This is a genomic window from Aquirhabdus sp., from assembly GCF_046462495.1.
Taxonomy (GTDB): Bacteria; Pseudomonadota; Gammaproteobacteria; order Pseudomonadales; family Moraxellaceae; genus Aquirhabdus.
Genome location: NZ_JBKGVE010000012.1, coordinates 57,672 through 288,357, shown reverse-complemented (window position 1 = coordinate 288,357; position 230,686 = coordinate 57,672). Strand labels below are relative to the sequence as shown.

The 230,686-nt window shown below is 45.5% G+C and carries 195 protein-coding genes, 3 tRNA genes, 2 other RNA genes, 1 pseudogene and 1 riboswitch (2 of these 202 only partly in view); of the genes and pseudogenes, 130 read left to right on the top strand and 71 right to left on the bottom strand.

The genetic code is table 11. The annotated features are described in order from the left end of the window. The 6 genes from ACLHG7_RS15660 to ACLHG7_RS15635 form a co-directional block, all read left to right on the top strand. Positions 1-114 carry the 3' end of a fatty acid desaturase gene (locus ACLHG7_RS15660; RefSeq protein WP_410212049.1) on the top strand. The gene continues 939 nt to the left of window position 1, outside the view, so 114 of the gene's 1,053 nt are visible here — the last part of the coding sequence; its start codon lies off the left edge, out of view; the stop codon is at positions 112-114. Between the two features lie 348 nt (positions 115-462). Continuing rightward, positions 463-1,464 carry a sulfonate ABC transporter substrate-binding protein gene (locus tag ACLHG7_RS15655; protein WP_410211903.1) on the top strand — a complete coding sequence of 334 codons (1,002 nt, stop codon included), beginning with the start codon at positions 463-465 and terminating at the stop codon, positions 1,462-1,464. A gap of 35 nt (positions 1,465-1,499) precedes the next feature. After that, positions 1,500-2,501, top strand: a complete 1,002-nt coding sequence (locus tag ACLHG7_RS15650; protein WP_410211902.1) for a sulfonate ABC transporter substrate-binding protein — start codon at positions 1,500-1,502, stop codon at positions 2,499-2,501. Between the two features lie 99 nt (positions 2,502-2,600). After that, positions 2,601-3,845, top strand: a complete 1,245-nt coding sequence (ssuD, locus tag ACLHG7_RS15645; RefSeq protein WP_410211901.1) for an FMNH2-dependent alkanesulfonate monooxygenase — start codon at positions 2,601-2,603, stop codon at positions 3,843-3,845. A gap of 22 nt (positions 3,846-3,867) precedes the next feature. Then, positions 3,868-4,770 carry an aliphatic sulfonate ABC transporter permease SsuC gene (ssuC, locus tag ACLHG7_RS15640; RefSeq protein WP_410211900.1) on the top strand — a complete coding sequence of 301 codons (903 nt, stop codon included), beginning with the start codon at positions 3,868-3,870 and terminating at the stop codon, positions 4,768-4,770. A gap of 81 nt (positions 4,771-4,851) precedes the next feature. Continuing rightward, positions 4,852-5,598: an ATP-binding cassette domain-containing protein gene (locus ACLHG7_RS15635; protein ID WP_410211899.1), complete on the top strand. Its 747-nt coding sequence runs from the start codon at positions 4,852-4,854 to the stop codon at positions 5,596-5,598. Positions 5,599-5,620: 22 nt separating this feature from the next. Here the strand turns inward: ACLHG7_RS15635 and ACLHG7_RS15630 are convergent, their stop codons facing one another. Beyond that, positions 5,621-6,136: a GNAT family N-acetyltransferase gene (locus tag ACLHG7_RS15630; RefSeq protein WP_410211898.1), complete on the bottom strand. Its 516-nt coding sequence runs from the start codon at positions 6,134-6,136 to the stop codon at positions 5,621-5,623. 270 nt (positions 6,137-6,406) lie between these two features. Here ACLHG7_RS15630 and fumC point away from each other — a divergent pair, with 270 nt between their 5' ends. The 3 genes from fumC (at position 6,407) to ACLHG7_RS15615 (ending at position 9,411) form a co-directional block, all read left to right on the top strand. Continuing rightward, the gene (gene fumC, locus ACLHG7_RS15625; RefSeq protein WP_410211897.1) at positions 6,407-7,798 is read left to right on the top strand and encodes a class II fumarate hydratase; all 1,392 of its coding nucleotides are present in this window, start codon (positions 6,407-6,409) and stop codon (positions 7,796-7,798) included. Between the two features lie 254 nt (positions 7,799-8,052). Continuing rightward, positions 8,053-9,012, top strand: a complete 960-nt coding sequence (locus tag ACLHG7_RS15620) for a pirin family protein (RefSeq protein WP_410212048.1) — start codon at positions 8,053-8,055, stop codon at positions 9,010-9,012. Next, positions 9,013-9,411 carry an OsmC family protein gene (locus tag ACLHG7_RS15615; protein WP_410211896.1) on the top strand — a complete coding sequence of 133 codons (399 nt, stop codon included), beginning with the start codon at positions 9,013-9,015 and terminating at the stop codon, positions 9,409-9,411. Positions 9,412-9,488: 77 nt separating this feature from the next. On the opposite strand, the gene ACLHG7_RS15610 is transcribed toward ACLHG7_RS15615, so the two are convergent. Continuing rightward, on the bottom strand, positions 9,489-10,694 hold the full coding sequence (locus ACLHG7_RS15610) for an MFS transporter (protein WP_410211895.1): 1,206 nt from the start codon (positions 10,692-10,694) through the stop codon (positions 9,489-9,491). A 499-nt stretch (positions 10,695-11,193) separates the two neighbouring features. Here ACLHG7_RS15610 and ACLHG7_RS15605 point away from each other — a divergent pair, with 499 nt between their 5' ends. Together ACLHG7_RS15605 and ACLHG7_RS15600 are read left to right on the top strand one after the other, a co-directional pair. Then, a complete protein-coding gene (locus tag ACLHG7_RS15605; protein WP_410211894.1) occupies positions 11,194-13,362 on the top strand; it encodes a prolyl oligopeptidase family serine peptidase in 2,169 nt (722 codons plus the stop codon). A gap of 111 nt (positions 13,363-13,473) precedes the next feature. Continuing rightward, positions 13,474-16,239: a M16 family metallopeptidase gene (locus ACLHG7_RS15600; protein WP_410211893.1), complete on the top strand. Its 2,766-nt coding sequence runs from the start codon at positions 13,474-13,476 to the stop codon at positions 16,237-16,239. 77 nt (positions 16,240-16,316) lie between these two features. Here the strand turns inward: ACLHG7_RS15600 and ACLHG7_RS15595 are convergent, their stop codons facing one another. The 12 genes from ACLHG7_RS15595 to ACLHG7_RS15540 all read right to left on the bottom strand — a co-directional run bounded on the left by ACLHG7_RS15595 (position 16,317) and on the right by ACLHG7_RS15540 (position 31,102). After that, on the bottom strand, positions 16,317-17,462 hold the full coding sequence (locus ACLHG7_RS15595) for a GGDEF domain-containing protein (RefSeq protein ID WP_410211892.1): 1,146 nt from the start codon (positions 17,460-17,462) through the stop codon (positions 16,317-16,319). 152 nt (positions 17,463-17,614) lie between these two features. Beyond that, a complete protein-coding gene (locus tag ACLHG7_RS15590; RefSeq protein WP_410211891.1) occupies positions 17,615-19,387 on the bottom strand; it encodes an acyl-CoA dehydrogenase C-terminal domain-containing protein in 1,773 nt (590 codons plus the stop codon). Positions 19,388-19,545: 158 nt separating this feature from the next. Further along, entirely contained in the window at positions 19,546-20,748 is a 1,203-nt protein-coding gene (locus ACLHG7_RS15585; RefSeq protein WP_410211890.1) for an HNH endonuclease, read from the bottom strand. Between the two features lie 75 nt (positions 20,749-20,823). After that, a complete protein-coding gene (locus ACLHG7_RS15580) occupies positions 20,824-22,623 on the bottom strand; it encodes an acyl-CoA dehydrogenase C-terminal domain-containing protein (RefSeq protein ID WP_410211889.1) in 1,800 nt (599 codons plus the stop codon). Between the two features lie 233 nt (positions 22,624-22,856). After that, positions 22,857-23,300, bottom strand: a complete 444-nt coding sequence (gene cynS / locus ACLHG7_RS15575) for a cyanase (protein ID WP_410211888.1) — start codon at positions 23,298-23,300, stop codon at positions 22,857-22,859. A gap of 81 nt (positions 23,301-23,381) precedes the next feature. Further along, positions 23,382-24,476 (bottom strand): mechanosensitive ion channel family protein, encoded by a 1,095-nt coding sequence (locus ACLHG7_RS15570; RefSeq protein ID WP_410211887.1) that lies wholly within the window; start codon positions 24,474-24,476, stop codon positions 23,382-23,384. A gap of 108 nt (positions 24,477-24,584) precedes the next feature. Beyond that, positions 24,585-25,586 carry a 2-hydroxyacid dehydrogenase gene (locus tag ACLHG7_RS15565; RefSeq protein WP_410211886.1) on the bottom strand — a complete coding sequence of 334 codons (1,002 nt, stop codon included), beginning with the start codon at positions 25,584-25,586 and terminating at the stop codon, positions 24,585-24,587. Between the two features lie 108 nt (positions 25,587-25,694). Beyond that, positions 25,695-27,149: a protein adenylyltransferase SelO gene (locus ACLHG7_RS15560; protein ID WP_410211885.1), complete on the bottom strand. Its 1,455-nt coding sequence runs from the start codon at positions 27,147-27,149 to the stop codon at positions 25,695-25,697. Between the two features lie 130 nt (positions 27,150-27,279). Beyond that, positions 27,280-28,485: an acyl-CoA desaturase gene (locus ACLHG7_RS15555; protein ID WP_410211884.1), complete on the bottom strand. Its 1,206-nt coding sequence runs from the start codon at positions 28,483-28,485 to the stop codon at positions 27,280-27,282. A 240-nt stretch (positions 28,486-28,725) separates the two neighbouring features. Further along, positions 28,726-29,493, bottom strand: coding sequence for a glycerophosphodiester phosphodiesterase (locus tag ACLHG7_RS15550; protein WP_410211883.1), 768 nt, complete (start codon positions 29,491-29,493; stop codon positions 28,726-28,728). Between the two features lie 48 nt (positions 29,494-29,541). Then, positions 29,542-30,426 carry an MBL fold metallo-hydrolase gene (locus tag ACLHG7_RS15545; protein ID WP_410211882.1) on the bottom strand — a complete coding sequence of 295 codons (885 nt, stop codon included), beginning with the start codon at positions 30,424-30,426 and terminating at the stop codon, positions 29,542-29,544. Between the two features lie 103 nt (positions 30,427-30,529). Continuing rightward, entirely contained in the window at positions 30,530-31,102 is a 573-nt protein-coding gene (locus ACLHG7_RS15540; protein WP_410211881.1) for a cob(I)yrinic acid a,c-diamide adenosyltransferase, read from the bottom strand. A gap of 184 nt (positions 31,103-31,286) precedes the next feature. Between ACLHG7_RS15540 and ACLHG7_RS15535 the strand changes: the two genes are divergently transcribed. After that, positions 31,287-31,952, top strand: a complete 666-nt coding sequence (locus tag ACLHG7_RS15535) for an acyltransferase (protein ID WP_410211880.1) — start codon at positions 31,287-31,289, stop codon at positions 31,950-31,952. 83 nt (positions 31,953-32,035) lie between these two features. Here the strand turns inward: ACLHG7_RS15535 and ACLHG7_RS15530 are convergent, their stop codons facing one another. Then, positions 32,036-33,940, bottom strand: a complete 1,905-nt coding sequence (locus ACLHG7_RS15530; protein WP_410211879.1) for a TonB-dependent receptor plug domain-containing protein — start codon at positions 33,938-33,940, stop codon at positions 32,036-32,038. A 35-nt stretch (positions 33,941-33,975) separates the two neighbouring features. After that, positions 33,976-34,115: riboswitch (cobalamin riboswitch) on the bottom strand. 199 nt (positions 34,116-34,314) lie between these two features. Between ACLHG7_RS15530 and ACLHG7_RS15525 the strand changes: the two genes are divergently transcribed. The 9 genes from ACLHG7_RS15525 to ACLHG7_RS15485 all read left to right on the top strand — a co-directional run bounded on the left by ACLHG7_RS15525 (position 34,315) and on the right by ACLHG7_RS15485 (position 43,682). Next, positions 34,315-35,013 (top strand): phosphoribosylanthranilate isomerase, encoded by a 699-nt coding sequence (locus ACLHG7_RS15525; protein ID WP_410211878.1) that lies wholly within the window; start codon positions 34,315-34,317, stop codon positions 35,011-35,013. A gap of 98 nt (positions 35,014-35,111) precedes the next feature. Then, positions 35,112-36,389 carry a tryptophan synthase subunit beta gene (trpB, locus tag ACLHG7_RS15520; protein WP_410211877.1) on the top strand — a complete coding sequence of 426 codons (1,278 nt, stop codon included), beginning with the start codon at positions 35,112-35,114 and terminating at the stop codon, positions 36,387-36,389. A gap of 102 nt (positions 36,390-36,491) precedes the next feature. After that, complete coding sequence (gene trpA / locus ACLHG7_RS15515) at positions 36,492-37,295, top strand: tryptophan synthase subunit alpha (RefSeq protein WP_410211876.1); 804 nt, start codon at positions 36,492-36,494, stop codon at positions 37,293-37,295. Positions 37,296-37,309: 14 nt separating this feature from the next. Continuing rightward, a complete protein-coding gene (gene accD / locus ACLHG7_RS15510) occupies positions 37,310-38,194 on the top strand; it encodes an acetyl-CoA carboxylase, carboxyltransferase subunit beta (RefSeq protein ID WP_410211875.1) in 885 nt (294 codons plus the stop codon). A 6-nt stretch (positions 38,195-38,200) separates the two neighbouring features. Further along, positions 38,201-39,559 carry a bifunctional tetrahydrofolate synthase/dihydrofolate synthase gene (gene folC, locus ACLHG7_RS15505; protein ID WP_410211874.1) on the top strand — a complete coding sequence of 453 codons (1,359 nt, stop codon included), beginning with the start codon at positions 38,201-38,203 and terminating at the stop codon, positions 39,557-39,559. 46 nt (positions 39,560-39,605) lie between these two features. After that, entirely contained in the window at positions 39,606-40,979 is a 1,374-nt protein-coding gene (locus tag ACLHG7_RS15500; protein WP_410211873.1) for an SPOR domain-containing protein, read from the top strand. Continuing rightward, positions 40,958-41,512 carry a DUF2726 domain-containing protein gene (locus ACLHG7_RS15495; protein ID WP_410211872.1) on the top strand — a complete coding sequence of 185 codons (555 nt, stop codon included), beginning with the start codon at positions 40,958-40,960 and terminating at the stop codon, positions 41,510-41,512. Before ACLHG7_RS15500 ends, ACLHG7_RS15495 begins: the two co-directional genes overlap by 22 nt. Positions 41,513-41,634: 122 nt before the next feature. Further along, on the top strand, positions 41,635-42,804 hold the full coding sequence (locus ACLHG7_RS15490) for an acyltransferase family protein (RefSeq protein ID WP_410211871.1): 1,170 nt from the start codon (positions 41,635-41,637) through the stop codon (positions 42,802-42,804). Between the two features lie 161 nt (positions 42,805-42,965). After that, complete coding sequence (locus ACLHG7_RS15485; protein ID WP_410211870.1) at positions 42,966-43,682, top strand: hypothetical protein; 717 nt, start codon at positions 42,966-42,968, stop codon at positions 43,680-43,682. Between the two features lie 114 nt (positions 43,683-43,796). On the opposite strand, the gene ACLHG7_RS15480 is transcribed toward ACLHG7_RS15485, so the two are convergent. Beyond that, positions 43,797-44,600: a biotin--[acetyl-CoA-carboxylase] ligase gene (locus ACLHG7_RS15480; RefSeq protein WP_410211869.1), complete on the bottom strand. Its 804-nt coding sequence runs from the start codon at positions 44,598-44,600 to the stop codon at positions 43,797-43,799. Between the two features lie 577 nt (positions 44,601-45,177). Between ACLHG7_RS15480 and ACLHG7_RS15475 the strand changes: the two genes are divergently transcribed. The 8 genes from ACLHG7_RS15475 (at position 45,178) to ACLHG7_RS15440 (ending at position 56,359) form a co-directional block, all read left to right on the top strand. Next, the gene (locus ACLHG7_RS15475; RefSeq protein WP_114898170.1) at positions 45,178-45,879 is read left to right on the top strand and encodes a GntR family transcriptional regulator; all 702 of its coding nucleotides are present in this window, start codon (positions 45,178-45,180) and stop codon (positions 45,877-45,879) included. After that, complete coding sequence (smc, locus tag ACLHG7_RS15470) at positions 45,879-49,391, top strand: chromosome segregation protein SMC (RefSeq protein ID WP_410211868.1); 3,513 nt, start codon at positions 45,879-45,881, stop codon at positions 49,389-49,391. Before ACLHG7_RS15475 ends, smc begins: the two co-directional genes overlap by 1 nt. A 3-nt stretch (positions 49,392-49,394) precedes the next feature. Then, positions 49,395-50,480, top strand: coding sequence for a cell division protein ZipA C-terminal FtsZ-binding domain-containing protein (locus ACLHG7_RS15465; RefSeq protein ID WP_410211867.1), 1,086 nt, complete (start codon positions 49,395-49,397; stop codon positions 50,478-50,480). A 107-nt stretch (positions 50,481-50,587) separates the two neighbouring features. Next, positions 50,588-52,663 carry an NAD-dependent DNA ligase LigA gene (gene ligA / locus ACLHG7_RS15460; RefSeq protein ID WP_410211866.1) on the top strand — a complete coding sequence of 692 codons (2,076 nt, stop codon included), beginning with the start codon at positions 50,588-50,590 and terminating at the stop codon, positions 52,661-52,663. A 72-nt stretch (positions 52,664-52,735) separates the two neighbouring features. Further along, on the top strand, positions 52,736-53,470 hold the full coding sequence (locus tag ACLHG7_RS15455) for a type III pantothenate kinase (RefSeq protein WP_410211865.1): 735 nt from the start codon (positions 52,736-52,738) through the stop codon (positions 53,468-53,470). A 369-nt stretch (positions 53,471-53,839) separates the two neighbouring features. Next, positions 53,840-55,045, top strand: coding sequence for an RtcB family protein (locus ACLHG7_RS15450; RefSeq protein WP_410211864.1), 1,206 nt, complete (start codon positions 53,840-53,842; stop codon positions 55,043-55,045). A 12-nt stretch (positions 55,046-55,057) separates the two neighbouring features. Next, positions 55,058-55,246: a hypothetical protein gene (locus ACLHG7_RS15445; protein ID WP_410211863.1), complete on the top strand. Its 189-nt coding sequence runs from the start codon at positions 55,058-55,060 to the stop codon at positions 55,244-55,246. 165 nt (positions 55,247-55,411) lie between these two features. Next, on the top strand, positions 55,412-56,359 hold the full coding sequence (locus tag ACLHG7_RS15440) for a hypothetical protein (RefSeq protein WP_410211862.1): 948 nt from the start codon (positions 55,412-55,414) through the stop codon (positions 56,357-56,359). A 58-nt stretch (positions 56,360-56,417) separates the two neighbouring features. On the opposite strand, the gene ACLHG7_RS15435 is transcribed toward ACLHG7_RS15440, so the two are convergent. The 4 genes and pseudogenes from ACLHG7_RS15435 to ACLHG7_RS15420 form a co-directional block, all read right to left on the bottom strand. Continuing rightward, complete coding sequence (locus ACLHG7_RS15435) at positions 56,418-57,308, bottom strand: DUF6929 family protein (RefSeq protein WP_410211861.1); 891 nt, start codon at positions 57,306-57,308, stop codon at positions 56,418-56,420. A 96-nt stretch (positions 57,309-57,404) separates the two neighbouring features. After that, positions 57,405-58,253: pseudogene (rluB, locus tag ACLHG7_RS15430) on the bottom strand (23S rRNA pseudouridine(2605) synthase RluB); the annotation flags it as partial. A gap of 213 nt (positions 58,254-58,466) precedes the next feature. Then, positions 58,467-59,042 (bottom strand): SMC-Scp complex subunit ScpB, encoded by a 576-nt coding sequence (gene scpB / locus ACLHG7_RS15425; protein ID WP_410212047.1) that lies wholly within the window; start codon positions 59,040-59,042, stop codon positions 58,467-58,469. A gap of 67 nt (positions 59,043-59,109) precedes the next feature. Continuing rightward, on the bottom strand, positions 59,110-59,928 hold the full coding sequence (locus ACLHG7_RS15420; RefSeq protein ID WP_410211860.1) for a segregation and condensation protein A: 819 nt from the start codon (positions 59,926-59,928) through the stop codon (positions 59,110-59,112). A gap of 367 nt (positions 59,929-60,295) precedes the next feature. Here ACLHG7_RS15420 and kdpF point away from each other — a divergent pair, with 367 nt between their 5' ends. The 6 genes from kdpF (at position 60,296) to kdpE (ending at position 68,469) form a co-directional block, all read left to right on the top strand. Next, positions 60,296-60,385: a K(+)-transporting ATPase subunit F gene (gene kdpF / locus ACLHG7_RS15415; protein WP_114898179.1), complete on the top strand. Its 90-nt coding sequence runs from the start codon at positions 60,296-60,298 to the stop codon at positions 60,383-60,385. Then, entirely contained in the window at positions 60,385-62,109 is a 1,725-nt protein-coding gene (gene kdpA, locus ACLHG7_RS15410; protein WP_410211859.1) for a potassium-transporting ATPase subunit KdpA, read from the top strand. Before kdpF ends, kdpA begins: the two co-directional genes overlap by 1 nt. A 20-nt stretch (positions 62,110-62,129) precedes the next feature. Further along, positions 62,130-64,259: a potassium-transporting ATPase subunit KdpB gene (gene kdpB / locus ACLHG7_RS15405; RefSeq protein WP_410211858.1), complete on the top strand. Its 2,130-nt coding sequence runs from the start codon at positions 62,130-62,132 to the stop codon at positions 64,257-64,259. Positions 64,260-64,309: 50 nt separating this feature from the next. Continuing rightward, entirely contained in the window at positions 64,310-64,906 is a 597-nt protein-coding gene (gene kdpC / locus ACLHG7_RS15400) for a potassium-transporting ATPase subunit KdpC (protein ID WP_410211857.1), read from the top strand. Positions 64,907-65,007: 101 nt separating this feature from the next. Further along, positions 65,008-67,737, top strand: coding sequence for a DUF4118 domain-containing protein (locus ACLHG7_RS15395; RefSeq protein ID WP_410211856.1), 2,730 nt, complete (start codon positions 65,008-65,010; stop codon positions 67,735-67,737). 48 nt (positions 67,738-67,785) lie between these two features. After that, positions 67,786-68,469 carry a two-component system response regulator KdpE gene (kdpE, locus tag ACLHG7_RS15390; protein WP_410211855.1) on the top strand — a complete coding sequence of 228 codons (684 nt, stop codon included), beginning with the start codon at positions 67,786-67,788 and terminating at the stop codon, positions 68,467-68,469. 32 nt (positions 68,470-68,501) lie between these two features. Here kdpE and ACLHG7_RS15385 read toward each other — a convergent pair whose 3' ends face one another. From ACLHG7_RS15385 to pip, 4 genes are all read right to left on the bottom strand, one after another. After that, the gene (locus ACLHG7_RS15385) at positions 68,502-68,981 is read right to left on the bottom strand and encodes a hypothetical protein (RefSeq protein ID WP_410211854.1); all 480 of its coding nucleotides are present in this window, start codon (positions 68,979-68,981) and stop codon (positions 68,502-68,504) included. Continuing rightward, positions 68,978-69,400: a GNAT family acetyltransferase gene (locus tag ACLHG7_RS15380; RefSeq protein ID WP_410211853.1), complete on the bottom strand. Its 423-nt coding sequence runs from the start codon at positions 69,398-69,400 to the stop codon at positions 68,978-68,980. The genes ACLHG7_RS15385 and ACLHG7_RS15380 overlap by 4 nt, the downstream gene beginning before the upstream one ends. A gap of 24 nt (positions 69,401-69,424) precedes the next feature. Beyond that, positions 69,425-70,042, bottom strand: a complete 618-nt coding sequence (locus ACLHG7_RS15375) for an L-threonylcarbamoyladenylate synthase (RefSeq protein ID WP_410211852.1) — start codon at positions 70,040-70,042, stop codon at positions 69,425-69,427. A 213-nt stretch (positions 70,043-70,255) separates the two neighbouring features. Further along, positions 70,256-71,194 carry a prolyl aminopeptidase gene (pip, locus tag ACLHG7_RS15370; RefSeq protein WP_114898188.1) on the bottom strand — a complete coding sequence of 313 codons (939 nt, stop codon included), beginning with the start codon at positions 71,192-71,194 and terminating at the stop codon, positions 70,256-70,258. A gap of 356 nt (positions 71,195-71,550) precedes the next feature. Here pip and ACLHG7_RS15365 point away from each other — a divergent pair, with 356 nt between their 5' ends. The 6 genes from ACLHG7_RS15365 to lysM all read left to right on the top strand — a co-directional run bounded on the left by ACLHG7_RS15365 (position 71,551) and on the right by lysM (position 75,755). After that, the gene (locus ACLHG7_RS15365) at positions 71,551-72,102 is read left to right on the top strand and encodes a YceD family protein (protein WP_410212046.1); all 552 of its coding nucleotides are present in this window, start codon (positions 71,551-71,553) and stop codon (positions 72,100-72,102) included. Positions 72,103-72,216: 114 nt separating this feature from the next. Next, positions 72,217-72,402, top strand: coding sequence for a 50S ribosomal protein L32 (gene rpmF / locus ACLHG7_RS15360; RefSeq protein ID WP_114898189.1), 186 nt, complete (start codon positions 72,217-72,219; stop codon positions 72,400-72,402). A gap of 359 nt (positions 72,403-72,761) precedes the next feature. Then, positions 72,762-73,751 carry an ACP S-malonyltransferase gene (gene fabD / locus ACLHG7_RS15355; protein WP_410212045.1) on the top strand — a complete coding sequence of 330 codons (990 nt, stop codon included), beginning with the start codon at positions 72,762-72,764 and terminating at the stop codon, positions 73,749-73,751. Continuing rightward, the gene (gene fabG, locus ACLHG7_RS15350; protein ID WP_410211851.1) at positions 73,748-74,500 is read left to right on the top strand and encodes a 3-oxoacyl-ACP reductase FabG; all 753 of its coding nucleotides are present in this window, start codon (positions 73,748-73,750) and stop codon (positions 74,498-74,500) included. The genes fabD and fabG overlap by 4 nt, the downstream gene beginning before the upstream one ends. Before the next feature lie 265 nt (positions 74,501-74,765). Further along, positions 74,766-75,002 carry an acyl carrier protein gene (acpP, locus tag ACLHG7_RS15345; RefSeq protein WP_114898191.1) on the top strand — a complete coding sequence of 79 codons (237 nt, stop codon included), beginning with the start codon at positions 74,766-74,768 and terminating at the stop codon, positions 75,000-75,002. Positions 75,003-75,281: 279 nt separating this feature from the next. Continuing rightward, positions 75,282-75,755 carry a peptidoglycan-binding protein LysM gene (gene lysM, locus ACLHG7_RS15340; RefSeq protein WP_410211850.1) on the top strand — a complete coding sequence of 158 codons (474 nt, stop codon included), beginning with the start codon at positions 75,282-75,284 and terminating at the stop codon, positions 75,753-75,755. A gap of 79 nt (positions 75,756-75,834) precedes the next feature. Here the strand turns inward: lysM and queG are convergent, their stop codons facing one another. Together queG and ruvC are read right to left on the bottom strand one after the other, a co-directional pair. Then, positions 75,835-76,944 (bottom strand): tRNA epoxyqueuosine(34) reductase QueG, encoded by a 1,110-nt coding sequence (gene queG / locus ACLHG7_RS15335; RefSeq protein WP_410211849.1) that lies wholly within the window; start codon positions 76,942-76,944, stop codon positions 75,835-75,837. A 67-nt stretch (positions 76,945-77,011) separates the two neighbouring features. After that, entirely contained in the window at positions 77,012-77,551 is a 540-nt protein-coding gene (gene ruvC, locus ACLHG7_RS15330; protein WP_410211848.1) for a crossover junction endodeoxyribonuclease RuvC, read from the bottom strand. Positions 77,552-77,718: 167 nt separating this feature from the next. Here ruvC and ACLHG7_RS15325 point away from each other — a divergent pair, with 167 nt between their 5' ends. Further along, positions 77,719-78,285 (top strand): FxsA family protein, encoded by a 567-nt coding sequence (locus ACLHG7_RS15325; RefSeq protein ID WP_410211847.1) that lies wholly within the window; start codon positions 77,719-77,721, stop codon positions 78,283-78,285. 64 nt (positions 78,286-78,349) lie between these two features. Here ACLHG7_RS15325 and crp read toward each other — a convergent pair whose 3' ends face one another. Next, positions 78,350-79,021, bottom strand: a complete 672-nt coding sequence (gene crp, locus ACLHG7_RS15320) for a cAMP-activated global transcriptional regulator CRP (RefSeq protein WP_114898196.1) — start codon at positions 79,019-79,021, stop codon at positions 78,350-78,352. Positions 79,022-79,363: 342 nt separating this feature from the next. On the opposite strand from crp, the gene ACLHG7_RS15315 reads away from it, so the two are divergent. Further along, on the top strand, positions 79,364-79,804 hold the full coding sequence (locus ACLHG7_RS15315) for an OsmC family protein (RefSeq protein WP_410211846.1): 441 nt from the start codon (positions 79,364-79,366) through the stop codon (positions 79,802-79,804). Positions 79,805-79,820: 16 nt separating this feature from the next. On the opposite strand, the gene ACLHG7_RS15310 is transcribed toward ACLHG7_RS15315, so the two are convergent. After that, positions 79,821-80,606 carry a hydroxymethylpyrimidine/phosphomethylpyrimidine kinase gene (locus ACLHG7_RS15310; protein ID WP_410212044.1) on the bottom strand — a complete coding sequence of 262 codons (786 nt, stop codon included), beginning with the start codon at positions 80,604-80,606 and terminating at the stop codon, positions 79,821-79,823. Positions 80,607-80,885: 279 nt separating this feature from the next. On the opposite strand from ACLHG7_RS15310, the gene ACLHG7_RS15305 reads away from it, so the two are divergent. Next, the gene (locus ACLHG7_RS15305; RefSeq protein ID WP_410211845.1) at positions 80,886-82,970 is read left to right on the top strand and encodes a TonB-dependent receptor; all 2,085 of its coding nucleotides are present in this window, start codon (positions 80,886-80,888) and stop codon (positions 82,968-82,970) included. A gap of 92 nt (positions 82,971-83,062) precedes the next feature. Here ACLHG7_RS15305 and ACLHG7_RS15300 read toward each other — a convergent pair whose 3' ends face one another. Further along, positions 83,063-84,397 carry a cytochrome-c peroxidase gene (locus tag ACLHG7_RS15300; protein ID WP_410211844.1) on the bottom strand — a complete coding sequence of 445 codons (1,335 nt, stop codon included), beginning with the start codon at positions 84,395-84,397 and terminating at the stop codon, positions 83,063-83,065. Positions 84,398-84,665: 268 nt separating this feature from the next. On the opposite strand from ACLHG7_RS15300, the gene acpA reads away from it, so the two are divergent. The 12 genes from acpA to ACLHG7_RS15240 all read left to right on the top strand — a co-directional run bounded on the left by acpA (position 84,666) and on the right by ACLHG7_RS15240 (position 99,974). Next, complete coding sequence (gene acpA / locus ACLHG7_RS15295) at positions 84,666-86,357, top strand: acid phosphatase (RefSeq protein ID WP_410211843.1); 1,692 nt, start codon at positions 84,666-84,668, stop codon at positions 86,355-86,357. 278 nt (positions 86,358-86,635) lie between these two features. Beyond that, positions 86,636-89,164, top strand: coding sequence for a TonB-dependent receptor (locus ACLHG7_RS15290; protein WP_410211842.1), 2,529 nt, complete (start codon positions 86,636-86,638; stop codon positions 89,162-89,164). 170 nt (positions 89,165-89,334) lie between these two features. Then, the gene (locus ACLHG7_RS15285; RefSeq protein ID WP_410211841.1) at positions 89,335-90,030 is read left to right on the top strand and encodes a Fe2+-dependent dioxygenase; all 696 of its coding nucleotides are present in this window, start codon (positions 89,335-89,337) and stop codon (positions 90,028-90,030) included. A gap of 175 nt (positions 90,031-90,205) precedes the next feature. Next, complete coding sequence (locus ACLHG7_RS15280; RefSeq protein ID WP_410211840.1) at positions 90,206-90,790, top strand: hypothetical protein; 585 nt, start codon at positions 90,206-90,208, stop codon at positions 90,788-90,790. Then, complete coding sequence (locus ACLHG7_RS15275; protein WP_410211839.1) at positions 90,783-92,531, top strand: hypothetical protein; 1,749 nt, start codon at positions 90,783-90,785, stop codon at positions 92,529-92,531. Before ACLHG7_RS15280 ends, ACLHG7_RS15275 begins: the two co-directional genes overlap by 8 nt. A 159-nt stretch (positions 92,532-92,690) precedes the next feature. Further along, on the top strand, positions 92,691-96,335 hold the full coding sequence (locus ACLHG7_RS15270; RefSeq protein ID WP_410211838.1) for a tetratricopeptide repeat protein: 3,645 nt from the start codon (positions 92,691-92,693) through the stop codon (positions 96,333-96,335). A gap of 76 nt (positions 96,336-96,411) precedes the next feature. Continuing rightward, positions 96,412-96,807, top strand: a complete 396-nt coding sequence (locus tag ACLHG7_RS15265; protein ID WP_410211837.1) for a hypothetical protein — start codon at positions 96,412-96,414, stop codon at positions 96,805-96,807. Positions 96,808-96,959: 152 nt separating this feature from the next. Further along, positions 96,960-97,595 carry a MotA/TolQ/ExbB proton channel family protein gene (locus ACLHG7_RS15260; protein ID WP_410211836.1) on the top strand — a complete coding sequence of 212 codons (636 nt, stop codon included), beginning with the start codon at positions 96,960-96,962 and terminating at the stop codon, positions 97,593-97,595. 76 nt (positions 97,596-97,671) lie between these two features. Further along, a complete protein-coding gene (locus ACLHG7_RS15255; protein WP_410211835.1) occupies positions 97,672-98,154 on the top strand; it encodes an ExbD/TolR family protein in 483 nt (160 codons plus the stop codon). After that, positions 98,151-98,657, top strand: a complete 507-nt coding sequence (locus tag ACLHG7_RS15250) for an ExbD/TolR family protein (RefSeq protein ID WP_410211834.1) — start codon at positions 98,151-98,153, stop codon at positions 98,655-98,657. Before ACLHG7_RS15255 ends, ACLHG7_RS15250 begins: the two co-directional genes overlap by 4 nt. Next, a complete protein-coding gene (locus tag ACLHG7_RS15245; protein ID WP_410211833.1) occupies positions 98,650-99,822 on the top strand; it encodes an AgmX/PglI C-terminal domain-containing protein in 1,173 nt (390 codons plus the stop codon). The genes ACLHG7_RS15250 and ACLHG7_RS15245 overlap by 8 nt, the downstream gene beginning before the upstream one ends. Positions 99,823-99,884: 62 nt before the next feature. Further along, positions 99,885-99,974: transfer RNA gene (locus tag ACLHG7_RS15240), tRNA-Ser, on the top strand. A 102-nt stretch (positions 99,975-100,076) separates the two neighbouring features. On the opposite strand, the gene ACLHG7_RS15235 is transcribed toward ACLHG7_RS15240, so the two are convergent. Continuing rightward, positions 100,077-100,535, bottom strand: coding sequence for a hypothetical protein (locus ACLHG7_RS15235; protein WP_410211832.1), 459 nt, complete (start codon positions 100,533-100,535; stop codon positions 100,077-100,079). A 35-nt stretch (positions 100,536-100,570) separates the two neighbouring features. Next, positions 100,571-101,029 carry a hypothetical protein gene (locus ACLHG7_RS15230; RefSeq protein WP_410211831.1) on the bottom strand — a complete coding sequence of 153 codons (459 nt, stop codon included), beginning with the start codon at positions 101,027-101,029 and terminating at the stop codon, positions 100,571-100,573. 546 nt (positions 101,030-101,575) lie between these two features. Between ACLHG7_RS15230 and ACLHG7_RS15225 the strand changes: the two genes are divergently transcribed. From ACLHG7_RS15225 to ACLHG7_RS15210, 4 genes are all read left to right on the top strand, one after another. Continuing rightward, complete coding sequence (locus ACLHG7_RS15225; protein WP_410211830.1) at positions 101,576-101,947, top strand: hypothetical protein; 372 nt, start codon at positions 101,576-101,578, stop codon at positions 101,945-101,947. 99 nt (positions 101,948-102,046) lie between these two features. After that, positions 102,047-103,837 (top strand): DUF4105 domain-containing protein, encoded by a 1,791-nt coding sequence (locus ACLHG7_RS15220; protein WP_410211829.1) that lies wholly within the window; start codon positions 102,047-102,049, stop codon positions 103,835-103,837. A 95-nt stretch (positions 103,838-103,932) separates the two neighbouring features. Further along, entirely contained in the window at positions 103,933-104,544 is a 612-nt protein-coding gene (locus ACLHG7_RS15215; RefSeq protein WP_410211828.1) for a TetR/AcrR family transcriptional regulator, read from the top strand. Positions 104,545-104,722: 178 nt separating this feature from the next. Next, on the top strand, positions 104,723-105,880 hold the full coding sequence (locus ACLHG7_RS15210; RefSeq protein ID WP_410211827.1) for an iron-containing alcohol dehydrogenase: 1,158 nt from the start codon (positions 104,723-104,725) through the stop codon (positions 105,878-105,880). A 146-nt stretch (positions 105,881-106,026) separates the two neighbouring features. Here ACLHG7_RS15210 and ACLHG7_RS15205 read toward each other — a convergent pair whose 3' ends face one another. The 4 genes from ACLHG7_RS15205 to ACLHG7_RS15190 are packed head-to-tail and all read right to left on the bottom strand — an operon-like array spanning position 106,027 to position 109,397. Then, positions 106,027-106,257, bottom strand: coding sequence for a hypothetical protein (locus ACLHG7_RS15205; RefSeq protein WP_410211826.1), 231 nt, complete (start codon positions 106,255-106,257; stop codon positions 106,027-106,029). After that, positions 106,254-106,862, bottom strand: coding sequence for a patatin-like phospholipase family protein (locus tag ACLHG7_RS15200; protein ID WP_410211825.1), 609 nt, complete (start codon positions 106,860-106,862; stop codon positions 106,254-106,256). The genes ACLHG7_RS15205 and ACLHG7_RS15200 overlap by 4 nt, the downstream gene beginning before the upstream one ends. Before the next feature lie 39 nt (positions 106,863-106,901). Further along, the gene (locus tag ACLHG7_RS15195) at positions 106,902-107,324 is read right to left on the bottom strand and encodes a nuclear transport factor 2 family protein (RefSeq protein WP_410211824.1); all 423 of its coding nucleotides are present in this window, start codon (positions 107,322-107,324) and stop codon (positions 106,902-106,904) included. Between the two features lie 51 nt (positions 107,325-107,375). Then, positions 107,376-109,397, bottom strand: a complete 2,022-nt coding sequence (locus ACLHG7_RS15190) for an FAD-dependent oxidoreductase (protein ID WP_410211823.1) — start codon at positions 109,395-109,397, stop codon at positions 107,376-107,378. Between the two features lie 170 nt (positions 109,398-109,567). On the opposite strand from ACLHG7_RS15190, the gene ACLHG7_RS15185 reads away from it, so the two are divergent. From ACLHG7_RS15185 to ACLHG7_RS15175, 3 genes are all read left to right on the top strand, one after another. Next, positions 109,568-110,116, top strand: coding sequence for a PadR family transcriptional regulator (locus tag ACLHG7_RS15185; protein ID WP_410211822.1), 549 nt, complete (start codon positions 109,568-109,570; stop codon positions 110,114-110,116). 71 nt (positions 110,117-110,187) lie between these two features. Beyond that, the gene (locus ACLHG7_RS15180; RefSeq protein WP_410211821.1) at positions 110,188-111,309 is read left to right on the top strand and encodes a 4-phosphoerythronate dehydrogenase; all 1,122 of its coding nucleotides are present in this window, start codon (positions 110,188-110,190) and stop codon (positions 111,307-111,309) included. Continuing rightward, entirely contained in the window at positions 111,306-112,061 is a 756-nt protein-coding gene (locus ACLHG7_RS15175; RefSeq protein WP_410211820.1) for a hypothetical protein, read from the top strand. Before ACLHG7_RS15180 ends, ACLHG7_RS15175 begins: the two co-directional genes overlap by 4 nt. Before the next feature lie 22 nt (positions 112,062-112,083). On the opposite strand, the gene ACLHG7_RS15170 is transcribed toward ACLHG7_RS15175, so the two are convergent. Then, positions 112,084-113,817, bottom strand: a complete 1,734-nt coding sequence (locus ACLHG7_RS15170) for a hypothetical protein (RefSeq protein WP_410211819.1) — start codon at positions 113,815-113,817, stop codon at positions 112,084-112,086. Positions 113,818-114,120: 303 nt separating this feature from the next. Between ACLHG7_RS15170 and argC the strand changes: the two genes are divergently transcribed. The 9 genes from argC (at position 114,121) to ACLHG7_RS15125 (ending at position 124,265) form a co-directional block, all read left to right on the top strand. Next, positions 114,121-115,227 (top strand): N-acetyl-gamma-glutamyl-phosphate reductase, encoded by a 1,107-nt coding sequence (gene argC, locus ACLHG7_RS15165; protein ID WP_410211818.1) that lies wholly within the window; start codon positions 114,121-114,123, stop codon positions 115,225-115,227. Positions 115,228-115,329: 102 nt separating this feature from the next. Then, positions 115,330-116,097 (top strand): DUF6776 family protein, encoded by a 768-nt coding sequence (locus ACLHG7_RS15160; RefSeq protein ID WP_410211817.1) that lies wholly within the window; start codon positions 115,330-115,332, stop codon positions 116,095-116,097. Positions 116,098-116,301: 204 nt separating this feature from the next. Continuing rightward, positions 116,302-116,742, top strand: coding sequence for an ATP-dependent Clp protease adapter ClpS (gene clpS / locus ACLHG7_RS15155; RefSeq protein ID WP_407640786.1), 441 nt, complete (start codon positions 116,302-116,304; stop codon positions 116,740-116,742). Positions 116,743-116,909: 167 nt separating this feature from the next. Continuing rightward, a complete protein-coding gene (gene clpA, locus ACLHG7_RS15150) occupies positions 116,910-119,195 on the top strand; it encodes an ATP-dependent Clp protease ATP-binding subunit ClpA (RefSeq protein ID WP_410211816.1) in 2,286 nt (761 codons plus the stop codon). 101 nt (positions 119,196-119,296) lie between these two features. Then, a complete protein-coding gene (locus tag ACLHG7_RS15145; protein ID WP_410211815.1) occupies positions 119,297-119,662 on the top strand; it encodes a Spx/MgsR family RNA polymerase-binding regulatory protein in 366 nt (121 codons plus the stop codon). A 119-nt stretch (positions 119,663-119,781) separates the two neighbouring features. Beyond that, positions 119,782-121,089 (top strand): serine hydrolase domain-containing protein, encoded by a 1,308-nt coding sequence (locus ACLHG7_RS15140; protein ID WP_410211814.1) that lies wholly within the window; start codon positions 119,782-119,784, stop codon positions 121,087-121,089. Between the two features lie 96 nt (positions 121,090-121,185). Then, positions 121,186-121,857, top strand: a complete 672-nt coding sequence (locus ACLHG7_RS15135; RefSeq protein WP_410211813.1) for a glutathione S-transferase — start codon at positions 121,186-121,188, stop codon at positions 121,855-121,857. A 192-nt stretch (positions 121,858-122,049) separates the two neighbouring features. Beyond that, positions 122,050-123,306: a serine hydroxymethyltransferase gene (glyA, locus tag ACLHG7_RS15130; protein WP_410211812.1), complete on the top strand. Its 1,257-nt coding sequence runs from the start codon at positions 122,050-122,052 to the stop codon at positions 123,304-123,306. 125 nt (positions 123,307-123,431) lie between these two features. Next, positions 123,432-124,265, top strand: coding sequence for a putative RNA methyltransferase (locus ACLHG7_RS15125; RefSeq protein WP_410211811.1), 834 nt, complete (start codon positions 123,432-123,434; stop codon positions 124,263-124,265). Here the strand turns inward: ACLHG7_RS15125 and ACLHG7_RS15120 are convergent. Together ACLHG7_RS15120 and ACLHG7_RS15115 are read right to left on the bottom strand one after the other, a co-directional pair. Next, a complete protein-coding gene (locus tag ACLHG7_RS15120) occupies positions 124,262-124,867 on the bottom strand; it encodes an HAD family hydrolase (protein WP_410211810.1) in 606 nt (201 codons plus the stop codon). The genes ACLHG7_RS15125 and ACLHG7_RS15120 overlap by 4 nt on opposite strands. Next, a complete protein-coding gene (locus tag ACLHG7_RS15115; protein WP_410212043.1) occupies positions 124,868-125,662 on the bottom strand; it encodes a peptidoglycan DD-metalloendopeptidase family protein in 795 nt (264 codons plus the stop codon). A 287-nt stretch (positions 125,663-125,949) separates the two neighbouring features. On the opposite strand from ACLHG7_RS15115, the gene ACLHG7_RS15110 reads away from it, so the two are divergent. Continuing rightward, a complete protein-coding gene (locus ACLHG7_RS15110; RefSeq protein ID WP_410211809.1) occupies positions 125,950-127,077 on the top strand; it encodes an acyltransferase family protein in 1,128 nt (375 codons plus the stop codon). 54 nt (positions 127,078-127,131) lie between these two features. Here the strand turns inward: ACLHG7_RS15110 and ACLHG7_RS15105 are convergent, their stop codons facing one another. After that, a complete protein-coding gene (locus ACLHG7_RS15105; protein ID WP_410211808.1) occupies positions 127,132-128,772 on the bottom strand; it encodes an acetolactate synthase large subunit in 1,641 nt (546 codons plus the stop codon). A 284-nt stretch (positions 128,773-129,056) separates the two neighbouring features. On the opposite strand from ACLHG7_RS15105, the gene ACLHG7_RS15100 reads away from it, so the two are divergent. From ACLHG7_RS15100 to ACLHG7_RS15090, 3 genes are all read left to right on the top strand, one after another. Then, positions 129,057-129,380: a TraR/DksA family transcriptional regulator gene (locus tag ACLHG7_RS15100; RefSeq protein WP_410211807.1), complete on the top strand. Its 324-nt coding sequence runs from the start codon at positions 129,057-129,059 to the stop codon at positions 129,378-129,380. Positions 129,381-129,918: 538 nt separating this feature from the next. Continuing rightward, on the top strand, positions 129,919-131,748 hold the full coding sequence (locus tag ACLHG7_RS15095) for a M4 family metallopeptidase (protein ID WP_410211806.1): 1,830 nt from the start codon (positions 129,919-129,921) through the stop codon (positions 131,746-131,748). A 223-nt stretch (positions 131,749-131,971) separates the two neighbouring features. Continuing rightward, entirely contained in the window at positions 131,972-132,844 is an 873-nt protein-coding gene (locus tag ACLHG7_RS15090) for a 2OG-Fe(II) oxygenase (RefSeq protein ID WP_410211805.1), read from the top strand. A 34-nt stretch (positions 132,845-132,878) separates the two neighbouring features. Here the strand turns inward: ACLHG7_RS15090 and metH are convergent, their stop codons facing one another. Continuing rightward, the gene (gene metH / locus ACLHG7_RS15085; protein WP_410211804.1) at positions 132,879-136,589 is read right to left on the bottom strand and encodes a methionine synthase; all 3,711 of its coding nucleotides are present in this window, start codon (positions 136,587-136,589) and stop codon (positions 132,879-132,881) included. 286 nt (positions 136,590-136,875) lie between these two features. Here metH and ACLHG7_RS15080 point away from each other — a divergent pair, with 286 nt between their 5' ends. Beyond that, the gene (locus ACLHG7_RS15080) at positions 136,876-138,474 is read left to right on the top strand and encodes an inorganic phosphate transporter (RefSeq protein WP_410211803.1); all 1,599 of its coding nucleotides are present in this window, start codon (positions 136,876-136,878) and stop codon (positions 138,472-138,474) included. 46 nt (positions 138,475-138,520) lie between these two features. On the opposite strand, the gene smpB is transcribed toward ACLHG7_RS15080, so the two are convergent. Next, the gene (gene smpB / locus ACLHG7_RS15075; protein ID WP_410211802.1) at positions 138,521-138,991 is read right to left on the bottom strand and encodes an SsrA-binding protein SmpB; all 471 of its coding nucleotides are present in this window, start codon (positions 138,989-138,991) and stop codon (positions 138,521-138,523) included. A 232-nt stretch (positions 138,992-139,223) separates the two neighbouring features. Here smpB and coaD point away from each other — a divergent pair, with 232 nt between their 5' ends. The 5 genes from coaD to ACLHG7_RS15050 all read left to right on the top strand — a co-directional run bounded on the left by coaD (position 139,224) and on the right by ACLHG7_RS15050 (position 141,270). Continuing rightward, entirely contained in the window at positions 139,224-139,715 is a 492-nt protein-coding gene (gene coaD / locus ACLHG7_RS15070; protein WP_410211801.1) for a pantetheine-phosphate adenylyltransferase, read from the top strand. Positions 139,716-139,762: 47 nt separating this feature from the next. Then, on the top strand, positions 139,763-140,017 hold the full coding sequence (locus tag ACLHG7_RS15065; protein ID WP_114898241.1) for a YfhL family 4Fe-4S dicluster ferredoxin: 255 nt from the start codon (positions 139,763-139,765) through the stop codon (positions 140,015-140,017). Between the two features lie 106 nt (positions 140,018-140,123). Next, positions 140,124-140,486, top strand: an RNA gene (gene rnpB, locus ACLHG7_RS15060) — RNase P RNA component class A. A 156-nt stretch (positions 140,487-140,642) separates the two neighbouring features. Continuing rightward, positions 140,643-140,719, top strand: a tRNA-Met gene (locus ACLHG7_RS15055). Positions 140,720-141,015: 296 nt separating this feature from the next. Further along, positions 141,016-141,270 (top strand): TonB family protein, encoded by a 255-nt coding sequence (locus ACLHG7_RS15050; protein WP_410211800.1) that lies wholly within the window; start codon positions 141,016-141,018, stop codon positions 141,268-141,270. A 291-nt stretch (positions 141,271-141,561) separates the two neighbouring features. Here the strand turns inward: ACLHG7_RS15050 and ACLHG7_RS15045 are convergent, their stop codons facing one another. The 6 genes from ACLHG7_RS15045 to ACLHG7_RS15020 form a co-directional block, all read right to left on the bottom strand. Further along, positions 141,562-142,617: a GSCFA domain-containing protein gene (locus tag ACLHG7_RS15045; protein ID WP_410211799.1), complete on the bottom strand. Its 1,056-nt coding sequence runs from the start codon at positions 142,615-142,617 to the stop codon at positions 141,562-141,564. Then, positions 142,601-143,743 (bottom strand): WcbI family polysaccharide biosynthesis putative acetyltransferase, encoded by a 1,143-nt coding sequence (locus ACLHG7_RS15040; protein ID WP_410211798.1) that lies wholly within the window; start codon positions 143,741-143,743, stop codon positions 142,601-142,603. Before ACLHG7_RS15040 ends, ACLHG7_RS15045 begins: the two co-directional genes overlap by 17 nt. Positions 143,744-143,754: 11 nt before the next feature. Next, positions 143,755-147,960 (bottom strand): glycosyltransferase, encoded by a 4,206-nt coding sequence (locus tag ACLHG7_RS15035; RefSeq protein ID WP_410211797.1) that lies wholly within the window; start codon positions 147,958-147,960, stop codon positions 143,755-143,757. Then, on the bottom strand, positions 147,960-148,316 hold the full coding sequence (locus ACLHG7_RS15030) for a DUF4214 domain-containing protein (protein ID WP_410211796.1): 357 nt from the start codon (positions 148,314-148,316) through the stop codon (positions 147,960-147,962). The genes ACLHG7_RS15035 and ACLHG7_RS15030 overlap by 1 nt, the downstream gene beginning before the upstream one ends. Positions 148,317-148,894: 578 nt before the next feature. After that, a complete protein-coding gene (locus ACLHG7_RS15025) occupies positions 148,895-150,466 on the bottom strand; it encodes a flavin-containing monooxygenase (RefSeq protein ID WP_410211795.1) in 1,572 nt (523 codons plus the stop codon). Positions 150,467-150,604: 138 nt separating this feature from the next. Continuing rightward, positions 150,605-151,543 carry a ferritin-like domain-containing protein gene (locus ACLHG7_RS15020; RefSeq protein WP_410211794.1) on the bottom strand — a complete coding sequence of 313 codons (939 nt, stop codon included), beginning with the start codon at positions 151,541-151,543 and terminating at the stop codon, positions 150,605-150,607. Positions 151,544-151,803: 260 nt separating this feature from the next. Between ACLHG7_RS15020 and ACLHG7_RS15015 the strand changes: the two genes are divergently transcribed. After that, a complete protein-coding gene (locus ACLHG7_RS15015) occupies positions 151,804-152,421 on the top strand; it encodes a TetR/AcrR family transcriptional regulator (RefSeq protein WP_410212042.1) in 618 nt (205 codons plus the stop codon). 10 nt (positions 152,422-152,431) lie between these two features. Here ACLHG7_RS15015 and ACLHG7_RS15010 read toward each other — a convergent pair whose 3' ends face one another. After that, the gene (locus tag ACLHG7_RS15010; RefSeq protein ID WP_410211793.1) at positions 152,432-153,508 is read right to left on the bottom strand and encodes a hypothetical protein; all 1,077 of its coding nucleotides are present in this window, start codon (positions 153,506-153,508) and stop codon (positions 152,432-152,434) included. A 36-nt stretch (positions 153,509-153,544) separates the two neighbouring features. Beyond that, positions 153,545-155,173, bottom strand: coding sequence for an NAD+ synthase (locus tag ACLHG7_RS15005; RefSeq protein WP_410211792.1), 1,629 nt, complete (start codon positions 155,171-155,173; stop codon positions 153,545-153,547). Positions 155,174-155,389: 216 nt separating this feature from the next. Here ACLHG7_RS15005 and ACLHG7_RS15000 point away from each other — a divergent pair, with 216 nt between their 5' ends. Further along, entirely contained in the window at positions 155,390-155,599 is a 210-nt protein-coding gene (locus tag ACLHG7_RS15000) for a hypothetical protein (protein ID WP_410211791.1), read from the top strand. Positions 155,600-155,707: 108 nt separating this feature from the next. Next, on the top strand, positions 155,708-156,142 hold the full coding sequence (locus ACLHG7_RS14995; protein WP_410211790.1) for a type IV secretion protein Rhs: 435 nt from the start codon (positions 155,708-155,710) through the stop codon (positions 156,140-156,142). Between the two features lie 4 nt (positions 156,143-156,146). Here ACLHG7_RS14995 and ACLHG7_RS14990 read toward each other — a convergent pair whose 3' ends face one another. Together ACLHG7_RS14990 and gltA are read right to left on the bottom strand one after the other, a co-directional pair. After that, the gene (locus ACLHG7_RS14990; protein WP_410211789.1) at positions 156,147-156,707 is read right to left on the bottom strand and encodes a cysteine hydrolase family protein; all 561 of its coding nucleotides are present in this window, start codon (positions 156,705-156,707) and stop codon (positions 156,147-156,149) included. A gap of 110 nt (positions 156,708-156,817) precedes the next feature. Then, positions 156,818-158,107: a citrate synthase gene (gene gltA / locus ACLHG7_RS14985; RefSeq protein WP_410211788.1), complete on the bottom strand. Its 1,290-nt coding sequence runs from the start codon at positions 158,105-158,107 to the stop codon at positions 156,818-156,820. Positions 158,108-158,727: 620 nt separating this feature from the next. On the opposite strand from gltA, the gene sdhC reads away from it, so the two are divergent. The 9 genes from sdhC to sucD all read left to right on the top strand — a co-directional run bounded on the left by sdhC (position 158,728) and on the right by sucD (position 170,741). Beyond that, complete coding sequence (gene sdhC / locus ACLHG7_RS14980; RefSeq protein WP_410211787.1) at positions 158,728-159,129, top strand: succinate dehydrogenase, cytochrome b556 subunit; 402 nt, start codon at positions 158,728-158,730, stop codon at positions 159,127-159,129. Continuing rightward, positions 159,129-159,479, top strand: a complete 351-nt coding sequence (gene sdhD, locus ACLHG7_RS14975; protein WP_410211786.1) for a succinate dehydrogenase, hydrophobic membrane anchor protein — start codon at positions 159,129-159,131, stop codon at positions 159,477-159,479. Before sdhC ends, sdhD begins: the two co-directional genes overlap by 1 nt. Positions 159,480-159,545: 66 nt before the next feature. Then, positions 159,546-161,345 carry a succinate dehydrogenase flavoprotein subunit gene (gene sdhA, locus ACLHG7_RS14970; RefSeq protein WP_410212041.1) on the top strand — a complete coding sequence of 600 codons (1,800 nt, stop codon included), beginning with the start codon at positions 159,546-159,548 and terminating at the stop codon, positions 161,343-161,345. 16 nt (positions 161,346-161,361) lie between these two features. Continuing rightward, the gene (locus ACLHG7_RS14965) at positions 161,362-162,072 is read left to right on the top strand and encodes a succinate dehydrogenase iron-sulfur subunit (protein ID WP_114898257.1); all 711 of its coding nucleotides are present in this window, start codon (positions 161,362-161,364) and stop codon (positions 162,070-162,072) included. 660 nt (positions 162,073-162,732) lie between these two features. Next, positions 162,733-165,579, top strand: a complete 2,847-nt coding sequence (locus tag ACLHG7_RS14960) for a 2-oxoglutarate dehydrogenase E1 component (RefSeq protein WP_410211785.1) — start codon at positions 162,733-162,735, stop codon at positions 165,577-165,579. Further along, complete coding sequence (gene odhB / locus ACLHG7_RS14955; RefSeq protein WP_410211784.1) at positions 165,569-166,816, top strand: 2-oxoglutarate dehydrogenase complex dihydrolipoyllysine-residue succinyltransferase; 1,248 nt, start codon at positions 165,569-165,571, stop codon at positions 166,814-166,816. The genes ACLHG7_RS14960 and odhB overlap by 11 nt, the downstream gene beginning before the upstream one ends. Before the next feature lie 172 nt (positions 166,817-166,988). Next, positions 166,989-168,428, top strand: a complete 1,440-nt coding sequence (gene lpdA, locus ACLHG7_RS14950) for a dihydrolipoyl dehydrogenase (RefSeq protein ID WP_410211783.1) — start codon at positions 166,989-166,991, stop codon at positions 168,426-168,428. Between the two features lie 253 nt (positions 168,429-168,681). Beyond that, positions 168,682-169,857: an ADP-forming succinate--CoA ligase subunit beta gene (gene sucC / locus ACLHG7_RS14945; RefSeq protein WP_410211782.1), complete on the top strand. Its 1,176-nt coding sequence runs from the start codon at positions 168,682-168,684 to the stop codon at positions 169,855-169,857. Between the two features lie 2 nt (positions 169,858-169,859). Continuing rightward, positions 169,860-170,741 carry a succinate--CoA ligase subunit alpha gene (gene sucD, locus ACLHG7_RS14940; protein ID WP_114898262.1) on the top strand — a complete coding sequence of 294 codons (882 nt, stop codon included), beginning with the start codon at positions 169,860-169,862 and terminating at the stop codon, positions 170,739-170,741. Positions 170,742-170,911: 170 nt separating this feature from the next. Here sucD and ACLHG7_RS14935 read toward each other — a convergent pair whose 3' ends face one another. Then, on the bottom strand, positions 170,912-171,397 hold the full coding sequence (locus tag ACLHG7_RS14935; RefSeq protein ID WP_410211781.1) for a hypothetical protein: 486 nt from the start codon (positions 171,395-171,397) through the stop codon (positions 170,912-170,914). Positions 171,398-171,870: 473 nt separating this feature from the next. Between ACLHG7_RS14935 and ACLHG7_RS14930 the strand changes: the two genes are divergently transcribed. Next, positions 171,871-172,293 (top strand): acyl-CoA thioesterase, encoded by a 423-nt coding sequence (locus tag ACLHG7_RS14930; protein WP_410211780.1) that lies wholly within the window; start codon positions 171,871-171,873, stop codon positions 172,291-172,293. A 54-nt stretch (positions 172,294-172,347) separates the two neighbouring features. On the opposite strand, the gene ACLHG7_RS14925 is transcribed toward ACLHG7_RS14930, so the two are convergent. Both ACLHG7_RS14925 and ACLHG7_RS14920 read right to left on the bottom strand, forming a co-directional pair. Next, complete coding sequence (locus ACLHG7_RS14925; protein WP_114898266.1) at positions 172,348-172,542, bottom strand: bacterioferritin-associated ferredoxin; 195 nt, start codon at positions 172,540-172,542, stop codon at positions 172,348-172,350. 205 nt (positions 172,543-172,747) lie between these two features. Further along, positions 172,748-173,515 carry an aspartyl/asparaginyl beta-hydroxylase domain-containing protein gene (locus tag ACLHG7_RS14920; protein ID WP_410211779.1) on the bottom strand — a complete coding sequence of 256 codons (768 nt, stop codon included), beginning with the start codon at positions 173,513-173,515 and terminating at the stop codon, positions 172,748-172,750. A 387-nt stretch (positions 173,516-173,902) separates the two neighbouring features. Here ACLHG7_RS14920 and thrS point away from each other — a divergent pair, with 387 nt between their 5' ends. The 4 genes from thrS (at position 173,903) to ACLHG7_RS14900 (ending at position 177,709) form a co-directional block, all read left to right on the top strand. Continuing rightward, complete coding sequence (thrS, locus tag ACLHG7_RS14915; protein WP_410211778.1) at positions 173,903-175,846, top strand: threonine--tRNA ligase; 1,944 nt, start codon at positions 173,903-173,905, stop codon at positions 175,844-175,846. Positions 175,847-175,896: 50 nt separating this feature from the next. Next, positions 175,897-176,394: a translation initiation factor IF-3 gene (infC, locus tag ACLHG7_RS14910; RefSeq protein WP_210009526.1), complete on the top strand. Its 498-nt coding sequence runs from the start codon at positions 175,897-175,899 to the stop codon at positions 176,392-176,394. 173 nt (positions 176,395-176,567) lie between these two features. Continuing rightward, a complete protein-coding gene (locus ACLHG7_RS14905; protein ID WP_410211777.1) occupies positions 176,568-177,353 on the top strand; it encodes a PhzF family phenazine biosynthesis protein in 786 nt (261 codons plus the stop codon). Next, the gene (locus ACLHG7_RS14900) at positions 177,350-177,709 is read left to right on the top strand and encodes a GFA family protein (RefSeq protein ID WP_410211776.1); all 360 of its coding nucleotides are present in this window, start codon (positions 177,350-177,352) and stop codon (positions 177,707-177,709) included. Before ACLHG7_RS14905 ends, ACLHG7_RS14900 begins: the two co-directional genes overlap by 4 nt. A 32-nt stretch (positions 177,710-177,741) precedes the next feature. On the opposite strand, the gene ACLHG7_RS14895 is transcribed toward ACLHG7_RS14900, so the two are convergent. The 3 genes from ACLHG7_RS14895 to ACLHG7_RS14885 form a co-directional block, all read right to left on the bottom strand. Further along, entirely contained in the window at positions 177,742-178,173 is a 432-nt protein-coding gene (locus ACLHG7_RS14895; protein ID WP_410211775.1) for a hypothetical protein, read from the bottom strand. 74 nt (positions 178,174-178,247) lie between these two features. Then, positions 178,248-178,595, bottom strand: coding sequence for a DUF4870 family protein (locus ACLHG7_RS14890; RefSeq protein WP_410211774.1), 348 nt, complete (start codon positions 178,593-178,595; stop codon positions 178,248-178,250). A gap of 202 nt (positions 178,596-178,797) precedes the next feature. Beyond that, positions 178,798-179,571 carry an SDR family oxidoreductase gene (locus ACLHG7_RS14885; protein ID WP_410211773.1) on the bottom strand — a complete coding sequence of 258 codons (774 nt, stop codon included), beginning with the start codon at positions 179,569-179,571 and terminating at the stop codon, positions 178,798-178,800. Between the two features lie 121 nt (positions 179,572-179,692). Between ACLHG7_RS14885 and ACLHG7_RS14880 the strand changes: the two genes are divergently transcribed. The 5 genes from ACLHG7_RS14880 (at position 179,693) to ACLHG7_RS14860 (ending at position 188,358) form a co-directional block, all read left to right on the top strand. Next, positions 179,693-180,592: a LysR family transcriptional regulator gene (locus tag ACLHG7_RS14880; protein ID WP_410211772.1), complete on the top strand. Its 900-nt coding sequence runs from the start codon at positions 179,693-179,695 to the stop codon at positions 180,590-180,592. 129 nt (positions 180,593-180,721) lie between these two features. Beyond that, complete coding sequence (locus tag ACLHG7_RS14875) at positions 180,722-181,645, top strand: NAD(P)H-dependent flavin oxidoreductase (protein WP_410211771.1); 924 nt, start codon at positions 180,722-180,724, stop codon at positions 181,643-181,645. Positions 181,646-181,762: 117 nt separating this feature from the next. Further along, positions 181,763-184,615 carry a DNA translocase FtsK 4TM domain-containing protein gene (locus tag ACLHG7_RS14870; RefSeq protein WP_410211770.1) on the top strand — a complete coding sequence of 951 codons (2,853 nt, stop codon included), beginning with the start codon at positions 181,763-181,765 and terminating at the stop codon, positions 184,613-184,615. 292 nt (positions 184,616-184,907) lie between these two features. Next, positions 184,908-186,980 carry a S46 family peptidase gene (locus tag ACLHG7_RS14865; RefSeq protein WP_410211769.1) on the top strand — a complete coding sequence of 691 codons (2,073 nt, stop codon included), beginning with the start codon at positions 184,908-184,910 and terminating at the stop codon, positions 186,978-186,980. A gap of 160 nt (positions 186,981-187,140) precedes the next feature. Next, positions 187,141-188,358, top strand: coding sequence for a M48 family metalloprotease (locus ACLHG7_RS14860; RefSeq protein ID WP_410211768.1), 1,218 nt, complete (start codon positions 187,141-187,143; stop codon positions 188,356-188,358). Positions 188,359-188,424: 66 nt separating this feature from the next. Here the strand turns inward: ACLHG7_RS14860 and ACLHG7_RS14855 are convergent, their stop codons facing one another. The 8 genes from ACLHG7_RS14855 to minC all read right to left on the bottom strand — a co-directional run bounded on the left by ACLHG7_RS14855 (position 188,425) and on the right by minC (position 194,802). Beyond that, entirely contained in the window at positions 188,425-188,811 is a 387-nt protein-coding gene (locus ACLHG7_RS14855; protein ID WP_410211767.1) for a VOC family protein, read from the bottom strand. 2 nt (positions 188,812-188,813) lie between these two features. Beyond that, positions 188,814-189,335, bottom strand: a complete 522-nt coding sequence (locus tag ACLHG7_RS14850; RefSeq protein WP_410211766.1) for a tetratricopeptide repeat protein — start codon at positions 189,333-189,335, stop codon at positions 188,814-188,816. A gap of 65 nt (positions 189,336-189,400) precedes the next feature. Beyond that, positions 189,401-191,554, bottom strand: coding sequence for a peptidyl-dipeptidase Dcp (dcp, locus tag ACLHG7_RS14845; protein WP_410211765.1), 2,154 nt, complete (start codon positions 191,552-191,554; stop codon positions 189,401-189,403). A gap of 178 nt (positions 191,555-191,732) precedes the next feature. Continuing rightward, entirely contained in the window at positions 191,733-192,194 is a 462-nt protein-coding gene (locus tag ACLHG7_RS14840; RefSeq protein ID WP_410211764.1) for a DUF1456 family protein, read from the bottom strand. An 88-nt stretch (positions 192,195-192,282) separates the two neighbouring features. Beyond that, positions 192,283-192,570: a PA4642 family protein gene (locus ACLHG7_RS14835; RefSeq protein ID WP_410211763.1), complete on the bottom strand. Its 288-nt coding sequence runs from the start codon at positions 192,568-192,570 to the stop codon at positions 192,283-192,285. 166 nt (positions 192,571-192,736) lie between these two features. Beyond that, positions 192,737-193,012: a cell division topological specificity factor MinE gene (gene minE, locus ACLHG7_RS14830; protein WP_114898282.1), complete on the bottom strand. Its 276-nt coding sequence runs from the start codon at positions 193,010-193,012 to the stop codon at positions 192,737-192,739. Beyond that, complete coding sequence (gene minD, locus ACLHG7_RS14825; RefSeq protein WP_114898283.1) at positions 193,009-193,827, bottom strand: septum site-determining protein MinD; 819 nt, start codon at positions 193,825-193,827, stop codon at positions 193,009-193,011. Before minD ends, minE begins: the two co-directional genes overlap by 4 nt. 276 nt (positions 193,828-194,103) lie before the next feature. Beyond that, on the bottom strand, positions 194,104-194,802 hold the full coding sequence (gene minC / locus ACLHG7_RS14820; protein WP_410211762.1) for a septum site-determining protein MinC: 699 nt from the start codon (positions 194,800-194,802) through the stop codon (positions 194,104-194,106). Positions 194,803-195,158: 356 nt separating this feature from the next. Here minC and ACLHG7_RS14815 point away from each other — a divergent pair, with 356 nt between their 5' ends. From ACLHG7_RS14815 to ACLHG7_RS14770, 10 genes are all read left to right on the top strand, one after another. Beyond that, a complete protein-coding gene (locus ACLHG7_RS14815; protein WP_410212040.1) occupies positions 195,159-196,532 on the top strand; it encodes a diaminobutyrate--2-oxoglutarate transaminase in 1,374 nt (457 codons plus the stop codon). Further along, positions 196,529-198,046: a pyridoxal phosphate-dependent decarboxylase family protein gene (locus ACLHG7_RS14810; RefSeq protein ID WP_410211761.1), complete on the top strand. Its 1,518-nt coding sequence runs from the start codon at positions 196,529-196,531 to the stop codon at positions 198,044-198,046. Before ACLHG7_RS14815 ends, ACLHG7_RS14810 begins: the two co-directional genes overlap by 4 nt. Beyond that, a complete protein-coding gene (locus ACLHG7_RS14805; RefSeq protein ID WP_410211760.1) occupies positions 198,043-199,821 on the top strand; it encodes an IucA/IucC family protein in 1,779 nt (592 codons plus the stop codon). The genes ACLHG7_RS14810 and ACLHG7_RS14805 overlap by 4 nt, the downstream gene beginning before the upstream one ends. Continuing rightward, the gene (locus ACLHG7_RS14800; RefSeq protein WP_410211759.1) at positions 199,814-201,118 is read left to right on the top strand and encodes a lysine N(6)-hydroxylase/L-ornithine N(5)-oxygenase family protein; all 1,305 of its coding nucleotides are present in this window, start codon (positions 199,814-199,816) and stop codon (positions 201,116-201,118) included. The genes ACLHG7_RS14805 and ACLHG7_RS14800 overlap by 8 nt, the downstream gene beginning before the upstream one ends. Beyond that, positions 201,102-202,328, top strand: coding sequence for an MFS transporter (locus ACLHG7_RS14795; RefSeq protein WP_410211758.1), 1,227 nt, complete (start codon positions 201,102-201,104; stop codon positions 202,326-202,328). The genes ACLHG7_RS14800 and ACLHG7_RS14795 overlap by 17 nt, the downstream gene beginning before the upstream one ends. Before the next feature lie 3 nt (positions 202,329-202,331). Further along, the gene (locus ACLHG7_RS14790; RefSeq protein WP_410211757.1) at positions 202,332-204,146 is read left to right on the top strand and encodes an IucA/IucC family protein; all 1,815 of its coding nucleotides are present in this window, start codon (positions 202,332-202,334) and stop codon (positions 204,144-204,146) included. Then, positions 204,139-204,744 carry a GNAT family N-acetyltransferase gene (locus ACLHG7_RS14785; protein ID WP_410211756.1) on the top strand — a complete coding sequence of 202 codons (606 nt, stop codon included), beginning with the start codon at positions 204,139-204,141 and terminating at the stop codon, positions 204,742-204,744. The genes ACLHG7_RS14790 and ACLHG7_RS14785 overlap by 8 nt, the downstream gene beginning before the upstream one ends. Positions 204,745-204,813: 69 nt before the next feature. Beyond that, complete coding sequence (locus ACLHG7_RS14780; RefSeq protein WP_410211755.1) at positions 204,814-205,188, top strand: hypothetical protein; 375 nt, start codon at positions 204,814-204,816, stop codon at positions 205,186-205,188. Beyond that, positions 205,185-206,447, top strand: coding sequence for an MFS transporter (locus ACLHG7_RS14775; protein WP_410211754.1), 1,263 nt, complete (start codon positions 205,185-205,187; stop codon positions 206,445-206,447). Before ACLHG7_RS14780 ends, ACLHG7_RS14775 begins: the two co-directional genes overlap by 4 nt. An 18-nt stretch (positions 206,448-206,465) precedes the next feature. Then, entirely contained in the window at positions 206,466-208,796 is a 2,331-nt protein-coding gene (locus ACLHG7_RS14770; protein WP_410211753.1) for a TonB-dependent receptor, read from the top strand. A 273-nt stretch (positions 208,797-209,069) separates the two neighbouring features. Here the strand turns inward: ACLHG7_RS14770 and ACLHG7_RS14765 are convergent, their stop codons facing one another. Together ACLHG7_RS14765 and ACLHG7_RS14760 are read right to left on the bottom strand one after the other, a co-directional pair. Next, positions 209,070-210,086, bottom strand: a complete 1,017-nt coding sequence (locus ACLHG7_RS14765) for a preprotein translocase subunit SecA (protein ID WP_410211752.1) — start codon at positions 210,084-210,086, stop codon at positions 209,070-209,072. A gap of 51 nt (positions 210,087-210,137) precedes the next feature. Further along, entirely contained in the window at positions 210,138-211,121 is a 984-nt protein-coding gene (locus ACLHG7_RS14760; protein ID WP_410211751.1) for an acyltransferase, read from the bottom strand. A 375-nt stretch (positions 211,122-211,496) separates the two neighbouring features. Here ACLHG7_RS14760 and ACLHG7_RS14755 point away from each other — a divergent pair, with 375 nt between their 5' ends. After that, complete coding sequence (locus ACLHG7_RS14755) at positions 211,497-212,171, top strand: OmpA family protein (protein ID WP_410211750.1); 675 nt, start codon at positions 211,497-211,499, stop codon at positions 212,169-212,171. A 351-nt stretch (positions 212,172-212,522) separates the two neighbouring features. Then, complete coding sequence (locus tag ACLHG7_RS14750; RefSeq protein WP_410211749.1) at positions 212,523-213,302, top strand: DUF2846 domain-containing protein; 780 nt, start codon at positions 212,523-212,525, stop codon at positions 213,300-213,302. Positions 213,303-213,388: 86 nt separating this feature from the next. Here ACLHG7_RS14750 and ACLHG7_RS14745 read toward each other — a convergent pair whose 3' ends face one another. The 3 genes from ACLHG7_RS14745 to ACLHG7_RS14735 form a co-directional block, all read right to left on the bottom strand. Next, the gene (locus tag ACLHG7_RS14745) at positions 213,389-214,129 is read right to left on the bottom strand and encodes an SIMPL domain-containing protein (protein ID WP_410211748.1); all 741 of its coding nucleotides are present in this window, start codon (positions 214,127-214,129) and stop codon (positions 213,389-213,391) included. A 115-nt stretch (positions 214,130-214,244) separates the two neighbouring features. Next, positions 214,245-215,252 carry a YbgF trimerization domain-containing protein gene (locus tag ACLHG7_RS14740; protein ID WP_410211747.1) on the bottom strand — a complete coding sequence of 336 codons (1,008 nt, stop codon included), beginning with the start codon at positions 215,250-215,252 and terminating at the stop codon, positions 214,245-214,247. 199 nt (positions 215,253-215,451) lie between these two features. Beyond that, positions 215,452-216,489 (bottom strand): MBL fold metallo-hydrolase, encoded by a 1,038-nt coding sequence (locus ACLHG7_RS14735; protein WP_410212039.1) that lies wholly within the window; start codon positions 216,487-216,489, stop codon positions 215,452-215,454. 331 nt (positions 216,490-216,820) lie between these two features. Here ACLHG7_RS14735 and ffs point away from each other — a divergent pair. From ffs to ACLHG7_RS14680, 11 genes are all read left to right on the top strand, one after another. Further along, positions 216,821-216,917: signal recognition particle sRNA small type (gene ffs, locus ACLHG7_RS14730), an RNA gene on the top strand. A gap of 391 nt (positions 216,918-217,308) precedes the next feature. Beyond that, positions 217,309-218,469 (top strand): signal recognition particle-docking protein FtsY, encoded by a 1,161-nt coding sequence (ftsY, locus tag ACLHG7_RS14725; RefSeq protein ID WP_410211746.1) that lies wholly within the window; start codon positions 217,309-217,311, stop codon positions 218,467-218,469. A 641-nt stretch (positions 218,470-219,110) separates the two neighbouring features. After that, entirely contained in the window at positions 219,111-220,382 is a 1,272-nt protein-coding gene (locus ACLHG7_RS14720; protein ID WP_410211745.1) for a porin, read from the top strand. Positions 220,383-220,661: 279 nt separating this feature from the next. Continuing rightward, on the top strand, positions 220,662-222,311 hold the full coding sequence (locus tag ACLHG7_RS14715) for a CTP synthase (RefSeq protein WP_410211744.1): 1,650 nt from the start codon (positions 220,662-220,664) through the stop codon (positions 222,309-222,311). Positions 222,312-222,421: 110 nt separating this feature from the next. Further along, positions 222,422-223,282: a 3-deoxy-8-phosphooctulonate synthase gene (kdsA, locus tag ACLHG7_RS14710; protein ID WP_410211743.1), complete on the top strand. Its 861-nt coding sequence runs from the start codon at positions 222,422-222,424 to the stop codon at positions 223,280-223,282. A 182-nt stretch (positions 223,283-223,464) separates the two neighbouring features. Next, positions 223,465-224,769, top strand: a complete 1,305-nt coding sequence (gene eno, locus ACLHG7_RS14705) for a phosphopyruvate hydratase (RefSeq protein ID WP_114898291.1) — start codon at positions 223,465-223,467, stop codon at positions 224,767-224,769. A 3-nt stretch (positions 224,770-224,772) separates the two neighbouring features. Beyond that, a complete protein-coding gene (locus ACLHG7_RS14700; protein WP_410211742.1) occupies positions 224,773-225,102 on the top strand; it encodes a septum formation initiator family protein in 330 nt (109 codons plus the stop codon). Beyond that, positions 225,099-225,833 carry a 2-C-methyl-D-erythritol 4-phosphate cytidylyltransferase gene (gene ispD / locus ACLHG7_RS14695; RefSeq protein WP_410211741.1) on the top strand — a complete coding sequence of 245 codons (735 nt, stop codon included), beginning with the start codon at positions 225,099-225,101 and terminating at the stop codon, positions 225,831-225,833. Before ACLHG7_RS14700 ends, ispD begins: the two co-directional genes overlap by 4 nt. Positions 225,834-225,956: 123 nt before the next feature. Beyond that, complete coding sequence (locus ACLHG7_RS14690; RefSeq protein ID WP_410211740.1) at positions 225,957-227,276, top strand: YdgA family protein; 1,320 nt, start codon at positions 225,957-225,959, stop codon at positions 227,274-227,276. A 36-nt stretch (positions 227,277-227,312) separates the two neighbouring features. After that, entirely contained in the window at positions 227,313-227,813 is a 501-nt protein-coding gene (gene ispF / locus ACLHG7_RS14685; protein WP_410211739.1) for a 2-C-methyl-D-erythritol 2,4-cyclodiphosphate synthase, read from the top strand. 40 nt (positions 227,814-227,853) lie between these two features. Next, positions 227,854-228,315 (top strand): hypothetical protein, encoded by a 462-nt coding sequence (locus ACLHG7_RS14680; protein WP_410211738.1) that lies wholly within the window; start codon positions 227,854-227,856, stop codon positions 228,313-228,315. 31 nt (positions 228,316-228,346) lie between these two features. On the opposite strand, the gene ACLHG7_RS14675 is transcribed toward ACLHG7_RS14680, so the two are convergent. Continuing rightward, positions 228,347-228,883 (bottom strand): DUF2058 domain-containing protein, encoded by a 537-nt coding sequence (locus tag ACLHG7_RS14675; protein ID WP_410211737.1) that lies wholly within the window; start codon positions 228,881-228,883, stop codon positions 228,347-228,349. A 238-nt stretch (positions 228,884-229,121) separates the two neighbouring features. Between ACLHG7_RS14675 and ACLHG7_RS14670 the strand changes: the two genes are divergently transcribed. The 3 genes from ACLHG7_RS14670 to ACLHG7_RS14660 all read left to right on the top strand — a co-directional run. Beyond that, positions 229,122-229,376 carry a hypothetical protein gene (locus ACLHG7_RS14670; protein WP_410211736.1) on the top strand — a complete coding sequence of 85 codons (255 nt, stop codon included), beginning with the start codon at positions 229,122-229,124 and terminating at the stop codon, positions 229,374-229,376. 174 nt (positions 229,377-229,550) lie between these two features. Continuing rightward, positions 229,551-229,626 (top strand) — tRNA-Gly (locus ACLHG7_RS14665). Between the two features lie 495 nt (positions 229,627-230,121). Beyond that, a protein-coding gene (locus ACLHG7_RS14660; RefSeq protein WP_410211735.1) for an SDR family oxidoreductase crosses the window boundary here: on the top strand, positions 230,122-230,686 show its 5' portion. The gene runs 458 nt beyond the window's last position; the window shows 565 of its 1,023 coding nt (coding positions 1-565); its start codon is at positions 230,122-230,124; the stop codon falls past the right edge of the window.

Sequence of the window (230,686 nt, the reverse complement as noted above, 5' to 3'; positions counted from 1 at the left end):
CGTCAGCTCACCGCACATAAGGCGTATGGGGTCATGCGTGAGGTTGGTGTGCGCTTCAATGATTTGGGAACTTTTAGAAGAACAAATCGTTGGGGAGAGTATCGTAAGGGTTAAGAGATGTATCCTTCAATTTAAACCATCGTACATATAAAAAAACCGTGAATTTGATTCGCGGTTTTTTTATATCTTGTCGGCGAGTAGAGCCGGATCTAGTAGCATTTTAATCTGATATGAGCGTTCGGCTCTATCCTTTCAATATTCAAAGCATTATGAATTTCATCCGCTCTTATCTATAAAAACGAAATCTATAGCAGGAATGCTTGGTGGTCATAACAAGTGATTTCTTTTAATTTTATAACTCATATTCGTGTTTTATAGCAGTGTGCATTCGACAAAAATTGTTGATATGAGATTGCTGTTCTTTACGCTTTTGTTTATCAAAATATTAAAAGAGAAATCTCCATGACCACCTCTGTGAGCGTTGATCGCGTTCCTCAAATTCATCACCCTATCAAAAGTGTGTCGGGGTTTAGCAAGTTTATCAGTGCATCGATTGCGGCGACATTGCTGATGGTTACCAGTCTATCTCATGCCGATATTAATCCAAAAGAGTTGCGTATCGGTTATCAGAAGTATGGCACTTTGCTGCTACTCAAAGCGGATGGCGCATTGGATAAGCGGCTAGCACAGCAAGGGGTTACTGTGAAGTGGACAGAGTTTCCCGGCGGTCCACAATTGCTCGAAGGCTTAAATGTAGGTGCGATTGATTATGGCGTGGTCGGTGAAGCCCCACCTATTTTTGCTCAAGCTGCGGGTGCACCGATTGTCTATATTGCCAATGAGCCACCTGCACCAGCGGGTGAAGCGGTGGTTGTGCAAAAGAACTCCACCATCAAGTCTTTTGCTGAACTCAAGGGGAAGAAGATTGCGCTGAATAAAGGCTCAAATGTTCACTATCTCCTCGTGAAGTTACTCGAAAAATACGGAATTGCCTATAAAGATATTCAGCCGATTTATCTGGCACCTGCCGATGCGCGTGCAGCATTTGAGCGTGGGGCGGTGGATGCCTGGGTGATCTGGGATCCTTTCCTTGCGGCTGCACAACAGCAGATCGGTGCGAAAGTTATTGCTGATGGCAAGAACCTTGTGAATAACACTCAGTTTTATCTGGCATCACGCAGTTATGCCTCGGCACGACCTGATGTGCTGAGTGTGGTACTTGATGAGACCGCGAAGAAAGATATTTGGGTCAGTAAGAATATTAAAGATGCGGCGACCGCACTGTCGCCAAGCGTGGGCTTAAGTTCCGATATTTTAGAGTTGTCTTTTCAGCGCTCAGGATTTGGGGTTAAGCCCGTCACGCCAGCGGTTCTCGCTCAGCAGCAGCAAATCGCCGATGTGTTTTATCAACAAAAGCTGATTCCTAAACCACTCAAAGTTGCCGATGCGGCATTGAAAAAATAAAGCGTTTAATCGTACTTATCGATGAAGGATCGAAAATGAACGTCTTGATCAATGCATTAAATCACTTGCGATTAGCATGGTATGAGCGATTATTAGCTTATGCCATGCAAGTGACTATAGCGGTATTCAGTGTCGGTCTGGTGCATGTTGCTATCGCAGCAGAATTCGCTCCATCGGAGCTTAGAATCGGTTTTCAGAAATCAGCCGTCAATTTGGTGATCTTGAAGCAACAGGGAGCACTTGAGAAAGCGTTTCCACAAACTAAAGTGAAATGGGTGGAGTTTCCTGCAGGGCCGCAGATTTTAGAGGCACTGTCAGTTGGCAGTCTGGAACTGGGCTTTACTGGTGATACGCCACCAGTCTTTGCGCAAGCTGCGGGCAAGCCTTTGTATTACATCGGCAGTGAGCCCCCGAAACCACGCAGTTCTGCGATTTTGGTTTTGGCTGATTCAAAGTTGCATAGTCTCAGTGATTTGAAAGGAAAAAAGATTGCTTTCCAAAAGGGCTCTAGTGCCCACTTTTTGGTAATTCGCGCTTTGAAAAAAGCCGGACTGACATGGACAGATATTCAACCCATCTACTTGGCCCCTGCGGATGCCCGCGCTGCATTTGAACGCGGCAGTGTTGATGCATGGGCAATCTGGGATCCCTATTACGCGGCAACCCAAGTCTCGATTAAGGCGCGTCCACTTGCGGATGGTCGAGGACTATCGGATAACAATTCATTCTATCTGGCTTCAAAACCACTGGTTGAGAAATATCCGCAAAGCATTAAAACGATTTTGAAATCCTTATCGGTCGCTGATGAGTTTATTCAAAGTAATCGTTTGGATGCCGTTAAATATATATCGAGTTTTAGCGGTCTAGATCAGCAGACCGTGACGTTGTTTTTATCAAGACGTCCAGCATCCCCAGCAACCCCAGTTCCTGCAGCACTCATCGCAAATCAACAGAGTGTTGCGGACAGCTTTCAAGAGCTTGGGTTAATACCAGCAAAAATTCAAGTTGCTGATTTAGTGTGGAAACCGACTCATTGAAGCCGTACCAGTAAACGTCTTAATGATTTAAATCACCCCATTTGAGTTCTATTTGTATCGAAAATTAAAGTTTAAGTCTTGTTGAGAGGAAGATTAAAAATGACCAATAGCAATATCGCACAAGACCGTGCTCCCAATGCCTTAAAGATTCTCTGGTTTATTCCAACACATGGCGATAGCCGTTATCTGGGGACGAGTGAAGGCGCACGCGAGGTTAACCTGAGCTATGTAAAGCAAGTTGCACAAGCTGCCGATACTTTGGGTTATTACGGTGTACTTTTACCGACTGGGCGCTCATGTGAAGACCCATGGGTGGTTGCATCAAGCTTGATTGATGCCACTAAGAATCTTCGTTTTTTGATCGCCGTACGTCCGGGACTGACTCAGCCCGCATTAGCGGCACGGATGGCGGCAACTTTTGATCGTTTGTCCGGGGGTCGTTTGCTGGTGAACTTGGTCACCGGTGGTGATCAGATCGAACTGGAAGGTGATGGCGTGTTCTCCAGTCATGCGGATCGCTATGAAGCCTCCGCAGAGTTTTTACGCATTTGGCGTGAAATTCTGACTAAGAGTCACAATACCGCGGAAGAGGGGCAGTCAGTTGATTATGAAGGCAAGCAACTCTCTGTTAAAGGTGCCAAGCTGATTTATCCGCCTTTGCAACGTCCATATCCACCGATCTATTTTGGTGGTTCATCAGCGGCTGCAAATGAATTGGCTGCGGAGCAGGTCGATACGTATCTCACTTGGGGCGAGCCCCCAACTGCGGTTGCCGAGAAATTGGCACTGGTTCGTGAGCGTGCGGAAGCGCATGGCCGTAAAGTTACATTTGGCATTCGTTTGCATGTGATCGTGCGTGAAACAGAAGAAGAGGCATGGGCAGCAGCAGATCGTTTGATCAGTCGTCTGGATGACCAGATTGTCGCCAATGCCCAAGCGGCTTTTGCCAAGATGGACTCGGTGGGTCAGCGTCGTATGGCTGAGCTCAATAATGGCGGTAAAAACCGCAGCCGCGAAGCACTCGAGATCAGTCCGAATTTGTGGGCCGGGATCGGGCTTGTCCGCGGTGGGGCTGGAACAGCATTGGTGGGTTCACCGCAGCAAGTTGCCGATCGCATCCAAGAATATGCCGCACTGGGTTTAGACCACTTTATTTTCTCGGGCTATCCGCATCTGGAAGAAGCTTATCGTTTTGCTGAGCTGGTTTTCCCATTACTGCCGATCGAATTACAACAAAAATTACCGGGTCAGCAGCTGACAGGACCTTTTGGTGAAGTTGTAGCGAATCAATTCGTGCCGAAAGCAAAGCCAAGCACTGAAGTGCCGTTGGTTTCACAAAGTTGATTGATGGCAACAGGGGCTTTAGATGAGTAATGCATTGACACATGACAGTCCTGCACAAACGGGACAAACCAAAACCGTTACCTTGCCACAAGCAGCGTCTCAAACGGTCGCTTTGGATATTGTCGATTTAAGTACGGTTGCATCTGCCAAACCAAAGCTGATTGTCCGCGTGCTGAAACGCTTATTACCTTGGGTCGTACCATTTTTGATTCTGGTGATATGGCAGATCGCTGCACAAACGGGCTGGCTGTCTAGTCGTGTATTACCCGCACCCCTCGATGTAGCCAAGGCTTTTTATACGTTAAGTGCGTCTGGGGAGCTGTGGCATCACGTGAGTGTCAGTGCGTGGCGTGCATTGATGGGTTTTGTGGTTGGCGGCAGTCTGGGTTTGTTTTTTGGTCTGCTGACAGGGTCTATCAAACTTGCCGAAACCTTGCTCGATACAACCTTTCAGATGATTCGCAATATCCCGGCACTTGCGTTGATTCCTCTAGTGATTCTCTGGTTTGGGATTGAAGAAACTGCCAAGTTATTTTTGGTTTCGATCGGTGTTTTTTTCCCGATTTACATCAATGCATTTCATGGTATTCGTTCAGTTGATCCGGCATTGATCGAGATGGGCCGCAGTTATGGTCTGAATAATTGGCAGCTCTATCGGCAAATTATTCTGCCCGGTGCATTGCCCTCGATTCTGGTCGGTGTGCGTTTCTCGCTAGGACTGGTCTGGGTACTGCTCATTGTCTCAGAGACGATCTCCGCGCAGTCGGGTATCGGCTATATGACCATGAATGCTCGTGAGTTTTTACAAACAGACGTGGTGTTGGTGGGGATTCTGCTCTATGCAATCTTGGGTAAACTGGCGGACGTATTTGCACGCTTACTCGAGCGGTATTGGTTGAGGTGGCATCCGGGATATCAGGGCTAAGGGCTGATGGTAAGGCTATCTCTGCTATTTTGGTATTGAAACTTAGGTATTGGAACTTCAATCATTTTTAGGAGTCTTGTGATGAGTGATGCAACGAATCAACAAGCCGAAGGCATCGTGTTAAGCTTGGATGATGTGAGTAAGCAGTATGATCAACGTGCCGTGCTGAAGCATATTTCGCTTGAGTTTAAGTCGGGTGAATTTGTGGCCATTGTTGGTCGCAGTGGTTGCGGTAAAAGTACGCTATTACGCTTAATCGCTGGCTTGGAGCAGGGTTCGGGAGAGATTCTCTATGATGGTGCCCCGAGCAAAGGTTTACACTCTGATCTACGCGTTATGTTTCAGGATTCGCGCCTTTTGCCATGGAAATCTGTCATTGATAATGTTGCACTGGGTCTTAAAAAAGACCAACGACCGAATGCCGTAAACGTCCTAGCTCAAGTTGGTCTTGCCGATCGAGCCGGTGAGTGGCCCGCACGTTTATCTGGTGGGCAGAAACAGCGTGTCGCATTAGCCCGCGCATTGGTTCATCATCCTCGTTTGCTACTTTTGGATGAACCGCTCGGGGCACTGGATGCACTCACCCGAATCGATATGCAGGCCTTGATCGAAGCACTTTGGCAACGTTTAGGATTTACCGCACTGCTTGTGACGCATGATGTGTCTGAAGCCATTGCACTGGCGGATCGCGTGCTGCTGATTGAAGATGGACAGATTACCCTTGATGAGCGCATTGATTTACCGCGCCCACGCCAGCGCGGCAATATTGCTTTTGCGACTCTTGAGGACAAAATTCTAGCGCGCGTCTTACAAAAAACCGCTGCATAACGTGGCTGCTTGCTATCTGGCTTCAAGCAATATAATTCACTTCCGCAGTTGTTCTCATCATCGCAATATGAGGAATACCATCTTCGAGGTATTCCTCTCCCGTTTCGACAAAGCCATAGCCTTTATAGAATTCAAGCAGATATTTTTGTGCACTGATATAGAGGGGTGGGTTAGCCCATAGTTGCTTGTTTGCAATCAGACCTTGTTCAAGCAGTCGATGACCTAATCCCATGCCTCGGGCATCCGGTGAAATCACCACACGACCTATCTTTGCATATTTGATGGTGTTTACAGATTCAGGGAGAGCACTGGGTGCCATCAAGCGTAGATAAGCAACCAACTGATGATTCTGATACCCAAGTAAGTGATAGGTTTCATCATCGCGATCAATGCCATCGATATCCTGATACGCACAATTCTGCTCGACCACAAAAACCTGCGCACGCAGTGCTAATATCTCATATAACTGATCTGTTGATAGGGCTTTGAATGCCAGAAGCTGCCATGTGATTGGGGATGTCACGGTGATCTGATTCAAAAATACTCTCCATCAATCAATTTTTTGGGCATTCCTTACGATTAAAAGCATCTTTTTTAGCTTTTAGTTGTATACCGAAGCGATACGCTTATCTTAACGAATACATGCCATCCGTAATCAAATTTTTGTATAATCGTCGCAGCCGAAAAACCATTGATTCAAAATGGTCACGTCACGCCATTCTAGGCGCACCTATAATCGACGATTATAGGTTTGCGCTCACTATTCCAACCGATGATGTTTACCATCTCACCGCTAAACGAGGAAAATATGAGTACACGTATAGAAACCGATACTATGGGCGCGCTTGACGTCGAAAACAGTCGCTATTGGGGTGCACAAACCCAGCGTAGTATTCAGAATTTTCCCATTGGTGTAGATCGTTTTAAATTTACCCGTCCGATGATTCGTAGCCTCGGTATTCTGAAAAAAGGTGCCGCAGAAGCCAACCGTGATTTGGGTCAGATTCCTGTGAATATCGCAGACTTGATCATCCAAGCAGCAGATGAAGTGATTGCAGGTAAGCTGGATGCGCATTTCCCACTAGTGGTGTTTCAAACTGGTTCAGGCACACAAAGCAACATGAATTCAAATGAGGTGATCTCAAACCGTGCAATTGAAATCGCTGGTGGCGTATTGGGTAGCAAAACCCCAGTTCACCCAAACGATCACGTAAACCGTGGTCAATCCAGTAACGATACTTTCCCAACAGCGATGCACATTGCCGTTGTACTCGAACTGAATGAAAAACTATTCCCAAGTGTGAAAGTCCTACGTGACACCTTGGCTGCAAAATCAGAAGCCTACAAAGATCTGGTGAAAGTCGGTCGTACCCACTTACAAGACGCCACACCGATTACCTTGGGTCAAGAAATTGGCGGTTGGGTTGCACAGCTTGATTACTGTGTGGCTGAAGTGCGTCATGCATTGGTTGGTTTGTATGAGTTGGCAATCGGTGGTACAGCGGTCGGTACTGGTCTAAATGCTCATCCTAAATTTGGCGCGTTGGCTGCTGAATACTACGAAAAAGAAACCGGTTTCCCATTCAAAAGTGCTGCAAATAAATTTGCAGCACTGAGTGCACATGATGCGTTGGTCCAAACCAGTGCGAGCTTGCGTACTTTAGCGGGTGCTTTGATGAAGATGGCAAACGATGTTCGCTGGTTGGCCAGTGGTCCACGTAACGGCATCGGTGAGTTGAACATTCCTGAGAATGAACCAGGCAGCAGCATCATGCCGGGTAAAGTCAATCCAACACAAAGCGAAGCGATGACCATGGTTGCCGTACAGGTGTTTGGTAATGATGCTTCTGTTGCATTCGCTGGTAGCCAAGGTAACTTCCAGCTCAATGTGTTCAAGCCAGTTATGGTGCACAACGTGCTTGAAAGCATCCAGTTGATTTCTGACTCTTGCTTGGCTTTCAACGATAACTGCGCGGTGGGTATCGAACCGAATCTGCCAAAAATCGAAGAAAATCTTGCCAAGAACCTCATGCAAGTCACTGCGCTTAATCCGCATATCGGTTATGACAAAGCAGCTGCGATTGCCAAGAAAGCGCATAAAGAAGGCACTAGCCTGAAAGAAGCGGCTTTGGCACTCGGCTATGTCACTGAAGCTGAGTTTGCACAATGGGTTGTGCCGCTGGATATGACACACTCTTAAGTTTGAGCCATCTCTTTCAATCGATGACAAAAGTCGATTGAGGCAGTCGTGTGAAATCAAAAAGCTTACTTATTTATAAGTGAGCTTTTTTTTATATGAAAGTCTTATACAACTTGCTGTTCTAACTTTAGAACACACCGTACTTTTCATGGGGGCTTCTGCTGCTCAAATAAACGATACAATTTAGGCCATCTTATGATGAAGAAATGCCTATAAGATCAGAGGTCAATAGAGACTCATAGATCTATTGATCGATATTCTTATTATTCAAATGCAAGGGCAGGCATCTCAATCGTTTTGGAGCGAACATGACAAGCCAATATCCTATTACCCGTATCGAAGGCCGCGTTGCAGAGATCGGTACAGGCTTAAAAATTTCTCGTATGGTGCCTAGTCGAGCACGTCGCACGGTCGGAGCATGGTGCTTCCTAGATCATGCTGGGCCTGTTAATTTTGCAGCGGGTGACGGCATGAATGTCGGTCCGCATCCCCATATCGGACTACAGACCTTTACATGGATGATCGCAGGTCAAGTACGCCATTTGGATAGCTTGGGCAACGATCAGGTGATCTACCCGCATCAGGTTAATTTGATGACCGCAGGCCGTGGAATCTCCCATGCGGAAGTATCACCCTCAGAAACTGCGAGTACCCTTCATGCCGCACAACTCTGGATAGCACTGCCGGATAGTCATCGTCATATCGATCCAGACTTTCAGAACTATCCTGAGTTGCCTGTGGTCGATAAACAAGGCTTTAAAGTGACGGTGCTGGTTGGTAGTAGCTTAGGTGTTACGTCACCAGTTCAAGTTTTTAGTCCACTATTGGGCTTGGATTTAGAGGCTTCTAACGCGACAACTCTTGAGCTTCCACTCGATCCGAGCTTTGAACATGGGTTAACGATTCTGGAGGGTGAGGCGACAGCTGATGGTGAAGTGCTGACCGCTGGCACCTTACTCTTTTTTGAAGCGGGGCGTCCGAGTGTGACGATACAAACCACGGGTGCTGTGCGATTATTATTGGTCGGCGGAGAGCCTTTTAAAGAAGACATCATTGTCTGGTGGAATTTTGTTGGACGTACGCATGAGGAAATCGAGCAGGCACTTGCGGATTGGAATGCAGCAAATCCGCGTTTTGGAACGATAGACAAGCCCGAAGCGGGCACGCGTCTCATCGCCCCTGCGCTAGAAGGTCATATCAAAGGAGCACACTAAATGAAAGCGATTGCCACAGCCACAATAGATTCAACCGCGATAAACTTTACCCACAAGATCCAAACCCGTGGATTTGATTTGGTCGCTGATGAACCCGTTGAGTCAGGCGGGCAAAATGCCGGTCCTGCACCGTATGAATACGTCCTTGCAGGCCTTGCTGCATGTACGGCGATCACGCTACGCATGTATGCTGAGCATAAAGGCTGGGATGTGGGGCAGCTTCATGTTGATTTAACCTTGCTTAAAGATCGCGAAGGGAATACACGGATTGAACGTGTCCTTAAAACTAACGCAACTCTAGATGAAGAGCAATGGGCAGGTTTACTCAGAACAGCAGAGAAAACCCCTGTGACCTTGACCCTGAGAAACGGCGCGGAAATCGTGACTGAGCGTGGTTAATTGGCTCTAAGAACTATAAAAAAGACAGGCTTAAGCCTGTCTTTTTTATATCAATTACTGTGAGCTACGCGTAACTGTTATGACGGGAGTACATGCAGTTTGGGCTGCTTCTGATCCAGTGCCATCGAAATCATTAAGATGACCAATCCACCAGCACCGAGTGCGACACCCACCAGAACAGGCGATGTCCAGCCGTATCCCAGATTAATGACGACCCCACCCAGCCATGCCCCTAAGGCATTTGCGAGGTTGAACGCGGAGTGATTGAGTGAGGCCGCTAGAGTCTGTGCCTCTCCTGCGACATCCATCAAACGCGTTTGTAGTGCCGGACCTAACGCCATACCTGTGGCGCCCATCATGAATAAGGCGAGCAGAGCGCTATACAGGTTGGACATCATAAAGGCCCCGACGAGAAAGGCGACAATGATGGAAAAGAGGATGATATAAAGCCCCTTTTTCATGGAGCGATCTGCAAGCCATCCACCGACCAGACCCCCCGTGACCATACCGCATCCCCAGACCGATAAAGCGATGGGGACATAGGAGATATCGACATGGGTATAGTCGGTGAGGATGGGGGAGACATAGGTATAGACCGAAAACATACCGCCAAAACCAATCGATGCGATGCCGAGAGTCAGCCACATTTGCGGTTTTTTAATACCTGAAAGTTCAGAACGCATCGAGGCACCATGGGGTGCAAGCATTTTTGGCATCGCAAACCAGATTGCAATGATGGTTAATATGCCGATAGCTGAGGCAAATACAAAACCACTTCGCCAGCCGAAATGTTGTCCTAGCCATGTCGCAAAGGGAACACCAATGACCGTTGCAATGGTTAGGCCTAGCATGACTCGAGAAACGGCTTGGGCTCTTTTTTGTGGTCCAGCCAAAGTTGCAGCGACCAGCGCGGCAACGCCAAAATATGCGCCATGCGGTAAGCCGGCGATAAAACGAGAAATCACCAACTCATGAAAATTGGATGCAAAAGCCGTAGCAAAATTGCCCAACGCAAAAAACAGCATAAGAATGAGCAACAGCCCTTTGCGCGGTACTTTTGCACTCAGCACCGCGATTAACGGGGCACCAACCACCACGCCCAAGGCATAGGCGCTAATCATATGTCCTGCCTGCGTCACACTGACACCCACACCTCGGGCAATTTCCTGAATGAGCCCCATCGCTACAAATTCAGTGGTGCCGATACCAAAACCCCCTAAACCCAAAGCGACTAAAACAAGCCATAAGCGTGCTTGAGGGGAGGTTATTATCGTTTGATTCATGACGTTCTCTGTTTGATCACGGTGCAGTGACTTGGCTTAGAAAGGTGCAATTATAGTGCCGACCTATGACAAGTCGTATTCCGATCAGGTGTGTTTTTCAGGAGGCAATCGAGGAGTTGCTAGTGCGCAGGCGATTTTAAAGGTTTTACTGACCTATCGGTTAATTTTTATTGTTTAAAAGACGTTGAAAAGAAAGAATGTCTCACAGAGAATTTTAATCATCCAAGCTTTAATTGTATTGATTTTAAAACATTTAATGTTGGGCAAGCGCTGTGTGATTCATTGTTTACCATTTGTGGTGAGATTTTCTCATGGCCCTCTTCTTGCTCATAGATAATGTCTAAAACGATTTTTTCAGATAATGTTATTTATTTTTTTGTGATCGAAATTTGATGTTTTAAGGTAAGTTAGCGACAACTAATTTTCCATGTGGTTAAAATTTTGCATATTGGATTCAATTAATGCCATTCACTATTTATAGCTCAATTTGGATATGAACATGTCGATTAGAAAAGCCTTAACTCTCGCCATACTCCTCGTACAGGGCAGTGCTTTTGCCCAGCAATGTGATCCTGCGGCAACTAAACCTGTGTATCCTCTGAGTAAGAAGGGTACTCAGGTTGATGATTATCATGGCACTGCTGTGGCAGATCCTTATCGCTGGCTGGAAGATGCAAACAGTGATGATACGAAGGCATGGGTCACTGCTCAAAATCAGTTGACGCAAAGTTTCTTGGCAAAAATTCCCGCGCGTGCGGTGATCAAGGAGCGTTTAACCCAGCTTTGGAATTACGAAAAATTTGGAACTCCCTTCAAAGAAGGGGGACGCTATTTTTATAGCCGTAATGATGGTTTACAGAATCAATCGGTACTGTATACCGAGGATAAATTAGGGGTTAATCCACGCGTTTTATTGGATCCCAATACATTGACTACTGATGGCACCGTTGCACTTGCAGGGCTTGCCGTCAGTCCGAATGGCAAATATCTGGCCTATGGCACAGCCGCATCAGGCTCCGACTGGAATGAGTGGAAGGTGCGAGATATCGATACGGGAAAAGACCTGAGTGATGATCTGCAATGGGTCAAATTTTCTGGTGCGTCATGGCTACATGATAGTTCCGGCTTTTTTTACAGCCGCTATGACAAGCCCACGGATAAAACCAAACTGGCAGATGTAAATTACTATCATAAATTGTACTTCCATAAGCTGGGAACCAAGCAGTCAGAAGATGTATTGATTTATGAACGCAAGGATCAGAAAGAGTGGGGCTTTGCAGGATCTGTGACGGATGATGGTCATTATTTGATTATCAGTGTATCGCAAGGGACAGACTCTAAAAACCGTTTGTATTATAAAGATTTGACCAAAAAAGATGCGCCTGTCGTGAAGTTGCTGGATGACTTCGATGCAACGTATAGCTTTATCGATAATGTCGGATCGGTTTTCTATATCAACAGCAATCTGTCGGCCCCTAAAGGCAAGATCATCGCGATCGATGTGAATACGCCGACGAAAGATCAATGGCGTGTGATTGTACCAGAGAAGACTGAGACGCTAGAAAACGCAAGTATTGTTGGGCAGCATTTAATTCTTAATTACTTGAAAGATGCCTATAGTCAGGTACAGGTTTATAGCTTGGATGGAAAACTGGTTCGTGAGCTGAAATTGCCGGGCATTGGTTCGGTGGGAGGTTTAGGCGGACACCGTGATGATACGGAAACCTTTTATTCATTCACCAGTTTTACCACACCAACCACGATCTATCGTTACGATATTGCCAGTGGTGACAGCACCATTTACCGTCAGCCTAAAGTCAATTTTGATCCCAAAGGCTTTAATATTGAGCAGGTCTTCTACACGAGTAAAGATGGTACCAAAGTTCCGATGTTTATCGTATCTAAAAAAGGAATTAAGCTGGATGGCACTAACCCGACCTATCTGTACGGCTATGGTGGTTTTGACATTTCATTAACGCCATCTTTTAGTCCAGCTAATCTGGTTTGGTTAGAGATGGGTGGTGTCTATGCCGTTCCTAACTTACGCGGTGGAGGGGAGTATGGTCAGGCATGGCATTTGGCAGGTACCAAATTACACAAGCAAAATGTATTCGATGATTTCATCGCGGCGGCCGAATATTTGATTCAGCACAAATATACCTCACCACAAAAGCTTGCAATCGGTGGCGGAAGTAACGGCGGGCTTTTGGTTGGAGCAACGCTGACCCAGCGTCCTGATCTCTTTGCGGCTGCTTTACCCTCGGTTGGAGTCATGGATATGCTGCGTTTCCAGAAATTTACCATCGGCTGGGCTTGGGCATCAGATTATGGCTCTTCGGATAATGCTGAGGAGTTTAAGGCGCTGTATGCCTACTCACCACTGCATAATCTAAAAGCGGGAACCTGTTACCCCGCTGTCTTGGTGAGTACCGCGGATCATGATGACCGTGTGGTTCCTGCGCATAGCTTTAAGTTTACGGCAACCGCTCAGACAGATCAGGCCGGAGCTGCGCCTATTTTGATTCGGATTGATACCAAGGCTGGGCACGGGTCGGGCAAGCCAACGACGAAACAAATTGAGGAAGTGGCTGATAAATGGGGTTTCCTGACCAATATCCTACAAATGGATGTCCCGTTTAACGTGCAAAAAAAGCCAGATCATGAATAATAACTGATAAGCGAACTAACCCTGATCTCATGGAATGAGGTTAGGTTGGTTCATTAAAATTTCTTATTCATCAGTTGGTCATATCAACCTTTAAAATAGATTTGAACTCCCATGCCGCTAAACTATAAACGCTCTACGTTATCACTGATGTTGTCCGGTTTTTTAGCCGTCAGCAGTGTCAGCCTTTCAAGCTATGCTATTGCCGCAATTACACTCCCCGCAGGGGTAAGACAAGGCCCTTCAGCAGAAGGGATTACTGAATATCGGTTTGCCAATGGCTTTAAAGTCTTATTGTTTCCTGATGCATCCAAACCCACTGTGACGGTCAACATGACCTATGAGGTTGGTTCGCGCTTTGAAAATTATGGTGAAACGGGTATGGCGCATTTGCTTGAACATCTAATGTTCAAAGGCACACCGACTCATCCAACGATTACGAAAGACTTCAGTCAGCGCGGCGCCAATTTTAATGGCACGACCAATATGGATCGTACCAATTATTTTGAGAGTTTTCAGGCCAGTGATGACAACCTGAAGTGGGCGATTAATCTCGAAGCGGATCGCATGGTGAACTCATTCATTGCGCGAAAAGATCTTGATAGCGAAATGACTGTAGTGCGTAATGAATATGAGAAAGGTGAAAACTCTCCATTTAGTGTGTTGGTGCAACGCTTACAAGGTGCGTCTTATAACTGGCTTAATTCAGGTAAACCGCCGATAGGCAATCGTAGCGATATTGAGAACGTCAAGATTGAGAATCTTCAGGCTTTTTATCGAAACTATTATCAGCCCGATAACGCCGTACTCACCATTGCAGGTCAATTTGATCCCGCAAAGACGTTGGCTTGGGTCAATGACGCATTCGGTAAACTGCCTAAACCGACCCGTACAATCCGTGATTTCTGGACCGTTGAGCCGATACAGGATGGTGAGCGTACCGTCACCGTGCGTCGTAAAGGCGATGTGCAGATTGTCACGCTGGCCTATAAGGTTCCCAGTGATTTGCATAGTGATAGCAATGCCTTGTCTTATGCGGGTGATATTTTGACGGACACGCCGAATGGTCGCTTATATAAGACACTGGTGGAAACGGGGAAAGCCACCGAAGTATTTGGTTTTGGCGCCACAGGATATGCTCCAGGCCTTGAGATTATTGGCGCGATTGTCAAGAAGGGCGAGCCGATTGAACCTGTACGTCAGGCGTTGATCGACGGGGTTGAGAATTTTGCCAAAACACCACCAACACCAACTGAAATGGATCGTGTCCGTTTAGCCAATGCCAATAGTTTCGAGAAACTACTGAATGACCCTCAGAAAGTGGGCGTGGCACTATCCAGCGATATTGCACTCGGTGATTGGCGTTTGCTTTTCCTGGGGCGTGATCAATCCAATGCGGTGACAGAGGCTCAAGTGGCTGCAGTTTCAGCACATTATTTCAAGCGTGACAATCGTACCGTCGGCATCTTCTTACCGGAAGATCAGCCTCAACGTGCAGACATTCCGGCAGCGCCTACGGCTGCCGAAGTGATTAAAGACTACAAACCCAAACAAGCCGTAGCCGATGGTGAGGTCTTTGATCCTGCGCAAGCCAATATTGATGCACGGACTCAGCGTATTCAAGTCGGTGGTTTGAAGCTCGCACTGTTACCCAAAAAATCACGCGGTGAGACTGTTACAGTGGCGATTGATCTAAATTGGGGTGATGAGAAGAGTTTATTTGGCAAGAAGACTGCCGCAGAGTTGACCAATGCCATGCTTGATCGAGGGACAAAGACACTCACGCGTGAGCAATTGGCCGATGAATTCTCTAAACTTAAAATCAGTGGCAATGTTTATCAGTTTCAGACGACGCGCAGTAATTTGGCAGCAGCATTGAAATTGGTTGCGAGTGTGCTGAAGCAGCCACGTTTTGATCCCGCTGAATTTGAGCGCTTACGCAAAGAGACTGAAGTTCAACTGGAGTTCCAGCGCAATGAACCGAGTACTTTAGCGGAGCAGGCGATTGATCAGCATTTTAATAAGTACCCAGCAGGCCATTGGTTGGCTGATCAAACCGTGGATGAACAGATCGCAAGCATCAAGGCAACCTCTCTGGCTGATGTCAAAGCGTTTTATCAAGGCTTCTATGGGGCATCACAAGGGCAGATCGCCATCGTCGGTGATTTTGATGCACCTGTCATTACACAGGTTATTAAAGATGAGTTTGGGGCATGGAAAAGCACCGCACCTTATCAGCGGGTGATTCCACAGAATTTTGATGTGGTTCCTATCCGTGATGTCGTCAATGCCCCAGATAAAGAAAACGGGGTGTATGAGGCCCGTTTAAATCTCGATTTAGGTGATGATGATGCCGATTATCCCGCCTTGGTCGTGGCGAACTATCTGTTCGGTGGCGGCTCATTAAAGTCACGCTTGGCTGACCGTGTTCGTCAAAAAGAAGGATTGTCTTATGGTATTGGTTCAGGCTTATCGGTGAGCGCAATTAGCCGTGCGGCAAGCTTTAATGTTCAAGCCATCGCAGCCCCGCAAAATTTGGATAAAGTGGATATCGCGGTCAAAGAAGAACTGAATCTTGCCCGTAAAGATGGATTTACTGCGGATGAATTGGCCCGTGCGAAGTCGGCAATCCTGCAACAAAACCAGCAACGCCGTACTCAGGATGCGGCGTTGAGTGCCAGTTGGGTGCGTTATCTGGATGTGGATCGTACTTTTGCATGGAGCAAACAACTTGAAGACAAGATCAGTGCGTTAACCCTCGATCAAGTTAATACGGCGTTTCGCAAATATATTGATCCTGCGCGTTTGAGTGTCGTCATCGCGCGCGATGAGGCAAAAGCCAGTGCGGAAGTCAAAGTCGCTACCGCTGCCGCCAAGTAGTCGTTGTTTTTATGAATAAAAAATAGAGGCTCCCATGGCCTCTATTTTTTTTCTTTGAATCATCCAAAACGATCTCACTATAGCGAAGCCACTTCGATCCGATTACGGCCATTATGCTTGGCTTGATACAGCGCTCGATCTGCGATTTGAATCAACTGATGAGACTCCACCCATTGACCATGGACACTGACCATACCAAAGCTAGCCGTGACTTGAATCAAGCTTTCGCTGTCGGTTAGGATATCCGTTTCAGCAAGTTTGGTTCGGCAGCGTTCAATCACCTTCTGACCCTCTTCACTGTCCGCGCCGGGCAAAATGATAATAAACTCCTCACCACCATAGCGTCCTAGTACATCGCAATTTCGGATATTCTGACGGAAGACTTTTGCGGCATCCTTCAACACGCGATCGCCTGTGGGGTGTCCCCAGTTATCGTTAACCTTTTTAAAGTGATCCAGATCAAGCAGAGCGATAGTGAGCGGCTCATTGAGTCGTGCTGCGCGAACCATTTCATGATTTAAAAAATCTAAAATACTCATGCGATTATGGATACCAGTCAGTGCGTCGGTACGGCTTATGACTCGAATTCTTTCTTCGCGCTCACGCCACCAGACCAATAACTGGTCCGCCATGATGATGATGAGTATAAAAAATGGTGCGGCAAAGAAGAAAAAACTATTCATCCAAAATAGAGTGCTTGTGTGATTGGATGGCGGAATCATTACGGGTGCATAAGGGAGCCAGTCATATGCGGTCGCATAGCTGAGGGCGAGTAGAGCGGCCAAGGCATTACCTGTCGCCCACCACACGGCTTTACGATCAAGCAGGATAAAGCCAAAAACAGGGGCACCTAACAGAACAAGACCTGCGCAAAACGAGGCCGTTCCTATGGAATAACTCATGAGCACTAACGATAAAGAAAAGAATTGCAGTGCAATGTGTTGGAAGAAAATCAGGTTGGGTAGTTTTTTACGTAAATATAATCCAGTCACAATGATCACTAGACTGATAATGACCAGAAAAATCTCAATTTTTACAAAGCTCCACGCCATATTGACGTTAATAAGCGTCTCACGATCTGCGCGATTAAGGACATAAAGCGACCAGAGAAAATACTGTATAAAAATAGGGATAATAACCGCTAATAGAATGAGTCCTTTATCCACAGAGCTCCATTCCAATGCCGCAGAAACATATCTACGCCATGACTTAAGATGGTGCATTTGATACTCCGTATCATTTTTTATTGATTGTCTAGCTTTGAGTCTAATGGAAAAGCATCGAGATAACATTGGTTTTGAGCAAGAAGCCATCTCTTTTTATTCTGCATAAAAAAAGCGCGGACATTAAGCCGCGCTTCTTTATATTTTGGGGATTACGATTGTGAGGTGAAATAGCCTTCATCAAAGCTCATGATCACTGCGGAGCCTGATTGAACCATTTTTGCACGTGCATCAAGTTCTGGCAGGATGCGGGTGACGAAGAACTTAGCCAGTTCGACTTTATTCTGATAGAACGCACCTTCTTTGACACTTGCCGCTTCTACGATACGGGCAAACATATAGGCATAGCTGACCAGACCAAAGACATGCAGATAATCGATTGCAGCTGCATTCGGCTCATCGGCATTGGCTTTAGATGCTGCAATCACGAGTGTAGTGAGTGCTTCAAGGGTGTCCACAGCATTTAGAAGAGAAACCTTCATCCATTCCGCTTTCATGCTGGCTGCAAATTCACGGATTTCAGCCAAGTAGGTGGCAACAAAAGCACCGCCATTTTTAGTGACTTTACGGCCGATCAGATCTTGAGCTTGTACACCGTTGGTGCCTTCATAGATTTGAGCAATACGGACATCACGTACATATTGTTCTACGCCCCACTCACGGATATAACCATGACCACCGAAGACCATTTGTGAGTCTACACAGGCTTCAAAGGCTTTATCGGTCAAGAATGCTTTCGCGATTGGAGTCAGCAAGGCAACACGGTCGGCTGCTTTTGCTTTGGTTTCAGCGTCGCTATATTTGGTCATATCGAGTTGCTGTGCAACATACATGGCAAATGCGCGAGCCGCTTCGTTATGCGCTTTGGTTTTTAGCAGCATACGACGGACATCGGGATGAACAAGGATGCTGTCCGCTGGTTTTTCCGGTGATTTAACGCCAGTAGCACTACGACCTTGCAAACGGTCAGTTGCGTACTGTGCAGCGTTTTGATAGCTGGCTTCAGACGCACCGATACCTTGGATACCCATCGACAAACGTTCGTAGTTCATCATGACGAACATTGCTGCCAGACCTTCGTTTTCTTTACCAACTAAATAACCTTTGGCTGCGTCAAAGTTCATGACACATGTTGCAGACGCTTTAATACCCATTTTGTGTTCGATAGAGCCTGGACCAACTGGGTTGCGGTCGCCTAGGCTGCCATCCTCATTGACCAAGAATTTTGGTACGATAAACAGAGAAATACCGCGTGAGCCCGCAGGTGCATCAGGGGTTTTCGCCAAAACGAGATGGATGATGTTTTGTGTTAAATCATGATCACCACCGGTGATGAAGATTTTTGTTCCGCTGATCGCATAGCTACCGTCATCATTAGGAACGGCTTTGGTTTTGATAATCCCAAGGTCAGTACCTGCATGGGGTTCAGTCAGACACATGGTTCCTGACCACTCACCGCTATAGATTTTTGGCAAGTAGAGTTCTTTTTGTTCTTGTGATGCATATGAGTTTAGCGCCATACATGCACCTACAGACAAGAGCGGGTAGAGCATGAATGATGGGTTTGCAGAGAAGATCATTTCGTCAGTCATGACCGAAACCATCTTCGGCATGCCTTGGCCACCCCATTGCTCATCAGCACCTAGGCCGACCCAGCCGTCATTGGCGTAGCTGGTGAATGCTTCTTTAAAGCCTTTAGGTGTGCTGACCGCACCATTTTCAATCTTTGCGCCTTCTTCATCACCTGTGCGGTTTAATGGCAATAACACGTCTTGGCTAAACTTGGCCATTTGCTCAAGGATTGCACTGACGGTTTCACTATCGATATGTGCGAGTTCAGGGGTCGCTTGCCAGAATTCATCCGCTTTAAAAACATCATTAAGGATGAAACGCATGTCTTGTAGTGGGGCATTATAAATCGGCATGGGGCACCTGAATTGGATAGAAGTGACAAAGGAGACGGAAAAAAACTGGATTCCGCCATTGATCTATTTTAAGTGGCTCTATTGTAGCAAAAAGTTGGGTGAGGTTTGTGATGAATGACTATAGAGTTTGCTGGTCGACTTGAATGAATAGCTTTTTTCTAGTTTTTAAGATTAATATTTTCAGAACTCTCTATTCTGAATAAGTATTTAGTGAACTCCAATGCGACTTCTTTAGAAAACTCCTCAATCATCTCCTTGGAAACACTGCCCTCCTGGGCTATGTGTCTTTTCAATGCTTTATATAGGATTTTAGATATCACTTTGTCAGATTGACGCTCTTGAAATGTCTGAATAATATGACTTATAGCATTTACACTATTTTCTATATCCATATAACGTTGATCAAGAAAATCAAATATTTTCTCGGATATGGGGAGATCTATATTTGATTGTTTTTGAGTGACTGGGTCAATAGCGTAGGCTTTCAATAGCGAAGGTCCCTCCCAATTTTTAGATAAAATTGCTGAAAATCTTAATTTTCCGTAAATTTCGATCAATCCTATTGCCAGTTTTAGTTTTTCAGAAGTAATAAAAAAAATCCGATGATTTATCGTATCGAGGCTTGGTTGATCGGGGAATGGGGTAATGTAATCACATTGAATTCCATCGTATGCTGAGTTTTTTCCCTCAATGTATTCAATAGCAGGGTCAAAACAACCATTCCTTAATCTTTCCGGACTTATGAGTGTTGCTGCATAAGTTAGCATCATTTTGGTGATGGAGCGTAGTTGCTTTTCCCCTCCAAGAGCGATTTGTCTATGTATGGTAGGGGCGTAAGAGGTATTTAACGTCCCATCTAATTTTTGAAAATCTTCTAATGATCCTCCAAACTTTTTCAGAGCTTGTTCAAATAGCTTTGAGACTTCTTGACTGCTATTAGCTACTATCGATATAGATTTTTCTTCGTATTTCGCTGTATCTTCGATCGTTACAATGGCTTTAGAAAGTTTGAATGACCCACCTGGATTAATATCGTATGTATAACCCTCATGCTTGATCACATTTTTTTGTGTCGGAGCGGTTTTGTTTCGCCCAGTTTTAATATCTAGCATTGTTGAAAAAAAGCTAAATTCCTTAGCAAGCTCTTCATCAATTTCGGTTCCAAGACGATTGTTACAGGCCTGGCAACAAATATTTCTTGATGTTTTTTTGCCACCTAAAGATGAAAGAATCACATGTTCTTCTGAACCTTTATCATTCTTGAATCTGGCAGTTTTACAGTAAATGCAAGTCAGCATTTTATTTTCCGGGAAATTGATCAGATGGGTTTGGACTGCTAATTGAAGAGTAGTCGTATTCATTTAAGCACTCAATCCCCAAAAACAACAAAGGCGAACTCTCGTCCGCCTTTGTCTGATCTCAATCTAAACATTCAATTAGAATGCAAACTGATCCACATCCATGGTCATCAATGGCTCAAGACCTGTATCGATGGTTGCAACATGACTGCGGGTACGTGGCAACAGTTTCTTGAAGTAGAACTGTGCAGTTTTTACTTTCGCGTCGTAGAATGCGCGTTCAGTGGTATCACCAGCCAACTTCTCTAGAGATACGCTAACCATGCGTGCCCATAGGTAAGCAAGGGTTACATAGCCAGAGAAGTACAGGTAGTCAACCGCTGCTGCACCCACTTCTTCTGGGTTTTGCATTGCTTTCATGCCGATACGGGTAGTGATGTCACCCCATTCTTTGTTCAATTCCGCCAATGGTTGTAGGAACTCGGCCATTGCCGGGTTGCCCGCATTCGCTTCACAGAACTTGTGAATGATTTTGGTGAAGTTACGCAGCATTGCGCCTTGGGTAGAGAGGACTTTACGACCGAGCAAGTCAAGTGCTTGGATTTCAGTCGTTCCTTCGTACAAACAGGCGATACGGGTATCACGAACGATTTGTTCCATGCCCCACTCAGCGATAAAGCCATGACCACCATACACTTGCACGCCATGCTTAGCAGATTCTGAACCGGTTTCAGTCAAGAATGCTTTTGCGATTGGGGTGAGGAGTGACAACATGTCATCTGCTGCTTTACGTTGTTCAGCATCTTCAGCGACTTCAACCACGTCAGCAAATTGTGACAGGAAGTACACCAGTGCACGACCACCTTCAGCAAATGCTTTTTGGGTCAACAGCATGTTGCGCACTGCGGGGTGAACGATGATTGGGTCAGCTTCTTTTTCTGGCGCTTTAGGACCAGACAGTGAGCGCATCGCCAAACGGTCTTTTGCATAGGCGAGTGAACCTTGGAAAGCACCTTCAGAAGCTGAAAGACCTTGAACCGCAGTACCGATACGTGCGGTGTTCATGAAGGTGAACATGCAGTTCAGGCCTTTGTTTTCAGGTCCGATTAGGAAGCCTTTGGCTTCTTCAAACACAATCACGCATGTTGCGTTACCATGGATACCCATTTTGTGTTCGATTGAACCGCACACCACGTTATTGCGTGTACCGACTGAACCGTCAGCATTCACATTGAACTTTGGAACGATGAACAGGGAGATACCTTTGGTGCCTTTTGGTGCGCCTGGCAAACGTGCGAGTACGATGTGGACGATGTTGTCCGCTAGGTCATGCTCACCTGCAGAAATAAAGATTTTCTGACCAGTGATTGAGTAGCTACCGTCAGCATTCGGTTCTGCTTTGGTGCGGATGATCCCGAGGTCTGAACCGGCATGAGATTCGGTCAAACACATGGTCCCAGTCCATTCACCGGAAACAAGTTTGCTTAAGTAAAGTTCTTTTTGCTCTGGGCTACCATGGTGCTCAACGGTACGGACCGCACCATGAGACAAACCTGGGTACATGCCCCATGACCAGTTTGCAGTACCGACCATTTCACTAACTGCGTTGCCCAGTGAACCTGGAAGACCTTGTCCGCCGTGCTCTACAGGCACAGACATGGATGGGTAGCCTAAGTCGATGTATTTTTTATAAGCTTCTTTGAAGCCTTTAGGTGTTGTAACGACACCATTGTCAAAATGACAGCCTTCTTGATCACCAGAGTGGTTGATCGGAGACAGTTCGTTTTCACAGAAATCAGCTGCAGCTTCAACAACGCCATCAATCAACTCACGATTGGTGCCTGCATAAGCAGGGAGTGCATCGTAATGTGCTTCAAAGTTAAGCAGTTCATGCATGACAAATTGAATGTCGCGAATGGGGGCTTTGTATTGTGGCATGGTGAATTCCTGCGGTTACGAATCAAAAGAATAGGGTATGCGATATTTCGTTGCGCAATTTAGCATATCGGCTGTTGCTTTTGATGCATAAATCAGGTTCTGGCTTACAGATTTCGTGACTGAATGGTCATGTAAAAAGACCATTCAGGTTTGACAGGTGTAAGCGTAGATCTAGAGATTAAAAATAAATACAATTGTCTATTATTTTTAATAAATTGAAATATATATGTTTTTTAGTATCTTTTGTAGGGCAGAAATTTTCCTGACAAGACGACACTGACTCGGTCTCCTTTGGGGTCGGATTCGCGTTCCAGTTTCATGGAAAAGTCGATTGCAGACATGATGCCATCACCAAATTCCTCATGAATAAGCGCTTTGATGGTGGTGCCATAGACATTAACCAGCTCATACCAGCGATAGATGAGGGGGTCTGTGGGTACTGATTCAGGTAGTGATCCTTTATAAGGCACTTCTTGTAGCCATTTGATATCCATATCATCAAGATCAAAAATCGCGCCGATTTTTTGCGCTTCCTCCAAACTAAAGGCCATTTGTCCCAAGCAGCCAGCAGTAACCCACTCTTTGGATAGTCCCAGCGTGGTGGCGACATCTTTCCATTGAATTTGTTTTCGGACTTTGGTTTCGATAATCTTTTCGGTGACGGCGAGACGAGTCATTTTTTCACTTCCATAGAGCATTGAGTTCTTAGGAAGTGAAGCAGGTTTTATGCCATGACAGCGTATTTCTAGTTTTAAAACTTATTCTAAATCGGTGATCGGTGTCATGACCTGCAAACGGGGGAACGGTACTTTCATCTCTGCTGCGAGCAAAGCTTCCTGAATTTCTTCTCGGACAGTTTCACAGATTCTGGGCATGGTTTCGATATGAATGGGGTCAATCCAGAATCGTACAATCAGACTGATGTGGGATTCTGAGAGCTCTTGTGCAGTAATCAGTGGGGCGGGGTGCTTTAGGATGTGCTCGTCTTTCTCTAATACCTCATGAATAACTTGTCGTGCCTTAGAAATCGAGTCGTGATAAGCCAAACGACAGGTGATGGAAAAACGAATGGCACCATGTGAGGTGTAATTGGTCACTTCCGCAGCGGCAACGGTAGAATTGGGTAAGATCAGATACAGATTATCCCGTGTCCGAATTCGTGTCGTACGCAGTGTGATCAGCATGACTTGACCGTCTTTATTATTAATACTGACCCAGTCCCCGATGCGGAAAGGACGCTCAAGCAATATGGTAATCCCTGCGATGAAGTTCGCTAGAGTGGCTTGCGCCGCAAAGCCAACCGCAACCCCTGCAATGCCAAGACCTGCCACAATTGACATCATGTTAAAGCCAAATTGGCTTAAAATCGATGCCAAGGCAAAAACCACAATGACCACAGTCAAGATATTGTTAAATAACTGATTAATAGATTCGTCGAGATAGAATTTTTTCAGCGTTTTATTCATCAAGCGAATAATGATGACCCATAAAAGATAAAAGCCCAGTAAGGCAATTGCGGCCCTGGCGGTGGCTCGGAGCAGACTCAGTTCAACACCCAGTTGAGAGAATAAGGCGATCAGACTGGTAAATAACCAGATCAGTTTCAGGCTGACCCGCAGCGTTTGAATAGTGGATGATCCCAAAAGCGAGCGACGTTTAACCATGCTGATGACATGATTGAGCGTGATATAGATGAGATACAGCGTTAGCAGTAAGGCAAGCGTGATGATTCCTTTGCTGAGGATCAATCCCGGCAAGTCTGCCCAATCCACATTCTTGCTGTTGGGTGCGCCGAGACTATAAAACAGACTTTGCTGAAAAGCATGAACGAGTTGATCAAGGAAATTATTCATCAGATTCAGCCGTATTATCCAAAAGTGACGGATTTCTATTTAAGCCCAGACGAATCCTGATATGGATTCTATTTTCTCAATCTAGCACAGGCTATGCCTAGCGAGTGCTTAATTTCGTTTGGTGCTGAGGACTTCTGGATTAAGGGCAGTCAAGGGTTTTGGCATTGAGTTTAGATCAAGACTTGATAGCAAATTTTGTGCGGCAAGATTGGCCATCGCATGCCGTGTTTTGAGGCTGGCACTGCCAATATGCGGCGTCAGTACAATATTGGGAACGCTTAAAAGGTCAGGATCAACATGTGGCTCACCTTCAAAGACATCGAGTCCAGCAGCAGCGATTTGATGGGTGCGTAGTGCTTCTACGAGTGCAACTTCATCAATGATCCCGCCGCGGGCGATATTGGTGAGTGTTGCCGTTGGCTTCATCCTAGCCAGTTCACGTTGACCGATGAAATGATGAACTTCTGGGGAGTAGGGGACCGTAATGATCAAATGATCACTTTGCTGTAATAGCTCTTCTTTACTGACGTAGCGTGCATTCAATTGCTGTTCGGTCTCAGGGGCTAGTCGACTGCGGTTGTGATAGATCACAGGCATGCCAAAGCCATGCGCTCCGCGTTTGGCAATCGCTTGCCCAATCCGACCCATACCTAAAATACCGAGTGTTGCACCATGAATATCTTGTCCTGCAAAGAATCCAATATCCCATTGTCGCCATAGCCCTTCACGCAAGAAGCGTTCACTTTCCCCGATGCGCCTTGCAGTAGCCATCATCAAGGCAAAGCCGAGATCGGCTGTGGTTTCGGTCAGGACATTGGGTGCATTCGTAACCAGTACCCCTTGTGCGGTACATGCTGCGACATCGATATTGTTATAGCCGACAGCAAGGGTACAAACCGCGCGAAGTTCAGGACATGCTTGGAGCAGTTTGGCATCAATTTTTTCGCTACTGGTGATGAGTGCGCCTTGCTTACCTTGCAGGTGCAAAATGAGTTCATCTTGAGTCCAGATATCATCGTATTCATTCACTTCAACTTCAAACTTAGTGCGGAGTTGATCGATGATGTCTAAGAATATGGCTCGTGCAACTAGGATTTTAGGTTTGGACATAATCTGGCTCCATTACGACACTTCTATGGCATATAGCAATGATTATGCTCATATTCATGTGTAAAAACAGTCAGACTTCTGTTGGCGTCTTATAGAATTCGACTCAAATTAGCTAGAGCAACTGACATTGACCGGAGGTTTATCATCGGGAAGTGGTGAAATATCGGATGGAGTTTCCCGATCTGGTTGTCTGGTATAGGGCTTAGACAATAAATCGAATAATCGTGCGACTTCACCAAAGTCACCGGCTTCGGCACGTTCGATTGCAATCTGGGCCATGTGATTACGCAGGATATAGCATGGATTCGCCGCATCCATAGCTGATTTACGTTCAATTTCAGGGCGTCCAGAGTCTGTAATCAGCGCTTTGTATTGTGCGGCAAAATCGTCAAAGGCAAAAATGTCGACAATTTCATCGCGTAATGATATCCAGCCTTGAGGCGTGTCATCGGAGAAGAGACGAAAGCTATTGGTATAATCGAGTCGATTTTTTTCCAGTAGGCGCAAGAGCTGAGATGACAGTTCGAGAATGCCGTTTTGCGAGGCGTTCAGACCGAACTTTTTGGCCATGCCTTCCGTGTAATGATGAAGGAATTCAGGCTCAAAGGTTGCAAGGAGTTCACTTAAAGACTCTTTGGTCACCAAGGCATCAACGCTGCCTAACGGTAATAATTGGCCCAACCAGACCCACAGATTCCAGTGAGCAATGCTGGGTTGATTTTGATAAACATAACGTCCTTCGCTATCAGAGTGGTTATTAATCCACGTCGGCTCAAAACGCTCCATAAATCCATATGGACCAAAATCAAGCGTACTGCCTGTAATATTCAGGTTATCTGTATTCATGACTCCATGTGCAAAACCGACCAGTTGCCAATCCGCAATCATTTTGGCTGTACGCTGAATGACTGCACGTGCAAAGGCAAGATTGGGTGATTCGGCTGTGAGACATTCAGGATAGTAGGTTTCGATCATGGCATGCGTAAATGCAGGCAAAGCATCGGCTGCAAAGCGATTGATCCACTCAAAGTGTCCTAGCCGGACATGGCTATCCGCAACGCGGAGTAAACAGGCGCCGCGCTCTAGTGTTTCACGTTGCACTGGGGTCTCGGATGAGATAAAACCCAGTGCATTGGAAGAAGCGATACCTAGTGAGGAGAGTGCATGACCGGCTAAATATTCTCGAATGACTGAGCGTAACACAGCGCGTCCATCACCCATTCGCGAGTAAGGCGTTAGCCCGACACCTTTGAGGTGTAAGTCTTGAAGCGTATTATTTTTGTCGATAACTTGGGCGAGGAGTAATCCACGACCATCGCCGAGTTGACCCGCCCAGTGACCAAATTGATGTCCCGCATACACCATGGCCAATGGATCAGAGCCATCAAGGCGTGTTTCACCTGCAATAATGGGTACCCACTGATCGGGGGCAGTCTCTTGCCAGCCGAGTTGAGTGGCTAATGCATGATTAAAATGGCCAGCAATTGGATTTTTAAGGGGCTTAGGCGGTTGCTTGTGAAATAGGCGAGGATCAAGGCGAGCGTAGCGATTATCAATATTCATAGGAGTGGTTCGCAAAAACGGCGTTATTCAAGTGCTTTGAATAACGCCGCAGATAGGGCAAATAAGGCATCGTGTGATTGTATGCAAGAACGGCGCTTAAGTGTTGCACCGTGCAATGCGAAATAACAAATTAGCCCGCACTTTTCACAAAACGAATACCGCGCAGCGCAGATTCGAGACGTTCAGCATGATCATGGAAGCGTTGTTCGATGAGATGGAGATCCGCTTTTAAACGCATATCCACATCATGAATCTTCTGAGAAACTTCTGCTTTTTTGAGCAAGAAGGCTTGCTCTTTTAGCTTGGTCCACTCGTGAATGGTATGGCTGAATGCTTCATATTCATGTTTGAAGTGATGACGAACTGCCTCAATATCGTGCTGCATATCATGACCATAGCTAGATACTGCGGTCGAAATATTGGCCTCTGCACGTTTAAACTTCATCGCCACTTCTGCATGCAGAATGGTGAGTGTCGGGATACGTTTTAAGTTATAAGTCAGTTTAATTTTTGACAGACCTAAGATTAACCATTTGGTTGGGTCAAACTGCCACCATTTCACGCCATTACGGTAGTCGTATTGGAAAATATGGTGGAAGTTGTGGTAACCCTCACCCCAAGTGACGAATGCAAGCCATGGGTTATCACGTGCTGTGTTTTCATCGGTATAAGGTTGGCTACCAAACATATGTGCGAGTGAGTTAATGAAGAATGTCACATGATGGCTGATTACGAGGCGCAATAGACCGCCAAGCATAAGGACACCCCAAACGTCACCAATGGCCCAGCCTACAAGTGCTGGTAGGGCAATATTAGTTAATAAAACCAATGGAATATAGTAGTTGTGCTGAAACATGACCATACGATCATTCAGCAAATCTGGTGCATTTTTGTAGTTAGCTTCACCGCTTGGGTAGTTACGCAGCATCCAGCCAATATGTGAATACCAGAAACCCCGTTTAGCAGAGTAGGGATCACGGTCCACATGATCAACATGCTGATGGTGGGTGCGATGACCAGAAGCCCAAAACAGCACACTGTTTTGAATCGCCATGGTGCCACCGATCATCAGAAAGAAACGAACAATCCAAGTCGCTTCGTAGGTACGATGTGCCCAAAGACGATGGTAACCTGCGGTAATGCCCAAGCCATTCCATGCGAGAAAGAGCGCGAAAACAACCCACGTAGCCATGCCGACATGATGAGACCACAGATAGGTCGGAACCAAGATTAACGCGGCAATCGGAGTCAGCAGTAAAACCAATGCACCGGGCCAATTAATTGGTGGACGTTTAGTCTGTGGGGTGTTTTCAGGTGAAGAAACAGTGTCGGTCATAACCAAAAGGCTCTTTAATAATAAGAAGTGTGATGTATCTAAATTAAAATAATAAAATGTGACTTTAATGACAATAACAATGACAGTAGCCAAAACAAGTTATTATAAAAATAATAACTAAAACAAGCTATTAAAAAGAAATAGACGCTTCAACTTCAATTCTGAGCGGTTATTTCCAATCCAATCGAAGTGTACTCTATCATGAGAGTACACTTGTGCACTAGTCTAACAATCGTAATTTTATCTATTTCCGATGGAATTATGGAGCATTCGGGTAGGGTGGTCAGTAATTAGCCCATCTACCCCCCAAGACTGTAGTTCTTTTGCGCGTTCAATCGAGTTGACAGTCCAGATGCTGAGTTGCAAATTGGCCTGCTTGATTGCTGCAATTGCCGAAGCAGTCGCCAATTTGTCTGACAGACCAATCCGCGTGCAGCCCAAATCTCGGGCGACGGCTTCATATGAGCCTTCCATATCACTGTGATGAGGGGTATCAGAGTGCAATTCAAGGAGTAGACCTGTCTTTAACGTATGCTTTAGGTCATCTCTGAGCCGTTTTAATTCTGCAAGGATACGCACATCAAATGAGGTCACTGTTATGGCTTTGGCATTTGCCCAACCGTCTAGTTCCTCAATGAGTTGTAGACAGACATCTTCAACAGCGGTTTGATCTTCCACTGCTTTCACTTCGACTTCGATATGTTCGAAGTCGATGATGAAGTAAAGAACTTGCTGCAAGGAGGGGACCGGTTCTGGGTGGGTCCAATCCGCCCATCCTTGACGATTATCGAAACGATTTAAATCGGTGATGTTGAGATTTAAGAGGAGGTCAGGTTGTCCTGCTGTACGTTGTAATGTCGCGTCATGGAGTACCGCTAACTGTCCATCTTTTAGTAAACGGACATCAAACTCTACCGCTTTAAGTCCAAGATTAATAATATGTTGAAAACCGCCAAGGGTGTTTTCAGGGGCTTCGCCGCGTGCGCCGCGATGTCCAATAATTTTCATTGCTCAGGATCCGTGATTGCTTTCAATAGCTGCTTAAGCAGCTGATGACTATTTAAATGTTTGCTTACCTAATATCGGTGTCAGCAAGGGTTCAACACCTTCTGCACGAATTTCATCGATAAAGCCGAGTAAGTCGACTCCGGGGATGAGATCTGGTTCAGCGTCTATCGGCGTCATCATGCTATCCCAATGGCATGGGATGATCCAGCGTGGTTTTACCAAAGCCACAACTTCTTTAACATAGTTGGGGCGGTACTGACGACCAATGGCGCATAAACACAGAACATCGACCTGGATGCCTTTGAGTTGTTCAGGGATGAAGTCCGCAGAATCAATATGCATGATCCTTAGCGAACCTGTATTGACCACCCAGTTTAGAACCAAGCCATGTTTAAGATCACGCATCCGTGGTGGCCACGGCGGTGGCTCGGTAATATCACCCGGAATAGGAATCCGTCCAAAAACGCGGCCGTGAATTGAAGGCAATCCTTGGATGGTCCATGCTCCACTTGGAATTTCTTCGTGACCACTAGTCTCAAGAATTTGTGTCTCAGGCAACCCTGCTGCACGTCCCACCATCGCAACTGCACGCGAGCCAATCAGCCGCGCACCAGTTTGCGCACAGAGTTCAGGCGCATCCAAAATATGATCATAATGGGCATGACCAACCAATACGTCATCGGCGTGTGGAATCAAACGGCGAATTAGAGGCGCATTCGGGATCAGCGTCTTGGTCAAGGTTTCACGTAAATTTGGACGTGACACATAGGGGTCCAACACCAAAGTTCGGGACGGACTTTTTAAAATAAAGCCTGCAGTTCCCAGATAGGTGAATTCGACGGCTTCACCATCACTTTCCCCATGGTATCCATGAGGTTGATACCATTCTTCATGTGGTGTTTTGAGCCCAACAAGGCGCTTCCATAAAGCCATGATGTTCGCATCCCAGTAAAAAATTTAAATGAAGCTACACGATTGTTATGAAGATCAGGTGAACCCCTTTTTTCAAGCCTTACTTACCTAGACTCTGGCATGATTATTTTGTTTCGGCATCTTGTCTGACCCAAAGTACTTCTTGCCCGCCATCAAAACGCGAAATAACACGCGCTGCAACAAACAACCAATCGGAGAGACGGTTGAGATAGTGTAGAGACAAATCGGAAACATTATCTTCCCGATGTTTCAGGCTGGTTAGTAAACGTTCGGCACGACGGCAAATCGAGCGTGCAAGGTGGGCGTGTGCAGTAGGCACACTGCCTGCAGGCAGGATGAAGTTCTTCAGCATGGGTAACGTTTCGTTCATTTGATCAATACTTTTTTCCAAACGATTCACGCACTCATTTTGCAATATTCGGTAGTTTGGGATACACAGTTCACCGCCCAGATCAAACAGTTCGTGTTGAATTCGGCTGAGTAAGGGATCCAGTGTCTCGCCTTGATTGCGCTCGGTGAGGCTCGCACGGAGTAAGCCAATCGCACTATTCAATTCATCAACAGTCCCGTATGTTTCAACACGAAGGTCATCTTTTGACACGCGTTGCCCATCACCAAGTCCAGTCGTGCCGTCATCACCCGTGCGGGTGTAGATTTTGCTCAGACGATGTCCCATGGTGTGTGTCCCTTGAAGTGTTGGCAAAATTGCAATTTATATATGGCGCTATTGTGGCATCGAATGAGGTATATCCATAGTGATGCAACCCTTTTTTTAATGACGTATGTTTTTCAGCTTTTGTTAAAACCAGTTCAGTTTATACTTTGTTAAGTAGATGCAACTTTGATGAAATGAATACCCTATGAGTCGAGAGATTTCGAACCTTATTGAACTCGAGCAAGATCAGGCTGTTGATCCTTTGCTGAAGTACCGCGAGCAACATAAGAAGCGTTTGAGCTATATGCCATGGCTGTATTGGAAGCTCAAACCTAAAAACCGGATTTGGGCAGATCAATGGCAGCAAGAGTGGCAAACCTATCTGCAATCGATGGAGACCATCCGAATTGGTCGTGGTTGTTTTATTTCACCGGATGCGCACTTGTTTGCTGAACTTGGAAGGGAAATCGTAATTGGGGATGGTTCATACATTGCTGCTGATTGCGTCATTCATGGGCCGATAACGATGGGGCAACAAGTCGCTATCAATCATCACGCAACGCTAGATGGTGGGCGCGCAGGTATTCATTTGGCTGATCAAGCACGTTTGGCTGCTTATTGTCATCTTTATGCGTTTAATCATGGTATGAAGCTTGATCAGACCATTCATGAGCAAGCGGTTACTTCTCAAGGGATTTATATTGGTCGTGATGTTTGGCTTGGAGCCAATGTCGGAATTGTCGATGGCGTGACCGTGGGTGATTTTGCGGTAGTGGGCATGGATAGCACGGTGACGAAGAGCGTGGAGCCTTATGCGATTGTCGCAGGAAATCCTGCGCGTGTGATAGGGGATCGGCGGGAGAAGAAGTAAGGAAATAGAATAGGGTTAAAAAAACCGAAGCCAGTGAATCTGACTTCGGTTTTTTCTTGCCGCTGATTAACTATTAATGAGGATTAATAATTCAGCGTAATGCCTAAACTTGCCTGACGACGGGGTGCGAGGTATTGGCTAAGTGAACCAAATCCGGCAAAGGGTGCATTGGCCAATGCAGTTGCATACTTACGATCCGTAAAGTTTTCAACGTTGGCAAATAAGCGGACGTTTGGCAGTGCTTGCCAGTAACCACGTAAGTTGCCAATCGCATAGCCAGAAGTTGGATAGCTGTCGTCATACTCTTTGGCTTGACTCTTTGAAACGAGCTCAGCGCTAAAGCCATATTGTGCCAGTTGCAGACCGGCAGATGCAGTCAGCGTTTGACGTGGGCGACGGAGTAATTCGCTATCGCTGCTGCCATCTTGACCTTCTTTGATTGGCTGTACATACGCATAGCTACCGCTTGCAAACCAACCACTGTCTAGTTTCCATTTCAAACCGGCTTCTGCACCAGTGAGTTTGGTTTTGGCAACGTTCTGATTCTGAGATTTGAATGTAGCTGGGTTATAGATCAGGGTAATCAAGTCATCAATATTGGTGCGATAGACCGCAAGATTAGCATCCAAACCTTTGACGATCTGTTGGTTGACACCGATCTCGTAAGAGGTGCTTTCTTCAGGTTTAAGGTTAGGGTTGCTGACCGTATAGGTGGTTGAAAACAGTTCGAATGCGTTGGGTGCACGGAATGCAGTACCGACATTGGCATAAACACTGGTTGTCGGTAGAACTTGGATGCGGCCAGCAAGCTGTCCCGTAGTGTGGGTGCCAAATTGACGGCTGTCTTCAACACGAACCCCTGCTTGCGTGCTAAAGATGGCGTCTTGGTATTGGTGCTGTAGGTAGTAACCTGTTGATCGCGCATCATGATCAAAACTAATCTGATTACCAAGGAAATCAGTGCTCAGTGCTTTGGCATCGGCTTTATTTGAAGTGACTCCAAATAAGACATTTTGATGCGGAGCAAAGCCCCAGCGGATATTTAGGTCGGCTTCTTTTTGATCACTGTGAACGTAATCAGTGCTTTCATTTTGATCCAGTTTGTCAACAAACTGAGATACACGCAGATTGACATTCAAATCTGGCGCAATCGTATAGCGGCCTTTTAAGTTTAATAGGCGGTTGTTGAAGTCTTGAGAGGCAGGGGTATCGTAGTCAGAACCCGTGACATATTCTGACTTACCTTGATTACCCCGGGCTTCAAGAGATAACGCATATTGATCGTTATCAATTCCGCCTTTTACGGAGTAACCCTTTTGATCATAGCCCGAATCTTCTTTTGCAGTGGTCGTGACTGGTGAACCATCAGTTGACAGTTTTTGACCACGAATTTGTAGATAAGCATCATCTTTGACAAGGTCTGCGCCGAGGATTGCTTTATATAGACCGTTTTCACCGCCTTCAACGGTGGTAAAGAGGTTTTGTTTGGTTGGCTTAGCAGAAATCAGTTGAATGACACCGCCAACAGCATCGGAACCATATTGTACTGATGCTGGCCCTTTCAAAACTTCAATCTGACCAATATCGGTCGTATCTAAAAAGTTAATACCCGCAGCTGATGAAGTGGCGTTGTTGATACGCACGCCATCTAATAGTACTAGAGTGTGTTTACTTTCAGTCCCGCGTGTGAAAATCGAAGTTTGTTGACCATAGCCACCAGAGCTAACAATGTTTAACGAAGCATCTTGGCGCAATAAGTTTGGAAGCTCATTGACAGGTGACTGCTGGATTTGATCTTTATTGATCACAGAGATGCTTGCAGGCACGGTATTGATGGCTTCTGGCGCCCGACTTGCCGTGACCACAATCACAGGAAGTTGGCTATCTGGTGCCGGTTCTGCGGCATGTACGGTTTGGAGTGCGGCAAGCACAGATAATGATAATAAATTCGGTAAAAAAGTACGCGTTGACTTAAAAAATATAGACATAGCAATCTCCTAACACTCAAGCCCCGTGAGTATGTGGGTGGGATGATGTCTGAGATTGGTATCCGGACTGATGGTTGTGCATAACCATTTACCGTTGCGGGGTGCAGTGCTGGCGTTTAACCAGCTTCCCATTCGTCCAGCACATTCAAATGGCATTGAATAGGGCGACGAATCATCAAAGTGACGTTTAATCAAGATGAATGCTCAGAACGCGGCAAGTATAGCCAGAATGTAAACGGAATGTAATTGATTTGTGATGGGACAGGGAAGGATTGCTAAATATCTAAAATATCGGTGAGCAATTGCTACTACTTTAGCGCTTAACTTGCGTTAGAATACTTTTCATTAAAATTTTAGTCTTTAAGAGATTTACGTTGTCCAACTCCTCATCTCCTTTCACGTCGACACGGGTTAAAATCTGTGGATTAACACGTATCATCGATGTGCAAGCTGTCGTAGAGGCGGGTGCAGATGCCGTGGGTTTTGTCTTCTATCCACCCAGTCCACGTGCAGTGACTGCTGCACATGCTGCGACTTTGATTCCTTATGTACCGCCTTTTGTGCAAGCGGTCGGTTTGTTTGTGAATGTGGATGCAGAAGAATTACAGGATATCTTGAGCTATGTCTCTCTGGATTTGCTGCAATTCCATGGTGATGAAACGCCTGAACAATGCCAACAATTGGGTGTGCTTACTGGGAAACGTTGGATTAAAGCACTACAAATGAAACCTGATATGAATATTCAAACTGAAATCAAACGCTATAAAGATGCCGGCGCCAGCGGCGTGCTATTGGATGCATGGCATCCTGATTTGCACGGTGGGACCGGTTATGCATTTGATTGGGCGCGCTTCCCGAAGCCTGAAGATTTTGAGACGCCTTTTGCATTGATCTTGGCTGGTGGTTTGACGCCAGAGAATGTTGCGGAAGCGATTGAGCAGACTCACGCCTATGCGGTTGATGTCAGTGGCGGAGTTGAAGCCTCTAAAGGCATAAAAGATAAACAAGCCATAGAAAAATTTGTTGAACAGGCTAAACGACCCTCTCAACATGCTGAGCGATGGCGTCACTAATTTCAATTTGAGTCAATTTAAGACTTTTATACAGCAATGAAAAGCCAGCAAATACATGGCTTGGAAAATTATTTTGAAAGAATACGTGGAGTAATGTAATGGGCAGTTTAGATGTGAAATCAGACGAAAAAAATAGCTTGAAAGATCAGTTAAAAGATGTGGATTTTAGCGCAATAGATTTTACTCAATATCCTGATAATAAAGGTCATTTTGGTGTGCATGGCGGTCGCTTTGTTTCTGAGACCCTCATGGCCGCGCTTGAGGATCTGGAAAATCTGTATAACCGCATGAAAAATGATGCGGAATTCATGCGTGCTTTTGACTACGACTTAGCGCACTTTGTTGGACGTCCATCACCGCTGTATCACGCGGAGCGCTTAAGCCGGGAGTTGGGTGGCGCACAGATTTATTTGAAGCGTGAAGACTTAAACCATACGGGTGCGCACAAGGTAAACAACACCATTGGCCAAGCGCTGCTTGCAAAGTTATCTGGAAAAACACGAATCATCGCTGAAACCGGCGCAGGTCAGCATGGCGTGGCGACAGCAACGATTGCTGCCCGTTTAGGGATGGAGTGTGTGATCTATATGGGCGTGGATGATGTCCATCGCCAATCCATGAACGTCTACCGTATGAAGCTGCTGGGTGCGACCGTGGTGCCTGTCACCAGTGGTTCACGCACGCTCAAAGATGCATTGAATGAAGCCATGCGCGATTGGGTCACCAATGTGGATACGACGTACTACATCATCGGTACGGTTGCAGGACCGCATCCTTATCCGATGCTGGTTCGAGACTTCCAGTCGATCATTGGCCGTGAAGCGCGCGAACAAAGCTTAAAGCAAATTGGTAAATTACCCGATGCGTTGGTGGCTTGTGTGGGCGGCGGATCGAATGCGATAGGGCTGTTCTATCCTTTCTTAAATGATAAAGCCATCAAGATCTATGGTGTTGAGGCATCTGGTTATGGCGTTGAAACCGGTAAGCATTCTGCACCGCTCACTGCGGGTAAGATTGGGGTGTTACATGGCAATCGCACCTATGTGATGGCTGATGATGAAGGTCAGATCATTGAGACCCATTCAATTTCTGCAGGTCTGGATTATCCGGGTGTGGGTCCAGAGCATAGCTTCTTAAAAGACGTGGGCCGTGTGCAGTATGTACCGATCAATGACGATGAGGCACTGCAAGGCTTTCGCGATTTAACGCTGATTGAAGGCATTATTCCTGCGCTAGAGAGTAGCCATGCGATCGCTTATGTCAAAAAATTGGCACCGACCATGTCACCTGATCAGTCCATTGTGGTTTGTTTATCTGGACGCGGTGATAAAGATTTGCTGACTGTCGCGAAGCTCGACGGGATTGTGATCAGTTAACGCTATTTTTAGGAAATAGTGACTGAATCACATGAGGTCGATGTGAACTTATATTTGCGTTATTGCTGACGACAGCGAAAATTAATTTGGAATGATTTGATTATGTCTCGTATTGCATCTTGTTTTGCTACTTTAAAATCGAAAAACCGTAAGGCTTTGATTCCTTACATTATGGCAGGTGACCCTGCTCCCGAAGTCACTGTTCCTTTGCTGCATGCGATTGTTGCAGCGGGTGCTGATTTGATCGAGTTGGGTTTACCATTTTCTGATCCGATGGCTGATGGTCCAGTGATTGCCTTGGCGGCTGAGCGTGCCTTGGCTGCGGGTACCAGTACTTTTCATGCAATCGATATGGTTGCGGAGTTTCGTCAGACAAATACCACGACGCCGATTGTGCTGATGGGATATCTTAACCCGATTGAAATTATTGGTTATGAGGCCTTTGCTGCGCGTGCTGCACAGGCGGGTGTTGATGGACTACTTTTGGTTGATCTTCCGCCAGAAGAAGCCGGTGAGTTGGGTAATATTTTGGTGAAGCATGAAATCGATCCCATTTTCTTACTGGCACCAACTACGACTGATGCGCGGATTGAGCATGTGGTGAAAGCGGCACGAGGCTATGTGTATTATGTCTCGCTGAAAGGAGTTACAGGCTCATCGGCACTGGATACGGATGAAGTTGCCCGGCGTATTCGCACCATTAAGCAAAAAACGGATTTGCCGATCGGTGTGGGTTTTGGTATTCATGATCGCCAAACGGCGCAAGCGGTTGGAGTTGCGGCTGATGGTGTCATTGTAGGGACTGTACTGGTTCGTGCGTTTGCTGAAAATAACGTGACCGAAGCACAAGCGAAAATTGTGGCAAAGGTCCAAGAGTTACGACTCGCTTTGGATGACCTCAAATAATATCGGAGTTGACAATGACAAACGGAAATCAAGTTCAAAATGATCAATCGAACTGGCTGAATCGTCCAGTTCCAGGTATACATAAGCATGCCGTGGTGAGTAGTGAACGCCCGAATATTCCTGTCATTGTCTGCCCTGGGTGTGATAATGAGATTATTAAAAGTCGTCTCTCCGAGCTGCTCTATGTGTGCCCGCATTGTGATGAACATCTCAAAATGTCGGCACGCACGCGCTTAGAAACACTCTTTGATCAGGTTGATGCAGAATTGGGTCAAGAGTTTAATACCAGTGATCCGCTGCATTTTGTAGACAGCCTGCCTTATCCGGTACGTACTGTTGCAATGCAGAAGAAGACTGGTGAGAGCGAGGCATTGGTCGTGATGCAGGGTGCTATTGGTCCGCTCAAGTTAGTTGCGTGTGCTTTTGAATTTGACTTCATGGGTGGCTCTATGGGGTCTGTGGTGGGAGACCGTTTTGTCCTTGCTGCGGAGACCGCACTTGCTGCACGTCAACCTCTGGTTTGTTTTGCGGCTTCTGGCGGGGCACGGATGCAAGAGGGACTATTGTCCCTCATGCAGATGGCTCGCACTGCTGCAGCCATCCAGCGTTTACGTGAGGCGGGTATTCCGTATATCGTGGTGCTGACCCATCCTGTCTATGGCGGTGTGACTGCTTCGCTTGCGATGTTGGGTGATATCCATTTGTCTGAGCCTAAAGCCATGATTGGTTTCGCGGGTAAGCGCGTGATTGAGCAGACCGTACGCGAAGTGCTCGAAGAGCCGTTTCAGCGGGCTGAATATTTACTTGAACACGGCGTTGTTGATCAAATCGTTCATCGCCGAGAAATGAAAACAACAATTGCACGATTGCTTAGCAAATTGCTCAATGTGACTGCTTAAGATTTTATGAGTGATTCCATTTTATCCTCAAACGCTCTCCCTAATGCACAAAGTTCTTTAATCCAGTGGCTTGAATATTGGCAAAATGTTCATGCCACTGCGATTGATATGGGGCTGGAGCGTGTTCGTCCTGTGGCCGTTCAACTGGATGTACTAAAGCCTAAAGCATCCGTCATCACGGTGGCTGGAACCAATGGCAAAGGGTCTACGACTACAGTCATTGCATCTATCTATAAGGCCGCTGGCCTGCAAGTCGGTTTATACCAATCCCCTCATATCCAATATTTTAACGAACGCGTGCGCTTGAATGGCACGCCTGTAGATGATCAGTTATTGATTCAGGCATTTGTAGAGGTCGAGGCCGCGCGTCAAGCGTGTGGTCTATCCCTATCATTTTTTGAAGCAACGACCTTGGCTGCTTTTTTAATTTTTAAACAACAAGACTGTGATGTCTGGGTGCTTGAGGTTGGATTGGGTGGTCGTTTAGATGTGGTGAATTTGATTGATCCGGATGTTGCGGTGATTACCAATATCGGGGTCGATCATGTGGAATGGCTCGGGGATAATCGAGAAGCCATTGGGTTTGAAAAAGCTGGAATTCTACGTCAAGGGATTCCATTTGTCTTTGGTGAACTGGATATGCCCGTGAGTGTCCAGTTACGTGCCAGCGTACTGAACTGTTCAGTTAAGCAAGTGGGCCGTGACTTCCAGTGGGGGAGCGTGACTCATTTAAGCCAAGATACGACTCAAAATCCAATAAGTGAACATGTAACGTTTTCTGAAAACTCTTATTTTTATACAAATTCAGCCGAAACTTTATGGTTACCTGTAGCAAGTCTTGCATTACATAATGTAAGCGTTGCGATTACAGCCGTTTTATTGAGTGAAATTGATGTTTCATATCATGCAATAAATCAAGGAATTGAGTCTGCTAAATTGGCGGGGCGTTTTGAATTACAGACTTATCGAGGGCGGCGATTGATCGCGGATGTTGCTCATAATCCGCATGGCGTAGATTTTTTACTAAAGCAGTTGACAGTTTATTGCAAAAAACATGTAACGCGTCATATTCATGCTATATTCTCTATGTTGGCGGACAAAGATATTGCCACTGTGGTCGATATGGCTAAGGGCATGATTGATCATTGGCATGTTGCTGTACTGGATGTGCCGCGTGCTGCGTCTATGGAGCAGCTTCGTGCGGCTTTGCAAAATGTGCAAGTCACTTTTTATCCGAGTATCGCTACCGCACTGGATGGTGCACGAGATGCCGTGAATGATGATGATCTGATGCTGGCATGGGGATCATTTCACACGCTTGAAGAAGTGTATGCACAGCGTAATAGTGTTGAGCTTTTGAATTAATTTCCAATTGGAATAAACAACAAATGTGGGTGGGGAGGCTGCAATCATGAGTGCGAATCAACAACGCTGGATGGGCGGTATTATCCTGCTCGGGGGCAGTGCGCTGCTGGCAAGTTTTTTATTCCAAGGCAATGGACAAAAAAGTACGGTTCCGCATGTTGCGCCTGTCGATAAAACTTTAAACCTTGAACCTACACATCGGCTTGCACCGCCAACCAATGGCGTCAGTAATCAACCGATAGATAATCAGCCGGTTCAACTCACACCACTAGCGGTTGATGTCGATACTGAACGTAAATTGCTTGCCGCACAGCATGATATGCGTGAGAAGAAAGTTGCAGAACAAGAAGCACGTACAGCGGAATTTTTAGCACGTCAGCAACAAGCTGAAGCAAACTCGGCAAATCGCGTTGCCGCAGAGCAATCGGCTCGATTAGCTGCGCGCAAAGCAAAAGAAGACGATGCGCTTAAATCTACTGATCCTGCCGCCCCCGATATTGCTGCGCCAGATGATGACGCCACTAAAGCGGCAGCGCTCAAAGCAGAACAACGTCGCCAAGATGCAAAGGATCGTGAAGAGCAATCCCGTTTACGGGCTCAGAAGGCTGCTGAAAATCATGAAAATGCGCAAAAGCTAGTTGCCCAGGCGACTGAAAAAACTGCTCAAGCAAAAGCTGCTCGTGAAGCTGCTGAGAAGAAACAAGCTCAAGAACAAAAAGAGCAGCATGATTTGCAAGTCAAGCAGCATAAAGAGAAGTTAGAGAAAGAAAAGCAAGCAAAAATTGATGCTGAAAAAGAGAAAAAAGCACTTGAAGCAAAACAGCATAAAGAGAAGTTAGAAAAAGAGAAGCAAGACAAAGAAGATGCAGCGCAGGCTAAACTTGATGCTGATAAAGCGGCAAAACTGAAGATTGCACAAGCCGAGAAAGCTGAGCGTGCGCGCCTGAAAGCCGCCTCTGATGATGCTGACAACAAAGAAGCACTGCAAGCTCAAGTTGAGAAGAACAAGAAAGAAGCCGCGGTATTGAAAGCCAAGCTTGATAAGTTAAATGGTACGAGTACAGATACAGCCACTGCCAAAGATACACAAAAAACCAAAGACGCAGACCGCGCGCGCGCTTTGCTCGAAGGGACGCCGACAACTACGCCAGCAGCCTCTGCTACACCAGCAGCAGCTCCTCTCGTTATGGTGCAAGTGGCCATGGCTGAATCGCAAGCCAAGGCTGATGCAATGGTCTCCCAACTGCGTGCTAAAGGTTATAAGGTCCGGACCAGTACCACGACCAAAGGTGTACGGGTATTGGTTGGTCCTGAAAAAGACGCGGCAGCCGCAACTGCGACTAAACATAAAATCGAGCAGGACGGCAGCTTGAACGTGAAGGGAGCTTGGGTTTCAAATTGGCAGCCACCTACATCTTAATTGCGGTACTCGCACTTTTATTTATTCTCGTATTGTCAGGAAGTCGGCGCTCCCAGCTTCCTGAAGTCAAACCCGTTCGTGGCGATGATCTGGCGATTTGGCCATTTATGCCGCGTATCTTTATGACCGATGCTGAAGTTCGTTTCTTTCATCAACTCAAACAAGCCGTACCAGAGTTCCTGATTTTCTCTCAGGTTGGGCTCTCTCGTCTGATTGAATGTACCGATATCGATGATGAAAAATTCTGGTTCAATCGGATTAATCGTATGAGTGTCGATTACGTCCTCGTGGATCAGGATGGACAGCGTGTTTTGGTTGCAATTGAACTCGATGACTGGTCGCATGAGCACCATTCAAGACAACGTGCAGACTTAAAAAAAGACAAGGCCTTAGTCAGTGCAGGTATTCCTATCGTTCGTTTTCACGGTGAAGATCCAGTGACTGCGATTGAGATCCGTCGGGAGTTATTGAATGCCTTGCAGACCCAACAAGAGTGGCTTGCGGAATCACGGGCACAATTTGCCGAGTATTAATTCATCCTTTTTTAAGACCTCAAATGACAGAATTTATTCTGTCATTTTTTATGACATAACATCTTTAGATTGTTCATTTTTGACCCGCCAGATTTGGCATATCCATGCTGAGGGATAGTGATATGTTACCGCCATTAAAGATGCATCAAAGCAGTCGAGTGAATGGGCTTGATACGCTACGTGCTGCCGCGATCATTCTGGTCTTCATGTATCACTATATGGTTTTTGTGAGTCATGAACACACTTTTGGCTGGCTGAGCGAAATCGGCTGGATGGGGGTGGACTTATTTTTTGTCTTAAGCGGTTATTTAATTGCAAATCAATTATTCACGGGTATTAAACGGGGACAGCACATCAGCGCTAAGCATTTTTATGCACGCCGAGCCCTACGAACCTTGCCGATATTTTGGATTGTATTAGCGGCTTATTTTATCTTTCCAGCGGTCATGGGTGGCAAAACACCGCCGCCACTCTGGTCCTTTTTGACCTTTACCCAAAATTATCACTTGCAGCCGGGGACGGCTTTTTCACATGCGTGGTCGCTGTGTATCGAAGAGCAATTCTATTTAATTTTTCCATTAATCCTGATGGCCGGGATGCGTTTTCGATTCAATCGGGTATATGGTTGGATTCTACTCTTTGGCTTGATATTGGTGGGTGTCATTGCCCGAATACTATTATGGCAAACCTATGGTCGTGAAAGTCTAGGACAGGTGAGTGGTTATTATCCGCATATTTATTATGCCACCTTATGCCGTTTTGATGAGTTTTTGCCGGGCATTGCTGTTGCGTTGGTCAAGAACTTTTATCCTGCTTTTTGGATACGCATGACGCGCTATGGGCAGTTATGGTTAGGGTTATCGGTCTTGGCCGTAGGTAGTATTTTTTATTCTGCCTATCATTTTTATTATATGGATGAATACGGCTATGGCTTCTTTATGACCGCGTTTGGCTACTCATTGATTGCATGGGTATTCACACTGTGTGTGGTAGCAGCACTCTGTCCGTCCTCATGGCTGTATAGAGTTCGTGTTCCGGGTGCAGCGAGTATTGCTTTATGGTCATATTCGATTTACCTGTCTCACAAGCCCCTCGCTTACATCCTACAAAAACTGCTCGCTGAAAGTCAGTGGATTACGGTGCAGTGGTTACCACTGTTGACCTTGATCGTCATCGTATTGGCATGTGTGATCATGGGTGCTGTGCTGTATCAAGTCGAAGCATTTTTTATGCGAGTCCGCGATCGACTCTTTCCTTCAAATTTTGCTAAAAACGCAACTACAGCCCGATAATCAGATTACAAATTTGCCATCATTTCCTGCCTCGAAAGACGCACTTTGCCCTTGAAAGACAGCGTATATCTCTGCACTCTAGGATAAGTCATGTATACGTTGCATGACTTAAAAAACGAGAATAACGAAAAGTGAATATATTGATATTATAAGGAAATAGTATGTCTCATCATGATCTAGATGCCTATAAAGCAAAACATGAGTTGATTGCATGCAAGAAAATACTCGTGAATAAAGTCTTGAATAATTCCCATGTCAAATCCTCGCAAGCCCTCGTTGAGAAGATCAAGCAAATCTCTTTAGAGCTCGAAGAGTGCATGGCTGCAATCAATACCGTACTGTACAGTCAGGATAAAACGGCGAATAGTTCGACCATTGCCTTGGATGAATTTAATGAACATTATTGGCGACTAAAGCCAGAAGGCACGACCCATGTGATTTTCGATGAAAAAGACAATACTGTGTATTGGGGAAAAACATCGAAGGCCAATGTACAGGCGGTCAAAGACATTCAATATATTTGGTCACTGTCGAGCTGGTCAGACCATCACCATCTTTTGAAAAAAGAAGGCGCAGATGCAAGCCACATCGTAAGTCCACAGCTTAAAATTGTGAAATTTCCACGCATTGATCAGATTGCCATTCGTTATAACGGGCAGGTGAATGCATTACCGATGCCGAGTGAATATGGCGCGATTTATGAGAATCTCTATAAGCGTGGTTTTGAGCCAACTCCTTTTGATGCTGAACAAGGATTTATTCATCCCTTGACGCATGAGTTTATCGATGCAAAAGAAGCGATCATTTATGCCAAATATATTGGCATGCTTCCTGAAGACAGTGACGTGTCTCAGCTTGTGCCAGCGATGATTGTTTAGATTCCTATTGTTTCATCCTGTGTATTTGACTACCTCGGGTTTATTGCGCTATTACCCAATAAACCCGAGGTCAGTAATTTATTTTTGTTTTAGCCCACCAATGAGTCGACTCATTTAACTAACCAAACTCACTTGTCCGCTATACAAGCGTTCGCTGCCTTTCTCGGTCAGTATTTGTAGACTGCCATCATCAGCGATACCGATTGCGCGGGCGTGCTGCACGGTTTGATCAGGCTGAATAATGTGGATGGTTTGATTGACGAGAGCATCCCAAGCCATAAAGCGCTCTTGCAGTTTCGGGCTATCTTGTAAAAATAAATCGATGGCCTGATGCAGAGCATGCACGACTGCGACGGTGAGGGCGAGGCGATCGATGTTTTGCTTTAATAATGTTGTGAGATCGGTCACCGTCCGATCTGCAACTAAATTTTGCATGGGTTGCAGGTTGATCCCGACCCCGATGATTGCGCCGTGCTCCATATTATGACTGGTGATCGGCTCGATTAGAATTCCGCCCCATTTCGCACCTTCAAAGTAAAGATCATTGGGCCACTTCACAGAAACATTCAGAGCTTTTAAGAGCGGCATATTTACTAATGCCAATGCTACTTCCAGAGCGAGCCTCCCATCTAATGGTGATGGCAATGTACTTAACAAGGATAAATACAGATTTCCTGTCGGGGACTGCCAGGTTCGATTGGCTTGACCACGTCCAGCAGTTTGCTGGTTACTGATCGATAGTGCATGGGTTGCGCCGCGTGCAGCCCATAGACGACAGTCATCATTGGTTGATGTAGTGGTTTGTTGCCAATCAATCATGTCGAATGCTGGCAGTGCCGATGCATTTAAGTGTTGGTGAAGTTGGTCACTGAGCATGAGATGATCAATATTGCTTAATTCTGAAGTATTCGTCGTCATCGTTTTTCTGCCTTGTATTTCTGTTCTATTGTCTGGTGTTTACGCAATCACTGTAAAGTACGATTTGGTGTGTTGCACTCACTTGCTCCGGTGATTTTTGCTTGAGGTTTTCTGAAGTTACTGAGAACAATTTAAGATATTGAAAGGTGTTTATAAATGACGTCCTCTACACGCTGACAATTACCCGTTTTGTACAATTCATACGCCATAATTGCATGTTATTTCATCGGAAATAGCGATTTAGTGCTAGTATTCTAAAAATAATTGTCTGACAATTGTACATGAAGTAGTGCGTTGTCGAAGAGATATTGGTAAAGTTCAATTGAGAGCGGTTTGTGACAGTTATTTTAAAGTCAAATATCTGATTTCAAAACAGTGTTCTTTATATGAATTATATCTCAAGTATTCAAAAAAATTATTTAGTGGATTGATGTGATCCTGCTAAAAGAGATGAATAAATTGACGATCACAATGAGATTGACTTAAGTAAGTTCAATGAATTGGTGTTTTTAGCGTCATTGACGCTGAATTGGGATTTTGTTCATTTGCCCAGCACATGTACCGTAGGGGTAATAGTATGGCATTTTTGGCGGCAGAAAGTTTGTCAGAACAGATTGCAAGACATATCGGTGAGCAAATTATCACTGGTGAGTTGGTCGAAGGTGAGAGGATTCAAGAGCTTAGAATCGCAAAAGACTTAAATGTCAGCCGTGGATCGGTACGCGAGGCATTACTGATTCTTGAACGCAGTTATTTAATCAAAATTTATCCTCGCCGTGGTGCAATGGTTTCTGAGCTTTCTGTTCAGCAGATTAAGTCATTGTTTGAAGCCGGTACATTAATGTTGGGAGCGATGGTTCATCGTACCAGCGAAGCGTGGCGTCAGCCTGATAGTGAGCGCATGAATCAACTGATTCAAGATTTGTCGCTACAAGTGAAAGTCGGTGATATCGAAAAATTTTACGACAGTGTTTTTGAGTTTTTGCAGAGTACGCATACCTTAGTCGGTAATACCTATTTACGGGATATTTTTGATAATTTACTGCCTGCGTTTCGCCGCAGTTATTTTTTAACGCTCAATACCTCACGCCGCGAATTACAAGAGGCGTTTGATCTGTTTAAGCCCGTCATCGATGCTATTTTGATTCGTAAAGGAGAGCAGGCCGCTGTCTTTATGGAAGAGTTTTGCCGCCATTTACGTAATTTGGTTCTGGATTCCCTCGCCCGCATGAAGCAAATCGAATTGGCGTGGGCACAACGTTCACGACGTGGAAAATAATGCGGCTGCGTAGTCTTCGTCTGGCGGGTTTTAAATCTTTTGTCCATCCAACGACCCTAAACTTTAAGCAAGATCTCACGGCGGTTGTGGGGCCAAATGGTTGTGGCAAGTCGAATGTGATTGATGCGATTCGTTGGGTGATGGGCGAGTCCTCTGCGCGTCAACTGCGCGGTGAAGCGATGAGTGATGTCATCTTTGCCGGGACGGTCAATAAGAAGCCGATTGGACAAGCCAGCGTTGAACTACATTTTGAAAATACCTTTGGTAAATTAGGCGGTGCTTATAACGCCTATACCGAACTGTCGATTCGTCGCCAAGTTAGTCGTGACGGCCGCTCCGACTATTTCTTAAACGGCACGCGCTGCCGTCGTCGTGATATCACTGATATTTTCTTAGGGACGGGTCTGGGACCACGTTCATATGCGGTGATTGAGCAAGGCATGATTAATCGTCTGGTTGAAGCAAAGCCCGATGATTTACGCGTGTTTTTGGAGGAGGCCGCAGGCGTATCACGTTATCAGGCCCGCCGCCGTGAAACACAGCAGCACTTAGAAGATACAAGGTTGAACTTGTCGCGTCTGCAAGATCTGGCCGATGAGCTGGGTCGTCGTCGGCGAGCGCTGGAGCGTCAGAGCCAAGCGGCATTGAAGCATAAAAAGCTCGTTGAAGATCGTCGTGTGGCTCAGTTAGAGCTATGGACTGTTCAACATGTGAATGCTGCAAATCGTCAAGCCATCCATACCACTAAGCTGACTCAACTGGGCGATGATTATCGTCAACTGCGTAGTCGGTTAAATGAGTTAGATCATGCCGTTCAACAGCAATCTGTACGCCTATCACAGCTGTTGGCAGAGGCGCAGCCGATGCAAAGCGCATGGCAAGATGCTGAACGCGTGCGTCAAACGGCTGTTGCCAACCTCACCCAACAGCAGCAAGCCGAATCGAGGCTGCTTGAGCGTAGTAGCAGCGTAGAAGCCCAACATGCGGCGCTTACCCGCCAGATTGAGCATGATCAAACAGTACTGGCTGAGTTGATTGCGGTCCATGATTTGAGTCAGCCTAGACGACAAGAGTTGATTCAGACCATTTCGGCACTCGAAGTTCAACTGCCCAGTGTTCAAGAGCAAGCACGCCAGACCCATACAGAGCTGCAAGACTTGCGGACACGGATTCAGAGCGCACAGCAAAAACGTGCGGATCTTGAGCGGGAGCAAGATCATATCTCTCGTCAGCATACCCGTCAGGCTGCACAAATCGCGCAGCTTGAAAATGCACTTAATCAGCTGGATCAAACGGCCTTGGCTGATGAGCTGCTGGATATAGATGATCAATTGGTTGAAGTGACTCAGGCACTTTTGCGTCTGCGACATGAGGCGAGTAGTACACAAGAAAGTGTACAGACCTCTGAGCAGTCACGAATTACGTTGCGGGCTCGGCAAAGAGAGTTGAGTCAAGTTTTTGACGGTCTGCGCGGTGAGCAGCGCGCATTGCTGGCCCTACAAGAAAAAACCGATGTCAAGCAGGTCAATGCGCAAAAGAATGGCAACAAAAATGAGCCGCAATATGTTGAACCTGAAGGAACTCGTTTACTCGAGCAACTACAGGTCAGTACAGCAGGGCAGCCGCACCTTGCACTCATTGAATCGGTACTGGGTCAATGGCTCAAGGCGCATGTTAATGCTGATGCGCCAGTTGGGCGTAATTTATTCGTATCAGGGCATCCCTTACAACCAGATATTATAGAGGGAACAACGGCTTTTTCCTCGTGGTTGACTGAACCGCAATCATCGGTGTGGCAACACTGGGGGGTGATGGATACGCGTACGGATGCACTTGCGCGACAATCTCAATTAAAACCCTACCAATCGTTTGTCACCCTCGATGGTCATTGGATCGGTGCTGATTGGGCTATTGATCTGGCACGTGATGCGGCGTCTCGTTCAGGAGTTGAAAATACTGGCTTATTGGCACGTCGTATTCGTTTAGAGACCTTAAATGCGGAGCTGCTCACGAGTGAGGCGGCGTTATTTGAAGCAACCGATGCACTGAAAGAAGCTGAGCAATTCCATACTCAGAGTATCCAAGCCCAGCAGGGTTTAGCAGCTCAGATTAATCAAGCCGAACGCAGTCAGCAAACCATAGAGCTTGCCCGTGCACGTCTTGATAGTAAGTTACAGTCGCAGCAGGGTCAGATCGAACAACAACGTCAGCAGCTATCGCTATTGAGCGCCAGTCAAGAAGAAGACATGGAGCGTTTGAACGATGTACATATGGAGCAGGCAGCGCTTGAGCTGCGTCTAAATCCGTTAATCGCTCAAGTGGGGTCGCGTGAACAAGAAGCCAGTGCTGCTCAGCAGAATTTAAGTCAAACGACTTTGCAGATTCAACAACTACGCATGCAGCAGCAGAATGCGGAGATGGAAACGCAGACCCGGCAAATTCGGATTGAAGCGTTGCAAACCACAAGTGATCGTGCTGTTTTTCAACAAAGCCAATTAGAGGATGAGCAGCGTCAGATTCAAACAGAATTAGCACAGGTTAGAGCGGAGATCCCAGCACTGACCCTTGCGCTTGAAGCGGGAGAGCAAGAGGCTTTGGCTGCGGACCAGCGCTGGCAAGCCCGCCAAGTCGAACTCAAAGAGGCGCAAGCTGCGGTACAGCAGCTTGAGCATGATCGTCAAAGCCAGACTCAGGCAGAAAACACACTGCGTGACGAGCTTGAAAACACCCGTCTCGCTTGGCAGGTTGAAAAAAGTAATTTGGCGCAACTTGCGGAGCAATTTGCAAGTTTGGAGGCGCCCGTTCCAGATGCAACACAGTTGAATACTCAAACGCACAAGTCCGAACAAACATTACACGCAGATCTGGCACAATTGGATAGTGCAATCCAGCGGCTGGGCGAGTTAAATTTGGCGGCGCCGGCTGAACTTGCGGAAGTCACTGAGCGCTTTGATGAGCTGAATCATCAGATGGATGATTTAAATCAGACGCTCGCTCAGCTTGATGATGCAATGCAAACCATCGATCGGGAAACCCGTAGTCTGTTTATGGATACCTTTGATCGGGTTAATCATGAATTACAGCAATTATTCCCTAAAGTGTTCGGCGGTGGTGAAGCACGCTTGATTTTGGAAGATGGCTGGCAGTCTGGCGTACGCTTTATGGCGCAGCCGCCCGGAAAGCGGAATAGCAGTATTGCTTTATTATCCGGTGGCGAAAAAGCACTAACTGCTTTATCCTTGGTTTTTGCGATTTTTAAACTGAATCCCGCACCATTTTGTCTTTTAGATGAAGTGGATGCACCATTAGATGATGCAAACGTTGCAAGATTTTGTCGATTGGTAACAGACCTGTCTAAAAGTGTGCAATTCATTTACATTACCCATAATAAGTTAGCGATGATGATGGCAGGTGAATTAATGGGCGTGACGATGCCAGAAGCAGGTATTTCTAAGTTAGTAGCCGTGAATTTGGACGAAGCCGAGACCCTCGTCGCGTCAACAGGAGCTTGATCCATGGATATTCTGGTTGTAGCAGGCGTCATAGTCGCGATTATCCTTATTTTAGTGGGTCTTTTCCTGATCTTTCGTCGTGCACCACAGCCGGCTTCAGAAAAACTGATCGCCAGTGAAGAAGCGCCGTCGCCACAAATTGAGCTGCCTTTAGATGCGGTTGAAACCGATTCTGCACCGACAGAACCTGTCATCTCTGCCAATGATTTCATCACGCAGACGATTCATCAGCATGCTGCACAGCATGCGAGTCAATTGCATGCTGAACATGTAGATAAACCTCAGCAAGCTCAGGGCTTTGATGAGGACCAACCTGCGGTTTTAGCGGCTTCGCATCATGCATTTAAGGCACCGATCCAGCCCGAGGTTGCCGCTGAGCCTGTTTCTCCAACGGTCACGCTAGAGCCCGAGTCACTTACATCGCAGAAAGGCGGTTTGGATGCCATGCTGGATGATCTTGAACAAGCCACCTCTTTATCTCCTCATTCACATCATCTGGATGTGGGTGCACCGCTGCACCATACTGAATCGGAATTAGAGTCTGCCATACCCTCTATTTCCGCAATCGATACGGCGGAATTAACCGAGTGGCAAGGGGATAGCATTCTGCTTGATGAGCACCTTGCTGATCATAGCCGCAGTGAAGAAGACAGCATTTTGGTTCAAGCTGAACAGATCATTGCCATTCATTTATTGCCGAAGAGCGGTCGTCCGCTGGAAGGGAAGATGGTATTGCGAATGCTGCGCAAGCACGGTTTACGTTTTGGTGAAATGTCACTTTTTCATCGTTTTGAAGAGGCAACGGGTCAGGGACCGATGATGTTCAGTGTCCTGAAGTATACGCAAGAAGGCCCAGCAGGTTTTGACCTCGATACCATGGAAAATGAAAATTTTGATGGGCTCTCGTTCTTTCTCGCCTTGCCCGGTATCCGCCCGCTGCAAGGTTTTGATATGATGATGAGCACCGCACAGCGCTTATGTCTGGATTGCTATTCACAATTGTTTGACGAAGAAATGAATCAATTGAGCGAGCAGTTGAAAGGACATTATCGTCATCAAGTCTTGGATTTTAGACCGACGCGTCTGTGAGATATCGTCATGAGATCGCGATAAAATAAGAAGCACTCGATTGAGTGCTTTTTTTGATCCAATGCATTTAGTCAATTTTTAGAAAATAGAGTGGTTGAGGAAGTCCCATGGCTGATTTATTCAGTGCATTAGAAGATGCAGAACATCAAGATCGTCAGGCTGTAGAAGCTGAAATGCGTAAGCTTATTGATCTGATTCGAATCAATAGCCATGCTTATTATGTGATGGATGCACCCACACTCGATGATGGCGAATATGACGAGCTATTACGCCGTTTAAAAGGATTGGAAGAGCAATATCCAGAGTGGATACAGTCTGACTCTCCTACGCCAAAGGTTGGCGGTCAGGCGTTGGGGCAGTTTCAAAGTGTGGTGCATCAAGTGCCGATGTTGTCACTCGGCAATGTCTTTAATCATGAGGATTTACTGGCATTTGATCAGCGGGTTAGGGAGCGTCTACCTAACCAAGAGATTCAATACGAGCTTGAGCTAAAACTCGATGGGTTAGCAGTTGCTTTGCATTATCGGGATGGTCAGTTGGTTCAAGGCGTGACGCGTGGTGATGGGGAGACGGGTGAGGATATTAGTCATACCGCCAAAACGATTCGTAATTTGCCCCATGTATTGATTGATCCTACAGGTAAACCCGTTCCTCGTGTTCTTGAAGTACGTGGCGAGGTGCTGATCCCCAAGAGTGGTTTTCATAAACTCAATCGCGATGCAGAAGCACGTGGCCTTAAGACCTATGTCAATCCACGCAATGCGGCTGCGGGCAGTTTACGCCAGCTCGATCCCGCAATTGCGGCGACACGACCGCTGGCATTCTATGCGTATTCCATTGCACAGAGCGAGCCGGCACATGAATGTCCAACCCAGTCCGAATCGCTATACTGGCTAAAGTCTCTGGGTTTTACCATTTCCGAACGCCTTGAGGTAGTCGATTCTATCGCTGAGGTCCAAACCGTTTATGATCAGATCAATCTAGGGCGCGACGCACTCGCAGTTGAAATTGATGGCATGGTGATCAAGGTCGATTCACTGCGCCAACAACAACAACTTGGATTCTTAAGTCGTGAACCCCGCTGGGCAACTGCCTATAAATTCCCTGCTAAAGCTGCGTTAACCACTGTTGAACAGATCGATTGGCAAGTGGGGCGTACGGGGACATTGACGCCGGTCGCACGCTTAAAGCCTGTATTCGTCGGCGGGGTCACGGTCAGTAATGTGACGCTGCATAATATTGGTGAGATTCAGCGCTTGGATGTGCGTGTCGGTGATAGTGTCACGGTGTATCGTACTGGGGATGTGATCCCTAAAGTGGAGCGTGTGTGGTTAGAGTTTCGCCCAGAAACGTCGCAGACAGTTGAGTTGCCAAGCAACTGTCCCGTATGTGATTCTCCGGTCATCATGCCGGAAGGCGAAGCGTTAGCACGCTGTACAGGTGGACTATTTTGTCCGGCACAGCGGATTGAGGCAATTCGCCATTTTGTCTCACGTAAAGCCATGGATATCGATGGTCTGGGTGAGCGCTGGGCAGAGGGCTTACTCAGCAATGGCCTGATTTCAGATGTGTCCGATCTTTATCAATTGCATACACGACGTGATGAACTGTTGACCCTTGAGAAGCTCGGCGAGAAGTCAGTTCAAAATTTATTAGATGCGATTGAAGCCAGTAAGAAAACCACCTTTGCACGTTTTATCTATGCGCTGGGAATTCGCGGGGTTGGGGAAAATACTTCCCGTCATTTGGCAGAGCAGTTTCAGACATTGGGGGCTCTTTTTGCTGCTGATCTCGACAGCTTAAAGATGACTGCCGATGTCGGTGAAATTTCCGCTAACTGGATTTTAAGCTTCTTAGGCGAGACCCATAATCGCCAGATTATCGAGCGATTGGTTGCGGCGGGAGTCTATTGGGATGCTCCCGTAAAACGTACCCGCCAGCCTTTAACCGGTGAAAGTTGGGTGTTGACTGGGACGCTATCGCGTTTTACCCGTGAGCAGGCGACCATGATTTTGCAGGAGTTGGGGGCTCGTGTCAGCGGCAGTATCTCGGCAAAAACCAAAGCACTGGTCGCAGGAGAGAAGGCCGGGAGTAAACTGGCTAAAGCACAAGAGCTTGGCATTCAAACCCTGACCGAGGATGAATTTGTGACTTTTGTTGCTGGACATGGCGTTGAACTCTGAGCATGATTTTTAATGCTTTGAATTTGGTTTTATAATCAAGCGATTAAATCAGGCTAGTGGATGTAAATGCATATGACGACTCCGCGTAAACTGTGGTTAGACCTTGGCAATACGCGTTTGAAGTATTGGTTGACTGAAGGTGAAGAGATCATCACCAGTGGTGCTGAGTTACACTTACAATCGCCTGCTGATTTATTGCTGGGCTTAGTCGATCGATTTAGTAGTTTTCAGCCGTCATTTGTCGGTGTGTCTTCCGTTTTGGATAGTATGGCCAATCAACGGATCAAAAAATCACTAAAGCCTCTGAATACCCCAGTTGAGTTCGCTCAAGTCCTTGCAACGTCACATGGCTTAATCACCGGCTATGATCACATTGAAAAGTTAGGGATTGATCGCTGGCTACAGGTGCTTGCACTATCGGGCCAACTGAAGAAATTTTGTATCGTGGGTTGTGGCACGGCATTGACTCTCGATTTGCTGGATGATGAAACCCATCTCGGTGGATATATTCTGCCAAGCTTTTATTTACAACGTGAAGCCTTGGCTCAGGGTACACGGCGCGTTCAAGTCCCTGATGGTGCATTTAGCAATCTTGGCGCAGGGCGTAATACGCAAGATGCCGTGCATCATGGCATTCTCCTCGGGTTAGTTGGTGCGATTGAAAAATTAGTGCGTTCTGATCCTACCCGTGAGCTGGTGCTGACTGGCGGAGATGCGGTACTGATCCGTTATTTTCTGGATATTCCCAATCCGATTACGGTGGAAGAGGATTTGTTGTTGAGAGGATTAAGGCGCTATTTCTCTTAAATTATTTTTTAAATAGGCTTGTATTTATTTTTTTTGTGTTTAAAATCTGCCCACATTAGTTCAGACATCGTGTCTGGATCCCTCAAATTCTACAGGAGCACTTGCAATGGTTAAAGACGGTATTTTTGCTTAACGGCAGTTGCTCCTGATTCGGACCGCTGCCCAAAGCATACGGTTCGAATGCACAGATCTTTTAAGAGACCCTAGCATTCGCTAGGGTTTTTCGTTTTTGGATTGCTGATTTTATGCGATCCCAATTTCTAAAAGCCCCATAACCGTAGCTATTGACGTGATTTGTAGTCTCTATCCATAAGACCACAGATCAAAACGCGCTTATCCAGCGTATATTTTTTTAGTGTTAGAAACATCATGGCTATACAACTGACTTTAAACGCCAATTCGGGTTACGGCGTCCCTGTAAATATTTTTACCCGAGATATTGATGACACTGCAATCGAGCAACTCAAAAAAGTGGCTCAATTGCAGTTTATTTATCCCCATGTCGCTGTGATGCCTGATGTGCATCAAGGCATTGGTGCCACGGTGGGCTGTGTGATCGCCACCAAAAACGCCATTATTCCTGCGGCAGTCGGTGTGGATATTGGCTGCGGGATGAATGCGATCAGACTAGGTTTGAAAGCTGCGCAGTTGCCAGATGACTTACGCAAGATTCGAAGTGACATCGAGCGGACTGTGCCTGTGGGCTTTAACCATCACAGTCAAATCAAAGCCCGTGCGTCGAGCATTGATCCACTAGCTCGACGCTTAAGCGTGATCACGGATAAGCACCCTGGCTTATTGCGCATGCTGCGCAATTTTGACCGCACGTGGCAAAAGCAATTAGGTACGTTAGGCGGCGGTAATCACTTTATTGAGCTCTGTATTGATGAGCAAGATGATGTATGGGTGATGCTGCACTCTGGCAGTCGGGGATTGGGCAACTGTATCGGCACGTACTTTATTGAACGCGCCAAGAAAGAAGCCCAAAGCCGATTTGGCCATGTGCCTGATAAGGACTTGTCCTATTTTGCCGAAGGATCAGCAAATTTTGATGATTACGTTGAGGAGGTGCATTGGGCTCAGGATTATGCGATGGAAAACCGTCGGGAAATGATGCGTCTGATCTTGGCCAAGCTACGGGTACATTTACCGCCGTTCCAACTGACCAAAGAGGCGATTAACTGCCATCACAACTATGTGCAGCAAGAAAGTCATTTTGGGGAAAGTGTCTATGTCACGCGCAAGGGGGCGATCAGTGCACAAGCTGGTGAGTTGGGAATCATCCCCGGTTCAATGGGTGCGAAGTCCTATATCGTGCGCGGCAAAGGCAACGAGATGTCGTTCTGCTCCTGTTCTCATGGAGCAGGTCGGCGTATGAGCCGGAATAAGGCCAAGGATTCATTTACTTTGGACGATCTGGCTCAGCAAACAGCGGGCATTGAATGCCGCAAAGACAAAGGCGTTATGGATGAGATTCCAGCCGCCTATAAAGACATTGATCAAGTCATGGCAAACCAGACCGATTTGGTTGAGGTGATCCATACCTTGCGTCAAGTCATGTGTATCAAAGGTTAAGGAGGCCTAGATATGAAACTGAAGAAAGCGAATGTGTTTAAGGAGCGCAATCATTTGGCACTGCATCCCTTGCTGCATAAGGGCGGTGTCAATCACAACGAAAAAGTTGAGGTTGCGAGGCAGCGTGAGCGCAGAGCATTGCGCCAATCGTTGAATCATACGGATTGGTTAGGCCAGCACCCTCATGGTGCTGAGTCTTAGTCTATCTATTATTCTGATTTTTAGGAGTTAACCTGATGTTTAACCTGGTATTTAGCATGGTTTTAAGATTGCCCCGTGGGCATAAAGCAAGTCGTCTTACTCAAGAGGGCTTGCTGATATTTGATTTTTATCGACAGCGATTTAAACATAGAGTTTCACAATATTATGAAAACAGAAGAACTGAATGAAATCTTGGCGTGCTTGACCCGTGGGCGCACACTCTTCCATTACCAAAAAGACCAGCATATTCCGTTGGTGCTAAAGACATTGATTCGCCATGGTCAACTGCAAACCATTGCTGATTTAAAACAGAGCCGTTATGCCAAATGGACTGGACATCCTTGGGTCAATCAATTCCTTGCTCAGCAACCGAATGCTAAAGCGACGCTCTTACCTCTCATGGATAGCCTTCTTCATACTGAAACACTCGACTTTCCCTTTATTCTGACAGCAGGGCGCTGGGGTTCTGAGCGACAATATCACTGGTGCCAGACGACTCGGCGGGGTGAGAATCTTGTTTTGCATTTGAATTTGCCACACTCAATCAAGACAGCTTTTGAGCAAGTCGGGGTTGATACTGTTGGCCAGTACGGTTTCCATCCGCATGACACGATTAGACCCACTTTGGCATGGGCACGTATGGATATCGATTTAGAGCATGGACAGGTCCTCATTGAAGAAATTCAAAGCGACTTGATTCGTGATATTGCAGATAGTATTCAATATGCGCTGCGTTATCAGGGACAGATGAATCGACAAGTGTGGCTAATGGGCAATCGAATTCATCTCGGCCAATTCCTGGCAGCGATCAAACCTTTCTATGATGCACTCTATCGGCTATGGTCTGAAGCCATGCTCACAGCGACGTTACATTTTATCTTTGAAGAGCTGGGCATTTATGATGTGTATTACCATACTTGGGAAGGCGGCAAGCGCTTAAAGAAACTGCATAAATATGGTGCACCGCCAAGATCACTGTATAGCCAACTTCCAGAACGTTTCGGTTTTGCTGCAACGAGTATCGGTCCTGTGATGCTTGAGCGCGACCCTCAGGTCAAGCGTCGTATCAAAGCGGGCGAGGGCGATCTGCGTTGGTATCGGCTGAATGTCTAATCCCAGAGGTTCTCAAGTTTGACATCAATCAAACGTTTGCTTTCGAACTTGAGAACTCTTAATCAATTACCACAATTACTCTGAGCAATTCCGAGTCCCCACCATCACTATCGGTAACCAGTAAAAACTCCTCACCAGAAGGATGAGTATTAAGCCATGTGATGCCTTCGACTTTAATCGGAATTGGATGGCCTTGATCATCCGTAATCACTTGTGTATCTAGGGTTTTCCCATCTGTAGAGAGCAACACAATCAAACTGCCCAGTACGGCTCCATCATCATAGGTATTGATAGTTTGTTCAACGGAAGCTACTGCCGCAATAATAGACCGATGCTTCAAAAAGCAGGCATCGGAAATTCCGCTGGCGGAGCCGTCGATATCAGGAAGGAGGAGGCTCAGTGATCTCACCAAAGTGTTTTGTAAATCATGGGTATGAGTAAGGGGCTTTAAATCAAAAACCAATACGCCGTGATGACGGCTGATATTCCCGCGCTGAAAAATATAGAGATGTTGATCATCACTGCAGACGGCTTCAATATTGAGCTCTGCACCACCTGTCAGGTCCTGATTGGACTCCAGAAAATCATAATTTGGGGTATTTAAGAACGGACTGACCTGCTGTGTGAGCGGGTTAAACAATAATGCCATTTTACGGTTGGCTTTCGAACCAGAACCCATGATGAGCAATTGCGCTTGTCCATCCACATTGATGATCGTCATGGATTCAAAGTCGGGTTTTTCGGCTTTGGATAGAGGTGTCAGTGGTGTATGAGTGAGTAGAGGTACTTTCTCAAAATCGATGATCTGATCCAGCGTCTGATAGAAAGGCGTTTTCAATAGGTAGCCTGCATCATCACCCACTAGATAGAGGGTGTTTGCATGAGTGGCCATCCCCGAAAGTGCACCAATTCCTTGCAATGTGCGTCGTTCAAGAATGGTGATTTTCATGATGGTATACTCTTATTCTGGGTCGCGGATGGGTGCTAAAGACAAAAAAATAGGCTAGGGGGAAGCCTAGCCTATTTTGTTATTCAAGATTGATCATTCTTCGCGTTTTTGTTGGCGTAAGTATCCACCACGACGTGCTGGAAGCGGATTCTCTTGCTGACGCTCTGCACGGCGTTTTGCCATGCCATACAGGCCTGTGCCAACGCGTGGCTTAAGCTTGACGCTTTGCACAAGGTTTTCGATGTCATGCTTATCCAGTTCCATCCAACGACCCGTGCGCAATTCACGAGGCAGGATGACCGTACCATAACGGGTACGCAGCAAACGGCTGACTTTCAGCTCTTGTGATTCGAATAGACGACGCACTTCGCGATTACGTCCTTCTTTCACGACAACTTGATACCAGCGATTTATACCTTCACCGCCAATTTCGCTGAATGACTCAAACTTCGCGGGTCCATCTTCCAGTTCTACACCATCGGTCAGTGTCTTGATGATTTTTGGGGTGACTTCACCCATGACCCGTACGGCATATTCACGTTCGATTTCACTGGAAGGATGCATGAGTTTGTTGGCAAGCTCACCATCATTGGTAAACATGAGTAGACCGGTACTATTGATGTCAAGACGACCCACCATGACCCAGCGATCGTTAGGGATCTGTGGCAACTGCTCAAATACAGTGACACGTCCTTCTGGGTCAGTGCGTGAACAAATTTCGCCTTCGGGTTTGTAGTAGACTAAAACACGGCGACGCGTTTCTTCTTCGGATTGATGCGCGATTTTACGACCATCAATGCGAATTTCATCGGTCGGTTCTACACGTTCGCCCACAGTCGCAATTTTTCCATTGATACTGACACGACCCGCAGCGATCACTTCTTCCATAAACCGACGTGATCCCAAGCCAACACGGGCGAGGACTTTTTGCAGCTTTTCACTCATTTTTACAACCCCAATTACTTCATTCTCAATCAAGTCTTTAAACTAAATCAATCTATTATCATCAGTGCTGGTGCGCTGATACGAAAAAACATGTTGTCCTCTGACGTCTATTCATTACAGGCCGGAGGACCATAGAGCAATTCTATTGCAATATTTTGACCACATTTGAAAAAAGCGGGTGTGCTAGACCAGATATTTTCGTAAAACCGATCTTCATTCTGCTGTCGAAGATGTTAAACCTTGTGCAATCTTTTCAAGTTCTTGCAGCTCTGGTAAATGCTCCAATGACTCCAAACCAAACGCATCTAAAAAGTGTTTGGTCGTGACGATCAGTGCGGGCTTACCAGCTACAGGGCGGAACCCATCTTCTGCGATCCATTGCCGCTCAAACAGCGTACGCAAAATCTGACTATTCACCGTCACCCCACGCAACTGCTCGATATCTGCACGCGTCACAGGTTGACGATAGGCAATAACACTCAGTGTTTCGAGCAATGCTTGCGAGAGGCGCGTCGGGCGTTCAGGCCAAAGTCGCGCAACCACTGCGGCATATTCTGGTCGAACCTGAATCCGATAACCACTCGCTGTCTTGGCCAATTCAAGTGCGCTATCAACCAGTTTGATTGAAAGCTGATTCAGCCATGATTCGATTTGAGCATTCGTCAGCTTTTGACCATTTTGCTGATCATATTCCCCTTCAAGGGCTTGTCTTAGCATCAGCAATGATACCGGTGTCTCACTGGCGAATAGCACCGCTTCCAATATGCGTAAAACATGTCCAGTATCCATGTAGGATACCGTTGAACCGTGTGGTTCATGATCAATATTGTCAGACGTGATTGAGGTATTCAGTTCATCATGCGGCACGTGGAAGCCCTCTGACGGTTAAAAGTTTTTCTGAACCATCGTCTACAATTTCAATTTCTTGCTGGCGAAGCAACTCTAAAATCGCCATAAACGTGACTACAACGCCCATACGCCCTTGGCTACTGACCAATAAACGGTCAAAGCGCACGCTGTTGCCATCAGCAAGTGCATGGCGGACGGCTATAATGCGATCTTCAAGGGGCACTTCTTCCGCAATAATCCGGTGCTCAATCACCGGTGGGCGAGTCAGCAAGGCCCGCATGGCTAGCCATAAAATTTCAGCATCGAAGCGTGCGATATCAGGCTCTGAATCAGCAGGTAATACGCTGGATACACCCACCGTGACCGCAAACACATCTCGTCCTTCAATCAATTGATCATTTAACGCGGCGGCACCACTCTTAATTCGAGCATATTCTTCCAGTCGTGCCAGCAAGTTTTTACGTGGATCATCTTCAACGGTCAGTGTTTTTGGAGCGGGCAGTAAGAGCCGCGACTTCAAATCTGCAAGCAGTGCAGCCATGACCAGATAATCACCCGCCAGTTCTATATCTAGCTGTTGCATCAAGCGAATATACGCAAGATATTGCGTTGCTATCGGGGCAATATCGAGTTTGACCAGATCCAAGCCATTTTTTCGAACGAGGTACAACAAGAAATCCAGAGGACCTTCAAAACGCTCCAGCATGATGGCAAATGCTTCCGGCGGGATATAGAGGTCTTCGGGGAGTTCGGAAAACCACTCATCGTTGACACGCGCAAGATTAACCTGATGTTGTTCTGCTTCTGATTCAGCAAGTTGATTCATATTCTGGCTGTCTGTCGTATCGAAGTGGTCATGTCGCATGTATTCATAATTTTATATCAAGTCCATGTTCATAACGATTTTCGTCATACCACACATACTTTGATGAGATGAGTATAGCAAGAATTAAGCCTGTCTAGGCTTGATGTCTGGAAATAGTCGAGCTTTTTTTCATTTGGTCAATTGCAAGAGTGTTTTTTCATCCCAAACATCGATTCGTTATCGAAAAATCATCTTTACACCGTTTTTACACCCTGAGTGATTCTTTCTATACCGTCTTAATAGCCATTTTTCTAAGCTGTCACATTAGATTTAACCGATCAACTTCTATTTTAGCGGCACGGTTTTATTACTCAATCTGGGGACGGTTATGAGCATTAACTATGGTTTGGCAGGCTTAATTGCACTGGGTTTATTGATTTATCTGATCTATGTCTTGATCAAACCGGAGGCGTTTTAATGAACATTCAAGCCTTAGGGCAAGTGACTCTCTTTTTGGTGGTGCTCTTTGCATTAGCACAGCCATTGGGTCGTTATTTAGTAGCAGCAATGGAAAAAGGACTGCCTGCAAAGGCGGCGTCAATTGAAACCAAATTATTTAGTGTCTTCGGCATTAAATCCGGTGCTGCACATGAGATGAATTGGATTTCTTATACGGTCGCGATCATTTTATTTAATTTGCTTGGTGTACTCGCGGTGTTTGGTATTCAAATGCTGCAAGGGCATCTGCCGTTTAACCCACAACATTTCGGTGCTCCAACATGGGATTCTTCACTCAATACTGCGGTTAGTTTTGTGACCAATACCGACTGGCAAGGCTATGGTGGCGAAAGCACGATGAGCCATTTTACCCAAATGACTGCATTAACTGTTCAGAACTTTGTTTCAGCAGCAACGGGGCTTGCAGTTGCTTTTGCGTTGATCCGCGGACTAGTACGTCGATCATCAAAGACTTTAGGCAATGCTTGGGTTGATATCTGGCGCGGTACGGTCTATGTGTTGGCGCCACTGTCAATCATCATCGCGCTACTGTTTGTTGGTCAAGGTGTGATTCAAAATTTCTCCCCAGACGTCTCTGTAGCCACTTTACAAGGTGCTAAGCAGACCTTGGCAATGGGTCCTGTTGCTTCGCAAGAAGCCATCATGATGCTTGGGACCAATGGCGGAGGCTTCTTTAATGCCAATGCTGCACATCCATTTGCGAATCCGACTCCTTTTAGTAATTTCATCCACATGCTCTCGATTTTCTTGATTCCGGCAGCATTGTGTTTTGCATTAGGCCGAATGAGTGGTGATCAGCGTCAAGGTGGTGTGATTATCGCTGCGATGACCTTGATGTTTGTCGTTGCCTTTGGCGTTGCTGTTCATGCGGAGTTGGCGGGAAATCCATTGCTTACCCATACCGATCAGGTTGCAAGTGCTTTGCAAGCTGGTGGAAATATGGAGGGTAAAGAAACCCGTTTTGGGATTGTGACATCATCATTATTTGCGGTCATTACCACTGCTGCATCCTGCGGTGCAGTGAATGGTATGCATGACTCCTTCACCCCAATGGGCGGTATGGTGCCGATGCTATTGATTCAGTTAGGTGAAGTCGTATTTGGTGGGGTGGGTGCTGGTCTGTACAGCATGTTGCTCTATGCTTTATTGGCGGTTTTTATTGCAGGTTTGATGATCGGTCGTACGCCTGAGTATTTGGGTAAAAAGATCGAAGCATTCGATATGAAAATGGTTGTGATAGGCATGTTAGTAACACCATTACTCGTACTGGTTGGTACTGCGATTGCTGTGATGACTGAGGCGGGCCGTGCGGGGATTGCGAATCCTCAAGCACATGGTTTTAGTGAGATTCTCTACGCATTTAGTTCGGCAGCCAATAACAACGGTAGTGCTTTTGGTGGTTTGTCTGCAAATACACCTTTTTATAATCTGACATTGGCATTTGTGATGTTCTTTGGGCGTTTTGGGATGATTGTGCCAGTGCTTGCATTGGCGGGCTCCCTAGCCAATAAACAACGCCTTTCAGTGACGGCTGGAACATTGCCTACACATACCTTGTTATTTGTATTTCTGTTGGTTGGCACGGTGATTTTGGTCGGTGCACTCACGTATGTCCCGGCGCTTGCGCTAGGTCCCATCGTTGAGCACGTCCAACTGGCACTTCATGCAGTGTCAGGTCAATAAGGTCAATCAGGAGAACAATGATGAATGCTTCAACTCATGATGTGCAACATAGCCATCAGACTCATGTAAAAAGCCGTAGTTTGTGGGATAAAGAATTACTGACCCCCGCGCTGATCAGCACTTTCAAAAAGCTGGACCCGCGGATTCAGTGGGCCAATCCTGTCATGTTTGTGGTCTATGTCGGTAGCTTGTTGACCACCGTATTGGCTGTTCAAGCGGCATTCGCACCAAGCAGTAGTTTTCTGCATGGTGAAGATACCTTTGGCTTTATTGCCGCAGTCACAGTCTGGCTATGGTTTACAGTGCTGTTTGCCAATTTTGCCGAAGCGATTGCCGAAGGTCGCAGCAAAGCTCAAGCGGCAAGTCTACGCAGCGCTCGTCAAGATGTCATGGCGAATAAAATCAGCAGTCCAATACGGACTTCTGTTGCGACCAAAGTCTCAGCAACCACACTACGTAAAGATGATTTTGTTTATGTGATTGCTGGTGAGGTGATTCCAGCCGATGGTGAGGTGGTTGATGGTATGGCATCAGTGGATGAGTCGGCTATCACAGGCGAGTCCGCGCCAGTGATTCGTGAAGCGGGCGGTGACTTTTCTGCAGTGACGGGTGGCACGCGTGTGCTTTCTGATTGGCTGGTCATTCGCGTTAGCAATAATCCGGGTGAAGGTTTTTTGGATCGCATGATTGCGATGGTGGAAAGCGCCAAACGACAAAAAACACCGAATGAGATTGCATTGACGATCCTGTTGGTTGCGCTGACATTGATTTTCTTGATGGCAGTTGTCACGTTGCTTCCGTTCTCAATCTTCGCCGTGCATGTCAGTCAGATGGGTACACCAGTCAGTCTGACCGTGTTGGTTGCTTTATTAGTGTGTCTGATTCCAACAACCATCGGTGGTTTGCTCTCTGCTATTGGCGTGGCTGGGATGAGTCGTATGATGCAGGCCAATGTAATCGCTACCTCTGGACGTGCGGTTGAAGCGGCGGGTGACGTGGATGTTTTGCTGTTGGATAAAACCGGAACGATCACCTTTGGTAACCGTCAGGCCTCTGCATTTTTTCCAGCACCTGGCATTACTCAAGAGCATCTGGCGGATTATGCTCAGCTTGCATCTCTTGCGGATGAAACACCTGAAGGTCGTAGTATCGTGATCTTGGCGAAGCAACTATTTAACATTCGCGAGCGTGATTTGCAGTCCTTGCAGGCAGTCTTTGTGCCATTCACTGCACAAACCCGCATGAGTGGCGTGGATCTGCCAAACCATCAAGCGATCCGTAAAGGTTCAGTCGATGCGATAGCCAAACATATCGAAAGTCTAGGTGGTCAAGCACTGCCTAAAGCCGTACGCCAAATGGCAGATGACATTGCTCGTCGTGGGAGTACACCGTTGGTCGTGGCTGATGGCAACGTGGCTTTGGGTGTCGTTGAACTCAAAGACGTGGTGAAGGGTGGTATCAAAGAACGCTTTGCTGAACTGCGTCAAATGGGGATCAAAACCGTCATGATCACGGGGGATAACCCTTTGACCGCGGCAGCGATTGCGGCAGAAGCGGGTGTAGATGATTTTATGGCCGAAGCTACGCCAGAGCAAAAACTGGCACGCATTCGTCAGTACCAAAGCGAAGGCAAACTGGTCGCCATGACGGGTGATGGTACCAACGACGCACCTGCATTGGCTCAAGCCGACGTCGCAGTCGCAATGAATACTGGAACGCAAGCGGCGAAAGAAGCTGGCAATATGGTGGATTTGGACTCCAACCCGACCAAATTGATTGAAATCGTGGAAACCGGTAAGCAAATGCTGATGACCCGTGGCTCACTCACGACCTTTAGTATCGCCAATGATATTGCGAAGTATTTTGCAATTATCCCAGCGGCATTTGCGACTACGTATCCTGCGTTGAATGCACTGAATGTGATGCATTTGGGTAGTCCGGCCAGCGCTATTTTATCAGCGGTGATCTTCAATGCACTGGTGATCATTGCCTTGATTCCGCTGGCGTTGCGCGGTGTGAAATATCGCCCTGTAGGCGCTGCAGCACTATTACGTCGTAATCTGGGCGTCTATGGTTTGGGCGGTATTATTATCCCCTTTATCGGGATCAAAGTGATTGATGTTGTGTTGAATTCAGCGGGCTTGATGTGAGTCGTAGATGCTGATCAACACCATTTAATAGATGCTTTAAGGAGTAAGTCATGAGTACGTTGACACAATCGATCCGTCCAGCAGCCAGTTTATTTGTCATCCTGACAATCCTAACGGGTCTTGCTTACCCACTCGTCGTGACCGGCATTAGCCAAGCGATTTTACCTGCATTGGCGAATGGCAGCTTGATTCAAAAAGATGGTCAGAATATCGGCTCAAATTTGATCGGACAAAGCTTTACCAACCCCGCTTACTTGTGGGGTAGACCTTCTGCAACTGCACCGACGACTTATAATGGTCAAGCATCTGGCGGATCTAACCTAGGCCCTTTAAACCCCGATTTGGCTAAAGCGGTCAATGAGCGGATCGCCACTTTGCAAAAAGCCGACCCGACCAATACCGCGCCTGTGCCGATTGATTTGGTCACTGCTTCAGGCAGTGGGTTAGATCCACAGATTTCGCCCAATGCCGCAAAATATCAAGCAGTGCGCATTGCACGGTTACGGGGTTTGACCGTGGCTCAAGTACAAGCTGTGATTGACAAAAATACTGAAGGTCGCCAAGCTGGATTATTTGGTGAGCCTCGGGTGAATGTGCTACAAGTGAACCTTGCATTGGATCAATTGTCTGTACTGCCTAAGTCGTAAATATTGTGTGGTGAGGACACTTAAAATCCTCACTACTCCCCCCCGAAGGGGGATTGGCGTTTTATGAAGTCAGTTGAATCAAAACAAACCAGAGTGCCCCTATGATTGAACGCCCCAATCCTGATGACTTGTTAGTCCGATTGCAACAAGCGGATGAACGTGCCAAGCGAGGAAAGCTAAAGATTTTCTTCGGTAGCTCGGCCGGGGTTGGGAAAACCTACGCAATGCTCGCGGCAGCCAGACGACAGCTTGCAGATGGCGTGGATGTGCTGGTTGGGGTGGTTGAAACACATGGTCGGCAGGAAACTGCAGCACAGCTTGAAGGGCTCATCGTACTGCCATTGCAACAAGTGGCTTATCGTGGGCAAACCCTCTTAGAGTTTGATTTAGATGGAGCGCTTGAGCGTCATCCCACTTTAATTCTGATGGATGAGTTGGCGCATAGTAACGCTGCTGGTTCGCGTCACCCCAAGCGCTGGCAGGATGTTGATGAGCTTTTAGATGCCGGTATAGATGTTTATACCACTTTAAATGTACAGCATTTAGATAGTCTGAATGATGTCGTAGGGCAGGTCACTGGCATCCGGGTACGTGAGACATTGCCGGATGCTTTCTTTGAAGGTGCTGATGATGTCGTCATGGTGGATTTGCCCCCAGATGAGCTCTTGCAGCGCTTAAGTGAGGGTAAAGTCTATCTGCCACAACAAGCAGCACGCGCTGCGAAGAACTTCTTCCGTAAGGGTAATCTAATCGCGCTTCGTGAGCTGGCACTGCGTCGCACTGCCGATCGTGTAGACGCACAAATGCGTGATTACCGCAGCACCGAATCCATAAGCCCGATCTGGCAGACCAATGAGCGAGTCTTGGTGTGTATTGGTGCTAATGCCAATGCTGAGCGCTTAATTCGCCGTGCAGCACGGCTTGCCAGTGCTTTGCGCAGTGAGTGGCAGGTTTTATATGTCGAAACCCCAGAGCTTTTAAGACTGTCAGAAGCTCAGCGGCATGAGGTTCTCGAGCGGATACGCTTGGCACAAAGTTTAGGCGCTACTGTTGAGACTGTAGCTGGTACGGATCTGGCCAAGCAGATAGTGGATTATGCCAAGCTGCATAACATCTCTCGGGTGATCATTGGGCGTTCTTCCGAGCGCCATTGGTTCCGTGGTAGAAACAGCTTGGTCAATGAGCTGGCGACACGTGCGGTCGGGATAGATCTGGTTCTGGTGGGTGATGATGAGGTTGTACCTGCCAAAGCGGAATTACCCGATTTTCCACTGTTTAACAATATTAATTTTTACTCGAAAGGGTATCTGTGGGCCATCGCAGGTTGTGCACTGGTCACGCTGGTTTTGACTGGTCTGACCTATTTGTTTGACCTTGCCAATGTGGTCATGCTCTATCTGTTGGTTGTGGTGGTGGTTTCAGCACGGTTTGGTCGTGGTGAAGGGATTTTTGCTTCGATCCTCAGCGTCTTTTGTTTTGATTTCTTCTTTGTGCCGCCGCATTTTTCTTTCACGATTGCCGATACGCAGTATTTGCTCACCTTTGTGATCATGCTGTTTGTTGCTTTAGTCATTGCAAATCTTGCCGCAAACCTGCGCTTTCAGGCGCGAATATCCACCCATCGTGAGCAGCGTGCCAATCGGCAGTCTACCTTTAGCCAGTCGTTGTCAGGTGCATTAACCGCAGGGCAGATTGCTCAAATCACGGTAGAGCAGGTGGCGCAAGTTTTTCACTGTCAGGTGGTACTGCTCTTGCCTGATCGTGAGGATAGTCTACATATTGCGCGTGACCAGCAAGAAAAAGTGATGGTTCTGACCCCTGAGCTTTCCGCTGGACTGGATATGGGTACTGCACAGTGGGTGTATGATCGTGAAACCGCCGCAGGGTTACAAACCAATACCTTACCCGCCAGCCCACTACTGTATCGTCCACTGCGCGCGCCAATGCGTACACGCGGCGTGTTGGGGTTATTGCCAAGCGATGTCAATGCACTGTTTCAACCCGAACAGCAGCGTATGCTTGACACCTTCGCCTCACAGATTGCTTTGGCACTGGAGCGAGTCCACTTCGTGGAAATTGCCCAAGAAGCGTTGATTCGCATTGAGGGCGAGCGCATGCGTGGCACGTTATTATCGGCGCTATCCCATGACCTACGCACTCCCGTCACAGCACTCGCTGGTCTGGCAAATACCTTAAACCGAGCCGATGTGACACCAGAGCAGCATAAGGAACTGGCGTTGGCGATTGAAGATCAAGCCGATGCGATCCATGCCTTAGTGATTAACCTGCTGGATATGGCAAAGCTGCAATCGGGTGGTTTAAATCTCAATCGACAGTGGGTGCCTCTGGAAGAGGTGATTGGCAGTGTGCTGCGTAGTATGAGCAGCCGTTTGGCAAAGCATCAGGTCACGACATCCATGCCTTTTGATTTGCCACTGGCACAAGTGGATGAACTGTTGATTGCGCGTATACTCAGTAATTTACTGGAAAACGCAGTGCGCTATACGCCTGCTAATAGTCATATTAATATCTCTGCGCGACTACATATTGCGGCTTCGCATCAACAAGAAATGGAGCTGGTTGTCAGTGATGATGGTCCGGGATTGCCAATTGGGATGGAAGAGAAAATCTTTGAGCGTTTCACCCGAGGGCAAGCCGAATCGGCAACGACGGGGATTGGCTTGGGATTAACCCTCTGCCGTGAAATGATTCAAGCGCATGGTGGAAGCATCCATGCCGAATCCAATATGCCTCATGGTGCAAAATTTATCGTGCGCTGGACCCAAGATTCACCGCCAGAGCCGCCTGAAAGTGAGCTCGATACCATTTAACGCAAGCTTTCGTTCATCATATCAACTTAATATGGAATACGAATACTTATGGATGCACCTAACATTCTTGTGATTGAAGACGAACCTCAGATTCGTCGTTTTGTCCGTACAGCACTGCAAGCCGAAGGCTGGCAAGTCTTTGAAGCCGAGCATGGTCAGCGTGGCTTGATTGAAGCGGCGACCCGTGCCCCCGATCTGGCGATTATCGATCTGGGTTTGCCGGATATGAGTGGCATCCACGTGATTCAGGATTTGCGCACATGGTCGGCGATGCCGATCATCGTCTTGTCTGCACGCAGTGATGAGAAAGATAAGATTGAGGCGCTGGATGCAGGGGCGGATGATTATCTGACTAAGCCGTTTAGTGTCGGTGAACTGCTTGCACGAGTCCGTGCCCATTTACGCCGCCGTGAGACGGGCAATGGCGCAACATCCCAATTTATCTTTGGCGATGTCGTGGTTGATCTGGCGCGGCGTACGGTTGAGCGTGATGGGCAACAGGTGCATTTGACCTCAACCGAGTATCGTTTACTCTCAGTACTGATTCGCCATGCTGGGCGCATACTGACCCATACCCAACTCTTGAAAGAAGTGTGGGGGCCGAATCATAGTGAGCATAGCCACTATGTACGGATCTACATGGCAAATCTACGTCAGAAGCTGGAGAAAGATCCGACTCAGCCCGAGTATTTACTGACTGAGATTGGGATGGGGTATCGGTTGATGGTTTGAGATAAGGGTGTCTAGTCTGGAGCTTTACAAGATTACTCTTTCTCCTCCCAGTGTCCCCCGATTAAGAGGTTTAATGTTACGTCAATAGTGGATTCGAATGCTCCTGCTTCTCCTGCAAGATAAGCCTCCTTCCACATTTTATAACCCTCTTCGAAGTCAGGTATTTTTGTTTTTTTGCGACGTAGCTCAGAGATACTCTTCTCTATAGCACTGTATTTGAAGGGTAGGTGAGGTATGTCTGTAACGGTGTTTCCCTTTAATGGATTTATTAGTCTGATCTTATCTACTCTGATATGAACAACTTTGCCTAGATGTGGATAGCTCTCGATCTTAAGAATAGTAATCGTTGAGTCTTCTTCATTAACTCTTGTTTTATATGCCCATACTTGGCCTTCTTGTAATTCAATGGCGAAAGAAGATGAGCAAACGAGAAGTAATAGGGAGAAAATAAAAATACGTATATAAGACATTCGCTCTATGGGGTTAAAGATCATTAGATTGTTAATATTCATTTATCATCCTTAATCAACCGTTTCCCCAAACAAACCACATCATCTTCTACATAACCCAAACCGTGATAAAACGCGATCACATCGGTATTTGACGTGCGGATTTGTAGGTTGATCTTCGGGCAGCCCATTTCTTTTAATAACCTTTCTGCTTCCAGTATAAGCTGTCGCCCATAGGCGAGTTTACGATACTCAAGGCTCACAGCCAGATAGTTCACCCAGCCGCGATGACCATCAAAGCCAATCATGGCTGTCGCCATCAGTTGCCCATCAATCTCACCGACAATAAAAAGTTCCGGTTGCACGTTAAGTTTACGTGCAATGTCCAGATGAGGATCATTCCACGGACGTGTTAGGCCGCAAGCTTGCCACAGTGCAATGACTGCGGACTCATCATCTGGGTGGAAGGGGCGAATCTTCATGGTGCTGTCTTTGAATTTAAAACCTTAGACAAACTTACTGACATCACCCAATCCTTCACGCACGACCACGGCTTCATCACCCGATAGGTCAATCACCGAAGTCTCACCCAGTGTCCCCATGCCGACATCAATAAAGACATCGATCAACTTCTCAAGCCGATCTGCAATCTCAAAGGGATCATCCAGCGGGGTTGTTTCATCAGGTAGGGTCAGAGTTGTAGTCAGCATTGGCTCGCCGAGTGCCTCAAGCAGTGCCTGACAGACCGGATTGGTCGGCACGCGAATCCCGATGGTTTTACGCTTCGGATGCATCAGCCGTTTTGGGACTTCGCTGGTTCCGGTCAAAATGAAGGTATATAAACCGGGTGTGTGATTCTTGAGTAAACGATAAGTAGCATTATCTACTTTGGCATAGGTTGAGATTTCAGAGAGATCACGACAGATCAACGTGTATTGATGCTGATCGGGGAGCCTACGAATGCGGGTGATGCGTTCAACGGCGTCTTTATTGCCGAGTTGACAGCCTATGGCATAGGTTGAATCTGCGGGATAGACAATGACATCACCCGCACGAATCCGTGCCGCTGCTTGTTGAATTAAGCGGTCTTGCGGATTTTCAGGGTGGACATAAAGATGGAGCATGATCAGTTATCCCGCTGCGTACCTCAACGCGAGGTACATCTTCATAAAAATCAGGTCAGGTGATTCACTTAGAGAAAAACTTGTCGACTTGATTCTATCGGATATTAAGCCTTTTATCGGGAATTGTCATATAAATGCTGATGATACGAGGGATTAGAAAAACCATATGTTCTAGTCCCTCAAAAGCAGTACGGGTTTTGATAAAACGTATTGTTAAAAACGATCCGTCGCCTCAACTAAAGCATCGGTGATGCCGACTTCAGAGAGCGAGTGCCCAGCATCCGCAATAATTTTAAGCTCTGCTTCAGGCCAAGCGCGATGCAGATCCCAAGCGCTCTCAGCAGGGCAGACGACATCATAACGCCCTTGCACAATGATCGCCGGGATATGGCGAATCTTATTGACCTGATTGAGCAGGTAGTTATCTTCAGTGAAGAAACCTTTATTGATAAAGTAATGACACTCGATACGGGCAAAGGCCTCAGCAAAGACATCATCGCCGTAATGTGCGATCACATCGTCATCAGGAATCAGTTTGGAAGTTGAGCCTTCCCATGTGGCCCAAGCCTTTGCTGCACTGCTGCGGATATGCGCATTGGTGGAGGTTAGGCGCTGGTAGTAAGCTTCCACCATATTGTGACGTTCAGTCGCAGGGATTGGTTTTAGATAGCCTTCCCATGCATCAGGATAGAGTCTGGATGCGCCATCTTGATAGAACCAGTCAATTTCGCGCTTACGTAAGAGGAATATCCCACGTAAGAAGAAGGCGGTGCAGGCATGCGGATGAGTAACGCCATAGGCTAATGCGAGGGTTGATCCCCATGAGCCGCCAAAAACCGCCCATTTTTCAATATGCAGGTGTTTACGCAGTTTTTCGATGTCTTCAACCAAATCCCATGTGGTATTTTCGCGGAGTTCTGCAAAAGGGGTACTTTGTCCGCAGCCGCGTTGATCAAACAGGATCACACGCCATTTTTGCGGATCAAAGTAACGAAGGTATTGTGGTTGTCCGCCACCGCCTGGTCCACCATGGAGAAACACCACAGGGCGACCTTGCGGGTTGCCCGATTCTTCATAGTGCAGCGTATGGAGGTCAGATACTTTGAGTTTATCAGTGCGGTAAGGGGTGATTTCTGGATACAGGGTACGCATAATTTTTCCACGAAAATGATTTTGACGTCACAGCTCTACATGAATGGCTAACAGAATAGTCGTGACATGATGTGAGCCTTGTCTTTCATTGGATTATTTGTGTTTTTTTTACTTTTTAGTATGTGCATTGCGTAATCCGAAATTCCCATTTTTTGTCATATACGCCATGAACCAAAATGTAAGGCAAATATATCTCATTTTTATGCCAATCTGCTTTGACACAGGGCGCGTAACTTTGTACAATTCGCGCCCTATTTGTGTTCGTTATGGGGTTTGACGTGGCAGAGACTCAATTGCCAAGCAGTAGTATTCTTACTGATCTTGCGTCCAATACCGTAAGTACATCGTCAAGTGCGATGTCGCCTCATGTGTTTCCAACACAAATAGAACCGTTCAAATGGGCGGAACTCGGATTTGTGTGGCAAGGGAGGGTTGAGTTATCGAGGTTTGCGCGTGTCGCAGCTGAGGTAGTTCCACCGCATGATCAGCAAACGATCGCCCTTGATTGTAAGTTGTATGTAGATGAGCGCCATATTGCTTGGCTTGATGCCACAATGTCGGCGACACTGCCATTGACTTGTCAGCGTTGTTTGAATCAGTTGGATTTTGTTTTAGATACACATGTTCATCTAGCAATGTTTACTGAAGAAAAATATGCTGAAAAGCTAGGCCGTGATAAAGACGAAATCGATTATGTGATTTTGAGCGAAGCTCAAGTTGCCCATGGTGCAGCCACGATCGATGTCCTCGATCTACTGGAAGATGAAATATTACTTGCGATGCCTTTGTCTCCAAAACATGAGCATTGTGAATTGAAAGTTGCTGGTGCTGTACAAGCGGACGAGGTGGTTACTGAACCAAAACGTAATCCGTTTGATGTTTTGGCTGGTTTGAAGCTTAAAGACTAGATGTTTTAAAGATCATATTTGTTCTTGTATAGCTGATTGACCTTGCGTTGTAAAAGTATGAACGCAAAGCCATTTTAGATTTTTTATGTACGATTTATTGCAAAGGAGGCTCTCATGGCCGTTCAACAAAACCGAAAAAGCCGCGCACGTCGTGACATGCGCCGTTCACATGATGCGTTGACCACTGCTGCGCTCAGCGTGGATCAAACCACTGGTGAAACACATCTGCGTCACCATGTGACCAAAGATGGTTTCTATCGTGGTCGTCAACTGTTCGCAGTTGCTGCAATCGACGAGTGATTTGATTCTTTTGCGGGAAAAAAACCGTTTTTATGCGGTAGATTTCTAATGCAGAATGAATTATTTCGTTTGCGTGAAAGCGAAAGATAGACTTGAAGCTGCTTGTTTATCTCATAGGAATGATCGATATCATGATCTCCTGTGAGTAAATAAGCGGCTTTTGTCGTTTTTTGCAAATACGGACCATTTTCTGTTGTGATAAATTGATGGATCATTTTTTTCTTAAATGGTTTCATTAAATTGAAGTAATACCGCGCGATCATACGGCTGTACTGTTTATATGTGGTGTTGAGGCATAGAAGACGTAGAGTGAAATATAAAAAATGATCAGTGTGCCTTTGATGGATATTCAAACTGTTATGACTGCATTCAATAAAACGACTACTGCTCAGCGTCGCACCAGAACCGCATTAGTCTTTCCGGGGCAAGGATCTCAAAAAGCGGGCATGCTGGCGGAGTTGGCACAACAATTCCCACAAATTACCGAAACATTCGCAGAAGCATCGACGGGTCTTGATTTTGATCTTTGGCAGATCGCACAAAGCGGTGAACGCTTAGACCAGACGGAATTCACACAGCCAGTCCTTTTAACAGCCAGTATTGCGCTCTGGCGTTTATGGCTGGACCTAGGTGGTGTTGCTCCTGTTGCCCTCGCGGGGCACTCTCTAGGGGAGTACTCAGCACTCGTTGCTGGCGGTGCGCTCAGCCTCATTGATGGTGTGCGTTTGGTTCATTTGCGTGGTCAGTTGATGCAGCAAGCCGTGCCACAGGGTACGGGGAGCATGGCTGCAGTACTGGGCTTGACAGATGAGCAAGTCGAAGCATTATGTGTCAAGGTGAGTCTGGACTCGGGCGAGATTGTTGATCCAGCAAACTATAATGCACCGGGGCAAGTGGTTATCGCAGGGCAAAGTAGTGCAGTGCAGGGTGTTGTTGCTTTGGCAAAAGAAGCGGGCGGTAAAGTGATTAATTTACCCGTCAGTGTCCCGTCTCATTGCCGTCTCATGCAGCCAGCGGCAGAGTCCTTGGCAGAAGTTTTGACCGCAACAGCAATAAAAATGCCGAATATCCCCGTAATACAAAATGCCAATGCACTGATTGAAGCAGATTTAGATCAGGTTAAAGCGGCCTTGATTAGCCAGCTGTACCGTCCTGTGCGCTGGACACAAACCTCGAAGACATTAGAGACGTTAGGGGTGAGTCAACTTGTTGAGTGTGGTCCGGGCAATGTTCTGACTAACCTTGCAAAACGGATGCCAACACCTATGGTATCCTACCCGATAGACACGCGTAGTCGTATGGACGATGCGTTGACCCATATCGCCGTTGCAGAAGGGAAGCTTGCATGAATGAAGTCGTAAACTCACAGCAATCGCGTCAAGTAGCGCTGGTGACCGGTGCTAGTCGCGGTATTGGCGCAGCAATTGCTGCACAATTAGTTGCTCAAGGCTGTTTTGTGGTCGGTACTGCGACCAGCGAAGCCGGCGCTAAGCAGATTGATGAGGCGCTAGGAGATTCTGGTGCAGGCCGAGTGCTTGATGTCCGTGATGTTGCCGCAATGGATGCGTTGCTCAAGTCCATTGAGGCTGATTTTGGTGCGATCAGTGTCTTGGTGAATAACGCAGGCATTACCAAAGACAATCTGCTGATGCGTATGTCAGAAGCCGATTGGCAAGACATTTTGCAAGTGCATTTGAATGCCGTGTTTCATTTGTCCAAAGCCGTGCTTCGCAATATGAGCCGTGCTCGTTTTGGTCGGATTATTAATATCACCTCTGTTGTCGCACAGATGGGGAATGCGGGTCAGGTCAATTATGCCGCTGCAAAAGCAGGGGTAGAAGGCTTTAGCCGCGCGCTAGCGCGTGAGATGGGTGGTCGTAACATCACTGTGAATTGTGTTGCTCCAGGTTTTATTGCCACAGATATGACCGACGTATTGGATGAAAAAGTCCGTGCATTCATGTTGTCTCAAATTCCATTGGGTCGCTTAGGTGAGGCTCGGGATGTCGCAGCAGCGGTTGGCTTTCTTGCCAGCGCACAAGCGGGGTATATCACTGGAACCGTACTGCCTGTAAATGGCGGAATGTATTTAGGTTAACTATTGATTACACAGGCAATCATTTAAAGTTGGCTGTGTTTTTTAAAAATGAATCCTGTGCTGTTTTGGTAACCTGTTCGTTGATTATATCTAGATACTTCAAGCAGTAACCCAATGATTGGTCATGTAAATTGCTTTGAGATCGCACTCAAATGTATTAAATTGACTGATTAGGGCAGATTCAGCAATTGTATTTTTTATTCTTTACTTTACACTAGCGTTTATCTAATTTTATTAAGATGCCACAACCAGAAGGAGATTTTCGGTGAGCGATGTCGAACAACGTGTCAAGGCTGCCGTAGCAGAACAACTCGGAATCCGTGTTGAAGAAATCAAGAACGAAGCATCGTTTATGGATGATCTGGGTGCAGATTCTCTTGATTTGGTTGAGTTGGTCATGTCTTTTGAGAATGATTTCAATATCACCATTCCTGATGAAGATTCAAGCGTAATCACTACTGTTCAATCAGCGATTGATTATGTCACTGCAAAATTAGCATAAGCATCGTTTTATAAGCTTTTCTTAGCTTTTAGAATTACATAGTCGAAATTGATTTGGCGACTATGCTAAAAACCGCATCTTTATCCATGCGGTTTTTTTACGCCAGTCTATATTCAATTTTACGAAATCCTCTGAGTTAGTCACTTAATCATCTAATAGAAGTGTGATGTGTATCTCATAAATTACATATTTACTGCATTATTTTTGCCAGTGAGTGCGTAGTCTAGTTTAGTCAGCGTTAGAGCTGATCCAAACTACAAAACAAATGGAGCGAAGAAAATGGGCGTATTTAGTTTTATTAAAGGCGTAGGCGAAAAGATTTTTGGTCACGATGAAGCCCCTGCAAATGCAGCACCTCCGGCAGCATCTGCGCAAGATATTGCCAATGCATTGTTGAAACGCGTGCTTGATCTGGGCCTAGGCATTGAAGGCTTATCTGTGACTTATAATACGGATACCGATACGGCAACTGTAGCGGGCACAGCAAAGACCCAAGCGGATCGTGAAAAAGTTATTCTTGCGATTGGCAATAACTCTAATGTTGCCAAAACAGTTGTTGATAACATTACAGTAGATAGTGGCGAACCAGAAAGCCAAATTTACGTGGTGAAATCCGGTGACACACTGTCGCATATTTCTAAAGAATTTTATGGTGATGCAAATCAATACAATAAAATTTTTGAAGCCAACAAACCGCTTCTGTCTAGTCCAGATAAGATTTATCCAGGCCAATCCCTGCGTATTCCTGCTTAATGATAGCTGCGTTATAAGCAAGTTGTAGATGTAAAAAAAGAGTGCCTTGCGCACTCTTTTTTTATGCTCTTGATTTAAGTTAATGCGTCATATCAATGCGTTTGGCTTTTTGCTTTTGCTCTTCAATTGCCCAAAGGATATGTTCATCAACAATGTCACCCAATTGACCTAAACGGGCATAGAGTGCGTTGAGAGTGGCTGGGTTGGCGGGTGCATTACCCAGACCGACAGCCACATTACGCATCAGATTGGCATAGCCTGTGCGCCGGAGTGGGCTTCCTTCAGTGAAGGATAAAAAGTCTTGCTCTGACCATTGCCACAAGTCGAGTAGGCTTAAACGGTCAAGCTGATGACGCGCCTGAAAATCAATTTCTGCTGAGAGTTTGGCAAAACTATTCCAGGGACAAATCAACTGACAGTCATCGCAACCAAAAACACGATTGCCGATTCCATGGCGTAAATCAATCGGAATGATGCCTTTAAATTCAATCGTGAGGTAGGCGATGCAGCGACGAGCATCTAATCGATAAGGGGCAACAATCGCTTGGGTGGGGCAAATGTCGATACAAGCAGTACATGAGCCACAGTGGGCTGTTGCAGGACTGTCGAAAGGTAAATTGAGATCTGTTAGCAGCTCACCCAGAAAAAAAAATGATCCCGCTTTTTTATTAATCAAAAGTGTATGTTTACCTGTCCATCCCAATCCACTGCGTTCGGCCAATGGTTTTTCTAGGATTGGCGCAGAGTCAGCAAATGGACGCCACTGGAAGGGTCCAATTTGCTCTTCTATGCGCAGAGCGAGTTGTTTGAGTCGTCCTCGCACCACTTTGTGATAGTCTCGTCCTTGTGCGTAGCGTGAAACGATGGCTTGATTGGGAGCTTCTGGGACGTAACGATGTGGAGGCGGTTCCGCGAGATAATTCATCTGTACACATAGCACACTGGTTGTGCCTTCAAGTAATAAGCTGGCATCTCCGCGCTTTTCGATATTTTCAGCGAGATAGTGCATATCCCCCGCAAAACCATCAGCCAGAAACTGCTTTAGAAAGGGTAACTGATCACTGACATTTGGGGAGGTAACCCCCAGATTAGCAAAACCCAATCTCTTCGCTTCGTGCTTTATCCATGCTTTTAACGCAATAGGATCATCGCGGAGGTCAGGATTACGAGGGAGCTTTGCGCGGGTCATGGATGTGATCTTAAGCGTACTGTGATATTCAGCGTTCTAAAAAGAGAAGTCATTGCAGTCTGTGTAATCAACCCGGCAAGCGCCAGCGACCGCGACCACGAGACATGCCTGTACTTTGCAGCATCAACATTTTGTTATTACTGCTCGCTGCATGGGCATGACAAATGGCTGTCGCGAGTGCATCCGCTGCATCCGCTTGTGGGGTAATGTTTAAGTTCAGTAAACGCATCACCATCATTTGGACTTGCTCTTTTTCAGCAGCGCCATAGCCCACGACAGAAAGTTTGATTTGACGGGCCGTGTATTCAGCCACGGAAAGATTTTTAACCACAACCGCAGTCATTGCTGCCCCGCGTGCCTGTCCAAGCTTAAGGGCAGAGTCAGGGTTGTTCGACATAAAGACTTGTTCGATTGCGGCTTCGGTGGGCTGGTAAAAATCCACTATACTGCTGATGCCTTCAAAAATGCGCTTTAAGCGTTCGGGCATGGTCGGCGTTTCTGTGCGTATCGTGCCGGCATCAATGAAAGTCAGCTTGTTGCCTTCCTTCTGGATGATGCCGTAGCCCGTTAGGCGGGAGCCTGGGTCTATGCCGATAATCAATGACATACAGATTACCTAGTGAAATTTTAGAATTAGCCCATATATTGACATAACCATCAGGGTAAATCATCAAAGTCAGCAGATGATTCTTGATCCCGCGTGATTATGGTACTGCGTTTAAGACGATATTGAAGTAATTAGTTTTAGGTATGACCTCTTTTAGGAAGATGAGAATGAATAAAGTCCTCTTGTGGTTGCTGCTTTTGCCGCCCATTGAGATTTTTTTATGGATTTGGCTTGCGCATTTTGTCAGTGGCTGGTGGATTTTTTTGTGGACGGTTGCCGCATTCTTTATCGGCGTCACGTTGATGCGGACAAGCTTAGCCAGTGTGATGCCCCAGCTACGTGGTCAACAGGGCGGTGCGAATTTTCAGTTAGACCCGAGTACGGATATTGCGGTCGCGTTATCACGGGCTTTAGCGGGTCTCTTGTTTGCAATCCCCGGTCTATTGTCTGATGTGTTTGCCGTTATTTTACTGTTGCCACCGATTCAACGCTGGGTGCAAAAGACCGTTGTGCAAGTATTGGCACGTCGTCAGCAAGCGATGATGGCACAAATGCAAAGTCAGGGTTTTGGTGGAAGCGTTTTTGGAGAAAGTCCCTTCGGAGACAGCCCTTTTTCATCGGGCGGTTTTGGTCAGCCTTCTCGCGGCACCGTTGTTGAAGGTGAGGCGCGAACGGTAGAACCCGCCATTGAGAAGCCAAAACAGATTGGACCTGCATCAGCCAATGATGAGTGATCAGAAGATTTGCTTGGACATATTGAACAGAGCCGCTCGTTGATCGAGCGGCATCCATGTCTGATTAGGCTTCGGTTCTATAGATTAAAATCGTTTTACCATTAGTTTTAATCGTATGTTGGTCTTCCAGCGTTTTGAGTACGCGACCAACCATCTCTCGAGAACATCCTACTAATTTACCAATCTCTTGGCGGGTAATGTGGATTTGCGTGCCTTCAGTTTTTGGAATGGCATCAGGCTGAGTCGAGAGGTCCAGTAAGCAACGTGCAATACGTCCAGTCACATCTAACACGGTTAGATCGGTGACTTTACGGGTCGTTTGCTTGAGACGAATCGATAATTGTGAGCAGATGTCGAAGAGCAACTCTGGGTAAAGCTTGGTAAATGAGAGAAATTGATCATAGCTGACTTCAACAATGTCACAACGGGAACGCGTGCGAACGAGCGCAGTACGAGTCGGTTGTTTTTCGAAAAGTCCCATTTCACCAAAGAACGAGCCTTCATTGAGGTAGGCGAGAACGATGTCACGCTTACCGGATTCTTGACTGATGATCGCGACAGACCCTTTGACGATAAAGAACATAGATGATGAGGTATCACCCTTGTTCACAACCGTGGTTCTAGCGGCATACGTTTTGATCGGAATGTGATTGAGCAGCGCATGCAATGACGGAGATAGATCCGCTGGCAGAGCCGGAGTATTACGCTTTTTGGTGGTGCTTGGAAAGTTGGTCATTTTGAAAAGTCACTAGATATGGAGAGGACAGGTTAGTGCCTCTGTGATTAATATCAGTTGATTAAAAAAGCGCGAATGGGGAATACATACAGGAACCTGCACCAATGAAATGGTGTGGGAAGCTCTTATAAACATCATCCTTGTTCGGCCTTCAAGTATCATCCCTCTGTCTTTTAACGTAAACTGATTTCCTGAGTTGACGCAATTTCTGAGCTGTTTTTTGCATCAGTGCTGCACAAACAAATCGCTCTTGGCAAAATCATATTTGAGCCATGATTTTGAATCACGGTTTGCTCATGTATGATCAGTGCTTTTGTATTATAGACCATAGAAGGATGCAACATGCAAGCAAGTATTCAGTGGGTTGGGGGCGTTGCATTTGATGCAAAGTCGGAAAGTGGGCACCAGGTCACAATGGATGGTTCACCAGCCTATGGCGGTGAAAATCGAGGTGCCAGACCGATGGAATTAATTCTACTTGGCTTGGGTGGTTGTGCCGCTTTTGACATCGTGACGATCCTCAAAAAAGCGCGTCAGGATGTCACCGATGTCCGCTGTGAGCTTAAAGCGGAACGTGCAGATGAGATTCCAGCAGTATTTACCAAGATCCATTTACACTTTACTGTGGTCGGTCATGGGGTCAAAGACAAGCAAGTCGAAAAAGCCATTCATCTGTCTGCAGATAAATATTGTTCTGCCAGTCGTATGCTCAGCCAAGGCGGCGTTGAAATTACTCACAGTTTTGAGGTGGTGGAAGACGCAACGGCACCACAATCTGTTTAAATTAAATCGTCGTTTCTTAAAGAAATCGCATAGGAATGCGCTGACCTTCCGGATGAGGGATATCGGCTTTAACCAAGGTGCGATGTAGCCATAGCTCAGCACGAGCAATGGCTTCTTGCAGCGATTGGCCTTGTGCGAGGCGCCCAGCAACGTTACTGGCCAACGTGCAGCCAGAGCCATGAAATTCTCCGTTGATTCTCGGCCAAACGGATTGTGTGATACAGACCGATTTTCCCTTAGCTTCACGTAAATATAGCCAGTGACGAATGCGATGTGCTTCATGCTCATGCGCGCCTTTGACCAAGATTGCACGTGCGCCGAGCTCAAAAAGGACCTGAACGGCATCTTCGATCTGTTGTTTCTGGCTAAGCGCTCTTAATTCAACCGTATTTGGGGTGATCAGAGTGGCAAGTGAGATGAGCGTCTTGAAGGCCGCAACGAGTGTCGCAGGATCACCTAAACTCCCCCCGCTATTCGCGACCAGCACCGGATCCAGTACATAAGGAATCTGCGGATTTTCTTCTAAAATTTTTGCCAAGACTGCAATATTTTCCGTGCTTCCGAGCATCCCCGATTTAATGGCTTGAACGGGCAAATCTCCCAACACTTTGCGTGCCTGCGCATCGAGAAGTTCGGGGCTGACCGTTTCAAAACCATAAACTTTTTGACTATCTTGAATCGTCAAGGCTGTACATGCTATGGCTGCATGACCACCCGCTGCTCCAATCGCTTCAATATCGGCTTGTAAACCTGCACCCCCTGAAGGATCTAGACCCGAAAAGCATAGTGTCGTTGGGCGCATAGATATTTTTGCCTGCTGATTCATGAGAGTGATCGATGTTTGAAAATGTTGTTAGAGATCAATATACCACTGTGATGGTTTGGTAGGGAATAGGGGTTCAATCTAGGAGATATTGTGTGGGCTGTATTGAAGTTCTGTATTTAATGTAATAGTATAACATTTCTTTGGTGGTTTACTGAAAGCCATTTTCTGCTTGTTTGATGCGGTCCATTGAGTTGATTGATTGATCAAACCGGTGTGGTCCTCCATTCCCCGTTGCAAAGATATAGAGATATTCCCATGCACTATAAAGTTCACCCGTTATCACTGGCCGTTATGCTCGCCCTTGTTCCGCTCACTGCGAACGCTGCAGACACGACGAATACCGATTCTGCTGTTTATGAAGATAGTCATGAAAGTACATTGCAGACCGTTGTCGTAACTGCAAATCCATTGAAATCTAAACTCACCACATCTCCTTCTACGGTTTTGGCTGGCCGAGAGTTAGTGATCAATCGCGCAGGGACATTGGGTGAAATGCTCAATGGTTTGCCCGGTGTTTCAACGACAGGGTATGGCCCATGGGTTGCGCGTCCGATTATTCGTGGCATGGATGGTGATCGTATTCGTTTATTGCAGAATGGTGTAGGCATTGTCGATGCCTCATCTTTGTCTTACGACCATGCGATTCCGCAGAACACATTGACGATTAATAAGGTTGAAGTAGTACGGGGTCCAGCTGCGCTGATGTATGGCGGGAGCGCGATCGGTGGGGTAGTAAATACTTTTGATAATCGAATTCCTGATCAGCCTGTAGATGGCGTGCATGGTTCGGCTGAAACGAGTCTTGCCAGTTCAAATGATGATCGTAAAGGCGCTTTTACCGTAGAAGGTGGGTTAGGTAATTTTGCGCTCCATGCGGATGCCTTTGCTGAAAAGAGCGGTGAACTGCGGATTCCAGATTTTGCGCGCTCTGCACGTCAGCGCGCGCTGGATGCGCCTGATGCAGAGCAGCCAGAAAAGCGTTTGCCAAACAGTGATGGCCGAGCCCAAGGCGGGTCACTCGGTGGATCATATTTCTGGAATGATGGCTATGCAGGTCTATCAGTTTCGACTTTTGATTCGAACTATGGATCAGTCGCTGAAGAAGGCGTCCGTTTGAAGATGGACCAGACCAAGATTGCTTTTGCATCAGAGATAAAAAATATCGATGGTCCAATCAATAACGTCAAAGTGAATTTGGCCTATACCGATTACGAGCATAAAGAAATCGACCACGGTGAGATTGGTACGACTTTTAAGAATGAGGGTTATGAAGGCCGTATCGAAGCACATCATGCCAAAATAGGACCTTTAGATGGTATGTTTGGTTTACAGTTTTCGGATACCAAGTTTTCGGCGTTAGGCGATGAGGCACTTGTGCCGGAGACTGATACCAAGTCGGCTGGTTTATTTTTTCTTGAAAATTGGGCGATTAGTACGCCGTTGACGTTAAGTGCTGGTGGGCGAGTGGATTACACATCACTGTCTCCTGCGGGTGGTAGTAATCCGCGTTTTATCGGTGCTGAGGATCGTGATTTTACTGCGGGTAGTGGATCGATTGGTGCGGTGTATAAGCTTGATCCATTTTGGTCAGTGACTGCAAATGGTAGCTACACAGAGCGTACACCGACTTTCTATGAGCTATATGCCAACGGTCCACATGCTGCAACGGGTCAATATCTGGTTGGCAATCAAAACATACAGAAAGAAAAAGCGTTTTCTACAGATTTAGGTCTGTTGTTTGAAAACGGTCCGTATCGTGCACATACCAGTGTGTATTACACCCGATTCCGCAATTATCTGGCAGAACTCAATACGGGTAAATTCCGCAATGATGACGGTGATTTTGTAGAGCGGAACGATGAAGGCGCTTTACCCGAAGCAATTTACAGCGGTGTTTCCGCTCAGTTCTATGGGGCGGAGTTGGAAGGGAAGGCGCGCTTATGGCAAACGGATGTGAATGCTCAGCAAGTCAATGTCGATTTACGGGGGGATTACACCCATGCCGAAAATCGCACCACGGGTCAGGCGTTACCTCGGATTTCGCCGCTACGCTTAACCGCAGGGATTGATTATCACGTCAGTGATTTGGTGACCCGTGCAGAAGTGACGCATGCATGGGCGCAGAAGCGAGTTCCTGAAAATGATTTGCCGACTGACGGCTATACCAGCTTTAATATGATTGCATCCTATCCATTCAAGTTTAGTCAGCATGCATGGCTTGCTTATGTGCGGGCAGATAACATCACCAATGCCAATATCCGTTACGCCAGTTCAGTGCTGCGTGATATTGCTCCTGAGGCAGGACGGAGTGTGAAAGCTGGGCTACGGATATCGTTCTAATCCGAATCGTACGACATTCATATCTCGTCGAATGTCGTCAACCGATCAATCAAATAAGAGACTTTGAAGTGTGGATTTCAAGTCTCTTTTTATTATTTGGCTGCTTTAACGACATAGCCGTCATTGAGTGTCTTTAAAAACACGACCATATCTCGGATTTCCTGATCGTTAAGTGTGGGTTTATCACCGAGCTTACGATCAAAAGGTGCATCAAGATTGATATTGCCCTGATATTGCTTGGGTAAGTCATCGAATTTATGCACACTACCATCTTTATTCTTTGGATACCACTTAGCAGGATTGGTATCCCGTGTAACATAGAATTGGATCACTTGCTCCAGACTATTAAATTTACCATTATGGAAAAAGGCTTTGCGTAAGGCCACATTGCGTAAGCTGGGTGTACGGAAGGCACCGCAATATTGTGGTTTATCTTTAAGGTCTTGGCGCTCAGGACCACATGCTCCGAGATCATAATAATCAGGATTCTGGTTCACCGTCAGTTGGTTGTTACGTGGGACGCCAATTGCAATTATGCCAAAATCAGAGAATGCGGGGAAGCCACCGGTATTGCTAATTCGGCTGACATGACAGGAGGCGCAGTTGCCTTTTTGCGGATCGTTAAATGCAGCTAGTCCACGCTGCTCCTGTGCACTGAGCTTGATTTGACCGCGTAAGAAAGCATCATATTTGCTGTTATATGGGTAGAATTCCTGTGGGTCTTGCTGGAACATTTCCAGTGCAAGTGTTGTCCATTTAAAGGCTTTGCTGTCATCATTTAAAGCATCAGTTCCGAAAGTATCACGAAACTGAGTCGCGTAGGATGATTTACGTAATTTCGCAATTACATTTGCTTGACTAAGATTTGCCATTTCATTTTTTGCGAGTAACGGCAGAGCGGACTGAGAATGCAGAGTTGACGCTCGCCCATCCCAATCGTGTCCGCCCACAGCACCTTGATCAATGCTTTCGTCGATGTCTTCGTCAAAATGATGCTCTGTAAACGGCGGAACATTTTGCTGGTAGCGTAGTGACGGTACGGCGCGAGCACCCATTAGTTTTAAATCTGCGCCGCCCATTTGCGTTGCGAGTTTGTTGGGTGAGCCATAGGCAAACTTGGGGTCATGACAACTGGCACAAGACAACGTTCCGGAAGCGGAAAGGCTCTTATCAAAGAAGATCTGACGACCTAGAGCCTGCATTTTTTTAAAATCAGGTTTAGCTTTCATCTGCATGGTATAGACATCATCTTTATCGACGGTGCTCGCCTTGCTTGGCGGCATATTATCTGTCTTATTGGCGATCTGTTGTGTCGATGTGGATGTCTCTTGGGGACTTTGCTTATCGCTACAGGACATCAGATTGATGCTGATCAGACACAATATAGCAGTTGTTTTTAAGGATGAGGCATTAAGCAAGATGGGCATAGCGGCATCATATCTAGAGCGGTTTAATCTTGCAGATTATTTCAGAATTATTGCAGCAGAATGACAAGGCAACGAGATATTGGGGAATAGGGCGAGTGGTTTTACTTAAGAATAAAAGAGTTGGACCTCTAGGTAAAATTTTGTCGTCAGATTTAATATTTTTGTCACCAAACTGACATGCAAAGGGGAAAGAATAGCCCAGTTAATTTACTCGCTCGATAGCCAAGCTGATCCCTAATCTTGCTCGCTAAGCCTACGGAATAATTCTATGAAACCAGTTTATCGCTTACTCCCCATCGTTGTCTTAATGTCATCTATCTTTTTGGCCGGATGTGGTAGTGAAGATGATGCCAACGATGCTGTTCCAGCCGAAACACAAGTCACCACAGGGTTACAATCCAATATTAAAAACGTGGTTGTGATTTATGCAGAAAACCGTGGTTTTGACAATATCTATGGCTTGTTCCCAGGTGCTGATGGTATCCCTGGCGTTAACCCTACGGCTGTGGGCAGCTATATCCCCCAGACTGATCGTGATGATGCTAATACTGTCCTTGGGAAGTTACCCAGAGTTTGGGGAGGGGTCACAGCACCGGCACAGTCTGTAACTATTGCGGAGGGTAATACCGCTTATCAGGATAATGCACCCTTCCAAATTGATTCACCAAAAGGTTTCCAAAATACCGGTACTGTAGTTGACCAAAGCGTCATTACACGCGACTTGTATCATCGCTTTTACAATAACCAAATGCAGATCAATGGTGGCAAAAACGATAAGTTTGCGGCATATGCTGATTCCGGTGGTTTGGTCATGGGTTACTACGATGGCAGCAAGATGGCATTGTGGAATCTGGCTAAGCAATACGTACTTGCTGACAATTTCTTCCAAGGCGCCTTCGGTGGTTCGTTCTTAAACCATCAATATTTGATCTGTGCTTGCGCACCTGTTTATCCAGCAACTGGCGCTGCGGTCACTTCGGCCTCTAATTCAATTTCTGTATTGAATAAAGACAGCAGTGGAAATTACTTACCGGTATTGACTCAAAGTGCACAATCTTCTAAGTCAGCACTAAATGATAATGGCGCGCCAAAGTTCGTCAATGATAGTACGCTGACACCATTAAATTATGCCGGTGATAATCTCTATCATGGTATCAATACCATGCAGCCGCCTTATCAGCCGAGTGGTAACACCACTGCTGTTGGCGCAAATCCTGCGACTGCTGACTTGGGCAATAAAGGAACTTCATACCCACAAACCACGACAACTATTGGTGATTTGCTGGATAAAAAGAACGTCTCGTGGGCGTGGTATGCGGGTGCGTGGAATGCAGCTACTGCAGATGCACCAAACAAGACTCGAGCAGTCATTTATGCCGGAAAAACACAGTTTCAGCCTCATCACCAGCCATTCAACTTCTTTGCTGAATTTGATCCAACTCAGCCAACAACATTGGCATACCGTAATCAACATTTGAAAGACTTTGATGCTAGTTTCCTCCAAGATGCTGCGGCAGGGACATTGCCAGCCGTTTCTTTCTACAAGCCGCAAGGGAACTTAAACCAGCACGCTGGTTATGCCAATATCGCCGATGGTGACAAACACATTGCCGATGTGATTGCCCAATTGCAAAAGAGCCCGCAATGGAAAAATATGGCGATCGTGATTACTTACGATGAGAATGGTGGTTTCTGGGATCATAAAGCCGTGCCGAAAGGAGATGTCTGGGGTCCAGGTACGCGCATCCCTGCAATCGTGATTTCTCCATGGTCTAAGAAAGGTTTTGTCGATCATACCCAATATGACACTGCATCGATCCTACGCTTCATTACCCGTCGCTTTGGCCTTGACACATTGCCAGGTTTGGCACAGCGTGATGATGCATTGGTCAAGAACGGTGGTGTTAAAATGGGCGACTTAACGAAAGCATTTGATTTCAATCAAACGCCAACCCCTTAATTTGCAGGGTGTAAGTCATCTTGATTTGAAGTTTTAACTGTTTAGATTTAAATAAAAAAGCGCACATTCATGTGCGCTTTTTTTATTGCTTGTCATTGAGGAAGTATTTACGCGTCTTGCTAAGATTTTAATAATAATTATTCGTATATTGAAAATGAGAACTATTCCTGTTATTGTTAGTAACGTCTTGTAGCACTTTGTATCACTTCGTTCTTTTTTGGTCCAAATGATCGTGCTGGATTTTTCTAATTTTAGAGTTTGTTGGGGGAGATAAGTTGATGAGTTTACGCGCTATTCATAAGCAAGGTGTAACCTTTACCTATAGAAAAGCATCGACTGTTGCGTCGATGTTGGCGATTACCTTGCCGAGCATGGCGATGGCCACAGAATCGCAAGAATCAGTTCTGCCAACAATTAAAGTTGAAGCGACTAAAGATAAGCCAGCGTATCAAGTCAAAAAAGTCCAGTCTCCAAAGTATACCGAGCCGCTGCGTGATACTCCGCAAACGATAACCGTTGTCGATAAAAAAGCGATTGAAGATCAAAGCATGCTGTCCTTGCGCGAGATCCTGAGCACAGTACCGGGGATCACCTTTGGTGCAGGCGAGGGAGGGAGCGGCTATGGTGACAAAATCAATATTCGTGGGTTTAATGCTAGTAATGACATTACTGTTGACGGTATTCGCGAAAGTGCTCAGTTTACTCGTACCGATCCGTTCAATTTGGAACAAGTTGAAGTCGTCAAAGGCTCTAACTCAACCAACTCGGGTTCAGGAGCGGTTGGTGGTTCGATTAATTTAGTCAGTAAGACGCCAGAAAATAAAAACTTCGTTGATCTGGGCGCAAGCTTGGGTACCGATCATTATTACCGTACAACCGTAGATGCGAATCAAAAGATTGATGACACCACCGCCGTCCGTTTGAACCTGATGGCGCACAAAAATGATGTGCCGGGGCGTGATGTTGAAGAGATGAAGCGCTGGGGCATTGCACCATCGATTACCTTTGGCATGGGTACGCCAACACGGTTTACCTTAAGCTATATATATCAAACTGATGACAATACTCCGCAATACGGTGTCCCTTTCTATAATGGCCGCGCAGTTCCTGGGATTGATCCAAGTAATTACTACGGCTATGCAAATGTCGATGAACAAAAAACATCAGTGAATGAAATCACAGCATTGTTTGAACATGAGTTCAACGACAATATGTCTGTACGAAATATCACGCGTGCGGCGAAGGTTGAGCAGTACTCGTTGGTTGATGCTCCTGAACAGTTGACAGTAGGTGCTGGGTTGCTCACAGCAAATGGACAACCTAATCCATCTACAGGTTCATTTTGTTTGGGTAATGGAACGTCTCCAACAGGTTGGAGTCAGTATGCGACCAAAACGGGCCAAATTATCACTGACGTTTCAGGATATCGCGCATGTACAGCAGGCGTACTTCCAGGCACCTACGCACCATCAGGTCCACGTGGTCTAGTACGTGATACTGAAAACAAATTATTAACCAATCAGACCGATGTCACATGGAAGTTCAATACCGCTGGGATTGAGCATACTCTTGTGACAGGGCTTTCATTTACCGATGAAACCTATGATTTAAGTACAGGCAACGTATTCAGAAAAGCAGGTGGGGCGACTCCTAATCCAGTGCTACCTGTGATCAATGTCTATGCACCGAATTCAACCTATACAGGTCCGCTCAATTATGTGCAAACTTCGACGATTTCCGGTACTTTAGACAACCAAGCAATCTATGCATTCGATACCCTGAAGTTTAGTGACCAGTGGTTGTTCAATGCGGGTCTACGCTATGATCATAGTGAAGGTAAGTCGACAACATTAAATTACGCAACACCTGCAAGTGGTGGTGCGATCACCGCAACGCCAACACTCAGTAATAACTCCAATACTTGGTCGTATAAAGCGGGATTGGTTTATAAACCTGTAGAAGATGCAAGTTTCTATGTTTCGTATGGCAACTCCAAGACACCATCTGATGCAACGGTGAGTGGGGCAGCATGTGCTGTGACCGTGGCCTCAGCAACAGCTGTCGCTTCTTCGACCTGTAGCGTGAAACCAGAAACTGCAGTCACTTATGAAGTCGGTACAAAATGGGATATCTTGAATGGTAAGCTATCACTGACTGCTGCACTGTTTGATACTGAACGTAGTAACTATAAAGTTGCTGATCCTGGTAATCCTAATAATCCTTCTGGTGCTCAAACCCTCGACGGTAGCGCACGTGTACGTGGGCTCGAGCTTGGTGCTGCTGGACTCATCACGCATAATTGGTCAGTGTTTGCTAATCTGACCGCACAGCGCAGTAAAGTGTTGCAAGGAGCGTCTGACTTTGTAGCGGGCGGTGGGATCAATGGTACTCAAGGTGACTTTACCAAAGGGGATTCATTACTGTATGTCCCTGAGTTGGCCGCAAGTTTGTGGACAACCTATGATGTCACGCGTCAGCTTCAATTGGGTTATGGCGTCACTTATGAAGGTCCAACTTATCTGACTCAGCATGGCGGGATTTTAGTGGCAGGAACAGGGACTGGGGTCATTCCTGCTGTATACGCAGGTCGGACAACGATTCCTTTAGCAGAATCGGAAGGTTATTTTGTACATAATCTGGCGGTTACATATAAGTTTACCCGTAACTTCAGTGCACAGCTCAATGTGAAGAATATCTTTGACAAAGAGTACTATACCAGTATCCGTTCTAATAGTACGACAACGAGTGGTTGGGCTATTCCAGGGGATGCAAGATCAGCGGTACTCAATTTGACTTATCATTTCTAAGCGTGTCTTACGTTTGATTCGTTAAGAATCGAGCGTGATTAGTCACCGCTTTAAAAACATCAGTTCTGCTAAAGTAGGGCTGATGTTTTTTTTCAAATATGAAAGATCTTTTAGAGTGTTTTCCGATAGTCTGTCAATGTAGATCTATTAAAGCGAAGAAGGACAAAATTATGTTATTGCAGATTCCGAATGTATTAAGTCCGGAACAGGTCAATGCTTGTAAAGCCGCACTGATACAAACCGAATGGGCTGATGGCAAGATTACAGCAGGTTATCAGTCCGGAAAAGCAAAACATAATCTTCAATTGCCTGAGGATAATCTCATCGCACGTGAGTGGTCTGCCCTGATTCTTAAAGCGCTTGAGCAACACCAACTGTTCATTGCTGCTGCATTACCGCTCAAGATATTCCCGCCACTTTTTAATTGCTATCAAGGCGGTGGTCATTTTGGTCTTCATGTCGATAATGCTATTCGCGATATCCGCGCGCAGGGTTTTGGTTCTGTGCTGGATCGGGTACGCACCGATATTTCTGCGACTTTATTTTTAAGTGAACCTGATGAATATGAGGGCGGGGAGCTTTTGATCGAAGATACGTATGGCGCAAAAAGTGTCAAATTACCTGCGGGGCATATGATTCTTTATCCTTCGACCAGTTTGCATAAAGTGAATCCTGTCACTCAAGGAGCACGTATCGCATCTTTTTTTTGGATTCAAAGTTTGGTGCGGGATGATGCGCAGCGCACCGTTTTATTCGATCTGGATCAGTCGATACAGCACCTTACTTTGGCAACATCTGAGCATCCATCACTCGTCCAATTGACAGGTGTTTATCATAATTTGCTGCGTATGTGGTCTGACGTTTGAGATAGTGTGATTTAAGTCACTAAAATGTAAAGGTATATGTATTTTAAACAGTGCGATCATACTTTTTTTATTAAAATCAATAGCCCAAAAATAAAATATTCTCTATTTAAGGCTTTGACTTCCCCCCGCTTTTTATGTCCTAATCCGTTGTAGGAATAATAAAATTGTAGATGACATGATTCAGCCTCTCAAGTCTCGCCTATCTCATTGGTTTTTAAGTATAGTGCGTTCAAGTTTGGCTCTTTCTGGTTTACAACGGCATGGAGCCCTCGTTGTTGCACTTGCTTTACACGCCACGTGTAATCCAGCGTTTGCAGATGACGCTTTACCATCCCCGAGTAATCTTGAAGACGCCAAGTCAGATGTACTGCAGCTTGATCGCGATTTAGCGCATCTCAAGCAGCGTATGCTGCTGCCTGAGCGTACGGTACTATTGTTTGGTTTAACGCCGCGCAGTCAGCTCAGTGTGCAAAGTGTCCAAATTAGTATTGACGGTAAGGCACTGCCAATTCGTCAGTATGACCAGAGTTCATTGGGTGCTTTACTCAAAGGCGGCATGGATACCGTGATGGATGCAAACCTGAAAACTGGCATCCATATGATCGATATTGTGGTTGTACAAACTAATCGCCCCAAGCTGACTCAGCGTATAGAGTTTACCAAGACCATCTCTAAAGATATTTTGGCAGTGCAATTGCTTGAACACCCTGGAGTGGGTGAGCGTCCGCTTCGCTTGGTTGAATGGAGTCAGCATGATTAAACGCAATACGGCTCTTGCTTCAAGATCAACATTATTATCTGTCGATATTCAGCCCAAATCGCTTTTGAAGACTAGCCAGCTTATGGCCGCTTTGGTATTGGCGAGCTTCAGTATTGCGCATGCAACACCTCTAGAGATTCGTCGTGATGCACGAGAGCCTGGGTTTGCTCAGGTCATGTATGCTTATTATCAAGATAAGCCTTATGAGGCGCTGACCACGCTGCTTGCCAATCGTCAATTGGCATTTAATGCGGCGGGGACGGGGAATGTTCTGCTCAGTAATTTATATACCCGCTACGGGCTCCCTCGTGAAGCGGAAGCCGCTTTAACCCGAGCTGGTTTTAGCGATGTGACCGCAGGAAATCGCAATGATCCGTGGCTGAGCTATGGCAAATTGGTCTATCAGACGGGTCAGGATTCGTTAGCACTGAATTTTTTGCGCGATCCACCTGCTTTGTTGTCGCCCAAGCAGGAAAGCGAGCGCATGGTCATGGTGACCAATATTCTGGCAAGAACCGAACGGGCTGATGAAGCCGTTGCGGTTTTACAGAGTTTTGAAACACCTATTTATTACTATCGGAAACTTGCCCGCTATAATCTTGCTTTATCGTTGCTCACCAGAAAAAAAACAGAATCGGCTCGCCCAGTCAGTGACGAAGATAAGCAGCATGAGTTATTGGCGACACGTATTTTAGAAGACCTAATGTTGGATAAGATTCCGCCCTTGAAGCCGATTATCAAGGTGGACGAACGTGGTCGCACGAAAGACATTAGTCTGGGTGATAAAGATGGGGATGGTAAAGGCCTGTTTAACTGGTTCCGTGGCAAAAGTGACAGTGCTGCGCGTCAGAGTAGCTTGATTGAGAATCGTGAAATTGGCAATGCATCAACCTTTACCAAAAGTGCCTTAATTGGCGGTGATGTCAAAGATGATTCGATCACGCCGCGTGATATCTCCAATTTAAATGACAAAATTGCATTATCGCTGGCTTATCTGCGCTTGATTCGTAACGAGCCAGAGCTTGCAAAATCTGCCTTGCGTGGCGTACAGCTGGATAGCCCTTATAGTAATCAAGCCTTGCTAACCAGTGCCCATATTTATTATCGGTTGAATGATTTTAAGCGCAGTTATAACTTTTCCAATGAGTTAACGAAGCGAAATGCAGCCGATCCATTGGTTCAGGAAGGTTGGTTGTTGTCTGCAAGTGCACTGGAAGAGCAGCATGATCCAAATGCTTTGGATCGCTATCGTGCGGCGATTCAGATTTATAAAGAGCAAACGGCAGCTATTAGTCAGTTTGATCGTGATCTTGAAAAACTGGATGTTCTGCGTTTATTCCCTGTTGAAGCATTAGACCCTATTTTATTAGGATTGCCGCAAATTCCTCAGACGCCTCAAGCGGGCCTTTGGGCGCAGTTGCTGGAACGCAGCGAAATATTGGCGATATTGCAACAAGTTCAGCAAACACAATTACTGGAAAGTAAGTTAGCAGGCTATGACAAGCAGTTATCCGCACTTGAAGCCGTGAATACCAGTAATAAAGATGATCGAACCGATCTTAAAGCAACACGTGTACTGCTTGAAAAAGTGAAAAGTGATTTTCAGAAGTCAGAAGCCCAAGATCGTAAGGCATTGCTTGCTCAGATTCGTGTGTCGCTGAAGCAAAAGCAATTCCAATTGGATCATTACTTGACCGAGTCGTTGCTTGGATTGCAGCGGGTTGGTGGCAGCAAACGCTAGGATTGGCGAGGGGTTCCTCTCTGCTGATTTTAGCCTGCTGTGAGTGTTACAGGTCAAAGTAAATAACGCTTTATTTGCTTAACTCGATGCTCAAGCTGTGATGCTTGAGATCATCATCTGGTTCGCATAAGCGAAGGTTATAAATCAAGGATAGTTCTTATGCGTCGTGCGGTATCCAAGCTGTTGTTAGCGCTATTAAGTATAGAAGCAGTGTCAATGTCATCCTTTGCGAAGACAGGGACGCTTGCTGACTTGGAAAATATCACGCCCGATACGACGACGCCTAAAATTATTAATACACCGCAACTTTCTTTTGCTGAAGAGACACGTATTGATAATCAGCTCTATGACCGTATGATGAAGCAGGCGCATGAATCGCGTGACCCTAAAGCGATTAATGCCTATCTTGACCTCGCTCGTAAAATCAAAAGTAAACAACTCGGTGGGACCGATGAAACCAGCGAACTTAAAAGCCGCGTAGAATTCTATCAAGAACAAATCAAAAACTTACCTGCGAATGAACTGCGTGATGATCTGTTTTATGAGTTGGCAAGTAGTCAGGATCGTTTAGGCCGTCCAGAAGCTGCGGCTGTGGCCTTGTCTGATTTGCTCAAGCGATTCCCAAAATCGAGTTTTGCCCCAGAAGCCCATTTCCGTATTGCTGAAGATGCTTTTAATCGTAAACAGTATCGTGTTGCGACCCAAGAGTATCAAGCGGTATTGGCACTCGGTGATAGTAAATACAAGCAACAAGCCCAGTATTTCTATGCATGGTCCATGTACAAAGATGGTCGTTTTGAAGAGGCAATTGTCCCTTTTCAGGATTTGATCAATGGCTTGCAAGCGAGTAACCGTCAGTCAGCTTTGAACAAACGTGATGCGTTACTCTTACAAGATAGCTATCGCACTTTATCGTCTATCTTTGTGCAGTTGGGCGGACCGCCTGCGCTGGCAAAATACTATAACGGCAAGCCGCTTAGTGATGAAGAACTCCTGATGTATCGTCAGGTGGGTGATCGTTATCGTGAGCAGAAGCAACTGCTTGATACCGCAAAAGTGTATGAAAGCTTTGTACAGCGCCATCCGAAAGATGAGCAGGCCGCGATTTTTAGTCGTGATGCGATTGCCGTGTATAACGAAGCAGGATTCGCCCAAGACATTATTCGTGCTAAAAATGATTATGTGGCGCGTTATGACGTAGAGCAAAGTTTCTATAAGTCCGCGTCATCCGTACAGCAGGAAACCTTACGTCCGATCTTGAAATCACAATTGGATGATTTGGCTAAGCACTATGATGCGATTGGACAGACTCAAAAATCGACTGCTGATTATTTGCATGCGGCAGATCTCTATCAGAAGCAGTTGGTCCTTGCGACAGAACCTGCGGATCAAATTAGGATTCAGGAGCGTCTCGCAGAGGCGCTGTATAACGGCGGACAGTTTGAGCGCGCGATTCCTTATTTTGAAACGCTTGCCTATAAGACCCCGGCAGCTAAACCCAGTGAAATGGGCTATTTTGCACTGTTGTCCTATCAAGCACGCGCGAAAGAGCTTAGCGGTCAACCTGCTCAGGTTCAAAGTGATTGGCTTGATCAGCAGCGGGTGAGTAGCCAGCGTTATGCAAAGACTTTTCCAACTGACAAGAGTTCCGCATCAGTATTGCTGGCCATGGCGGGGCAGTACTTAGATCGTAAACGCTTTGATATCGTTGAGAGTCTTGCGGCGCAAGTATTGAGTTTGCCCAATGTTCCTGTGAGTGATGTTAAAACGGCGAGCATTCTGAAAGCCAATGCTGAATTTGACTTAAGTCATTGGGCTGACGCCGAGGCGAGTTATCGTCAGGTACTGGCTTTATCGAATCTGAACGATGCCGAGCGAACCCGTTACCTCAATCAACAAGCCGCGAGTTTATATAAACAAGCAGATACGCTGCGCGCTGGTCAGTCTAATGATGAGGCGTTAAAGCTCTATCAACAAGCCGCAACAGTCACACAAGATACTGCGGTGAAAGTGGATAGTAGCTATCAAGCGGCGATGATTTATGGTGAAACGCCGAAAGCACTCCCTTTACTGCAAAGCTTCTACAAACAATATCCGAATAGTCCGCAAGCCGAAGGTGTGCCTGAGCGCATCGTGAAGTTACAAGAGAGCGTGCAGAATTGGTCCGGTGCTGCGGAAACGTATTTAACGATCTATCATCGTGATATTACGAAGTCAGACGGTTCTAAGCAGGATAATGCATTGATTGCATTGTGGTTATCAGCAGAGAGCGAACGTAAGGCCAGTCAAAACAGTGTAAAAGAACTTGCACTGTATCAGCAGTATTTGAAAGAGCCGCGTGCAGTCCTTGCTCAAAGTGTTGAAGCCAGTGAGCGTTTATATCAAGCGGCAGTACTCAAGCAAGATGTACCGGCCCAGAAACAAGAACTGGCAAGACAGCTGCAGTTTTATCAGCAGAAGTTCCAAACAGCACCAGCAACTGTTCAGCCACGTCTGCGTTATCTGGCCGCGCGCAGTTTGACTGAGCAAGCTGCTCCGCTTGTTGAGCAATATCGTGCAGCTGCGCTGACCCAACCTCTAAAAGACAGTGTCGCGCGTAAACAAGCGCTCCTGCAGAAATTAATTGCAAGTCAGCAGGCGATCATTGATCTGAAAGTGGCGGATTTCGTGACGGAATCACAATTCGTGCTCGGGGATAGTTTTGCGCAGTTCTATGAAGGCGTATTGAAGACTCCAGCACCAACAGGGATGAGTGACCTTGAAACGGAGCAATACCAAATTGCTTTGGAAGAGCAAACTCAGCCGCTAAAAGATAAGGCGATTGAGTGGCACAAAGCCAATGCCAGTTTGGCGCTCGATTCATGGGACCAATGGGTCGCAAAAAGCTATAGTGCCCTTGCAGGATTATCTTCGGGTCGTTACCTACGTCCGATCAAAGCGCCTGCAATCCCAGCAAGCAATCCTGAGCTTGCCCGTATTGCAGCAACAATTGATCAAAGTCCAGAGAAAGCACTTACAAGTTTAGATCAGCTTTTGGCTACCACACCTGTAAGCAAGGCTATCGCACAGCCTAAAACAGAGAGTCGATCCATCTTAGGTAAGCTCACCAGTAAAGTTACTGGTAAAACGCCTAACAACGATTCAAAAGCTGTACCTGTTTCTAGCAATATAGACAGCGTGCAGTTGATCCAGAGTTATCGTGGCATTGCCTTGATGCGTTTAGGGCAGTTTAAAGATGCTGCCACGGCATTTACCGCAGCGGATGCCGTTAACGATCAAGTTCAAGGCGTGACCAAACAAGTTGAGCCGTCTTATATGCTGGGTGTGGTTAATGATTTGTATTTAAACGATCAACCGACTGCATTGGCTGCCTACCAGAAGTATCTGACGCTGAATCCTGAAGATAAGTCGGTGCAAAAGTGGGTGAATTTGCTGCAAAAGCAACTTAAACTGCCGTTAACGGTCTTTAGCAAGCCTGTCGTTGCTCCTGCGGCAAGTACGCCAAGCGACGAAGTCGTAGCCGTAGCGCCGGGTGCTTCAGTGGAGCCCGCAGCGGGATCGACAACAAATGTTCCAGCTGCAGCAACAACTCAAGTGGTAAAGAGCGATTCTACAGCCACAAGTCCAACTGCGGTGGTTACGCCACCGTCGTCAGGGGTGGCTGAGACGAAAGCTGCGACAGCAACGAAGTCTGAAGATGCACCCACTCCGGCTCCTGCAAAAGTAGATCCGGCGGCAACCTCTCCTGCGGATAATCCAGTGACGAAGAGTCTGCTCGAGCAAGTTTTAAGGCAACAGCACTAATGTGTATAACGATGATTTTAGCGTTGCAATGTCGTTGTGTTTGACTATGTTGCGACATCGTGTGTTTGGAGGAGTGATGAAAAATCATTTAATGACGCTGCGTGTATTGATGACTGTCTGCATCATGTTTACTGCAGGCTATGCCTCAGCAGCACCATCGGCCGATGAAAGTTCTGCGGATGCGACAGCTGTGCAAACTCAAGCAGTCAGTACAGTGAAAAACAAAGCGAAAGTGAAAATTGCGCGTAAATCCAATGATAGTAATATTGCAGGGCAAACAGATATTGTGGCCAATGTCGATATGCCGATGGTCACTAATATCCTACCCTGGCAAGAAAAAGAGGGGAAAATTCCAAAGGATATCCTTGAGTTTTCTGCCTTGAAAGATTCATTAACCCCCACTGATCGTGATCGCTTGGCGAGTGAGATTCGCTACACTGCCATCTTGAATGAGCCCGTCAATCGTAAATAAGTCAGAGGCTGTATGAGTGGGCGAACTCACGTTTGTCACGGTGACAAGCGTTGAGAGTTGCGCATGAGTAATTCTTAAAATATTGATACGAATGTCATTATTTTTTAGCTATGAAGAAGTATACTTAAATCACGTAAATAGGAGTTTTTAAAATGGAATTTATCAAGTTTATTCAAGTGGGTGGCTTTTTCATGTACCCGATCATGCTGGTGTTCTTTGCTGGCATGGCGATCTTCTTTGAACGTCTCTATGCACTGGGTAAAGCTCGCGCACGTAGCCGTGAGATCTGGTCAAAAGTCCAACCTGATGTACAAGCGGGTCGTTTGGAAACTGCATTCAATGCCGTGAAAGATGACACCAGTGAAGCAGGTCGTATTCTGGATTATGGTCTAGGTGCTGCGGCAAGTGGTGCAGACATGCCTCATGTTGAGGGCGCGCTTGAAGAAGGTTTACTTGAGGTGATTCCACGTCTAGAAGCTCGTACCAGCTATATCGCGACACTGGCAAACGTTGCCACCTTGCTGGGATTGCTCGGAACCGTTCATGGTTTGATTCTCGCATTTGCGTCAGTTGCCAATGCTGATCCAGCACAAAAAGGTGATTTGTTGTCTGCTGCACTTGCTGTGTCGATGAATACCACCGCATTTGGTTTGGGTGCCGCGATTCCACTCGTTCTCGCATTTACTTTCTTGCAAAACTATACCCAGCAAGTCATTGAAAGTTTAGAGATGATTGCGATGAAAGTACAAAACTCTATCCGCCGTACATTTCCAACCCTCACGAACTAATGCGCTTTCTTTCCCATCATTCATTGAGGGAAAAATAAAAGGGCAGGAGCGATGAGGGTGATAAGGAGGAAGTGTTATGTCGATTCGTAGACGTCGTCACCGAGAGACCAACACCGAGTTGGATCTCACTGCATTTATGAACTTGATGGTGATTATGATCCCATCATTGCTCATCAATGCTGTTTTTACACAAGTGAATGTTTTAAATGTTGATCAGCCAGGTGATGGTGCACCGCAAACGGCAGCCGCAGCGATCAAGCCACCGCTGACTCTAGATGTCGGTGTTTATCCTGATAAGTTCGTGATTAATAATCGTAGTCATGGGCAGTTGGCCGAAATTGCTGGGCATGATTATGCGAAGCTTAATGCCGCACTGGTGGAAGTCAAACGCCAATATCCTGCGGTGAGCAGTGCGACATTGCGGATCGATGAGACCGTTAAGTATCAAGATATTATTTATGTAATCGATGCGGTTCGCATCGTGCAAAGTGGGCAAACGGGCAATAGCTATGCGCTGTTTCCGAATGTACAGCTTGCTGGTGTGGAGGGAACACCATGAAGATTTCTCAGATTAGGCGTCATAAGCGTAAGCAGGCGCTGAAAAGTAATACGGCACGTTTGACGTTGACATCATTGATCGACATTTTTACCTTGCTCGTGTGTTTCTTGCTGGTGGGCTTTCAGGGTGAGGCGCAGATTCCTTCGATCAAAGGGCTGGCACTGCCGATTTCAAGTTCGTATGCACCGCCAGAGTCTTCATTAACCTTGGTAGTAACCCCAACAGAAATTCGCGTCAACGAAAAAGTCATTCAGCGTTTAGATGTGCCCGCCGCTGAAGGTGCAACTATGGATTTCACGCCGCTCATTACGACCCTTGCGCAACAGGCGCTCCGTTTTAAGCCTTCTCAAGTGGTCAATGGCACGCCTGAGCGCACCGTGATTATTTTGGCAGATCAAAATATTCCGTACGCGACATTGCATCAAATCATGATGGTCTGTAGCCAACAGCATTTTGGTCGTATTGCATTTGCTGTGAATAAGGAGGCAAAGAAAAATGCCTAATACTATTCCGAATGCAGGCTTGAATACATCGTTGCCAAAACTGCAAAACGTGCATGCCTTGGGTTGGTTGCCATGGGATTATGGTCAGTTCCGTAAGTCAGACTTGGCATTCTCCGTGTTTGCCGTACTGTTCTGCGTGGCGATTCCTTTTGTAAAAGTACCGTTGCCTGAGCGGGTGATCCCTGCACGGACGGTTCTTGCACCCATTGATATCGCACCGCCGGAAGTAAAGCTAGTGGAGAAGAAAGAAACCCCTCCGCCTAAGACTAAGGAAGGCGCTCAACCTGAGGCAGCAAAAGCATTGCCACGTGCCGCGGCACCGAATCATCCATTGCCTAAGCCACAGCCCCCAAGTCAGGTGGGTTCTCCAGATAAGCCGCCAGTACAGACCGTACGTCCAGCGCGTGCGACGACAGATGCTGCGGCGACACAACGTGCTGCTGCATCTCCTAATCCTGGTCCTCTGCCAACCGATACGCCAGCTCCTGTATCACACAGCACGGGCCCTAGTGCTGCTGAGCTTAAAGAAGCGGCTCAGCGCCGGGCACAGGGCTTAGTTGCCGCAACAGGACTGGGAACAGCAGTAGGAAGCCTGACCAACGGCACCAGCTCCAATCCTAAAGCCATTGAAGGACGTGGATTGCAGAAAGGGGGTGTGGAAGGTGGTCGTCCTGATCCAAAACTGGGCTCTGGCGGCGGTGGTACTGGCGGCAACGGCGCAGCAAAATCAGGTGTACGCTTTGGTTCCGCAACCGATGGTGATAAAACCGGTCATGGCACAGGCAGCTTGTCTGGACGCGGCACGGATGATGTCAGCGGCGGCAAAATCAAAGGCAATGGCACGGGTAGTGCTGGCAGTGGTAAAGGTGGCGATAGTGCTAAGGGCGCGCGCGATGATGTGAATCGTGTGATGAACCAGAACAAAGGTCGTATGCAAGGCGTATATATGCGTGCTCTTGGCGATGACCCCACAATGGAAGGAAATTTTACAGTCCATCTTAAAATTGCACCTGACGGTCATGTGGTTAGTGCCAGTGTGGTTTCAAGCGATCTGAATAACAGTAAGCTTGAAGGTCAATTACTCGCCATGATTAAGGGTTTTGACTTCAATTCGGGTAGTTTTGATCCTTGGGAAGGAAATTATAAGTATAATTTCATTCAATAGGTCGTTAATTCAGCGTTTTGCGGTTGTCTTTTTAAACCGAACTCGTTAATATTTGCGCCTCTGGAAGCGTGGCTGAGCGGTTTAAAGCACCGGTCTTGAAAACCGACGAGGGTGTGAGCCCTCCGTGAGTTCGAATCTCACCGCTTCCGCCAAATTTGTAAGACGTAAATAAAAAAAGCCCTTATTTGATAAGGGCTTTTTTATTGGCTATGGTTTGAATCTCTGAAAATAAATACATCTGTTATAGGTGGATATTAATATCGATAAATAACGCGCTGTTGCTGGGGTTGGGGAAGCTGGTTGCCGTTGGAGTACATACATTGCTCATAAGCAATGTCATAACGCCTTTGTAAGCTATACGACGCATCTTGGGCATAAGACCCTCCGAACAGTGAGCCTCCTGCCAAACCTACAGCCGCACCAGTTCCTACTGCACGGCCATGGCCTCGGCCACCAATCGCACCCACGGCTGCACCAAGTGCAGTACCAATCACAGCCGCTCCAACCGCTGAATCATTCGCAGCCTGTGCAGCAGGCCCTACGGAGTTCGCCGCAAAGTTACGGCATTGCTGATCTTCCTGTTGAAACAAATCAAAAGGTTTACCGGGTGCAGGCATCACCGCCACATTTGGGCCACTTGGCATCGTCTGACAGCCACTGAGTATCGTTGCACAACTTACTACGGCAGTCGTGATATAAAATTTTATACGCATCATCATTCTCCTCAGATATGCTTTTTTATCTGTTTTTAGCGTGCATCAGAAGGTTTTACAGGCGTCTTCTGCCAGCCCGAAGGACAACTCGGTACATTGGGGTAATAGCCTTGTGGGGAGCTGCAGTAATACCAGACCGTCTGAACCACGGGAGTTGGGGCTGTCTGTGGTAAAGGTTGGGCGGGCTGGCTTTCTACAATCGTTGTTACAGGCTCACTCACGACATAAGCGGGTTCAAGCTCAGGGTCTGGATATGGATATATCGGCGCGGGATAGAGTAACCATGCGCCGCCGACTCCCCACCACCATCCGTAATGACCGCCATGCCAACCTTGTCGCCAATATCCACCACGCCAGCCGACTGGATTGTAATGAAAGTGATAAGCGCCGGCCCAATTGCGTCCATAGTGAGGGTAGGCCTGTGCTGGTGATGTCAATCCTATCCCCCCCAGGATGGATATCGCCGAGGCGACGATCAGCGCTTTAGATTTCATGATTGATATCTCCCTGTGTATGGTTCAATCGTAAAAACACTACGACCACATCTTGAGGCAATCCAAAACACGATCATTGCTTCATAGAATTCGTTGATTTAAAGGCAGTCTGCGATTCAAATTTGGTCTAATCGTGGGTTTTGTGTGTCTTTATATGATCGAACTAGATGGTTTAGTAAGTCTGTGACAACGTATTTCAAAAACACTCATTTATTATGCTCACTCTTTGTGGGTGAGTTTGAATCTCACAGTTTCTGTCAAATCTGGTGGCATTGAAAAAAAGCTAATCGTTAAATTAGTATTTTATTTTTTGGTAGTTTTAATCTCTTCCAACTCTCTATTTCATAGAGAGTTTTTCGATTGATCAAAATTTTTATAAAAAATAAATAAATTTAACTATTTGATATTTATTGATAATTAATTATTTTTAATATAACTTTATGATTTTGATTTATTTTTATTTAATATGTAATTAGACGGTGATAGAATCGTTGCACTTTGGTATCAAGTGCCATGGTATTTATATTTATCAAAAAGGGATAAGAAATGAGTCTTTTAAAAAAAATGATCGGTCTGACCGCAATTGCATCTGTTGTATTGGCAACAGGCTGTGCGTCTATTCTGAATGACAAAACACAAAAAGTGAATGTAACCACTTCAAACGGTTCAAAAATCACTGCAAGTGTTGATGGCCAATCATTTGCAGTACCTGGTATTGTTGATTTAACACGTTCAAAAACAGACAAAACAATTATTACAAGCAATTCAAACTGTAATCCTCAAACACTCGCACCAAAGCAAGTGGACTCAATGTTCTGGATTAACATTTTGTCTGGTGGTGCATTCGGTTCAACAACCGACTATTCAACCGAAAAAATGTGGAAATACAACGATAACTTAGTTATCAGCTGTAAATAAGCCATCTTGACGTTTACTTCAAAAAAGTTAACGCAAATATGGATAGGGAAGGGAGGCTTTTTAGCTTCCCTTTTCTTCGTGCTCTGCTGTGCTTTTTCAATGGTGCATGCACAACCCATTGATTCCACTACTGACTCAGGTCAGATTGTTGATCAGGCTTTAAGCCAAAAACTAGAACAGCGTCTAGAGTGGCAAGCGCTTCTCCATGTACATGATCAAGAACCTTATATCAAAGATAACCAGTTTCTTTTAAGTTGGCCTCGATTTTCATTGGCTAATGAGCTGGCAAAAAATATCAATGCCTTACTCAGTGCGAATAACGCTGCTTATGTCTGTAGATTTCCTGCTCGTGCTGTTTGGCTTCAGCAACAACTACAACTGCCTCCGATCTCTTTTGCTCAGTGCCCTGATTTTCTCGAATATCTGAACAATGCACCCGCTAACGACATTAAGCTGGTTTATGTATCGGATAATATCACTCAGCCATCCAGCATGATGGGTCATGTGCTGATCCAGTTTTCAGGGGTGAATCAGAAAAATCAGCATGTGGATCATGCCATTTCTTTTTTTACTGAGGTTCAAGGAATCAATGCACCTAAGCTGATGTTTGAGGCTATGGTGACGGGTAAGAGAGGTTATTTCTCTCTGACACCATTACAAGAAAAGTTGGAACGCTACCAGCACCGCGAGCAAAGAAATATCTGGACCTATGATCTGCGTTTAACGGATGAGCAAAGAAAGCGCATTCAATATCATGTCTGGGAGCTCAAAACGGCTGCGTTGACTTATTATTTTAGTCGTTATAACTGCGCAACCTTGACCCACTTTATGTTGGCCACAACGGGTGATCCAGAAGTTAGCAAGCGTTTTAGCCAGATGTTGACACCACTTGATATCGTCAAAAGTAGTGATGCTGCGCATTTGATTGTCGGTACAACGTTGCTGCCTGCCGATAAGTTTGCGATTCGTATGTTATCTGACTCTTATAGCCCTTCATGGCAAAGAAAACTTAAGAGCGCGGTAGATCATCAAGCGCTTAAACCACTGATTGAAAGTACGCCATCACCAGAAGAGAAGTTTGTGATCTATCAGGTTGCTAGCCATTATCGTGATTACCGTATTGATCAAGGGAAAGTTGCAGCCGATCAGGCAGAGTTTAATACGCAATTTGAGCAATCTAAACCACTGGTTCAGGATTTCTCGATTGATCTTTCTCAATATAAAAGTCCGCTGAAAGCGCCTGATGATAGCCAGTTCTCGGTAGGGAGCGGTTATGACAATCATCAATATGATCTTCGTTTGGATTACTTGCCTGCGGCGCAGAAGCTTGAAGATGATAATAGTCAATCCGCAAGTGAGCATGAGTTGCTGCTAGGCAATATTGGACTGAAGTACTTAACCCAAGAGAAAAAGCTCAAGCTGGATTACTTGAAGCTTTACTCAATGACATCCTATATTCCTTATGATGTGTTAACAGGTGGTATTTCTGGTAAATTTTCAATGAGCTATGAGCCTCATGTGGATTATCACCTCACAGAGCAGCATGCGACGACGATCGAAGGCGGTGCTGGATTAACCCATCAAGTGATGCCTAATTTAAGTATATCGGCACTGGGTTTGGTGGGTGTTGATTATTTTCAGCATGGTGTTAGTGTGCATGTCTCACCCAGTTTGGGGCTTATTGCCAATGAAAAATATGATATGAAGTCGGTTATCCAATACAAGCGCATTTATACAACCCAGCAATTCAGCCAACCTTATAATTCCATCAAATGGATTCAGTCTAAGCGTTTTACTCCAGAGTTGAGTCTCCAGTTTACGTTTGAGCAGTTTTGGAATAATGACAAACAAAAAACGGCATACGCCCTCATGCTCAAAAAGATGTTCTAACGTATTTTTGGTTGTGTCTGTGAATTTCTATATTTTTCGAACAGTTTACATTTTATTACTAGACGACTGGTCTATTTCTAATTAATCTTCATGCCATGAGAGCAACCCATGATTCAACTCGCCATCGCATTCTAGATGCAGGAGAAAGCCTTATTGCAAAAAAAGGCTTTAATGGAATTGGCTTGGCTGAAATCTTAGCGGCTGCAGAGATTCCCAAAGGATCTTTTTATCATTATTTTGGTTCAAAAGAAGCCTATGGGAATGCGCTGCTTGAGCACTATATCGAAGGCTATAAGCTAAAGCTTGATGCACTGCTGAATGCGGATGGACTGAATTCAGCAACGGCACGTGAACGCCTGATGAACTATTGGTCAGATTGGTTGAATAGCCAAAGTACATGTAGCGATGCACGTAAATGTCTTGTGGTTAAGCTGAGTGCGGAAGTGGCCGATCTCTCTGACGACATGAGAAACACCCTTAAGCTGGGTACTGACCGGGTGATTAAGCGTCTGACTGCCTGTATCGAAGAGGGCATAGTCGATCAGTCGATCCAAATTAAGCAACCCGCAGCAGTTATCGCTCAGATGCTCTATCAGCTTTGGCTTGGCGCCAGTCTCCTGAGTAAGTTGAGCGGGGATCGTAGCCCATTTGAGCTGGCAATGCAGGTTACCGAAGCCACCTTGTCTACACCGTATCCATCATCCTAATTCATCATTAATCCAGCTTCAGAGTGATTCTGAAGCTGATGAGGTTATAGCCCTTCACGTTGTGAACTGCATTTAAGCCAGATTGTTGTGGGTATAAACTAGACGACCAGTCTAATATTTTAAAGTTGAGATGTTTCTATTATTTATTTTTCGCATACCGCGAAACTCTGGAGTTGTTATGCAAAATTTTGAATTTTATAACCCTACCCGTATTGTATTCGGGCAGAACAAAATTGCTGAACTTAGCCGTCTGGTTCCGCAAAATGCAAAAGTACTCATTCTGTTTGGCGGTGCTAGCGCAGAGAAGAATGGCACGCTTGCAGAGGTGAGAGCGGCACTGTCTCAGCATGAAGTCCAAGAGTTTGGCGGCATTGAACCAAATCCAACCTACGAGACATTGATGAAAGCCGTCGAATTAATCCGCAGTGAGAAGCTGGATTTTCTCCTTGCCGTAGGCGGTGGATCAGTCATTGATGGGACCAAGTTTATTGCTGCTGCTGTCAATTTTATAGGCGAGCCGTGGGATATTTTGACTACGCATGGCGCGGTTGTGAAACAAGCTATTCCTTTTGGTACGGTACTGACTTTGCCAGCAACGGGTTCCGAGATGAATGAAGGTGCCGTCATCACTCGTCAATCTACCCTGACTAAACTTGCTTTCATGAGTGAGCATGTCTTCCCGCAGTTCTCAATTCTTGATCCAACCAAAACTTATACCTTGCCTAAACGTCAGGTTGCTAATGGTGTCGTTGATGCCTATGTGCATATCATGGAGCAATATCTGACCTATCCCGTGGATGGTCGTGTACAAGATCGCTTTGCGGAAAGCTTGTTGCTTACCCTGATTGAGATTGGTCCTAAAGTATTGGCACAACCCGAAGATTATGACTTACGTGCAAATCTGATGTGGGTTGCGACATTGGCATTGAATGGTTTGATTGGGGCGGGTGTGCCGCAAGATTGGGCAACCCATATGATTGGTCATGAGCTGACCGCAGCTTACGATATCGACCATGCTCGAACACTCGCCATTGTTTTACCTTCCATGCTGTCGATCCGTCGTACTGAAAAACGCGACAAGCTACTCCAGTATGCAGAGCGTGTTTGGCAGATCACCAGTGGTTCTGATGATGAGCGCATCGATCAGGCCATTGCCAAAACCCGGGCATTCTTCGAGTCTTTAGAGGTGCCAACGCGTCTTAGTGCTTATACCTTAGGTCAAGATGCCGTGCATCATGTGGTGAAGCAGCTTGAGACCAATGGCATGGTCAAACTCGGCGAAAAGAAAAATGTCACTTTAGACGTGAGTCAGCGTGTACTTGAAGCAAGTCTATAAGAGATCTATTTTCTTATATTCATGTGTTCAAATATAAAAAAGACACGCTAGCGTGTCTTTTTTTATGATCGAAAAATCGTTAAATGGCTCGTTCAAAATCTTTAAGAAACTGTAGGCCATCACGTCGTCCTAATTGGAATGTTTCTTCAATCAAATCGGGGGCGGGTGTAGTCCCAGCTTTTGACCGGAATTGGGCTGGATGGCTGGACATAGAGACGCTTTTGGCCCTGATCGTTCAATGAGAATTGAGTGGGGCGATTCGGATACATGCGGCTCAATAAAACCAGCACAGGCTCTGGGGTCGGATCAAGTCCTGCGATCGGGACGTTATCAACAACACCGCCATCCAGAATCGCTTTGCCTTGCACCTGCATCATTGGGATGATTGGTGGAGTACAGGAGGATTGCAGGAGGATTGCAGGATGAGTTCGGCAAGTTCCTCAACCGTCGTACAATCTTGAGCGCGGCTAAATTGCTGCTGAAAACCGATAGAACGTGCAGTCGTCGGGTGCAGTGCTTTACGCACATGTTTATCAAAGTTATACGCAGCGATTGCCAGTGCTAAAGAAGGATAAACGCCGAGCCACTGGGGAATATGAGTCACCCCAATACGAATTTCAGGGGCATCTTGCAGCCGATCAAGTCGATTGGCAAACAGGTCACGCATGGCTTGTAAATACATTTCATGCTGGGGAAAAACCCGCTGCTCACGAAACAGATTTGCCCAGTAGATATTTTTTGCATTCGCACCAAAAAGCGTGTGGATATAATCCAGCGTCGCACGTGTCTCTTGGGTAAACATCAAGCAAGACATCAGTCCACCTGCCGAAACCGTCGAAATGACACGCGGTTTGAGTTCAAGAGCAGGGGTGATGACATCTAAAAAGCCGACTTGCCACGTACAACGGCCACCACCACCCGCCATCACCATTTGATCATATGAGCACTCAATTCTTAAAAGCGAGATTTGATTAAACATCATTACCATCAAATCTCATAAGCCAATTTTGTTTTGGGCACTTTACTTTGCGGGCATGTAAGGTGCCAAACGGGCACCCATCTCAGCGGCCAAGGTCTGTAGCGCAGACATCGGACGAATCATTACGGTGAATTCAGAGATTAGACCCGCATCGTTGAAACGGATCATATCAATGCCATGGATGAGCTTGTCGGCGACTTTGGCTTTAAATTCGAGAACGACATTCTGACCATCGGGACTTGCGAATTCTCGATGATATTCAAAATCACTGAAGACCTGAATGACGGTGTTTAAAATCAGCGCCACCACAGGTGCTCCCTGATAAGGTTTAAACACCGCGGGTGATTGAAATATCGCATCATCACTCAAGATGGTCGGTAACTTGGAGAAGTCCTGTGCCGTAATCATCTGATGCCAAAGGGCAATAGAGGTCGTAGCCTTTGGATTTAAACTTAAGTCAGTCATCGCCGTATCCTCACATTTAAATAAAATAGAAATCCCTTTCCGGTGTATCGATTACAAGCGTGCTGCTAACTCTGCACCTTGTTTGATGGCGAACTTCGCATCTAGTTCCATGGCTTTATCTGCACCACCGATGAGGTGGGTTGAGCAGCCTACAGTTTCTAGCGCGGATTGTAGTTCACGCAGTGGCTCCTGACCTGCGCAGATGATGATGGAATCGACATCGAGAATCGAGTCTTCGGCCCCATCATTGACATGCAAGCCTGCATCATCAATCTTGAGATAGCTCATGCCGGAACGCATATCCACGCGGCGGTTTTTAAGTCCGGTACGGTGAATCCAGCCCGTCGTTTTACCGAGTCCATCACCCACTTTACTAGTTTTGCGTTGCAGCAAAAAGACTTCACGTGGGGAGGTTTCCACGTCAGGCTGACGCAGGCCACCGCGATCTTTGTAATCTGTATCAATACCCCATTCCGCATAGAATTTTTTCGGATTTTGGCTGCCACTTTCGCCTTCATGGGTCAGATATTCCGCCACATCAAAGCCAATCCCGCCAGCACCAATGATGGCGACACGTTGCCCCACAGGCTTACGCTCACGCAGTACTTCAATATAACTCAGCACTTTTGGATGGTTGATGCCTTCGATATCGAGCGCGCGCGGTTGAATACCCGTCGCCAGCACGATTTCATCAAAACCTTCGGTTGCTAATTGCTCGGCAGTGACGCGTTGATTGAGCTTGAGTTTGACGCCAGTCAGCTCAATTCTATTTTTAAAGTAACGGATCGTTTCATAGAACTCTTCTTTACCCGGCACGGTCTTGGCAATATTGAATTGACCACCAATTTCATGGCTGGCATCAAATAAGGTCACATCATGGCCACGCTCGGCTGCGACGGTAGAGAAGCTGAGTCCTGCGGGACCTGCGCCGACAACAGCGATGCGCTTTGCCTTTTGAGTCGGGGTATAGACCAACTCAGTCTCATGACAGGCTTGGGGGTTGACGAGGCAAGAGGTAATTTTTCCACTGAAAATATGGTCCAAGCAAGCCTGATTACAACCGATACAGGTATTGATTTGCTCCGGTTGATTGGCTTCGGCTTTACGGATAAAGAATGGGTCGGCGAGCAGGGGGCGTGCCATAGATACCATGTCACACATGCCATCTGCCAAGATTTGTTCCGCGACTTCTGGCGAGTTGATGCGATTAGTGGTGATCAAAGGAATAGAAACTTGACCTTTCAACTTCTCGGTTACCCATGCAAATGCGGCACGCGGTACTTTGGTTGCGATTGTTGGAATACGCGCTTCATGCCAGCCAATACCGGTATTGATAATGGTCGCACCTGCGGCTTCGATGGCTTTGGCCAATTGAATTACTTCATCAAATGATGAGCCATTGTCGATGAGATCCAACATCGATAGACGATAGATGATGATAAAGTTCTGACCCACACGTGCGCGGGTGCGACGGACGATTTCAAGGGGGAAGCGAATACGGTTTTCATAGCTGCCACCCCATTCATCGGTACGATGGTTGGTATGAGAGACGATGAATTGATTAATTAGGTAGCCTTCAGAACCCATGATCTCCACACCATCATAGCCCGCTTGCTGAGAAAGTGCGGCACAATGAACAAAGTCTTCAATGGTTTGCTCGACTTCATCTGCGCTGAGTTCTTTAGGCTTAAAGGGATTGATTGGAGCGCGAATTGGACTCGGTGCGACCAGAGACGGTTGATAAGAGTAGCGACCAGTATGCAGAATCTGCATGGCAATTTTGCCACCTGCTTGATGTACAGCGTCGGTGATCACTTTGTGGTGTAAGGCTTCTTCCTCTGTTGTCAGCTTGGCACCCCCTTGGAATACACAGCCCGCATCATTAGGCGCAATACCACCCGTGACGATCAGTCCTACGCCACCACGCGCACGCTCTGCATAAAATGCAGCCATGCGTTCGAAACCATGTTCTGCTTCTTCAAGCCCCAAATGCATTGATCCCATCAGTAGACGGTTGGATAAAGTGGTGAAACCCAGATCTAAAGGTTTAAGCAGATGAGGATAAGCGTTCATAATGGCTTCCATAGAAAGTGTGGTGGCTTTGATTGCTCTGTTAGATGATGTGATCAAAATCATTTATGCAACTGGTTGCATATAAAGATAATGGATTCACTGCTAATATGCAACTGAGTGCATAATGTCGTTACAAATTAAAATCCGTGACCAAGAGTGGAGAAGGGTTGATGTCGTTACCCCATGCGTTAATGGTGTCCTTGCTTGAAAAGTCTTGCTCTGGCTATGACTTGGCACAGCGTTTTGGGAAGTCGATTGGTTACTTCTGGCAGGCATCCCATCAGCAGATCTATCGTGAATTAGCCAAAATGGAAGAAAATGGCTGGGTCAAATCAGAAGCTGAAGATGGTAGTAAAACCCGCAAGCGCACCTATCATGTGCTTGACGAGGGGGTGACTGAGCTTAAGCGTTGGGTTGCTGAATCGATTGATCCACCGCAGCAGCGTGAGGCATTCTTTGTACGTCTCAGGGCAGATGCTGTCATGGGGCCGTTGGGTCTAGAGGGTGAGTTATTGCGTCGGATTCATATTCATGAGCAAAAATTAAAAACCTATCGTGTGATTGAGCAACGGGACTTCTTAAGTGTCAAAAATCAGCCGCAGGGGCAGGCTTCGCGCGCGCTGAGAATCCAGCATATGCTGTTAAAGGCCGGTATTCTCTATGAGGAGTCTTCTTTAGCCTGGTCGAAAGAAACCTATAAAATTCTTACCGAAGAGTAAGCAATAGAGCGTATTTATCTTTAACATGATTTAAATGCAGAAAAAACATAGAAAACAGTGAGATATTTTTAATGCAAATCGTGGTCGATGAAAATTTAAGTTTGACCGATTATTTCTTTTCATCCTTTGGTGAAGTGACCGCGTATGCAGGGCGGGGAATCCACGCTGAAAATTTGAAAATGGCCGATGCCTTATTGGTTCGTTCCGTGACTAAGGTGACGCCTAAACTCTTACAAGATGCGACTGCGCTGAGTCCGACGCACCAAAGCGTGAAGTTCGTGGGTAGCGCAACAATCGGTATGGATCATTTGGATGTCGAAGGCCTTCAGGCGATGGGCGTTATTGTTGCCAATGCTCCGGGGTGTAATGCACAGGCGGTAGCCGAGTATGTGGCGACGGCCATTTTGATGGTGCAACCTAAGCGGGCTTTATCAGATCACTTTACCTTAGGCATTGTGGGTTTGGGTAATGTGGGTACACGATTAAACAGACTGGCAAAGCGTTTGGGATGGCGAGTCATTGGGGTAGATCCTTTTGTCACGCATGCTGATATCGAACAAGTCACGTTGGCCGAGATGCTGCCGCAAGTGGATGCAGTGAGCATTCATGTGCCATTGACTCAGCATAGTGTAAATGCAACTTATCATCTGATGGATGAACAGGCCTTGGCTTTAATGAAGCCCGATACAATCCTGATCAACACCGCGCGCGGACCAGTCATCAAAGAGGCCGCGTTACTGGCGGACTTCAATCTTTCACAGTCAAGTGGCGAGCCCATTCGTAGCGTCGTCTTAGATGTTTTTGAGCATGAACCTCGAATCACAAATGGATTGCTGGCGAAGCTCGCCATCGCAACACCACATATTGCGGGTTATACCTTAGAAGGCAAAGCCCGTGGCACAGAGATGGTCTATCAGGCTTTTTGCCAGTGGCAAGGCATCAAGCCTCAACTGACACTGGAAGGCATGTTGCCATCCATGCCCGAGCTCTTTGATCAGAAGCACAGCTTACTTGAGCAACTGCCACAGCTATTGCCTCAGATTTCCAGCATGCATGTGGATGATCTCGCCTTACGCGCTTGTTTAAAGCAGGATAACAGCGGGGAACTATCTATTGACCCCATTGATTTTGATCGATTACGGCGTGATTATCCGCTACGCCGTGAGTGGTCAAGCTATGGGGATCAGGGATGAGCATTGTTTCTTTACCTACAGTTTCTTTAGGCGCCATGCATGCTCGTGCAATTCTATGCGCCAATTTGCGTGATTTTTTTAGGGTAAGGCAAATTGTGGAAGTCGATACTGCGATGGATATATCCGCGCATGATGGACAGCCAATAGCATTAAGTGCAATGCAACACCTACTAGAAGCGGGTAGTGGTGCAATTTATCAGATAAGCAAAGTATTGCGGAATGATGTACTGGATCGACGTCATTTAGCAGAGTTTTCAGTGCTGCATTGGTGCCAACCTGAGTGGGATTCTACTCAGGCATTGACTGATATCACTGCAATGTTTGGTGCTATTTTTTCAGGAGATGTAGAGCCGGAACAACGCACTTATCGTCAAGCCTTTATTTCACGGTTGGGTTTTGATTGCGCTGATTTGTCAGTAATCGAGCTGCGGCAGCAGGCGAGGCGGTTAGGGCTTAATGTCTCGTTGGGAGAGGACCGTCAGGCATGGCTTGATGTCATGTTCACGCATTTTATTGAGCCTACTCTTGGGCTTGAGATGCCAGTGTTTTTGCTCTACGAGGCAGCAGTCAACTCACTGAAACGAGCAGATGTTTATATCGATGGGATTAAAGTGGGGAGTGTAAACACAGCAAATCGAACTCCGCAATCCGATTTGCAGTATGTCAGTGTTTCATTAGGCCTCGATCGTTTACTTATGATCATGCTTGAAACCCGTCTAATTGCGAAAACCTTGAGTGTCTCCAAGGCTTAACGCAATTTGATATCGGTATAGATCAGAATGCACAGGTCAAATCAGTTGTATCTAGGGTAATGGGTACGGCTTGAGTCGAGCGGCCGGTTGTTGCACTGATGACTTTTCCGCCTACCGTACGAACTTGGATAAAGCGCGGAGCGGTTTGATCAGCTGAGGTGACATTGAGCAGGTAATTATCACCAGAGAGGCGCGTTAGGCTATCTGAGGACTTACGATTAACCACGCTGGTAAAAGAAAGGCTGCCTTGACTGAGTTGTACCGTTCCTTCATAGCCGATATTCAACTGACAGCCGCTACTGTTTTTATAGACACCGTTCAATTGCATGATATCGTTTGAGCGACCTGACCCATCGTTGGCATCTAGCAGATTTTTAAAGTCTGTTCCTGTGGGTAGTCCGAAGGCATAGGTAAAGTTGCCTGCACCCGTCCGCGTACTGCTGACCGTGCTGGTTGCCTTATAGGTAAAGTTAGCATAGTTGAAATCTTGGATATAGCTCAGTGTGTCTGCATCCAGATGAGTCGTCGATGTCGGGGCTGCATTGACGCTATTAAAGAACTGAATCGCTGCTTGCTTCACCGCAGTGCCATGAGCTTCACGTAAAGCGGTATTGTCTGTCAGCAAGTTTGTCACATTATTGCGATTCGGATCGCTATTAACTGGTGCGCTAACGCCGCTATAGAGGATCGGGCTGGTAATCAGAGCTGTACCGATTTTCTCCCCACCATTGATGGTCATGCCATCTAAGTCGCCATCACGCATATCCAGTGCTGCGCGTAATGCGAAGTTTAAATAAGGTGTCTCTGAAGCATTATTCTGTGCGTATAGTGCAATCTGACCCAGTGCGACTAGTTCATTGCTGACTTGAGTATTGACGACATTAAAGGGGTTAGCGGTATTGTTGGCGGTCGAGTAAATGCGTAGTGCAGCAATATCATTGGAGCTATTGATAAACCCTGAAAATTGGGTCCCGTTTGATACACCAAAAGAGGATGACAAATCATTGTTGGCTAATGTCAGATGCTCTGGCGCCAACGTTTTAAAGCTGGGTTGAGGCATACCAAAGGTTTGCTCTGAAAAGAGTACGCCTGAGCGGGTGAGTGCCCGTTGATAAACGATCTCGCTAAACGGATCGATACGCGAGGTAATGTCTGATTGGAATAACGAGACAATGCTATGTAGTGATTGATTGAAGGGTGCTAGGTTTCCCTGACCATTATTGAGCATTGGATCGAAATAACTGGATGTACTGTCCACAGGACTTAGTGTGATGACAACCAGATTGCCATTTTTGGTATAGGCTACAGGAACCGCAATGACCAGATCATTGCCGCTAGCTATGGTTGTCGTACCTAGTACGGTCCCGGTTGCTGCATCGGTTGCGCTGGCTTTAACATTAATCAGCTTAACGGGGGAGCGCACAGTAATGTTGTACGATGTGCGAACCGTGGGGTCAACAGGCGTTGTGGGCGGTGTTGTGTCGATACGGGTCGTGGCATCACCACTTCCGCCACACCCTGTTAGCGCAAGTCCAGTACCACATGCCAAACTCACTGCTAAAGCAATACGTAGGTAAGCGTGGCGATGTGTTGCTTTTGCAGTATTTCTGCTGATCGTGTTTTGTAAAAGGGACATGGATGGTGCTGTGCCATCAGTGGAGCTTGGGGGCAGCAAGTTAGGATGTTGTCCGATCGTGTTCGCCGTACGATTGACAATATTTTTACGAGAATTACGCTGTCTGGGTGTTGAAAGCATCCAAGCTCTCCCTCATTATTCTGCGAACTACATCCTTGAAGAGATCACTTTCTTCAAAAAAATGAATGTCGCGATGTTCTGGTTATAGACTGATTGTCTTTTTAGTTGGAGCATTCTCACTGTCAAATCTTTTTGACAAATGCGACTTATAGGTCAAAATTAACATGAGCTACATTAAAGAACAATCTTCGCGCTACGTCTACTTCATTTGACAGTTTTGTCTGAGGTTTTATCCTGTCATACTCGCATTATTGTAACGACAACCATCTATAGTCAGATTTTAGCCATTTTAAAGGTAGTGAAATGAGTATTTCTCCAGATCAATATCACCATTCAAAGGATTCACAAAAAATAAATGTGGGGATCGTCGGAGGGACCGGCTATACCGGCGTTGAGCTCGTTCGTCTATTGGTGCGCCATCCTGCCGTTCATATTGCAGCGCTGACTTCTCGCACCGAAGCGGGTACACGGGTAGATGCCATGTTTCCTAGTCTACGAGGCTTGACGGATCTGAAATTTACCAACAACGATGCCAATGAGCTAGCGGATTGCCAAGTCGTTTTCTTTGCAACACCCCATGGTGTGGCGATGAAACAAGCCCGTGAGCTTGTTGAAAAAGGTATAAAAGTCATTGATCTCGCTGCTGATTTTCGTTTGCAGGATACCGCTGAATTTGAGAAATGGTATGGCATGCCGCATAGTTGCCCTGATTTATTGGCTGAGTCAGTCTATGGTTTGCCTGAGATTAATCGTGCCAAAATTCAAGCCGCTCGTATTATTGGTAACCCAGGCTGTTATCCAACAACGGTGCAATTAGGTCTGTTGCCTTTACTAGAGCAGCAAGCCCAGTTGATCGATCCGGGCAGTTTGATTATTGATGCTAAATCGGGTGTCTCGGGCGCAGGTCGTAAAGCTGAAGTGAGCTTATTATTTTCAGAATCCTCTGATAGCTTTAAAGCATATGCAGTCAAAGGTCATCGTCACCATCCTGAAATTGCTCAAGGTTTAAAGGCGATGCAGTCAGATACGACACATCATCAGGTGTTCGATAAACTGACATTTGTACCGCATCTCGTGCCGATGATTCGTGGTATGTTTAGCACAATCTATGTTCGTCTGACTGAAGCGGGTCTTGCGACAGATTTACAATCATTATTTGAAAAACGCTATGCCGATGAGCCATTTGTTGATGTGATGCCCGCAGGTAGCTTGCCCGATACGCGTTCGGTTCGTGGGTCTAATCATCTTAGAATTGCGCTGCATCGTCCGAATAACGGTGATTTACTTGTCATTTTAGTGGTACAAGACAATCTGGTTAAAGGAGCGGCTGGCCAAGCGGTGCAGAATATGAATCTGATGTTTGGTTTACCAGAGACATTAGGTTTAGATGTTGTTCCTCTGATGCCATAGCCTTTGATGTCCACTTGGCGATTGGAGCGTGTATTTCCAACGCCATGTGCAGTTGTAACCATCTCGCGATATGATGGAGAACGTATTTAGGTGTCAAAAATAATGAATGAGCAACAATCAACACAACAACCCATACAAGAATCATTGAAAGCGAAATGGTTGAAGCACGGTGAGCGTGAGCGCTTATTGATTGCAACAGGGATATTGATTCTCGTCAGTGGCGTTTCCCTCGGATATTTCGTGGGACATCGCCAAGGCATGAGTGTGGTCGGTGCCAGTGGCAGTGATTTAGACTCGCTGAAAGAACAGGTTCAACAGCAGCAATTATCAATTACGACACTCACCGATACCTTGTCTAAAACGGTTCAAGAGCGTGATATCGCGTTAACGACCTCTAAAGGATTAACCGATACTCTGGCGAAGAATACTGCAGATCAAGCGCTCTCAGATTCGCGCTTAAAAGCATATCGTGATCGTTTGCTGGGCTTTGGTGGCATTGCGCTTGCTTTACAAAATGTTGAGATTGTCCCAGTTTCACAAAATGTTTTTGAGTACCACATCGATCTGATGCAATTGCGGCAGAAGACAAGTGCTGCGCGAGGAACACTTGCTGTTCGACTGTTGCAAGGCGATACAGTCGTGACCGTTCCGGTTAGTACCAATATCAATTTGACCGATTTCCAGCGTATCACGGGACGTTGGACCATGCCTGCGGGTTTCACGCCAGAATTTGTTGAAATCAGTGCGAATGCCGGTGGACAGTCCTTGATACAGCGCTTTGCGTGGGAGCGTGGGGCTCCACTAAAAAATATGCCGCTGACTGCAACACCAGATGCACGAACAGCAAAAGTGGTTTCCAGCGCGTCTTAATGGATTAAGACAGTGTATTGATGATTAATGAATGTATTTAATCATGTTTTTTTTGAGATGGTGTTTGACTGCGGAGCAATGATGAACAGTAATGTGAAAGCCCGACTACTGCCGGTGAATTCTTTTGGATCTCGGTCTAAGAGAGTAGGAGGTCGTGCCGCACACCCTTTAAATCGTGCTGAATCCTTCTTTGTGATTCAGCCGATCCCGTTTTCACCTGTGGAGTGGTTTCAGCAGTCTCAAGTCGAGTCGTTTGATTGGCATCTTCCTTGCATTTCTCATTCTGTACAGGATGTCGTGGTGATGCAGGCGCCTGAGGATGATCAAGGGAATCCTCAAGAAGAACATCATGAAAGTGATGTTGCGACCGCAACGCCAGATTTGGCAAGACCTCCATTTTATGTCGTGGTCTTGTTTAATGATGACTACACCCCCATGGAGTTTGTAATAGAGGTATTACAACAATACTTTGGTCTTGATCTTGACCGTGCGACCGATGTGATGTTATCTGTACATTATCAAGGTAAAGGTGTTGCAGGGGTTTATCCGCGTGACATCGCGGAGACCAAGGCACAACAAGTCAATCGTCATGCACGAGCGCAGGGGCATCCCTTATTGTGTCAGATTGAACCTCAGGCGATTTGAGATTCAATCAAGGTTCAACAGGTATTAACGCTGCTGTGTAGCCAAGTGTTGTAGCCCTCGCAGTTGAAAAAAAAGGATTTTGCTGTGATGAATAAGGATATATTGGGTCATCACACAACTAATGTTGTATTAACTAAGCTGCAATTTGTGTTGCAAATGAGGTCATTATGCTGAGTCGACATCTCGAAGTTTCTCTGCGTTTAGCTGTGACCATGGCGAGACAGAAACGTCATGAGTTTTTGACGATTGAGCATTTGTTGCTCTCGTTACTGGAAAATGATTCGGCCGTAAATGCCCTGAAGGCATGTGGCGCGGATATTCCAGCACTGCGTCAAGAGCTTAATGAATATATTGACCAAAACACTCCAAAATTGTCTGAGGCCAATGAACAGGCGCCTCATGCAACGGATAGCTTTGACCGAATTTTGCAGCGCGCAATTTTCCATGTACAGTCGTCAGGCGGTGGTAATCGTCCTGTAGAAGGTGCTGATGTGTTGGTTGCCATGTATTCCGAGCGAGATAGTCTTGCGGTTTATTTGCTGAAGAAACAACAGGTCAATCGTTTGGATCTGACCCAGTATCTGTCGCACGGTACCCGCAAAGATGAAGATTCGCCGATGGATGGTTCCTCGGATAGTGAGCCTGAAGAAGAGCAAAGCTCCAATTCTTCGAAGAGTCCATTACAACTCTATACGGTTAATTTGAACGAGCAAGCTGCTGATGGACGTACCGATCCGCTGATTGGTCGTGAAAAGGAAGTGGAGCGCGCCGCTCAAATTCTCAGTCGTCGCCGTAAAAACAATCCACTGTTGGTGGGTGATCCAGGTGTCGGTAAAACCTCGATTGCAGAAGGTCTGGCATGGTTGATTGTGAATGGTAAAGCCCATCAACCCCTTGAAAAAGCAGTGGTCTACAGTCTTGATATCGGGACATTGATCGCAGGGACCAAATATCGCGGTGATTTTGAGAAACGTGTTAAGCAATTGCTTGATGAACTCAAGAAACAACCGAATGCGATTTTGTTTATTGATGAAATCCATATGATCATCGGTGCCGGTTCATCGATGGGCAGCACCATGGATGTGTCGAATCTCATCAAGCCTGCATTGGCCAATGGCTCATTGCGCTGTATTGGATCAACCACCTATCAAGAATATCGTCAGGTCTTTGAAAAAGATCATGCACTGTCGCGTCGCTTCCAGAAAGTCGATGTGAATGAGCCGACTGTTGCCGATACGATTGCCATTTTAAAAGGCTTGCGCTCACGTTTTGAAGAGTTTCATGGCGTGGTCTATACCGATGCCGCATTGAATGCTGCCGCAGAATTAGCAGCGAAGCATATTCAGGAACGTTTCTTACCGGACAAAGCGATTGATGTGGTGGATGAGGCGGGTGCATATCAACGTCTGCAACCGATCACACCTGAGCCTAAAGTGATTGATGTGCCTGAGATTGAAGCCATCGTTGCCAAGATTGCGCGGATTCCATCGAAAGTGGTTTCGACCGATGATAAGAGCGTCTTGATGAATCTGGAACGTGATCTTAAACGTGTGGTGTTTGGTCAAGACCAAGCAATCACTGCGCTTGCAGCAGCGATCAAGCTGTCACGTGCAGGACTTAAAGCACCTGAAAAACCAGTAGGTTCATTCATGTTTGCGGGTCCTACAGGCGTGGGTAAAACTGAAGTGACGCGTCAATTGGCGAATGTACTCGGTATCGAACTGATTCGTTTCGATATGTCAGAATACATGGAGCGTCATACCGTTTCTCGTTTGATTGGTGCGCCTCCGGGCTATGTGGGCTTTGATCAAGGCGGTTTACTGACTGATGCGATCAATAAGCATCCGCACTGTGTGCTCTTGCTCGATGAAGTTGAAAAAGCGCATCCAGAAGTGTTCAATCTGCTGTTGCAAGTCATGGATCACGGTACGCTGACGGATAACAACGGTCGCAAAACCGATTTCCGTCATGTGGTCTTAGTCATGACCACCAATATTGGCGCGGAAAGTATCAGCCGCTCAAGCATGGGCTTTACACAGCAAGACCACAGCCATGATAATCAGGAAATGATGAAAAAAGCATTCTCTCCTGAATTCCGTAACCGTCTCGATGCTGTGATTCAATTTGCCGCACTGCCAACCAGTGTGGTTGATTCGGTGGTGGATAAATTCTTGGTTGAGCTGCAAGCGCAATTGGATGATAAAAAAGTCCTGCTTGAAGTGGATGAAGATGCCCGTTTATGGCTGGCTGAGCGTGGCTATGATCGCCTCATGGGCGCACGTCCGATGCAGCGTTTAATCCAAGAAGAGCTGAAGAAACCTTTGGCAGAGAAGATCCTGTTTGGTGAGTTGGCTGATCATGGTGGCACCGTGCGTGTGAGCGTTGGTGAGCGTGATGGCAAGTCTGCACTGGTTCTTGAAGTTGTTAAGCAGAATGAGCCAGAGCCAGCATGATGCTGCTAAACTCAAGCACTATGTTGAATCAAAAACCCATCATTTGATGGGTTTTTGTTTAAGGATGACATGTGGATATTCATAATATTGGGGAAAAATAGATGTATACGATTTACGGTATTAAAAGCTGTAACACGATGAAAAAAGCCTTCACCCTGCTGGATGAGCTTGGAGTTCCTTATAGTTTTCATGATTATAAAAAATCAGGCATTGATGCCGCGACGCTTGAAACATGGATTGATCATATTGGTCTGGATACCCTGATTAATCGCAAAGGAACCACGTGGCGTGCACTGTCCGAGACCGATCAAGCGGCTGCAAATACCCGTGCTGGAGCAATTCAATTGATGCAAAATAAGACCAGCGTGATCAAACGTCCTATTCTGGTTGGTGATCATGATGGCAAAGCGGTAGTGATTTGTGGTCTACAAGAAGATCAATATCGTCAATTGGCTGAAGCGGTTTAAGTCGTTGTCGATTTTTGACATGGTTTATTGATTACGTTACTCGTTAAATGTGCTGCTTAAGATTTCTATGAGTTCGATCATAAAATGCAGAAATCCCCAAATTTAAGTGCAGGAAAGACATGAAAATATTTTCGACCAACACCATCCACGTTCCAAAAGATATCAGCAATGTCACACGTATCGCATCTGACGAGGTAGCGCCAGAACTGGCTGGGATGACCACTGCACAAGTGGATCATATTTGGCATGCTGTTGAAGGGCTTTATCGCACGGGTAATCATCCGATGCTATCAATCTGTTTACGTCGCCAAGGTCAGATTGTCCTGAATCGTACTTTAGGACATGCCCGTGGTAATGGCCCTGATGACAGTAAAGATGCAGCAAAAATCATTGCTACACCAGACACGCCAGTCTGTTTATTCTCCGCATCAAAAGCGGTTACGGCGATGCTGGTGCATTTGCTGAGTGAGCGTGGGGAGATTGATCTACTTGATCCAGTAAGCCAGTACATTCCTGAATTTGGGGTCAACGGTAAGCGCCGCGCAACAATTTTGCATCTGCTGTCACATCGTGGCGGCGTTCCTCATATTGATGCTGATGTGAGTCCTGAGCTGCTCTTTGATAAAGAAGCGATCTTAAAATTACTCTATGCAGCAAAACCCGTATCACCTTCAGGCTATCGTCTTGCTTATCATGCGGTCACCGCAGGGTATATCTTAGGTGAGTTGGTCGAGCGGGTTTCAGGTCAAAGTCTAAAAGATTTTTTACAAGATAATGTTGCCAAGCCCATGGGCATGCCATGTTTTAATTATGGATTAGCGCCAGAGTTTCGTGATCTCGCGGCGATGAATAGTGCGACAGGATTCTATCCGGCGTTGGGTACAAATGCCTACTTAAATCATGTGCTTGGCGGAGATTTAAATCTTGCGGTGAATGTCACCAATGATGAGCGCTTTATGGACACGATATGTCCAGCGGGCAATATCTATACCACGACAGAGCAGGCCGGGCGTTTCTTTGAAATGTTGCTGAATGGCGGAACCTATAATGGTGTTAAGATTTTTGATCCCAAGACTGTATTCCGCGCGACACTCGAAAGTTCACGCATGACTTTGGATACCACTTTACTGGCACCGATGCGTTATAGTACTGGCTTTATGCTGGGTGCGAATCCTGTTGGTTTGTTTGGACCGATGACAGCTCATGCATTTGGGCATTTGGGCTTTTCCAATATTTTCTGTTGGGCCGATCCAGAGCGGGATACCAGTGTCTCGATCTTAAGTACGGGCAAGTCAGTTGTAGGCACTCATTTACCCGCACTGGGTTATTTGCTCTATCAAATTTCCAAGAATTGCGCTCGTCTGCACACCAAGGATCGCCGCTCTATCTTTGGTTATGATTTGGCGAGTGTGCCAGTCGCTCATTGATGCTATTGTGTTCAAAAAGGAAGTCGCTCGTATATACGGGTGGCTTTTTGGTTTTAATATACAAGGCTGTTTCATTTAACGCATAGGGATCATCACATGATTACCGTTCATCATCTCAATAATTCGCGTTCACTGCGCATTCTCTGGTTACTCGAAGAATTGGGCTTACCTTATGAGATTAAGTTCTATCAGCGTGATCCACAAACCATGCTGGCGCCAAAATCTCTCAAAGCAATTCATCCTTTAGGGAAATCACCCGTGATTACCGATGGCGAGGTCACTGTCGCTGAAACTGGCGCAATCATTGAATATCTCATGGATCGTTATGCTGATGGTCGCCTACTGCCGGAAAAAAATACGCCGGATTGGTTGAAATACAAATATTTTCTGCATTATGCCGAAGGTACGCTCATGCCGCCCTTGGTCATGAAACTGGTGTTTAATCGGATAGAAACAGCCCCCATGCCTTTTTTTATCAAGCCGATCGCCAAGAAGATTTCACAGCGGACTAAAAGTTTATTTATCCAACCCAATATCGATACCAATTTAGATTTTCTAGAGTCTGAATTGAATAAAACCCTCTGGTTTGCAGGAAATGAACTCACCGCAGCGGATATTCAAATGAGTTTTCCTCTTGAAGCCGCGAGTGCACGTGGTGGTGCGACTTCGGGTCGTTATCCTAAGATTCAAGCGCTACTCGATCGCATTCATGCTCGACCAGCTTATCAGCGGGCGCTTGAGCGCGGTGGTGAATTTAAGTTGGGATAAGTGTCCACAAAACCCACCAGCAGTCTGCTAGGTAGGTTTTTCATGTGGAACTGAAAAAACTCACGCTAAGCAGTCATCATTTTTTGATGTTAATGCATGGCATTGTGTTAAAATCCCCCGCTTGATTTGACCGCCTAGATAATTGCCTAGTTTCTATTTCGCATCTTTCGCTGACTGCTTGAGGGTATTTCCATGTTTGCCAATATTTCTATCCATGATTTTGATCCAGAACTTGCCGCTGCTATAGATGCAGAAGATCAACGCCAAGAAGACCATATTGAGCTGATTGCATCTGAGAACTATTGTTCTCCAGCCGTCATGGAAGCCCAAGGTTCAAGCTTGACCAATAAATATGCTGAAGGCTATCCAGGCAAGCGCTACTACGGTGGTTGTGAGCATGTCGATGTGATCGAACAATTGGCGATTGATCGTGCGAAAGCATTGTTTGGTGCTGACTATGCCAACGTGCAACCACATGCGGGTAGCCAAGCCAACAGTGCGGTATTTTTAGCATTGCTCGAAGGTGGCGACACCGTTTTGGGTATGAGCTTGGCACACGGCGGTCACTTGACCCATGGTGCAAAAGTATCTTTCTCCGGCAAAAACTATAATGCAGTGCAGTATGGCTTGAATGTTGAAACGGGCGAAGTCGATTACGACGAAGTTGAGCGTTTGGCACTTGAACATAAGCCAAAAATGATTATTGCGGGTTTCTCTGCCTATAGTCGTGTGATGGATTGGCAACGTTTTCGTGATATCGCGGACAAAGTTGGTGCGTATTTGATGGTCGATATGGCACACGTTGCGGGTCTCGTTGCTGCTGGTGTTTACCCAAGCCCAGTGCAAATTGCTGACGTGACGACTACAACAACTCATAAAACATTACGTGGTCCACGTTCTGGCTTGATCTTGGCAAAAGCCAATGAAGCGATTGAAAAGAAATTGCAATCAGCTGTATTCCCAGGTAACCAGGGTGGTCCGCTGATGCATGCGATTGCAGCAAAAGCGATTTGCTTTAAAGAAGCGATGGACCCAAGCTTCAAAACCTATCAACAACAAGTGGTGACCAATGCCCGTGCAATGGCAGCGGTGTTGATTGAGCGTGGTTATGACATCGTGTCTAACGGTACTGATAACCATCTCTTCCTGTTGTCATTGATCAAACAAGATGTCACTGGTAAAGATGCTGATGCATGGTTAGGTCAGGCAGGTATCACAGTCAATAAGAATGCAGTACCGAACGACCCTCGTTCACCTTTCGTGACATCAGGCATTCGTATCGGTACCCCAGCAATCACCACTCGTGGTTTCGGTGAGTCTGAAGCGCGTGAGTTGGCGGGTTGGATTGCTGATGTATTGGATAGCAAAGGTGATGCAGATGTCATCGCTCAAGTGAAAGCGAAAGTCTCTGCTGTCTGTGCAAAATTCCCTGTTTACGCGAAAGACTAATCGGCTCGATTTTCTAAACGCATTGTAAATGGTAAAGGACAGCCGCATTTTTAAGTTAAAATGCGGCTGTTTTCATTCTAATCGTGATGGTTAGCACCTTATTTTATTGCCAAGATTGAGCTTATATGCCGCAATTGATTTGTCCGTTATGCCATGAGCCACTGCATGCCCCTGTGCACGATGTTGAAGCGGTTTCTTCAAGTCGGTCATGGCAATGTGCCAATCACCATAACTTTGATGTGGCTAAGGAAGGCTATCTTAATTTGCATTTGGTCCAACATAAAAAAAGTCGTGATCCGGGTGATAATCCTGATATGGTCAAAGCGCGTCGGGCTTTTTTACAGGCAAACTATTATCAACCACTGCGCGATGCCGTTGCTGACTTACTCAGTCCGCTTCATGCGGAGTCACTGTTAGATATAGGCTGTGGGGAAGGGTATTACACCAGTCATTTTCGCCTGTTTATAGATGATGTGATCGGTTTGGATATTGCTAAAACTGCGATTCAACTGGCGGCCAAAAAGTTTAAAAACATCACTTGGCTGGTCGGCAGTGGTGCCATGTTACCACTGGCGGATTGCTCAGTGGATATTGCCAGTAGCATGTTTAGCCCCTTGCCAGTTGCAGAAATGGCACGTGTGCTAAAACCCGAAGGCTTTGTTCTGGTAGTGACGCCAGCACCAACACATTTATGGACGATGCGTCAGGGATTGTTCGATGAAGTGCTTGCCCATGAGCCTGATAAATTCTTGCTCGGATTCGAAGAGCTATTTACCTTACACCGTCGCAGTGAGGTGTCTTTTCCATTGCGACTTCCCAATCAAGCTCTTAAAGATTTACTCTTGATGACGCCTTATGTCTGGAAGGCAAAGCCTGAAAAACGTGCAGCATTAGAGCTACGGGATGAGTTTGAGACAGGGGCGGCTTTTAATCTGATGCTATTCCAGAAAAAAGCTTAAACAAATGCTGAGAGCGCACGACGAACATCATTTGGACTTTGAACCAACACGGCTTGAAGCCCAGCTCGTTTAGCGCCATTGACGTTTTCTGCAAGATCATCAAAAAAAAGAATCTCATGAACGCGTACATCAATGGATTGTGCAATGAACTCGAACGCGGCTTGTTCCGGTTTACGCATACCAATTCGTGATGACAGGAAGACGTGGTCAAATGTGTTTAGTACAGCGGAGTAGTCTCTGTCCAAAACGGTGATGTGAGTTTCGTTGGTATTCGAAAATGCAAAGCAGGGGAGCTTTTGACGGGCTTGCTGAACCACAGCTAACGTTTCACTAATCTGTCCTTTGATAATCGCATTCCAGCCTTGTTTGATTTGATCATCACTGCCTGTCAATTGAAGCTGTTTTCGTAAGCGCTCAAAATACTTGGGCTCACCAATCTCACCACGTTCGAAACGCTGAAAGACTTCGTCAAATTGAAAGCGGTCTTGCATGTTTTCTAGGCTAAGTGGGGAGAGTGCACGCCAATGCTGAAATGCACTAACAAAGCTGATGTCGATGACTACACCACCCAGATCGAAAAGTAGTGCTTTAACCGTGCTCATTTAATTTGGCTTTTCAGATGCCGGAATGACCAAAAGTGGATCGACGCGTGCATTATTCATGCTGATACTCCAGTGCAAGTGTGGTCCCGTCGCACGACCTGTTTTACCTACTAAGCCAATGGCGTCCCCCTGAGCCACGGTTTGTCCAATCTTCACATCGATTCGGCTGAGATGACAGAGCATGGAGATTATGCCTTGACCATGATCGATCATCACGGTTTGACCATTAAAGAAATAGTCTCCAGTTTGAACAACGACACCGCTTGCAGGCGCATGTGCGACGGTGCCGAATGCCGCAGCAATATCTAAGCCAGCATGCGGTGTGCGAGGTTCATTATTAAAGAAACGTTTGAAACCAAATGGGCTTGAAAAGCGAGCATGTGCAGGGAGTACAAAGCTCGGAAAGCTATTGCCTTGTGGGGTTGTAAAAGATTGATAAATCGTATTCTGCTCGACGGCTTCGCGGTGGTAACGTGCCAGTTCATCAGGATCTGGTGTCACTTTACTTTGGTCTTTAATCGTTAGGCGCTGTTCGGGATAAGCATAGTCGGCGACGCTAAAGTCAAAATTCCCTTGATCGGTTTTTAGCGTATGCGTTCCAGTTGTCGCTGAAATGGGAATACCAACGATGGCATAGTTCTTATTATTGTCAGCTACTAAAGCAACAGGCTGATCATCGAGTGTCGCCGATTTGGTTGTCGGATTCACTTCGATCACGGCGATACCACCCGCTCGCCGTGAATCTTGTGGCAAGGCGGCATGAGTTACTATCGAGAAAAGACTTAAGGTTGTCATCAGGAACGCCGTACGGGGGAGGGCAGAGAATGAATAGCGCACGGCAAGAACTCCGGAAAAAAGGGATAAACGAATATGCTGCAATGATAAGGGAAAATATTTATAAAATTCTTCAAAACATTAAAACAATACAAATTCTCCATCATTTAGCCGATTTCCAGTCACGATGGATGATTGCAAGCATGAGGCGTTTGTAATTGCTGCTTTATATTAAGATTAGATCATATATTCTGAATGTCATATAATAGCTAAAGATTAATGACGATTTTTTAAGAAAGCATATTTTAATGACCATGATTAAAGAAAAAATTGAATCAGCTGAAGCAATTAGAGGAGTGGCGTGTCTATTCGTGATTTTCTCGCACTTATCCCTCAGCTTTTTTCCATCCCTGCATTATTTCTTTAATGAGCCAACCCCCACACAATCCATTGAGCTATGGATCCATAATTCGCCATTTGCCTTTTGGTATTCGGGGACGGCCGCGGTCTATATTTTCTTTGTATTGAGTGGTTTTGTGCTGACTTATTCGATTGTGAATAGCCGAGATCCCGTCCAAAAAATCAAGGCGATGAGTCTAAAACGTTATCCGCGTTTAATGATCCCTGCTTTTGTATCTTGTGTTTTATTATGGGCAGCCTATACGCTTTTTGATCCGGATTCGACGGGGATGACCAGTTGGGCGTCTGAGATTGGGAATGTCACCTATCCTTCTTTGCAGCATGCGCTCTATGAAGGCAGCATTGGTTCTTTCCTGTTTGGTAATAGTGAATACAACTGGGTGCTCTGGACCATGAAGATTGAGTTCTTCGGGTCATTCGGATTGTTCTTTTTGTTGTATTTAATGGAAAAGAAGAAAGTTTTTTATTGGCTCATTCCCATTGCGACGATTGTCTTATGCTTTAAAGTGGATTATCTGGGTTACGCTGCCTTTTTAATTGGATCGCTTTTTTATCTCAATAAGAAAAAAATTCCTAATCTAGTGGCTGCAGCATGCCTTATTTTGGGCTTATATTTTGCGGGTGTTCATAACGACAGCACATCGTATCAGTGGTTCTATAATTTACTCGACGATCATACCTATGAGATTCTGAATTTCTTATCAGGGCCCTTTATTGTGATTTCAATTTTGGGTAACCAGAAACTGTCAGAAATGATCACCAATCAGTTGACGATTTATCTGGGCAAACTGTCTTTTTCCGCTTACTTGAGTCATTTACTGATTCTGTATGTCGTGGGGATTCCTTTATTTGGTTATCTGACTTCTTTAGAGATCAGTTATACGCTGGCCGCGCTGATAAGCTGTATTTCAGTGCTATTGGTCACGATTGGCTTTTCAGAAATTTACTTCCGTCTTGTGGATAAAACTGCGATTAAAGTCTCTTCAAAAATTGCCAATTTATTTACGAAAGCCTAGATATAAATATGGGGAGCGTCCATTGCATGCTCTCCATGTTCTCTTTACCACCCCTTAGATCTGTGCACTTAAGGTCTGAATTTCATGGTTTAGGACACGGTCATTGTCTGAGTAGTCAATCGGCAGATCAATGACATGTACGCCGGGTGTCGCCAGACAGTGTTGAATACAGGGTGTTAATTGATCTGCAGCTTCGATACGATGTCCAATCGCACCATAGCTATTGGCATATGCCACGAAGTCCGGATTGCTTAAATCCATACCAAAGTTTGGAAAGTGCATGTGGGCCTGTTTCCATTGAATCATGCCAAAAGCATTATCGCGAATGATCAGCACAACCAAGTGCAACCCTAGCCTGACAGCAGTCTCAAGCTCTTGAGAATTCATCATAAAGCCACCATCACCACAAATCGCCAAAACCTGACGCTCAGGATGCACAATCTTGGCAGCGATGGCAGAAGGCAGTCCTGCACCCATGGTCGCTAAGGCGTTATCCAACAGCATAGTGTTGGGCAAGTGGGTACGATAGTAACGCGCGAACCAGATCTTATACATGCCATTATCCAGACATAAAATACTGTCTTTCGCCATACTGCGATAAACATCAGCGACAACGCGTACCGGATACATCGGAAAGCGTGGATCATCTGCGCCTAGACTTAAGTGTGCTTCAAGATGTTCTTTCACCATCAGGAAGTAGCTAAAGTCCCAATGTGGCTGTGGGGTAATAAGTTCATTGATGCGCCAGATTGTATGAGGTACATCGCCAATGACTTCAATCTGAGGAAAATAAACCGCATCGACTTCCGCACTAGAGAAGTTGATATGAATCACGGTGCGGCCATGGGGGCGCATAAAGAAAGGGGGTTTCTCAATGACATCATGACCGACATTAATGATCAGATCGGCATGTTCAATGGCGCGGTGAACAAAGTCACCATCAGATAGCGTCGCATTGCCGAGCCATAAAGGATGAGATTCGTCAATCACGCCTTTGCCCATTTGTGTGGTGAAGAAGGGGATACAGATCTTATCCACGAACTCACGCAGTACACGACACGTGCGCTTACGATTGGCACCTGCACCAATCATGAGCAGCGGGCTCTTAGCCGCTTTGATGGCATCGACCGCCCATTGGATCGACTTATCATCCGCGATCGGACGGCGATGGCGACTAGTGGGAATTGGCAGCATATCGGTCTCTTCGATCGCAATATCTTCAGGTAACTCTAAATGCACCGCACCCGGACGCTCTTCTTCTGCCAGACGAAAGGCTTCTCGTACGTGTGCTGAGATATTGTCGGCTGAAACGATTTGCTTGGTATATTTGGTGAGTGGTCGCATCATGTCGACCACATCGACAATTTGAAAATGCCCTTGCTTACTGGTCTTAATTGGCTTTTGACCTGTGATCATCAGCATCGGCATACCGCCCAGTTGTGCATAAGCTGCGCCTGTCACCAGATTCGTTGCCCCAGGTCCAAGTGTAGACAGACAAACTCCAGTTTTTCCCGTTAAGCGACCAATAGTTGCTGCCATAAATGCTGCGGATTGTTCATGACGGGTTAAAACCAGTTTGATGGTTGATGAACGTAGTGATTCCAGAAAGTCGAGATTCTCTTCCCCGGGAATCCCAAAGACATAATGAATGCCTTCTGCTTCAAGGGCTTTAACAAATAAATCAGATGCTTTCATGAAAATAGATCCTGCGTGAAGCGGTAATCAAGTCAATGAAAAGACTCAAGGCGTGGGGACGGTTGTAAATATTGAAGTGTAATCAAGTCTATAAAGTGGACTCTATCCTGTCTATGATTATCGATGGCGAATTCTGTATCAGAACGAGAGTACAGTAGGTCCCAAATCTGCTTAATTCTTAAAGGAAAAAATCTACGACAAATCGAAAATGATTTGCTCCATCATCCGAATCATGCTATTCATCCATGACAACAGTCAGAACAAAATCAGAACAAGGAATGATGATGAGCACTACAACAATTCGTACACATTTGGTTGAATTGAAACAAGAGTTGGAAGGGCGTTTAGAGCGGATCACTGCCGAGCGCGAAGAGAGAAATGCACCAGATAATGATCAATGGAGTGATCAAGCCAGTCTGCATGGGCGTGATGATGAACAGTTTGCTGTGCAGTTGGCTGCATCAAATGAGCTCATTCAAGTCAATGATGCGCTGTCACGTTTAGATAATGGACATTATGGATTCTGTGCAGTGTGCGGTGAGCCGATAGAAGCTGAGCGCTTAGAAGTATTACCATATGCGGTACGGTGTAAGGTTCATGCGGTTTGAGTCAAACACAGTCTAATGCTTTTATAAGATTTTATTTACAGCATATTTTCATGCGTAGAGTATGCTGATTTTTATATAATATTCAAAAATAGACATATTTCATCATAATCAATATTCTGACCTTCCTTGGTTTTAGTCTTATGTTAATTTATTAACTATCTATAAATAAGATACATTATAACATTCTATATTTTCTTTAATATTTAATTTTACCAATTGGTATGTTATTTGCATTTCATTTTTGTCTTTATTTCACTAAGAATTCAAGAGATTCAATTGTATTTGTTCTTTCTCTATGAATGATTTAAGGAAATATTGGGCAAATATCAAAGCGAATAGATTAAGTTTTTAATTGTATCAATGACTTATTTTGTTTAAATGCTGAGATAAGGATCGGTAGTTTTGCGGGTATGTACCCCATATTCAGTGATACACCGATCATGTAAGTTTTATCAAAACTTTCCAACCAGTCATTTTTAGTGAACATCTACCAACAGTTTGCTGATCATGTGCTGGAAAATTATTAAATGGAGTCATTATGAAATCTCGCATTAAAGCGCTTTCAGCTGCAGTTATGATATTGGCAGCTCACCACGCAACAGCAGGCGACACAAAGAACCAGGCCGCAATTGACCGGGCCTTGGGGTTAATCCAACAAAATAGTGGTGCATTTAAATTGGCCGCTGGTTCCGCAAGTGTAAGCACTGCTGCAAGAGCATCAGGTGTAACCGTACCGAGTAGTGCAGCAACGGGTGACCAATTTCAAGCCAAAGATGTGATTGTTGATCGCGATGGCACCGAACACGTGCGTTTTAACCGGACATATAATGGCTTGCCCGTGATTGGCGGAGATACGGTTGTTCATTCTTATCATGGACAATTAAAGCAAGCGAGTTTGTCTCAGAACAGTGCAATTAATTTGAGTCAAAGTGCTGCTGGCACCACAATCGGTGGGGTACCTAAAGCCAATATAACAGCTGCTAGTGCCGCATCCATTGCAAGTAGTAATTTTGGAGGAACCGTAAAGGAAACAGTTGCACCAAAATTGGTGGTTTTTGCACGAAATACTAAACCGATTCTTGCTTATGAGGTGTTGGTAACTGGTCAAGTAGAAGGATTGACTAAAAATTTAACGCCTTCAGTTCGTAAGCAGCTTAAATCATCATTGTTCTATATTTCTGCAGACACAGGTGCTGTGTTAGATCGTGAGGAGAAGATTCAGCCAGTTGCTGCGACAGGAACTGGTAAAACGTTGTATCTGGGTACAGTGACGTTGACCACTGATTTGACCAGTGGCAAATATAGTTTAAAAGATCCGTCACGTGGAAATGGTGAAGTTCGTGATGCGAACAATGCCCCAGAGCCTTATTACACTTCAGATTTTGCGACTATTGCAAGTGGTTCAACCGCATTTACCAATACGACAAATGTATTTGGGGATGGCACTGCGACCAATCGTACGACAGCCGCCGCTGATATTGCTTATGGGTTGGCCAAGACCTGGGATTTTTATAAAAATACCCAAGGACGTAATGGCATTTTCAATGATGGAAAAGGCGTCGTGAGCTACGCTCATCTTGATCAAGGCTATGACAATGCCTTTTGGAGTGACTATTCCAAGAGCATGTACTACGGTGATGGAAGTGGCGGTACAACCGGTTTTAAGCCCGTTGTGGCTCTAGATGTTGCGGGACATGAGATGACGCATGGCGTTACTTCAGCAACCTCAGCATTGGCTTATAATCACAAGGATTCTGGTGGATTAAATGAAGGTGCATCTGACATCATGGGGACTTCAGTTGAGTTCTATGGTGCGACCTCCTCGCATCCAGGCAATTACTTGATTGGTGAAGATGTTGAGGTTGATCCAAAGAATGGCACCAATGCACTACGCTGGATGTTTAAGCCGAGTCTTGATAAAGAAACAACGGTCAGAACATTTACAGATGGTACCAAAGGTTCTTTTGGTTCTTTTGATTGTTTGCCTGCAGGTGGATTTGCAACAGGAGAGAAATTCTGGCGTGCCTCCTCAGGAACACTCTACGGCAACTATGATCCACACTATACTTCAGGTGTAGCCAATCACTTTTTCTATTTGCTTTCTGAAGGAGCTGTTGTTCCGGCAGGATTTACCAGTACACTTACACCCAGCAGTTTAGTCTGTAATGGCAATACGACTTTGACCGCGATTGGTCATGATAAAGCCGCTAAAATCTGGTACAAAGCATTGACGCAATATTTCACCTCTGGTACAACTTATGCACAAGCACGTACTGCAACATTGACTGCTGCGACCGATTTATATGGTGCAGCATCAACAGAATACAAAGCTGTAGCAGCTGCATGGAGTGCTGTGTCTGTAAATTGATTATGATTGATGTCATTAATCGAAATGTGTTCTGAGAGTAAAAAGCCAGCTTGATGTAAGCTGGCTTTTTTGATTTCATCATTGGCGATAAAAAGATTGATTAGCGAGTATTTCTTTTATTCATTTTAACGAAGAGAATAGGGATACAAGAAATTCATTTTTATGACCCGTTGTATTAATAATTAACCGATGATCATGATTACATCAATTGAAGGTGATAGATATGGGAAGTGCAGATCAAGCTTGGGTTGATCAACTGCCTGTTGAATGGCAAAGCTGGTTAGTAGAGAACTTGGAGCGGGGCTGTGATCCTGGGGAGATCGGTCGTATTCTGCATGAAAACGGTTTCAAATTTACAGATAAGGGATTATCACTGCAAAGCACCACAGATAAAAAATCTCCAGATTCAAATCAAAAAATGCAAGATTTCAACTTGGATCATCTGGCATCGGGAAACAATTTCTTAGAAGTTCAAGGTCAGGTGATTCGCTTGCTCGGACACTTTGAAAATCCAGCGATATTTTATTTTGAAGATATGCTCAGTCCACAAGAGTGCGATGAGTTAATCCATTTATCTGAGCAAGAAGGGAAGCTTGCCCGTTCTACCGTGGTCGATAACAAAGATGGTTCTTTGCAGCTCGATCAGCGCCGAAGCAGCGATTCGACTTTCTTTAATCGCGGCGAAAATCCTTTGGTGAGCAAAATCGAGCAGCGTATTGCGGCACTTGTGAACTGGCCTGTGACCCATGGCGAAGGCTTGCAGATTTTACGCTATCAGCATGGCGGTGAATATCACCCACACTTTGATTTCTTTGATCCGAAATATGAGGGCAGTGCAAAACATTTGGCTATCGGGGGGCAGCGAGTGGCGAGCTTTATTCTCTACTTGTCCGATATCGCTGCTGGCGGCGGGACTCGTTTTCCTAATATAGGTCTGGAGTTCCGACCCAAAAAAGGCGCAGCCCTTTTATTTGCCAATACCGATCGTCATGGCAAACCACATAACAATAGCCTGCATGCAGGCATGCCTGTGATTGAAGGGACCAAATATATTGCGACCAAATGGCTGCGTGAACGTCAGTATGGAAAATCCTGACACCCAATAAATTGAGATCATGAATGAAGCGACCTTAATTCGCTTCATAATCCAAGTTTGGCCCTAACCAGCGTTCGGTTTTAGCAACGGTCCATTCCTTACGGGCAGCGTAGGACTCAATCTGATCTTTACCCAGTTTACCAACATTGAAGTAATCACTTTCAGGATGTGAGTAGTAAAAACCACTCACGGATGATGGCGGCCACATTGCGTAGTTTTCAGTGAGTTCGGTACCGATTTGTGCGGTACTGTCCAGCCAATTAAATAGCGTGGCTTTTTCTGAGTGCTCAGGACAAGCCGGGTAGCCCGGTGCGGGGCGGATGCCTTGGTATTTTTCTTTGATGAGGGCGTCATTATCCAATTGCTCATCTGGTGCATAACCCCAGTATTCCTTACGAATCCGTTCATGCAGCTGTTCAGCAAACGCTTCAGCTAAACGGTCGGCGAGGGATTGAACAAGGATCGCTGAGAAGTCATCACCTTTGGCACGATATTCGATGGCCATTTCCTCGGCACCAAAAATCGATACCGTAAAGCCACCGAGATAGTCTTCGACCAATGCTGCTTTAGGGGCGATGTAGTCCGCGAGTGAAAAGTTCGGTTGCTTCGATGCCTTATCACTTTGCTGGCGTAAATGATGGAAGGTATGAGTAACCGTCTGGCGTGATTCATCGCTATAGACTTCAAGGTCATCTGCACCGCAGCGACTGGCTGGCTGCAAGCGGAATACTGCTTTTGCCGTCACAAGTTTTTTGTTGACCAGATCTCTGAGCATCGTTTGCGCATTATCAAACAAATCGCGGGCAGCTTCTCCGACAACTTCATCTTGCAGGATCGCAGGGTATTTTCCCGCTAAGCTCCATGAGATAAAGAATGGCGTCCAGTCGATATAAGGTACCAACTTATCCAATGGATACTCGTCAATCACGGTCATGCCGAGCTTATTGGGTTTAGGCGGTTGATAGCTTTCCCAGTCTAGCTTTAAGCCATGTTCAATGGCCTGTGCGTAGGTCAGCTTCGGTGCTTTAGGTTGCTTATTGGCGATGCGGATACGCACTTCTTCATATTCCGCACGACGCTCTGCGACAAAAGCGGGTTTCATTTCTGGTGAGAGCAGAGTAGTTGCCACACCAACAGCGCGTGATGCATCAGCGACATAGACCACAGCATCATTTTGATATTGTTGATCGATTTTTACGGCGGTATGTGCTTTAGATGTGGTAGCCCCACCGATCAGTAGCGGAATTTTGAAACCCTGTCGTTGCATTTCTTTGGCGACAAAGACCATCTCATCAAGGCTTGGGGTGATCAGACCCGATAGCCCGATAATATCCACTTTTTCATCAATCGCTGCTTTGAGAATTTTTTCTGCAGAAACCATGACGCCAAGATCGACGATGTCATAGCCGTTACAGCCAAGTACCACCCCAACGATATTTTTGCCGATGTCATGGACATCGCCTTTGACGGTAGCCATCAGGATTTTGCCCTTGCTGGAGCCAACCACTTTTTCAGCTTCAATATAAGGGTTTAACCACGCCACGGCTTGTTTCATCACGCGTGCTGATTTGACCACTTGGGGCAGGAACATTTTGCCCTCACCAAACAGGTCTCCAACCACGTTCATTCCGGCCATCAGTGCGCCTTCAATGACATCCAGTGGACGCTTAGCTTCTAGGCGCGCTTCTTCAGTATCTTGATCAATGAATGCGGTGATGCCTTTGACGAGTGCATATTCCAGACGTTTACTGACGGGTTGGTCACGCCACTCCAGATTTTCAGCCGCACGTACTGCGCCACCTTCACCGCGATATTTTTCCGCGATTTCAAGGAGGCGGTCGGTACCATCTTCACGTCGATTTAAGATGACATCTTCAACGCAGTCTTTGAGTTCTTTCGGGATGTCGTCATAAATCGCGAGCTGACCCGCATTGACGATCCCCATCGTCATGCCTTGTTTAATGGCGTAATACAAAAACACAGCATGAATGGCTTCACGAACGGGCTCATTACCACGGAATGAGAAGGAGACGTTCGAGACCCCGCCAGAGATCATGGCATGGGGGAGGTTCTGTTTGATCCAGCCTGTTGCCTCAATGAAATCGACAGCATAGTTGTTATGCTCTTCGATACCGGTTGCAACTGCGAAGACGTTGGGGTCAAAAATGATGTCTTCGGCAGGATAACCGACTTCATCTACGAGCACACGGTATGAGCGCTCACAGATTTCACGCTTACGCGCAGCCGTATCGGCTTGACCCATTTCATCAAAGGCCATGACGATAATCGCTGCACCATATTTACGGCAGAGTTTAGCTTTGGTGACGAACTCTTCATGACCTTCTTTGAGGCTGATTGAGTTGACGACAGGCTTGCCTTGTACACATTTCAGACCCGCTTCAATGATTTCCCATTTCGATGAGTCAATCATGATTGGAACGCGGGAAATATCAGGCTCGGAGGCGATCATATTCAAGAAGGTAACCATCGCACCTTCTGAATCGAGCATCCCTTCATCCATGTTGATATCAATGATCTGAGCGCCGCCCTGAACTTGATCCAGCGCGACCGCCAGCGCTTCGGTGTAATTCTGTTCGCGGATCAGACGGGCGAATTTTTTCGAGCCCGTGACGTTGGTCCGTTCACCGACGTTTACAAACAATGAATCTTTGGTGATGTTGAATGGCTCTAGTCCAGACAAGCGACACGCAGGTTCGATGTCGGGAATCTGGCGAGGCGCATAGTCTTTAACCGCTTGATAGATTGCGGCAATATGATTCGGTGTGGTCCCGCAGCAACCGCCTGTAATGTTGATCAAACCACTTTCTGCGAACTCACGGATAAACTCCGCGGTTTGTTCAGGAGTTTCGTCGTATTCACCAAAAGCATTGGGTAAGCCCGCATTCGGATGTGCAGAGACAAAGATATCGGCCTTATCGCCAATTGTTTTGACGTGCGGACGCATGGCATCGGCGCCTAGCGCACAGTTAAAGCCGATTGACAGTAAGTCGGCATGCCGTACCGAGTTCCAGAAAGCTTCAGCCGTTTGGCCAGATAGCGTTCGACCTGATGCATCAGTAATCGTGCCTGAAATCATCAGGGGCAACTCGTACCCGATTTGTTCAAACACCGTTTTGACCGCAAAAATTGCGGCTTTACAGTTCAACGTATCAAAGACCGTTTCGATCAGAATGATATGTGCGCCACCTTCGATCAGTGCAAGCGTGGCTTGCACATAGTTTTCAACGAGTTCATCGAAGGTCACATTACGGAATGCAGGGTTATTTACATCTGGGCTGATAGAGCAGGTGCGTGATGTGGGTCCAAGGACACCCGCGACAAAACGGGGTTTATCTGGATTTTTTGCTGTGAACTCATCACAGACTTGACGGGCAAGCCGAGCCGCAGTGGTATTGATCTCACTGACGAGGTGTTCCATGTGGTAATCAGCCATAGACACTTGAGTACCGTTGAAGGTATTGGTCTCAATAATGTCTGCGCCAGCTTCTAAATACTGTGCATGGATGCCTTGAATGATATGAGGCTGCGTTAATACCAGCAGATCGTTGTTGCCTTTGACATCATGTTCAAAGTCAGCGAAACGCTCTCCTCGATAGTCTTCTTCTTCGAGTTTGTGGCGTTGAATCATCGTTCCCATCGCGCCATCGATAATGAGAATTCTTTGTTTCAGTAGCTCTTGAAGCTGTTTTTTTAGATTTTGAGCTGCGATTGCGGGTGTAGACATTTTTACAAAGAACTCCGAAAACCAAGAATAAAGCAACGTCACTACGATTTTAATGAACCGATGATTCAATTTGTACGATCATCCATTTGATATGGGGCGCGTATACATTGAACACAACAAAAAGCTGCGTATTCTAACAGGTAATTACAGATCGTGAATGTTGGATGTGACACTCTATCGCTAGAGTCAATAGTTCTAAAAATAATCAAAATCACATTTTCATAAAATAGTCATATTCAGGGCAGAGAATACACAAACAATAATTACTGTTATTCAGGGTCTAACCATGAACACGAATACATCGACAGTATCTGCTCCAAGTTCAATCGATACTCCTCCACATCCACTGTTTAAACCATTATTTCTTGGTGTAGTCATTGCCGCCTTGATTTATATCGGGATTGAACTGGCAGCTGATCTTGCCAGTGCACCGCCGCTGACTTTTTTACCATTCTTGATGCTTGGGCTGGCTTTGCTGATTGCCCTTGGTTTTGAGTTTGTGAATGGCTTTCATGACACGGCAAATGCGGTTGCAACGGTTATTTATACCAATGCTTTACCAGCTCCAGCAGCAGTAGTTTTATCAGGTGTTGCTAATTTCACGGGGGTGATGCTGGCGAGTGGGGCTGTTGCGTATGGTATTCTTGCACTGTTGCCTGTAGAGCTCATTTTAAACGTGGGCAGTAGCCAAGGTTTTGCAATGGTCTTTGCATTGCTACTTGCAGCAATTATCTGGAATCTGGGAACTTGGGCATTGGGTATTCCTGCCTCAAGTTCACATACCATGATCGGTTCTATTATCGGTGTAGGATTAATGAATCAAATCCTGGCGCCCGCTGGCATTGCATCAAGCAGTGTCGATTGGGGACAGGCGCTTAAAGTTGGTAAGGCATTATTATTCTCACCACTACTTGGTTTTGCGGTTGCTGGAATCTTATTTCTTTTATCGAAGCTGTTATTCGCACGTAAGCCAGAGATGTTCGAACCACCAGTAGGTAAAGAGCCGCCACCATTTTGGATTCGTATCTTGCTGGTATTAAGCTGTGCGGGTGTCAGTTTTTTTCACGGCTCAAATGACGGTCAAAAAGGCATGGGTTTGATCATGCTTATTTTGATCGGTATTGTGCCGATGGCTTATTCTTTGAATAAAACCATGGATGCAACACAGGTACAAGCTTTTGCTGCGTTGTCTGAAAAAACCGCAGTTATTTTGTCACCGACAACACCAACCATTGATTTGACTAAATCACGTGATGTGTTAACTCGGTATCTTCAAGATCATAAAGTGACGCCAGAAGTTTTACCTGCAATCTCTGTGGTTGCAACTGATGTCAGCCATGCTGTTGCTCATTATGGAACTTTTGATAAAGTTCCAGCAGATGCGACACGTAACTTACGCAATGATATGTACTTGGCCAGTGCGAGCATGAAGCGTCTGGATAAAGATAATGCATTGCCTGCGATGACTGCTGATCAAAAAGAAGTGATTAAAGCCAATGGTCAAAGTCTTGATCACACGACTCAGTTTATTCCGACTTGGGTCAAAGTGGCGGTTGCATTAGCACTGGGTCTGGGAACGATGGTGGGCTGGAAGCGTATTGTGGTCACGGTCGGAGAGAAGATTGGTAATACGCCGTTGAACTATGGTCAAGGTCTTGCAGCTCAATTATCGACGATGGCAATGATCGGTGTTGCTGATAAATTCGGGTTACCTGTCAGCACGACCCATGTCTTGAATGGCTCTGTGGCCGGAACCATGACCGCGAATCGATCCGGTTTGCAGTGGAGTACGGTCAGAAGCATTTTATCGGCTTGGGTATTGACCTTACCCGTTGCGATTACACTTTCAGCGACACTGTACTGGATCTTTGTACAGTTTGTTTAAAGCGTTAGATGTAAAAAAAGCCTAGCAATTGCTAGGCTTTTTATGCTTAATGACTCTTTCTAAATACCCGTTGTTTCTCGCGATTCCAATCGCGATCTTTTTCAGTGGCGCGTTTGTCATGTAGCGCTTTACCTTTCACGAGTGCAATTTCGCACTTCACATATTGCCCTTTCCAGAAGCTGGCGAGCGGTACGCAGGTATAGCCCTTTTGATTGACTGCAGACATCAGTTTATCGATCTGACGGCGAGACATGAGGAGCTTACGTGTACGTGTTGCTTCAGGATCAATGTGCGTGGACGCAGACCAAAGAGGGGTAATCTGAGCGTTGAATAGGAATGCTTCGTTATCGCGGAAAATCACATAGCTTTCCGAGATCGTCATTTTACCTGCGCGTATCGCTTTGACTTCCCAGCCTTGCAAGACCAGACCCGCTTCAACTTTATCTTCAATAAAAAAGTCATGGCGAGCCTTGCGATTTTGGGCGATCGTACCGCCCGATGTTTTATCTTTACTCATGGTTTTTCTGTAAATCTTCTCTGAATGCTACTCAATATGTCTATATTGGATGTTAAATCATAAATAGTGCGACATTGTGCCGTAAGTTCTGCAGTCGCGTTGCATTTTTTGGTAAAAATTTGGCTACAAGATGTGATTTAGCGGTGATTAATCCGCTATTTAATCACGTTAGTCATTTACTGTACTCAGTTTCTTGCTAACATGTTGGCATTCTAACGTATTGCAGAGTCTCATGATGACCCGTGTTATTTATCCTGGAACTTTTGACCCGATTACCAATGGACATGCCGATTTAATTGAACGCGCTTCACGCATGTTTGACGAAGTGGTCGTAGCCATTGCAGCAGGTCATCATAAAAGCCCTGTATTCGACCTGAATGAACGCGTTGCACTGGTCCATAGCGCCATTGATCATCTACCTAACGTCAAAGTCATTGGCTTTAGTGGGTTGCTGGTCAACTTATTTCAAGAGCAAAGTGCGACAGCGGTGCTACGTGGTTTACGCGCTGTCTCTGACTTTGAGTACGAGTTCCAATTAGCGAATATGAACCGCCAGCTTGATGCGCATTTTGAGACCGTTTTTCTCACACCATCTGAGCACTTATCTTTCATTTCATCGACTCTAGTTCGTGAGATTGCTCGATTAGGCGGTGATGTTGCCAAGTTTGTACCTGTTGCTGTGAATGCAGCTTTCGCTGAAAAACGGGCGAATGGTTGGGCGTAAAAGGGCTTATAATGAGCGCATGCTATTAAGCAGGTCTATTGTTACTCATGTCGTTAAAAATCACTGTCGAATGCATCAATTGTGATGTCTGTGAGCCTGTATGCCCTAATCAGGCAATTTATATGGGTTCTGAAATCTATGAAATTGATCCTGATCTCTGCACAGAGTGTGTAGGGCATTTTGATGTCCCGCAGTGTCAGTTGTTTTGCCCTGTCGATTGTATTCCTCTAGATCCAGATCATGCCGAGACGCAAGATGAGCTCATGGCAAAATCATTGCGACTCAAAGCGCTTGCATCTTAAGCCTAAGCCCTCCTTTTGCTGCTTTAAAGTCTAGATTCATATTCCGTAAAAAATAAATGCAGTTTAATTCACATCAAGCGGCTTGGTTTTGCTACTATGCGCGCGCAAAGTGAGCTGGACGGTCGCCGCTGATGAAATCTTCGGATTGAAGCAGGGGAGGAAAGTCCGGGCTTCGTAGGGCAAAGTGCCAGGTAACGCCTGGGCGGTGTGAGCCGACGGATAGTGCAGCAGAGAGTAGACCGCCGAACGACCCGTAAGGGTGCGTGGTAAGGGTGAAACGGTGCGGTAAGAGCGCACCACGAGTCTGGTAACAGACCGGTACGGTAAACCCCACTTGAAGCAAGACCAAATAGGAATCCATGGCGTGGCCCGCGTCGGATTCGGGTAGGTTGCTTGAGCGTATTGGTGACGATACGCCTAGAGGAATGATCGTTCACGACAGAACCCGGCTTATAGGCTCACTTTGCACTAAATTTATAAGGTGATGTTTGTTCAAGTTTTAAACGCTTAAAAACAAGCATGCAAAATAACGCATGGCTTGTTGATCTTTTAGGCGTTTTAGCTTGACGAAGCGCCGCGTGGTCGGCATAATGCCGTCCTTCAAAAGTTCTGATTCATCAGTTCTGGCTATGTAGCTCAGTTGGTTAGAGCACCGCACTCATAATGCGGGGGTCGCAAGTTCAAGTCTCGCCATAGCCACCATTATACGTTTCACGCTAGTTCATACTAGACCGCAAAGCCCTTTACCTACTTGGTTTAGGGCTTTTTTGTTGTTCATTGTAGTAGTCTGCTGACATTGATGAGGGTATTTATCGAGTTGTGTACCAAGGATCAGAAGCCGTTTCGGGCTTAAACTTACAAAAGATGTATTACGGATCTATAAACGATAGCAAGATACGTTTAATCTTAAAGGGGGGGGGGGAGACGGATCATCGGCCCGAGCTGTTCTATCCAATGTAAAGCACTTGTTCCAGTTTGCACAAAGCAGGTTAGATTTCATGAATCTATTAAATAAATTGTTTGCCGAAGCGAATATTGCACAAGGTACGCCAAAACGTGTATCCGCGCGTGTATTACTAAACGAGGCTGGAAAAGTGCAAGATGTACGGATCAAGCAAGGTTCAGGTGATCCTGCAATTGATCGGCAGGCGATGAGTGAATTAAAAAATGCTCGTTACGCTCCGTGTCGATTAGGCTCAAAGGCAGTTCGAATCTGGTATGACGTGGTTTGGACGAGCCATAATCAACCATAATTAAAGTTACCCCCAATGCTTGCGGGTAAGCTTGTGGATAACAAAGGGTGGAACACGTGGAACGTTTGCTGTGTCAAGCTGTAAACATTTTGATTGAAATCTGATCTGTCGTGCGGATAAGTTTGGTCGACCTAATTCGAAGACTATGAGGCATGCCAAGACGTGTAATCAGATGACGGTTTAGGGAAAATATTGTTAATGCGGTGGATAAATCATGGCTGGCTCAATGATCCGCCATGATTTGAATCGGGTTCGTAATCAAAATTGCTTGAAAGTGCATCAGCCCTAAATTTAAAAAGCGGTTTTGGCGATAGATTCTTCATCACAAATAATATCTGAGACGGGGTGCTTGTTGATCGGCTGTACGACATCGTAACGTACTGATTTTTGTGTATGGCCTTCAGCGTAGTGTCTGAGGAAGCAGCGCATTACGTGGCTCACACCATTGCTATTCACTTCACGCAAATCATCTTCATAATATTTGCCCAGATTAAAATTACCGGTGATAATTTCGTAGGATGGGAAGTACTCAACCCAGTCGTATTCACGAGAGGCGGTTTCTGCGGCAACGCGCAAAACAGATTTGCTATACGTTGTGGACACCAAGACATGTTGTTTTTCAAAAGTTGCAATCAGTGGCACGGGGGAGACCGTCAGCAAAACTTTGATTTTGGCGTTGACGGATTTGAGCCTTTGTAAAAAAGCATTCAAGTCAGCCATGACTTCGATTACAGAGAAGTTCTTATACGCATAATCGGTTTCATTAAAACTCCCTCCTGAAACACCAGGCGCCAGAGGAAATACATCTCCACTGGTTTTGCTCATCCAGCCTTCAGTAAGGCCCAAGGTATACACAAAGACATCCGCATTAAGAAACATGTCTTTCACATGTTTCAGATGTTTGCTGCGCTCTTCAAGTACACCTTTTGCGTCTTTGAAGCCTTGAGGCTCGATATTAGGTCTGAATGGATCGATATAACGACCATCTTCTCTCAACCAAGGTAGTTCACTTGAGGCACGTGTTTCAAAAGCCTCATCAAACAGCTGTACCAACTGGCGTACGGTGTAAATATTGCCATATCGAGCCGAGAACATGCCGAATCCGCGTTCTTTGCGCTCTTGATCGCTGAGTCCCTCACCTGATTCGGGAACATAATAATTAAAGCCGATGGCTGACAAGCGCCGGGCGATATGTTGTGCAAAGCAACTGCCTGCTGTGGCAATTTTTTCATCTTTACGCAGTCTAAATTTGGGCTGAACGATAGGGTCAAAGGTATGATAATCCGTCGTTGAAATAGAGCGGCGCCAAAACTGAAAGTTTTCTAAACCTTTATATGGATTGCTCATATTTACGCTCCGCAATATATTTCATTGCATTTTCATATGGATGTACATATTGATCATGAATCATTAAGGCATCGGCATTATATTTTTCATATGCGCCAAAGCTACCCTCAAGAAATTCATCTAAATCAAATAGCTTATATGCGCTGATGGGTTTAAAAAGATATGAGCCATCTTTAAGTCCAAGATTTTCTGCAATTTCCGGATAAATAGGGTAGATCGGACCTACCGCCAAATTATCATGGGGTCTAATCGTGGTCTCAAAGTGCTTACCGCGAATTTTTCGGGCAATTAGCGTTGCAATATCATAGATTGCATTCACTTTGGGGTGATTGCCACTATACATAAAGCTACCTTGTCTTGCCCACTGGACAAAACTATTTCTAATATCGAGATCAAAGTCATCAAATCTTCTGAAAAGTTGTTCTTTCTCAGCTTGCCAAAAGTTATAAAAACCTACGGCTTGGTAGACTTCGTTGTTGTATAGATTTCTCGTTTGATCGATGGTTAGATTCGATTTATAGGCTGCGAAAGCCAAACATGAATTATATTCGTCCATGGGGGTCTTGATATGCCCGTCAGGACTCGTGACGTAGCATAAATCCGGATGGAAAGCGCGAAATAAGAAGCTTGGGAACCATGTGATATTCTGATAAGGACTTAGATCAATCACATTAATATGACGGATATCCGCAAGAATAATCAGTTGGTCATACTCCGGGAGCTTTGCTTCCCAATATTCCCGATTTTTAGTCAGTTGCCAAATATCACACGGCTCTACGGTGACATTCGCACATAGTAAACTTAAGGAGTTCGCAATCCCGACCGTTTGGCAATTAGAAATGACGATCCATTTTTCTTCCCGATCAGATTGATCAATCTCTTTTATCAAGTTTATGGGTGCTGTCTTCTGAATTACTGTATTTGAAACCTCGGGTATTGTTTTAAATTCAACAGTTTCCAACTGTTGAATTGAAATTTTCTCTTTATATTCGCTACTTTGTAGAAAGAAAGCTCTTAGTGTTTCAAGATCCTCATATTGTTGCTGATGGGCAATTGCTTCTTCTGATTCTGGTTCTCGCCCCAGTATTAATCGATAGCACCATATTACTTCATCCCTAGTAACCATAAACTTAACCTCTATAGCGAATTGGCAATGGGCTCAACGACGACCATCTTGGGAGCATTGATGAGAGTAAGTTGTGATGGGTTAGAGGTTAACGGTGTGATCTCAATCATTGATACATTAATCTCGGTATCATTATTGACCCAGATTCTGACTTCAAGGTCATCACAGATTTGGTCGATAAGAATGGAGAATGTAATAAAGTTTCCTTTGGCATCAGGGGTATTTAAATTGACTTTTTTAAGCACAGTTTTGGCGTGATCGAAAGACACGTCCGCCCAAGCCCCCGAAAGACCGCTTTTACCTATGGTCCCGCGAATCGCGACGTTGTACTGTCCCTCAGGAATTTGAACGTAAGGACCGTAAATGAGCCAACCCGCTGTTCCTGTGCTACTGATACTATCACTGCTTCTCTTACCGACTTTAGTTCTAAGTAAGCTACTGTTTCCTCTAAAGCGGTGAACATTGCTTGGTATCCAGTTTTGGCTCCATTGGTTACTTAAGACAACATTCAACAGACCTTGAGTACTTTGTTTCCAAGTCAGCCAAGGCATCACATCTGATTGAGGAGCTTTGCCAATGAGATCAAGTTGCAACCATTCCTGTATTGCTGTTGCTAGAGAACGAGGTGTCTCACCTGAGAAGTAAAATGCATGATTTCCTGCGACTTCAGCAAAAACGGGAATATCTCGTACGATGAGAGGCAGTTCGTGTTGTGCTGCTTCAATCAGCGGTAAGCCAAATCCTTCGGCAAAAGAAGGCGCAATTAAACATGTTGATGCGGCATAGATTTTCTCAAGATATTCATCGCTAATGCCCTCAAGCCAGAAGAAACGATGGCCGCGTTCTTTGTGCGTCTCTAATGCATAAATAAACTCAGGGCTGACCCAGCCACGTTTTCCTACAATCACAAGATTAACATCTTCATTCTGATCCCATAACTGGGCAAATGCCGCCATGGTCTGGGCGTGGCCTTTACGCGGCTCAATAGTACCTACGATTAGGAAGGTTGGGCGTAAAGAAAGTGCATTGAGGGTACGCTGGGCATTGGCAGGTAGCCCCTTAGACGGTGTTGAGCCTGCAACATCTGCACCTAAATGGAACCATCCAATTTTAAACGGTCTCATCCGTTTTTGACCAAAGTTATCTAGCCATTCAACTAATTCATCTGCAACAGCACGAGAAATACAAATTGCACCGTCACCTTGTGTAATGGCCTCAAGCCAAGACTTAAATTGATCCGATGTGCCTGAAGGGAAGAAGTTCGGTTGGAGAATCGGGAGTAAGTCATAGACCAGAGTGTATCGAGGAACACCAATCTGTTTAAGGTAATTAAAGAACTTACTTTGTTGGGTTGCAACTTGGAAATGAAGGTCAATGATTAAGAAAATATCACCTGCAAAGACTTCAACCGGCGCATCTACCAGACTGTCGCGAGGACACTCGAGGAATTGCAATGAAAATTGCCGTGCATAGTGATAACCCTGCTGATTTGGACGAGCATAAACGGGCTCAATTTTATAACCAGCAGGTGGATTGGTTAGTAGTTCTAACAATATGCTGCGAATAACACGTTGTATACCTGTTTTAAGATCAGTTTCAACCAATGCAGAAATGTCTAGAAATAATTGTTTGGGTTCGGTTGGTGAGTGGTTTTGACAAATTTCTTGTGCTAATTGAAGCCAGACTCGGGGATCATTTGATATTCCACCGTGGGTCACGAGTGTCTTGATCAGGTTGTCATTGTTGGTGAGAGATTGCTCATAATGATCTTCGATTGCACGTGCATACTGCTCTGCACATGCGCGGGGCGTGTGATTGAGGCGTATATTTTGCCGTGCTAAAGTACTGATCAAGTTTCGCTGATCGTGATCTTTCCAGAGAGTTTCCAGCGCCTTAGTGAGCTGTGTGTTTTCGAAGTCATCATCCAGCATCCAAACGGCATCTTGAGGAAGCTCAGCCATAGAGCCATTAGCATTGGCAATACAGGCTAATCCGTAATTCATGCAGTCCAGAACTGCAGCGGAAGTTTCTCCGCGGGATTGAGTTCTTAATTGAACCCCTAAGTCTGCCGCAGCTAAATATTGTCGAAATTGTAAGGTACTGGCCCAGCCTGTGATTTTAATTCGATTAGAAGCATCGCTATCTGCAATGGTCTCAAGCAGATCTTTGGTATAGCTTGAATTCGATGGTGCTTCACCGACAAAAATCAAATGACAATTTTTGTGCTTGGATAATTTAGAGTCTAGCCAAGCATCTAATAATCGTTTGTTTTGTTTGGTAGGCCCCAAGAGTCCGAAACTACAAATCACGAAGGCATCTTCAGGAATATCTAATGCTTGTCGTGCTTCCGTCCGATCAATGGGTTGTGCCGGTGCTCTGAGTAAAGGGATAACTGACCAATTTTTAACAAAATCTTCGCCTAACCACTGAGTCCCCAGTTTTTTGGGGCTGTTGGAATGGACGATAACACCTTGGGCGCTTTCTAGAACGCTTTTATTACAAGGGTATTTCCATACCGCATCTTCTTGCGATTTAGAATAAATTTTAACGGCATTATAACCATGGGAATGGTACAGCTCTTTGGCCCAACCTCTGGGTCTAAATCCTTGTAATTCCATGTGACCAACAATTCCGCTGATAAAAAAGTCGTGCAATACGACAATTCCAGGGACTTGTTCGATTAAGTCAAACATATATTGATGAAATTCTGAGTTACCAAAATGATAAATCACGCGATCATAAGATTCAGCATTACGTGCAAGCCATTCAGCATTTTTGATTGAACTACTATCCGCTACCCAAGAGCTCAAGATTACATCTTGTTCTACGATGACATCGATATCATAGAAGCGTGATAACTCTGGTAAAAGTTCAGCACTATAATCAGAAATTCCGCTACGCAAAGGGGGGAGCGGGGAAACGTAGGCAAGTTTAGGCCGAATACGTGGAGGAAGTGCAGAAGCTTTTTTCTTTAAGTCGAGATCTGTTTCATGGAGTTCTTCAAGTGCCACAAGGGTTCTTTTTGCACATTGATCCCAAGAAAAAGATTTAGATTGTTCAAGGGTATGTTTGGCTAGATTGGCTTGATAGACTTTGTCGGATAATACTTTCGAGATTTTATCTGCAATATCCTGATCATCCAAGGGATCAAACAATGCATCAGTACGACCAATCGTTTCTGCAAGACTAGTGGTATTGGCACCGATAACAGCTGCTCCGCAAGACATGGCTTCAAGCACAGACATATTGAAGCTTTCTACAGCAGATGGTGCAATGAGTGCCTGACATAAATTATAGAGTGTGATGAGGTCTTCGTTCGGAATAAATCCTGTTACAACGATATTTTCACTGCACAAACCAAATTGTTTGACTAGCGTTTCTAGACCATGACGTGCTTTTGATTTGGCTTCGCAGACAATGATGAGCTGATTATTTTTACGTACTTCTTCTGGAAGCAGGGCAAATGCGCGAATAGTCGCTTGTACGTTTTTATTGGGTTCAAGTCCACCGACATACAGAATAAAGGGTTTGGAGATACTGTAGTGCTCAAGAACAGAGGTCTGAAGTGTACGAGGAATCTGAGTTTTTTGAAAACGTGCGTCTGTTGCATTGCCGATATTGACAGATTGCGAAGCAGGTAAACCTAGATATTCAATACTTTCATTACGCGCGAGCTCCGAGGTCGATAAGAGGAGATGTGCACGTCTAAGCTGATCAAGTTTGTTTTCATACCATGATTCGATCATCTCATGATCGAGAATTGAACGCTCTAAATTAGAGGTTTTACTAGTAAATAATGTTCGATCATAGAGACTTACTGCGGTGGGCGTTGTGTGATTAAACAAACCAATGGTTGTGACCGCTGAATCATAAAGTCCTTCAAAAAGACTAGTGATGAGAATCACATCAGGTTTTAAATTGGCAATAAACGCTTCACGAATCAGTTCAGCCGCTCTTTTGAATTTTGATTTTTTGGTATCAATAGGGTCACTAATATCGGGTGTATGCCATATTCTGATTTGCTCTTGGGGAAGGAGTGAGTCAAATGCTGCTCGGATAGGTTCAATGGTTTCAGGGAATAGTCCATTGAGTGCCAATATGACCTCATGCTCTCCTTTATTGCGCAAGATGGCTTGCGTCAGCGATAAACAATAGCGTCCAATCGCTTGTTTGGTATCGTTGCTTTGAACACCTTGCAAATCAATAACGATACGCATTATGTGACCTTCCTTGAGCTCATTTCGGCTGCGGCTTTAAACTTATAATAAATATTTTTAACACTGGTCGAAACGAATAAAAGTCGTTCCGTATCCGAGATCATTCCCTGTATGGCAATGTCCAGTTCGAGTGCGATAGCACTGTCATGGCCACCTTCGGGTGAAAATCGTAGTTGTTTAAGAATACCTAGCTTACTCTCACCATTGTTTAACTGCTGTAAGTTTGATTGCAAGCCACTTGGATCCGGTGGCCTGCGAAGCAACGCTTCATAAGCATAGTGAACAAACTCATCATCGTTAAATTCTAATAATGAGTTAAGAGTAAGTGTTGTATTTGGGCTTGCTTGAATTGGCATTTTCATTTCCCCTAGCGATAGATCGTGAAACTTTAAGTTGCTGCACTACGTCTATTCCTTGAAACTAATTTCAAAAAATGTAGCTAAAACTTTAAAATCACCATCTAACTTGATACATAAATTTTTATCGGTCAGTTAAAATAATCGTTCTTTATTACTATAATTTTCACAGCACGCTTTCATCTATAATATTTATTGATCTTGCATTATTTTAGTAATATGAACTTTCCTTGCTTTAACTGATTCTAAAACTAGATATCTATCAATGTATAGCCCTAAAGCTCATCAAGAGTCAAATCTTTTGGGTAGAATGGTAAATAAATATATCAAATTTGTAATAAGTGAAGGCTATAGGCGTTTATTTAAAGTAATTTAGTTTTTTTATGTATGTTTGTGTAACTTCGATGCTGGGTTTTTGTCAGCGATTAGACATTTCTCGTTTTTTAAAGCTTTGGCTGAGTGCGTGGTATGTAGAGTTTTTGTTTTCTGAATATCAATCAGCAATACTCGAAGAATCTTGAAAGTCTACATAGCTCTCAAGATTTGAAAGCTATGTATGTTGTTGTTTTGTATTATATTTATTTCATTACGAGACTGTAGTCACTGAAATCAATATTCTTCATTTGATTTTGGTATTGGGTGGCAAAACCAGGATACATGGTTGAATTAAAGCCATCATCTGTCAAATACCAACTTTTACAACCTGAATTCCAGTTGGTTTTGGTTAGACGTTTTTGGATTTTTTGATTATATTCAGCTTGGATATTAGGCTTGACATCCAGTAATTTTATTTTTTGGTCGATGATGGTTTTGATCACGCGAACTGCATAATCAATTTGCGACTCCATATAGACCAAGGCGGAGTTGTGTCCAGGGCCTGAATTGGGTCCAAAGGTGAAGAACAAATTTGGGAAACCAGAAACATTAATACTTTTATAGGCTTGTGCTCCGCGAGACCATTCTTCAGCTAAATTACGATTATTGATTCCTGTAATTGGAAATGGTGTGCCCGATTTACTGACATCAAAGCCCGTTGCAAATACGATGCAATCGACGACATGCTCTACCCCCTCCATGGTCTGTATGCCATTTTCAGTGATTTTTACAATTGGCCAAGTAATGAGTTTGCAGTTGGGTTGTTGTAGGGCCGGGTAGTAGTCATTGGATACCAATACACGCTTGCAACCAATTTTGAAGTCTGGCGTGAGCTGACGGCGTAACCAGACATCTTTCACTTGGCGTTTCAGATGACTTTTGGCCAATTGCTCTGCAACTTTAGTTAGGGGAGAGTTCCAAATGACTGCTAAAGCCATAGATTCATGGGTCCAGTACAGTGCCTTTCGCATAGCCGTTTGCGTGGCAGGCAATTTACGGAAAATGATTTTGTTCCACTCTGGTGTTTTGTAATCTGGGCGTGGCGTTACCCAACCTGGAGTACGTTGGAATACTTTGACGAATTCCGCAGTTTTTACCAGTTCAGGAATGATTTGAATCGCACTTGCACCGGTGCCGATGACTGCAACACGCTTACCCTCAATCTGATAATTATGATCCCAGTTTGCACTGTGGATTTTTTTACCTTTAAAGCTTTCTAAACCTGCAATTTCGGGGAAGCTAAAATTAGACAAGGGGCCCGCCGCAGAAATAACTGTACGGGCTTGGTAGAATTCACCATCGATCAGAGCAATCGTCCATAGGCCGGTCTGCTCATCAAAGCTTAAGCTGGCAACATTCTGGTTAAACTTAATCAGATTGCTGAGTTTGAAATGATCAACCAGATAATGAATATAGCCTAGGATTTCAGAACTATTGGAAAAGCCACGTGACCAGTTCGGATTTTGTGCGAATGAGTAGGAGTATAGATTTGACGGGATGTCACAAGCTGCACCTGGGTAGGTGTTATCGCGCCAAGTGCCACCGACTCTATCTGACCTTTCGATGATCAACAGGTTTTCTAGACCCGCTTGCTTTAGGCGGATTGCGCTGCCTAATCCTGCAAACCCAGCGCCAATGATTAATGTGTCAATGATAGCCAATGCTTTCTTGACAGGGGGTGTCACTTTTTTGCTGCGTGTTTGACGTGGCTTTGTTGAGGCTGGTTGTGGGGTGCTTTCAACGGTGGTCGCACTTAAATGGGCTTGTGAATTCATAATCATACTCAGAATTAAAAATCTGAAAAGTTCTAAAAATAACTCGCACTAACTTGCAATTGGGCATGTCGTGCTCAATCGCAAGAGAGGCGTTTAATGTGGTTTCTATCTAATCAAAACGAATGATGTCATTCATTATTAATGAATAGCACTGGGTTCATAGGTGAGCTCTTTAACCCAACTTGGCATCTCAGGCATCTTATTGGCAGGAAGCCGATCTGTTGCTCTGACCATTGCATCTACAGGGATGTGGTAGGTTCGGTTTTTACGATTGACCACCATCCGCGCATTCCAATTGATGATCTGATACCAAGGATTGCGACGACCCTCTGCGGTACGACCAGCAATTTTTTCAAACTTACGCATGGCGGCATAGAGTTTTTCTTCGGGAAGTCCCATCTTGATGACGTTATCACGCATTTTATTGAGGAGCGGCAGGTATGCGGCGATGCCCAATAACAAACGTGGATCGATAATCCGTGCCGCCATTTTTGATAGTTCAATCAGTGTTTTGTTGTAGCCTTGGGCTTCCATGACCGAGAAACCGACACCCAAGTGGCGTGATTCATCATCATTAATCAAATCGAAAGCGCGGTGACAAATAGGGTCTTCAACGGTTTCAAGCAAGAAGGTACATAGCGCCCCATCTAATGCGACTTCAAGCATCGGAATCACTGCACCGAGCACGTAAAAGGGCATTTTATCGGCGTAGGTATCGAGCCATTTGATAGTGAGGCGTAAATTTTTGTTTGGTTCAGGGATTACATCACCATCCAGCATGCCCCAACGTTTCATGAGTGCCATTTCAGCATTGGCATGGCGCTGTTCTTCAGCATGAAAGTGACTATACATTTGTTTTAATGTTTCAGTTGGCGCTTTCTTTGACATGGCAGAAAAAGCACGTGCACCGATGTGTTCAATCCACATGAGATCAGCCATAAAGGGTTTGAGTTTTGCATAAAGCTCTGGATTGCCCGTCACGAGTTCTGCACCAGGGGCGTCCCAATCAATATCGGACAGTGCCCATTGGGTTGCTCTGACTTTAGCCAGCATTTTGTCGAGATCAATAGAGGCCATGATTATCTCCGCATTGCAAATATCATTAAGGGGGTGGTGGAAGCCGTTTAGTCAATTTGTGTCACGGCTAGAGGATTGCGTTATGCTATTTCGCATTGACTGAAGCGCTGTAATCGTCTTAAAAAATTTGTTTCTTCAAGATTTTGACCATGTGCCGATTTACTCATTAAAAATCTGGTATATGATCAAAGTGGCAATTGATCCAATCCTATATAAACCTCAGAATAATCCGACTCTCTGTTCGGATACAAGTCGGTTCCATTATGGTCAGAAAACCTAAACAGCAACGCGCAAAAGTTACCGTGGATACGATTATTCAAGCGGGGTTTATTGCGGTCTCTCAAAGCGGAATACATGGGGCAACAACACGACAAATTGCTGAAATATCAGGAATTGGAGTGGGATCGCTGTATGAGTATTTTGAAAACAAGGAAGCCATTTATCAGGCGATGAATCAGCACTTTGTGAACGATATTGTCGATATGCTGCGTAAGCTTACGCCTAATCTTGTTCGGTTAAATTTACACGATGTTGTCGAATTACTGCTGAATAGTTTTAGTGATCTGCTGCGCAAGGATGGTGGAATTTACTTGAAATATGTGCGCTATTCGCGTTATTCCCCGCTGATTGAAACGGCACTGATGGAGTTTGCAATGCGTTATGCCATGCATAATCCAAAATTTCTACGTCTCGAAAATATGGCGACGATCAATTATATTTGTATTACTGGTGGGATTTTTAGCGTGATCCGACATCTCAGTACGCCAACGCCCAATGTGACATTTGATCAGCTACTTGAAGGTTTAAGTCGTATGACAACGAGTTACTTTGATGCGGAATTTGCGCGTTTAGATCAAGTTGAAAAACCGGGCCATTAATATAATGATTCTAAGCGCGTTTTATCGCGCGTTGTAAAATTGCGTGCGTCGCTGGATTCTCATAAAAAGGTTTGAATTGCCGAGTGAGAATCTCGCGAATATAGCCATGTTCATCGAGCACTTGAATGACAGGCGGGGCGAAGCGTGATATTTCTGCAAGCATATGGTTACGCGTGACACCGACATCTTCTAGCACTTCCGTAAGCGGAATATCTTCATAAGCATTATAAAAAACATCAATCCCTGTATTGATCAGGCGCTGTATGTATTCGGTCTGGCGAATTTTACGCCATTCGTTATAACCAAGCACGAGAAACTCTTCAATGTCCAGCGGATCTAAACCCTTGGTAAATTCTGAAACGGATTCATCACGCACTACTTGCCAGAGTTGCCAAATTGCATCATGCCAGACATTTTCATCTAACTGAGCCAAATCTGAACAGCTTTTTTTAATCGTTTTGGCGACCGCTTGACGCAGTGTACGTTCTAACAGTTCTTCTTGTTGACGGACTCTGCTGTTTAGTTTCTGACGGACATTGGATTTGAGTCGTCCCCGGAATCCTTGCTGATCCTCAACATCGACATTGGATGTCAGTTCTTGCAGCCAATTTGGTGATCGTTGGGCAATTTGTTGTTCAATGAGAATCAGGACATGATCTGCAACAAACTGATGCAATGTGACGCTATGACCAATTTTATCGAGAATCAAGCGGCGAAACTCACCAAGCTCGACAATTTTGTTCAGCCATTGCGACGCACTATTATTGCTGAGTAACTCTTTGAGTTTCGGTGCGTCTTTTTGAGCCGTACGATGAAGTTGTTGCGCCATGTCTCCGGCAAGAGCAATGACGCCAGCACCAAGATTTAGCTCAAAAGCAAAGACACGGACGACATCTTTAAGCGCTTGACGACTGACCACTTCGCCAAGAGGGATTTCGTCCGCTTGAGCCATCAACATATCCAGCTCGGCCGCAGCGAGATCAACAAGGCGTTCGTCGAGTAGGCGTGAACGCGCCTCCTCGACTTGCGCAGCTAATAATTCATCTGCGAGCGCTTTTACGGTAGCGTTTATTGTATTGTTGTCCATAAAAGTACTCTCTGCCTCGCTATTCATTAGCGCTCATTATTCGCCAGCGGTCCAACCATTGACCAGTGGGTAGCGCCGCTCACGGCTAAATGCACGCCCACTAATCCGTGGGCCGAGTGCAGACTGCTTGCGCTTGTGTTCATTGCGATCCACGAGATGAATCACATGTTGAACTGTTGCTTGATCAAAACCTTGTCCAACCAATGCATCCAAACTCATATCACGTTCAATATAGCCGTAGAGAATCGCATCCAATACATCGTAAGGCGGTAAAGAGTCTTGATCCGTTTGCTCAGGGCGAAGCTCTGCTGAAGGTGGACGGGTTATCACACGCTCAGGAATAACCGGTGTTTCTTCTAAAGAGTTACGGAACTTAGCGAGTTCGTAAACTTGAGTTTTATATACATCTTTTAAAACATCAAAGCCACCAGCCATATCGCCATAGAGGGTTGCATAACCAACGGACATTTCTGACTTATTGCCTGTGGTCAGTACCAATTGACCAAATTTATTGGATAGCGCCATAAGCACGGTGCCACGAGCACGTGCTTGAAGGTTTTCTTCAGTCGCATCAACAGGCGCATCAGCAAACAAAGGTGCCAGAGTCTGTGCAAAGCCATCGACAATGCCATGAATTTCGGCAACGTGATAGGCGACGTTCAGGCGCTGTGCTTGAGCTTCCGCATCTTCCATACTGATCGCGGCAGTATAGCGATAAGGCATCATGACCGCATTGACCCGATCAGCACCGAGTGCATCGACGGCAATAGCAAGGCATAGTGCCGAGTCAATACCACCTGATAGTCCAATAATGACACCCGGGAAGCGTGAGTGATTCACGTAGTCGCTGACTGCAAGAACGAGGGCTTGATAAATTTCTGCGACTTTAGGCAGCGGTTTTAATGCTTCTTGAGTCACAAAGGTGTTTTGTTCAAGATCGAAATTCACCAGTAGTAATTCAGCTTCAAAGCGTCCTGCTTCGGCCGCAACCTGACCATCGGCGTTGATGGCGAGTGATCCACCATCAAAGACGAGATCGTCTTGTGCACCGACAAGATTGACGTAGGCAAGTGGGATTTCATTTTCTGATGCACGGCGGGAAAGTAGTGTCCGACGTAGTTCTTGTTTACCGATTTGGAAAGGGGATGCATTAAGGACTAATACTAGATCAGCACCATTATCTTTCAATGTTTTGATCGGTTGACGATGCCAAATATCTTCACAAATCAGTAGACCAACTTTGCGACCACTGATTTCAAAGATCACGCTGTCCGTGCCTGCATCAAAATAACGGGCTTCATCAAAAACACTGTAATTCGGCAGTTTCTGCTTATGATAGACGCCACGCTCAGCACCGTGGGCGAAAACCCCAGCGCTGTTAAAACGTTTTTTGTGGGCGGTATCATTAAGTGGGTAACCTACCACAATGACGATGCCTTCGATTGCCGCAATTTGTGCCAATGCTGCATGAACACGTGGGGTCAAACTGGGTCTAAGCAAGAGATCTTCAGGAGGATATCCCGTTAATGCAAGCTCTGGAAATACAATAATTTGTGCGCCTTTTTCCCGTGCTGCATTGGATTGTTCGATAATTTTTTGGGTATTACCAGCGATGTCGCCGACTAAAAAAGCAGATTGTGCTAAAGCAAGGGTTAAAACACTCATGTTTTATAAAAATTCCAATAAAAGCGTACCCTTTAAATGGGTTGCTGTGACTATAATTTAATGTACCCCCACTATATCGCAGGCGACAACATTTATACAGAAATTGCAGGTATGATTTTTGGGTAAATATGTGACCTTTGGGTTTAAGTCAGATCATTTTAGTGTTGATAGATTAACACTGTATTCAATGTGGATTAAAGGTGAAAGTAGATTAGTATGCTGAAATTGTTGATTATTGCTGGTGTTATTCTTTATCTTGTGCGCGTGATCTGGCGCATGATGTCTCCCGTCTTGCCCCCAGAACGTGAAGCCTTGGAGTTGAAGGCGTGTGCGTTTTGCAATACCTTGATCCGTGTTGATAAAGGGGTGAGTTTACGTGAGCATTTTTTTTGTAGTCGTGATCATGCGAACCGTTTTTTTCAATGATGGAGTCATTTAAAGTTGTTTAATCCATGGAGAGAAAAAGCACAGTCATTAAAGCGATTATTTTTAAAGCCCTTCAGCGCATACGTCTTTAAACAATCAGCGCCTTTTATGAATGTATTCAGACCAACATGCCGGACTTTGACCGTGGGTGAGGCGGCTCTAGCTCGCTCTGTCTTTGGTGAGAATTTGGATCTGGCAACGATTCGTTTATGCAGTAGTCGATTGATTCTTAAAAATTATGCGATGAGTCCCAACGGTTCGGTCTACTTTCATCCTGAAGATTTAGTGGATGATTTTAGTGTATTGTCGTTAGAGCTGCAGTCATGGTTGATCCATGAACTCACCCATGTTTGGCAGGTGCAGCAAGGAATGAAAGTGGTTAGACGTGCGCTATTGAATCGGCGTTATCGCTATGTCCTTAAAGAAGGGAAGGCCTTTTTACAGTATGGGATTGAGCAACAAGCACAAATGGTGCAGGACTGGTTTCTCCGTAATGCAAGGAATGAGCCTTGTGCGGATTTAAAGGCGTGTTTACCCTTTTAGGATATTATTTCCCCAGAGTTTGTATCAAATTTTCAGTTGTCATAATTTTCGCATATTCGCCATCTAAATTCGCAAGTGACATATCGTGAACTTCTTCCGCGGTACGAGGCCTGCCACTGTAATCGTTCTTTGCAAAAGCAAATGTCGCATCGGCAATTATGATCGTATTAAATCCTAAGTTTCCTGCACTGCGGGCTGTGGCTTCGACTGAATTGTTGGTGCTGACTCCGACTATGACCAGATTGCTAATATTGCGTTGATGTAGCCAGCGTTCTAACCCACTTTGGATAAAGGCATCGGGTATATTCTTTTCAACGACATGCTCATGGGGCAGGGGCGCAAGCTGGGGTTGAAAATCTGCTGATGGCTGATTGGGATAGAACGATGAGTTTAAAGACCGGGATATATGACGAATATGGATAATCGGCTGTTTTTCTTGCCGCCACAGCATCAATAATGTAGCAATATTCTTTTCAGCAGTCGGATTATTTCGCATACCAGCAGTTGGAAGACTCATGCCGATTTGCATATCGATGATGATGAGCGCGGTTTGGGTACTGGACAAGATCGTTATCCTTTCTTCTGGTGAGTGAGCTGAGTTTTAAAATAAAAAAGACTGCCGGAGCAGTCTTTTTTATCACAGCCAGTGCTGTTTACACTAGCTTGATTATAAAATCAGCGCTTGTCGAGTGGTGTAAAGTCACGTTGCAATGAACCGGTATACAGTTGGCGTGGACGGCCAATTTTGTATGCAGATGAGTGCATTTCCAGCCAATGGCTGATCCAGCCTACAGTACGCGCCAGTGCGAAAATCACTGTGAACATGCTGGTTGGGATGCCAATTGCTTTCAGGATGATCCCTGAGTAGAAGTCGACGTTTGGATAAAGTTTGCGGTCAACGAAGTACGGGTCGTTCAGCGCGATTTCTTCCAGTTTCATGGCCAGTTCTAACTGTGGATCGTTGATGCCAAGCGCAGCCAACACTTCATCACAGGTTTCTTTCATAACTTTTGCGCGTGGGTCAAAGTTTTTATATACACGATGACCAAAGCCCATCAGTTTTACTTCTTTGGTTTTTACTTTTTCCATGAATTCTGGAACTTTATCGACAGTGCCGATTTCGTCCAGCATTTTCAATACGGCTTCGTTTGCGCCGCCATGTGCAGGACCCCACAGTGCTGCGATACCTGCCGCGATACATGCGTAAGGATTTGCGCCAGTAGAGCCTGCAAGACGTACTGTTGATGTTGATGCATTTTGTTCATGGTCTGCATGTAGAGTGAAAATACGGTCCATTGCTTTTGCAAGGATCGGGTTCACTTTGTAGTCTACATCGGCAGGAACAGCGAACATCATATAGAGGAAGTTCTCAGCGTAGTTCAAGTCGTTGCGTGGGTACATGAACGGCTGACCGACTGAATACTTGTAGCACATCGCAGCGATCGTTGGAATTTTTGCAACGAGGCGGATAGCCGTAATATTACGATGGTCAACATTGTTGACATCTAATGCGTCATGGTAGAACGCTGACAGAGCACCAACAACACCACACATTACGGCCATTGGATGCGCATCGCGGCGGAAGCCGTCGAAAAATTTACGGATTTGATCGTGAACCATGGTGTGGTTGGTCACGAGTTTAACGAACTCTTCTTTTTGTTCGCTTGTTGGCAGTTCGCCATTCAATAGCAGGTAACAAACTTCTAAATAGTCTGACTTATCAGCCAGTTGTGCGATTGGGTAGCCACGATGCAGCAGGATTCCTTGATCGCCATCAATGTACGTGATTTTGGATTCGCAGGCTGCAGTTGCCATGAAGCCAGGGTCAAATGTGAAATGATCTTTTGCTAAAATGTCTTTGACATCAATCACATCAGGACCAAGCGTGCCGCTATAAATCGGTAGCTCAATTTGTTGTTCGTTGAGCGTGAGTACGGCTTTTTTGCCAGTCGAAGTGCCAGACATTTGGAAACTCTCCAGAAACGATAAACCAGAAAAATGATTGAGAACAAAAGTTGCAGATCGCAAACGTATATCAAAATCGAATTAAATCAACACCGAATTAAAGCAAAAGTACATTCAATCAGCGACCTTCACGACGCGCAGATGCGGTAAACACAGAGGTTTTTGAGGAGGACGCATAAAACAGTGCGCTAATATTACTACAAAAACAATAAAAAGCGGCAACTGATCATTCAAACGATGTGTAAGAAATTCTGTTTACAAGATAACGCGCATCTGCGCGTTGATAAAATACTTTAGTCATTTAGTCTGGTGATATCGTTTTTTTGAAAAAAAATATAGATCGTTAATTGGTCGAATTTCAGGGAGAGTGCACTGGATCAATAAAATTGGGTCAGATGCATCGCTAAAAGAGTGATCAGAGCCTACATTAAGTCATTTGTAATTATTTGTGCTACTCATTATACTTTCGGGGCGTTTTAGACCAGTGTGGGCTTCATTGCTGATAGTGGTACTTTTGAAGCGTGTTTGGTCTTTTTTAAATCTAAATTCCCTTAACCCCAGTGGTTAGCTGCTCGCATGGATTCAGATCCAAGTAGCTTATAGCTAGGTACTACTACAGGATGATCGCCTTGAAAAGCAAAAGACCTGTTAATTTGCCACTAAGCCAAGTCATTAGTGTCAATTTAAAATCGCCAGTGGCGATTGCGTCCATTTTACACCGTATCTCTGGTGTTGTTCTTTTCCTATTAATTCCCGCTTTACTCTATGTGCTGCAACGTTCATTGGCATCGCCGCAAGAGTTCGATGTTGTCCATAACGAAATTTTCGGAAATATTTGTGTCCGTCTCATCGTTTGGGTATTCCTTGCTGGTCTGATTTACCATTTATTTGCAGGCATTAAGCATTTACTTGCTGACGTTGGTGTGGCTGAAGAGCTGCAAAGCGGTCGCAATGCATCATGGATCATGCTTGCTTTGTCGGGCATTGGTATCGTCGCAGCTTTCATATGGGTGGTGCTCTAATGAATAGTGCAACAGGATTAACAGGTCTAGGTTCACGCGATTGGGTTGTGCAGCGCGTTTCGGCGATTGTGCTTGCGTTATATACCCTCGTTGTGTTCGGTTGGGTTCTTTGTCATTCATTAAACCATACGCTTGATTACACGAGCTGGTACGGTTTCATGATGACCTTACCGATGAAAATCTTCAGTTTACTAGCGATTCTTTCTTTAGCGGGTCATGCTTGGATTGGGATGTGGACGATTTTTACCGACTATATCAACAGTTCAGTTGGATTGCGTTTGGTATTACAAACAGCGACCGTCATTTCAATTGTGGTCTTTGTACTTTGGGGTGTCCAGATTTTCTGGTAATCAAAAAGATATCAACGCTATACAGGTTTAAGGAGAGTATTTGTGGCTGCATTGTCCAAAGATGACATGAGCAATATCAAGACCCTGAACTTCGACGCCGTGATTGTTGGTGGCGGTGGTTCAGGTATGCGTGCTTCATTACAACTTGCACGCGCAGGTCTTAAAGTTGCGGTTTTAACGAAAGTATTTCCAACCCGTTCGCATACAGTTGCTGCCCAAGGCGGTATTGGTGCAAGTCTGGGGAATATGGATGAAGATAATTGGCACTACCACTTTTACGATACCGTAAAAGGTGGCGACTGGCTCGGCGATGAAGATGCAATTGAGTTCATGACGCGTGAAGCACCAAAAATGGTGTATGAGCTTGAACACATGGGTATGCCATTTGACCGTAATGCTGATGGGACGATCTATCAACGTCCATTCGGTGGTCATAGTTCAAACTATGGTGAAAAAGCTGTGCCACGTGCATGTGCTGCCGCTGACCGTACTGGCCATGCACTCTTGCATACGCTTTATCAAAAAAATCTCGAAATGGGTACTCAGTTCTTCGTTGAATGGATTGCGCTCGATTTGATTCGTGATGATGAAGGCGAGGTGCTGGGCGTCACCGCGATCGATCAAGAAACCGGTACTGTGGGTGTATTCCAAGCCAAAGCAACCCTGTTTGCAACGGGCGGTGCAGGTCGTATCTATGCGGCATCAACCAACGCTTACATCAACACGGGTGATGGCTTGGGTATGGCTGCACGTGCAGGTATTCCATTGCAAGATATGGAGTTCTGGCAGTTCCACCCAACGGGTGTGGCGGGTGCTGGTGTACTCTTGACAGAAGGCTGTCGTGGCGAGGGTGCGGTACTGCGTAACAAAAACGGCGAGCCGTTTATGGAGCGTTATGCCCCGACATTAAAAGACTTGGCGCCACGTGATTTCGTATCGCGTTCGATGGACCAAGAGATTAAAGAAGGTCGCGGTTGTGGTCCTCGCGGTGATTATGTACTGCTCGATATGACTCATTTGGGTAAAGAGCGCATCATGAAGCGCTTGCCATCAGTTTTTGAAATTGGTAAGAAATTTGCCAACGTCGACTGTACCAAAGAGCCAATTCCTGTCGTTCCGACAATCCATTACCAAATGGGCGGTATCCCGACAAATATTCATGGTCAAGTGGTTGTGCCTAAAGACGGCGAGCCGAACGTGGTCGTGAAAGGCTTGTATGCGATCGGTGAATGTTCATGTGTGAGTGTGCACGGTGCAAACCGTCTGGGCACCAACTCACTACTTGACTTGATCGTATTTGGTAAAGCGGCTGGGGATCACATCACTGAGACTGTGCGTAATTCGTCAAGCGATTACAAGCCACTGCCGTCACATGTACTGCAACGCAGCATGGGTCGTATTAACAAGTTGCAAGAGTCTACACAGGGTGAAAATGCACAAGACGTCGCGGATGCAATCCGTGCGGTTATGCAGACTCATGCTGGCGTGTTCCGTACTCAAGCACTGATGGATGAAGGTGTACAACAGATTCTGGCACTGGAACCTCGTGTTAAAAATATCCATCTGGCAGACAAGTCACAAGTCTTCAATACGGCACGTATCGAAGCGCTTGAAGTTGAAAACTTGTTTGAAGTGGCTAAAGCAACCATCGTTTCTGCTGCAGCACGTAAAGAGTGCCGCGGTGCGCATACTGTCGTCGACTACGAATATCCAGCGGATCATCCCACGATGGCCAATGGTCGTAACGATGAAGAGTGGCGTAAACACACGCTGTGGTACTCTGCCGACAACCGTTTGGAATACAAGCCTGTACGCACGAAGCCGTTGACTGTTGATCCAGTCCCACCTAAGCCACGTACGTTCTAATCAGGAGAATATCGAGATGAGTCACGGAATCCGTACTTTTGAAATCTATCGCTATGATCCTGATAAGGATAAAGCACCCTACATGCAGACTTTTCAGATTCAGTTAGAAGAAAGCGACCGTATGTTGCTGGATGCGCTGATCAAACTGAAGAAGCAGGATGAGACCTTGTCGTTCCGTCGCTCATGCCGTGAAGGTATTTGTGGTTCTGACGGCATGAACATCAATGGCAAAAATGGTTTGGCGTGTTTGCAGAACTTAAATGATCTGCCTGCTAAAATCGTATTGCGTCCATTGCCTGGTTTACCAGTGATTCGTGATCTGGTTGTGGATATGACACAATTTTATACCCAGTATGAAAAAGTTCGCCCATATCTCATCAACGAACAGCCTGCTCCGCCGACTGAGCGCTTACAATCTCCTGAAGACCGTGAAAAGTTGGATGGCTTGTATGAGTGCATTCTGTGTGCATGCTGTTCCACATCATGCCCATCATTCTGGTGGAATCCTGATAAATTCTTAGGCCCATCTGCGTTGCTCCAAGCGTATCGCTTTATCGCGGATACACGTGATAAAGACACAGCAAAGCGTTTGGCTGATCTGGATGACCCATTCAGCTTATTCCGTTGCCGCGGCATTATGAACTGTGTTTCGGTTTGTCCGAAAGGGTTAAATCCAACCAAAGCGATTGGACATATCCGTAATATGATCTTAGATCAAGCTGGTTAATTGGCTGGAAGATAAAAAACGCACCTTCTTTGGTGCGTTTTTTTGTTTTAACGGCTAATTTGCAGTCAAAAGCTAGTAATATTTCTTATCTTAATATCAGCTATAGTTCAAAAAAATCCAGTGAAGGTTGTGATGCGTGATAGCATTTTCAACCATGAAATTTAGGCATTGAGCCGCTAATTTGATGAGCAAACATGAGGTTAGTTTGCTCAAGGTGTGAGCGGTATTTTAATGTAAGAGTTTATGAGAAGTCATATTCGCCAAATGGGCTGTATGTAGATACCGCCTCTTTTGCCAATCTGACTTGTAAAAAAATGTCCATCCTAGACTGGACTGTTTAAAAGTGGTGGTTTATCCAAATGGTTTTTTTTTGGATGCTGCACGAATGGGGTTTCTCGTCTACAAAAACTAACGTAAAACGTGAGTTTGGATGTGGTGAGAAGTGCGCGTTTGGCTTAGTCTAAGCAGTGCATTTGAAATTCTTTTTTCGAATGTTTTGCTGGTAAAAGCACTTTTGCGAATACTGCTTTTTCATGTGTTGGGTCGCAGTGGTCGCAGTTCCAGTGGTAAGACATGTTTAGGCGCAGTGTTAGGGAAGAAATTGGTTTTCCTTAGGATTGTAATAGTTAGATTAGTAGTGATTTAAAGACGAGTAAACTCATGCAAGAGGCACAGATGCAGCGAGCGGATACCGAGCTATCCGGAGAGAACGCAGCCTATATCGAAGAACTCTATGAGCGCTATCTGACCGATCCCAGTTCGGTCAGTTCAGATTGGCAAACACTGTTTGACCAATATCCTAAAGGCGATCAGCCGCATAGTAATGTCATTGAACAATTTGTCCTGCTGGCACGCAACTCAACGCGTTTGCAGCCTATGGCTCAAAGTTCAGTCAGTACCGATCACGAAAGACGTCAAGTCGGTGTATTGCAACTCATCGCAGCGTATCGTAACCGTGGACACCAAAAAGCAAACTTAGATCCTTTGGGTTTGATGGAACGTCAGCATGTGCCTGATCTGGATCTGGCGACTCATGGTTTGTCCCGTTCTGATTTTGATACGACTTTCCAAACGGGTAATCTGCGCATTGGTAAGTCTGAAGCCACGCTCGGTGAGATGGTTACCGCAATGGAGGCGATCTATTGTAGTTCTGTCGGTGCTGAGTATATGCACATTGTTAATACCAAAGAGCGCCATTGGCTGCAACAGCGTTTAGAAGGTGCACGCGGTATTCCACAATTTTCAGATAAAGTTAAAATTGGTTTGCTGGAGCGTTTAACCGCTGCTGAAGGATTAGAAAAATTGCTCGGCAGTAAGTATGTCGGTGCAAAACGCTTTGGTCTGGAAGGGGGCGAGAGCTTTATTCCGATGGTCAATGAGATTATTCAACGCGCAGGTTCTGTCGGCACACGTGAAGTCGTGATTGGTATGCCGCACCGTGGTCGCTTGAATATGTTGGTGAATATTTTAGGTAAGAATCCTGCGGACTTATTTGGTGAATTTGAAGGCAAAACCTTTAATAAAAAAGGTTCGGGCGATGTGAAATATCACCAAGGTTATTCAAGTAATGTCATGACGCCTGGCGGTGAAGTGCATTTGGCGCTGGCATTTAATCCTTCCCACTTGGAAATCGTGAGTCCTGTGGTTGAGGGTTCGGTCCGTGCACGTCAAGTACGTCGCAAAGACATCGGTGGTGATGCGGTGATTCCAATTATTGCGCATGGTGATGCTGCTTTTGCAGGTCAAGGCGTGGTGATGGAAACCTTCCAGATGTCACAGACTCGTGCATATACCACAGGCGGTTCGATTCATATTGTTGTGAACAATCAAGTTGGTTTTACAACCAGTCGTCAAGATGATGCGCGTTCTACAGAGTACTGTACTGACGTTGCGAAAATGGTTCAGTGTCCAATTTTCCATGTCAATGGTGATGATCCAGAAGCAGTTCTGTTTATTACCCAACTGGCTGTCGACTACCGCATGCAGTTCCACCGCGATGTGGTGATTGATTTGTTCTGTTATCGTCGTCGTGGTCATAACGAAGCGGATGAACCATCAGCGACACAGCCTCTGATGTATCAAGTGATCGCAAAGTTACCCACCACACGCACTCTATATGCCGACAAGCTGGTTTCAGCGGGTGTGATTAGTCGTGCTGATGCAGATCAAATGATCGAAGATTATCGTGACGCACTCGAGAAAGGTGAACACGTGGCAAATGCTTTGGTTGGCGAACCAAACAAAGCATTATTCATCGACTGGAAACCTTATTTAGGTCATACCTTGGTTGATGACTATAACACTGGTGTTGATATAGATACGCTCAAAGCATTAGGCACGCAAATGAATCTGCTGCCAGATGGTTTTGTATTGCAGAAGCAAGTTCAAAAAGTGATTGATGATCGTTTGAAAATGCAGACTGGTGAGTTGGCGTTGAATTGGGGTGCTGCTGAGACGCTAGCATACTCGACACTACTTAATGAAAACTTCCTTGTCCGTTTAACCGGGCAGGATGTAGGGCGTGGAACATTCTCGCATCGTCATGCTGAGTTATACAATCAAGTCAACGGTGAGATGTATGTGCCGCTTGAACATGTGAAACCTGATCAAGCCCGTTTTGCACTGTATGATTCTTTCTTGTCTGAAGAAGCCGTCTTGGCATTTGAATATGGCTATGCGACGACGATTCCTGATGGTTTGATTATTTGGGAAGCGCAATTTGGCGACTTTTTGAATGGTGCTCAGGTTGTTGTAGATCAATTCATCTCCAGCGGTGAAACCAAGTGGGAGCGTGTTTGCGGTCTGACTTTGCTGTTACCGCATGGCTATGAAGGGCAAGGACCTGAACACTCTTCTGCACGTTTAGAGCGCTTCTTGCAATTGTGTGCTGAAGACAACATGCAAGTCTGTACACCTACATCTCCTGCGCAAATCTTCCATTTGCTTCGTCGTCAAGCAGTGCGTCCAATCCGTAAGCCGTTGGTGATTATGTCGCCGAAGAGCTTACTACGTCATAAGCTTGCAACATCAACGCTGTCCGAACTGGCTACGGGTAAGTTTGAGACCGTGATCGATGAGATTGATGCGATTGATAAGACTGCGGTCACACGCGTTGTGCTGTGTGGTGGCAAGGTGTATTACGATTTGCTTGAAAAACGTCGTGAGTTGAACTTAACTGATGTTGCTATCATTCGTGTTGAACAGCTTTATCCGTTCCCAGCCGCACGCTTAGGACAAACACTTGCTGCTTATCCCAATAATAAGCAAGTGGTCTGGTGCCAAGAGGAGCCACAAAATCAAGGTGCATGGTCTTTCCTCGCACCGCTACTTTACCCAGTTGTATATGAAGTTAAAGCAGGCACACCAGTGCGCTGCGCATCACGTCCTGCATCTGCTGCACCAGCATGTGGTTCAGCTTATTTACATGCAAAACAACAAACATCACTGGTTGCAGCCGCACTCGGTATAGACGAAGAATCTGAAGGAGCAACATCTAATGGCCACTGAAATTAAAGCCCCGGTTTTCCCTGAATCAGTTGCAGACGGAACGGTTGCTGCATGGCATAAAAAAGTGGGTGAAGCGGTTAAACGCGATGAAGTTTTGGCAGATATCGAGACTGACAAAGTTGTTTTAGAAGTTGTCGCCCCTGCTGATGGCGTTTTATCGAGTATCATCAAAAATGAAGGCGATACCGTACTATCCGGTGAAGTCTTGGCTCAGTTTGATGCCGGCGGTGCTGCTGCACCATCAATCCCTGCTCATCAGGAGCCTGCACAAGCAGGTGCAATGCCGATCAGTGAACGTGATCCAGCGGTGAACCCTGTCGTGCCAGACAGCGCGCCGCAAACACAAGCGGCTCAGGATCAAAGTCCTGCCGTGCGCAAAGCGGTGACTGAGAACAACATCAATCCTGCTGATATCGAAGGTTCAGGTCGTGGCGGCCGTGTAACCAAAGAAGATGTGGTTGCACATGTTGCTGCGCCTAAGGCAGCACCTGCTGCGGCTACACCGACTGCGACAGCCGTGTCTCTTGCAGTTGGTGAGCGTGTTGAGAAACGTGTACCTATGACCCGTTTACGTCAACGTGTTGCTCAGCGTTTATTGTCAGCAAGTCAAGACACAGCGATGTTGACGACTTTCAACGAAGTTAATATGAAACCGATTATGGATATGCGTAAAGCGTACGGTGATCGTTTTGAAAAACGTCATGGTACCCGATTAGGTTTCATGTCTTTCTTTGTTAAAGCAGCCACTGAAGCACTAAAACGTTTCCCAGCAGTGAACGCTTCACTTGATGGTAACGACATTGTTTATCATGGTTATTACGACATCGGTGTTGCGGTGTCTTCTGACCGTGGTTTGGTTGTGCCAGTCCTGCGTGATACGGATCGCATGAACCTTGCGGAAGTGGAAAAGAATATCATTGACTATGGTACTAAGGCACGCGATGGCAAATTGGGTATCGATGATATGACTGGCGGTACATTCACCATTTCCAATGGTGGTGTCTTCGGTTCATTACTGTCGACGCCAATTTTAAACCCGCCCCAAACTGCAATTCTCGGTATGCACAAGATCCAACAGCGCCCAATGGCGGTTGATGGTCAAGTTGTGATTCTGCCGATGATGTATTTAGCACTGTCATATGATCATCGTATGATTGATGGTAAAGAAGCGGTGAGCTTCCTAGTGACATTGAAAGATTTAGTCGAAGATCCAGCATTACTATTGTTGGATCTGTAAGGTTGCTTTTGGCCTGATGCGTTGGCATCAGGCATGGATTTCAAAAGTGTTTTGTAGGTTGCCTTGCTGGGAGCAGACATTTACAAAACACTTGAATCCTTTTTTTTGAAAACAAGTCGATCCTTGATTTCAAAAAAGAAAAATGCAGCAAAACCTATAGAGGATAGAATAGATGTCAAAGCAATACGATCTCGTGGTCATTGGTGGTGGTCCTGCAGGCTATGAAGCAGCCATCCGTGCGGCTCAGTTAGGTATGAAAGTTGCCTGTATCGAAAAGCGCGTTCACAAGGGCAAGCCATCATTGGGCGGTACCTGTTTAAATGTGGGTTGTATTCCATCAAAAGCACTTTTAGATTCATCGCATCGTTATGAAAGTACGATTCATGATTTAGGCGCTCATGGGATTACAACTGGCGATGTTGCGATTGATATCACGACGATGGTTGCTCGCAAGGATAAAGTGGTTGATCAGTTGACCAGTGGTATTGCTGCGCTTTTTGTCGGTAATAAAATTGAATGGCTGCAAGGTACGGGTAAATTGCTCGCCGGTAAAAAAGTTCAATTTACACCACTTGATGGTGGCGAAGTTCAGACACTAGATGCAACCAATGTCATTTTGGCATCTGGTTCAGTACCGGTAAATATTCCTGTTGCTCCCATCAATGAGCAAGAAATTGTCGATTCTACTGGCGCACTGGATTTCACTACCGTACCTGCCACACTGGGTGTGATTGGGGCGGGCGTGATTGGCCTTGAGTTAGGCTCAGTATGGCGTCGTTTGGGTTCTGAAGTTGTTGTGTTTGAGGCTTTAGATACGTTCTTGCCAGCAGCCGATAAAGCGGTTGCCAAAGAAGCGCAGAAAATTCTGACCAAGCAAGGGTTGGATATTCGTCTCAATGCTAAAGTCACTGCAACGCAAATTGCCGATGGCAAAGTGACTGTAAACTACAATCAAGCTGGTGAAGATAAAGTTCAAGTCTTTGATAAGTTGATTGTATGTGTAGGTCGTAAAGCCTACGCAGCCGATCTACTTGCTGACGATAGTGGCATCAAGTTGACAGAGCGTGGCTTGATTGATGTCAATGATCAGTGTCTGACTTCTGTCGAAGGCGTCTATGCGATTGGTGATTTGGTGCGTGGCCCAATGCTTGCGCATAAAGCAATGGAAGAGGGTGTCATGGCGGTTGAGCGTATTCACGGTCAAGCGGCTCAAGTGAACTATGACACAATCATCAGCGTCATCTATACCAGCCCTGAGATTGCATGGGTCGGTTTAAGCGAAGAAGCTGCGATTGCCAAAGGTCATGAAGTCAAAACGGGTCAATTCTCATTTGCCGTGAATGGCCGTGCACTGGCATCCGGTGATACCGCTGGATTTGTGAAGTTTGTTGCAGATGCGAAGACAGATCGTTTGCTCGGTATGCATGTCATTGGTGCAAGTGCAGGCGATATCGTACATCAGGGCATGATTGCACTTGAATTTGTCTCCAGCATTGAAGATTTGCAGTTGATGACTTTTGCTCATCCAACCTTGTCAGAAGTTGTGCATGAAGCGGCATTGTCAGTTGATGGCCGTGCTATTCATGCGATCCAACGTAAACGCAAAGCATGAGATTGTAATGATAGGCGACCTTAATTGGTCGCCTCATTATTTTTGATATTTCGTTGTGTGTTGTTTTACCGTTTTTAAAGCTATGAAGCCTTAGTGTCGTATAGACGTAGAGTCAAAAGCAAATTCCTCTGATTCTGAGTGTTTTTTCAGATATTCGGGGTAAGTGGATTTTGCTTTTATTGTAATTTTAACCAGCGCTGCTTATATAGCTTCTTATACAAGCATGCAGCGCAAACTAAATGAAGGGTGTCGCATGAATTTGCATGAGTACCAAGGCAAACAAATATTTGCCAAGTATGGATTACCAGTAAGTACTGGTTTAACCGCAAGAACTCCAGAAGAAGCACGTGCAGCAGCTGAGAAATTGGGTGGGCCGGTTTGGGTAGTTAAAGCCCAAGTTCACGCAGGTGGCCGTGGTAAAGCGGGTGGTGTAAAACTGGTTAAGTCTGTCGATGAAGTTGTTGCTTTTGCTAAAGCACAATTAGGCACACGTCTTGTAACCTTTCAAACTGATGCGAAAGGTCAACCTGTTGATATTATCTATATCGAAGAACCTACTGATATCGCACGTGAATTATACCTCGGTGCTGTTGTTGATCGTGCAACGCGCAAGATCGTATTTATGGCGTCAACTGAAGGTGGTGTGAACATCGAAGATGTGGCACATGACACTCCAGAAAAAATCTTGAAAATGGTCATCGATCCACTGATCGGTGCACAAGCCTATCAAGGTCGTGAACTTGCAAAAGCCCTTGGTCTTGATGCAAAACAAACACGTCAGTTTGCGGATGTATTCCAAAAGCTTGCAAAACTGTTTGTAGAAGAAGATCTGGCATTGCTTGAAATCAACCCATTCGTGGTTAAAACCGATGGCACCCTGCATTGCTTGGATGCGAAAATGGTGATCGATGGCAACGCATTATTCCGTCATCCTGACCTGAAAGCGATGGATGATCCATCACAGGTTGATGAGCGTGAGCGTCGTGCTGCTGAGTTTGAACTGAACTATGTTGCACTTGAAGGCAATATCGGTTGTATGGTCAATGGTGCAGGTCTTGCGATGGCAACCATGGATTTGATCAAACTTAAAGGTGGTCAACCAGCTAACTTCCTCGACGTAGGTGGCGGCGCGACGAAAGAGCGTGTGACTGAAGCATTCAAAATCATCCTTTCTGATGACGCTGTAGAAGCGGTTTTGGTTAACATCTTCGGCGGTATCGTAAGTTGCGCCATGATCGCTGAAGGGATTATTGCTGCGGTGAAAGACGTGGGTGTAAAAGTGCCTGTTGTCGTTCGCTTAGAAGGTAACAACGCAGAACTCGGCGCAAAAACATTGCGTGATTCAGGCTTAAACATCATCTCTGCAACATCATTGAATGACGCTGGCGACCAAGTCGTTAAAGTTGTAGCAAACGGCGCAGGAGCATAATCATGAGCGTATTGATCAATAAAGACACTAAAGTGATTTGCCAAGGGATCACTGGTTCACAAGGCACATTGCATACCAAGCAAGCGCTGGAATACGGCACAAAAATGGTTGGTGGCGTAACACCGGGTAAAGGTGGCACAGAGCATTTGGGTCTACCTGTTTTTGATACGGTTAGAGATGCCGTTGAAGCGACTGGTGCAACCGCTTCTGTGATTTACGTGCCAGCAGCGTTCTGTAAAGATTCAATCCTCGAAGCAGTTGATGCAGGGATTGAACTGGTTGTTTGTATTACTGAAGGTGTACCAACTATCGACATGCTCTATGTCAAAGAATACATCTTACGTAAAGGCGGCGTACGTCTGATCGGACCAAACTGCCCAGGTATCATCACACCAGGCGAATGCAAAATTGGTATCATGCCAGGATTCATTCACTTGCCAGGTAAAGTCGGTATCGTATCCCGTTCAGGTACGCTGACTTATGAAGCTGTTAAACAAACGACTGATCTCGGGTTTGGTCAATCAACCTGTATTGGTATTGGTGGTGATCCGATCCCAGGTATGACCTTTATCGATGCGTTGACTTTGTTCCAAGCTGATCCACAAACTGAAGCAATTATCATGGTTGGTGAAATTGGCGGCTCTGCAGAAGAAGAAGCCGCTGAATTCATCAAAGCGCACGTGACCAAACCTGTTGTGTCTTACATTGCTGGTGTGACTGCACCTGCTGGTAAGCGCATGGGTCATGCGGGTGCGATCATTTCTGGTGGTAAAGGTACTGCAGATGAGAAATTTGCTGCACTACAAGCTGCTGGTGTGAAGACCGTTTCTAACCCAGCTTTGCTCGGTCAAGCATTGGGTGAGCTAACAGGTTGGATTAAATAATCTGATTTGTTTTGCTTCAATAAAAAATGGATGCTTCGGCATCCATTTTTTATTTTGAATTTTCAAAACGCATTAACATTACAAAATGGACGCATATAGCGTCCATTTTTCATTCATATCATCGGTGTTTTCAGAAGTCTTAGGACTTGTGAAAGTATCGATGTCATGAATTATTGCTGAGGGGCAGAAGTCGTTGCGCCTGCATCAGCGCCTGCACCAACAGAGCCTGCTGGGGTTTGAACACCTACATTCGCAGATCCACTGGTCGATGCGGCGGGTACTGGGTCAGCACTTGGCGCTGGAGCAGTCGTAGTGATGCTACCTTTGAGGGTATCTGAGGTTGATGTCGGTGGCGTAATCGCAGCAGCGACTGGAGCAGCCGCACCAGCCGCACCTGAGACTACACCGCTTGACGTAGCAGTTACACCGCCAGTTGCTTCTTCAGCGCTTGCTTTTGCTTTTTCGGCAGCAGCTTTACTTGATTTGGTTACTTTATGTTTTGCATGCTTAACCGCTTTGGTCACTTCGCCTGTAGCATCAGTTGAAGCATTTGCAGAGGCATCAACACTTGCGCCAGCAGCATGTGCAAAAAGCGGTAAACTCAAACTTACAGCAAGAACAGACAGACCCGTCATCGTTTTAAACGTGTTTTTCATGGTAATACTCCAAATGAACCTTTAAATGATGTACTCGAATTGATGAGCACATTTCGTAGGTGGAGCTCAGAATAGCCGCGTAGAACACTGAGTTTTGTCTTAAAAAGTCGTGACTTTCGTCAAGTTATGAGTGTTTTTATGAAAGGTGTGTCAATAAAGAAGCAGAAACAGGTGTTTGATATTTCTTATGGGAGTTTTTTGTAAAATTACTGATAACTAAGTCACTTTATTTTTAAGTAAATTTAATATTTATAAATAAAATCATTGTATTACAATGTAATTTATTTTTAGGAATGAATAAGTTTTAGCCTGCCTCATACCGAGAATTTTATTTTTCTACCTCGATTTAAGACCAAAGGAGATAATTTGCGTGCTGGTTACTCTGCAGTACTGACTATCAATTTTATGTTGAACTCTGGGCTTGAAGTCATCAAAATGATCAATGAACTTCAATAGATAAGGATAAAATGATTATGACGGATATTGCCCAGAATTTGAGTATTCACACCCAAGATAACCAGCCTTCAGGCCTTTTATCACTACAAACAGTGGCGATGCCTGCTGATACCAATTGGTCGGGGGATGTTTTTGGCGGTTGGTTAGTGTCTCAGATGGACTTAGCTGGTGCAGTTTATGCGCGTCTGCACTCAAAAGGACGGGTAGTTACCGTATCTATTGATAAAGTCGTTTTTCATGCGCCTGTGAAAGTGGGCAGTATTTTGGCGTGTTATACCAAAATGCTACGAATCGGCAATACATCCATGCAGATGCTGATCGAGGTCTGGGAAATTCATGACGACAAGCTAGATGCCCGAAAAATGACAGATGGTATTTTTACTTTTGTTGCGATTGATAATGATGGGGTGAAACGCAAGGTTCCACCGCTTTTTGAGTAGTCTATTTGATCGTAAATATTATGAATGAATAGCTAGACAACTGCGGTTTTGGTCTTAAGCCGCAGTAGAGATATTGCTTGCGAGTTTTGCCAGTGTTTCATCAATCAATTGACGAGTTTCGGGGACACACATGCCGCAGCATGTACCGACGTCGAGTTCATCACGTACTTCACGAAAACTTTCACAGCCGTTTTCTACGGCTTGTTTAATGGCTTTGTCAGTCACTGCACGGCAGAGGCAAACGTACATATAGGTTCTCTAAGCTGGTTAAGATCGGAGTATCAGTCCCATGCTTTATGGCAAGAGAGACTTGGATAAAGCCTCAAATGGGAATACCTCTATTATTGATAATTATTCTCAAATGTCAAGTGTTATTGATCGTAGAATGGTTCTTGTTCCGATAAGTGGCAAAACGTGGCTATTTAGTCGTAGGTGAGTGAGCCGCAGTTACACGCTATGCGCCCCATTCCTTGAGGCCACGGCGTCCTTCTTGCACAAAACGTGAATGCTTTACCCCCCAAAGAAAGAGCCCACCAATGAGCTTTCCCAGTATGCCGACAGGGCGCCGAAACTGGATGAGTAGTACGACTCGAATTTCATCAGTGTCGTTGCGGACTTCATGCTGGAAGACATCATCAAACACCAGCGCTTTGCCTTCTTGCCATCCTACATGCTGATCAACAACGCGAATCTGACATTTTCCTGTCTCTTTGGGCACGGTGAGACCTAGGTGGCAAGTAATAATTGCTTTGGTAACACCGGTATGCGTTGGCAGGTGCGTATGAGGAGCAAGGATTGAAAAAAAAGCGGAGTTGAGGCCAGGAATATCCTTAACGAGCTCGGTGGTAAGTGGGCAAATTTGGCAGTTCCCATCGACACGGTATCCATAACCATATAGAAAGAAAGCGCGCCATTTTCCTGCAGGGGCTATCCGGCGGTGATCTGGAGATATCGTAGCAAGCGGGGGGACGGTATTCAGATCTTGCAGTGCAGCATCAGCTTCTTTCTTGATTTCAGTCCATTGCGCTTCCAATTGAGTAATCCATGGAAAGTCTCGTGGCTTATAGAAAGGATGATTGCCAATTTTGGAGGAATTGGCCACGATGCCATTGACCCATGGCTGTATGCGTTTCCCGAGTCGCATAATTAGGGGTCTTTTGGGAACCATTGCGGAACTGGGAGCATTCGGTGTAGTTGATTCTGGTGAGTTTTCTAGCTGCATTGATGAGTCCCCTATAATTATAAAAAAGATGTAATAGTTATTCAGACCTCTAGGCTAAATCCTGTAGCACTGAGGTTCTATTTATAGAGATATTAAGCGATTTAGGGGTTTTAGGAATTAAGAAATCGAAAAATATTCATTCAATGGATTTGAGTGATAAGTGAATGGATATTCGTAGGTTAAAGTCTTCGTAACAGATGACTTTTGATATAAAACTTGCTAAAGTCCTTGCCTTCCATTTTTCATCCCATGCGTAGGGGAGTCGATGGAAGTTTCTTGATTTCTGCGTGTTTTTAAATGTGGATTTTAAGCACCAAATCTTTCTTAAATTTAATCTCGCGGTGATATGACCTTTAGTACAGGCCATCACTCCCCAAGGATCTCGTTATGTCTAGTTCTTCAAATATCATTATCACTCTACCCAATGGCGATCAAAAACAATTTGATCAGCCCGTATCGGTTATGGATGTCGCTCAAAGCATTGGCGCGGGTTTAGCAAAAGTCACCCTCGCTGGCCGTGTGAATGGCAAGCTGGTCGATGCATCGGACCTCATTCGTGAGAATGCAACACTGCAAATCATCACCCCTAAAGATGAAGAGGGGCTTGAGATTATTCGCCACTCAACCGCGCATCTGGTCGGTCATGCCGCGAAGCAGTTATTTCCCGATGTCAAAATGGTGATTGGTCCTGTTATTGAAGAAGGTTTCTATTACGACATCTATAGCGAAAAGCCCTTTACATTAGATGATGTTGCTTTAATCGAAGCGCGCATGAAAAAGCTTATTGATGAAGATTATGACGTCATCAAAAAAATGACACCGCGTGCGGAAGCGATTGCGGTATTTGAGTCTCGCGGTGAAGAGTATAAATTGCGCTTGATCAATGATATGCCCAACGAAACTGAGATGGGCTTGTATTATCATCAAGAATACGTCGATATGTGCCGTGGTCCTCACGTACCGAATACTCGTTTTCTCAAAGCCTTTAAACTGACAAAGTTGTCAGGTGCATATTGGCGCGGTGATGCGAAGAATGAACAACTTCAACGTGTTTACGGGACTGCCTGGGCGGATAAAAAACAGCTTGCAGCGTATATCACTCGTATCGAAGAAGCTGAAAAGCGCGATCATCGTAAGATTGGTAAGGCGCTTGATCTATTCCACATGCAAGAAGAAGCACCGGGTATGGTGTTTTGGCACCCCAATGGCTGGACGATCTATCAGGTCCTTGAACAATACATGCGTAAAGTTCAGCAAGATAATGGCTATCTCGAGATTAAAACCCCTCAAGTCGTTGACTTGGTGTTGTGGGAAAAATCTGGACATGCCGCAAACTATGCTGAAAACATGTTCACAACCCATTCAGAAAATCGCAACTATGCCGTCAAGCCAATGAACTGTCCTTGCCATGTGCAGGTGTTCAATCAAGGTTTGAAATCCTACCGTGATTTACCGTTGCGTTTGGCCGAGTTTGGTTCTTGTCATCGTAATGAGCCATCGGGTTCATTGCATGGCATTATGCGCGTGCGCGGCTTTACCCAAGATGATGCGCATATCTTCTGTACTAAAGAACAGATCGGTGCAGAAGTTGCTGATTTTATTGCGTTGACTTTAGCCGTTTACAAAGACTTTGGCTTTGACGAAGTGCAAATGAAGTTATCGACTCGCCCTGCTAAACGTGTGGGTGATGATGCCCTTTGGGATTTGGCAGAAAAATCCTTGGCAGATGCTTTGGATGCCGCAGGATTGAAGTGGGATCTGCAGCCGGGTGAAGGGGCGTTCTATGGCCCGAAAATTGAATTTTCACTGAAAGACTGCTTAGGTCGAGTCTGGCAGTGTGGTACAATTCAGTGTGATTTCAATATGCCTATGCGTTTGGACGCGTCATTTGTCACCGAAGATAACCAACGTGACCATCCGGTAATGCTTCATCGTGCGATTTTAGGCAGCTTTGAGCGTTTTATTGGTATACTGATCGAACATTACGCAGGTTTGATGCCACCATGGTTAAGCCCAGTGCAGGCATGTGTGATGAATATCACCGACAGTCAAGCTGATGCGTGCCGAGAAATCGTCAAAAAACTGAGTCAACAAGGCATTCGTGCTATAAGTGACTTGAGAAATGAAAAAATCGGCTTTAAAATCCGCGAGCGCACTTTAGAGCGTGTCCCGTATCTTTTGGTATTGGGTGATCGCGAAGTTGAAGAGGGTACGGTTAATGTTCGTACTCGTGGTGGTAAGAATTTAGGAACGATGACCATAGAAGCATTCGTGGCATTAGTTCAATCCGCCGTTGCCGAACGAGGCAGGCATATTTTGGAGCAAGAGTGAACAAACCCGAACCACGTAGCCCGCAGGGTGCAAAAGGCAGTCGCCCTGCAATCAACAGTGAAATCGAAGCCGCACAAGTTCGGTTAGTCGATGAAAATGGCGAACAAAAAGGCATCGTTTCTTTAGCTGAAGCAATTAGTGCAGCAGAGGCGGTACAGCTTGATTTGGTTGAAATTGTTGCCAATGCTGAGCCACCTGTTTGTAAAATCATGGACTACAACAAGCATTTGTTTGATATCAAACAAAAGCAAAAGGATGCGCGTAAGAAGCAGCACCAAGTCCAAGTGAAGGAAATCAAGATCCGTCCAGGCACAGAGGAAGGCGACTATCAAGTTAAGTTCCGTGCAATCGAGCGTTTCTTGGAAGACGGTGACAAGGTGAAGATTACGTTGCGTTTCCGCGGTCGTGAAATGGCTCACCAAGAAATTGGTCTGAAGCAATTGCAACGGATCGAAGCTGATGTCGCTGAGATTGGTATCGTTGAGCAAGCGCCGAAGATGGAAGGCAAACAAATGGGTATGCTAATCGGTCCTAAGAAGAAAAAATAATCTTCTTTGAGATGATGAATTAAAAAAAGCCTCGCAAGTGATTGCGGGGCTTTTTTATTGTGCTTTCATATCCGGTTTAAATCTGTTAATCGTGGTATTACTTCATAATCAGAGATGATGATTGATGTCTTATCGTTCATGTACGTTGAGTTGTTTTTAGGAGGGTGGTTTTGATGCGTATACCCATCTATCAAGTAGACGCCTTTACCGCACAGCAGTTTAAAGGAAATCCTGCAGCGGTAATGCTACTGGGTCATTTTTTGGATGATGAGATTCTGCAAGCGATTGCAGCCGAAAATAATCTAGCTGAAACGGCGTTTTTAGTCGCGGATGGAGCCGATTATCGCCTGCGTTGGTTTACGCCGAATGTTGAGGTGCCGCTGTGTGGCCATGCGACACTCGCGAGTGCGGCAGTTGTGATGGAAAGGCTAGAGCCGGGTCGTCAAGAGGTGATCTTCCACTCGGCAAGTGGTCCATTGAGAGTGAGTAAAACAACTATAGGCTATGTTTTGAATTTTCCTGAACGTCCTTCTGAATGTATTCCGACACCAAGGGGATTGGCTGAGGCCTTGGGTGTGATACCCATTGAGGTCTATTCAAATGCCTTTAATTACATGGCGATTTTAGAGAGTCTCGAGATTCTAAAATCGCTTACTCCAGATATGGCGGCGCTTGCACGTTTGGATCGTAATGGTGTGATTGTGACGACCTTGGGCGATGAGACCTTTGATTTTATCAGCCGCTATTTTGCACCAGTCAAGGGTATTCCAGAAGATCCAGTGACGGGAGCCGCGCATTGTATGCTGGTTCCATACTGGGCGAAGCGTTTGGGTAAAAGCGAGTTTCGCGCTTATCAAGCCTCTAAACGCGGTGGGGAAGTCTTGTGCCGGTTGGTGGGTGATCGGGTCGAGCTAGAAGGCGCGTGCGTGTTTTATTTAGAAGGGGAGGCAAGTCTATGACGACTTATTTGGGTGCTTGTCATTGCGGTTCGGTAAAATTCAGTATCAATTCAATGATCACTGAGCTGACGACATGTGATTGTACGTTGTGCCAGATGCGAAATGCAGTTATGGCAAGGGTGCCGGAGCAGAGTTTAAAAGTCATTGAGGGTGAAAAATTCTTGACGCTTTATCAATGGAATACGTTTCGAGCAAAGCATTATTTTTGTAGTCAGTGCGGTATTTATGTCTTTCATCGTAAACGTGCAATGCCTGATCATTTTGGCATTAACGTTTTTTGTCTGAAGGGCTTTGATATGACATCAGTCGTTGTTCGAGCAACTGATGGAGCCAATATGACTTTGGTCAATTCATAATTCAATACTTATTGAACTGGGTAAAAGTTTGGTTATTCAAATTTTACATCTGAAAACCATGCTTTTTTCCAGCGTTCTATTTTGTCCTCAGTAGATAATCGTTTAGGGGACACTGAAATTTCGGGCAGGCAATCTGCACGATCAGAGAGTGCTTTTACATTGATCGTGGCGTAGTGCCCAGCTTCCGATTTGAAGCTTACGCCTGCGACAACACCACAGATCTTGCAAATCAAAAAATCGGCAATGGCATCACCCTGACGGTAGCGACTTAAAGCATCCTCATCCTTGATGGTAATGACGAGTTTGCCATGAGGGTCTGAGAGATAAGATGCGCCATGAGTCATACAAAAGTCGCAATCGCATGCACGCGGTTTATAGGCGTTGAGCGCTTTGGAGAGTTCCACGGTCAGTTTGATATTGGAGCAATGGCAGCCACCGGCATACACATATGACTTCGTGCCCATGAAGCGGTTTCTCTGATGAATGTGGTGGCTCAGAATAATATCTGAGCGGGAAGGAGAGCTGATCGTTTTAAGAATTAATCGGCATACATCGGTTTATTATCATTCAACCATAATACGCCTTTCACCAGGCGATAGATAAACCAAATACAGTTGGCGGCCAAAATCACCCAACCCACCAGAATGATCAGTGTGAAGAATCCGATCACCGTCCAGAGCACACTAAACCAAAATGTACGGATTTGCCAACGGTAGTGACTGGCTAGCCAAGTATTCGCGACATCATCTTTCTTAATATAGTTCACGATGATCGCGACGATGCACGTAATCCCGACTAGAAAAGATGCGGCGTAAAGTCCATAGATGATCATGGTCAATGACTTGGCGTCTTTCATTTTTTCATCGATATCTGGGGTGATGTCCATCAAACCTTACTCCATACAGCCGAAGATTTTTGAATCTGTTGTAAACATGATTCATCGTTTATTTATAGAGTATTTTTCGAGATTAAACAAATTTTTTCAGATCGTTAAAACTATTTCGAAAATCGTCATGATGTGAGTGACCTATTCTATTGTTATAAAAAAGCCCCATAAGGGTATGAGGCTTTTGTCGTCATTCAACTCTTTAGCGAGTGGTATATCCACCATTGGCGAAAATAGTCTGACCGGTAATCCACCATCCTTCAGAAACAAGAAAGCGAACTAGAGGTGCGATGTCCTGAATTTCGGTTAAGCCGCTTTTAGTTCGGCTGCTGAGTGCTGCGGCAGTGGCGTGATAAGCCGCCGACTCTTTGGATTCGGCTGGATAGAAGAAAGGAGTATCCATCGGGCCGGGTCCGACGGCATTGACTGAGATGCCCCGTTCGCCAAATTCTTTAGAGGCGGCTCGGGTGTAATGTTCAATGGGTGCTTTACTGCCGGGATAGACCGCATAGAAAGGGGTGTATGCAGCAAGGAGTGAACTGACGATCGAGACAATCCTGCCATTGTCAGCCAGTTTTTTGCCCGCTTCTTGAATGAAGAAGAATGCTGCTTTGGAGTTCACTCCAAACATAATGTCGTATTCCGCTTCGGTCACATCCACGATCGGTTTCTTGATCACCATACCTGTGGTGTTGATCGCGATATCAATATGACCAAAGGCTTTGATGGCTTCATCAAAGAGTTTGGTGACATTTGCCACTTGCGTTAAATCGCCTTGTACCGCAATGGCATTACTACCTAAGGCTTTTACTGCGGCAACAGTTTCTTCTGCGGCGGCACGTGTTGCATCACTGTTGTAATGTACTGCTATGGCTTTGGCACCATGGGCAGCAAGGTCACGGGAAATAAGACCACCGAGATTTTTGGCACCGCCTGCGACGATGACCACTTTTCCTGTTAATGAATGTTCAGACATGTGGGGGTTTCCTTGATGATTTAAACCGAATGGTTTAAGCAAAGATAATGATTTTATTTATTCAAATAAATGTCATAATAAAAATAGACTATTTATAAAATTGATCTAATAGGTGGTTGCTGTGGATCAGCTACAAGCAATGCAGGTATTTGTCCGCGTGTGTGAGAGTGGGAGCTTTACTCATGCTTCCGATGTACTCGGTATCTCGCGTGCTGCAGCATCAAATGCGATTCAGCAATTAGAGGGCCAATTGCAGACACGCCTCTTGAATCGCACGACACGGCATGTACAGTTAACCGCGGATGGTCAAACCTATTTCGAGCGGTGCATACGGTTGCTTGCAGACTTTGCTGAGACACAGGTTTTATTTCAGCAATCGGATCAGAAGCCCCACGGCAAACTTCGCGTCGACGTTCCGAGTCGGATCGCGCGCTGCGTGATCGTGCCAGCGCTCCCAAATTTTTTTGAGCGCTATCCTGATATAGAGTTGCAACTGGATGTGACGGATCGTCAGATTGACTTATTTCGCGAGGGAGTCGATTGTGTTGTCCGAGGTGGTCAGTCGCAGGATCATAATCTGATTTCTGTGAATCTTGGGATGCTTGCTCAATCTAATTGCGCAAGTCCGAGTTATATTGATCATTATGGTCTGCCTCTGGCGATTGAAGACTTAGAGAGGCATTGGATGGTGAGTTATGCCTCGCCGTTAACTGGGCAAGTCTATGATTGGGAGTATCAGCGGAACGGCATCTTAAAAACGATCAGCCTGAAGAGCCGTCTGACTGTAAACAATGTTGAGGCTTATATTGCCAGTGCCATCGCAGGTTTAGGCCTCATTCAAATTCCCAGTTACGACGTAGCGGCTGAGATTAAACAAGGCATGCTGATGCCTGTATTGTTGGACTTTCCGCCCGATAAGCTACAACTGAATATACTTTATCCCCGCTGGCGACAATTATCTCAGCCTGTAAAGGTATTTACAGCATGGATGCGTGAGCAGTTTGCATTGCGTATGGTCTAGCATATCGTATCGTTTTCTGACTGACGTTAGAGTTAGACATGTTTTGTTTTCAATAAAACATTGAAACTGACGGCTAATTCACGCAGGATTAGGTTTTATTTTAATTTGCTTTTTTTTGAGGCTGCTTTAATGTCCGTTCATTCACTTTTTGGCCCATCGTTACGTTTACCTATTATTGCTGCACCGATGTTTTTGGTTTCTGGTTTAGAACTTGTGCAGGCGTGTTGTCATGCAGGGATTGTGGGTTCATTTCCAGCGGCAAATGCACGTACTTTAGATGATTTACGTGACTGGCTGACTCAAATGCAGGCTTTTCAAAAGACGCATCCGAATGCGGCGCCTTATGCAGTGAATATCATTCTGCTGGACAAAATGAATGATCGTAAAGAAGAAGAGTTAGCGCTGGCTGAAGAGTTTCAAGTTCCCGTGCTGATTACTTCAGTGGGTGATCCAACGACCACCGTGCAACGGGCTCATGCATGGGGTGGCAAAGTGATTCATGACGTGGTATCGATCCGCCATGCACAAAAAGCAGCGGCGGCTAAAGTAGATGGTTTGATTTTAGTGACGAGTGGAGCAGGTGGGCATACAGGTCCACTTAATCCTTTTGCGTTTATTTCACAAATTCGTGAGTTCTGGGATGGTTTATTGATTGTTGGTGGCTCGGTGTCTAATGGTCAAACTGTACGCGCGCTTGAAGTGGTTGGTGCTGATATGGCGTATATTGGCTCACGTTTTATTGCGACCAATGAGTCGATGGCTCAGCAGGAGTATAAAGATATCTTGGTATCGAGCGAAGCTGCTGATGTGATTTTAAGCCCAGTATTCTCAGGCGTTCCTGCACATTATTTAAAGCCTTCGATTGCACGTGTAGGGCTTGATCCTAATCACTACACCGCTGAAGAAGTAAAAGAGAAAAATATCAAAGCGTGGCGTGATGTATGGAGTGCTGGACATGGGGTTGGCTCGATTCACGATATTATTCCTACAGCGGAACTGGTAGATCGCCTAGAAGCGGAATATCGTCAAGCGGCAGCTAAACCGGCGTTTTAAGCATTTTATTCGCTTTGGTGAGGGTGTTTATGCCATGATTTTTGCATAGACATCTTTTATATTTTAGTTTTAATACGATTGATCAATGCGGATGTTGATAGTGAAGGTAAATGTTTTATGGTGACTACGGCGTTAACGGATGCACGCGCACATCGCGTTTTTTTGACTTTATTCTTGGTCATCATTGGCGTGTATTTATTGGTTGCAACAGTGACTTATACGCCTTTTGATCCAGGTTGGACGCATCTGTCCAGTGATACCCAAAAAGTGACGAATGCAACGGGTGTTGCAGGCGCTTGGCTTGCCGATTTACTGTATGGATTCTGGGGTCGTGCAGCTTTATTTTTACCTTTCTTGGTTCTGATTGAAGCATTGCAACTGTGGTATCCCCATAGCTTTGTTCAACGTCCGTTCCGTTTAGCGGGTGAACTGTTTCTGATGGTCATCGCTTCAGCATTGTTTACCCTACATGGTGTTGAACCTTCTGACTCCTTGCAGAATGCCGCGGGCGGTATTTTGGGTTTTGAGGTCTCTCAGCACTTGCTTGCTATGATGCCTTTGGTTCTTGTGACCATCATTTTAGTTGCGTTATTTGTGGTGATATTTACCTTCTCTTTTGGTGTCGCTTGGGGTAAAACCTTTGATGCTGTCGGAGAAATTCCGCTATTGCTGAACGAATTATTTTATCGTAATGAACCTGAAGAGGCGCCAGCAAAAGCTGCGAAATCTACTGGAGTGCCCGTAGTCGCGGCAGCGCCCCTAGTGGAAGTGAAGGCAGAAGCATCTCAACCTTTGGCTCAAACACCTGTGAGCTCTTCTCCTGTCGTAATGAATGCGCCAGTTTCTGCGGCTCAATCAAGCGAACCTCAGACTTTTGCTGAGGTTATGGCAGCTGCTCAAAGTGCAGCAATTGCTAAATCTGTTGCGGCGAGTTCTATGCCGATAAAGACTCCAGAAGCTGCCCAAACTCAACATAGCCACGCTATGGTAGGAACTGTTGTAACCCCGGCAACTGCACTAGCACCCTCTGTTGCTGCGGAACGCATTGCACCAACGTTTAATTGGGAAGATGACTTCTTTCACCGTGCATTGGATGTGATTCCTGTAGAGGAAGAAGGGGAGGTACTGCATGAGGCCGTATCTAAGACATCCTACGTTCAACCTGTGAATCCATCGCCGCAAATTTTGCAGCCTATTGTGGAATCTCAGCTTCGACCTGAAATTCCACAACTGGATCAGGAGATCGAAGAACCGGTTGCATTTAGCCCAGCGGTGGCTGAATCGATTGTTTCACCGCGTGAAGATTTTGCAGCATCTGTTGTAGAGCGACCATTAAATACTTCTTATGTGCCTCCAGTGCAAACGTCAGTTACGCCAATGCAAGCTGCTACGGCTAAGCCTGAAAATTGGGATGCACCGTTAACGGATGCTTATGGTCGTCCGATATCCCGTGCGATGCAAACGGTACAACACCGTGCTGAGTTGAGCCCACTGCCAAGTCTAGATTTGCTAGAACGTCCTGATCTCAGCCGTAAAACGAGTTATACCCCTGAACAGTTGGAGCGCTTGTCTCGTCTGCTTGAGATCAAACTTAAAGAGTTTGCGGTCGTCGCACAAGTGATTGAGGCGCAGCCGGGTCCTGTTGTCACGCGCTTTGAGCTTGAACTAGCACCTGGGGTGAAGGCATCGAAAGTAACCAATATTGCCCGAGATTTGGCGCGTTCACTGTCTATGGCTTCTGTCCGTGTGGTAGAGGTCATTCCCGGCAAGCCTTATATCGGGATTGAAGTACCTAATGCGACGCGTGAGATGGTACGTCTGATTGAACTACTTGAGACGCCGACTTATCGTGATCCGAAATCCTTGATCAGTATGGCAATGGGTAAAGACATTGCTGGTCGTCCGGTTTTAACCGATCTTGCCAAAGCGCCGCATATGCTGGTTGCGGGTACGACGGGTTCAGGTAAATCAGTTGCGATTAATGCCATGCTTCTGTCCATGCTAATGAAATACACGCCAGCTCAATTGCGTCTGATTTTGATTGATCCGAAGCAGTTGGAATTGTCCAACTATAATGATATCCCTCATCTCCTGACTCCGGTGGTCACGGACATGAAGGATGCCGCGAGCTCACTGAACTGGTCAGTGGGTGAAATGGAACGTCGTTATAAACTGCTTGCATATATGAAGGTGCGTAATCTTGAGGCGTTCAATCAGAAAGTCACTGAAGCGATAGAGCGCGGTGAAGATCTGTTGGACCCGCTGTGGAAACCTGAAGACAGTGCACTTCAGCAACGAGCACCACGTCTGAAAACCATGCCAATGATCGTGGTGGTTGCGGATGAGTTCGCAGATATGATTATGCAGGTCGGTAAGAAGGCCGAAGAGCTGATTCAGCGTCTGGCGCAAAAATCACGTGCGGCAGGGATCCATTTGATTCTGGCGACTCAGCGCCCTTCGGTCGATGTGATCACCGGTTTGATCAAGGCGAATATTCCAACCCGTGCTGCACTGCGTGTAAATAGTAAGGTGGATTCGCGGACAATTCTGGATGAGGGTGGTGCAGAATATTTGCTGGGTCATGGCGATATGTTGTTCCTTGCACCGGGTAAAAATGAACCTGAACGTGTCCATGGCGCATTCATTAGTGATGATGAGGTGAACCGGATCTGTGATGCATGGCGTGAGCGGGGTAGTCCTGATTATGTCGATGATATCTTGAATGCCTTTGATGAAGATGCCCCGAGCAAAGGTGGCGGTTATGACTCATCCGAAGGTGATCCTGAGCGTGATCCTGTCTATGATGATGTGCTGGCGTTCATTATGGAAACTAAGAAAGTCTCTGCTTCAGCAATCCAGCGTAAGTTCTCACTCGGTTACAATCGCGCTGCACGGATTGTGGACGCGATGGAAGCCGCAGGCGTGGTGAGTCCGATGCAGTCCAATGGTAAGCGAGAGATTTTGTTATAAGGGTGGACGAGAGTAATTCTGCACTTTCATTTAAAAAAGACTCATTCAAATTTGAATGAGTCTTTTTTTATGTGTGTTTTACAGTGCGACTGGTGTTTTACTGACGTGCAAATGGCGGGATTTATAGGTAATATTTAAAAATACCATTTGGTCTAAATATTGCTTGGTCTAGTGATATTGCAATTTATTTGAAATGTTATATTGTTGCATATAATATTGCGCTGAATTCAATGATGTCATGATCGTAATTGATGTGATTAACAGACGATACTATTTTTAAAGGAAATTTTAGATGAAGAAAATAGCGATGGCCGTGCTCTGTGTCCTCTACGGGCCTGCAAGTGTCAATGCAGCAGAGGGGATGTGGACGCCGAATAATCTACCGACAGCGGAATTAAAGGAAAAATATCAATTCAATCCTGATCCAAAATGGGTCACCCATGCGCAAAAAGCTGCTGTTCGCTTGGCGGGTGGCTGTTCAGGTTCTTTTGTATCCCCTGCTGGATTGGTGTTGACCAATCACCACTGCGTCAACAGTTGTGTACAGCAACTCTCTACTGCGGATCATGACTTCATCAAGTCGGGGTTCTACGCCAAGAAGCCTGAAGACGAAATTAAATGTCCTGAGATCGAACTCAATCGCCTGGATACAATTACAGACGTGACTGCGCGCGTTAAGAAAGCAACTGAAGGTAAGAACGGTGAAGACTATAGTAAAGCCGAAAAAGCCGTGAAGTCAGACATCGAGAAAGAATGCGTAGGCAGTGAAAAAGAAACCACGCGCTGTGATGTTGTTGATCTTTATCATGGCGGTGTTTACGACGTGTATAAATATCATCGCTATCAAGATGTGCGTCTTGTGTTTGCGCCTGAACTTGCGATTGCATTCTTCGGTGGCGACCCGGACAATTTTAACTTCCCACGCTATGACCTTGATATGGGCATGTTGCGTGCATATGAGAACAACAAGCCTGCTAAGGTCGTGGATTATTTTCCTTTCTCAAAAAATGGTGCTGAAGCGGGTGAGTTGACCATGACCGTGGGGAATCCCGGTGGTACGGATCGTCAGTTGACCGTTTCTGAGCTTGAAACGACACGGGATGTTGATTTGATTCCACGCCTATTTTTACTCTCTGAATTGCGCGGTGTGCTGACTCAATTCCGTAGCCAAGGAACTGAGCAATCACGTATTGCCCAGCATGATATCTTTGGTATTGAGAACTCATTCAAAGCACTCAAAGGCCGTCTACAAGCCTTGCAAGACCCAGAAGTCTTTAATCTGAAACAGAAGCAAGAGACAGAGCTTCGTGACTATGTAAAAGCATCCCCAGAACGTCAGGCCAAGTATGGCGCAGCGTGGGATGAGATCGCCAAGGCACAAACGACCTACCGCAATATCGAGACGCCGCTGAAATACATCGAATACGGTCGTGGTTTTAGTTCGGACTATTTCAGCGATGCACGTTTGCTGGTCCGTGGTGCAGAAGAGCGTACCAAGCCAAATCCTGAGCGTTTACGCGAATTTACCGAATCCAAATTGCCAAGCGTTACTCAGCAATTGTTCTCTACAGCTCCAATTTATCCAGAGCTTGAGAAAGTGAAACTGACGTTTGCACTGACTAAACTCCGTGAGAACTTGGGCGTCGATAATCCAATCGTTAAATCAATATTAGGCAAAGAGTCTCCTGCTGTATTGGCCGAGAAATTGATCAGTGGCACGAAACTGGGTGATCCAGCAGTGCGTAAAGCGCTCTGGGAAGGTGGTGCAGATGCCATTGCCAAGTCTGATGACCCATTCATTCAACTGGTGAAACAGATTGACCCTGAGGCACGTGCGATTCGTAAACAGTATGAAAACCAAGTGGAGTCAGTGATTGATAAAAACTCTGAACTGATTGCAGCGGCGCGTTTTGAGAAGCTAGGCACCAGTGTTTATCCTGATGCAACCTTCACCCAGCGCTTCTCGTTTGGTGAGGTGAAAGGCTGGAATGAGAAGGGCACTGAGATTAAACCATTTACCGAGATCAAAGGGGCTTTTGCTCGTGCGACAGGGTTTGAACCTTTTGCTTTGCCAGCATCATGGCTTACTGCGAAAGATAAGCTGAATTTAGAGCAGCGTTTTGACTTGGTCAGTACCAATGACATCATTGGTGGTAACTCGGGCAGTCCATTGATCAATCGCAAAGCTGAATTAATAGGTCTTGTGTTTGACGGCAACATTCAATCTTTAGGCGGTAACTATTGGTTTGATGAGCGTGTTAATCGTACCGTGTCCGTACATAGTGGTGCGATTTTAGAAGCGCTACAGAAAGTGTATAACGCGGATCGTGTGGTGAAAGAACTGAAAGACGCGAAAGCGAATTAAGGTGAGTTAAAGGCTTTCCCTGTGCGCGAAGTACAGGGAGGGTTTAAAGAAATTCAATAATGGTCAAATGATAAATAAAATAATAAAGTCATGAGTTTGTCATTGAGTCATTGTACCGTTAAACAATTTTAATCTTATTAATATTATCCAAAGGAACGTTATGAGTTCATCTATTCCAACTATAGATCCGGCGACATTAGTGTATAAAAATGAAAAGGGGCTATTTATCATTAGTGCAGTGATTTCAGCTGTATTATGGCTAATTTTCTTGATCGCAACACATGGTGCTGTGATTATTTATATTCTTTTATTTTTTATTATCTACCTTTTTGCTCAATCCGCACTTATTTCATGGATTAAAGGGAATGGCGTCCAGATTACCGCTGAGCAATTTCCTGAGTTATATGCGCGTTTTTCCTCCAGCTGCCAGAGATTAGAAATTAAGACTCAGCCTGATGCATATATCCTGCAAAGTGGCGGTGTGTTAAATGCATTTGCGACGCGTTTTTTAGGGCGTAATTTTGTCGTTCTATACTCTAATGTTATTGACGCACTCGCAGCACATCCAGACGCTGTCAGCTTTTATATTGGGCATGAGCTAGGTCATATTAAGCGTCGACATATCCAATGGGCTGGGTTTCTTTCGCTTGCAAATTTGCTTCCAATTTTAGGTGCAGCACAATCCCGTGCGCATGAATATACTTGCGATAATTTTGGGGCTGCGTGTTGTGAAGATAAACAGTCGGCGCTTTATGGAATTGCCGTATTAGCTGCGGGTGAGAAAAGCTATGCGGCTTTGAATATTCATGCTTATTTGAAGCAATTAAAATCGACGACAGGATTTTGGATGTCGTTTCATGAGCTTATTTCTGATTATCCGTGGCTGGTCAAGCGCGCTGCGCGAATTAATAATCCTGAATATCCAAAGCCTTCGCGTCATCCACTTGCATGGTTATTGGCCATATTTATCCCAAGAATCGGCGGGGGAGGTGCTTCTGGGGTAATAGTCGTTGTTGCGGTGATTGGTATTCTTGCGGCAATTGCGGTTCCTGCTTACCAAGATTATTTATCACGGGCCAATCTTTCGACCGCCGCATTTTATGGTGATCATGCGGCAAGAGCTGTTTCTGAGTACTACAACTCAAAGCATGAGCTTCCATCCAGCCTCGCTGAGACAGGTTTTCGGGACCCAACACCCTCATCTGTTAGCAAAGCAAGCGTTGATAGTGAAACGGGTGAAATTCGCTTGTTGATGAATAAACCTCTTGAAGGGAAAGCATTACTATGGGTACCTTCATTGGATGCTGATAAGCATGCAAGCTGGAAGTGTACGAGTGAGGATATTCGTGTGAATTTGCTTCCTATGCAATGTCGGTAATGATTCGATAAAATATAAAAAGCCATGCAGTTTTGCATGGCTTTTTATTGGCATATAAGAGCTATATTATTCCCAAACATTCACATCTTTTGCGTCATGAAAATCCGGTCGCTGCGGATTCACGACACAGAAACGATGCCCCGTCGGGGCTTCCATCACGGTCCATCTTTCCATGATTTTTACAATCGTTGCGCCTAGACCTTCCAGACGCTTGACTTCGGCTTTGATATTATCCGTTTCAATATCAAGATGAACACGGCTAGGGTGCTCAACCTTTTGTACCAGTACTCGAATATCGGTATCTTTGACTTCTAGATGGACATATTTTTCAGCCCATTCTTCATCGGACTTTATCGCTTCATATCCGAGTGCTTTGCCCCAAAAATTTGCAGCAGGATTGAGATTATCAACTTGACTGTCAATAACGAGAGCGGCGAGTCGGCTTTTGTGCATTTTTAAACTTCTTTAACGGTGAGTTCTTTGACATAGGCATTCAATGATCTGTTGTAACGTTTCAACGATGCGTCGTCTTCCATCAAGATCACTTTAAATAATAGATGCATGGCCTGTGTGGAGTTATTCAGTCCCGCTTCTAATAAAGCTAAGAAAACGCGTAAAGCCCGATAATGAGGAAAACGATCAATTCCTTGCTGCAGAATATGGCGTGCTTCATCGAAGCGTTTCAGATTTCGTAAAGTACTGCCAGCCTGCACAAATATTTCTGGTTGACGATGGGTAGGCAGTTGCTCAATTCCGATTTCAAAGGCGCGCGCGTAATGCGGCATCGCTTCAGCTTCACGACCGAGACTATCAAAAGTAGATGCGATTAAGTATTGGATATGGGCGTTATCTGGATTTTCTTGATCCTGATGCTTTAATTTCTGTTCGCCTATGGAGATCCGTGAAGAGTCATCTGTCGCCATCATGGCTTCAATGTCTTCAAAAAGAAGATCGACCGGTTGAGATTGTTTTAACATGAGATGGCTCGGTGTTATGAAGAACGGGTTCCCAATGATCACACTGAGAACCCGTTAGAGACTAATTACTCACCTTTCAAGCCACGATCTTTCAGCATCGGTTCTACACTGGGCTCTTGTCCACGCCAGTCGTGATACAGCTTGCTGAGATCCTTGGTATTGCCTTGTGACAGTACCATTTCACGGAAGCGATCACCGTTTTCACGCGTCAGACCACCATGCTCTTTAAACCATTCAAAACCGTCATCTGACAGCATTTGTGTCCAAAGATAGGCATAGTATCCGGCTGCATAACCATTACCCCAGATATGCATAAAATAGCTTGAGCGATAGCGTGGCGGCACGTAGCTCAAATCAATTTTATCTTTTTTGAGCGCTGCTGCTTCAAAAGCATCTGGATCTTGTTTCTCAGTAGTGGTCAGGCTGTGCCAATCCATATCGAGAAGAGCCGCAGCAACCAACTCTGTCATGTCATAACCTTTGTTAAAGGTTCCAGCCTTCTTGATTTTATCAACCAAAGCCTGTGGCATCGGTTCGCCAGTTTTGTAGTTCTTGGCATAGTTGGCGAAAATCTTTGGATCACTGGCCCAGTGCTCATTGAACTGAGACGGGAACTCAACAAAGTCCCGCGCTGTCGCAGAGCCTGACAGGCTGGCGTATTTGGTGTTGGCAAAGATGCCATGCAAACCATGACCAAACTCATGGAACATGGTGATCACGTCATCATAGGACAGCAGGGCAGGTTGACCATCCGCTGGCTTTGCGAAGTTAGCGACGTTATAGATGACTGGCTTGGTGCCCAGCAGCGTGGATTGATTAACGAAGTTACTCATCCATGCGCCGCCATTTTTATTATCGCGTTGATAATAATCGGTATAGAACAGAGCGAGTGAGCTGCCGTCTTTATCAAAGACTTCAAAGACGCGGACATCAGGATTGTAGACGGGGATGTCTTTGCGTTCTTTAAACGTTAGGCCATACAATTGGTTGGCTGCGTAGAATACGCCGTTTTGTAAGACATTATTGAGTTCAAGATAGGGCTTAATTTGCGATTCATCGAGATCAAACTTGGCTTTACGCACTTGTTCTGCGTAGAAGTTCCAGTCCCAAGGTTGAACTTTGAAATCACCTTTTTGCTGATCAATAACAGCTTGAATGTCTTTGGCTTCAGTCTCTGCACGGGCTGTTGCCGCAGGGACGAGGTTCTGCATGAACTTAATGGCGGTCTCTGGTTTTTTGGCCATTTGATTTTCGAGTGTCCATGCCGCAAAGCTTGGGAAGCCAAGTAATTTGGCTTGTTCAGTACGAATTTGCGCAAGACGGCTAATCACGGCACGGGTGTCGTTAGCATCGCCTTTTTCTGCACGGTTCCATGAGGCTTTAAATAGCGCTTCACGCGTTGCACGATCAGTTAGTTCTTGCAGCAGTGGCTGTTGAGTGGTGTTCTGTAGGGTGAGTACCCAAGCATTATCGAGTTTTTTCGATTTAGCGGCTTCTGCCGCTGCAGTAATTTCTGCGTCGGTTAGGCCTGCCAGTTTGCTCTTATCGATAATGACTAGTGAACCATCTTTGGTCGCTGCAAGAAGTTTATTGGTGAACTGAGTACCAAGGGTAGAGTTTTCTTTATTCAGTGCTTTCAGCTTGATTTTGTCGGCATCTGACAAATTTGCGCCGCCAAGGACAAAGTTTTGATAAGTGACTTCAACAAGGCGCAAGGATTCAGGATCCAGATTCAGCGTATCACGTTTGTCGTAGATGGTCTTGATGCGCTTGAACAGCTTTGCATTGAGGGTGATGGCGTCTTGATGCATGGCACGTTTTGGTGCGACATCTTCTTGTACTTTTTGCAGATAATCACTGGTATTGGCGCTGGTAATTGCATCAAATACAGCGAGTACGCGATTGAGCAGGGCGCCAGATTTCTCTAATGAGATAAAGGTATTATCAAATGTCGGTGCTGCTGGATTATTGGCAATCTTGTTCACTTCACCCAATTGCAGCTTCATGCCCTTTTCAATGGCAGGCAGGTAATCGGCTTCTTTGATTTGATTAAAATCAGGGGCCTGGAAGGGCAGTGTGCTGGGTGCGAAAAAAGGATTGGTACTGAGCTTGGCTTTGGTTGCCGCTTGAGTAACTGGAGCTGTTTCTGCTGCAAATACTGTGGAAGTGGTACCAGTCGCGAGTGCAATGGCAATCACGAGTGTACGAAAACGAAACATTCGATAGTCCTCTGTAAGGGTGTAGTAGAAGGACGCACCTTGATAAGGTTTGTCCCTAAAATTGCTCGATTTTTGGCGAGAGTTATCTAGCAAGCAATTTTTACACCATGCCGTGAATACGTGTATTTAGGCGTAGAACTATCGTATGTGTTCAGTTGTTGGATTGTATCTTCTGTGCTTAGGTGCGCACTCGCAGGGTGAGTCCTTTGAGGAAGTTGCGTAAGAATTGGTCACCACAAGCCCGGTAGTTACTGTGTCCTTTGGCACGGAACAAAGCAGACAGTTCAGGTTTAGACACCTGAAAATCGACAGACTGCAGAATCTCCTGTAAGTCTTCATCTTTCAAATTAAATGCCACGCGTAGTTTTTTCAGCATGAGATTATTTGAGTTGGGGAGTTTCACCGGAACAGGGGCTTGTTTATCGTTCTTACCGCGCAGATGAATGACGAGGCCATTCAGAAAGTACAGCATGGCTTCGTCAGGAATTTCTAAGAAACCCTCTTCATCTTCAGCACGTAAGAAATCAACCACATCGGCCTCGATGACACTATAGTCAACCAGTGCGAAAATTTCGACCATTTTCTGATCAGACAGGTCGAGCATATAACGCACACTGCGTAGAACGTCATTATTCAACATAGGGTCACTTCACAGACAGACATCATTCGATTTAAAGCCTTTAGTTATCTTAATTTCAAAATTTAAAAAATATGGGCGAATCGCTGGATTAAGCAAAACGTGCTAATAAATCCAAAAACTCTACATTCTGACTTGGGTGTGCGGCAATGACTTGAGCCAGAGTACGACCTTGATTGTCGGTTGCATTCACATCTCGACCGTCTGCTTTAAATTGCACCAGTAACCGCTCAAAATCAAAAGGCCGCATGTGCTTATACGCGGTATACAGAACATGAAAATCGGCACTAACGCCTTCTGGTGGCAGGTGATTCAGGTAGGCAAAAACACGTTCGTCTGACCAAGCTTCGTTAAATGTAGCGGGCTGTGCAAAAGCCATGATGACTCCAATCTTGTAATCTAATCTTTATAAAAAAGAATACGGTTTAATGTTGGCTTCATTTTACGCGTATTCCCGCATAAAAAAAGCAAAATGACTGCGTATTTAACGGGTCATTTTGCTTTATTGATGCTGACTTAATGAATAATCAGGCAAGAAGATCAACTTAGGTCGGTTGATCTTCAGGTAAATTGATGTTCATTTCCAGCATTTCGATGTTGTCTTCGGTACGCACACTCATATGGATATCATGTGCAGTCACACCCCGAACATAGCGGTTCACAACTTCCATGATCTCAGATTTCATCCGGTTAATCGTATCTTGCGATAAGCGACGTCCCAAACGATTTTCGGTTGCGATAATGACTTTTAGTCGATCTGCAGCGGTTTTTGCGCTCGTCGGTGCGGGTTCTGATTTAAATAAGTTTGCCCAAAAGCTCATGGCTGCACTCCAAATAGACGTGCCAACCAGCCTTGTTTCTGGGGCTGAATATGGCGATATGGACGGTCTTCACCTAAAAAGCGTGCAACGAGATCATCGTAAGCTTGACCCGCTTTAGAGTCGAGATCACGAATGGTCGGCACACCTTGGTTTGATGCATTGAGTACCGAGTTACACTCCGGAATGACACCGAGGGTCGGTACTTTAAGAATGTCTTTGGAAATATCATCAATGGTCATCATTTCATCACGGCTTGCACGATCTGGATCGAAGCGTGTGATGACTAAGTGTTCGCGCACGCGACCGATATTTTGTTCGACTTTCTTGGTTTTGCTATGCAGCATGCCAATAATTCGGTCTGAGTCACGGACTGAAGAGATTTCAGGGTTGGTTACAATCAATGCTTCATCGGCATGATACATCGCCAAAATCGCACCACGTTCGATACCAGCAGGAGAGTCACAAACGATGTAGTCAAACTCAGCCGAGAGTTCTTCGATGACACGTGCAACACCTTCATCGGTCAATGCATCTTTGTCGCGGGTTTGGCTTGCTGGCAGGATATACAGTGTTTCGATTTCACGGTCACGGATCAGCGCTTGTGAGAGACGGGCTTCGTTGTGAATAACATTCACAAGATCATATACCACGCGGCGTTCGCAGCCCATAATCAAATCAAGGTTACGTAGACCCACATCAAAATCGACAACAACAGTTTTGTAGCCACGTAAGGCTAAACCTGTGGCAAATGATGCGCTTGTCGTCGTTTTTCCGACTCCGCCTTTACCTGAGGTTACGACAACGATTTTTGCCACATTAAACTCCTTAGCCTGGAAATGGTCTAAATAGGGGACCACCAGTATTTTTGTTAAAAAACAATGATTAAATTTCAAGCAATAGATCAATATTAGGATAGCAGCTAATTAAAATCTGTGTTATGGCGATAATGTTACAGAACATGTAACGATTTTTACCACCATTTTCATCACTTCTCAACTAAAACATGCGTGATATGGAGCATGCTTAAGTTGAGTGCTTTTGCTAATCAATATAAATTTTCTATAAAATCAAAAGACTAAGTTGTATTTTAGTTAGTGATTGATCTTATTGAACTCTAGTGTACCTTCATTTGATAGGCTAATGTGTACGGCTTGTCCGATCATATCTGCAGGAATATCTTCAGATACACAAAATGTTCCTGATACTGAAACCAGTTCAGCTTCTAAGCGCTGACAGAAGATGTGTGCATTGAGTGCTCCACCTGCGCCCGCCATGAGACGACCGCGAGCCGTACCATAGACATGAATTGACCCGCCGGAAATGAGCTCAGCGCCGCTATTCATATCCGCCATCAAAATCAGATTACCTTCTTCTACGACGATCCGTTGACCAGTGCGTAAGGTTTCTTTATGCAAGGTATCACCAACGATGGTGATCGACTCAGCTTTTTTCTTTTTAGCCCCAAATGCAGTGTTTTCTGCAACTGTAGGTGGTTCGGTAGGAGCAACGCGCTGCATATTGGGGTCAGCAGGGAGGACGGGAAAGTGTATTGCGCGGGCTTGATCTGCAAGAAAACCTTCGACCACTGCGAGAGGTTGTAAGTTGTGTTCGCGCAGTAAATTGAGCACTGGCTCAAGAGGCAAAGCCAGCGTTGAATCAATAATCACAGGCATGCCTGTGAGTTTTTTTGCCAATGTTGAAATCTCGCGTTCCAGACGGGGAAGGCTGTCCGTCTGTAAGGTAATGCGTGTAAAGCTGACCATTTTGCCATTGAGGCGAATATCGCTCATGAGAGTGTCCTTAAAGGTCAGATAGAGAAAAAAGGTTTGGATTGGAATTGAGCGTTCTTTGTCTATGAGGGATATCAAAATAATACCCAAATGTCATATCACGCTTATCTGCGTTTGCATCCCGCTCAGATCCGATTTAATGACTGCATCGTAGAGGAAAATCATCCAGAGTGCCAGAGACAAGCGCATGAAAATCAGCGCATCGCACAGAGTAAGTTTTAACTTCAATGCCAAAGCTGCTTCACAAAGCCTGCCAAGTGAATGTGCAGATCCTGCGCGATTGTATTTGACTTAATAAATGCTAATGATTATAGTTCTCATTATCGTTTAATTGAGAGACTTACGCCATGACCGCTATGCCTTCACTCAAGAGCGCTGATGCAATTGAAAGTAATGCGCAATATCTGACTCGACAAGCGCGTTTTGAATCCAGTGTACGCAGCTACCCGCGCAAGTTGCCTTTTGCCATTGCTTCTGCAAAAGGGTGCTGGATCACCGATGTTGAGGGCAATCAATATTTAGATTGTCTTGCTGGGGCAGGGACGTTGGCATTGGGTCACAATCATCCGGATATCGTACAAAGTATTCAGGATGTGCTGGCAAGTGGCTTGCCTTTGCATACTCTGGATTTAACTACCCCGCTTAAAGATGCATTTTCAGAATATCTGCTCTCTTTTTTACCTAATGATGGTAATGATTATTGTTTGCAGTTTTGTGGACCAACGGGTGCCGATGCGGTTGAAGCTGCTCTGAAGTTAGCTAAAACCGCGACAGGTCGAAGTAATGTGATCAGTTTCTCCGGTGGTTATCACGGTATGACGCATGGTGCCTTAGCGGTTACCGGGAACTTGTCACCAAAACAACAGGTTCAGGGGCTTATGCCTGGTGTGCAATTTTTACCCTATCCGCATGAATATCGTTGCCCTTTAGGTCTTGGCGGGGAGGCAGGTATTCATGCATTAACGTATTACTTTGAACAGTTCATCAGTGATGTGGAAAGCGGCGTGTGCAAACCCGCAGCAGTTATTTTAGAAGCGATACAAGGGGAAGGTGGCGTAAATGCCGCACCCGTTTCGTGGCTACGTCGTATTCGAGAGGTGACTCTGGCGCATAAAATTCCGCTCATCATCGACGAGGTCCAGACCGGATTTGCGCGCACAGGGCATATGTTTGCTTTCGAGCAAGCAGGGATTGAGCCGGATATGATTGTGATGTCCAAGGCCGTTGGAGGGAGTTTACCACTGGCAATTTTGGCCTATAAACGTGAACTTGATGTTTGGCAGCCTGCTGCGCATACCGGTACTTTTCGCGGTAATCAGTTGGCGATGGCAACGGGAATGGCAACCCTCAAATATTTAAAAAATAATAAGATTCATCTCAAAGTAAAACAGCAAGGTGAGTGGCTTAAGGATCAGTTCAGAACGCTGCAAAATCAACACGATTGCATTGGTCATATTCGGGGGCGTGGGTTGATGATTGGCATTGAGATTATTGATGCCAGTCAGCCTGCTGATCATCTTGGTAGTTATCCTGCCGATCCAGAGCTTGCCGCAGAAATTCAGACGTGTTGTTTTGAGAATGCATTAATTCTTGAGCGTGGCGGGCGTCATGGAACGGTGATCCGTTTGTTACCCCCCTTGACGATTACAGATAATGAACTCAATCAGCTGGTCCAGCGTTTTGGTACGGCGCTACAAGATGCAAAAGTACGTGTGCGGGGCTTGAAATGAGTTATCAGCTATTTGCCGAAAGTGTTCCCTCGCCGGATTTTTCAATTTTATTAAGTCAGCATCAAGAGGCGGTATCTGCTTACTCCGCGCTCATGCACTCCACAACGGAAATGGTGGGAGAGTGGTTACAGCATGGGCGGATGTACTCAGGACTGAGTATTGAACAGTTGAAACGAGAAATCTCATTGCAAGTGACGTCACAAGGTCTGGGAACGTCACAGGCTATCCAGCATGCTGTCGATAACTATTTACAGCATAGTTTGCAGGTGCATCATCCACATTGTACGGCGCATCTGCATTGTCCGACTTTGGTGATCAGCCAAGTTGCTGAAGTACTTCTTAATGCCAGTAATCAAAGTATGGATTCTTGGGATCAAAGCCCATCCGCAACCATCATGGAAATAAAACTGATTGAATGGCTACGTCAACAGGTTGGTTATCCGTCTGGTGATGCCGGGGTATTTACCAGTGGCGGTACACAAAGCAATTTGATGGGGTTAATGCTTGCAAGGGATGCAGTAGTTTTAAGACGCTGGGGCTTATCTGTGCAATTCGATGGCTTGCCCCCCGATGCCAGTCGTATCAAGGTGTTGTGTTCAGCCAATGCTCATTTCTCGGTGCAGAAGAACATGGCATTGCTTGGACTTGGGTATAACGCGGTTATTCCGATTGCGGTTGATGATCAGGGGCGAATGGATATTGATGCGCTAGAGCAGACTATCCAAATGGCTTCACAAAATCATCACATCATCAGTGCAATAGTCGCGACTGCAGGAACAACGGATGCAGGGGCGATAGACCCACTTGTCGAGATTGCTAGGATTGCTGAGCGACATCAGATTTGGCTGCATGTAGACGCCGCTTGGGGAGGGGCATTGCTTTTGTCCGAACAATACCGGTATTTATTGCAGGGACTCGAGTCAGCAGATTCTATCACACTTGATTTTCATAAGCATTTCTTTCAGCCAATCAGTTGTGGTGCATTTCTTCTGAAAGACCCTAAATCTTATCAACTCATGCACTATGAAGCGGATTATCTGAATTCAGATTTTGATGAAGCGCAGGGCGTGCCAAATCTAGTGTCCAAATCATTGCAAACGACTCGGCGATTTGATGCGCTCAAATTGTGGATGAGTCTTGAAGCCCTCGGAACAAAAATATATGCCGCATTAATTGATCATGTCCTGATTTTAGCCAAGCAGGTTGCTGCGCTTATAGAAGCTGATCCTAAGCTGCAGCTTTTTATGCAACCTCAGTTGTCTAGTGTGCTCTTTCGTTTAAAGCCAGTGGGTATGTCTGCGCAAGCATTGGATCATTTAAATCAAAAGACTGCAGATCAACTTCTGGCTAGTGGTCAAGCGAATGTTGGTGTGACGCGATATCAGGGTCATTTAAGCCTGAAGTTCACTTTTTTAAATCCAAATACTTCGCTTGCTGATATCGAGCAGTTACTTAAAAAGCTGCATCGGCAAGCTGAACCCCTTATTCAGCATCAACTGGAGGCTCAAGCATGAAAAACGAAGCCAATCGTTTAGCTCTTCAGCATTTAATCAATGCGTATATTCAGGAGACTGGGCGCGGAGTATTGCTTGGGGTTCATGAGCAAACTACCAGTCAGCGCATGCTGAGCGCTGACCAGACTTTATTGAGTATTCAACTCGCGCCACTGGATATTGCACTAGCGGTTCCCTTGAGTTATGTCAGTGTGTTGGGGCGTCATCGTTTAGCGGCAATGCCTCAAGTCTGGAGTGATCAAAAATGGATTGCACTAAGCCCTGTTGCGATTGCAGGGATATTGCTTGAGGATATCGTTCAGCATACACAGAGCACCGTTGATGCTGCCAGTTTGCTTGAAAAGTGGGTGCAAAGCCGTGATGCGCTCATTGTGTTCTTAGAGCATCGCATCGGCAACATCGATGCTATCTTCGCACCTGAGCTCAGCTTTGTCGAAAGTGAGCAAGGGCTGATTCTAGGTCATGCCATGCACCCTTCACCCAAAAGTCGTCAGGGTTTTGTTCATGCAGACTTTGTTAATTTTTCACCAGAAACCCAAGGTCGTTGTCAGCTTCACTTTTGGTTAGTCCATCCTGATTTTGTGACTGAAGGTAGTGCAGATCATGAGTTGCCGAGTGATCAACTAAAGCGTCAGTTGCAGACTTTTCTCACACCGATGCTGCGTGCCCAGATTGAGCAATATCCGACATGGAAATTATTGCCACTCCATCCTTGGCAGGCGCGTTTTTTAATGGGACAACCGTTATGGAAGGCACTGCATGAGAATCAACAGATCATCAGTCTGGGGGAGCTTGGCTGGCAGCTTTTTCCTTCGACGTCGATAAGAACTCTATGTGGTCCAGCGCCGTGGATGTTTAAGCCGTCACTGTCGGTATCGATTACCAACTCTGTACGTGTCAACCAGCATCATGAGTGCTTACGGGGGGAGATTAGCTGTCGCTTATGGCGAAGCCCATTGGGTCGGTTTATTCAGCAGCAACATCGCACGCTCTCAGCGGTCAATGACCCAGCCTGGATCGCCTTGACTTGGCAGGGTAGCGTTGTGAGCGAGACGATTTGTATTCTGCGAGACAACCCCTTTGCCACACAAGCGCAAGTGACTTGTATGGCTACGCTCACTCAAGATCATCCATTAAAAGCTGAAAATCGTCTGACCCATATCCTGCAAGCATTGGCCTTACAAACTCAGTTGCCTATAGAGCAAGTTGCGAGTACGTGGTTCACGCGTTTTCTGGAGGTGGCGGTTCAGCCAATGCTTTCCATTTATATGCAGTATGGGATGGCTTTTGAAGCCCATCAACAGAACACTTTATTGGAGCTTGATGCGTTATGGCCCAGCCGTTTTTGGCTGAGAGATAATCAAGGGTTTTATTATATTGAAGAGTATGCAGAGAAAATTATTGCGCTATTTCCAGAGCTGACGGGTAAAGCAGAATCGGTAGGTCCACGTGAGTTTGTCGATGAGCGTTTTATTTATTATTTCTTTGGCAATACCATCTTTGGGCTAATCAATGCACTCGGCGCAACGGGCTTTATTCATGAACGTACGTTGATCAAACAACTGCAGCATTGCTTGATCGAACAGCAAAAAATATATCCCCATAGCAGCTTAATCCAGCAGTTGCTGGAAGACGACACCTTGCCTTACAAAGGCAATCTACTGACTCGACTGCATGAGCTTGATGAGCTGACCGCACCCCTTGAGTTTCAGTCGGTCTATATCCGTATTCAAAATCCTTTATTACATCAAAAGCTGGAGAAGATTCGTGCTTGATTTTATCGGCATTGGAATAGGTCCATTTAATCTCAGTTTGGCAGCGTTGCTGCAGGGTAAAGAGTCGCTTGATTATTTATTCTTTGAGCAGAAGAAAACGTTCTCATGGCATGAGGGGATGTTGCTCCCCAATACGACTCTACAAGTTCCCTTTATGGCTGATTTAGTCACGATGGTTGAACCGACAAGTTCTTTGAGTTTTCTCAACTATCTTAAAGCGCAAGATCGGCTCTTTAAGTTTTATTTTTTAGAAAAACTGCATATCCCCCGGCTTGAATATAATCATTATTGCCAATGGGCAAGCCAACAGATTAAACAACTGCGCTTTGGTGCAGAGGTCATCCGAGTTGAAGCCCAGAATCATGGCTTTCGTGTGATGGTTCAACACCAAGGCGAACATAAGACCTATACCTGTAAGCATCTGGTATTTGGTACGGGTACCGTTCCGACATTGCCAAAATGCTTGCAAACGTTGGCAAAGGATTTTCCTAAACGTTGTTTCCATTCGGCAGATTTTGCAAAGCGTATGGCGCAGCATCGGCATGGGGATACGGTTGTCCTCGGATCTGGACAGTCGGCGGCTGAAGTCTTTGATGTTCTTCTCGAACAACAACAGATAGACCATGAGCTGAATCGGTCATTTCAGTTGAGCTGGCTTACGCGCACGGCAGGATTTTTCCCGATGGAGTATTCGGCCTTAGGTTTGGAGCATTTTACACCTGATTACACGCGTTATTTTTATCAGCTTACGCAAGAGACCAAAGATCTATTAGTTCCAAACCAAGGACTTTTCTATAAAGGGATCAGCTTCTCCACGATCGGTAGTATCTACGAGAAACTATACCATCGTACGATTGGTCGACAGGCACTCAATGTCGTTCTTTCAGGCTTGAGTGAGCTTGTCGATGCACGGATGGAGCAGGGGCGCATTAGGCTCAGGTTTAGACATCTACAGCAACAACGCCATTTCGAAGTCAGTACGGATTATGTCGTGGCTGCAACGGGTTATCGACATGGATTACCGGCTTGTATGCAGGGTTTAGAGCCGATCCTCGATTATGACGATCAGAACCGTTTAAAAATTGATGGCGCGTATCAAGTCAAACATCACGGGTCAGGGAAAATCTTTGTTCAGAATGCGGAGTTGCATACGCATGGCATTGGGACTCCGGATTTGGGGCTGGGTGCTTATCGTGCAGCACAAATCGCGAATCAACTTTTGGGGTACGAGGCTTTTTATCTCGGTCAAGTTAATACCTTTCAACGCTTTGGTGCCCCTGATGATATCGCGTGTTAATGGTGTTTCTCTGCTTTTGATCTGTGGTTTCTTATTCGTTTTTACCGAGACGATTTTATCACCATTTTATCCGCAGTTTTTCAGTCAGGTTTTTGGAATTACGGATTTGTCATTAACGGGCGAATACGTTGCCTTATGCCGATTTACGGTGTTGATCAGTGCACCGTTGTGGGGATTTTTGGCCAAAAAAATTGATCCGCTCAAGTTACTGATTATTGGTCAGTCTTGCGCCGCATTGATTACTTTAGGTTTGTCACAAGCCAGCCAACTGACCTTCTTTTTAATACTGTCTGTACTATTACTGATTTTTAAGAGCAGCTATTTTCTATTTTATAGTCTGCTGATTGAGCTGCAAGGGCGCCGAAAACAGTTGCGCACCGTTGGGCAAGTCCAGTTGGTGGTGCAAGTCGCACTGATTGCTTCCGCTTTGGCCAGTAGCTGGGTGTTGCACTTTGAGCATCCTTTAAAACTCTTTGTTGTTGTCGCTGCGTTGGATGTGCTGCAAGTTATTCTGTGTTTTTGGGTCTTTCGTCAACGTAAGCAGCAGCCTAAAGCCGAGGTCCCGAAAGAAACGAGCGATCTACAGCAAACGCATTATCTTTGGCGGCCCCAGACAGTTTTCGCTTATGGGTTGCTCATCCTCGCATTTAGCATAGCGACTAATAGTGTAAGACCATACCTGACGGCCTATGGCATTCAAACACTGCATATGAGTCAACTGACTGCCGCAGTGCTTTACTTAATTCCATCGCTTATGGCTTTTGCCGTCTTTCCTATTTTGCACAGTCAGTGGATTAAGCGTATTCAGGTCTCGTCTGCTTACAGCGTTATGCTCGGGCTTTTGGTGATTAGCCTAGCATGGCAAGCACTTGCCCAGAGTATTTATAGCTTGTTTGCAGCTCGGGTTATCTTTGGTTTTAGCATGCTGCTTGGACAGGCTCTCTTAGAAAATCATTTATTTACAAATGCTTCAAGTAGTCCGCATTGGTATTTTAGCTTGACGACAGTGGTGCAGAACAGCGGACAGCTATTTGCGCCTTTGCTTGCCGCTTGGGTGGTTGCTTGGTATGGACTGACCGCACCCTTTTGGCTTGCCGCATTACTCTTTGGCATTTCTTTTTCACTGGTGTATTACGGGCTGTCACTTCGTCAGTTTTCAAAAACTACACCTCAAATTTCATCCGAACCTATGATCAAAGCGGAGTATTAAGTAATGGGAATTATGTCGTTGCAAATTCAAGAACCTGAATGGCGTCAAGCTGGGCAGCGGCTGATTGAAATGGCCATCGCTGAGTTTTTATATGAGCACATTATTGACGTCACGGTGATTGATGTTGATTGTTATCGCTTGGATTTGGGGATCGATGAGTTGGGTCATAAGATCAGCTATGAATTCAAAGCGAGCCAGCGGCAATTGGGCAATTGGTCCATTCAACCGGGTTCTGTGCGTGTGACGGGACAGCAGCATAGCGCATGGGACTTGCATCAATTCTTGATTGCTCTTGCAAAGAAAGTTGACGTCAAGCCGTTCACTTTGGCTTATCTGATTAAAGAGATGAACAATACGTGGCTGGCAGAAGCTCATTTATTTGATCAAGGTCGCCCTAATAGCCAAGAAATTTTACGTTTATCATCGACAGAAGTAGAAGGTACGCTACGCGGGCATCCATGGATTGTGATGAGCAAAGGGCGAATGGGCTTTAGTTATCAGGACTACCTCAATTTTGCCCCTGAAATGCAGCAAAAGCAGCAATTGCTATGGGTTGCCGTAAGCAAAAGTCTAGCGACTTTTAAAGGGACTCCGGATCAGCCCGCCAACGTGCTTTATCAGCATGAAATAGGAACATCACAGCGCCAAGACTTTGATCGAATCGTTCAGACTAAAGGGAAAAGTGCATCCGATTTTTTCTTTCTGCCAGTACACACCTGGCAATGGCATCATTGGATTATGACCAATTATGCGGGTGAAATTGCACGCAGTGACATCATTCAATTGGGTCTCTCTGAAGATCAGTATTTGCCGATGCAGTCCATCCGAACCTTTGGTAATATCACCAGTCCGCACAAACACTATGTCAAGTTACCTTTAAGTATTCTCAATACCGCAGTATATCGTGGCCTTCCATCACAAAGAAACTTGGCCGCACCGGCACTCACTGCGTGGCTAAAAGAAATCTATCAACAAGATCGTGAACTGCAGGATACAGGGTTAATCCTGTTGGGTGAGATTGCTAGTGTGACTGTCAAGCAGCCTTGTTTTGATCAAATTGAAGGTGCTCCTTATCAGTTCAAAGAGCTCTTTGGTGCGCTATGGCGTGAAAGCATTTATGAGCATCTGGAAGACGGTCAACAAGTGCTTACCCAAGCAGCACTGGTGCATCGTGATCTAGAGGGGCAGTCGATTTTAAAAGTGTTGATTACCCAGTCCGGGTTAGCGCCTTTGGTTTGGCTTAAACAATTCGTCCATGTGTGTATCACGCCACTGTTGTACTGTTTGTATCGCTATGGCGTGGTTTTTTCTCCGCATGGAGAAAACAGTTTACTGATCCATGAGCATGGCATTCCCAAGCGGATGGTCGTTAAAGATTTTATTGATGACGTTAATCTGGTCGAAGAGGACTTTCCAGAGTTAGTGACTTTGCCCTCAGAAGTAGAGCGTCTTTTATTGCGCCATTCTGCCCAAGACCTCAGCCATTTTATTTTTACCGGGCTGTTTGTTGTTCATTATCGATATATCGCCGAAGTGTTTTTACAAGACTTTGAATATGATGAAGCGGAATTCTGGCAGCAAGTTGCTGATGTTATTGATGCTTTTCATAAAGCGCATCCTGAGCTTGCAGACCGCATTGAAAAATTTTCAATTCAGAGACCGTCCTTTGAAAAAGTCTGTCTCAATCGGGTCAGGCTCTTTAGTCAAGGTTATGCGGATGACGCCGAGCGCCCAGTGCCTGAGATCCTAGCGCCGATGGACAATCCTGTTTCACCGATCGTATTAAAAAAATGGCATCAAGGAGTCATCAATGCTTAAGTCAATTTCTGCTCAATTACCAAATGAATATCGTCTCAGTGATTTTGGTGATATCGAGGTGAGTCTGCGCCAACTGGAGTATCCACGTGACATGGAGTTGCTGCATAAGTGGATGCATTACGAGCATGTGATTCCCCAATGGCAACTGAATAAATCTCTCGTTGATTTATCTGTTCATTATGAAAAAGCACTGGCTGACGATCATCAACGTATTTATTTAGTCGGTGTTAATGGACAGTGGGTGGGCTATACCGAAATTTATGAAGGGGCTCGCGATCGGCTCGGACGCTACTATGATTCAGATTCGAATGATTTAGGGTGGCATTTATTGATCGGAGAAACTTCAGCGTATGGCAAAGGGCTATTACGGGCGATTATTCGGATGTTATCGCATTTTATTTTTGATCATTCTGAGGCAAAACGGGTTGTTGGAGAGCCTGATCATACCGTCAAGCCTTATGAAGTTGTTGCTCGTGATATGTGCTATGAGCCGCAGCGGCTGATCCCCATGCCTGAAAAAGTGGCAATGCTCTACTATTGTCCGCGAGATGTTTTTTTGGCGAAATATCCGAAACAAACTGAGACTTCAGTACTTTAGCATCGAGACGGCATTGACCAGATATTTTTTAAATGTATAATGATAATAGTTATCATTTAGATTACCATTATGACGATAAAAATTTTCGATTGGCCTGTGGTGCAGATGCACTTTACAGGCCATGTCACTTCTGCAGAATTCCATGAGTGGTTAATGAATACAACACTGCTCATGGCGCGAGCAGTGCCGTTTTCTGTGGTGACGTCAAGCGCAGTCGATCTGAGCTTACCCGAGGATTATCGGAAACAAGAAGCGATTTGGTACAAAGCCAATAAAGACTTGCTTTCACAGTCTTGCAAGGGAATTGCGCGGGTTGTGCATGATGAGCAGCAATTTGCGCAGTTCAATTCCAAGGCCATGCATCATGCATGGCCCTGTCCTTTTTTTGTCAGCTTAAGTTTGCATGAAGCCATAAGTTGGGCTGAACAGCAGTTGAAATTATGAATCCTTTAGCAACGCAGTTATTTTCTCGAATGTCATTTCGGATCACCGTTGTGGCAGTTGTCATGCTGTATCTGGCGCATGCCTTGCCGCTGTATTTTTTTAACGTCGCCGTACCCGCCATACTACGTCAGCAAGGTGTGGATCTGCGTTGGATTGGCATGTTATCGCTATTGTATTTACCTTGGGCCTTTAAGTTTCTGTGGGCACCTGTTGTTGATCGCTATTCCAGTGCGCGTCTCGGTAAGCGCCGGTCATGGATATTATTGACTCAAATTGCAGTGATTAGTGGGGTACTGTTGCTCGCACAGCATACGCCTCAACATGGATTTTGGATGTTCATTGCAGTGGGAGTGTGGATTTCTACTTTTGCAGCCACACAAGATATTGCAATAGATGGCTACGCTATCGAAGCTTTTTCACGCGACCAATACAGCGTTGCCAGTACGGCTCAGAGCATAGGCGTTGCATTGGGGAGCATGATTGGTGGTGCCGGGACTTTGTGGCTCTATGAACACTATGGCTGGCAGCCTGCACTATATGCCTTGGCTGCATTAATAGGCACAACGACACTCGCGCTGATCTTTTTAAAAGAAAATCACGCAGTACCAGTGGATGTACCTCAACAAATTTTACGAGTAAAGATCAAACCCAGTATTAAACGCGTCTTTCAGCGCCCTGAAATCCGCCGTTTGCTGCTGGTCATTGTGATTTATCGCGTCGTCGAAGCGCCAGCCATGGCGATGCTCAATCCCATGCTTGTCGATGCATCGTGGAGTTTAACTCAAATTGGAGTGTTGTTTTCTGTACTAGGGGCTGCGGTAGGGATTCTTGCTGCTTTATCCACAGGCAAGTTGGTCAAAAAATATGGGGCGATTTATGGGTTGATTGGGGCTGGATGGCTACGCAGCGTGGCTTATGGACTTTTAGCATTGTGCTTATTGTTTGGCTTGATGAATAGCGTAGCGCTAAGCGCCGCTGTACTAGTGATTCTAGCGATTCGTTATATGACCATGACGGCATTGTATGCCTACTTCATGCAGCATTGTTCTATGGGGCAAGCGGGTACTGATTTTACGGTACTGGTCTGTGTAGAACTTTTAATTTTCTTTCTAGGGGCTGCGGGTTCCGGTTTTTTAGCCAAATCCTTGGGGTATGGATGGTTTTTTGCCTTACTTGCAGTCTTATCTTGCGTCAGTGTGTTGCTTAGCCAAATGCTTATGCGTCCAGCCATGATCTCTGATGCGTCTTCTCAGCCGTAGTTTCAGGAGCGCTTTTTAATGATTCATCCACGTGTAGGCTTATCTTTGCTGTGCATTGCGGTATGCAACCAGTTGTATGCAGCAGAGGACAATGTAGCCTCAACTTCTTCAGATCCTCAAACACTACCTACTGTCTATGTGAGTGCAACTCGAACACCGACCAGCATTGCAGAGATTCCCAGTAAAGTACAAAAAATTAGTAGTGCGCAAATTACTGAACAAGCCGCTGCCGGACGTAAAGTTGCCGATATTCTCAGCCAGTTAGTTCCTGCTTTGGGAACCAGTAGTGGAACGACCAGTAATTATGGTCAGACTATGCATGGTCGCCAAGTATTGTTTATGGTTGATGGCATTCCTCAAACGGGCTCGCGGGATGTTGCACGTCAATTGAACAGTATTAGTCCCACCCTGATTGATCGTATCGAAGTGATCTCGGGGGCGACCAGTATTTATGGGGCAGGGGCGACCGGGGGAATCATCAATGTCATTACCAAACGCAATACTGGTGAGAGCCTGGCATTTCATACTGATGTAGGACTCACATCATCCGATAAATTTAATCGCGATGGTCTGACCTATGAAATTGGGCAAACGGCCAGTTTTAATGAAGGGATTGTGGATGGTTTTTTAGGTGCAAACTTTACACAACGCCAATCTCAATATGATGGGAATGGCAATCGTATTGCGCCAGAGCCAGCACAAACCAGTCGTAATGATACCGGCACGGTTGATTTACGCGGACGTTTAAACTTTAAGTTGACGGATCAGCAAACTTTGAGTGTAGGAGGCTTGTATTATAAAGATCAGCAATATACCCAGTATGCACCTGATTATGGCCCCAACTTGGCCGCTTTACTCAATCCCGCTTTTCAACCTAGCCTTAATGCAAAACAAGGGCTGAACTTGCCCAATCAGCCAAAAACGGAACGTTCAGGTTTTGATATTAAGTATTCCAACAGTGACTTCTTAGGGCAAAATTTAACAGCCGAAGGGTATTATCGCCGTGAAGACAGTCGATTTTTTCCATTCGTAACGGCGTTCTCGGTTGCGAATGCGGCACCCGTCATTAATGCCCTACCTGTTTCGGCAGCGCTTAAAAAGCAATATGCTAGTCAGTTACAGCAAAGTGCTTATGCGGTTTTGCAATCTGAGTCCAAAGTGGATGTTGCTGGTGCAAGACTTGCGCTTGATTCAAAGTTTAATCTGATCGGGATTCCGACAAAGATCACCTATGGTGTAGACTTTGAAAAAGAAACAGATAAACAAAGTGCCGAAAGCTTTGGCTTAAGTCAATTTATGGCCAGTAATGGGCTGAACTATCAGCCTTCAGGCAAGTCTTATGGCTATGGCCCTGATGTGGATATCCGTAAAACAGGGCTCTTCTTACAGTCGAGTTTTAAGTTGCGTGATGATTTGACACTACAGGCTGGTGTACGACATGAACGCATTGAAAGTCAAAGTGATGGGTTTACATCCACAGCAGATGCACTGCTCGGTGATTTACTTGCCAACTATAAGCTACCTTATAAAGCCGGAACGATAGGCGCGGGTTCAGTGACTCATCAAGAGACATTATTTAATGTAGGTGCAGTCTACGACTTAAATAAAAATCAGCAGTTATTTACTAATTTCTCCCAAGGTTTCAGTTTGCCAGACATGCAGCGTTTACTGCGGGATGTACAGCCGGGCTTTGTTGTTCAGTCCAGTAATGTTGATCCGATTAAGGTCAATAGTGTTGAAGCTGGATGGCGTATACAGCAAAAAGATAGCCTGAATGCATCTGTGACTGCTTTTTATAATACCTCTGATAAAGTGACTCAATTCCAAAAGGATTTTAGCGTTAGCGTAGCGGATACTGATCAGCGTATCTATGGGGCTGAGGGAAGTATTGATCTGCCGATCGCACAAGATTGGCGTGCTGGCGGTAGTTTGGCTTATACCTCGGGTCAGTTTAAGGATGCGAATGGCAAATGGCGTGAGCTGAATAGCTTTACCGTCTCTCCGCTCAAAGGCACTCTCTTTGCTGAATATAACCGTGATCATTATGGTTTACGCCTACAGATGCTTGCGGTAGGGGGGACTGATCAAGCGTATAAGGATTCACTAAAAGCTGCTTACAGTCCGACTGTGCGACCTACGACTGCGGCAAAAATCCAAGGATTTTCTGTCATGGATTTATTGGGACATGTCGATTTGCCCAAAGGCAAGTTGAGTATGGGTATCTATAATCTATGGAATACGGATTATCGCTCTGTGTATAGTCAAGAAGCTGTAGCAATTTATGGAAAAACATCAGGAATTCCAGCAGAGGGGCGTACTGTAGCATTCAGCTATAGTATTGATTACTGATGGAACGTTGATGTTTTGATATATTTTTTTTAAAGGCCTGCCAATCAGCAGGCCTTTTTTTAGATCTCAAAAAAGAAAATGTCTTTTAGAAGTGGGTTACAGGTTGAAAAATAAATAGTCCTTGTTCGGGGGGGATTTTGCGTGTTTAAAAAATAATCAATCATGTGTACTTATTTGAAAACAAAAGCATTAAGATATGCTTATCTCGATTTACCCACAGCGCTATCCCCACCAATTGTGGGTAACTTCTTTGAAAGTAGCCCACTCTGTTGATCAGAGCTTGGCTTTCCACTGTTGGATGGAAACCTGTTCACGCACCACTTTCAATGTTTCAATCACAATGGAGTCGATCAGGGCTTCGATTTCGGGAGCCGGGAAATCCAGCGTACCAATCTGATGGGCGACTTCGGCATAGAGCGGATTGGGCTGCTCAGTGAGTGGATAAATCAGCTCAAGCGCTATATTTTCTCCAAGCCGTGCACCGATAGCCTCTATACGTTGGGAGAGTAATGTACCAACCACAGGCATCAATTTTAGAATCTGTTGTAACTCGGGTGTATTTTGTATAGAGCGCTCTACGGCCGCCGCGACATATTGGCTAATGCTTGCTTGATGCATTTTAATGGCATTGGGCAAGCTGGCTTCAAGTGCCTCAATCAATGCTCTACTGATCATTGGACGATGCTTGGCAATAATTTTTTCGATGAGGACGTAGTGTGTTTGGTTTTCTGTGAACTCAGTGGATATCCCATCAATCACTTGCAATACAATACGATCAGAGAGTTCCTCTAGCACCAATTCGTAATAAAACTGTCCTTTTCGAATCCAGCTCCGAGGAAGTACGGGATAGCCCAGTAAATACAGACGATAGGCGATGACAAAAGCACGTAGAAGACGCAGCGGGCGCAGGATGGCAAAACAGCCTAAAACCTCGTACCAATGAATAAAAGGGAAGAAGAACCAACGATAGTAGCGCCGTTGAACGATGGCAATGCCCCAGCGAATGAGCAACTCTATGATCAAGAATATCGTAAAGAAAGTATTAATATCATGAATTGACTCTTTCAGACCCAGTTCTGATGCGGGTGAGACATGCAAAAAACGCATCGTATCATTGACCCATGCGAGATTTGCACCCAGTACATACTCCACCCCAAGTAAGCATAAATTAATGATGATCCCGGCCACCATGGTCATGTCATAGATTAAATTTAGGCGACTGTGTTTGTATGGGGAGGAAGAAGGACGATGACTTTCTATATCAGTTGTGTTCGGGGCTTTGATCGTCATCGTCGCTTTTATCCTTTAAGAAATTCCGTTTCCATGCTAATTACGGATTATTTATTTTTGTTTTGCAGGGATACTTAATGATGCTGGGGAAAGTGCATTATCTTCATTGTTGAAGCGTGCCAGCATTTGATTAATAGTCTGTTGTTTATTTTCCCAAAGCCCCGCCACCCAGTCTTGAAACTGCTGACGGAACTGCGCATCTTCTTCATAGTCCCCAGCCAATACCCATTCTGGAATTTGAATTTCACGCAGATCCACGCCAATTCGACGTACGCGGCCCATCCAGAAGTCGGTATAACCGGGAATACCATCGGGATACACAATGGTCATATCCAGTAAGCCATCCACTTGTTGACCTAAAATTTGTAGTGCTAGGCCGATGCCCCCAGCTTTAGGTTTGAGCAGGTTTGCGTAGGGGGATTTTTGTGCAGCATGTTTTTTTTCTGTGAAGCGCGTGCCTTCCAGATAGTTGAGCAGGGTAAATGGCCGATTTAAAAGATTTTCACAAGCACGCTTGGCTTCGAGTAAATCTTGTTGTTTGAGTGCAGGATTTTTGGCAATGGCTTCTTTACTATGACGCTTCATCATCGGAAAACCCAGAATTTTAAAGGCCAGCCCTAAAAATGGAATGAAGATGAGTTCCCACTTTGTAAAAAAACGGGTGAGTGGCATACGTGGTAATCCGATATATTGCATGACCGTGGTATCCACCCAGCTTTGATGATTACAGATCAGCAGGTATTGTTTTTCTAAGCTGAGGTCAGTAGTGGGCATGGTGAGTTGCCATTCAATATCCGGTAAAGCGCGATCTATGAGCCAACTGTTAAAATGTAGCCATTGATTGGTGAGTGTTACGGCGAGTTCATCTAAACGTTGACCCGCTAATTTTTGCGGAACGAGTGATCTTGCCAGACCTACGGCAAGAACAGGAGGTCCAAAGGTAAAGGTATTGGCAGTAATGGCGGCACCCATGAGTGTGCCTCGTGCACGCTCAATGATCGTTTTAGGTCTAGCGAGTGCGGAAATACGTGCCATGATCTACTCCAAGGAATACGGTATGAATATAAAAACATGGCAACATCATATTGATTCAGCATACAGAGGGCAATGTGCATAAAAGACGATTTAAGCGGTTATTGCGCTAAGTTCTGCCTTTTTTGCAATCTGTACTGATTTATTAATTGATTTTATAGCGCTTTTCCCATTTCTTTCGTCGGAAAAATTAACCGCTAAGGAAAGAGACTCAAAAAGCACTTTATAGATATGTGTTTAAAAACAATAAATTACAAAATATGAAAAATAGAATTTGTAACAATGTGTCTCTTTGTTAACAAAAAACTCATGGCAGTGATGTGGGTGCTATCCTCAGAATGTACCAATCCAATTACTTGAGTGACGAGGAGAAAGTTCATGCGTGCATTGGTTGTAACAACTTTAGTAGCAGGCTTGGCTTTATCAGGCTGTACAACAAATCCATACACTGGCCAAAGCCAAGTGAGTAAAGGGGCAATCGGCGGTGGAGCCGGTGCATTATTAGGCGCTGCTATTGGTGCCGCTACTGGTGGTGGTCATAAAGGCAAAGCTGCACTAATTGGTGCTGCTGCTGGTGGTCTGCTCGGTGGTGGCGTGGGTGTTTATATGGATGCCCAAGAGAAAAAACTACGTGAACAAATGCAAGGTACTGGCGTTGCGGTTGAACGTAATCAGCAAACTGGTGCTGTAGATTTGATTATGCCAGGCGCGATTACCTTCGCAACGGCACGTTCAGATATCAACCCATCGTTCTCTGGCACACTGTCTCAGTTGGCTCAAACGTTGAGTTCATATAACCAACAAACAATCACGGTTCGTGGTTACACCGATAATGTTGGTAATGCTTCATACAACCAACAGTTGTCGCAAGAGCGCGCAAACAGTGTTGCGAACTACTTGATTCGTCAAGGTGTTGCTGCAAGCCGTGTGCAAGCGGTTGGTTATGGTATGAACAACCCAGTTGCAGACAATTCATCTGAAGCCGGTCGTAGCCAAAACCGTCGTGTTGAAATCAGTGTGAACCCACCTGCAACCGTTCCAGGCCAAGGCTAATATCTGTTGATGAGCATCGTGCCTATGCGTGCGATGCTTTATCTGAGGTAGTAAAGAACCGATCCAATCGGTTTTTTTTATGTCAACATTTTGACAGCAGAGCGGCAAAATGATGTTTGTTTGTATTTATGTCAGTATTTCCGATGATAAAGTTTTGTCAAAACCTTGATGAGTGATACGATTGCTCATTATTATCTAAAGTTGCAACGAGATCGTTGGTTTTAGATAGATTGATTCGAGCACCGATAATCAAAAAACAAGATTAAAACGCTGAGGGAAGCTATGCGTCATTTGTCTATTACGATGTCTGTTACGACGATATCTGGGTTACTCGTGCTATCAGGATGTAGCATGATTCAGTCCGCACGTGATCATCTGCCCTCTTTTGGTAGTGGGACAGTCAGTGATCCGAGTATTGTTGAAAGCCAAAAGCTTCCGCAATTGGACACCACCAAACCAGACTCTACCTATGATCGATTCAAGCCACATGGCTTCTCGCTTGGAAGCTGGGCTGTGGATCGTTTTAAAAAGAATCAGGGGGAGCTTTTTCAACCTGTTCCCGTTCTCGATCAAAAGTTTGCCTTGGTTTACCTCTATCGACCACACAGTAAATGGAATGAACAAGAAATTCTGGCCAGTAGTATTTTTATTAATGGCATGCGGTTGCCGAGCTTAACGGATAATCATTATTACTGGTTAGAAATGAATCCCGGTGTTTATCGGTTGAAAATTAGCCGTCCATTGGGGCCGCTCTATTTTCAAAAAGGGACTGTCGTTGATTTCCAAGTGGAAGCGGGTCGTACCTATTATCTACGTTATGATGAAGAAAATTTCCGTGGTCATCCGGATGAAGCACTGGGTTTACTGCGTGCAGGTCCTCTGAACCAGATGCCTGAGAAAGACGGTCTGGCAGAGATTCGTGCAACCACACTCAAAACGCCTGGCTATAGTTTTGTGGATGATCCGGACAAAGCCGTTAAGATTGCATCGCAAGATGTCGCAAAAGGCGATTTTGCTTCATTCAATGGACAAGAAGGAAAGCCCGTGCCCAAAGCACGTGTGGAAGAGAAACAAGATGTGGTGCTGGGTCGCCCATTCTCATTCCGCTGGTGGAACCCATTCTCTTGGTAATCGTCAGCCTATAGATCATATCCATAAAAAGGCCCACCATGAAGGTGGGCTTTTTTATGGATATCTAAGATGTCTGTTAGATTGATTTATTGTAGTTGGATACTACCATTGGCTTGCACACGGACTTTGCTATTACCACTTTGAACGGTTTGGGTAGGCACTGCATCGCTGGCTTCGGCTTTAGCCATACGCATCATCATCGGGTAGGGGCGAGGCTCATCATTACTGCTGGTGATATTCATTTCAACCAGTTCATATTTACTGGCACCCCATGCATTTTGTAGTAATGAAGCGCGCTCACGGAAAATTTTGGTGATGTCCGTGAGGAGTTCATTCTCAACTTTCAAACGCTGTTGTGCAGAGACTGAAAAATTCACTGCTTCAAGTTGCATATTACTTTGCAGTTGGGCGATCAACTCGCTGCCTGCTTTGAAATCTGAAGTTTTGAGTTGAATTTCTGCACGACCTCGCCAGCCGGTGAGCTTGTTCTTATCACTGTAGATGGGATAGGTGCTTTGGGTGCCGCTACTGACTTTCACGGTAGGGTAACCTTTGGCAAGATCCATGGCTTTATTCACGATCTGGGCGGTATCCCGCGCTAAAGTCGTTGGGTTGGTATTATTGAGCTCTGTATAAAGCGTCGCTTGCATTTCGTCATTTTGCACATCGCGGCTAGTTTCCGCTTGCAAGTTGACGATCCGGTGTTCACGTACAGGTTCTGCAAATGTAGGCATACTGGCAACCATTGCACTAAGTCCTAAGATACTGGCAAATAGAAAATTTCTTTGCATTGGTGATGATCGAATAACGCGGGGTGTGACTGACATAATATGCGGATCCTGTAAGTATGGACTCAAGTCGTGCGGACTTTCGTTGCACAACTTTTATGGGGTTACTCTCCAGCCATCTGATCAGCACTGAAGAGCATGGATAGATTAGGCTTTAAGCTGACGTGTCATCATCTTCTTTAGCTTTCACTTTCTTCTTGGTTGCGGGTTTAGCTTTTTGATTGGTTGCTTCTTCCGCTTTCACTTTGTCAGTTTTCTTGGGCGTTGCTTTTTTCTCTTCGGTAGAAGTGGACGAATGCGACTTCAAGTAATCCGTGGCATAACCAGCTTCTTGTGTGCCCGGATAATTTTTCAATATGGTTTTCATCAAGGCAATCGCACTAGCTTGATGTTGGTCTACATCCGCCAAAGTCGCTAAACGATAGGTTGCCGCTGCTGCTTTTGCACTTTTGGGATATTGATTGCTGACAATTTTGAAGTTACTTGACGCTGCTGCAAAGTTGGGCGGTGTAATCGCGAGGTTAAATTCACCTAGCCAGTAATAAGCATTTGGAACAAAAGGACTATTCGGGTAATCAGTAATAAATTTCTTCATCGGCGCAATGGCTTTTGCTGCACCGCCGGCTTTGTATGCATCGTAAGCAGCGATATAAGCAACTTTATCGGCTTCATCGCCCGTTGCTGCGGCTACAGGAGGAGTGCCCGGTGCTGTAGTTGTTGCTGGTGCACCATCAGCAGGAGGTGTAGTGGTAGGGGCTGGCGCTGGCGCTTGAGCAGCTTGCAATTTTTTGATGTCATCTTGGCTTTGAGCTATGCGTTGATCAAAATCGGTATAGTGATTCTTGGCTTCTTTTTGCAATTGATCAATGTCATTATCATGCGTTTCAACTTTACCGCGTAGATCACGGACTTCGTTTTCTAGTTTTTGGATTTGTTGAGTGAGCTGCCAGAGTTGTGAGGTTTGAGTGCTGTCAACGCCGCCAACAGCAGATGACGATGTGAGTGGGCGTGATTCAACGGGGATTGCGGCATGGGTCGACAGTGTTGTTGTGATTAACCCCATCATTAGACCTAAACTAAGTGAAAGCCGTGTGAAACCCGTATTTAACGTGACTACCGGAATTGTTTTTTTTAAATTCGTTTTCAAGGCGATGTTTCTCATAATAAAAATCCATATAAACAGGCTGATGAGCTAAAGACTAACATTAATAGATGTGCGTTTGCCTGATAAATTAATCGCTTTTTAACCAGTCCCATATATCGAAGATCATAGCCTGTGTGAATGCTTTGGGACGTTGATGATTCGTATCGTTTTATACACATATTCACATCAAAGTCGATGCAAGACTTTGATGTGAAAATCAAGCGAAGATACTGTGACCTTCACTGGGTGTAGCAAACACGTCTGCAGACAGTCCAGCGTGACTCAGCGCGCTTGCGAGATCCAGCAAGGGTTGATTCATGGCTTCATCGGTCAATTGATAGGTTCGATGATGAATTGCAAGAGACTGAGTGGCTTCTAAGTCTAGGTGGGCTTGTACAGCATCGCTTGGATTCATGTGCATGACATGCATAACGGGTCGAGGTTCGTAGGCCCCGATGGGGAGTAATGCTAAACGCGGTGCGCCTAATCGCGCGCGGACTTCTTTAAAGTGATGGGCATAGCCGGTATCACCCGCAAAGAATAAGTGATCATCTGGGGTCAGTACGGATAAACCACCCCAAAGTGCCATGTTACTGTCTTTGAGGCCGCGTCCTGAAAAATGCTGGGCAGGGGTATACACAATCTTGATGCGATCATCTTTATGAAAAGGGGTAGATTCCCACCAATCCAGTTCAATCACGCGCATATGAGGTGGTAGATATTGGCTGTTGACCAGACCCGTATAAATAGGCATACGATCACGCTTATAGAGCCAGGCCAAGGATGCAAGATCCATATGGTCGTAGTGGTTGTGACTGAGTAACACGGCGTCGATGGGCGGAAGGTCTTCAAGCGCAATTCCTGCTGGACGGACACGCCGTGGTCCAGCAAACGGCACGGGACTGGTTCGCATTGCCCAGACAGGATCTGTCAAGAAGTTATAAGGACCAATTTGCACTAAGACTGTTGAGTGGCCCACAAACCAAGCTTGCCAGTCATCGAGTGCAGCATCTGGACGAGCTTTCGGTAAGGCATCAAAAGGAATATTCTCTTCCCAGATCGGCCACTGCGCTTTCTTACGATTGATTAACCATTCTGCAACCGTCATGCCGCGCTTAGGTAGCGTCCAAGGATGCTTAAAGTGGGTTGGTGTGGTATGGCTGGCTTTAGGACGTTCATAGGCAGGCACAAACCATCCTTCACTCAGATCCATTTCCGTGGGTAGAGAGGTGGTCTTGCTGGCTGTTTTCTTTATAAATAAATTCTTGATGTAGAATTGCGGAATAAGAGACTTTGCCATAAATAATAGGAGCTCGTTCGAGGACTCAGGATAAAAATAAAGGAGGCTATGATTGACTAACTATAGTAGACCATAGCGTATTTCAATATGATGTTAGCGTCTAAATTGCCTAACAATAACGCAGTAATCTGCTTAGGCTGGTAGGATTATTGTGATCTATCACACAATAACCCTCTTTAAAGAGAGCGTGCTTTAGGCTTATTTTTGGGCAGGGCTTTAAGCGCGTCAGTAAATGGGCTTGCAATAATAACGTATTTCACTATACTAGCCCGCTCAATGGTAGCCCTGCTGGTTACTTCGCAATGTCACTTTGTAAACCCCGCCAGGACCGGAAGGTAGCAACGGTAGCAATTATGACATGTGCCGAAGCTTTGCTAGTGGGGTTGCCACCAAATTTCTGATTTCCTCGATAAAAATAACTATATAAAGCTATTGAATAGCGCGTTAACGTATCCTCAGCGTAAATGGTCTAAAATCAATAGTTCTTCATCGTATCAAACCAAATCTTTTTTCGCCCCCTTAATTCCTTGCAAATAGTGATTCTATCCCCCATTAGAACAGTGCTGATCTTGAGGATACATCAAAGCAAATTTAGACATACATATTGATATGTTATGCCGTGATAGTCGTTTGAAGACTATCCATGTCGAGTTTTTAGGGCTATAAGCATTTTTATAGAAGTCTGCATGTTAGAATTCATGACAGTTTCACCCTGTATTCCAAATCAGCGCATCCTCTTCTTCATTATTTTGCTTGAAAGCGAGCCAAAGTAGCATGTCAAACCAATCTTCTAACTCTCCTTCACAGTATTCTGGTCTGAATGCACCACTTATCTTTCCTGAAAAGACGTCACAATCTGTCGTTGCCGATGTTGCCGTTGAGTTGCCTAAGCCGCCTTTACCTGCTGCACCTGTTATTCCTGCGGTTCAGGATGAGGTTCCCGTGGTAGTTAATAGTCCCGTAGTCAGCCCACCTGTTTCGGAAGCCCATACTGAGGACTTAGAGTCGGCTGGAGGTTTTTTTGGGCGGATGAAGCAAGGCTTGGCGAAGACGCGTCGCGGCTTTACCGATGGCGTGGTCAATTTGTTGATTGGTGGTAAAGAAATCGATGACGAGTTGCTCGAGGAAATTGAAACTCAACTTTTGGTTGCAGACATTGGAATCGAGGCGACACGTACAATCGTCCAAAATTTGACGGAGCGGACTGCACGTCGAGAACTGATTTACTCCAATGCCCTTTATAAAGCATTGCAAGAAGAGTTAGTTGCTCTGCTCGCACCACGCGTCAAAGCACTCCATATCGATCCGAATAAGCGTCCTTATGTCATCCTGATGGTTGGGGTGAACGGCGTGGGTAAAACGACTACGATTGGTAAGTTAGCGAAGCGCTTGCAGGGAGAGGGCAAGAAGGTAATGCTTGCAGCAGGGGATACCTTTCGTGCAGCTGCAACTGAGCAGTTGCAAGTGTGGGGCGAGCGGAATGACATTGCTGTTGTCGCACAAGGCAATGGCGCGGATAGTGCCTCTGTTATTTTTGATGCTTTTGAAAGTGCCAGAGCCAAAGGCATCGATGTGTTGATTGCAGATACAGCAGGCCGCTTACATACCAAAAGCAATTTGATGGAAGAGCTGAAAAAAGTTAAACGTGTCATGCAAAAAATTGATGCTACTGCGCCTCATGAAATTATGCTGGTTGTCGATGCGGGTACGGGGCAGAATGCCATCAATCAAGTACAGGAATTCGATTCTGCTGTAGGGCTGACAGGCTTAACTATCACCAAATTAGATGGAACTGCGAAAGGAGGAATGCTGTTCAATATAGCGAGCCGTAGTCATGTTCCGATTCGATTTATTGGTGTAGGTGAGAAGATCGATGATTTGCGTCCTTTTGCAGCGAAAGATTTTGTTTCCGCGATGTTTCAAAACGAAGAGTAAGTTTTACGTAAAAAGTATCAATAGATCGTTGGGTCGTGTAGTAAAGCTGAGGATTTCCTCAGCTTTTTTTTTGTCCTGAATTTTCTTGAGGGTGAGTTCTTATGTTGATTTTGTATCTAATGTAACCGTCGTGTAAGTAAAAGTGATATGCAAATCAGCAATTGTTATTTTACGACATGAAATAATACCGTCACAATCGTACAGGTTAAGACGTAAATTCTCACAAAATAAATCACGAAATGATTGCAAAAACTAAATTAATGGGTTTTATTTTTTGAATTTATTGATTTTTTGAGTGGTGTGCTAGGGGTGTATGGTGCTCATTCAATGCGAGAGTTTATGTTTTTTTGAATTTTATTTTTTAAATAACTGTTATTTTTCAAAGTTTTATTAATTGAATTTGCTTACCTGTCATGAATCTGTAATACAGATGCGTTATATATTTGCAAAGTAAATTGTTTTCTGTATGATGCAAGTGCTGGGAAAATAAATTGTAAGAAAATTTTAAAGATGTAACAGGATTTTTAGGAATGTAACTAGATTGTCACAATTCGGTGCGTATACTTCGCACCAGTTGAAGGTGATTTAACTACTTTTCTCACACAATAACCCTATTTTGATGTCCTTTTTGGAGTTTGGAAATGAAAAAGCTACTTCTTGCTACTTTGGTTGCTGCCGCATCAATCGGTGCTGCACAAGCAGATGGTCCTTCAGTTTACGGTAAAATCAACGTTTCTGTTGATAACACCAAAAGTGATCTGAATGAAAATCGTGTAACCACAGTTGATTCTAACGCTTCACGTTTTGGCATCAAAGGTAACGAAAAACTCACTGATAACCTAAGCGCGGTTTATGGCATCGAGTGGGGCGTATCAATTGACAACAACAGCAATAGCAGCAGCAATAGCACTAAAGCTGGCATAAACAACAATACTGATACTGGCGCTACTGGCGGTACTTTTGATTTGAGCGCTCGTAACCGTTTCATCGGTTTGCAATACGAAGGTTTGGGGACTTTGAAGTTTGGTCGTTTAGATACCAACGTAAAAACCCTTCAGTATGTTAATCCAGCTCAAGGTGTTGATGTTGCGGATGACTTCGTAAATGGTACATTTGATAGCACCCAGACATTTGCTGGTGAAAACCGTATCAACAACGTCATCGCTTTAGAATCAGCAAAGTTTGATACTGGCTACGGCGTATTTTCAGCAAACTTCTTGGTTTCTCCAAGTGAGAAGACAGATTCTAAAAACCCTACCGATCCATCTTATGCAGCAAAGACAGGTTCAACCGCTACTTCAACTTCAGTAATCTATGCAAATAAAGATGTTGGTTTGTATACTGGTGTTGCATATGATGTAAACGTATCTAGCATCTGGAATGCTGGGAATACTTTTGCATACGCAACCAAAGCACCTTCTACCTCTGTAAACAATCCTTTTGCTTCAGCATCTAATCCTACTGATCTATTCCGTTGGGTAGGTAGTGCTGATTTGGGTAAATTGGCTGGTATTGATGGCGTAACGTTAAATGGTTTGTATCAACAAGCTAAGCTTTCAGACAAAGTTGCAGCTAAATTTGGTAATACATCACCAAAAGAAAATGCTTATTTGGTTAGCGCGATCTACAAGTTTCCAGCATCAATTCTGGACGGTTTGTCAGCAAAAGCACAATGGGAAAGCGCAACAACCAAATCTTTGGGCAACAATATTGCTGATGTAAAAATCGACCAAGTGACTGTTGATTTAGATTATGCTTTCAGTGCAAAAACCAAAGTATACGGTTTCTGGGCGCAACGTACCTTTAAAAACCCAAACAACGTAGGTACTATCGCAACTCCACTACCTAACGCTGGTCAAGACTCAAACTACAAATACCAAGGCTTCGGCTTGGGTCTGGAACAAAAGTTCTAAGATCGAATCTGTAGTTTAAATTCAAATGAGAAAACCCGCATGTATTGCGGGTTTTTTTATGCTTGATGAAGCTTACGTATGATGATTTACGCATTCCATGAAGTTAATTGTCACTAAAACAACATATCTTGGTCGCAAGCCTTTGCTTTATCCCCCCCTGATCGTTAAAATTACCCATTAATTTATGATCAGCATATTTTGTTGATGTCGTGTTGAATGAAGCGTGTGGTCAAGTCGCATGTTGAGTCACAAAGAATAGGTAGGATTAGAGTGAGCTTGATGACGAAGTATATTTTTGTGACTGGTGGCGTTGTATCATCGCTCGGTAAGGGCATCTCTGCCGCATCAGTTGCCGCGCTGTTGGAAGCACGCGGTTTGAAAGTGACCATGACCAAGATGGATCCCTATATTAATGTTGATCCAGGAACGATGAGTCCTTTTCAACATGGAGAAGTCTTTGTTACTGAAGATGGTGCAGAAACTGACCTGGATTTAGGGTATTACGAGCGCTTCCTTCGCCGCTCGCGGATGACTAAAAAGAATAATTTTACTTCCGGTCGGATTTATTCAGAAGTCATTCAGAAAGAGCGCCGTGGTGATTATCTTGGTGCCACTGTACAGGTTATTCCGCATATCACGGATGAAATTAAGCATCGTATCCATGCGGGTGCTGAAGGCTATGATGTTGCCATCGTCGAAATCGGTGGTACGGCAGGTGATATTGAGTCTCTTCCTTTTATGGAAGCGGTTCGTCAAATGCGTGTCGAGCTTGGCAGTCGTAATTCACTGTTGATGCATTTAACACTTGTGCCTTATATTGCCTCTGCAGGTGAGACTAAAACCAAACCTACACAGCATTCTGTTAAAGAGTTACGTTCCATCGGTTTACAACCTGATATCCTCATTTGCCGCTCAGACCACCCCATCGGTGAAGAAAACCGCCGTAAAATTGCGCTGTTTACCAACGTTGAAGAGCGTGCGGTGATCTTGGCTGAAGACTCACCAAGTATTTATCTCATTCCAAAGAATTTCCATGACCAAAAACTTGATGATTTAATTTGTGAGCGTTTTGGTTGGGATAAGCCTCCCGCAGACTTGTCGGACTGGAATACTGTGACGGATGCTTTGTTGAACGTTAAAGGTGAAGTACGCATTGCAATGGTGGGTAAATATGTTGAGCTGCCAGATGCCTATAAATCACTGAATGAAGCGTTGTTGCATGCAGGCATTACCCATCGTATCAAGGTCAACATTGACTATATTGATGCTGAAAGTTTAGAAGCGGGTCAGCCGAATGCCGATTTAGCACGCTTAAAAGAAGTCGATGCGATTCTGGTGCCGGGTGGTTTTGGTGAGCGCGGTACACAAGGCAAGATGAATGCCATTCAGTTTGCTCGTGAAAACAAAGTTCCTTATCTGGGAATTTGTTTAGGGATGCAGCTTGCCGTGATTGAGTATGCGCGTAATGTTGCGGGGCTGACTGAAGCGACCTCTACTGAGTTTAATCGCAGTACCACTCAGCCCTTGATCGGCTTGATTACTGAGTGGATGGATGAGCGCGGTGATTTGCAAACGCGTCATGATACCTCTGATTTGGGTGGAACCATGCGCTTGGGTGCTCAAAAGGCATTATTAGAAGCGGGTAGTAAATCACTGGCGATCTATGGCAAAACTGAGATCGTTGAGCGTCATCGCCATCGCTATGAAGTGAACAATCGTTACATTCCACAATTAGAAGCAGCGGGTATGACGGTATCTGGTTACTCTGCGGATCAACATCTGGTTGAGATGGTTGAAGTTGCCGACCATCCTTGGTTTGTGGCGTGCCAGTTCCATCCGGAATTTACCAGCTCACCTCGTGGTGGTCATCCGTTGTTTGCAAGTTTTGTTGAAGCGGCAATTCAGTATTCAGCCATTCGTTTGGCTTAATAGTTTACCCGATACACGGCGTTCTATGAGTAGATAGGATGCTGTGGGTTGTAAAGTTTAAAAAATGATGTCTTGATCAACAGTGTTTCTTTCACCTGCATAGGCGACCGATGAGTATGGAATTAAAAGCACAATCTCTCATTACACTTGATCAAATTCGGATTGGCAATGATCAGCCTTTCGTCTTATTTGGCGGAATGAATGTTTTAGAATCAAAAGATCTGGCGTTTGAAATTGCAGAAACCTATATCGATATCACGACTCGCTTAGGTATTCCTTATGTATTTAAGGCGAGCTTTGACAAGGCGAATCGCTCCAGCCTGTATTCTTACCGCGGTCCGGGTTTAGAGAAGGGGCTGGAGTGGTTGGCTGAACTTAAAACCAAATATAATGTGCCGATCCTGACGGATGTGCATGAACCTTATCAAGCGGCACCTGTCGCTGAGATCGCTGACATCATTCAGTTGCCAGCATTTTTGAGCCGTCAAACCGATCTGGTTGATGCGATGGCTAAAACCGATGCAATTATTAATATTAAAAAAGCACAGTTTCTTGCACCGCACGAAATGCGTCATATTATGAATAAGTGTTTAGAAGCTGGGAATGACAAGCTCATTTTATGTGAGCGTGGTTCCAGCTTTGGTTATAACAATCTTGTTGTCGATATGCTGGGCTTTGATACGATGAAAGCCATGAATGTGCCCGTGTTTTTTGATGTCACCCATGCGCTACAAACCCCGGGTGGTCGTGCAGACTCTGCGGGTGGTCGACGTGCTCAGATTACAACGTTAGCCCGTGCGGGCATGGCAACAGGTTTAGCAGGATTGTTTTTAGAAGCTCATCCCAACCCTGATGTGGCGAAGTGTGATGGACCTTGTGCACTGCGGATGTCGCAATTAGAAGCATTTCTGACTCAGATTAAACAGCTTGATGATTTGGTCAAAGGTTTTGCGGTACTGGATACACATTGAGTCCGGGGGAGCTTGGGGCCTCATATTGAGCGCTCAAGGTTCATTGATAAGCGTGGCTAATCTTCTTAGCCCCAGTTTTTAAAATAGTGATCGTGTATATGCACGATTCAAATGATCAGCAAGACATTGATTTCTACTAACCATCAAGGTCTTGCTCAGTTTTGTCCGATTAGGAGCTTTAAATGAGTCAAATTACTGACATTCGCGCCCGTGAGATTCTAGATTCGCGTGGAAACCCGACAATTGAGGCTGATATTACATTGGCATCTGGTGCGACAGGTCGTGGTACCGCACCAAGCGGCGCATCAACAGGCTCACGTGAAGCATTAGAATTACGTGATGGTGATAAGTCTCGTTATTTGGGTAAAGGTGTACGTACTGCAGTTCAAAATGTGAATAGTGATATCCGCGATCTATTGCTCGGTTTTGATGTGCGTGATCAAAAAGGCTTGGATGAGAAACTCATCGCTTTAGACAATACTGAAAATAAATCGAAGCTCGGTGCAAATGCGATGCTCGCAGTATCGCTCGCCGCAGCGCGCGCCGCAGCAACACAGCTGCATCTGCCGCTTTATCAACACATTGCAAATCTGCGTGGTCAGTCCGTGCTATCGATGCCAGTACCTATGATGAATATCATCAATGGTGGTGCGCATGCAGATAATACAGTCGATATTCAAGAGTTCATGATCGAACCCATTGGCTTTAGCAGTTTTGCAGAGTCACTGCGTGCTGGCGCTGAAATTTTCCATAGCTTAAAAAGCGTGCTGAAAAAACAGGGTTTAAACACTGCGGTTGGCGATGAGGGTGGCTTTGCGCCAAACCTGCGTTCGAATGAAGAAGCAATTACTGTGATTCTGCAAGCGATCGAACAAGCCGGTTATAAAGCGGGTTCAGATATTATGCTGGCACTGGATTGTGCGGCGACTGAATTTTATAAAAATGGCCAATACGTATTGGCTGGTGAAGGCAATAAAGCATTTAGCAATCATCAGTTTGCTGACTACTTGGCAGGTCTTGCACGTCAATACCCGATCATTTCGATTGAAGATGGTTTGGATGAATCTGATTGGGAAGGCTGGAAGTATCTGACTGATATTTGTGGTGATAAAGTACAGTTGGTTGGTGACGATTTGTTCGTAACCAACCCTGCAATCCTGCAAAAAGGCATTGATACTGGCGTTGCCAATGCAATTCTGATTAAGTTCAACCAAATTGGTACGCTTACCGAGACCTTGGATGCAATCTATTTGGCAAAAGCCAATGGCTATGCGACCGTGATTTCTCATCGTTCAGGCGAAACTGAAGATTCAACGATTGCTGATTTGGCTGTCGGTACTGCGGCAGGTCAGATCAAGACTGGTTCACTATGCCGTTCAGACCGTGTTGCAAAATATAACCAATTGCTTCGCATCGAAGAAATGGTGGATGCGCCTTATCGCGGTGCGCTTGAGTTCCGTGGTTTGAATGCGGCATTGAAGGCTTAACCCATGCTCTCGACGCTCACGGGTCGCCTCATCCTTATTGTTGCCATCGTGGTGATTGCTTTTTTACAGTTTAAGCTGTGGATGGGAGAGGGCGGCTATCGTGAGCGTCAGCGTTTGGGTGCGCTCATTCAGCAACAAAATCAGCAAAATGATCAACTGGCAGAGCGCAATCGTGTGCTGTCTGCTGAGGTTCATGATCTGAAAGATGGGATGGAAGCTGTCGAAGAACATGCACGATTAGATCTGGGTTTGATTCGTCCGCATGAGACTTTTGTTCAGCTGACAGCACTTCCTCCGCCTGTTATTGTTACACCTGCTCCGCCAGCATCATGAGCGAAATAACCGCTCACGACGCTGATGTTTCTGATCGCGTTTCAACGCTTTGGGCGGTCGTTCCTGCTGCGGGCAGCGGGCGCCGCTTTGGTTCTGAAATCCCTAAACAATATCTCATCCTTCAAGACCAACCGATTATGCTGCATAGCATCAATCGTTTATTTGCCTTGCCTCTTGCGGGCTGTGTCATTGCGATTGCCGCAGGGGATACGCAAGCTCAAACATTGGATTATCAGTCGCTTGACCGCATCCAATTTGTGGTGGGTGGTGCCGAGCGTATGGATTCGGTCTTAGCGGGTTTGGAATATCTTAAAGATAAGGCCGCTGTGGACGACTGGATTTTGGTCCATGATGTCGCAAGGCCCTGTATTACCCCTACGAGCTTACGTCGCTTAGTCAATGAGCTCCATGATCATGAGATCGGAGGCATTCTTGCAACGCCTGTACGCGATACCTTAAAGCAGGTTCAGGATCACAATATCCTTGCAACAATCCCTCGCGATAATCTATGGCAAGCGCAAACACCACAAATGTTTCGTTTTGGCGTGCTTTATGATGCGCTTATTGCTGCAAAAAAACAGGGTTTACAAGTCACCGATGAAGCCAGTGCGATCGAACTTGCAGGGCTCTCGGTGAAAATTGTCGAAGGACGCATGGATAATATAAAAATTACTTATGCCGATGATTTGGCTTTGGCAGATGTTATCTTACAGGCGCAACAGCATATATAACTGCGGTTTTTTGCCTTTATTCATCTTGAATATTTTTTTGCAAAAAAAAAGAGTGTGTTCCGTTAGTCAAACTGATTGGACACCCTTGGTATGGACACATCACAATTATATTTTGGATTTTGTATGAATACACAACTCATTAAAATGAGCGCTGCTGTTGTAGTTGCATTAGGCATCACATGGGGGGGAACGACGTGGTATGGCGGTCAGCAAATTGCGGCTCAGTATCCAAAAGCACTAGCAAAATTAAATGATGGAGCTTTAGGACCGATTAAAATTGTGGTCAAAAAACAACAATTTGGCTTTTTCACAGGTCGAGTGGATTGGGATGTCATTTTTACGCCAAACCCTTGTGAGCTTGATCATACGATCAAATTCAGTGGGTATGATGATATTAAGAATGGTGTCTTTCCATCCTTGGGTTGGGGGCAGATTCAGTCTCATATCCTTTGGCCTGAAGAGGCGCGTCCTATATTAACGAGAGTTTTCGGAAGCAAAGAGCCGCTCCAGATTAAAACCAATGTGGGATTCTTGGGTGGTTTACAGGTGCAAGTGATGAGCCCTGTCTCGACGTTTGGCAATGAAAAGGGCACATTTGAATGGAAGGGCTTCACCGGTAAAATCACCCAAGATCGTAACGCGAGCCGCTTTCATGGCGATCTGATCACTCCTGGGATTACCTTTACCTCTGCTGACAAAGAAACCGTGATTACACTGGATAAAGTCAGCTATGATTTTGATAGTCAAAAAGGCCAGTCTGGTTTGGGCTTAGGTCAGGGTGAGTTAGTGTTCAGTGCATTGAATGCTGTCAATGCAGGAAAGTCATTTGGTTTTAAAGATTTCAAGCTCATTTCTGAGACAACGGAGAAAGATGGTTTCTTTGCCATGAGCATGACTTATAAAGTGGCAGAGCTGCTTCAGGAGGGCAAGAGTATCGGTAAAATTGAGCTTGCAGTGACTGCGGATCATATTGATGCGCTCGCCTTAAAAGATGTCGTTGCTGTCATGCAAAAGATGCAAACTCAATGTAAGCCTGCACCGGATCCACTGCTCAAAGCTGCACAGCCGATTTTTGCCAAAGGAATCAGTGCCAAGGTCAATCATTTAGACATAGGCTTCTTTGATGGCAAGGCACATGCGGAAGCAACCGCAAATCTACCCGCACTAACAGCGGAAGAGCAGAAAGATCCTAAATCGACTGTGCAAAAATTTGGTGTCGATGGGAAGGCTAATGTGACCCAAGCATTGTTGATAAAACTTGCCGATATTGCTGGAAAAGCACAAGGCCAACCGACTAGTCCTGAACAGAGTGCGCAAATGGTTGAGATGATGCTTGCTAAGCCAGTTAGTGAGGGCTTATTGAGCAAGTCTGCGGATGGCTATACGACGACATTGCAAGTTCGTGAAGGGAAAGTTTCAGTGAATGGCACACCGCTTAATTGATCTTTTACCGTGGTTTCAATTTATAAAAGGTGGGATATGACTCCATTTGATTTACGCATAGGCCAAGGGCTGGATGTTCATGCCTTCGATGATGGTAGCACCCATTATGTCACGTTGGCAGGTGTACAGATTCCGCATAGTCATGGGCTGATTGCGCATTCTGATGGAGACGTGATCTTGCATGCACTTTCTGATGCCTTGCTTGGGGCACTGGCTTTGGGAGATATTGGACAGCATTTTCCTGATACGGATTCACAGTTTAAAGGCGCAGATAGTCGCGTGCTATTGCGCTATGTCTATCAGATCATTCAAGACCGTGGTTTTAGTCTGGTTAATGCAGATATTACCGTGGCTTGCGAGCGTCCAAAGCTTGCTCCCCATAATCTGGCCATGCGTCAGAACATTGCAGATGATTTACAGGTATCCGTTGATCGTGTCAGTGTGAAAGCGACGACAACAGAGAAACTGGGCTTCACAGGACGTCAAGAAGGAATTCTTGCTCAAGCGACAGTGCTTGTGACCAAACAAGCGACTTAAAAGCAGTTTTATAAAAAATTATTTGGGAGTGAATATTTTCATGCAATCAATTGATTGGACTGTTGAACCTTATCGCAGCGCTATACGTCGTCTGCATATTCGTTATGTACTATGGCAAACCAAATTTACGCTAATTGCATTGGTCTGTTTGTTTGTCATAGGTGCATACGACACGATTAAGCATGGTGTTTGGCTGGAACTGTGGATGGCTTTGACACTCACCGGACTCATTTTGGTCCGTATCTTTTTGCACTTGAGTCGACTGAGTAAAGCGAATCAGAAGATTGGTGCTGTTCAGTATACCACTGATGATAATGGCTTAACCGTTAGACTGAGCGAAGGGACATTCAGTGTGCCTTGGGCGAAGCTCGATACAACCTTTGCGAGCAAAGATGGCATTATTGTGCGTTATTCTGGGCGCTCTGTACTGACCATTCCTAATGGCGAAATTCGTACTGAGCTGGAGCGTGTGTTGGGTAAAGCACCTACACGTCTAGGATAGATGCTAGTTTGATGCCGATGGACTGACTCAATTACCACATGAGATCATCGGGAATCACATACGCAGCATAAGGATCATCTTCGTCGACGCCTTGCTGTGGCGCTGTTTTTTCATTACGAATCACAATCGCCTCAGGAGAACGCTCAGCTATTTTATCTGCCAAGGCGCGTGGTAAGAGCGGGTAGTGCTCATCCAGTCGAGCAATCGCAATACGACCCTTCACGATTTGATCGTAGACCTCTTGGGTCACGTAAATTTTCTTAATTTTGCCTGCATCAATAAACTGATAGGTTACATCACCTGATGTGTCTTTAATCTGATGCTGGCTCAGCATTTGACGAATATTCGCAGCCTGAGTCTTGAGTTCTAGGGCATGTTGGCGTTCCCGATTCAGGGCTTGATCACGTGCGAGCTTCTCGGCTTGAGCTGCAGCCAGCGCTTGCTTTACATCATCTTCACTGTGCCCAGTTTTGATCGCATGCTGCTGCTGTTGATTGATTTTTTTAGCTTTCTTGGCATCAACGAGTCCTGCTTTAAGGAGTTGTGCTTGGAGTGCATTCTTTGCCATGGTGCGTATGTCGTAATTCATCAAGGAGAGGTTTATAGTTTAAGAAGGCACCGTGCTAAAGTAAATCAAAGTCTTGATTAAGTTCTTTTGAGGATGGTGATGAGTGCTTTTGTTCTATGTTGCTAGTAAAGAAGGAAGAAGTTCTAATGTTGTATTTTATTTGACCGTTTAGCTTATAATGATTAAAGATCACATTGGATAATGTCGTTATGTTGATCCTTCATTGAAGGCGTAGATTATGTTTAATTCGCCGCCAGTTAAGCCATCTAAGCGACCTGAATATTGGTTTCCAGCTAAACGTTTTGGTTGGGGCTGGGGCGCTCTACTTGTTTGGCAGGGATGGCTAGTTCTTATTGGTTATATTTTTTTGCTTGGGCTTGCGTGTGTTGTCTTTCCTGTGCAAATTATGTTTGTGAAATGGGCTGCAAGTATACTGTCTTTGAGTCTGATCTTAATTGCGATCTGTTTTTTGAAAGGCGAGCCTCTTCACTGAATATGACGTTAATGATGCATACTGATATTTTGGATGAAAACTACACGCTTAGTATTGCGGGATTGATAAAACGATTGACAGGTTTTGGAATTCATATAGAATGCGCATCGTTAGTTACGATGTTGTTAAGCGTCGTGATCACCAGATTCGATATTGTTTCAATATCACCAGTTTGCGGGAATAGCTCAGTTGGTAGAGCACAACCTTGCCAAGGTTGGGGTCGAGAGTTCGAGTCTCTTTTCCCGCTCCAGTTTGGAATCGACCCCAAAATCGATTCCGTTTTTGTAGATGATTGTAATCAATCATAAAATCCTAGCTTTTTAGCTGGGATTTTTTTATGCCCAAAATAAAAGTTGCATGGTCAAATTCATATGTGAAACCTTGGTCTAAGAGTTTCATCTGCTCCATATTTGTTAGTCTACCTACTCGCCGTATTTTTATCGTTAGACATTTCGATTTATTCAAGTGCATATCTAAAAATAGTGCGAAATGCATCTCGGTTTAAGCAAAATACTTACTGAGCATTAAAAGTAAAATTAGAGCATAAGCTTAATTATTTATAAATAATTGAAATTATTAATATTTAATGTAAAAAAGTAGAAAGTATTTTCTTATCCGTTTGAATTTTAACCATTTGCTAAAAAAATATATATTGTCCGACAAATTTGTCATTTAGCTTTAAATAAAGTGCTAATTTACAGATACCAATCGGTATTTGTAATTTAACACTAAGCAGGCGTATGTTATGAAACAAGCATTTGTAACAGGTTCAACTGGATTATTGGGCAATAACTTGGTTCGTATGCTGATCGAGCAGGGTGTTTCTGTAAAAGCACTGGCGCGCTCAAAAGCAAAAGCAGAAAAGCAATTTGCGGGCCTTCCAGTCGAAATTATTGAAGGCGATATGACCAATATTCGTGATTTTGAATATGCCTTAGTCGGTTGCGATGCTTTGTTTCATACTGCAGCTTATTTCAGGGACAATTACAAAGGTGGAAAGCATTGGCAGGAACTATACGATATCAATGTCGAAGGGACGGCTAAGCTGCTACAAGCGGCATATGATGCTGGGATTCGCAGAGCTGTTCATACGTCTTCAATTGCGGTGTTGAATGGTTCTCGTGGGGAGCTAATCGACGAAACGATGGTTCGTGATCAAGATAATGCTGACGATTATTATCGCAGTAAAATTTTGGCAGATGCTGAAGTCCTTAAGTTTCTGCAAACGCATCAAGATATGTTCATTGCAATGGTGCTGCCGGGTTGGATGTTTGGACCTGGAGATGTGGGCCCGACATCTTCGGGTCAAT

Bases quoted from the DNA above. Each gene is read 5' to 3' on its own strand.
- ACLHG7_RS15655 (WP_410211903.1), top strand. From the start codon at position 463: ATGACCACCTCTGTGAGCGTTGATCGCGTTCCTCAAATTCATCACCCT.
- ACLHG7_RS15650 (WP_410211902.1), top strand. From the start codon at position 1,500: ATGAACGTCTTGATCAATGCATTAAATCACTTGCGATTAGCATGGTAT.
- ssuD (WP_410211901.1), top strand. From the start codon at position 2,601: ATGACCAATAGCAATATCGCACAAGACCGTGCTCCCAATGCCTTAAAG.
- ssuC (WP_410211900.1), top strand. From the start codon at position 3,868: ATGAGTAATGCATTGACACATGACAGTCCTGCACAAACGGGACAAACC.
- ACLHG7_RS15635 (WP_410211899.1), top strand. From the start codon at position 4,852: ATGAGTGATGCAACGAATCAACAAGCCGAAGGCATCGTGTTAAGCTTG.
- fumC (WP_410211897.1), top strand. From the start codon at position 6,407: ATGAGTACACGTATAGAAACCGATACTATGGGCGCGCTTGACGTCGAA.
- ACLHG7_RS15615 (WP_410211896.1), top strand. From the start codon at position 9,013: ATGAAAGCGATTGCCACAGCCACAATAGATTCAACCGCGATAAACTTT.
- ACLHG7_RS15610 (WP_410211895.1), bottom strand. From the start codon at position 10,694: ATGAATCAAACGATAATAACCTCCCCTCAAGCACGCTTATGGCTTGTT.
- ACLHG7_RS15605 (WP_410211894.1), top strand. From the start codon at position 11,194: ATGTCGATTAGAAAAGCCTTAACTCTCGCCATACTCCTCGTACAGGGC.
- ACLHG7_RS15600 (WP_410211893.1), top strand. From the start codon at position 13,474: ATGCCGCTAAACTATAAACGCTCTACGTTATCACTGATGTTGTCCGGT.
- ACLHG7_RS15595 (WP_410211892.1), bottom strand. From the start codon at position 17,462: ATGCACCATCTTAAGTCATGGCGTAGATATGTTTCTGCGGCATTGGAA.
- ACLHG7_RS15590 (WP_410211891.1), bottom strand. From the start codon at position 19,387: ATGCCGATTTATAATGCCCCACTACAAGACATGCGTTTCATCCTTAAT.
- ACLHG7_RS15585 (WP_410211890.1), bottom strand. From the start codon at position 20,748: ATGAATACGACTACTCTTCAATTAGCAGTCCAAACCCATCTGATCAAT.
- ACLHG7_RS15580 (WP_410211889.1), bottom strand. From the start codon at position 22,623: ATGCCACAATACAAAGCCCCCATTCGCGACATTCAATTTGTCATGCAT.
- cynS (WP_410211888.1), bottom strand. From the start codon at position 23,300: ATGACTCGTCTCGCCGTCACCGAAAAGATTATCGAAACCAAAGTCCGA.
- ACLHG7_RS15570 (WP_410211887.1), bottom strand. From the start codon at position 24,476: ATGAATAATTTCCTTGATCAACTCGTTCATGCTTTTCAGCAAAGTCTG.
- ACLHG7_RS15565 (WP_410211886.1), bottom strand. From the start codon at position 25,586: ATGTCCAAACCTAAAATCCTAGTTGCACGAGCCATATTCTTAGACATC.
- ACLHG7_RS15560 (WP_410211885.1), bottom strand. From the start codon at position 27,149: ATGAATATTGATAATCGCTACGCTCGCCTTGATCCTCGCCTATTTCAC.
- ACLHG7_RS15555 (WP_410211884.1), bottom strand. From the start codon at position 28,485: ATGACCGACACTGTTTCTTCACCTGAAAACACCCCACAGACTAAACGT.
- ACLHG7_RS15550 (WP_410211883.1), bottom strand. From the start codon at position 29,493: ATGAAAATTATTGGACATCGCGGCGCACGCGGCGAAGCCCCTGAAAAC.
- ACLHG7_RS15545 (WP_410211882.1), bottom strand. From the start codon at position 30,426: ATGGCTTTATGGAAGCGCCTTGTTGGGCTCAAAACACCACATGAAGAA.
- ACLHG7_RS15540 (WP_410211881.1), bottom strand. From the start codon at position 31,102: ATGGGACATCGTCTGAGCAAAATCTACACCCGCACGGGTGATGACGGC.
- ACLHG7_RS15535 (WP_410211880.1), top strand. From the start codon at position 31,287: ATGAGTCGAGAGATTTCGAACCTTATTGAACTCGAGCAAGATCAGGCT.
- ACLHG7_RS15530 (WP_410211879.1), bottom strand. From the start codon at position 33,940: ATGTCTATATTTTTTAAGTCAACGCGTACTTTTTTACCGAATTTATTA.
- trpB (WP_410211877.1), top strand. From the start codon at position 35,112: ATGGGCAGTTTAGATGTGAAATCAGACGAAAAAAATAGCTTGAAAGAT.
- trpA (WP_410211876.1), top strand. From the start codon at position 36,492: ATGTCTCGTATTGCATCTTGTTTTGCTACTTTAAAATCGAAAAACCGT.
- accD (WP_410211875.1), top strand. From the start codon at position 37,310: ATGACAAACGGAAATCAAGTTCAAAATGATCAATCGAACTGGCTGAAT.
- folC (WP_410211874.1), top strand. From the start codon at position 38,201: ATGAGTGATTCCATTTTATCCTCAAACGCTCTCCCTAATGCACAAAGT.
- ACLHG7_RS15500 (WP_410211873.1), top strand. From the start codon at position 39,606: ATGAGTGCGAATCAACAACGCTGGATGGGCGGTATTATCCTGCTCGGG.
- ACLHG7_RS15490 (WP_410211871.1), top strand. From the start codon at position 41,635: ATGTTACCGCCATTAAAGATGCATCAAAGCAGTCGAGTGAATGGGCTT.
- ACLHG7_RS15485 (WP_410211870.1), top strand. From the start codon at position 42,966: ATGTCTCATCATGATCTAGATGCCTATAAAGCAAAACATGAGTTGATT.
- ACLHG7_RS15480 (WP_410211869.1), bottom strand. From the start codon at position 44,600: ATGACGACGAATACTTCAGAATTAAGCAATATTGATCATCTCATGCTC.
- ACLHG7_RS15475 (WP_114898170.1), top strand. From the start codon at position 45,178: ATGGCATTTTTGGCGGCAGAAAGTTTGTCAGAACAGATTGCAAGACAT.
- smc (WP_410211868.1), top strand. From the start codon at position 45,879: ATGCGGCTGCGTAGTCTTCGTCTGGCGGGTTTTAAATCTTTTGTCCAT.
- ACLHG7_RS15465 (WP_410211867.1), top strand. From the start codon at position 49,395: ATGGATATTCTGGTTGTAGCAGGCGTCATAGTCGCGATTATCCTTATT.
- ligA (WP_410211866.1), top strand. From the start codon at position 50,588: ATGGCTGATTTATTCAGTGCATTAGAAGATGCAGAACATCAAGATCGT.
- ACLHG7_RS15455 (WP_410211865.1), top strand. From the start codon at position 52,736: ATGACGACTCCGCGTAAACTGTGGTTAGACCTTGGCAATACGCGTTTG.
- ACLHG7_RS15450 (WP_410211864.1), top strand. From the start codon at position 53,840: ATGGCTATACAACTGACTTTAAACGCCAATTCGGGTTACGGCGTCCCT.
- ACLHG7_RS15445 (WP_410211863.1), top strand. From the start codon at position 55,058: ATGAAACTGAAGAAAGCGAATGTGTTTAAGGAGCGCAATCATTTGGCA.
- ACLHG7_RS15440 (WP_410211862.1), top strand. From the start codon at position 55,412: ATGAAAACAGAAGAACTGAATGAAATCTTGGCGTGCTTGACCCGTGGG.
- ACLHG7_RS15435 (WP_410211861.1), bottom strand. From the start codon at position 57,308: ATGAAAATCACCATTCTTGAACGACGCACATTGCAAGGAATTGGTGCA.
- scpB (WP_410212047.1), bottom strand. From the start codon at position 59,042: ATGGATACTGGACATGTTTTACGCATATTGGAAGCGGTGCTATTCGCC.
- ACLHG7_RS15420 (WP_410211860.1), bottom strand. From the start codon at position 59,928: ATGAATCAACTTGCTGAATCAGAAGCAGAACAACATCAGGTTAATCTT.
- kdpF (WP_114898179.1), top strand. From the start codon at position 60,296: ATGAGCATTAACTATGGTTTGGCAGGCTTAATTGCACTGGGTTTATTG.
- kdpA (WP_410211859.1), top strand. From the start codon at position 60,385: ATGAACATTCAAGCCTTAGGGCAAGTGACTCTCTTTTTGGTGGTGCTC.
- kdpB (WP_410211858.1), top strand. From the start codon at position 62,130: ATGAATGCTTCAACTCATGATGTGCAACATAGCCATCAGACTCATGTA.
- kdpC (WP_410211857.1), top strand. From the start codon at position 64,310: ATGAGTACGTTGACACAATCGATCCGTCCAGCAGCCAGTTTATTTGTC.
- ACLHG7_RS15395 (WP_410211856.1), top strand. From the start codon at position 65,008: ATGATTGAACGCCCCAATCCTGATGACTTGTTAGTCCGATTGCAACAA.
- kdpE (WP_410211855.1), top strand. From the start codon at position 67,786: ATGGATGCACCTAACATTCTTGTGATTGAAGACGAACCTCAGATTCGT.
- ACLHG7_RS15385 (WP_410211854.1), bottom strand. From the start codon at position 68,981: ATGAATATTAACAATCTAATGATCTTTAACCCCATAGAGCGAATGTCT.
- ACLHG7_RS15380 (WP_410211853.1), bottom strand. From the start codon at position 69,400: ATGAAGATTCGCCCCTTCCACCCAGATGATGAGTCCGCAGTCATTGCA.
- ACLHG7_RS15375 (WP_410211852.1), bottom strand. From the start codon at position 70,042: ATGCTCCATCTTTATGTCCACCCTGAAAATCCGCAAGACCGCTTAATT.
- pip (WP_114898188.1), bottom strand. From the start codon at position 71,194: ATGCGTACCCTGTATCCAGAAATCACCCCTTACCGCACTGATAAACTC.
- ACLHG7_RS15365 (WP_410212046.1), top strand. From the start codon at position 71,551: ATGTCGCCTCATGTGTTTCCAACACAAATAGAACCGTTCAAATGGGCG.
- rpmF (WP_114898189.1), top strand. From the start codon at position 72,217: ATGGCCGTTCAACAAAACCGAAAAAGCCGCGCACGTCGTGACATGCGC.
- fabD (WP_410212045.1), top strand. From the start codon at position 72,762: ATGACTGCATTCAATAAAACGACTACTGCTCAGCGTCGCACCAGAACC.
- fabG (WP_410211851.1), top strand. From the start codon at position 73,748: ATGAATGAAGTCGTAAACTCACAGCAATCGCGTCAAGTAGCGCTGGTG.
- lysM (WP_410211850.1), top strand. From the start codon at position 75,282: ATGGGCGTATTTAGTTTTATTAAAGGCGTAGGCGAAAAGATTTTTGGT.
- queG (WP_410211849.1), bottom strand. From the start codon at position 76,944: ATGACCCGCGCAAAGCTCCCTCGTAATCCTGACCTCCGCGATGATCCT.
- ruvC (WP_410211848.1), bottom strand. From the start codon at position 77,551: ATGTCATTGATTATCGGCATAGACCCAGGCTCCCGCCTAACGGGCTAC.
- ACLHG7_RS15325 (WP_410211847.1), top strand. From the start codon at position 77,719: ATGAATAAAGTCCTCTTGTGGTTGCTGCTTTTGCCGCCCATTGAGATT.
- crp (WP_114898196.1), bottom strand. From the start codon at position 79,021: ATGACCAACTTTCCAAGCACCACCAAAAAGCGTAATACTCCGGCTCTG.
- ACLHG7_RS15315 (WP_410211846.1), top strand. From the start codon at position 79,364: ATGCAAGCAAGTATTCAGTGGGTTGGGGGCGTTGCATTTGATGCAAAG.
- ACLHG7_RS15310 (WP_410212044.1), bottom strand. From the start codon at position 80,606: ATGCGCCCAACGACACTATGCTTTTCGGGTCTAGATCCTTCAGGGGGT.
- ACLHG7_RS15305 (WP_410211845.1), top strand. From the start codon at position 80,886: ATGCACTATAAAGTTCACCCGTTATCACTGGCCGTTATGCTCGCCCTT.
- ACLHG7_RS15300 (WP_410211844.1), bottom strand. From the start codon at position 84,397: ATGCCCATCTTGCTTAATGCCTCATCCTTAAAAACAACTGCTATATTG.
- acpA (WP_410211843.1), top strand. From the start codon at position 84,666: ATGAAACCAGTTTATCGCTTACTCCCCATCGTTGTCTTAATGTCATCT.
- ACLHG7_RS15290 (WP_410211842.1), top strand. From the start codon at position 86,636: ATGAGTTTACGCGCTATTCATAAGCAAGGTGTAACCTTTACCTATAGA.
- ACLHG7_RS15285 (WP_410211841.1), top strand. From the start codon at position 89,335: ATGTTATTGCAGATTCCGAATGTATTAAGTCCGGAACAGGTCAATGCT.
- ACLHG7_RS15280 (WP_410211840.1), top strand. From the start codon at position 90,206: ATGATTCAGCCTCTCAAGTCTCGCCTATCTCATTGGTTTTTAAGTATA.
- ACLHG7_RS15275 (WP_410211839.1), top strand. From the start codon at position 90,783: ATGATTAAACGCAATACGGCTCTTGCTTCAAGATCAACATTATTATCT.
- ACLHG7_RS15270 (WP_410211838.1), top strand. From the start codon at position 92,691: ATGCGTCGTGCGGTATCCAAGCTGTTGTTAGCGCTATTAAGTATAGAA.
- ACLHG7_RS15265 (WP_410211837.1), top strand. From the start codon at position 96,412: ATGAAAAATCATTTAATGACGCTGCGTGTATTGATGACTGTCTGCATC.
- ACLHG7_RS15260 (WP_410211836.1), top strand. From the start codon at position 96,960: ATGGAATTTATCAAGTTTATTCAAGTGGGTGGCTTTTTCATGTACCCG.
- ACLHG7_RS15255 (WP_410211835.1), top strand. From the start codon at position 97,672: ATGTCGATTCGTAGACGTCGTCACCGAGAGACCAACACCGAGTTGGAT.
- ACLHG7_RS15250 (WP_410211834.1), top strand. From the start codon at position 98,151: ATGAAGATTTCTCAGATTAGGCGTCATAAGCGTAAGCAGGCGCTGAAA.
- ACLHG7_RS15245 (WP_410211833.1), top strand. From the start codon at position 98,650: ATGCCTAATACTATTCCGAATGCAGGCTTGAATACATCGTTGCCAAAA.
- ACLHG7_RS15235 (WP_410211832.1), bottom strand. From the start codon at position 100,535: ATGCGTATAAAATTTTATATCACGACTGCCGTAGTAAGTTGTGCAACG.
- ACLHG7_RS15230 (WP_410211831.1), bottom strand. From the start codon at position 101,029: ATGAAATCTAAAGCGCTGATCGTCGCCTCGGCGATATCCATCCTGGGG.
- ACLHG7_RS15225 (WP_410211830.1), top strand. From the start codon at position 101,576: ATGAGTCTTTTAAAAAAAATGATCGGTCTGACCGCAATTGCATCTGTT.
- ACLHG7_RS15220 (WP_410211829.1), top strand. From the start codon at position 102,047: ATGGTGCATGCACAACCCATTGATTCCACTACTGACTCAGGTCAGATT.
- ACLHG7_RS15215 (WP_410211828.1), top strand. From the start codon at position 103,933: ATGAGAGCAACCCATGATTCAACTCGCCATCGCATTCTAGATGCAGGA.
- ACLHG7_RS15210 (WP_410211827.1), top strand. From the start codon at position 104,723: ATGCAAAATTTTGAATTTTATAACCCTACCCGTATTGTATTCGGGCAG.
- ACLHG7_RS15205 (WP_410211826.1), bottom strand. From the start codon at position 106,257: ATGATGCAGGTGCAAGGCAAAGCGATTCTGGATGGCGGTGTTGTTGAT.
- ACLHG7_RS15200 (WP_410211825.1), bottom strand. From the start codon at position 106,862: ATGATGTTTAATCAAATCTCGCTTTTAAGAATTGAGTGCTCATATGAT.
- ACLHG7_RS15195 (WP_410211824.1), bottom strand. From the start codon at position 107,324: ATGACTGACTTAAGTTTAAATCCAAAGGCTACGACCTCTATTGCCCTT.
- ACLHG7_RS15190 (WP_410211823.1), bottom strand. From the start codon at position 109,397: ATGAACGCTTATCCTCATCTGCTTAAACCTTTAGATCTGGGTTTCACC.
- ACLHG7_RS15185 (WP_410211822.1), top strand. From the start codon at position 109,568: ATGTCGTTACCCCATGCGTTAATGGTGTCCTTGCTTGAAAAGTCTTGC.
- ACLHG7_RS15180 (WP_410211821.1), top strand. From the start codon at position 110,188: ATGCAAATCGTGGTCGATGAAAATTTAAGTTTGACCGATTATTTCTTT.
- ACLHG7_RS15175 (WP_410211820.1), top strand. From the start codon at position 111,306: ATGAGCATTGTTTCTTTACCTACAGTTTCTTTAGGCGCCATGCATGCT.
- ACLHG7_RS15170 (WP_410211819.1), bottom strand. From the start codon at position 113,817: ATGCTTTCAACACCCAGACAGCGTAATTCTCGTAAAAATATTGTCAAT.
- argC (WP_410211818.1), top strand. From the start codon at position 114,121: ATGAGTATTTCTCCAGATCAATATCACCATTCAAAGGATTCACAAAAA.
- ACLHG7_RS15160 (WP_410211817.1), top strand. From the start codon at position 115,330: ATGAATGAGCAACAATCAACACAACAACCCATACAAGAATCATTGAAA.
- clpA (WP_410211816.1), top strand. From the start codon at position 116,910: ATGCTGAGTCGACATCTCGAAGTTTCTCTGCGTTTAGCTGTGACCATG.
- ACLHG7_RS15145 (WP_410211815.1), top strand. From the start codon at position 119,297: ATGTATACGATTTACGGTATTAAAAGCTGTAACACGATGAAAAAAGCC.
- ACLHG7_RS15140 (WP_410211814.1), top strand. From the start codon at position 119,782: ATGAAAATATTTTCGACCAACACCATCCACGTTCCAAAAGATATCAGC.
- ACLHG7_RS15135 (WP_410211813.1), top strand. From the start codon at position 121,186: ATGATTACCGTTCATCATCTCAATAATTCGCGTTCACTGCGCATTCTC.
- glyA (WP_410211812.1), top strand. From the start codon at position 122,050: ATGTTTGCCAATATTTCTATCCATGATTTTGATCCAGAACTTGCCGCT.
- ACLHG7_RS15125 (WP_410211811.1), top strand. From the start codon at position 123,432: ATGCCGCAATTGATTTGTCCGTTATGCCATGAGCCACTGCATGCCCCT.
- ACLHG7_RS15120 (WP_410211810.1), bottom strand. From the start codon at position 124,867: ATGAGCACGGTTAAAGCACTACTTTTCGATCTGGGTGGTGTAGTCATC.
- ACLHG7_RS15115 (WP_410212043.1), bottom strand. From the start codon at position 125,662: ATGACAACCTTAAGTCTTTTCTCGATAGTAACTCATGCCGCCTTGCCA.
- ACLHG7_RS15110 (WP_410211809.1), top strand. From the start codon at position 125,950: ATGACCATGATTAAAGAAAAAATTGAATCAGCTGAAGCAATTAGAGGA.
- ACLHG7_RS15105 (WP_410211808.1), bottom strand. From the start codon at position 128,772: ATGAAAGCATCTGATTTATTTGTTAAAGCCCTTGAAGCAGAAGGCATT.
- ACLHG7_RS15100 (WP_410211807.1), top strand. From the start codon at position 129,057: ATGAGCACTACAACAATTCGTACACATTTGGTTGAATTGAAACAAGAG.
- ACLHG7_RS15095 (WP_410211806.1), top strand. From the start codon at position 129,919: ATGAAATCTCGCATTAAAGCGCTTTCAGCTGCAGTTATGATATTGGCA.
- ACLHG7_RS15090 (WP_410211805.1), top strand. From the start codon at position 131,972: ATGGGAAGTGCAGATCAAGCTTGGGTTGATCAACTGCCTGTTGAATGG.
- metH (WP_410211804.1), bottom strand. From the start codon at position 136,589: ATGTCTACACCCGCAATCGCAGCTCAAAATCTAAAAAAACAGCTTCAA.
- ACLHG7_RS15080 (WP_410211803.1), top strand. From the start codon at position 136,876: ATGAACACGAATACATCGACAGTATCTGCTCCAAGTTCAATCGATACT.
- smpB (WP_410211802.1), bottom strand. From the start codon at position 138,991: ATGAGTAAAGATAAAACATCGGGCGGTACGATCGCCCAAAATCGCAAG.
- coaD (WP_410211801.1), top strand. From the start codon at position 139,224: ATGATGACCCGTGTTATTTATCCTGGAACTTTTGACCCGATTACCAAT.
- ACLHG7_RS15065 (WP_114898241.1), top strand. From the start codon at position 139,763: ATGTCGTTAAAAATCACTGTCGAATGCATCAATTGTGATGTCTGTGAG.
- ACLHG7_RS15050 (WP_410211800.1), top strand. From the start codon at position 141,016: ATGAATCTATTAAATAAATTGTTTGCCGAAGCGAATATTGCACAAGGT.
- ACLHG7_RS15045 (WP_410211799.1), bottom strand. From the start codon at position 142,617: ATGAGCAATCCATATAAAGGTTTAGAAAACTTTCAGTTTTGGCGCCGC.
- ACLHG7_RS15040 (WP_410211798.1), bottom strand. From the start codon at position 143,743: ATGGTTACTAGGGATGAAGTAATATGGTGCTATCGATTAATACTGGGG.
- ACLHG7_RS15035 (WP_410211797.1), bottom strand. From the start codon at position 147,960: ATGCGTATCGTTATTGATTTGCAAGGTGTTCAAAGCAACGATACCAAA.
- ACLHG7_RS15030 (WP_410211796.1), bottom strand. From the start codon at position 148,316: ATGCCAATTCAAGCAAGCCCAAATACAACACTTACTCTTAACTCATTA.
- ACLHG7_RS15025 (WP_410211795.1), bottom strand. From the start codon at position 150,466: ATGAATTCACAAGCCCATTTAAGTGCGACCACCGTTGAAAGCACCCCA.
- ACLHG7_RS15020 (WP_410211794.1), bottom strand. From the start codon at position 151,543: ATGGCCTCTATTGATCTCGACAAAATGCTGGCTAAAGTCAGAGCAACC.
- ACLHG7_RS15010 (WP_410211793.1), bottom strand. From the start codon at position 153,508: ATGGACAACAATACAATAAACGCTACCGTAAAAGCGCTCGCAGATGAA.
- ACLHG7_RS15005 (WP_410211792.1), bottom strand. From the start codon at position 155,173: ATGAGTGTTTTAACCCTTGCTTTAGCACAATCTGCTTTTTTAGTCGGC.
- ACLHG7_RS15000 (WP_410211791.1), top strand. From the start codon at position 155,390: ATGCTGAAATTGTTGATTATTGCTGGTGTTATTCTTTATCTTGTGCGC.
- ACLHG7_RS14995 (WP_410211790.1), top strand. From the start codon at position 155,708: ATGAATGTATTCAGACCAACATGCCGGACTTTGACCGTGGGTGAGGCG.
- gltA (WP_410211788.1), bottom strand. From the start codon at position 158,107: ATGTCTGGCACTTCGACTGGCAAAAAAGCCGTACTCACGCTCAACGAA.
- sdhC (WP_410211787.1), top strand. From the start codon at position 158,728: ATGATCGCCTTGAAAAGCAAAAGACCTGTTAATTTGCCACTAAGCCAA.
- sdhD (WP_410211786.1), top strand. From the start codon at position 159,129: ATGAATAGTGCAACAGGATTAACAGGTCTAGGTTCACGCGATTGGGTT.
- sdhA (WP_410212041.1), top strand. From the start codon at position 159,546: ATGAGCAATATCAAGACCCTGAACTTCGACGCCGTGATTGTTGGTGGC.
- ACLHG7_RS14965 (WP_114898257.1), top strand. From the start codon at position 161,362: ATGAGTCACGGAATCCGTACTTTTGAAATCTATCGCTATGATCCTGAT.
- ACLHG7_RS14960 (WP_410211785.1), top strand. From the start codon at position 162,733: ATGCAAGAGGCACAGATGCAGCGAGCGGATACCGAGCTATCCGGAGAG.
- odhB (WP_410211784.1), top strand. From the start codon at position 165,569: ATGGCCACTGAAATTAAAGCCCCGGTTTTCCCTGAATCAGTTGCAGAC.
- lpdA (WP_410211783.1), top strand. From the start codon at position 166,989: ATGTCAAAGCAATACGATCTCGTGGTCATTGGTGGTGGTCCTGCAGGC.
- sucC (WP_410211782.1), top strand. From the start codon at position 168,682: ATGAATTTGCATGAGTACCAAGGCAAACAAATATTTGCCAAGTATGGA.
- sucD (WP_114898262.1), top strand. From the start codon at position 169,860: ATGAGCGTATTGATCAATAAAGACACTAAAGTGATTTGCCAAGGGATC.
- ACLHG7_RS14935 (WP_410211781.1), bottom strand. From the start codon at position 171,397: ATGAAAAACACGTTTAAAACGATGACGGGTCTGTCTGTTCTTGCTGTA.
- ACLHG7_RS14930 (WP_410211780.1), top strand. From the start codon at position 171,871: ATGACGGATATTGCCCAGAATTTGAGTATTCACACCCAAGATAACCAG.
- ACLHG7_RS14925 (WP_114898266.1), bottom strand. From the start codon at position 172,542: ATGTACGTTTGCCTCTGCCGTGCAGTGACTGACAAAGCCATTAAACAA.
- ACLHG7_RS14920 (WP_410211779.1), bottom strand. From the start codon at position 173,515: ATGCAGCTAGAAAACTCACCAGAATCAACTACACCGAATGCTCCCAGT.
- thrS (WP_410211778.1), top strand. From the start codon at position 173,903: ATGTCTAGTTCTTCAAATATCATTATCACTCTACCCAATGGCGATCAA.
- ACLHG7_RS14905 (WP_410211777.1), top strand. From the start codon at position 176,568: ATGCGTATACCCATCTATCAAGTAGACGCCTTTACCGCACAGCAGTTT.
- ACLHG7_RS14900 (WP_410211776.1), top strand. From the start codon at position 177,350: ATGACGACTTATTTGGGTGCTTGTCATTGCGGTTCGGTAAAATTCAGT.
- ACLHG7_RS14895 (WP_410211775.1), bottom strand. From the start codon at position 178,173: ATGGGCACGAAGTCATATGTGTATGCCGGTGGCTGCCATTGCTCCAAT.
- ACLHG7_RS14890 (WP_410211774.1), bottom strand. From the start codon at position 178,595: ATGGACATCACCCCAGATATCGATGAAAAAATGAAAGACGCCAAGTCA.
- ACLHG7_RS14885 (WP_410211773.1), bottom strand. From the start codon at position 179,571: ATGTCTGAACATTCATTAACAGGAAAAGTGGTCATCGTCGCAGGCGGT.
- ACLHG7_RS14875 (WP_410211771.1), top strand. From the start codon at position 180,722: ATGTCCGTTCATTCACTTTTTGGCCCATCGTTACGTTTACCTATTATT.
- ACLHG7_RS14870 (WP_410211770.1), top strand. From the start codon at position 181,763: ATGGTGACTACGGCGTTAACGGATGCACGCGCACATCGCGTTTTTTTG.
- ACLHG7_RS14865 (WP_410211769.1), top strand. From the start codon at position 184,908: ATGAAGAAAATAGCGATGGCCGTGCTCTGTGTCCTCTACGGGCCTGCA.
- ACLHG7_RS14860 (WP_410211768.1), top strand. From the start codon at position 187,141: ATGAGTTCATCTATTCCAACTATAGATCCGGCGACATTAGTGTATAAA.
- ACLHG7_RS14855 (WP_410211767.1), bottom strand. From the start codon at position 188,811: ATGCACAAAAGCCGACTCGCCGCTCTCGTTATTGACAGTCAAGTTGAT.
- ACLHG7_RS14850 (WP_410211766.1), bottom strand. From the start codon at position 189,335: ATGTTAAAACAATCTCAACCGGTCGATCTTCTTTTTGAAGACATTGAA.
- dcp (WP_410211765.1), bottom strand. From the start codon at position 191,554: ATGTTTCGTTTTCGTACACTCGTGATTGCCATTGCACTCGCGACTGGT.
- ACLHG7_RS14840 (WP_410211764.1), bottom strand. From the start codon at position 192,194: ATGTTGAATAATGACGTTCTACGCAGTGTGCGTTATATGCTCGACCTG.
- ACLHG7_RS14835 (WP_410211763.1), bottom strand. From the start codon at position 192,570: ATGGCTTTTGCACAGCCCGCTACATTTAACGAAGCTTGGTCAGACGAA.
- minE (WP_114898282.1), bottom strand. From the start codon at position 193,012: ATGAGCTTTTGGGCAAACTTATTTAAATCAGAACCCGCACCGACGAGC.
- minC (WP_410211762.1), bottom strand. From the start codon at position 194,802: ATGAGCGATATTCGCCTCAATGGCAAAATGGTCAGCTTTACACGCATT.
- ACLHG7_RS14815 (WP_410212040.1), top strand. From the start codon at position 195,159: ATGCCTTCACTCAAGAGCGCTGATGCAATTGAAAGTAATGCGCAATAT.
- ACLHG7_RS14810 (WP_410211761.1), top strand. From the start codon at position 196,529: ATGAGTTATCAGCTATTTGCCGAAAGTGTTCCCTCGCCGGATTTTTCA.
- ACLHG7_RS14805 (WP_410211760.1), top strand. From the start codon at position 198,043: ATGAAAAACGAAGCCAATCGTTTAGCTCTTCAGCATTTAATCAATGCG.
- ACLHG7_RS14795 (WP_410211758.1), top strand. From the start codon at position 201,102: ATGATATCGCGTGTTAATGGTGTTTCTCTGCTTTTGATCTGTGGTTTC.
- ACLHG7_RS14790 (WP_410211757.1), top strand. From the start codon at position 202,332: ATGGGAATTATGTCGTTGCAAATTCAAGAACCTGAATGGCGTCAAGCT.
- ACLHG7_RS14785 (WP_410211756.1), top strand. From the start codon at position 204,139: ATGCTTAAGTCAATTTCTGCTCAATTACCAAATGAATATCGTCTCAGT.
- ACLHG7_RS14780 (WP_410211755.1), top strand. From the start codon at position 204,814: ATGACGATAAAAATTTTCGATTGGCCTGTGGTGCAGATGCACTTTACA.
- ACLHG7_RS14775 (WP_410211754.1), top strand. From the start codon at position 205,185: ATGAATCCTTTAGCAACGCAGTTATTTTCTCGAATGTCATTTCGGATC.
- ACLHG7_RS14770 (WP_410211753.1), top strand. From the start codon at position 206,466: ATGATTCATCCACGTGTAGGCTTATCTTTGCTGTGCATTGCGGTATGC.
- ACLHG7_RS14765 (WP_410211752.1), bottom strand. From the start codon at position 210,086: ATGACGATCAAAGCCCCGAACACAACTGATATAGAAAGTCATCGTCCT.
- ACLHG7_RS14760 (WP_410211751.1), bottom strand. From the start codon at position 211,121: ATGGCACGTATTTCCGCACTCGCTAGACCTAAAACGATCATTGAGCGT.
- ACLHG7_RS14755 (WP_410211750.1), top strand. From the start codon at position 211,497: ATGCGTGCATTGGTTGTAACAACTTTAGTAGCAGGCTTGGCTTTATCA.
- ACLHG7_RS14750 (WP_410211749.1), top strand. From the start codon at position 212,523: ATGATTCAGTCCGCACGTGATCATCTGCCCTCTTTTGGTAGTGGGACA.
- ACLHG7_RS14745 (WP_410211748.1), bottom strand. From the start codon at position 214,129: ATGTCAGTCACACCCCGCGTTATTCGATCATCACCAATGCAAAGAAAT.
- ACLHG7_RS14740 (WP_410211747.1), bottom strand. From the start codon at position 215,252: ATGAGAAACATCGCCTTGAAAACGAATTTAAAAAAAACAATTCCGGTA.
- ftsY (WP_410211746.1), top strand. From the start codon at position 217,309: ATGTCAAACCAATCTTCTAACTCTCCTTCACAGTATTCTGGTCTGAAT.
- ACLHG7_RS14720 (WP_410211745.1), top strand. From the start codon at position 219,111: ATGAAAAAGCTACTTCTTGCTACTTTGGTTGCTGCCGCATCAATCGGT.
- ACLHG7_RS14715 (WP_410211744.1), top strand. From the start codon at position 220,662: ATGACGAAGTATATTTTTGTGACTGGTGGCGTTGTATCATCGCTCGGT.
- kdsA (WP_410211743.1), top strand. From the start codon at position 222,422: ATGAGTATGGAATTAAAAGCACAATCTCTCATTACACTTGATCAAATT.
- eno (WP_114898291.1), top strand. From the start codon at position 223,465: ATGAGTCAAATTACTGACATTCGCGCCCGTGAGATTCTAGATTCGCGT.
- ACLHG7_RS14700 (WP_410211742.1), top strand. From the start codon at position 224,773: ATGCTCTCGACGCTCACGGGTCGCCTCATCCTTATTGTTGCCATCGTG.
- ispD (WP_410211741.1), top strand. From the start codon at position 225,099: ATGAGCGAAATAACCGCTCACGACGCTGATGTTTCTGATCGCGTTTCA.
- ACLHG7_RS14690 (WP_410211740.1), top strand. From the start codon at position 225,957: ATGAATACACAACTCATTAAAATGAGCGCTGCTGTTGTAGTTGCATTA.
- ispF (WP_410211739.1), top strand. From the start codon at position 227,313: ATGACTCCATTTGATTTACGCATAGGCCAAGGGCTGGATGTTCATGCC.
- ACLHG7_RS14680 (WP_410211738.1), top strand. From the start codon at position 227,854: ATGCAATCAATTGATTGGACTGTTGAACCTTATCGCAGCGCTATACGT.
- ACLHG7_RS14675 (WP_410211737.1), bottom strand. From the start codon at position 228,883: ATGGCAAAGAATGCACTCCAAGCACAACTCCTTAAAGCAGGACTCGTT.
- ACLHG7_RS14670 (WP_410211736.1), top strand. From the start codon at position 229,122: ATGTTTAATTCGCCGCCAGTTAAGCCATCTAAGCGACCTGAATATTGG.